We start from the raw sequence: 230,686 nt of genomic DNA, 5'->3' as shown, positions 1-230,686 counted from the left end.
CGAAAAGCTGCTTCTGTCTCGTTCGGCAATTGATGGTAGCCTAGAAATATCATATCACTAAGCACATATAACTGCCCAATCTCTCCCGTAGGGACTTCACGGAACTCTTCATCACGAATGGAAATTTGCACTCCGGGGTAGGGCTTGCCTACAGAGTTCGGATTATGCTCCTCCAGAACGTCCACATAACTAATATAGCTCGCTTCTGAGGAACCATAGGATTCATAGAGACGCGCTCCGCCGAACACTTCCATGCCCTTTTTTTTGGACAGCCAAGGCCACTTTGCACCTGAGCTAATAATCGCATCAATCTGCGTCTGCCCAGGAACAGCCTGCTGCATCATGGATTCGAGCATTGTCGGTACAACGAACAGCACCACACCCGGAATCTGCTTGCACAGTTCTAACACATGCGTGGCGCTAAATTTTTGGGTAATATGAAAGTTTGCTCCGCCATATAGACTCTGCATGACAGCGAATAAGGACAGCGAATGTACAAAAGGACCTGGCGCTAAAACATTTTTTATACAATCCAATTTAAAGGCATCATTTGATACCTCAAAGCTTTTTAACCATGATAAATGGGTACGCATATATCCTTTTGGCAATCCGGTTGTACCTGAAGTAAAGCCGATAAATAATAACTCGTTCGTCTCATCCAACTCAGCCTCTGGTTTCAGCGCATCCAGCCACTGATCATAGGAACCTGTTCGTTCATTTGAAAAAGTCAGCGTTGGGATGGCTTCGTTCATAAATACCAGATGCTTTGCAGCTTCCGGCTCAGCAAAAATCATCGACGGCTGGCACTGCTCTATAATCATCTGCAGCTCATTTGCGCTCCACTTGGGATCTAAAGGAATCGGAACACAGCCCGCATAAATAGCCCCTAAGAAAACTTCAACAAATTCAATACGATTCGTAGATAAAATAGCAATTTTGTCATGCTTCAAGCCCTTTTGCTGTAGACCATTCGCAATTCTCTGCATCGCTTGTACTAATGTTGCATAGGTATGCGTCGCTTGGGCCTGGGTTAAGGCAATGCTGTCGGGCTGCTGTGCTGCATGGCACAGTATAGGCACTACTAGATTCATCCTTCATCACACCTGTTCGTAATTTCTATGACTACCGAATATGTACACTCTCTTCGATCGGACTGATAGCACTTAAATTGAAGAGCAATAACGGCAGCTTTAACCTACGAATTGCAAGGCACACTATTAGAATTGCTACGATAGCTTATTTTAGCTTTATATTAATTTTATGTACACATTTTTCATGTAACGATTAAGCCTTCTAATGACCGGAAAAATCAAACAGCGCGCATCGATTATAATCGGTACGCGCTGGCTGTAGTGTTGTTTATTCCTTCTTTTGAACAGATGAAGGTATTCCATCTTCAGCAAAAGTAAAAGTTCGGGCGATATATAAGATAGGTGTGCTTACTGCGGTTAGTAAGAATTTCGCTAGATACGTTGTAAGCAAAATTTCAAGCCATACACTCCAGTTATACAACCCAGCAAATGCAATGGTGCAGAAGATTAGTGTATCCACAAAAGAACTGACCATCGTGCTGCCGTTGGAACGAATCCACAGCTGACTTGAGGTGCTGTAATATTTGCGAATCCAGGCGTATAACCGAACATCTAGGAACTGACTAATGAAGTAAGCAGTAAGACTACCCAGAGCTAGTCGAGGCATCAGCCCAAAGATCGTCTCTAAAGAAGACTGAGCGATATCGGTCTCTTGCGGCTTAAATACTAGTACCATCTGCATAATGACTGTCGTCATAAGCAAAGTGAAGAAACCAAACCAAACTGCTTTGCGTGCTTCCGCTCTTCCATACTTCTCATTAAGCAAATCGCTGGTCATATACAAAGTGACATACATCGTATTTCCGAGTGTCATCACAATATCAAATGGCATAGCAATCGTCTTAGCTACCTGAATGTTAGCAATTACAGTAGCGATACCTACCCAGGCATACATTCCATTTTTGCCGAACAGGCGGTAACAGAGTAGAAAAAAGGCAAAATTGACAATAACAAATAAAACTCCCCACAACAAATTGAACATATTACTTAAATTCCTCCTAGTTTTGTTTACGCGGGATGGTTACGAACCGCGGCTTACCTTATGTTTGGAACAAAACATTAATACTCTATCACACTGTCATCAAACAATCCATAAAAATAAACAAATAATGAATTGGGTATTTATACCCATTTTTATTAAATAAAAATAAAAGTGTCAGTAATAATTCATCTTTTTCAGAAAAATATGCTCTATAAACTAAAATTTTCACTATTCATCCAGAGGTTAATTATATAGAATAGTATCAAACACTTCATTCCCGATCCATTTAGTTGATATATTACATAACTATGGAATATATTGCAGGTTGCCAGACACTAGCACTCGGTAGGGAGATAGGATGTATTCCAATAAGAAATGGAGCTTCGCTGTCCATAAAAAGGGGAGAACAACAATATGTTTCGTTTCAAGCAGTCGATCAGTCGCCGATTCACGCGTTTATTGTTTGTAGTTCTATTACTCACGTCTCTTTTGTTAAGTACCAGCTTCTACTTTATATCCACCAGTATTTTCAACAGCTATGTCATGCCACAAATCAATCAAATTCTAACTGCAGCTGCTCAGGACGTATATAAGAATATTAACACCATGCATGCTCAGCAAGCACTAAAGAAGAACGAACAAGCAGCCACCAATCTTGAATTCTATTTTCAGGATAAGAAGAAGCAGCATGGGGTTGAGACTATTTTTCTAGTCAATCTTAAAGGCAAGGAAGCCGAGGTTCTGACCGTAGATCATGATGGAAAATTAAAGCGGGATGAAATTGTTAAGGTATCTTCTGCAATGCAGCAAGCTCTTAAAGGAAAGAGCGGACTAAGCGATACATACAGAGACGCCCATGGTGTACATAAGTCAGCTTATATCGGAATTCCCGGAAGTACGATGGTTATCGGAATCAGCAGTGATGTAAGCTTTATTCAAGAAAAAACAAACAGCATTCTGTGGACCAGTGCCGGGATCACTCTGCTAACGCTAATCATAGGTTCAACCGGTGCCTGGTTTATGAGCATGCGGATAACTCGTCCCATCTCTAAGCTTGCAGCTTACAGCGCCCGTCTCGCTGAGGGAGATTTCACAGAGGAATTAACGGTTAATGGCACTGATGAGGTCGCTCAGCTATCCAGAAGCTTCCAAGCGATGACCCTACGCCTAAAAGAAATGATTGGACATGTACTCGTTACCTCAAACACAGTAGTCACCGATTCCAATTCCTTAAGAGAGCGTGTAGACGTCTTAAATGAAATGGCGGACCACTCTAGCTCTTCCGTAGTAGAAATCGGCAAAGGTAGTACGACCATCGCGAGCAGTGCTCTAGATAATTCAAAAGCTATGGAAGAAATCAATTTCGGCATTCAGCATATTGCTTCAGCAGCTACCGAAGTCACAGAGCAGATCAGTGAAGCTTCCGCTGAGGCGAGTGGCGGTAATGAGATTGCTCAAAGTGCTGTTCTGCAAATGCGCCAGGTTGAACGTGCTTCTTTGCAGTCACTGGAGCAATTACAAATTATGAACGAACGTTCAGTAATGATCGGAGAAGTCGTTCATAGTATTACTGAAATTACGAAGCAAATCCAAATGCTGTCACTCAATGCTTCGATTGAAGCAGCGCGTGCAGGTGAACATGGTCGCGGCTTTGCCGTTGTTGCCGGAGAAGTACGTAAGCTTTCCGAACAATCCCGTAATGCGAATGAGCAGATCCGTGATTTCCTTCTAGGACTTCAGGAAGATATGAATCGCTCCGTTACTGAGATGAACCAAGTGAATTCTGAGGTAGCCTCTGGGGTAGGCAAGGTGACAGAAGCGGGCGATGCCTTCAATCACCTCCTGATTCTGATCCAGAGCATCAATCAGAATATTCAATCCGTATCTGCAGCTACGCAGCAAATCTCAGCAAGTACGGAAGAAGTCAGTGCTTCCGTCGAGGAAACCGCACAAATTACTTCAAGATCCCAAGAAAGTGCGGATACATTATCCGAGAACTCAGAGCGCCAGCGTATAGAGCTTGAAGGACATGCAGTAACCGTCCAACATCTCTATGAGCAGGCTAAAAAGCTTCAGGAAGCTGTACAACAATTTAAGATCTAAGCTTAAATAAAAACAGCCCGTTCACACGAAAGTGTTGAACGGGCTGTTTTTATTTAGGCACTGCATTGTCTTTAAACCCATCAACTAGTCCTTTCTTGCATAACGAGTTACCATTCATAGCTTAGTACACCATGTTAATCTTAGTGTCTCGGTGCCCAAAGAATGACCGAAACGCCGATCACACAAATAACAGCACCAACCCAGTCATATACATCGGGTGTTTTCTTGTCTACTAGCCAGCCCCATAACACAGCGAGCACGATAAACACCCCGCCGTAAGCTGCATACACTCTTCCGAAGGATGGAAACTTCTGCAACGTAGGAATAATGCCATAGCTTATCAGAATCAAAGAACCTACCAAACCGTACCAGAGAGGTCTTGATTCTCTTAGCCATAACCATACTAAGTATCCGCCTCCAATCTCAGCAAGGCCGGCAATTACAAATAGCAGAATGGCAGCAACCATGTCATCCCTCTTTCTTATCGAACTCTAAAAATATCAAATGATTCGCAAAATATGATACAACGTCATCACGGTTAGCAAGTATGTGTACAAGCAAGAATCTGGGCCACCAAACAGCTGGAGCCACAGGCATTAATAGAGTATAAAATCAGATTGAAAGAGCTGGCTACTATGCGTCCCCCGCAGGAGCCACTTACATAAAGTTGTGCTGGAGCAGCACTAATACTAGTAGCAGCACAACCTCTAGCAGCTCATTCAGCGCGCCGTACACATCGCCGGTGAGCCCGCCGAGCCGGCTGCTGATCCGCCGAGCAGCCACGGTGCCGCTGGCCCAGGCTGCAGCCGGCAGCAGTAACGCTGCCGCCAGATGCAACGGCCACGCGCCTAAGCCCGCGCCGAGCGCCAGGGGCGCAGCGGCTGCGGCTAGCGAGAGCAGCGCGGCTATCGCCAGCGCGCGCCGCTCATGCGAGGGAGCGAGGCCGGCGAAGCTCGCGGCCAGCCCCTCGTTCCCGCGGGCAATGGGATAACGCACCATTGCCCGCACCATATACCAGCGGCTCCAGATCGCTGGCAGCAAGAGCAGTGGCAGCTCGTAATAGGCGTAGCCTTCGATTAATGCTGCCACTAAAGAGGCTTTTAACAGCAAGAGCAGCACGCAGGCGAGCACACCCATCGCACCCACACGGCTGTCCTTCATAATCTCCAGTATTCGTTCCCTCGGTCGGTAGCTAAGCAGACCATCCGCGCTGTCCATCCAACCATCGAGATGCAAGCCGCCAGTAAGTCCTACCCATAAAATGAGGGTAATAACAGCGGCTGGCCAAGCCGGTAACATCCAGCCCGTCAAAGCTGCTCCAGCAGCTACGCACAGTCCGATAGCTGCACCCACCACGGGATAGAACAGCACACTTCGGCGCAGCAGCTCAGGAGAAAATCCGGGATCACTCTTTACAGGAAACCGAGACAAAAACTGAAAGGCAGCCGCGGCAGCATCCCTGCGCTCCCTCATAAGCGATACTCCCTGCTCTTAAGTTCAATTGGAATGCCAGCAGTCACTAGAAAGACCTGCTCACATTGCCTAGCGAGTAACGCGTTCATGCGTCCTGCCAAATCACGGTACAATCGACCAAGCGCATACTCTGGAACAATACCGTCCCCTACTTCATTAGTGACCAAAATGAGATTTCCTTTAAATGTACGTACACTGTCTTCAAGTCTTGTAATCTCGATCTCAATCAGTTCTTGTCTATCCGTAAATCCTTCCATGGCAAGCAGTACATTCGATAACCACAACGTTAGACAATCTACAAGGACCGCCTTCTCACCAGATAAACGCTTAAGAAGATCTGGCAAATCATAGGGCTCCTCTAACGTCTCCCAAGCATACCCGCTTTGCGAGCGCTGATGCTGATGCAGTGCAATCCGTTCCTTCATTTCATCATCAAACGCTTGTCCGGTTGCTACATAGGAGGCCTGATCTGTCAGTGACGACATCAGTTTTTCTGCGAAACCACTCTTCCCGCTACGTGCGCCACCCGTTACAAGAATACTCATTGTTTCCCAGCTCCAGAGATGCCTGCACTTTCAAAGGTGGCCATCTCGCTCAAAATACGGCATATCGCCTCTATTAAATGAAGAGACAATACGCCTCCAGTTCCTTCACCCAAACGAAGGCCAAGGTTAAACAACGGTTCAAGCCCAAGCTGCTCCAGCATCAGCTTATGTCCCTGCTCACCTGATACATGGGAACCTATCATATAGGCAATGGATTCTGGCGCAAGGGCCTTCGCGACGAGAGCTGCCGCACCCGAAATAAAACCGTCCAGAATCACAGGGATCCTAGCAGCGGCTGCGCCAAGAATCAGACCGGTCAAACCGGCGATTTCCAGTCCCCCTACTTTGGACAAAACATCCAGCGGATCTGCCGGATTCGGCTGATTCACCTTTAGAGCACGTTCCACAACTGCAATTTTATGTAGTAAACGTTCATCATCAATTCCCGTTCCTCTTCCGACGGCTACTTCAGGCGCTATTCCTTTTAGAGCACACAGAATAGCTGCACTAGCCGTTGTATTTCCTATGCCCATTTCACCCGTAATAAAAATCTCTGTCCCGTTATCAATCGCTTCTTGTGCGATTTTTATGCCTACAAGCACAGCACTCATCGCTTCCTCACGACTCATCGCAGGTCCCGCAGCCATATTATCCGTTCCCCGGCGTACCTTACGATCATTCAGATCCTCATGACTAAGATCGCCGTTAACACCGATATCTACGAACTTTACCTCTGCCCCGGCTTGGCGTGCCAGTACATTCACAGCCGCTCCTCCGCTAAGAAAATTATAGGCCATTTGCATTGTGACTTCCTGCGGAAAGGCGCTAACTCCCTCGCAGCATACACCGTGATCGGCAGCCATCACAACAACCGTCCGTTTGGTGAAGCTAGGCTGCTCCGTACCCGAAATTCCAGCGAGCTTAACAGCCAGAGTCTCCAACTGTCCCAAACTGCCCGGCGGTTTAGTTAGAATATTCAGGCGGTGCTCCGCCTTTAGGAAAGACTGTTCATCAGCTGGTGTGATTCGTTTAATTACTTCTTGAATCGTTGAAATCATATTTTAACCTCCAATTAAAGATATCCGTATCACCTATTCTATCTTATCTACACAGAAAAGCCCCCATCTATGATAGATGGGGACCGCTAGAATTACAACTTCACTTTCATAAATCCTTCAATTCTCTCCAAAGCTTCCGTCAATTTTTGTAGAGATGCTGCATAAGAGCAGCGAATATACCCCTCTCCACCGGCTCCAAACACATGCCCCGGAACCGCAGCAACACCAACCTCCTTGAGCAGCTGCAAAGCGAAATCCTCTGATCTCAATCCGGTATTAGCGATGGAAGGAAAGGCATAAAATGCACCCTCCGGCTCATGGCAAGGTAAACCAATGGATCGAAATCCACTAACCAGCAGCTTTCTTCGCTCATCGAAGCATCGTTTCATGTGTTCCTTATGTTCCATACCATTACGCAGTGATTCAATGGCAGCGATTTGACCTAGTACCGGTGCACACATTGCTGTGTACTGATGGATTTTAAGCATCGCAGCGATTAATTCCTGATCACCACAGGCATACCCTACTCGCCAGCCAGTCATCGCAAAAGCTTTGGAGAAGCCGCTAATGACAATGGTTCGTTCCATCATCCCTGGAAGAGAGGCAATGCTGACATGTTTACTGTCATAGGTAAGCTCGGCATAAATTTCATCTGAAATGACAAGTAGGTTATTCTCTTTTACAATCTGAGCAATCGGCAACCAGTCTTCGCAAGACATTACTGCTCCTGTAGGATTACTCGGAAAATTTACCATAAGAATCTTGGAACGCGGGGTAATTACCCTCCGCAACGCTTCAGCAGTAAGCTTAAAGCCCTGCTCGGCCGAAGATTCAACCTCTACCGTAACCCCCCCGTTCAAATGGGTAATCGGCGAATACGCGATGTAGCTTGGAGAAGGGACGATAATCTCATCCCCGGGTGTGATAAAGGCCCGTAGAGCCAAATCTACAGCTTCACTGCTTCCCACCGTAACCATAATCTCATTAGTTGGCTCATAACGGAGATTGAAGCTTGTGTGCAGATAAGAGGCGATCTCTTCTCTAAGCTCCAATAAGCCGGAATTTGGTGTATACCTCGTTTCCCCATCATTTAAAGCACGAATGCAGGCAGCTCTTACATGCTCCGGTGTTACAAAATCCGGTTCGCCTACACCAAGCGATATAATATCCTGATTTCCCGTACTTAGGTCAAAAAAAGCCCGAATCCCCGAGGGAGCAATCTCTCGCACACGTGGAGCAACCCATTCATTATGCATGGCTGTACACCTCTTCTTTTGGACTCTTTTCCGCTAGGGAAAGGGAAATAATTGCGTCCAGCAGTCCGCTGAAGGAGTAGCCTGCCGCTTGTGCGCTTTTTGGTAAAAGACTGGCCTTCGTCATGCCCGGTAACGTGTTCACCTCCAGCACATACGGAATACCATCCTTGATGAGCATATCCACTCGTGCATACACACTACATTTTAATGCTTTGTAGCAAGTTAAGGCTGCATCACGCACTCGCTCATACACCTCGGCCGGTAGTTCGATGACCCGTTCGTCTGCCCCGCCATCTTCGTACTTAGCGCTGTAATCGAACCACTCCGCATGTGCTGAAGTGATCCCTAAAACGGGCAACATCTCTCCATTTAGAATGGAGCAGGTGATTTCCTGGCCTTGAATGTAGCTCTCGATCAGAATCGATTGATCACAGGCAAAAGCCTTCTGTACTGCGCTCAATAATTCTTCGCTACTGCTGACCTTTTCCATTCCAATACTCGAACCGCCTGAACACGGCTTCACCATAACAGGATATCCGATCCGATCTACCGCTTCTTGAGAATAATCCTTCATACTATCCCAGCACAGCCAATCTGCCGTATTGACGTCTGAGCAGCGCATAAGCTTTTTAGAAAGATCTTTATCCATGCAAATGCTGCTAGACAAAACCCCACTGCCTGTATAAGGAATCCCCATTGTCTCCAGCGTCCCCTGAACCGTACCGTCCTCACCGTAAGCCCCGTGGAGCGCAAGCAGCGCGATATCGATTCCTTTTGCCTGCTCAATCAGCTCTTCACGTTTGGTGATCACTATTGGAGTAACTTCATATTTATTTGGATCCAGATTCTTCAAAATCTCTCTCCCGCTATTCATGGATACCTCAAACTCTGAGGACACCCCGCCCATAATTACGCCTACTTTCATCTTCATCTCAAGCACCTCTTTATCCCATTAGTTGTCGTGCTGTTCTACCAATAATCTCGATCCCCTTGCGGATATCCTCATCCGTCACTCTGGAGAAACCGATCCGTATTGTATTTTGACCCTTACCGTCTGTGAAGAATATATCTCCTGCTGTAAAAATAACCCCTTGCTCATGACAGGCTGCCAGCAGCGTCCTAGTATTAAAGCCCTCCGCGAAGGTTACAAAAAGATGCAATCCTCCGTCCCCTGATAACGACTTATACGGAATAAACTCCTTACAGCATTGCAGGGTTAGTTCATATTTCCGTTTGTATTCTGCTCTGGCTTTTTTCAAATACTTCTCTAAATGTCCGCCCAATAAGTATTGATACAAAATGGATTGATCCAGCGTCGAGGTATGAATAGTACGTGCGCGCTTGACGCTTTCGAGAGAATAGATTAACTCCTGATCTGCCAGCACCCAGCCTACGCGTAGTCCCGGAAATAATACTTTTGAGAAGCTACCTAGATAGATCACGCTGTTGCCGCTACCTGCTGCTGCGATTAGTGGAGCCACATGTGAGCCCGAATATCGTAATTCCTCGTTAAAACCATCCTCGATCACCGGTATTTGATACCGATTCATCAGCTTCATTAGCCCCTGTCTTTTCTCGGGGGACATTACAATACCGGTCGGATTATGATAAGAAGGGACGAAGTAGGCACAGTCAAAAGCTTGCTGCTGCAATGCCTTCTCCAGCTCTACCAGATCAATCCCATCACGCTCCATAGGAATTCCGGTGATCTCAAAGCCGTTCAGCTTCAGATTTTTGATCGCCGTATGATGCGTCGGATTCTCACAAATGACCGATCTATTCTTCTTGCTAAGTGCCGACAATACAATATCGAATCCCTCTGTAAAGCCATTGGTGATCAATATATCCTTGCCCTTCATTTGGGCGCCCTTGTGCTCCATATATTGCTTCAAATAGTCTATTAAAGGCTTATACCCTTTGGCATATCCATAATTCAGTAAGACGTTACCTTCCACCGACATACGATCCATAAAGGAGCGCTTCACATTATCCAGATCAAAAAGGCTTTCATCGGGTGCGATGCTCGTAAAGGAGATCGTACCCTTCTCCGCTCGTAAACCGCGCTTCATGATGTCCATTTCCTCTGCGAGTCGCGCATGATCGTTAAGACGTGACTTCCAGTCCATCGTCCAAGAGACAATCGTTTCACTGCCGGGAGGTGAAGGCGCCACATAACTTCCTTGCCCCTGAACTGTATAGGCAAACCCATCATCCTCAAGCTCTGCATACGCAGAGATTACAGAGTTGCGGCTAACCTTAAGCAGTGTGCTGAGCTCTCTTGTGGAGGGCAGCTTTTGGTTGCCTTGTAGACCGCCTTTTATTATTAAGTGCTTCATATAGTCTTTAATTTGTATATACACCGGCCGTCCGGCTATAAGCTTAAAGTCCTTAAACATCTCTCGGGTCGCCTCCATAGCTATCATGGCATAATCAAGCGCGTAAAAAAAGAACCACAGCCATAGGATTTTAATCAGGCTGTGGTTCTATGAGCGAATAAGCTGACAAATTTGATAATTTTCATTCTACGCTTGGGAAATGGTTAAGGAAGGATGACCTCCGCTTCGATTACTGCTTCTCCTTCACCAGCAGGGGTTTCAAAACCACTTAGAAACCGAGTTAGCGTGTCCTCTGTGATCGTAAACGCCGCATTGGCGTCAAAACGTTCACTCCGGATGAGCAGTCGCCGCCGCAATTCATCCGGCTGAACCTTTAAGTAAATCAGCTCCCAGACACCGCTATGCTCTTCAATTAATTGCTTATAATCGTTCCGTCTATTCCGTTGCCAAAAGCTGAAATCGACAACCACATGCTGTTTAGCCTGAATCAGATTTACTAGCTCCCCACGCAGCTTTAATTCTGATTCTTTTAAATAGGTATCATAATTCTGCTCTGGATAATCGACTCCAAAACGACCGTGAGTGGCCCAGATGTCCTCATCAATCGAGAGACGAACGAATCCTTCTTTCTCCAACTTTTGAGCAAAGGTCGTTTTACCCGACCCTGCCACACCGCACATCATCACAACGATGGGAATCGCGCTCGTACGCTTTTGCTGGAGTAAATTTTCGATGACCCTCTTTTCATACAGCATTATAAAGGATCTCCCTTCCACTTTAACTAATGTTCTACTATCTCAGTGTACTGTATCATTTTTCATTAGATTTATTATTAATTACGGCTATGATGATGGTATACTAATCGTTACAAAATACTTTCTCAAGGGATTGTGATAAGGATATGGTGAAATCAGTCCAGTTGACCTCCTAAAATGAAAAATGAATTAATTTTAGGAGGTCATAATAAATGATTTTTAACCCGATTGTCATGGATAACTGGAGCAGAAAACCCTATTTTGAGCATTATTTAAACAATGTCAGATGTACCTATAGCATGACCGTAAATATTGATATCACCCTTCTACTGTCAGAGCTTAAGCATAAGGGAATTAAGCTGTACCCAGCACTAATCCACATGATAACTACGGTGGTGAACCGTCATAGTGAATTCCGCACATGCTTTGATTCTCAAGGAAGATTAGGTTATTGGGATAGCTTGTCACCTAGTTTTACAATTTTCCATGATGATGATAAGACTTTCTCAAGCATCTGGACTTCGTACGGTGAAAAGTTTAATGATTTCTATAACCGTTATCTGGATGATATGAAAATGTACGGAAGTGTAAAACAATTTATCGCTAAAGCAAACGAACCACCGAACACCTTCCCTATTTCTAGTATTCCGTGGGTCAGCTTCACGAGCTTTAACCTGAACGTGTATAACGAGGGAACTTTCCTACTTCCCATCTTTACTATAGGAAAATATTTTCATCAAGACAAAAAAATACTATTACCAATATCGGGGCAATTCCACCATGCCGTGTGTGACGGTTACCATGCGAGCATGCTGTATAATGAATTACAATTACTTGCAGATACCTGTGAGGAATGGTTGTCCAACAATTAACCTCGTTATTCCGCTGAAGTCGAACGATAGTTAAACATAAAGGGTTCTACATATTAGATATGTCTAATATGTAGAACCCTTTTTTATTTGATTTTCTCATCAATCTCCCGAAAGATCTGCCGACCATTTCCCGTTCTGCCAGAATAATTTGAGTACCATTGCTGTTCCTGGAGAAGGCGCAACAGCGCTGTAGAATGTGACTCCCGGAACTACCTGTGCAAGGAAATTTCGGATAACACCACCATGTGTGACTACCAGCACCCTGTTTGTTATTACCTTATCCTTGTTTTCTTTAATTGATGCCTGCACAAATGGATCCTCAGCCGCTCGGCCCAAATCTAATAGAAAGCTGCGCACCCGTTCGTCAAACTGCGCCCATGCTTCTCCATCTGGTGGTGTAACCGTGGAAGGATTATCAATCCAGCTTCTATACAGTGAATTATCCTTCAATTCCTCATAAGTACAACCTTCGAAAGCTCCAAAATTCATTTCACGCAACCGCTGATCGTAGATAGCTACCTTCTCTAGCAAAGGTGATATGTAAGCTAGTGTTTCCCGACATCTAAGCAAATCGCTGCAATATACACGCAAAAAGCCATTTGATGCTTCAAGCCCCTGTTCGGTCAACCAACCAAGCGGCTGTTTTAGCTGAGATAGCTGGTCCACTGCACTTGAAAGCAGTGGGAGATCCGTATGTCCTAAGTAACGATGTTCTGCATTCCACTGAGTTTGCCCGTGGCGAACGAGTACTAGTTCTAGCTCTATAAGAGGAAACGCCATGTCTAGCATCAGCCCCCGATCCAGATCCACGCTATAGCTGCGCAGACAGCAACAAATATTGAAGAACAGAGCATCATCATCCGCGAGGTCTGAATAATATCATCCGGCTCCATAGACCGTACCGGGTCACCCATGTATGCCCGGAAAGAAGCCATACCATGGTACACGTTCTCGCCACCGAGCCGGATACCGAGGGCGCCTGCAACAGCAGATTCTGGATAGCCGCTATTCGGGCTTGGATGGAGTCGTGCATCCCGCTTCACCATCTGCAGGCATCTCCGCCAATCCAGATGAAGCACCCATGCACACAGAGCCAAGAGCAGTGCCGTTATCCGCGCTGGAATAAAGTTGGCGACATCATCTAACCGAGCGGATGCCCAGCCGAGATCACGGTATTTATCATTCTTATATCCCACCATGGAATCGAGCGTGTTGACTGCCCGATAAGCCATAGCAAGCGGCGCGCCACCGATGAGCGCGTAGAACAATGGAGAAATAATCGCATCGACGATATTCTCTGCTACAGTCTCCACCGTGCCGCGCACAATTTCCGGGGGATCTAGTGTGGTCGTATCACGTCCCACGATCATCCCCAGTGCCTTGCGAGCTGCAGGAATATCACCTTTACGGAGTTCCACGTACACCGCCATCCCTGCATCCTTTAGCCCCTTGGAGGCAATCGTGGTTGAAATCAGCCATGCCTCGGCTATCCAGACGAGCCAAGGTGAGATAAACGACAACAGCCATAGAAGAATGGCAGTCAGTGCCCAAGCGCCGCCCGCCACACACAGCGGAAGTAATATCCCCGCTCTTCGCAGGCTTTGCGGACGGGACCATAGAAGGCGGATCATCCGCTCCAGAGCCGTGATCGCTTTGCCCATTCCAATTACAGGATGGGGCAAGCTCCGCGGATCACCTACGATCCGGTCAATCACATAAGCCGCAAGTAGTACCAATGCGATTGTCACAGGCGATCACCTCTGAACAATCTCCAACATCTCCAGCAATTCCAGCAATTCATTCTCATTAGCTGTCCTTCCTTGCCTGCACCGACAGCAAGCTTCCTGTCACAGCGCTATACACAAGGCGGCCGATAGCGCCCCCCAGATCGGTAGCTGTTCCGGCGTAAACATGCTCTGCATTGTATCGCCCGCTTTGGCTCACAGCCAGTACGATCGCATCCGTAGTTGTTCCGGTTGCGATCAAGCCATTCTCGGGATCGGTAATCCCGAGATCGGCCAGAGCAGCAGCTTTGGCTTCGACAGCTGTCTGCACAGCATTGACCATGGCCGCCGGTGTCAGGCGGCCATCAATACCTAGCATTATGTTAATCGTACCCGGTCGATAAACAGCTAGCACATTGCGTTCCACACCAGCGCGCGCAGCATTTCCTGCGGCAGCAGTAACGCAAACAAAAATCCCCGCGGAGCCAGTGTCTTCTTCAGCTACCGCTGCATGCTCAAGCGGTACAGCCGTCATCAGACCCGCACAGCCAGATAATGAATAACCCCAATTGCGCAGCTTATTCTCCATATCCTGAACTGGATCACTACATTCATAATTGCGGTCAACATATAAATTGACAGCCCTCTCTAGTCGATTCATTCCTCCACCATAGAACGCACTCGATAAACCATCTGCTTCAGCAGGCAGCTCTAGTAGCAGATGGTTTCCCTTCCACTGTAAAGCAAGCCCCGGCCAGATGGCCGAGTGGTACTCCTTTACGCCTCCAGCGAGGTTAAATGGAATCTTCACTTGCACCATTTCCCGATCCAGCTCCTTTCAACGCTCATCCGTTTCTTTAACCAGCTCCACGGCCGCTCTTTCTCTTCCCAGCCCTCTCACTCATAAATCGCCTATTCCTCTAATTCAGCAAATATTCTATATCCACCTTAGCACCTGTCCCTCAACCCATTTATTGCACTTTGTACAACAGATTTAGCTAGATACACTGGCAAAATCCATTCTGTTGTATTTCGTGCAATAGAATGTCACGTAAGGGTCTGTTTCGCGCCAATTTTCAAAATTCTATTGTACAGAGTGCTATAGAATCGAATTTCTACTCATCCTAGGCGTATTCTGTTGTACAAAATACAACAGAATTCACTTTCGAGGGTATCCATCAAAAAACACCTAATCAAAATATGTCACAACCTTGGGCATGCGAGCTGAAGCATCCAATCCGGCCTCAAACCCTATTCTTTTGCGCTATATAGACCACTTAGCAGTTTACTCTCAGCCTTCTGCGCAACATGAATCACTCAGGCAGCTGACTCCCAACCATCTCCACTGCACCAATCATGTAAATGGTACCCCATCAGCACCCTGCGCTGCACCAGTCACTTCCCCGCCAGAATCTTCCCCATCTGATTCAGCAGTCGGACATTATCCTCATGTCCCTTAACGGCAACCCTGATATGCCTTTCTCCTAGACCTGGGTACATAGCGCAGCTGCGCACCAGTATACCGGTGCGCCCAAGACGGGTCTGCATCTCCGCCGCGCTCCATGACGAAGGCAGACCACAGAGCAGAAAGTTGGCTTCTCCTGGCGGCACATCGCAGCCCAGCTGCATAAGGCCTTGCCGCAGCAGCTCACGCTCCGCCTTTATCAGCTCGCGCGTGCGACGTTCATACTCGTGCCCACACTCAAGGCAAGCTTCACCGGCTAGCAGCGCCAAGCCGTTCACGCTCCAAGTGACCTGCTTTGCGGTCATCGCCTTTGCAAGCTCTGGATGCGAAATTGCAAACCCAAGACGCAGTCCAGGAATCGCGTAAAATTTCGTCATCGACCGTACCAGTATCGTATGCGGAAACTGCTTCAGCTCCGGCAGCAGCGTATTCCGTTCAGCCTCTGGAATAAAATCAATAAAAGCTTCATCCACAGCTAAATAAGCTCCGCAGCTCTCTGCCTTCTGCGCTAGCCAGCGTAGTTCATCCACCGCATACTGAACGCCATTAGGATTGTTCGGCTGTCCAAGGAACAGCAGCTCAACCTTCTCCAGCAGCCCGGCAATCTCGTCCACTCCAGCTCGAAACTGCTGTTCCCTTGTCCCCTGAACAGATAATACTTCTGCACCGAATTGCACAGAAAGCTGTCTATACTCAGAGAAACAAGGTTCTACGATGCCCACCCTTTTCGGGACGATCGCAAGGAGCAACAATGCCATAGATTCTGCTGCTCCGTTACCTACGGTCAACCAGCTACTATCTATGCCGAGATCCTCTGCTAGCAGGCTTTTGAAGCGTCGGTGTCCAGGGTCCGGGTAAGCAACCACCGTAGACAATGCTGTTTTAAGCAGCTCCAAGACCGCCGGTGGAGGCCCGAGAGGATTGATGTTGGCACTGAAATCGAGAAATGTGCCGCCAGCTTCCTCATATAGTTCCGAAGCCGTTAGCAAATCACCGCCATGGCCGTATTTTTCAAGCATATTTACACTCCCTCTATCAACTATCTCCTGCTCAATATCTATGTCTTTGCCACCATTATTGCGTCTTTGCCGGAAATACGTCAATGCTTCCCCGGAGGAATCATCTGAATCCCGCCTCTACCCAAACCCTCTTTCAGAACTACGAAGCTATCTCTTTTGTTAAAAAACCGCTTTTGGTTTAAAATGAGAACTGTAATCAATTTTGCTGCAACGGAGGAATTCACTATGATTTTTATTGATAACACAGGGATTACTGACGCTTCCATCAATTTGGCGATTGAGGAATATGCGCTGAAACACTTGCCGATGGACGAGAGTTACCTGCTTTTTTATATTAACAGCCCATCTATCATCATCGGTAAACACCAGAATACGATTGAAGAAATCAATCAGGAATATGTTAAAGAAAATGATATTAAGGTTGTGCGTCGTTTGTCCGGCGGTGGAGCTGTCTATCACGATCTCGGAAACTTAAACTTCAGCTTCATTACCAAGGACGACGGCCAATCCTTCCATAACTTTCTGAAATTCACCCAGCCGGTGATCGACTACTTGCAAAGTATGGGTGTAAACGCTGAGCTTAGTGGACGGAATGACCTTCAAGTCGGCGAACAAAAAATTTCCGGAAACGCTCAATTCTCCACACGTGGACGCATGTTCAGCCATGGCACACTGATGTTTGATCTCAATTTGGACAATGTACAAGCCTCTCTAAAAGTAAATCCAGAGAAGTTCAAATCGAAGAGCACCAAATCCGTACGTAGTCGCGTAGCCAACATCAAAGAGCTGCTAGGTACAGACATGACCATTGAAGAGTTCCGCTCCGGCTTGCTGCGTTCGATCTTTGGCATGGAGCCATCCGAGGTTCCTCAGTACAAACTTCAGGAAGCAGACTGGGTCAAAATCCACGAAATTTCCAAAGAGCACTATCAGAACTGGGATTGGAACTACGGTCTGTCGCCAAAAAGTAACGTCAAACACACACGCAAATTCCCTGCTGGAATTATTGATATTCGTATGGATATTGAAGATTCCCTCATTAAGGACATCAAAATCTACGGTGACTTCTTTGGGGTTGGTGACGTAGTCGATGTTGAAAATGCCCTTCGTGGCAAACGTTATGACGAGGCTGAAGTTAGAGAAGCATTAGCTCATCTAGATCTGAAGCATTATTTCGGACGTATTGAACCGGAGGACTTTATCGGACTGGTTTTCTTAGAGGAATAGTTATACAAAAAATAAAGGGGCCTGCTTATCCTCTGCGCAATTTGCGTAAAGAATAGACAAGCCCCTCTTTCATATTCATTTTAGTTCAAGGAGAAAGTATAAATACATAGACAACGAACGCTAGAGTCAGCATGATGCAGATGTTCTCTACGGCTCCACCTTTTTTCGTGCCTGTACTCATTAGCTTGAGACGCAGCTTAAAGGGGATTGGCGGCAATGGTGTAATTCCTCTTTGAGTAAGGGAGTCTGCCAGTAGATGAAGTGCATACGACATACCGCCAGCTATCCATAGACTGCCACCGTCATTTATACCGGCTGAGGCGAAATACAATAAGGCGCTCCAGCCCGCAACACCATACAAGGTATGTGTCAGGCCACGGTGTGGGACAATCGATGAAACGACGAGCACGCACGCTGCAATGTAGTTCCATGGATCATAGGCTTCCCCGAAGGCAAAAAGTGCTATGGCGATTAAAATCATGACCAAATGGCGCAGCTTTCGGCTTGGAAGGAATGATACACTACCTACAAGCAATGCCAGCACAATATTCCAAGGGCGTTCCACGATTCCGGCAAAATAGAGATAAATTGCCGCGCCTATCAAAGCAATTTGCAGCGCTCTCAATAGAAACTCTGGAATCGCCTTGCGCACGAGCAGCGAATTCGGTTCATCGATATCAGGCAGCAAAGAGCTTAACGCTGCGACCGCAATAACTGGAACCGTAATCTCGTGTGACATCAAGCTAATTACAGATAGGGTAACCCCAGTGCTGATTATTAAATGGGATCTGCCCATCATGGTGAAACCGCTCCTTTCTAAGATGCGAAAAACAAGAACAAATGTGCGGTTATCGAAGTATATCAAGACCCTGTTTTTTTGTCTAGCCTAATCCCTTAAATCCCTTTAAATATAAGCCTTTGAGCGATTCCTATCTTGTCCTCCCCATGAATATACGATACAATTTGGACAACTTGACCTTGTCGTTCTTACAAGGACGGCATTTGCCGAAGAGAGGATGACCTTAGAAGTGAAGCGTTCCCGTATGGCCGATTTCAGCCTGCTACTTGTGGCGATGATGTGGGGATGCACCTTTCTGATTGTTCAAAATGCTGTCAAAGTGCTCCCTCCACTCGCGTTTAACAGCATCCGCTTTACAGGTGCTGCCCTGTTGCTGGCTCTAATCACTTTTATTTTTTACCGCAAGGAGTGGAAGCAGCTAAGCTTCCGCATGGTACGCGATTCTCTGCTGCTAGGCCTTTTTTTGTTTATGGGCTATGGCTTCCAGACCATGGGACTTCTATATACAACCACCTCCAATACCGGATTTATTACCGGGCTATCGGTCGTATTGGTTCCGTTTCTCTCTCTGGCGCTACTAAAGCATGCCATTTCACGTTACACTTGGTTCAGCGCGGCGCTTGCCGCAGTAGGTCTTTACCTGCTGACCTTCACAGGCTCTGCTTTGTCCCTGAATAAAGGTGATGCTCTTATCCTGCTATGCGCCATAGCTTTTGCCCTGCAAGTCGCATATACTGGCGTTTATGCACCTCATTATCCGGCTTTGCCGCTGGCAACCTTGCAGCTCGCCTTCGTTGGACTGTTCAGCATTGTCGCTTCGCTTATCTTTGAAGGAGCTGCACCGCTGGCACACAGCGCAGAGCTTATCAAGGACCCAGACGTTCTCTGGGCGCTTTTAATCTCTATTGGCCCTACCAGTGCTTTTGCTTTCTGGATTCAAACCGCCTGCCAGAAATACACTACGCCTTCCCGGGTAGCCATTATTTATGCCACAGAACCTGTATTCGCTGTGCTGACAGGCTTAGCCTTTGGCGGAGAAACGCTTGGTATGTCCGCTCTGCTCGGTTGTGGTTGTATTCTGGGAGCTATGCTTATGGCAGAGCTGAGTCCGGAACCGGGTCAGAATCAACATAAGAAGAATTATTTTTCCAAATTACATTTATTTAGAAAGAGATAAGGAGAGAGACAAATGTACAAATTGATCGCGATTGATATTGATGACACTCTAATTAACGATGACAAGGAAGTAACTCCCGCTACACAGACTGCGCTTGAAGAGGCTGTAGCCGCTGGCGTTGTTGTAACCCTAGCTACTGGCCGAGCTTATGCTTCTGCACAAGCCATTGCCCGTCAAACTGGACTTAACGTGCCAATCATCACTTACCAAGGCGCACTCGTTAAGAACTTGCTCGATGAAAAGGTACTATATGAGCGTTACGTGCCACAAGATGCGGTACACAAGCTGTTCACTTACTGCGTCGAGCATAATCTGCATTTGCAAACTTACATTGACGACAAGCTGTATGCCCGTGAAGACAACCAGAAGATTAAAGATTATACAGACCTGAACAAAACACCATATTATATTGAACCAGATTGGGAGAAGCTTGTCCCGCAAAAAACACCAAAAATGCTCATTATCGATGATCCTGCATTCTTGGATGAGCTTGCTCCAATTCTACGTGAATTGCTCGGCGATTCCGTGCATATTACCAAATCCAAACCACAATTCCTAGAAATCATGCATCATGAAGGAACCAAGGGAATTGCGCTTGAATTCCTAGCCAATCATTTTGGTTGTGATCTCTCCGAGACTATGGCTATGGGTGACTCTTGGAACGATCATGAAATGCTGGAGGCTGCAGGGCTTGGTGTTGCTATGGCTAACGCTATTCCTGCGCTGAAGGAAATTGCTGATTTCGTGACCCTAAGCAACAATGAAGATGGCGTAAAATACGCGATTGATAAATTCATTCTCAATAAAGTGAACTAAATCGGCTGAACTTAATAGTTTTATATACGTTAAACTTAAGATTTTTCTATTAAGGTAAGTGCGTGACTGCGGGGAATTTTTGGACTTCCGGCCGCTGTTGTCACCAGATTTCTTTGATTATATACCGTGTTTCACGGTTGAAATCCGGTGACAGCTTATGCTTCCGATGCGAGCTTTCCTTTGGAAAGCTTTCAGGCGGTCGCTATCGCTCCTACAGTTCCAAACTTCCCCTCCGTCGCCTTTCCCTTTTTAGAATGTTTTAAAGTTCAACTTATATAGAGTTAAAGTTCAATCTATATAAATTCACTTCCTTAACAAAAGGGTGCTGTAACGTCATAATATCTGACGTTACAGCACCCTTTTGTTATTTCAGTAAGCTTGGAACTCCTGTTGATGCAAACTCCATTACCTCATGCCCGCTCTCGCCAGCTTCTTCCTCTTCCAGCTGTGAATAGTACAAGCCATGATATCTTCCTTCCGCCGTAAGCAATTCTTCGTGGGTACCGCTCTCTACAATTTCACCATTCTCCATCACTAGAATGATATCGGCATTCTGAATCGTAGATAGACGGTGGGCGATAACAAGTGTGGTTTTGTCTCCCATTAGTTTACGAATCGCCTGCTGCACCAGCTTCTCCGATTCATTATCAAGCGCTGCAGTAGCTTCATCTAGTAGCAAAATTGGAGAGTTCCTAAGAATCGCTCTTGCAATCGATAGCCGCTGACGTTGTCCACCGGACAAGCGTGAACCTTCCTCACCGATATCTGTATCAAGGCCCTCCGGCAACTCCATCACAAAATCATAAGCGTTTGCTTGTCGCAAAGCCTCCAGAATTTCTTGCTCACCTGCATCCGGATTTCCATTCCGAATATTATCACGGATACTTCCCGTATACAGCCCGGACTCTTGCGGCACATAAGCAAAGTGACTCCTAAGCTTAGCAAGACTCATTTCACTTATCTTCTCATTATTTATAAGAACTTCACCCTCATCAGGTTCATACAACCCAAGCAATACTTTAAAAAGTGTAGATTTCCCTCCACCACTCGGTCCCACAATCGCCATTTGAGCCCCTTTGTGAAGCTCTAAGCTGATCTTGTTCAAGCTGTGTTTCTCTGCTCCCGGATAAGAGAAGGATACCGAGGACATGACCATACGCTCAAATTCAGGCTGCTTCGTCACTGCTTCGGGTAGAGCCTTCACTTCTACAGGGCTATCCAACACTTCAAAGATTCGTCCCGCCGCCCCAAGTGATTGCTGCATCGAATTGATCAGTCCTGGTAATGCCGAGAACGGCATGACTAGATAATTCATGAGCTGTATGAAGGCAATCATCGCACCGACCTCAAGGGATCCTTTGGCCACAAAATAACCAGCCACGACCAGCGCAAGAAGAAACGTGAAGTTTCCTAAAAACGACGAGAATGAGCCGGTAGCTCCCTCAATTCTTCCCCGCTTCAATTCTTCGGAAGTAATATTTTCACTATGCTCCTGATACTGCTTCATTAGTCTGCGTTCGATGGAAAAAGATTTAAACACCATACTACTACCTAGAATGTCATGCAAAAAGGAAGTAATCTTGCTCATATGATTCTGAATCCTCACACTGTTCTCACGCATCGCTGAACCGAAGATTTTTCCCGTTAGGAACATCAAGGGTCCCATTGCAAAACAGATCAGTGCCAGTAGCCAGTTAATATAGAGCAAATAACCAAAAGCCGCGAGAGCAAGCAAAGGGTTACGGATCAGATCAATCATTACCTCGCCGGTAGCATTACCCACAGATTGATTATCATTAGTAAAGCGGGACAATAAATCCCCGGAATGATTACGGTCAAAATAAGACTGAGGAAGTGCTAAGGTATGCCGCATCATATCCAGCCGCAGCTCATTTCTGATCTTGGCAGAGATTTTATTTTTGAGATACCGATCGATGAAACCGTTAATTGCACTCACTAATAAGTAAATTAAACCGAATATAACCAGCCCTTTAAAAGCTTTCACATCGAGTCTAACCGCAGCATCTGTAATCACTGAGAGCAGCCAAGCAATCGTTAGATCCAGAACAATCCCAAATAAAGTCGTAAATAATAAAACCGTATATAAGAGCTTATGCCTTAACATGTATGTACTTAATCTTGAAAAAACACCCTTTTGCTTCAAAAAATCAGCCCTCTCCCCCTAAAATTCCACACCTCTAACCTTCGCAAATAGCTTGCTGTCATGTATTTCCCCATCTAGCCCAAGGCGCTCTCTCCGTAAAATACCCTCCAGTGTATACCCTGCACGCTCAGCAACTGCAGCACTTTTGATATTTCGTGCACTACACCGAATCTCGATGCGATTAGCTTCTAATTCCCTGATAGCAAAATCGGTGATTCCATTCACCGCTTCGGTCATATAACCTTTACCCGCGCAGGAGCTTCGAATCCAATAACCAATTTCAAAATTTCGCAGTTCCCAGTTTATACGATGCAGGCCACTGCAACCGATAAAACTACCCGTAGTCTTATTGAAAATGCGCATATGCAGCTGATTACGTTTTAAAAAATCCAGCCTAGCCTCACGTGTGAATCTCTCCGATTCATCCAAAGTCGGACTCGTTTGAGCAAAAGGCATCCAAGGTTTCAATTCCTCTAAACTTTCACCTATAGCCACATTCATACTAACGCCATCCCCCCACAAAGGGGCACGAATGAGCAGACGCTCGGTCTCAAAGCTCTCAGGAAATTCAATCAGGATCGGATCCATAGGATTAGCCACTTGGTACTCCCCTTTCCATTATTGATAATTATTCTATATCTGTAAATATAAGACGGTAATACTTTCTGATTATAAAGTATAAACATGCTTCTGAATACTGAATGCAATAGATATCACAAAAGGGACAGCAAACGGCTGAATTTGCCCGAATGATATCCCCCTTGTATCATAGAAAAGTCACAGCTTAAACCAAATCATTGAGGTTTCTAGTTAAATCGCATATATATTGTTGTTGTCTTTTTCATGTATACTATAACCAGTTTGACTATCTTAACAAAAATAGAGGAGTAACTTCACAACATGATCAAAAGACTTACTGCACTATTTTCTATTCCCTCTTATGCCTTACTCTTTTTGTGTATGCTACTGCAGGGAATGGGGATTTCACTCAGCACACCCTTCTTATCCATTTATTTCACGGAACAGCTTGGCGTATCTGTCGGGATGTTTGGTATTTTTCTAGCTACCACATTAGTTGCCGGCATATGGATCAGTACGCTTATCGGGAGACGCTCTGATCTCGGCTTGAATCGAAAACATATTTATCTTGTTGCCACGCTCTGTAATGCACTGGCTTTTGGCGGGTACTTGCTCATTCAGGATTTTACGATCTTGTTCATCTACATGATTGTGTTCACCGCTCTCGGTGCACCAGGGATGCCTCAACTGTTCGCCATTGCTAGAGAAGCAGTGAATAAGAGTGATTTTACGGATACAGCGTTTGCGAATTCTACCTTGCGATCTGCTTTCTCTCTCGGCTTTATTACAGGCCCTTTAATCGGCACCCTGCTAATCGCTGCTGTTGGGTTTAAGGGGATTTTCTCGGGTACAATCGGAGTTTTCCTGCTTGTTGCCTTACTCGTTTTCTTATTTCTCAAATCAAATACAGAGCTGAGCAGCAACAAGGCTGAAGTAAAAGTAAAAAGCTTCCGACTCGTTCAGAACCGTAATATTCTGCTGCCTTTTCTGATTCTGATACTCATGTATGTAGCGCACTGGACGAGTAGCATTAATACAGCCCTCTTTATTACAAACAATCTAGGAGGAACGACAAGCGATGTCGGTCTAGTCAGCAGTATATGTGCTGCGCTGGAAATTCCATTTATGATTATGCTAGGTCTACTCAGTGCAAAGTACAGTAATCGATCCTTGATGATGTGTGGGGCGATTCTAGGCGGCGCTTATTATCTCGTTGTCATTCTCTCTGGCGCGATGTGGCAGATGCTTGCAGCCCAAGTTCTACTCGCCGTTTTCGTTGCTGTTATTTCAGCGATTGGCATTAGCTACATCCAGGATCTGCTTCCAAGCATGCCTGGGTATGCATCTACACTGTACTCTAATTCATCCACGATCGGCAGATTGATTGGCAGTCTTGTTGGCGGGGGATTAGCCACTCTTGTAGGTTACCGGTATTCATTCGTACTCTGTTTTGTACTCATCACTATTGCCTTAATCATGCTTGCGGTAAGCGGACGTCAACCAGTACATGAATCAGATAAATTAACCGTTTAACCTGTTTATTGGCTCTATCTTTGTCCTGTAAGCCCTTCTCTTCTAATGTGAAGAGAAGGGCTTTTTGTGTAGTGGAATTCTCGTACCTGTCTGTGCCAGTATAACATTCTCCGGCAAAATATATGACTGTCTCATATCCACATCATGCGACATATGAGTATATACTGCCTTTGTAGGCTTAACGATTTGCAGCAGCTCCGCCGCCTCCGTCATATCGTACACAGAACGAGTGGATAGCTCTGCCGCTTCGTAATAGAAGCTTGTACCAAGGACCAGCAGGTCGGCTCCATGCATCAGACGTGTCTCCTCAGCCCCAAGAGATATGGAATCAGGACAATACACCCATGTGTAGTCCTCCTTCTCTAGCCGAAAAGCGTACGAGTATCCATTCTTCCCATGGTTCACTTTCCAGGTATCTATCTCCCAACCGTCCAGCTCTATACCTTCATCACAGGGAATCATCTCGATGTGATTTCGCAGCCAAGGATATTGCCGCTCGATAATGGGAATGACTTCTGCCGGAGTATAAAGTTCACCCTTAATGCCCGTCCATCGACAAGCATCGGCCCATTCCGGCAGTCCGCCAATATGATCAAAATGAGCGTGAGTCACCAGCAGTCTTCGCATATTCCGTACTCCCTGCGCCTCCATCTGACGTCGCCAGTCTGGCCCGCAATCAATCACTAGAAAGTCACTGCCATTATCTATAAGTACAGAGGAACGCAGCCTTATATTGCTTCCCTGTTCCCTTGCTTCTGTGCAGGTCTCGCAGCTGCAATATACCCGAGGAACACCCATGGCATCCCCAGTACCCAAAAACACCAACGTATCCATAGCCCATCTCTCCTTCAGTTCCCATCAAGGTAGTCTTAAATTATTATATGTCTATCTTAAAGATGCTCACCAAAATATCCCCACAAAGTGAAGCTTTGCTTCGATGCGTACCCAGGTACTTTGCGGGGGCCCAAAATATATACTTTCGTCAAAAAAGTCATCCCTTAAGCAGTAGCCCTGCTAGGATGACTCTATTTTTACACCTCTACCTATATTCCTGCAAGTACCTGATACCAAATTCCCCGCTTGGAATAAAGCGTGCTTCGCACCTCATCCCAGCCGCCTAAATAATTAATATCGAAGAGGCCCGCTGGATCGGGGTAACGGCTTTTGTTCTCTGCATAGACCTGTTTATCTACGGGGCGAAAACCATACTTTGCGAAGATTTCTTGTGCCTGTGGGGTTATCAAGAAATCAACTAATGCTTCTGCCGCCGCGCGAGTCCCATGCTCATCCGCATACTTCTCTACGACAGCTGCCGGGTTCTCAATCAGAATTGTATTTTTAGGAATAATGACTTCATATTTAACTCCCTGAGCAATCCGGGCCAGCAGTTCATTCTCATAGGTGACAATGACATCACCCACTCCATACTCGAAGGCAGCCATTGACGCACGTCCGCTCTTATCCAGAGATTCCACATTGGCATGTACACTTTCCAAAAAAGCTTTGGCTGCTGCCGGATCCTTAACCCCCTCTTGCTCCTCTGACAGCTTCAGACCAGCCCCATAGATCGCGTTGATATCCCACTGCGCACCACCGGATGTTTTGGGATTTGGGTATAACACTTTAACCCCTGGCTTGGCTAAGTCCGCAAAATCATAAATTCCTTTGGGGTTTCCCTCACGGGTACCAAGTGCGACTACCGAACGTGTCACCATGCCTTGTTCACCCTGCTCTTTCCACGTTGGCGCTACGAGTCCAGCCTTAACCAGCTTCTCGACATCACCTTCCATGGCTAGCAGTGTAACATCCGCTTCGAATCCACCCACAATTGCACGTGCCTGTGTTCCGGAAGCTTCATAAGACTGCTGAAAACTAATCTCCTGACCAGTATCCGCTTTCCACTGTGCTGCAAATAACGGTAAAATATCTTTCATCGCATCCTTAGCCACACTGTATGCGCCAACGACCAACGTGACATCCCCTGGCTTAGAGGGATCTGCCATCGTCGTAACCGCCTTCTCATTCCCGCAACCGACTGCCGCCAGCGTGAGTATGGCCAGCATTAGGGCAGCAAAACATCCGTGCAGTTGTCTGCTCCTTTTGAAATTCATTGCGGCCCACATCCTTTGAGATAATGATTTTAATATTTCCTTGAAAGTAGCTCTTTAGCTGAACTTAAAATTCAAGTAACCAACGTTCGGTATTTACCGTAATTACGCGGAATGTTTGGACTTCCACTCCATTACTCTATACCAATACTTCAGTTACTCTAAACCTAGCTCATCACATTCGCTACTTTCAAAAAAATTGAAAATCATTTTATTTATTTTTAAATAAAAATAGGCATCGGATCTTCTTTCAGGTTGTTCTCCTGGATCCAGCTTCGCTCATCATTAAACAGGTAAGCCCGGTGCACTAGGACTGAGATGTCCTGCCCCGGCTGTAATGTTTCTTTCTCCAAGGAACGGTAAGTGACCAGCTTATGACCATTAACTTCAACCTCAACAAGCCATTCACTTCCACGGAAATGCAAATGCTTTACGACCCCTTTTTCCGTAGCTGAAGCCATCTTGAACTCATGCAGGTTACCCACTTCAATATACTCAGGACGAATAAGTGCCTTGGTAGGTTTACCGTCTCCAGCGCCTTTAAAGCCCTTCACCTCAGAAGCATCTTCAATCAGTGTCGACTCCCCGATAAAAGTTGCCACAAATGGTGTTTTAGGCTCCTTATAAATATCCCAAGGCGTACCCTTTTGTTCCAACTGCCCTTGGTTGATGATCATAATCTCGTCCGCGACTTCAATCGCTTCGTCTTGGTCATGCGTTACGAAGATGGAAGTGATGCCAACACGCTCAATCAGCTCACGTAGCCAAGCACGCAGCTCCTGACGGATCTTCGCATCGATAGCTGCGAACGGCTCATCTAAGAGCAGTAGCTGTGGCTCAGGTGCGAGTGCACGAGCAAAAGCCACACGCTGACGTTGTCCACCAGATAGCTGATGCGGATAACGCTTCTCGAAGCCTTTTAACCCCGTAAGCTCCACCAGTTCCATAACACGGTCACGAATCGCAGTTTTGCTGGCCTTTTTAACTTTTAATCCAAACGCAATATTATCAAAAACAGTCATGTGCTTAAATAATGCATAGTTCTGAAAGACGAAGCCGATCCCGCGCTCCTGAGGAGGAAGATTGTTAACTGTCTGACCATGAAAAATAATCTCGCCATTATCCGGTGTTTCCAGCCCGGCAAGCATACGCAGAATTGAGGTTTTACCGCCACCACTCGGGCCAAGCAGTCCGATCAGATGACCTTTTGTAATGGTGAAATTGACGTCCTTGACCGCATGAAAATCTCCAAAATGCTTATTTAATCCCCGCACTTCAACATGCATATTACTGCACTTCCTTTCTTCTCTTGGTCCATTCCATCAACAACAGTAGACCTGCGGAAAATGCAGCCAGAACTAGCGCTATTCCTCCAGCAGCCGTTACATTAAAATTCTCAACATCCTGATAGACTAGCGTCGTTGCCGTCTGGGTTTTGTTCATAATGTTACCCGAGACCACGAGCACCGCGCCGAACTCTCCTAGTGAACGCGCCACCGTAAGGATGACCCCATACACAACCGCCCAACGAATCGAAGGCCAAGTCACCTTCCAGAAAATAGTCCAGCCACGAGCGCCCAATGTAGAAGCAGCTTCCTCCTGCTGTGATCCAATCTCCTGTAGCACCGGCATCACCTCACGCACCATTAAAGGAAAGGTTACGAACAAGGTGGCAATGATCATTCCGGGAATCGCATAGACGATCTTCAGCCCAATCCCTTCAAAAATCGCACCAAATGCACTATCTGGACCCAACAACAGGACAATCATCAGCCCGCCAATAACTGGGGACACAGCATAAGGTAAATCAACAATACTGTTAAGCAAGCCCTTTAGACGTCTATTTATCCAGTTCGCCCGAACAAGATACAGAGCCATCATAATTCCGAACAAAGTATTTAATAACGTTACTACTATCACAACAAGCCCAGTCATCATAAGCGCATGCAGCGCTTCAGGCCTAGTCAGAGCATTCCAGAAACCACCGAATCCTTCACTAAAAGCACCTATAGCCATTTTTCCTAGGGGTGCAGCTATTAGCAAGAAAAACACCAAGTAAGTGAGTCCGATCCACAATTTTCTCATGAGCGTCTCCCCCTCATCTGCAGCATATTAATGAGCCAAAGAATGAGAAAAGATAAGGTCAAGAGAATGACAGAAACCGCTGCTGCGGACACCGGATTATCACTTTCAACTTCACCAAAAATAAAAACAGAAGATACGAGAGTACGACCTGGAATATTGCCTGCTACGAGGACTACAGCACCGAATTCAGCAAGTGCCCGCGAGAAGGCAAGCATTCCACCGCTGATCATCCCAGGAGCCATAGAGGGGAGAATAACATGCCAGAAGACTCTAGTTCCCTTGGCACCCATTGTATAAGCCGCTTCCTCCTCGGAAGGATCAAGTTCCTCCAGTAAGGGCTGAACCGCTCGAATCACGAAAGGAAAGGTTACGAAGACCATAGCAATTACAATTGCCGGCTGATGAAAAACAATTTCAAAACCAAGCGCTTCTGCAGCCTTGCCGATAAGACTACCAGGCCCGAGCAAGAGCAAAATCATCAAACCACCAACTGCTGTCGGCAGCGCAAATGGCAAATCCACAAGACTGTTAAGCAATGCTTTACCCATGAAATGATAACGAATAAGAACCCAAGCAATCATTGTTCCTAAAAAGACATTAATTAAAGTAGCGATGATCGCCAGCTTTAAGGTTAACAGCACCGACTTCCAGGCAATCGGGTCGCTTATGCTTTCCACAAAATTACCGAAACCCAGTGAAAAAGAGTTGTAATAGACCCCAAGTATAGGCAGCACGATCAATACTACAAAATAGAGCAAAATTGTCGTTCGGAAACCCCAAGTCCAACCTTTGTGTCTAAGCAGCGAATTCAATGATTTTGCCCTCCCACCTCCGGCTAACCGGTCGGTATACTAACCAACAACTTCATTAATTATTCCTATTTATATACTTGGTTTTATAATATTACTACTTTACCAAATCCTTCTCGCTGCCGTCAATTACTTTCAAGTGAATTTGGGGTAAAATATATATAATAAAGTATAGGAAAAAGTGGCACATCACAGGAAGGGGAATGATTATGCTGCATACACTGGAGATTACTACAACGAAACGGGATGAATTACGGGATATTACTCGTGAAGTCATTTCTTTTGTGAAAAAAAGCGGAGTGCAAAGCGGTGTGATCGTAGTTTATTGTCCACATACCACCGCAGGAATTGCAATCAATGAGAATGCAGATCCTGACGTGAGGCATGATGTTCTGATGCGTTTGGATGAAGTCTACCCTTGGGAGCATCCGAAGTATCGGCATGCTGAAGGCAATACTGCCTCACACCTTAAATCTATTACCACAGGACCTTCCCAAAGTATAATTATCCATGATGGTGAAGTATTACTCGGACGTTGGCAGGGTATTTATTTTTGTGAGTTCGATGGACCAAGACGAAGACAATGTTTCTTAAAAATTATTGAGGGATAAACAATATACAAATGGCCGCTCCGTTATGCCCCGGAGCGGCCATTAAAATATAACTAGAATTAAATATTACTTTGACCAAGCAGAGAAGCAGTGTTATACCAATGCACAGCTTTAAAGTATAAACTTATAAAAAAAACAGCATGTTAAAGGCTGCGACATAAAACCTTGATATGAGCTGATGCTGCCTCTTTTACATCCTCAAATGATACTTTATCTTGGATATAATAAGAAATAAATCCGTGAGCGGATAAGAACAAGGTTAGCGGCACGTTCTGCCAATCCTCGGACACATATCCCTCTTCCTTCATATGACGGCGTACAATACTTGAGAATAAATCAAAACATCGTCCCTGCTCTGCCCTACAATAAGCCAGTAGCTCTTCATCACGAATCATGAACATAATCTCATATTGATAAGGATGATCTATTCCAAACCGTATAAACTCCATAATCAGCTGCTCTACTCGAGTCATGCCTTCTTCAGGTGGCTTATTCATTACTTGGCTCAGTAAAGCAGCCACATGATTAAAATCTTCGACAACAATGGCGTAGAACAACTCCGCCTTCTCTTTGAAATGATAATAGAGAGAGCCGTGGCTGTACCCCAAATGCTGACCGATGCTTCGCATTGAAATCGCTCGATACCCTTTGGTAATAAACAGATGCCTAGCGGCCTCTAATATTCTTTCCCTCGACAACTCCTGCTCCACTGCTCTCCTTGCCATATACCTAATCCCCTTCGCTGTAGTAAATCCGCCGCCCTTCCGTTACCAAGGCTTGCCCTTGGGTTAGATCTGTTATCCATGCCATAAATGCGTCTCCCTCATCATTTCGCGGTAAACATAACAACGTTACTTTATCGGTGAACAAAGTCTCGCCGGTTTGAATACCTCTTCCCCGAAGTTCGTTCTCAACCTTGCCTAGCCAAGTGTACTCAATTTCTACGAATACCTCTCGTCTTAGCACACGGGTGATCACTTCTCCTGCTTCTAGCGCAAGCACTGCTCCATCCGTATAAGCTCTAATCAGCCCTCCGGCACCCAGCATAATGCCTCCGAAATAACGGGTAACAACAATTGCGACATTTTTAACTCCCTGGTTGCGAATTACTTCCAAAATCGGTTTGCCGGCTGTTCCACTCGGCTCCCCGTCGTCCGATTGCCTCTGGATTTCGTCTCTCTCCCCAATCACATAAGCAGAACAGTTATGCGTTGCGTCCCGATGTTTCTTCTTAATGTCTTCGATAAACAACATTGCTTCTTCTTCATTCTCAACCGGCATAACATGACCAATGAAGCGAGATTTGCGGATTACGACTTCCTTGGAGCCGGAAGAGCGCACCGTCCGATATTGTTCTAACATAATTATTCCAGTCCTTATATACATATGATGTCTTCATATAATGTCAGGAGCAGTCCCCGGTATTGGATTACCTATGGACTGCTCCTGGTGACTTACACTAGTATGAATGGTCTCTAAAATACTGCTGCAATACTATTCTGTAAGTCTTGCTTCCAGCTCTGCCTTTTCTTTTTCGTAACCCGGTTTGCCAAGCAGCGCGAACATATTCTTCTTATATGCTTCCACGCCTGGTTGGTCGAATGGATTAACACCGAGCAGGTAACCGCTGATGCCGCAAGCTTTTTCAAAGAAGTAAACCAAATAACCAAATGTGTATGGTGTTTGATCAGGAATAGTAACGATAAGGTTAGGTACTTGACCATCTGTATGCGCAAGCATTGTACCTTGGAAAGCCTTCTTATTTACGAAATCCATAGTCTTTCCTGTTAAGAAGTTCAAGCCATCCAGATCATCTGGATCGTTCTCAATGGTCACATGATGAGCCACTTGATCTACTTGGATTACCGTTTCAAAGATATTACGGTTACCTTCTTGGATAAATTGACCCATGGAGTGTAGATCCGTAGAGAAATCAACGGAAGAAGGATAAATACCTTTGAAATCCTTACCTTCGCTCTCGCCAAACAATTGTTTCCACCACTCGGATACAAAGTGTAGGGAAGGCTCATAGTTAACGAGGATTTCAGTTGTCTTACCTTTACGATACAGAGCATTACGAACTGCAGCATATTGATAAGCTTGGTTAGTAGCTACATCCGGATTATTGAACTCATCCGCAGCGGCAGCAGCACCTTGCATCATCTCTTCAATGTTAATACCTGCTACAGCGATTGGAAGCAAGCCTACAGGTGTCAATACGGAGTAACGTCCGCCTACATCGTCTGGAATGATGAAGGATTCATAACCTTCTTCAGTAGCCAATTTCTTAAGGGCACCTTTTTCCTTGTCTGTAGTAGCGTAAATACGTTTGCGAGCTTCTTCCTTGCCATATTTCTTCTCCAGAGCTGCGCGGAAAATGCGGAAAGCAATAGCTGGCTCAGTTGTAGTTCCGGATTTGGAGATTACGTTCACGGAGAAGTCTTTGCCTTCTACTAGATCAAGCAAATGCGTGATGTATGTAGAACTGATGTTGTTACCCGCGAAATAAACTTCTGGAGTTTTGCGCTTATCTTTAGAAAGGTTATTGTAAAAAGAATGCGAGAGCGCTTCAATCGCTGCGCGTGCTCCCAGATAAGAACCACCAATACCAATTACAATCAGTACTTCGGAATCGCTCTGGATCTTCTTGGCAGCTTGCTGAATGCGTGCGAATTCTTCCTTATCATAAGCTGATGGAAGATCAATCCATCCAAGATAGTCGGAACCTACACCAGTCTTATTATGCAACTGTTCGTGTGCTAACTTAACTGGGGCGGCAAGGTTGTCAATTTCTTGTTGGTTGAAGAAAGAAAGGGCTTTGGTGTAGTCAAAATTAATCTTCTTAGACATCGGTAATGGAAACCTCCTGTTTATCTCTTTAAATTTGAAACCGCTTGTTACAACTTTATAATTAGGATACTTTAATTTGCCTTGACTGGCAAGGTCTTAGGGCACATCCCGGGCTTTAGAACCAAGTTTTCGAAAGTTTCATGGAAGCGTTTCCCGCGTCAATAGGCATGGCCGAGCTGTGGTGCTAGCCTAAGTGCCGTGATAGAATGAAGAAAACGGAAGGTGGCTATACAAATGAAACAAATCGGTTTTATCGGACTTGGAACAATGGGAGCGCCAATGGCTTCCAACTTGCTTCGCGGCGGCTTTCAGGTGACGGTGTACAACCGTACGGCAGCTAAATGTAAACCTCTTGAAGCAGAAGGTGCTCAGACTGCTCTTACACCACGTGCTGCCGCTGAAGGTAAGGATGTTATTATTACCATGATCAGTAATGATGATTCGGTTCGTGAAGTGTTTTATGGTCAGAATGGGATTCTCGATGCGCTTAAGCCAGGCGGCTTGATTATTGATTCCAGTACCATTTCTCCAGGACTAGTTCACGAAATCGCCACTGCTGTAGAAGCTCGCGGCGGACATTTCCTAGACGCACCAGTAACTGGTAGCAAACCGGCAGCTATTGACGGAACCTTGGTGTTCATGGTTGGAGGCAGTGCTGAAGTTATAGAACAGCATCGCGATATCTTCGATACTACGGGCCGGCTACTCCTGCATATGGGCGACAACGGTAGCGGTGCTGCAGCGAAGCTGGCACATAATGCAATGGTTGGCATTCACAATGTCGCTCTAGCTGAAGGCTTCTCCATCGCTGTCAAATCCGGTGTGCCTGCCGATAAATTCCTGGAGCTTGTTAAGAATGGCTCTGCGGGCAGCAAGCAGGCCGAGCTGAAGGGTCAGAAAATTATCGATAATGATTTCAGCAATCAGTTCTCTCTTGGTCTTATGCTGAAAGATCTTAAGCTGGCTTCCTCGCTAAGCGACTCCACTGGCGTGCCTACGCCTATGCTCGGTGTAGCTAAGAGCATGTTTCAGGCAGGATTCAACCACGGCTTCGCTGATGAGGATCTGTCCGCAGTGGTCAAATCCTATGAAGAATGGATCGGGCAGAAAATCGGCAGTAAAGCAGACCAGTAATAAATACAAGATTCATATCGAAAAAAAGGATTATCAAGCAAGAGCGGCTTCGGCGTCCTTATCAGGACGATAAGCGTTTATGCGAGAAATATAAGGATAAAGTATAGTGTGAAACTTATATTTTATCCTTATATTTCTAGAAGGGGTCTCAAGCCAAGAATGAACTTGGCTTGAGACCCCTTTACTGTTACTGCAAATATGTATGTACTACTATGGAGTAGTTATAAAATCAGGTTGTTCTTCGCCGGTTATTCCGGCGTCACTTGCCGGTTCCTGTACTGTCTCTTCTATCGGCCAAACGAGCTTTGCCTTACGTCCATCAATCCACCAGCTCCCGCTCGGGGTAGTGGCTAATAACCAGGTGCCCCATCTTCCCTTGACCTGGACAGACTGCGGATTGAGAGAGACCACTTTAGGAGCGTATGTATCTGGGTACTTATAAGCAGGTATACTTTGCTGGAATTCAGCATTCGCAAATATTTCCTCGACGATAACAAGCTTTCCCGGAGAAGGATGAATCCATCCCAGTCCTTCCGCTGCTTGAACCTGATACCAATCGCCCTTCTTCGCAATCACTTGAAGCATTTGCGGCTGCAGATTGATACCTCCTGTTGAAGCTCCAATTTTAGTATAAAGTTCCGTTCCCGACAGCAAACTCATGGATCGCTGAGGATATTGAGGCTTCTGCTTATTCAGCCATAAGGAATAGGATTGTAGCGCAGAGTAAAGCCCAACCTCTTTATTCTCTGACCAGATCTTATCAAACTGTTTTAAGGGAACATTGGTCTCCCCCACATAACTTGCAATTTCAATTGTGAACCCGGGACGGCCATACTTCTGAATGAACCAATCTTTATAACCACCCCCGGAAGGATTCTTCTCCGGAGCTACCAGAGAATAGCCTGTCAGATTACCAAGCGTCCGAGCTATTGTTTTGTCGCGGTTAAGATTGCTGCTGAGAGAATTAAAATTCCAAAATATGATTTCACCAGAGCTGTGATATGAAATTGTTACTTCCGGATCAATTCTTTCCGTCAATTCCATCATCATCTGCACTTCAGAGGTTTCAGCTGGCTTCTTCCCTTTATAATTCTGATACCAAGGAGTTGAAGCCGTATTCTTTATGGTGTTCCAGTTAGCCGGATATTGACGGTTAAGGTCAATTCCCTGCATATTTGCTTTCCAGCGAGTAAAGTTTGTGCTGTTCCCATTATATTTTAACAGCGTTTTGGCCACATTGGCTGGAAGCCCTTCAGTGCCCTGTTGGGATAAAGTAACGCCATCCGGATTAACCATCGGAACGATCCAAATGCTGACTTGATCAAGCAAACTGCGTACGTTATAGCCCCCTATTTTCCCATTAGTTTTATAAGCCTGGGCATACGTATCGAGCATTTTCATCAATAAACTAGTTGTCATCCACTCTCTAGCATGATGCGAACCGTTAAGAAATAGCACTGATTCTCCTCTGCCTAACTTCACCGCCCACAAATCCCGTCCATAAGGAGACTGCCCTAAAGATTCGGACATTACCAGATCAGGGTATTCCTGCACTAACCTCTCAATATCCCTTTTCATTAAGTTATAAGAATAGACTTGATTGGGATTCACTATATTCGTTGCTGCCTGAACCGGCGCTGCTGTTACGAATACAGTTACCAGCAGCACACAACTGAGCAACAATAGTGTAATCTTATGTATTCCCTTGCGAAAATCTGTCTTTCTCATGTTGTCATCTCCTATATCTGTCTACTGATAAAAATATCAGTCTACTAAATTGATATTGGAAGTATATGAGAATGTCATATTTTAGTCAATAAATTAATTATATTAATCTTTTTTAAATAATTGCATATTTTCTTTTGATTTTTTGCTCTATCCTGGGTACACAAAAAGAAGTATCCCGGCTGCCGAGGCAACCGGGATACTTCTTCATTTCTATACTTTGAATTACAATACTGGGTAAGAACAGCAATAATCAGTTACACCGAATACTTCCAACGCAAATTTTGAGTTTCCAGGAACATTGAACGTCTCCGCTCCCTTAATCTCCTGCCATACTTCGCTGCCGGGTAGCAGCACTTTAAGATCACCGGACAGAATCTCCATAATTTCAGGACCATCCGTACCAAATTCATATACACCAGGCAACATGATGCCAAGTGTCACCTTAGTTCCATCCTGTAAAATTACCGTACGGCTGGTTACTTGTCCGCCATAATATACATTGGCTGCTTTTTCAATCGTTGCGTTGTTAAACTGACTCATTACTTGTTCTCCCCCTAATGATTATTCAGTTAATTACAGAAGTGCTTTCACACGGCTAACTACATTCTCAACAGTAAAGCCGTATTCTTTCATTACTCTGTCGCCAGGTGCGGAAGCTCCGAAAGTAGTGATGCCGAGGATATCGCCTTGGTCACCAGTGTAACGTTCCCAGCCGAAGGTTTGTGCCATTTCGATAGCAAGACGAGCCTTAACTCCTGGAAGAATTACGGAATCACGGTATTCCTTATCTTGTTTTTCGAACAGATCCCAGCTTGGCAAGCTGATTACACGAACATCAATACCTTCTTCAGCCAAAGCAGCTTGTGCTTTAACAGCCAGTTGTACTTCAGAACCAGTTGCGATCAGTTGTGCTTGTGGAGTGCCATTCTTGGAATCAGAGACAACATAACCACCACGTTTGATGTTTTCACGAACGCCATCAACGGTTCCTGCAAGAATCGGCAAGTTTTGACGAGTCAGAACCAAAGCAACCGGATTCTCTTTGTTTTCCATAGCATAAGCCCATGCTGCAGAAGTTTCGTTAGCATCAGCCGGACGAATAACTGTCAGACCTGGGATGATACGCAGGGAAGCCAATTGTTCGATTGGTTCATGCGTAGGACCATCTTCACCGACTGCAATACTGTCATGTGTCAGTACATAGGTTACTGGCAATTTCATGATCGAAGCCAAGCGAATAGCTGGACGCAGGTAGTCTGTGAATACGAAGAATGTTCCTCCGAATACTTTAAGACCCGTGTGCAGTGCAATACCGTTCATCGCAGCTGCCATACCAAACTCACGTACGCCGAAATAAATATTGCGGCCATCATAAGATTCTGAAGTGAACGATGTTAAACCATTCAAATGCGTCATAGTGGAGCTTTCCAAGTCAGCGGAACCGCCCACAAGCTGAGGAACGCCAGCAGTCAGACCGTTAAGTGCACTACCGGAAGCGACACGAGTCGATACGGCTTTATCTTCAGTAGTGTAAGTTGGAAGGTTAGCATCCCAGCCTTCTGGAAGATCGCCGTTGATTACGGTTTCGAATTGTGCAGCAAGCTCTGGATATGCTTTTTTGTAAGCTGCAAATTTTTCGTCCCATGCTTTGTTAGCTGCGATTCCGTTTTTCTTCACTTCTGCAAAATGAGCACGAACTTCATCAGGTACATAGAAATCTTCTTCGTATACCCACTTGTAGAAATCTTTAGTCAGCTTAGCTTCTTCTGCTCCAAGCGGGGAACCGTGAGTACCGCCATGGCCGCCTTTACCTTGTTTGTTAGGGCTACCATAACCAATTACAGTTTTCACTTCGATCAAAGTCGGTTTGCTAGTCTCAGCTTGTGCTTCAGCAATCGCTTTGGCAATCGCAGGAAGATCATTTCCGTCTTCAACGCGCAGTACTTGCCAACCGTAAGCATCAAAACGTTGAGCTACGTTCTCGGAGAAGGAAAGGTTCAATTTACCATCAAGGGAAATATCATTTGAATCATACAATACAACCAATTTGCCCAGCTTCAAATGACCAGCGAGTGAAGCGGACTCAGAAGAGATCCCTTCCATTAGGTCACCGTCACCACAAATAGCGTAAGTATAGTGGTCAATCACTTTATGTTCATCTTTGTTGTAGGTAGCGCTCAATTGCGCTTCAGCCATAGCCATACCAACAGCCATACCAATACCTTGTCCAAGTGGACCTGTAGTAGCATCAACACCAGCGGTGTGACCTACTTCTGGGTGACCCGGAGTCAAGCTGCCCCATTGACGGAAATTTTTCAATTCTTCCATAGGAAGATCATAACCACTAAGGTGCAACAAGCTGTAAAGAAGCATAGAACCATGTCCTGCGGACAATACAAAACGGTCACGGTTTACCCATGTCGGATGATCAGGGTTGTGTTTCATTGTTTTTGCGAACAATTGGTAACCCATTGGTGCAGAACCCATTGGCATACCTGGGTGACCGGAGTTTGCTTTTTCAATGGCGTCAATCGCCAAAGTACGAATCGTTGTAATGGACAGGTTATCTACAGTTGAGTTTTCTTCCTTTTGAATCGCTTGTTCTTGTTCACTCATTTAATAGTTCCTCCTCTGAAATCTCAAGAATGTCATTTTGACTCTTATTGTATCATTAGTGTGGAAGCAATTCCAATTGTTTTTAAAAACTCTTTATTTCAACAGCTTATGTTTTGCAATATCGACGTATTTATATACACACAAGAACTATGAGACAAGCCAAAATTGCACTAGTCTATGGTCTAGTTTTTAATTACGACTAAAGATTGTTTTACAATGCTCAAATATGCAGTAAGATGGAGTTAGTTAAGCATAATTTTCATGCATTATCCAACATTTCCTAGTGGAAAGGAACTTTGAACATGAGTTCGAATAAGGACATCTTTATCGTGCTTACCGGTACAGGTACGGCCTTTAGTGGTTTTATAAAGTGGTTTACAAAAGCCGATCTGAATCATGCTTCGATCGCCTTTGACTGTGAACTGCGGGAGGTATACAGCTTCGGAAGAAAAAAAATGCACAATCCATTCGTGGCAGGTCTAATTCAGGAGAACTTTATTGACCCTTTCTATAGCAGTGCGAATTGTTCTATTTATCAGTTGCGTGTTAGCGCTGAGGAATACGATACGATGTACAATCATGTCCAAGGGATGATGCAAAATCAAGAACGTTATAAATACCATCTTTTAGGATTAATCGGTGTGCTTCTGAATATTAAAATCGATAGAGAAAATGCTTATTTTTGTTCCCATTTCGTTGCCTCTTTATTTGAAGAAACTGCAGTTCAGCCTGTGAATAAGCCTTCCTGCTTCGTTACACCGGAAGATTTCGCTCTTTCACTCTGTGCACATAAGATTTTTACTGGCAAGCTATCCTATTATTTACGTAGAGCTCAGAGAGCATCTGCGCGCCCATCCTCTTTACCATTACATACTACTTCGGTCGCCGCACGAATGATGCGGATGAATGAAGACCGGACTGAAGGGGTCGTATAAAAGGTTTTAGGCTTGTGAAAAAGGACGAAGTGGAACGTAATTCCACTTCGTCCTTTTTAATTAACCCTCAAATAACAACTCAACCATGTACTGTTTGCACATGAGGGCATAGCCCAACGATTGATATAGTGTAATTGCACCGATATTCTCTTCAAGGACATTTAAATACACATTGGAGGTAACCCTTCTTCCCGATCGGGTGAGCTCTGTGCATATCTTTTTTCCGTAGCCTTGCCTTCTCCATCTTACATCCGTTCCGATGTTGCCCAATTCAACGTAATCCTCGCTATAAATATGGTATCCCCCTACCGCAATCAGCTCACGTTGTTCCATCACACCATAGAACGGATACTGTAGTTCTTCTTTTGAAAAAGCCATTGTATCTAAATCGGCCATTTTAGACTCAATAAGCTCAAAATTAGAGGGGCCCAAATGTACAACACTTGTATCCACCGGTGGTAACGCTTCTTGATGGATATGCTTCATTAGAAGCAATTTCTTGGGAGACTTAACAAGCTCAAGCTGTGAAGCAAGTAGAGCCATAACTTCTTCATTAACGATTACACTACCGACAGCATTGTCAGGTAAATTCAGTTGGTCTTTCATAAATGAAAGCACGGACCGGAGACAAAATGACTTCTCCACAGGGAATACGGAAAAAGCATGGAACGGGAGCCCCCTTAAAAAGGCCAGTACGCCGAGCAGCTCCCCCTGGTCTGTAAACTGTCCATAGTGTACCGAATTATGCTTACGAGCTGTAAGGTATGAATAGTATAAAAAATGCTGTTCTCTATTAATCGAACTCAAGATTGATTTCATTTCCGCTGGTATTAATTCTCGAATCATTTACCTACCCCTATCAATGTTTAATACATTGCTTCAACATTAACATGATACCAAGAAGTCAGCAAAAAAAAGAGATGGGATAGATGATATAGGGTCCTACTCTACTTAATCCGATGACTCTGGAAATACTCCGACCAATCCGATGATATAACAACTGTAACGGTATCCGTTTTGGTGTTGTACACATTCTGAGCCGTAAAGGTAAAAGTAACCGGACCATCTGGTAGCTTTTCAAATGAACTATCGTACAATTCACCTGTCCAGAAGATTTTATCATCGTTAGTTGGGCTGAGCTGCGTAGTGAACTCTCCGTTCATGGTCACTTGCACAGTATCCGGGAGACCTGTTGCTGTACCTTGCAGAATAAAACGCTCTCCTGCCCAAAATACGTTGTAGCCTCTTGGACTCTCCTCATTTCCGCTCTTTTTCAAGTTATAACCTTTACGGTTGTTGTTCCACTCTTCGGTGTGCTTCACTGCACCTTTTATACTTAATAGATTCACCATAAAGTATTTACGTGCAGAAACATTGCTCCAGCTGAATCCGTCAAAAACTTCAACCTCGACGGCATACTTCTCGTTCTCGATTAGTGAACCAGCTGGAATCTGCCATTGCTTAGCGCTTGATACTTGTTCACCGGATTGGACCTTGATTGCACCGGTGGCCAAGTTAATAATCCGCACCTTACAGCGTTGCTGCAGATCTCCATCCTCATCTTGATAATCCCATTTAATGATTGGTGTGAGTGTACTTGCGATTGTGGGATTTGACGAGTCCATACTGGTTGGGTACGTTATCGAAACTGTAGGTATACGGTTGACTATGGTAACATTCTGGGAAAGATCTCGATATAGCCCTAGAGAATCTGTTACACGTTGTCTAAACGTAAAGGTACCATTGCTGCTAAATTGCTTGGTAAAGTCATTTTTTACACTTGCGAGAGCTTCTGAACCATTTGATGTTTTCAGATAATACTTAAGGCTAATGCTATCTCCTTTAGGCTCATCCTTGTCCGTAGCCGTACTTTTAATATTCAAAACATCTGTACGGTAGATCGGTTCCTTTGTAGCATCTCTTCCCGTATCTGTGATTAGCGTGAATCCCGGCTTAGGAGCATTATCGATGATGAATGTTTTTTCATTTGATACATCTGACCATGAAAATTTGGAGTATGCTCGACCTTGCACTGTAAAGTATTCAAACCGTTCAAATGTATTATTTGGGATTTGATATTGTCTGAGCAATCCTGAAGGATCCGGATTTTCTATAGTGGAGACTAATAGACCATCCTTCGCAAAGAACTCTAACCTGTATTTCTCCTGTGAATCATTTTCCGGATCCGCGTAAGTCCACTTGATTAATGGATCGCCTTGGTCCGAGTCAATCACAGATGGGTTTGTTGCTGTACCTAGAGGACTAGTTAAAGTCATAGAAGGTGCCAAATTCTCTTTCACTTGGACTTGCAATCCAGCGATATTCGACTTATCTCCTATCTGATCGATTGCCCAATGTTCTAGCGTATATATCCCCGGATCTGAGAAGGTAAGCGTAATATCGCGAGTAAGATACGATTTCACTTCACCCGTACTGTTCGTTACTTTCCAGTAGTATTCTAATGAGCCTTGATCTGATGTATCTTCATCGGTATCGCCTGACGTAAATTGTTTTGTATCATACTGATTTACGGATGAAGGTCCGTTAATCTTAGCAACAGGAACATGATTCTTAACCATAAATGTGCGCGTCGCATAAGAGCTTAACCTTCCATCAGAAGCTGTGAGCTGCATTTCCCAACCGTCAGAAATGGCTTTTTTATGTGATATACCGTTACGATTAATAAGATCACGAATGGTCATTGATTGATAACGGTTGTTTCCTGCCCAGTAGTTGGGAGAGTCATTAAATTTTGTATTCCAGGCATAAGATAGAACATCTCCATCTTCATCGGGATCTGGTGTTAAGTTATCCATTGTGATAATCGTATCGCGGTATATTTCGTTAGGCATTGTAAATGCTGCAGCCGGTGGATGATTGACTACCTTTACATTTTGAGTGTACCAATCTGACCACAAGCCACGATTATCATGTACTTGTAGATTGAGTTGATAATTCCCTTCACCGAATGATGCGATATTCGGCGGTGTTGTTGCTCCACCCCAATGTTCCCATACTTTATTCCATCCGTCTTTGATTACAGTCCAGTAATATACATCTAATGGATCATTATCTGGATCGAAAGACTTATCAATAATGGTCGTAGATTTACGATAAGAAACGATATTCGGATCAACGGTAAATAATGCAACGGGTGGTAGATTAACAGACGCATTCCCCACAATACGTTGACACCAATCACTCCATACACCGATTCCATTATCTCCATCCACATCACGGACTCTTAAACGAATGTCGTAACTGTCTTTCTCAAAAACTCCCCCAGGTGGCTGCCCGTCGATCCACATCTCATCAAAGGACTTTTTATATTGCCATTGCCACTGCATAATCCCTTTATCCGAACTTGTAATATGGTCTAAATCATAGGAAAAGTCTATTAATTGAACATTTCCATTGATAAGTCTTGCTGAAAAAAGCGCTATTGGCTTACGGTGAACTTTAAAACTCATCGTAGATGCGGCATCTCTACTCCACATCTGATATTCAGCAAAGAGAGCATCCCTTTTCGGTATATCCTTAGCTTGATAACTCACGACATATTGTCCGGTATATGGAAATGAAGTGTAAAGGCTTGTCCTCCATAATCCCGAATCCCCTAAAATACCCATTGAGTTATCAAAGTAATTGGGATCATGATCATATCTCACTCGATCAGCGTATTTAGCATCTCCCTCATAGTCTTCATAGGTGGTACCGCTATTCTCGATAGGACTATTCACGAGGACAAAAGCGTTTCGCTTAAGTCTATTGGTAACTTTAAAAGTCATATTCACAGATTCCGACAAATTCGCAGGATCAGCTACTTTTACAGTCATCGTATAATCCCCTGGAGGAATAGAGTCACCTATAGCATCTACAGGAATAGAGAAATACTGATATCCTTTCGTTTGAGATACTACCGTCTTCCTATAAAATACATTGGGTATCTCCGCACTTACGATAAGATCATCATTATCTGGATCGTGGACATATCCCTCGATGTTAAGTGTATTGCGTCCAGGCTCGTTCTGCAGGACTTGATTATTAGGTGTATTTAACGAAATGGTAGGTGGACTGTTCGGTATTAAGGGGTATACAAATCGAATGGTATGACCAAAAGATATTAAAGCATAACCATTTTCTGGTGACAAACCGCCCGAGTTATGTTGATAGCCTATCCGTAGCGAGTATTCTATAGATATCCCTTTGGGTATACCATCAAAAACATTTGAACCAATCCAATTTGAATAAGGTGTATCTGTTGCTAAATTAATTTTAGTATCAACGACATTTGGTTCGGTATCGTATCCTTTGAAAAACAGTTTTTCAAGTGGTTTAAACATGACATATTGACCATATTCTCCAGCTGGACAACCATACGCGTAAGTCGGAAGATTTTGAGACATTGCCCCCTCACTTATTGCGCCAACACACATAGTTGTACCTTGGACTATACTCGACGAACCACTTTCTTTATGACGAGCGATAGTTGCTTTTGAAGTAAATAATGCATCTGGACTAATATCAAATGTTAATTGTTTGGTTGTTTTATTGTATTTAATGTTAGTAAGCTTTTGATTATTTATAGTTATATTTGAATCTCCGTAGTTCCATCCTGCATCATGGTACTCGGAGTAAGCAGGAATGTTAACATCCTTATAATTGACGATATTCGGATCACCAGTCGCAGCTTCTACGGTTTGAATATATATGCTCTGACTAGGCATTAATCCGAATAATAAAGTGATTATAAGGACTAGAGAGAACATTTCTTTTATTTTTTTCATTTAAGCACCTTTCTACCAGGACCAATCCACTTCTGGCGCTCGATTTTTCACTTCTACTACTCTTGAGCTTAGCTTTTGGCCATCTGAATTTGTAGATTTCCGATCAGCTTCTGTCACAAACTCATCAATGGTTGGTTGACCAAATTCTTCAAAGACAGTAAGTCGGACTTCATATTTCCCTACCTCACTCAGCTCTAAATTCAAACGATCCGCATTTTCATTACTAAAAATCACCCATTTTTCTCCTTCAAAGCTGCCATCATTATTAGAATCATAACGATACTCCCATAATCTGCGGCCGATTACATCTTTGTCAGAAGAATATGAAATATCATCTAATGAAACAACCGCTTTGTTCCCAAAGTCGGGACTTCGATAGACTACTCCTGGTAGAGTAAAGTAATTATACGGTACTTCATCTGGAACGATATCAAAAGTAATCTCACTACTATCTGAGTAACCAAGTGTGTTTTCTACATAAATCGTAGCTTTATATTTACCGGGTTTCTTAAATAAGACGTCTTTGTTTTCAAAATCAGATAGTGTGCCACTGTACTTTATATCTGCATTCGTCCCACCAGAAACAGCAGTAATCGTAACTCGCGTTTTACTCGATACTAAGGGAAACCGTGTTGGACTCTGGCTTCTATTGAATAATGTCGTTTTACGATTTTGTTTAAGTGTTCCTTCTATGGCTAACCCTGCTGATGGTTTCGGCTCAGTGACGGTAATTTCTCTACTCGTACTCCCCGTTTGATTTTCATTGTCTACAACTGTGAGCGCGATAGGGAATGTTTGACCAACTTGTTCAGGTGTGTACCACACATAACCTTTTGAAGCATTACCGATCTCTCCTTGCGCACCCGAATTTTCCCACACGTAGATATTAATATATCCATCTGGATCATAGGATGCTGCACCGCTAATTAACGTATCATCTCCTGCTTTGACATATCTCGGCGCTGAAATTCTTGCTATAGGTGGCTTTCCTTCCGGAGTTGTTGGATTCGTTGGTGGTGGAGGAAACGTAACTGTGGGATTGTTTTTATAAACACCTGCCGAAATCTGTAGAGGTTGTTCCAGAGAGGTGATGGTTCCATTCTTTGTAACGATCGGCTTTTTAAAGCGGACGAGAACGGTTAAAGCATATTCCTGAGTAAAATGTTCGCCCGTAACACTCGATTTTTTAATCTCAAAATCAAATAAAGTACTCACGTTAAATGTCTTTGCAGACTCCTTTTTCGTTTTGAGTGTATTATTCCTATCTTTCTCTTTAGCATAGAACACCCACTCATCAATGTTTGAAGCATCATTGTATCCTTGCAGCTGCCCCATTAGTGAAATTTGAACAGGTTCATCTTTATCTCCCAATTTCGTAGGATTGGGATTAGGTTTGTTTAGAGTTACCGTACCGGTAAGAGTTGGTTCTGTAGGGAGGGTGTAGTCAAAGTTCACAGTACCAGCGTAGCTGTAAGAAGTTACTTTGGCAGTTGCATCAAAGTAATATGGCAGGGTGACATAATAGAGCCAACCTTTAGCGTGTCCACCTTTCCCAAAACTTTCAGACACTTCTTCTGGTCTTTTTTTTGCAGACGGCACAGTATAAGTAATAATAAACATGCCATTTTTAACGGAAACAGTCCCTTTATCACCTACAAGAGCTTGTGGATTAAGCTTGATGCTAGATTGAACTACACTACTATAGGGCACCTGAGTCTGGTCTTGTCTATACCAGGTTGCTACACTTGGATTAGCCGGATCAGATTTGGTCATAACCGTTCTTGTTGGCGGTGTTTCGGATGGTGTACTATAATCAGTGGCATTAACGTTATAGCTAACGTTAATGCCCTGGTTATCCTTGTAATCATTTATCTGCCATCTTCGACCATCTGCATAGCGCCAGATGGAATTGCCGGGAACGCTTATAAAAGAATCCTCAAAGGCCCCGTCCTTTCCCATTACTGGAAATGTTTCATCCTTCACATTTCCCTTCAGTGTGAGCTTGATCTTCCCATTCTCCAAGGTGATTACCCCTACTACACTGTTATTCCCTGAATATTTGAGTGTTCCGGATTTGATCGCAGAACTGGTGACCCCAATTGGAATATCCAGATAAAAAGTTTTTGTGCTATTCCCTGATCCGATTAATCCTGTACTTAAAGGTACAATTACTGTACCTTGCCTAACATCTGTAGATTGAGCAGAATAAATCAGAGATGGTACCATCACCAGGCACGCGACAAAAAAAGAAAGTATTAATATTTTCTTTTTTATCATTGTTTAATTTCCCTTTGGCGCCACAATATACTTCGAGGCAGAGTTGCTTTTATTATCTACACGGATCTTAAAGTAATTAATATCGCCAGAGTAGCAATATCCTTGATATGAACTCAGTTTTTCACTAGGTTTAAGACTCCAATCCCAGAGGGCTTGTTTGCTATTTTTGATATCTAGCATTTTATCTGGCATGCTAGTATACGCATCTCCTTTAGACAAATCCCCGAAGTTTAAGCGCCATTTATCTCTTAAATCCTTAATGTTTTGTTGAACGATGTTACCGCTCTTATTCTCCACCGTAATCTTGGTCCAAATGAAGTACTTAGAATCTTTCAGATTATAGCCATATTGTTTTGCAAGAGTCTGAGCATCCACTGACTTTGCATCAAAGATCATTATCTTCTCTAACGTATAACTCAACCCATCCGCCGTTACCGTTACCGGAAGGTCCACTTCTTTTTTCAGACCAAATTCACTCAGATTATCCCTCATAATAGGCACCGGCGTTGCTGTTGGTTTCACGCTTGCTGTAGGTTTTACCGCCGCTGTTGGCTTAGCAGTAGCTACTGGTGTAACCGCTTCCGCATTTGCAACCACTCCCTGCCCCAATACTGCACCTAATAACATTGTTGCTGCCATAGTCGCCTCTACAATTTTCTTCTTCATCCCCAAATCTCTCCCTAGTCTCAATTGGATTTTCCCTACTTATTGAACTTATACTCCTGAACTGCTGGTACTCTGATTGGCTCTTGTGTTTTGGCTCTGGAGATCAGCAGCGGATGTTCCGTCTCAATGACGGCAATAACCGAGGGACCCTCTATGTATTTGGTAATGCCATATTCACTATCCTCGTATAAAAGCGGAAAAGTCACTCCATCAGCATCATCAACAATATCGAACTTCACGATCTTTACTTGATTCTTAAAACGGCTGCCCTTTTTGGGAGAAAGACCGTTATCAAGTCCAAGATTCGCCTGTAAGGCATGCTGAAAAGTATCGTATGCAAGCGTGGGATCGATAATTAGACGGCCTTGCGTGAGTTCAATCTCATCTAACTCCTGCGCGGCATCGTGAACAGCGATATTGTTTGCATCTTTTAGCATGCTGCGCAGCATGTCCCACTCCTGATTCTGAATCTGAAAGAACCAGGAGTAGATAAAGATCAGTAGGACAAATGCCAGCTTAATAATGTAATCCATAAATTAGGCTCATCCCTTAATCAATCGAGATATTCACTCATAATTGACCCATGCCCATAATATCGGGTAGGCTGCGAAACCGTGGAAAAGTTATACGGAAACAGATTTATTCGCGGTGCTGTTACAAACACATCTAGTCGTTTTTTTCGTTCCTGAACAGTGTCCGTGCTGCTTGTGATTTCTATGGAACCCTCTGAGAACCCAATTGCCTTCAGATTTGAAATCACTTCATTCCGCATAGATGCTGTGACCATCCCCTCCGTTGCTGCTTTTTGTGTGATGTAGGACGTATTAGCTTTGACCTGCAAATCTAGCAGATAATCAATATAGGTGAAAATGGGCTGCAGGATAATAAACAGGACAAGCCACATGAATAATGCCCGGAGGACGGTCTCCTTCAATAGAAACCCCTCCTCCTAATATTGCTCTACTTGCTTAGTATGTGTGATGATATCGTCCTGACTGCTGCCAATGATATGCGTGGCTACCGTAATGAACATCCCTGCGATTACAAAACCAATGGCTAGAAACATTGCTATGGAGATCGAGTCTTTTTTCATAATTGAGTTAAACCGAAGTGTGGGTTAAGACCCGAGCAACTGTAGTTTGGCTGGAATCCAACGGCTGAATTAAGGTTACACCCGGGATATCCGGTCTATTATCATCCGTATCATTAATTACATCTTGCACCAAAGGAACTAAAATCGCGATTACGATGGCCACGCACAAAAATCCGATAGCGATAAACAAACCAGTAGAAATAGCATCTTTTTTCATTGTTAAAATCTCCCTTTTATTTTATATTTTTTAAATAATATTGAATATATAATTTTTCACTGGAACATGCCGACCCCATTAAAATTCCCTTTGATCAGCAAAATGTACTGCATCGCCATCGCGACGATCATCAAAAAAGTAGCAATCGATGGGATAACGTTAATAATCGTCGATAAATCACCGATAAAAGACCATTTTTTTAAATACTGATCACTGGAGATTTTGGAGATGATCTTCCCTTGCTCACGTAAATAATTAGCAGCTTCTGTGTCGTCGTCCATCCCCTCAGTAGCCAGCAGAATGGAACGAATGTCATTAATAAAACTATGGTCATCCGGAAACTTGGCACAAAACCATTCAATCGCCCCCTCCACACCCTCATCTACTGCTCGTTCTGACAACTCGTACAAGTCCTGACGTATATATTGAAAATGTCCAGCCGTACTCCCGCAAAAAGTGCCAAATTGTGCATATCCACGCTTGCGTAGCCGATTATTCTCGTATAAACGAATGAAAGAGATCAGCTCACCGTCTTTTTTAATAACCGTCTTTTGATGAAGCCATGCAAGTACCCAGCCAAACGGAAGATAGCGCATCGGACTACTGATTACGAGAATAAGTAGAGCAATTAGAGGATCATAGATCGAAAAGGCATCGGAGCGTATAAAATCGCTGATGACTTGAGTTATTAAATAAATCAGCGCTGCTGAATAACGGAAAAGCGTAATTTTACGAGCCGAAATCGATAGACCAGAGTCATTCAATAATTGCTGAAGTCTATCCCCCTGTACCCGTTCCCCAAGCTTATTCCACCGTAGTCCTAATCGGACAAGATATCTTTCCTGTTTACTACTACTGCTTACAAAGACAAGTAATGCGACATATACAATCCCGATTACAGTAACTAATAGTAACAATCTGTCCATAGCTCATCACCTTAGTGGTAGTCCAGTTTAGGTCTGGCGAGAATAGTACTGATCACAAAAGAAATAAAAAGTCCGGAGATGATCACCATTAAAAAGGAAAGCCCTACTGTAGTCTCAAACTGCAATTGGAAATAGACATCAGGCTTCAGCATATACATAAAGGTTCCAACCGTAGATACTAACACCAATAGATTCCCATATAAGCCAAGGCTGATCGCATCTCTACTGCCCGCTTTTACAGTCAAAATCGTATCCCTCTGTTGCTCCATAGAACGGTTTAATAGCATCAGCGAGCTTTTTAAATAACGGGTTCCTTCCTTCTCGGCGTAGAGCAGATCTGATATAAACTCCAAAGCGAAAGTAGTGCCAATCGCACCGGAAAACCTTCCGGCTTCCTGGGCAAGCTCCTTCTCATTACTGTAATTAGAAAATGCAGCCCCTAGCAGCTTCAATGGACCTTTCAGCACATTCTTATCCGTAAGAAAATCAGCTGTCCGATCAAGAATGGAATCTACCGACAAATGAGTGAATTTGGTAGAGATCTTGACTACATCAAGTAGATCGTAGCTTCCGTGCACCTTCCTCTGTGCGTAGATGTATCTCATACGAAAATAAGGAATCATCGCGGAAATCACAGCCATAAAAAACGGAAATCTCCAAGCCTCTTGGATCGACTGTCCTTCATTAAAGGTGATTCCATCCAAAAACGGATTGTTAAAACTAAGTCGCCCAGGAAGCTCACTGATCGTCAGTAGTCCTGATAGAAAAACCGCAATAAATACTATTACTGTACGCCCGACAAAACGCATAACACTTACACCCGGCTCATAGTTTTGATGTACAAAATACAGAGAATTATCTAGATGACGGTAAAGCCACAGCCTTTTTTTTACTGAGCTAACCCTTTTACCAAAAATACTCATCTTATATTTGATCCGAAAATCTACTTTCTGACTCACCTGCCATAAATGCCGTTCAATTAGTGGTTTAATGAGCAGCCACATTCCCCACACAATCAATAAATGGAGGATAAAACGAAAAATATACAATAATAGATCCACAGTTTCACCCCCTTACTCGTTAAGAATGATCTTAGATTTCAAGCTTTCCTTAATTGGCTGATCCATTGACTTTGCGGTTGCAAGTCGTCCTAGCTCTTTCTGAAGCAACTGTGTCGCCTGCTCATTTTTCTTAGACATCTTCAGAATCAAGCTCTTCGTCAGCTTGTCATTATAAGACCAACTCATATTCTGAGGCTCCCAGCGCATCAGATCATTCGCAAATACAGAGTTCTTTTCCTCTTCATAAAAGACTTCCGATATTCGCGTCAGCCGCTTCTTCCCATTTGGAACACTCTCCAAAATAAAAACTAGCTCGCATGATTTCAGTGCAGAGATTAAATGTCCCTTAAGACTCCCGCCAATTCTTGTCGACACGGCAAAAGCGCCTTGATAAGGAATGTCCTCCGAATCCACGGTGTGGAAGGTTCCGGTGATACCGTCATATCCCTTCTCCCCACTCCACAGGTAAAATTCCCATTCGTTATACCGCATTTCTGTCATATACAAAATGTTTGGGTCATGCCGCAGTGACTCTACCCCCACCTCCATTAATTCCTCGTTTGCAGCTTGTATCGGAATAATTCGATGCCCTTTAATCTGATAAGGTAAAATCGACTCCGGATGCTTCTCTATCATCACCACACCCATACAAGACGAGGATCCAAGCAGTTGCTCGCCGACGATCGTATTTGCAAAGGTTGTTTTTCCTGATCCAACAGCACCCGCAATTATGGTATTGCGAAAAGTGGATGATAACGCCCGAATCATTTCAACCGCTTCCGCTGGAATACATTCCGTACCTGCTTGATCTTCTAGACTCAGGAACTCTACAACCTGCCGCCGCAGTGATATGGTGGTGAATCCATCCCATACTCTCGGGGATACCCAAATGGCAAGTCGGATAAATCGACCGGGCCAGAGCGGATCATCCATTTTGAACTCCACCGAAGGGTTGTCCTTGTTCAGCTTTTTGTTGGGATCACTTTTTAATAAAGAACGCTTTAACTGCTCCACCCGATCTAGAGAAGGCATCTCGTACGGATAAGCTACAAACTCACCTTTATGATTATAAAAAATTTGCTTTCCAATCATCTGGAGCCCCGTTGACTCACTGTATGCACGATCAGTAAACCAACGATATGCCGGTCCAAAGCCCTTCCACTCATGATAGAGCGCTTCTGCCACCGTCCGGTATGCTTCTGGAACCTTGCCCGTAAATGGAGTCTTCCGTAAATACTTTTCTATCTCATTCATAAAAAAGCTAACTGCCTGCGGATCGCCAATTAGTGCCTTCGCATTTAGCTCGAAGTAGGCATCATCCTCACGCTCCAGCCCTTGGTTCATATCATTTTTCATTTTTTGCAAAAATGTATAAAAGTCTTCCTTACCCGGTTTACTCAAGCGCAGAATGCTTTGTTTCAGAGAGAACAACGGACGCTTCGTTTGATTTCCGTTCATAGGAATATACCTTTCTTTTTAGCTTCTGGTGCTAGCCCCATCGACACTAGCAGAGAATGTACCTTATCATCTACATACTGCAGTTCCTTTTTCCCTAACGGCAAGCTCTCCTGCAAGGGCTGGTAATACGGTAGCTCCAGTAAGATTTCAGTCCCAAAGCGAAGCGCAAGATTTTTAGGTGAAGATATTTCTTCTACATTGCTGCGGTTAATAATCAGTTGAAAATCATGTGGACGTAGATCCATATGCCCCGCAAGCTCTAGTAGAGGTTCAAGTCTGTATTCATGCTTCGGATGAGTGACGATCATGCGTAGTGCCGATTTGTGCATTCCAACATACCATGCAGCGCTTTCCGGAATTGAGCCAAAGTCAGCAATAACCACATCCGCATTCGCTCCAGCCCTAGCCAAAAAATATTCAATCTCATCCTCCTGATAGTCTTGTGCGCTCAAGTAATCGTAATTGCCTGGAAGATACATATAACCATCTTGCTTAATGAATTGTTCAAAATCCTCATCATGTATCATTTTCCCTGTAAGCCTTGACCGAAGCCTATCAAGACTGATGGTCGCTTTACGATCATGTCCGGGATCATATAAATCAAGCCCAAGGACAATAACACGGAGACCTGACGCAGCAATCCGCCTTGCGAATAGTTTGGCTACACTTGTACAACCAATTCCCGGACCTGAGCCAAAAAATCCAACCAGATTGCCCCGCTCCTCCCCATCCTCGTCTAAAATAAAACGAATTTTCTCTATCACCACTGACGAGGTAGAACGAGGAGGGATGAAATAGATACCTAAGCTTTCACAGAGCATATGTACAGCTTGGTAACCACTTATTCCCTTTTGCAAATATACATATAGGATCGTTGAACTTGGATAATTCCGGCGCAGTTCGCTAAGTGACTGAGCTTTAATCTGGTCACTAGTAACCATTAGCATATGGTTCTCTACATGAGATGGATCAGGAAGTACACTTTGTGTGATTACTATAAATCCCGCATTTTTGATATCATTAATCGTTAACTGATCTATGCCTAGACTAAAAATTTTCAAGACTCTTCCCTCCTACTCGACCCGTACGATCCACAGCTTTTTCCCCTGCTCCAAAAATTGTCCTAGCCGTTGTCCATCGCTTTTCTTCAGCTTCAGTTCCGGTGTCGCCACCTTGCCAGTCGAAGTGAATCGATTATTGTTGTTGCCCTTTTCTGAATCTAGCACATCGTTATTATCTTCAGTTCGCACATAGTTCACGGTGACTCCAGATAAAAACACCTCCTTGACGGGTTCACTAAGTGGAATTTGCCCAATCGGCTCTTCCCCGTCCTTGTTGACATTCGGACTAACCGATTCACTCTGCTTCTCTTTGTCACCTTCAACTAGATAAATATCTACCTTATCCCGGCTTCGCAAAGAACCATTAATTGCATAGATAGCCTCCTTTGGTATAGGAAAAATCCCTTCATCCTCCAGCGGCTCTAAATCACTAACATCCACTAGCGACGCTGTCAAAATACTTCCGTTAGTCAGATTTACGTTCGTAATCTTGTGCTCTACCTGTTCGATTTCAGTTATTACGCCGGAAGGTATATCTTTGGTCTGAACAGAGTCCAGATACACATCACTTGCTTTCAGCTCATAGTTTTTGGGAAGAAACTCCCCGCCTTCCACCTTTATTTTGACCACGGTTCGGGAGAGCACGTAGGGCTTGAAATAAAGATCATACCCCAGCAGTCCGCCGACTCCAGTAATCAAAATGAGGCTTGCGAAGAAATAGTTGCGTTTTAGCAGTTGCCCACGCTGTAAAGCCAAACCTTCCACCTCCTTAAAAACACGATTTTGAGAACGACAAAAAGCAACTTGGCGTAAATAGCCAAGCTGCTGGTAAAATGCTTTTTTACCTGTAGAGATTTAGAGAACTATTAGATTATAGGGTTCCGGTAAAAAGCGCTCAGGTTCACACCATAGGCTTTCACCAGAAAATAACCTTTCTATTTAAACACTACAGTCTTATTTTGATGGACGAGGATCCGGTCTTCGATATGCCACTTCACTGCACGAGCCAGAACAACCCGTTCAATGGTGCGTCCAATCCGCTTCAGCTCGATGACATCATCACTGTGGCTAACCCGCTGTACATCCTGTTCAATAATCGGGCCACCATCAAGCTCTTCTGTAACATAGTGAGCAGTTGCTCCGATAATCTTCACCCCGCGTTGATACGCTTGGGCGTAAGGATTACCACCAATAAAGGCTGGCAGGAAGGAGTGATGAATATTAATAATCTGGTGACGATAGTGCTCAATAAACGACGGTGAGATAATCTGCATATAACGAGCCAGGATTATAACATCAATGTCGTCTCCGATGACCTCAAGCTGACGCTTTTCCGCCTCAGCCTTAGTATCCGCTGTAACTGGAATATGGTGGAACGGTATGCCGAAGGACTCGACATACGATTTCATATCCAAATGGTTACTAACAACGAGAGCGATGTCGGCTTCTAGATCGCCAGCTTGCCACTGCCAGAGAAGTTCCACAAGACAGTGGTCTTCTTTAGAGACAAATATGGCTAATCTTTTCTTATGACGAACATTGAAAATTTTCCAGTTCATCTTGAAACGTTCAGCCACTCCGCCGAACAAAGATCGTATCTCTTCCAGACGATCTCCTAATTCAGGAAGGTCAAACTCAACTCTCATAAAGAACATTCCACCATCTGGATCCATTGTGTACTGATCCGATTGCACAATATTCGCACCATGCTGATACAGAAAGTGTGATACTGCCGCCACGATTCCCGGTCCATCAGGACAGGAAATGAGCATACGCGCCCGGTTGGAATATGATTCGGCACCTGACGAATTGTTTCTTTTTACGTGTAATTCCATGATCCCCATCCCATCCTCTCATCTACATGTGCAATCTGAAGTCTAGCTTATGCATGAACGAGCACTTACTTGCCTGCTAACCATGCAATCAAGCGATGATTAATTGCTTCCTCGCTCAGCGCAGGGAACAGCTCGGCAGCGATGACTTCGTCATATAGACGCTCCAGCGGTTCACGCGGATCAGCTTTTTTAGCCTTGGCGTCGTTCTTCAGCAACTCCCAGACATTAAGCACATACTGACGGGAATCGATCTCCTTCTTAGCAAAAAACTCGCGGAGTGTTTCAACATCTTCTATAAACTCCGGTCCAAATCGTTCAGCTACGTTACCACGAAGCAAAGCGATCTCTACCTCATACATCGGACGCTGTTTCTTAGCATCCTTACCCACCCATGGTGTTTCCAAAATGAAAGGCAGCCCTGCCAATTTCTCATGATGGACAATTTTGTTAATCGTATCAAAACCGATCCAACCCGATCCAATTGGAGTATGACGGTCTTTACCTGCTCCACATGGATTTTTGCTGTCATTGATGTGGATAACCCCAAGACGATTCAAGCCGATAATCTCATCAAACTGGTTAAGAACGCCATCCAAATCATTAACGATGTCATAGCCAGCATCATGAATGTGACAAGTATCAAGACATACGGACAAACGCTCGTTATGTTCAACCTTAGCAATGATCGAAGCAATCTCCTCAAAGCTGCGTCCGATCTCTGTTCCCTTGCCAGCCATAGTTTCTAGGGCGATATGAACTTCCGTTTCATTGGTTCCCCCAAGAACCTCATTAAGGCCGTCTGCAATCCGCTGGATACCATATTCAGCGTCCTTATCAGTGAAAGCACCAGGATGTAATACGATATGCTTGACCTCAAGCGCATGCGTACGGCGAATTTCTTCTTGTAAGAAATCAACGGCCAACTGATACGTATTCTCTTTATAGGAAGCGAGATTAATAATGTAAGGTGCGTGGACGACAATCTCCTCCACACCGTTTTCTTTCATTGCTTGCTTCCCTTCAACGGGATACATGGCATCAATCGGCTTGCGGCGCGTGTTCTGTGGCGCTCCTGTATATATCATAAATGAGCTGGAACCATACTCATTTGCTTCATTTGCTGCGGTCAAAAGACCCTTGTCCGAGCAAGACACATGTGAACCTATTTTCAGCATACTTCTTCCCTCTTTCCTTCACGAATTACCCCCTATTCTACCGTGATCAGAAAAATAAATCTAGACAAGGTCAATATGCTGGGTTCTGCTTCGCAAAACTTTGGAAATAAGCTATACTTTAATATGAGATTAAATTATGTGAGAATACTCATTGCCAAAAGGTGGTGTATGCATGTCTATCCAATCAGGACTTGGTTTATTATCCGCAACACCGAGCAATTGGTTCATGAACTCTATCGCTTTCTGGACATTTATGCTGCTGGGTTCCATGTGTATCGGCGGTTTTTTTATGTTCCGAAAATTCCTAAAGGTATTGCCGAAAGCCGATGGAAAATCTAAGCTGGACTGGCAAAATTACTGGGTAGAACGCAGCCGATCACTCTGGAGTGATGAATCCAAAGCTTTTTTAGACCAGCTTGTTCAGCCTGTGCCTAGTCCGTTTCGCGATATCGCCAAACATTCTATTGCTGCTGAGATCGGAAAAATCGCAGTGGAAAGCAATGCGAAAGAGGTTACTCGTGATCATTGCATTAAAGGTTACATAGTCGCCACACCGCGACGTGACAATCGTTTCCTCGTCAATTTTCTCGAAAAGAACAAAATCGATTACTCTGCTTACCAGCATTTATTTAAGTGATTGTTTATCGAATGTCGTGTTCAGAACGGAGGCCAACCTTATCAAATATGTAATATGTGGCGGCACCGGTTTTATTGGCAGTGAACTAACAAAATACTGGCTGCAAGCAGGAAATGAAGTCGCCATCGTCGGTCGCAATCTACCTAAAGCTGCGCCATATCATCCTAAGCTGAGTTACCACACATGGGACAGCCTAATAGCTGATCATGCCCCCCTAGAGAATGCAGATGCCTTGGTTAATCTTGCTGGAGCTTCTCTTAGCCAGCGTTGGAGCCCAAGCGGCAAAAAAGCAATTATGCATTCTCGTCTTGCAACCGTTTCCGCTGCTGCTAAGCTACTCGACAGTTTGAAGCACAAACCGTCTGTAGTCATTCAGGCGTCCGCTGTAGCTATTTACGGAACTTCTTTACAAGATACCTTTAGTGAATCATCACCAGCCCATGTTATGGACTTCCCCTCTGAAGTGGTTCATACCTGGGAAGAAGCTTCTGATAAAGCATACCAAGATATCCGTCTAATTAAGTTACGTACCGGTGTTGTACTTGGCAATGAAAGTGGTGCCTTCCCAAAAATGAAGCTACCCTACTTACTGGGCTTTGGCGGTAACATTGGCACAGGAAGCCAGTGGGTCCCCTGGATTCACCTGACAGATATCGTTCGTCTGATCGATTATTGTATTCAGAATCCCGCCATTTCCGGACCCGTTAATGCGACTGCTCCACATCCAGTTACAAACGAAGAGTTTGGGAGAACGATCGGGAAAGTGTATAAACGGCCACATTGGTTTCCACTACCTGCCTTCTTATTAAAAACAGCAGTTGGTGAATTGTCCGAGATCTTGCTCAAAGGGCAACGCGTCCTTCCAGCGGCGGCATTAGAACAGGGTTTTAGCTTTACATTCCCCACTCTTCAAGCTGCTTTAGAAGATCTGAAAAGCCAAAAATAGCAGAATCATCATTCACTTGTAATCCTAAGCTTCATCCATGTGGAATGTGTAACTTCCTTTTACAATCTTAAATACGGTCCCCTCTGACAGCGGGTACTCTTTATAAGGGATCATGGCTTCGCCTTGAAAGAGTGTTCCATTTCTGGAGTCGAGATCCTTTAGCACGTATCCGCCTGGGCTCCTAGATATTTCAGCATGCACTCTTGAAGCTCCTTCGGATCTCTCCACGTACTGAGCTACTTCTGCCGAGCGGCCGATAATAAAGCTAGTTCGGTTTAACACAATGGTCTCCGCCTCTGCCTCATCCTCATCATTTCTTTTGAGATAAGGAACATTTCGAGCTGGCTTGTGATTTCGTTTGCCCTGCTCAGGTGTCTCCTCTCGTGATAATAAAGCAGTTGGAGCTATTGGCTCTGGTGGTGTTACAAAACTATGTTCCTCTATCCTGGATTCAGCTCGTGCAGTTGGAACGCTTGATAGAGGATCCGATGTATACTGATCTACCTTTGGAATCTTTGCTGCGGGACGTGTAGTTGTCACAGGATTTCTACCGAAATTCCACTCCAATTCTCTTCGACTCGAACTCCAGTTTGTATCTTCAGGGTCCTCATTCGTATGATCCTTTTGTTCATTACTTCCAAACCTTATCCTTCCGCTCCATACCATCCAACTCAATACAGACAATGCGATCGTTGCAATCCCACAAACGGCTAGCCACAACGGCTTTGGACTATTTAGATATAGGAATTTCCATAATAAAGCATCTCCTAATAGGCACCCTAGAATTAAATAAGTTCTTGAGCTTGAGGTTTGTGAATTTATCAAATTATCATCCTCTAGAGATGGAAGCGACTTCTCCTCTTCTTTCAACCTGAGATTGGGACTGGAATAGCTACTCAACCAAGGAGCGGCGTTCTGTTGCATATTCAGAATCTTTTCCTCATTCCGCTCACTTATTTTTTTCTGAGGAGCAGTTACCTCATTCACAAACAGTTCCCTTACTCTCTCTTGCATTCGTCTTTCTGGTTCTATCAGACTTGCTTCTGTCATCTTTGGAGGAATAGATGCCATTATTTCGCTATTGCTGATTTCTCTACTTCTAGAATCCCCCTCTGTCAAAAGCTCTGAGAGAAGACTCTTGAGGCCAGCCGGTGTAAATTCTTCTTCCCCACAGTATTGCAATACTCTTTGAACACCACTGCCAGTAAGCTCTGTAATAGAAGCCATTAGCACCATGATCAGCGACTTGAGCGATTCTCCCAGCCTAGAAGTAGGCTCATTCCCCTGAATAGGAATATAGGTTAGGTATACCTTACCACTATGCAACGAGCCTTCAATAAAAATATAATCTCCATGCAAAGCATATTGTTCCGCCCGCAGCATGTATAACCTGCCATCCTCCATCCCTTGTGCAATTTGCAGTAGTAAACCAAAAAATGAGGTCATGCTTAGCTTCTCACTTTTGAGCAAATGACTGAGCATTTTTTTACGCAGAACAGCGTATTCCATAGTAACCTTCAAATCGATTTCCCTAAGTAATAACCTTAAATGATGAGGAATGTCGGTGTTCATCAGCATACGAGCCTGAACCATATTAAGCTTACTCACCGGCATTCCTTCTGGTTCTCCAAGCATCATATATATACCGTCCTGCTGTATAAAGTCACGGGTTAATCCGTACAACAAGCATCACCACCTCCTATTTTAAAAATAAAGATAAGCGCATATGGTACCAGGGACTACAGCCAGCATGAAAGGAAATCTCAACAGCTCACTATCTTTATTTTTAAATAGGAATGAACTTTTCAATAATATAAATCCTGAAATTGTGTTAATGATCTTACGCGTACGCCTCCCTGTTTCCCGTCTCATTAAGACAATTATCCAGCCTATTAAAGCTCCAAATAATACGGAGTACACCACGACCTGCAATGTAAACAGCATTCCTGTCCAAGCGCCGATCCCGGCAAAAAGCTTAACATCCCCCGCGCCAACCGCCCCTATCAAATGCATGATCAGAAGCACTGAAAATCCTGCTACAGCACCCACACCAGCCTTCAGGAGTCCATCCCAGCCGTTCATCAGCACTTGAGCAAGCAGACCGGCAAGCAAACCTGACACTGTAATCCAGTTCGGTATTCTCATCGACTTAATATCTGTAATAAATGCAGCTGCCAGAAACGGAAAACACCCCCAAAACGCCCACTCCGCCATGGATTACACTCCTTTCCTTTCCTCTTCATTCATTTCACTACTGTGAACATAACCTCAATAGATCTTCCGTCATCAAGCTGTATTACAAATGGCCAAGTACCCGGAGTAGTATTCACACCAATTTTCCACTCCCACTCGATATATCCATCCGCGTCCGCTTGTTTCCAGCCTAAATACTTGGCAGTGCTTCCTCCGCTTTTATAAAAGACGGATAAGCTAGCGGAAGCATTTGGCGGAATTTTGGCACGAACTTTGCCTTGCTTATTAGCTACAGCTGGATTCGGTTTTTCCAAAATCGCAATGAAATCCTCTGGTTTACTAGTGCCGTCATCGCCCTTATTTATACCTTCACCTGTATCTCCGATCCAAAGACGTTCAACAGCACTTGCCTCTAGTACAATGCTTTGGTTTAGAAAGGGTACTTTCATTGGCAGCTCATAGCTAACCACCAATCCAAAGTAAGGTCGAGTACTCTTCTTTAATTCAGGCACGATAATGTTAGATACATGAATTCGATCATAATCCAGTAAGTCTGATGACAGATACGGCTTCAATAAGGGTTTAATCGCCAGGTCCAGTACACTCTCAGAGGTCTCAGCCTGTAGCTTCTGCAGCGGTCCCTCACCCTTCTCTAAAGCCGACATGACCCACTCATTCAGCGGCTTGGGTAATGCCATTGCGTAACTGCTGCCCCAATCTGTAAGAGACAAGCGAGGTATTGTCCAATTCGATTCAGCTGGATTGCCAGCGGATAGATCCGTGCCCCCCTTCACTGGATCAGCGTCCGCTTCGCTTGGTATTCCCCATTTCTGTACCGCCAAAGCCGCAGGATACATATGCGTTGAAATAGATTTCACAGTATCGGATGCTGTACTTTGTAAGGCTGTCGAATACAAGGTCATCTGTACGATAGAAATTAGGAACAGAACAAACAGTAAGAAAAACGGAAGTACCATCGCCGCCTCTACTACCATGCTACCTTCTTCCTTAGTCCTCCCCCTAATCCGGTACTCGTCCTTCATATCCTTGCCAACCTCCTGCTAATATGAAAAATCAATCTTTACTTCCCTCATATATGTTCTTCCTTGAACTTCTCCTGAATACCCAGCGCTATAATCCAAAAGCTTCACTACACCTGGCAGAAACCATAACCGCATTTTGAGCTTAATATTCGAGGATACATAAGTGCTTCTTTCCTCTGGATTTATTCCTGTGTTGAGACGAATTAGAGCCAGCATCCGAGATAACTGAACATTCCCGCCTCCATGCATCATCATAAACAGACGCAAATGATCGCGATAAGTCAGCTGGGCTGGTAAGTATTTGGATAGAGGAATGGAATCTTTCTCACAAAGTAGTAACATATCTTGAATAGCTTGCTGGACTCCATACAACAGCGCTGCAGCGAGAACAGCCAATGGATTTCCTAAGCTTGCCTTCTCAATAAAACCTTCCATCGTTCGAATAGACAACCGCATAGCGAATATTTCAGCATAAGCCGCGGCTACATTGCCTGCAGGATTATAAAATCCATATAGAATGTATTCCAGCTCTTGTGCTTGAGGATTAAGCTGGTCTTTAAGCTTATCTGTATCCTCTACAGAACCTTGTGCCAATGTAGCTAACTTGGAAACGTCAAAATGCTGAAAATAGAGGGCAGAATACTCCGTTTGGAAAAGTTTATCTCTAGCTCCTGCCATAATGCCACCCATCGCTGCATAGATCCCGTCCATATCCTCCATCGCCGAACTCCCAGCAGCATAAATGTTTGAGCTAACTTCTGATTTAACCAGTGGATCCGATACTATTTCCTCATTAAAAGCAATATTCTCTTCATAATATTGGCGAAGTGTTTGATAGTCTTTCAGAGAATCTGTCACTCCGTTACCCATCATTCGAATCTTATCGAGCAACGCTTTCGCTTCACCCAGCTTCGATTTAGCTTCTCTCTCCAATTGTTTACGCTCTTTATCTGAGCTACGGTGCTGTTCAATTAAAGCCACATCATTAGCGATAACATTCCCCTTCTCGCCGTAATTCTGTAAATAGTTTTTCACCACACGTGTAGCTTCAAGAACAGAAGATATCATTCGGTAAGAGTCCCCGTTGTCACTCAAAGCTTCATACAGCACACCTGACATTCCTGCTACGATTGGTTCAATGGTCTCGAAAGCACTTTGCTGCGTGGATATATTATTCTCCATCTGACTTAGATCAGTTGAGGTGAGAATCAGTGCATCTTCCTGTTCACGCAGCTTTTTAAGCGGGTCTGAGCTTATCTCTCCTGAGCTCGCCGGAATATCCCAATTATTAGCAGGATCATTTGATAGATCCCCACCCTCCATTCGCGACTGTTCCAATACATTTTTCATCTCGTCATTCAATTGCTGTGCCTTCTTTAATGCTTCTTTCGCTCCCTCCATTGATCTTTCATGATCTTCACGAAAAGCTGTTAATAAGGCAGGAAGCCGCGATAACATCTCAGTAGTTCGACTCTGGTAGAGTGACAATTGATAAGTGTACTTTGCAGGCTTTTTACTATCACGATAAAGATCATCGTAGTACTTCCCAAGGTAGTCGCTATACTGTGCTGAAATATCCGCGGCCGATTGCATACTTCCGAGCGAACTGGCTGAAATGGACTCTCCCGGCGGATTCATAATCCATTGAAGTAGCCTTCTTCCACTCTCCGCAGCCTGGCTTCTCCGCTCTAACATAAGATCCAAAGCCTCTTCTCGCTCGTCATATAACGGCTGCAGCTTACTGAGCAAAGTAGTAGCGCGTGAAGCCTCTTCCATTACTCCTGACATTGGTTTAAATTTACCTGCCAGCTCTAACGCGAAATCTATCGGGGCCTTATATTTCATTTCTTCCAGTATTTGTCGACGAGCAACTTCATAGCTACCCAATGGTCGGCTCCATTTCAAGGATGAGGATTCCAGCGCAAAGGGGATTAGATTGAAAGCATCACTCCGACCACTTTTATGCAGATTATCATTGAGTACTTTAGAGAGCAGAATACCCCCGTCACTCTCTCCGAACGCGAACAAACCATACTTCTCTCGCAGCTCAACATCGTAGGATGACATTACAGAGCGGACGCTAGCCCTCGCTAGACGTTCCTCTTGAACATTGAATGCAGCAATGCGCGCATAATCAATCAGCACTGCTGTAAATAAAAAGACGAAAGCCAGTACCATGATTAGGAAAATCGAGACCGAGCCTTCTGTTTTACCCTCGTGCTGCCCCTGCCTCTTTCTCTTTCGATTCTTTCTGCTAGCGAGGCAACTAGTAAAAATACTCCTCATCAAAACCTCCCTCCTTATCCCTGCTTTCAATGAATATTAGATCCACGGGCAAAGAAATATCACTTATCCTGAAGCTTGGTCATCATTGTAGATGCATCCTTCTGCTCCATATGGACTCCAGATCCACCACTCCCCTCTGAGCCTCCCTTGAACTTTGCCCCGAAGTATCGCATCAAGTCGACTGTACGAATAAACTCAACAGGTTCAGCGATGATAGATTGAGCTTTCACATTTGGTTTTGCCTCATCAGAAAGAATCTCATCAAGTACGGGTAGATTTAGTAGGCGATTTAACTCAGCACTTACTTTCCGTCCGGTAAGGCTGTATACATAGTTCATATTTCCCGGCATATTATTCGGAACCATAGTGGAGGAATGCCTGAGTTTAAGAACGGGCAAATCACTTTCATCTGACACTTCACCAGGTAACTCTATGGTTATACCGCCACTTCCAGCTTCTCCGCCGAATAATGAAGATAGCAACGCGTCGTCACCAATCCTCCAATAGAGGGAGTCATATTCACCAATAGCGTAGGATCCAGAAATCTCTTTATGACTGTTACCCCAATTGTAAGCCGCACGCTCTGTGGCTCCTGAGGCCACTTGTATCAGCATGGATTTCTGATAGCTATACAAGCAGAAGAACAATAGAAGCATCGTAATACACATGACCATTGGCAGCAGAAGTGAGGCTTCAATAGTAAAGCTGCCTCGATCTTCCTTAAGCTTGCTCACTCGAATACGTCCTGGCTCTTTTCACCCGCAGTGCTAATCAGATCTTTAACTACTTTTACAATCTCCTCACGAAATACCAAAACAACCGCAATCAACACAGCAATGATCAGAATCATCTCCAGCGTCCCCAGACCTTCCTCGTCCTTCCAAAAGCTCTTTGCAGTACTCACCATTGTCGTCATCATTCGTTTCATCCTCCTACATTTTTAACATCATGAATGCTGGTGTTCCCACCAGTACAATTACTATTAAAAAGATAGCTACCATCGGAAAGACTAGCTTAGAGGAAGCCTGCTCCCCTCGAGTTCGACTGATAGCTTTCCGTTTATCCCACAGCATTCGCGATAGGTCGCGTAGCGATAACACAAAATCCGCTCCACCCCTGCGGTAATTCAGAAGAACCGTAGTCGTGAACAAGGTTGCCTCCTGCACTGCGCATCTCTTGCTAAAATTCTCGAATGCCTGCTGAAAAGAATACCCTCCTTCCCATTCACTGGTCATAATCCTAAGCTCCTTATACAGTGGATGATTAACATCACCTCGGTGGCTCTCTACACAGCGGATAATCGCCCGCTGCACAGTCTCACCTGCTCCTACCAGCAATACAATACTGTTCAGAAGCTCTGGTAGCTCGAGCATAATATTTTGCTCCCGCACCCTCACCTTTTTATGTAAATCACTGACCATAGCAGCCGGTAGAGCTACCGCCAAGAAAAAGCCTAGAATCAGACCTGTCTGATCGCCGCTAAACCCTGTGATCAAGCTTCCACCCACAAGCAACAACCAACTGTAGCTAAGCATCTCACCCATGAACAGCAAGGTCCGTTCTGCACTGTAACGCATCCCATAACTTCGCTGCAGGGAACGTTGAATCCTGAACATCAACGATGGAAAACGGCTGGCGGTGCCACTCTTCTCAATGAGCAGCAGCAGCGGTTCACCCAGCTTCCGAAGTCGTAAACCGTCCATGGGAAGCCTCCTTAACCCGGCATATCTTTTTCCGCATTTAATTCGTAACAGAGCCCAGACAACAAGTAAAAATATAGTGAATACTGCATATAGCCATCGCATGATTTCATCCCCTTCACAGCGGAATGTCCATTATTTTAGTAGTCCAGAGATAACATAAGAACAACGCAATAAGCGCTAGTGTCGATATGGCTATACCCGCTCCCGTATACATAGGCTCCATATAGTCTCCTGCAGTTAAACTCATAAAGATCACCATGATCAGTGGGGATATCAGCAGTGCTTTAGCCTCGAACTTCTTCTGTGCAATGCTTACAGCAATATCCTGCTGAATATCTAGCTTCTCTCCGATAATCGTGGATGTACGCCGTACTACTTCTACAAGATCACCACCAGTACGTTTACATACAGAGAACACGTCAGCAAATCGCTCGATATCTTCCATTCCAGCTCTTTCACTGAAATCCCGTAGTGCTTCTTCCACTGGCTGACCGTATTCCATGCGCGTACAGATAATATTTAGCTCCGAGATCATATCGCCGCCTCCCTCCGGGTCGAGCATACGTAAATCCTGCACTGCTTCCCGGAAAGCATTCTCGACCGAGCGCCCTGCTGAGAGCGAGGAAGACAATGAAAATAACGTCTGTTTAAACTGTAAATTAAGCATACTCCGGCGTCTTTTCAGCAAATAATTACGCAGTATACGAGGTGCATACACCCCACCTGGCATAAGTAGTAAAGACAGTATCCAATGATGATAAAAAAGATATCCCACTCCAAACAGCAGCAAACTGCCTACTGCGATTGCCAGAATTTTCTGTATCAAAGTCAACTCGTAAACCGTATAATCCGGCAATAATGAATGGCCTCCGGAATCAGCTTCCTTAGGCTTTTCAGAAGCAAACTTAATCTTAAGCACTGCCTCTTCCCCCTTTTAGAATTCAGAATCCATACTGTGATAACGGGTAGGAGGTTACACCAGCCATTCTAAGCTTTGCTGTATGTATAAGCGGGTTTCCACTAGAAACTAGCCCCCCTTGTACCCGTCCCTCTCGCTCACCGGACTCTTGAAATTCATATAGAGGGTTCAAGACCACTTCTCCATCTTTTAGGCCCCCAACCTCACTAATCTCCATCACTCGCCTAGTGCGATCACGGAGCCTGGACAAATGTACGAAAATATCAATCGCCGATGCGATCTGCTGACGTACAACCATTACCGGCAGATCCGCAGCACTTAGCACCATCGTCTCCAGTCGACTGACCATATCGTGCGCGCTGTTACTATGTCCTGAGGACAAGCTTCCATCGTGTCCAGTGTTCATCGCCTGCAGCATATCGAGACATTCCGCCCCCCGCACCTCACCCACAACAATTCGATTAGGCCTCATCCGCAACGAAGATCTGATCAAATCCCGAATGGAGATCTCACCTCTACCTTCTGTATTCGCGTTTCTAGTCTCCAAGGATACAAGATTAGGTACAGTTACAATCTGTAGCTCAGCGGAATCCTCTATCGTAATGACCCTCTCCTGTGAAGGGATAAACTGAGATAACGCGTTTAGAAAAGTGGTCTTCCCTGAGCCCGTTCCCCCACTGATAAAAATATTGTATTTAGCAGCTACTAAGATTTGTAGAAGCTCTGCTGCTTCCTGGCTTAAGGCTTCACGCCCCACCAATTCATTCATCGTCATCGGCGTCTCTGGGAATTTACGAATAGTCATCGCCGGTCCTTTCAGCGAGACTGGCGGAAGTACAATGTTCACACGGGAACCATCCTTAAGCCGAGCATCAACGATAGGAGAGGAGTCATTAACTACCCTGTTAACACCGGAGACTACCGTTTGGATAATGTCCTCCAGCCTGCTACTGGACTCAAATTCCAAAGGAAGACGACGAATCTGACCCTCCTCTTCTATAAAAATCTCAGTATGACTGTTGATCATAATCTCCGTGATCGCCGGGTTATCCACTAATGGCTGAAGCACATCCAATCCTCGGAAAGAATCAAACAATCTCTTTACTAACTCATGCTTCTCATGCGCCGTTAAATAACGTAGACTTTCACTTTCTAGAATCGTTCGTTCGATATAACCGGTAAGTTCACGGTTTCCTACTGCAGAAGTTACATCAAGTCCTGCACGAATCTCACTACGCAGCGCCCTGAACATCTCCTCATTCATGCAAGTTCTTCCCAGTAAAAACTAATGGGAGTTCTGGCTCTACAATCCGCTTACACAACTGCAAGATTTCCCTCTGAAATTGCGGTGAGTTCAAAAAGAGCTCCTCACGGTGTTGCAGCGTCCATGATTGGATAAAGGGGCATACCCCTTCAATGCTAATTCCTTCAGGAGGCACCCACTCTTCCATACGATTTCCCGCAAAATTCACTACAAACCTACTCTTGTCCATCACATGGGGTGTCATACCAGAGTTAGGGGTGTTGCAATGCGATAACCACCTCATAGTCTTATACATGCTTACATCATCATTTTTCAGGACCCACAGTAGAATCCTGCTTCTTTGTAACACAGCTTTTGCTCGTTCTTCCTCGATGCTGCCGGTATCCACAATAACAACATCAAAGTTTCTCTCAGCAACTAGACGCTCTAACAAATCCAATGTATCTTCCATAGTCATCTGAAGCATTTCCTTCACATTAATAACTGGCCTAAAAGCAGCCGTTCGGAGGTGATCATATCTAATGAAGTATTGTCCTAATTCGATCGTATCTGCTTCACCCTTGTCTCGACTGGCCTTTATTTCATAAAGCAGTCGCTCTAGCCCAGGCGTATGACCTGCAGGGATTCGAAGAAACAACCCACTGCTATCTACACTTTCAAGGTTTAGATAAAACACCGAAAGGCCCATCTCACCAAGCTGCTTAGCCATATTCAATGCTATTGTGGTTTTGCCCATGTTACCGCTAGAAGAGACGACCCCAAGTAACAGCGTTTCATCTAGCACAGAAGATCCTCTACCTCTTTGGACTTCACATAACTGAAGGAAAGCCCCCAGAAGGGAAGGCAATGCCTGATATTTGGCAATCATCACCCCTCCTGCTAGACTCTTAGCACTCTTACCAAGATAACCTCCATCCTCACTCAGGACCGCCCATGGAACCATGTTTTTTCCCTCTACCAGCCAAGCCTCGATGAAAGAAGAATCCCCTACAACAGCATCCGGGATGTCCTCTCCCCTCATAAAATCGATAAAAGCATCCTTTCGGCTAAAAGCCGTAATACGCAGCATTTCTCCGTACTCACTGTGATGAAGATAATGTAATAGAGGTTCGATATATTGACTTTCACGCACTGCGAGCACAATCCTTGCCGCCATGAAACCACGCTCCTTTCGATAAAAAGAAATCCATTATTTCCTCAAAAAAGACAGCAAAAAAAGCACCGACAATAACCGTGGATACGGTAATTGAACGGTGCTTCCGTCGCTATTCCTTTAATTTACAGCTATAGTAGCATATATACAAGAAGGCAGCAATAAGTTTTTTCGCACACTTGCTGGATACTATACTCTCATCTTATCTTCGCGCCAGTTCTTAATGGCAGACCGGATATCGTTAGGATTGAGCTTCTCCTTCACGGCTCGCTGACACAGTGCTGGGAACTCATCGTCACTTGCATAGCGCAGCGCTATAATTTGGGATAATTCAAGCTCTGGGTTCAAAGCTTCGCCTGTCAGACGGAAATAGCGAAATTGCTCTTCCACTCTCACCACGCGATCCTGATTTTTTGTCGCATATATACGAATTCTCGTAATCGCAAATAGTAGGCATAAGGACAAGCCAAATAACAGCAATGGCACCGTTAAAACCCCATCATCACGTATCTCTTGAACAGCATAAATCGCCGACCACACAAACAAAATTAGCGCAAGGGGCATCGTCACAAAATGATAAGGCCAATCAAAACGCATAAATCCTTTAGGCTTCCCTTTATTCATAATTCATCTCCATATTCTATATGACTTGTAGAGTGCTTAAAGCTTGGTCTCGCCGGGAATAGCAACGACAAAGGGCTTGTTATTCTCCCAGTTCAGTGACTTCCCTGAAACTTTAGTCGTTCCATCCACATTAACGATTCCGCAAATAATCTGACTTCCCCATACACTCGTATAATAATAGGCATAGGATGGTGCTAAAACAGGGGCTTTACCATATTCCTTTGCAATAGGGTGTCCAAATATCGCGGTAAAATCTTGTTTATCAGCCTCTTTCGAATCATCCAAATCTGCTTCCCATACGACTGTTCTAATGTTGTCTTTAATCTCATAATACGATACAAAATGCCCATAGATTATGAAATATCCATCTGACCTGCCTTCTGGAAAATAATACGACATAGACAACGCTTCATTATCACCCGTTAATTGAGACGGCTCTCTTTCTTCAAACGGAAATTGTAAGGCAGCAATGCGGGAAACAACCAAATCGTTACTATTATAATTCTGCACAAGCTTTGCATTTGCACGTTCCTGAATCCGGACAGTATTCGCACTAGCGTCCAGAGTTACTCTAGCCCCAAGAGCTTCTGCAATAAACCTTAGCGGTACCGTAACTCTTCCATCCATGATTCTAGCAGGTGCATCCAGTTGTACAGATTCCGAGTTCTTCCACGCTGTTCGAGAACCTACTGTAAGCTTAATCTTCATAGAGTCTCTGATGATCGTTACTTGCTTTGTACGGGCTTCCCACTGAATAGAAGTATTCTTGAAGCTCTCAAAAGCCTTCAGCGGAACCATCGTCTGTCCAGAAACGATATGCACACCGTAATTCACGCTCGAATTATTCACCATTACCTTGAGCTTAGCCTCTGCGGATACCGTTCCCATCGTACCTAAAGAAACTAACATAACTATTAATAGATAAAGCCCTGCCTTTCGCAGCATCCCTTCACCCCTCGCTAACTCTCCTTAACTATACCAAATTATGGTTACATTATAACATCTAGCCAAATCTCGGATTACAAAAATCTTTGTTTGATCTCCGGTGTTGGGAGCAGACACTGCTCATCGCGCCCGAACCAACGGTAACGATTCCTTGCAACATAGCGGTAAAGGATATTCCGTATTGGGCGCGGCACTATAATGAAGAAATACGCAACAGGCCAAGGCCATCTCAATCTACGCGCAATCCGCAGTACAGCAGCCGACTCTGTATAACACACACCGTTCTCCAGCAATACAACTGTGTTCAACTGCCCAGGTTGAAGTCCAGCCTCCCTCATTAGCTTAGCAGCAATTTCACTTTGTAAAGGCGCAAATAGAAATTTAGCCTTGGGATCACGCGGGATGATGAAACGAATCAAACCTTGGCAAAGATGACACACCCCATCGATCAGCACAATGGATTTATTTTGCATAATGTTCAGCTCCTCGTTCATTGCTCCCCCTCCCTGATAAAGATAAGTGTATCGCATATTTTGGGTAAACAAAAACGCGGGATAGAAATCCCGCGCCAACATGTACCGTTCTTTAATTATTCAGCAATTGCCTTTTCAATCCATTGATCGCCGATCATTTGTCCTTCGAAATCAGCAGTGAATGCCTCCATGCATTTACAGATGAAATCTTTGCGGCAAATTGGACATGGAGTTTTAAGCAGGCGGCTGATGTTCGTCATTTTCCATTCCGGAAACCGATTATAAAACGCACGGCACTCCGTTCCATCAGCAAGCTTGATAATGAACTCGTACAATCCTTCCTTATCGTTGCTGCTGGCTTTGGTCACATTCGTAATATTCGGTCTGTAAGACATCTTCATCACCCATTATTTAAATTTTTGGTTGTAAATTGCACACGCAACATATTCTCAGATACTTAGACATATTAAAGAATTTTAAGGGTGATGTCAACCAAAGACGCCTAACACGGAGGCTATTTATTACTCTTTTATGATCAACGCCTTTATTCAGTCATTATTTCCATAAAATATATACAGATACATTTAATTTATGATCATTAATTTCACAATGATTTGATAAAGCGAACGGGCGTTAATGATTCATAGAACATTCTTATTTGGCTCTCTCTCATAAATGGTGTACAATTAAATTGTGATAAATCAAAATAGGAATTAAAAAGGAGGTGGCATCCATGAGTATATATGATTTTGAAGTCAACACTCTTCGGGGTGCAGAAGAATCATTGTCCAAGTACAAAGGCAAAGTGCTCCTTGTTGTGAATACAGCTAGCAAATGTGGATTTACGCCTCAGTATAAAGGGCTTCAGGAAGTGTACGAGAAATTTAAGGATCGTGGATTCGAAGTGTTAGGTTTCCCAAGCAATCAGTTTGCCGGCCAAGAGCCTGGTGAAAGTGATGAAATTGCAGAATACTGCGAGATTAATTATGGAGTAACCTTCCCCATGTTCGAGAAGATTGATGTAAAAGGCGACGAAGCACATCCCTTATTCAAATACTTATCTAAGGAAGCACCTGGTGTTCTAGGCTCAAAAAGCGTGAAATGGAACTTCACGAAATTCCTGGTGGATCAAGAAGGCCGTGTCCTTAAGCGTTTTGCTCCTAAAACTACTCCTCAGCAGATCGAATCTTATATCTCCAAGCTTTTGAAATAATCCGTTTAAGAAAAAATTCCGAAAAAGGATACCGGCCACATCACTCAGTCCACTAGCTGATATGCGGTCAGTATCCTTTTTGTCTTTAAACATGATATTGTGATAAATCCCCCTCCTAACCCCTTTGGAATAATTTATATTATTGATGAAGAAAATTACTGGGAGGGTCAAGCGATGGTTAAACTGCGTGATTTGCCAGAACTACAGGTTATCGGTTGGACAAATGTTAATGCCTCTGGAGAACCTTATCCGAATCTTTGGGAATTTGTTTTTGGTGAGTTAGATATTGATGCGAAATTTGACTCCATCCCCTCAAAAGTTCAAGACAGCGGTTGTTATCTGGGTCTATTTCAGAATCGTACATCTGTACCCCGATTGTGGGAACAAGCTGCTTGGGATCATGAGTTCTTCCTTGCGGTCGAAGTAAAGCAGCTAGACTTCATTCCAGAAGGGCTTGTGCAGAAGACCTTCCCTGCATCAGCCTATGCCATATTTATAGCAAACGGGGTGCCTCACTTGGCTTTTCAGAACACTTGGAATCACATACATAATGAATGGCTGCCGCATTCTGAATATATATTCAATCCGGATGGTGTCTTTTTCATTCAATATACAGAAAATTCCGGACCAGATGATGAACGATTCGAAGCCCATTTATGCGTCCCTATTAAGAAAAAGTAGTGCTTTCCCCAATGCTTGATTAAGCACAAAAAAAAGAAGCCTTGCGTCGCAAGGCTTCTTTCGTCAATCTATATGCGGTAGAGAGGACTCGAACCTCCACGGGTATACACCCACTACCCCCTCAAGATAGCGTGTCTGCCATTCCACCACTACCGCGCGGTGTGTTAAACATAGAACTTTGTTTGAGGTCAACATTCATTATTATAAATGTACTTTTCCAAAATGTAAAGGCGTTGATTCAAGAATTTTCATCTACCAATTTCTGCTTGCGATACTCAGCGAAAGCTATGTATTCTTTAATGAATTCCTTTTCTTCTGGAAGCAATTCATCCACTCGACCTTCACTTGTCTTCGCTTCTTCGAAATCATAGGTCGCACTGCTCTCTTTCAATATCTCAGGTGTGTTTCTGCCTAAGATAAGCCAATCCAGACTCACATGAAAAAAAGCACCGATCTCAATCAATTTATGTGTTCCCGGAGTAGACTTCCCCCGCTTCCAATCGCCCATATTCCCTGTGCTAATGTTTAACTGCTCACAGAACGATTTCTTGGTCAGACCTTCTTGCTTAATTAAGTACTCTATACGTTCGTAAATGGTCTGCATCAGTGAACCGCCTTTCACAAAAAAAAATAAAAAAAGACTTATTTAAGTGATTCGTATTGTAAAATAACGTAAAAAAGTATATAATTGGTGCTATTATGTATTATCCGATTATATCATATGGCTAGAATGACGATAAGAGGCGACTCAGGTGACAAGTAACTCCCTTTATTATCTTATCATCTTGAAGGATCTCTAGGAGGGAGCGGTTACTTTTGTCAAAGTGCTTATCATCTTCCATTATCCATTCACTTGAACGCCTCCCCCACAATGCAGTGGTCATCAACAATCAAGGAGTTATCCAGTTCACCAATCGGAAGTGGAAGGTATTTAGTCATGAATACGGCCTCTCCCCCCATAACAAATGGATTGGAGCTTATTATTCGGAGCTTATGCAAGATGTGATTGTCGATTCCGAACAATGGGCCAAGCTTTGTGAGTCGGTGACAATCATACTCAGCAGAGAACACCAGGTTTATACTGCTGAATTCTCCATACAACCTATCAATAAAGGGAACCGGATTTTTCGTTTGGAGCTCTATCCTCTTCTTTCAGATGATTATTTAGAAAATGCTTTTATTATTTCTCTATATGATTTGGGCGCTTTTATAGAAGGAACTCAGCTGTCAGGAATCACCAGCCTCTGTTCGACATGCCAGTCAACACATGAGTTAATCCCTATCTGCGCTTCCTGCAAATCTATTCGAAATTCTAAGGATGAATGGATCACTATTGAACATTTTTTAAAGCAACAGCTTGCTCTACAATTCACCCATGATATCTGCCCAGACTGTGTCAGACAGCTTTATCCCCAATATGCCAGAGCCTTTAAGAACTAATCAGTTTATCTAATCTTATAAAAAAAAGTAAGAAAACCTCTGCGAAGCAAAGGATTTCTTACTTTTATTTGTATGCGGTAGAGAGGACTCGAACCTCCACGGGTATACACCCACTACCCCCTCAAGATAGCGTGTCTGCCATTCCACCACTACCGCATAATATGACCCGTATGGGATTCGAACCCATGTTACCTCCGTGAAAGGGAGGTGTCTTAACCCCTTGACCAACGGGCCTTAGCAAGGTTGTCTTAACGTGACAACAAAAATTATGATACCAGAAATATAGAGACATGGCAAGCACTTTTTTTCATCCATTTTTCAGCCCATAGCATTCTTAGATACTTCAATCATCTCTATATCCCAATCAGATCTAATTCTGACCTTGACCCACTCATATTGTTCTCTTGAATCGCTGTGTATCTCATAGACATAAAGAAGCTTTCTTCTGGAGCCATGCTCCTCATAACGGATAGGTTCAATAGAAAGATTTGCGCCACAAGATATTACAGTCTTGGATAGCTTTCTCCTAATAGAAGGATAGTGCTTACCATTCAGTACGCGATGCATATGTAGCATCATACCAACGCCGATCAACGCAGCAAGCCCACCGAAGATCAGTCCTGCCAGGCCGTTATAATAAGACATATCCCCTTGATGTGTAAACGAAAGTATAGCGGTCTGCGTAAGAACGAGGGATATCAAGGAGGCTGCTAGATTGGATAGTTTAATTGCCGAAACTGCCGGCGCTTTTCCTTTTCTCATTGTAACAATCGATCCATGCACCGCCGTACAGAAATAACCGCACGCAATAAATGATAAAAACTATGCTAGACGTAGTCAAGATGACTCCAACCCTGAAGTAGCTCTTATATTCTTCTATGCCGTATCCATACGGATGTGTTTCGTCAGGCGGCCGCTTCCCCTTAAGATGCCTTTTAACCGCAGTTGCCTTCGCTAAGGCTAACCCTACATTGTACAAAGCATATATACATAAGAAGATTGAGGCAGTATAGAGCCCTACAATCATTTTTCCAACGGCCATAACAATGTTCATATAAAACGATATTTTTGCATACTTGATTGAACGTTCTATTTTTCTTTAATCCATATTCCTCACTCCCACTAACTAACAAAAAAAGAGCCCTTGAGGCTCTAACGAATATATTCACGGATTCATAATTGAATCCAAGTTCGATCATCTTCTTACTGAAGCTTTTTCCAGCTGAGAGGGCGAGCGGAATGCGCAGTTTTCTATCCCGAACAAAGCTCCCCTTCCCCTGCGTGGAATAAACAAGCCCCAGCTCCTGCAGGCGTTCATATGCTTTCCGAGCGGTCATACGCGGAACCTTGAACCGCTCTGCAAGCTCATGCTCCGATGGCAATTTATCGTCAGACACATACTCACCTGACTGAATAGAGGCGATCAAATGATCCATAATATCCATTTCTTCAGACATTCTGATCACCCCCATAGCAGCAATTGCTTACGTTCCTTCAGCGCACCTACAACTGCAGCATCAGGACTTTTACTGCCAAGTGTTATAGGACTTTCACCATAGAAGCCATGAAAATCTGAACCTCCGGTCATGATCAGATTATATTTAAGTGCCAATTCCCGTGCCCGAAGCTCATCTTCTTCTCTATGCAATGGATGCCATACCTCAATGCCTTGTAAACCAACCTCCACAAGTTCATCTACAGCCTCAAAGCTCTGGTATTGCCCCGGATGTGCTAGCACAGGAACACCACCAGCCAGAATAATGGTCCGAACTGCATCTTTCGCATCGACATATTCTGTCGGAATATAAGCAATGCCAGGTTGTTCCCCTCGCTGCCCTCGTGAGAAAAGCTTTTTATATAAGTCGCCATAGATCCGATCCGTATAGCCTTGATCAATTAGCGCATGCATAATATGCTGCTTATATACTCCCGTTCCGCCTTCGGCGTAGCTCAGGACATCCTCCCAGCGAATGTTATAGCCAGCTTCGATTAACCGCTTAGTTGCCAAGCAACAGCCTTCATGACGCCGTAAAAGTAGAGGACTACATAAAGCATTAATGGCTTCATGATCCTCTTCGATAAAATAGCCAAGAATATGAATCCGACGTTGGCGCTGCGTATCATAGCCTGATATCTCAATGCCAGGGATAAATTCGATGCCACGCTCTCTGCACATCTCGTCCATCTCAGCTAGCCCCTGTGTTGTATCATGATTGGTAACTGCCAAGTGCCCGATTTGTTCTTGTACAGCAAGCTCCAGCAGCTCTGTAAAATGTAGTGAACCATCCGACATTTTCGTATGACAGTGCAGCTCAATTTTCATAGCTTCCTCCTTCAATTTACTTCTTGAGCCCATTCTAACTTGATGCCAAGTAGCAAGGGTCATGGCAATGTAAGCGGAACGTTAAGAATTGTAATAATTTAGATATAAAAAAAGAGCAAACCCAGTGTGATGATCTGGGTTTGCTCTTTTGTTTTCCTCTGAACTTATGGATTAACCTTCGCTTCGAAGGTTTGTACTCCATCTACAAATTTTAGCACCACCGCTGCTTTTACCGGGTCATGCGTTTCATTCATTGTGATCTTACCCGTAGCCAGTTGTAAATCCTTCGTCCCAGCGAGTGCCTCCTTCAGCTTCTCAGGGTCCGTGGAGTCCGCACGTTTAATAGCATCCGCTACTAGCTTCACAGCATCATATCCAAGCGCAGCCATCCCATCTGGAACGAGATCACCATTTGCAACCTTGAAGGCATCTACGAACGATTTCACTTCAGGCGAGCTATCTTCAGGTGAATAGTGATTGGACATATACGTATTATTGAGCGCCTCAGCGCCGGCAATCTCAGCCAGCTGTGGTGAATCCCAGCCATCCCCGCCCATAAACGGAACAGTGATGCCCATCTCACGAGCTTGTTTTACGATTTTGCCGACCTCTTCATAATAGCCCGGGAGATAAATCACATCAGGATTAGCTTCTTTAATACGTGTTAACACGGCTTTAAAATCAGAATCTTTTTGTTGATAGGATTCTTCGCTTAAGATAGAGCCGCCATTTTTAGTAAAAGTAGCTTTGAAAAAGGTTTGCAGCCCTTTGGAATAATCACTAGAAGCATCTGTATAAATAACTGCTGTTTTCGCTTTAAGTGTATCCTTGGCGAAGTTCGCCATTACTTCTCCTTGAAAAGGATCAATAAAAGAGGCGCGAAATACCCATTCATTCAAGTCACCAGTACGTTCATCAACAGTTACTTTGGGGTTAGTGGCTGAGGAGCTGACCAGAGGAATGCCTTTTTCTTGAGCAACAGGAACAATCCCTAGTGTATTCGTAGATGTAGTTGCACCGATAATAGCTACGACTTTATTGGTAGTAATTAGCTTTTGCGCTGCGCGTGTCGCCTCTTCCGACTTAGATGCATTATCCGCTTCAATCAATTCAAGTTTTTTGCCGAGCACTCCACCAGCATCATTAATTTCTTTTACCGCCAGCTTTGCCCCTTTAAGTGCAGAATCACCGAAGGAAGCCTGGCCGCCTGTAAGCTCAAGGTCTGCTCCAATCTTAATGGTCCCTCCACCAGCATTCTCACCCTCAGCGGTAGTGTCGTCGGTCTTGTTCCCACAGCCTGCCAGCAATCCACCAGCCAATAACACAGTCATCAATATGGCCCCGATTTTCTTCATCCTCTTCCAGCCTCCCAAAATAAATGATTTATAGGTTCTTTCTGTGATGCTGTTGTGAACTAACCGATGAATTAATGTCCCAGATAAGCCATTCTGATCTCTTCCGAGTCTGCCAATTCCTTGGCATCTCCCTCAAGCACCACTCTGCCTGTTTCGAGCACATAAGCTCGATGAGCAATCTTAAGTGCCTGATGCGCATTTTGTTCTACAAGAAGTACTGTCGTTCCAGAGGCATTCACTTCTTGGATGATCCGAAAAATATCCTGAACGAGCAATGGAGCCAGCCCCATGGAAGGTTCGTCTAGCAGCAATAGCTTGGGATGCCCCATCATTGCACGCCCCATAGCGAGCATCTGCTGCTCCCCGCCAGACAAGGTGCCGGCAAGCTGTTTTTTCCTCTCTAGAAGACGCGGGAAGGTGGAGTAGACCTTGGCAAAATCAGCAGCTAAGCTGCCCGAATCTTGTAAAAAAGCGCCTAACTCCAGATTTTCTTCCACCGACATATTAGCAAATACACGCCTGCCTTCCGGACAATGAATAAGCCCCTGTTTTACGATGGACTGCACACTCTGGTTCGCAATCGATTTTCCAAGGAAATCTATAGTACCTGTCTTCGGTTTCAGCAATCCTGAGAGGGTCTTGAGCAATGTAGACTTTCCTGCTCCATTAGCTCCAATTAGAGTTACAATCTCGCCTTCTTTTACATGCATACTTAAATCCTTCAAGGCATGGATGGCCCCATAATACACATTAATTTCTTGTATACTAAGCATGGTCCACTACGCCTCCTGTCCTAGATAGGCTTCGATGACTTTTGGATGATTCCTTATTTGTAGCGGTGTACCCTCAGCAATCAGCATTCCGCGATCCAGCACATAAATCCGGTCACACACTCCCATCACAAGGGACATATCATGCTCGATAAGCAAGATCGACAGATCAAAGGACTCACGGATCCAAGCAATCAGATTCATTAGCTCTTTGGTTTCGTTCGGGTTCATCCCTGCCGCAGGTTCATCCAATAGCAAAAGCTTAGGCCCCGCTGCAAGCGCACGCGCAATTTCCAGTCGCCGCTGATTTCCGTAACTAAGATTCCCGGCACATTCATCACATTGATCAGCTAGATTAAAGATTTTGAGAATGTCCATAGCCTTCTGTGTAATTTTGTTCTCCTCTGTAAAATGCTTAGGCAACCGGAGCATAGAGGTAAAGATTGAATGTCTGGCATGCTGGTGAAACGCGATCTTAACATTATCGAGAACCGTCATAGCGGTAAATAGCCGAATATTCTGAAATGTCCGCGCAGCCCCTTTTCGATTAATACGATAAGGCTTCATCCCACCCACTGCCTGATTGCTCAGAGTAATGTTGCCGCTGGAAGGCGGATATACCCCCGTCAGCAGATTAAAAAGAGTTGTTTTCCCAGCCCCATTAGGTCCAATAAGTCCAATCAACTCACCTTTATTAATGTGGAGGGTTACCTCATTCAGCGCCTTAAGTCCCCCAAATGCACGACTCGCCTGTTGAACATCAAGAAGCACTTCCGCTGTTAATGCTGTCACTTGGCTTGACCTCCTTTTTAGACAATTTCAAGAAAGAAAAACCCGTGCTGCCAAGCAGCCCCTTAGGCCGAAAAATCATCATCAGAATTAGAATCGCCGAGTAAATAATCATCCGCAGCTCCGGATACTCCTGAAGCACCGTAAAGAGCACTGTCAGCACAATCGCACCCACGATGGCACCGCTTGTACTTCCTAGTCCACCTAACACAACCATGACTAGAATTTCGAATGATTTCAGAAAATTAAAGCTACCAGGATTGATGACGTAGAACTTATGAGCAGAGAGACCACCAGCTATCCCCGCAAATAATGCACCGAGTGAAAAAGCAATGACTTTGTACAAAGTCGTATTAATCCCCATCGCTTCAGCAGCAATTTCATTCTCCCGAATCGCTATACAAGCTCGGCCGTGAGTGGAACGTATAAAGTTATTGACCACAACAACCGTGACCAGTGTGAACAGAAACATAATCGTCCAAGTCGTTTGATTGGGGATGCCGCTTAGACCTGAAGCCCCGCCCACATATTCTGTATTGAGCAGAACAATCCGAATAATCTCACCAAATCCCAGTGTAGCAATGGCCAAGTAATCTCCGTTTAGTCGCAAGGTCGGAATCCCGATAAGTACACCAAAGAATGCAGCCACCAGACCAGAGATTACTAACGCCAGTACGAAAGGCATGTCAAAATTCAGAGTTAGAATAGAAGAAACATACGCACCAATGGACATAAATCCAGCATGCCCGATTGAGAATTGCCCTGTTATCCCGTTAATCAGATTCAAAGACACCGCCAGCATGACATTTATACAAATTAGAATTAGCGTAGACTCCATAACATCATCAAATATTCCCGTTGTTAGAAGAACTTGAATGATGACATATAGGACAATAGCTAAGACGATGCCGATCCAAAATGACTTGTTTATCTTCTTCATACGGCATCTCCCTACACTTTCTCACGGACATTTTTACCAAACAGCCCGGACGGTTTAAAGATAAGGATTAGGATGAGTACAGCAAAGGCCACACCATCACGCCACGAGGAATACCCCAGAGAAGAAACCTCTGTCTCAACTGTACCCAGCAGAAGCCCACCCACCAAAGCGCCGGGAATACTGCCAATGCCACCAAGCACAGCAGCCACGAAAGCTTTGAGTCCTGGGAGCACACCCATCATCGGGTCAACCGAATTGTAAGTCATTCCAAAAATAACGCCCGCCGCTGCCGCAAGTGCAGATCCTATAGCAAAAGTAGCTGAAATTGTCCGATCTACATTAATTCCCATCAGGCGTGCAGCTTCCATATCAAAAGAAACAGCCCGCATCGCTTTACCGATCTTGGTTCGGTGCACAATATACTGGAGAATGATCATCAAAACAACCGTCGTTCCCAAGATCATAATTTGGTTGGAGTCTACCTGAATCGAAGAACCAAACAAGGTGTATTGTTGCTTATTAAGTATCTCTGGAAAGCCTTTAGCCTGAGGCCCGAGAACAAATACACCTGTGTATTCCAGAAAAAAAGAAACGCCGATTGCAGTAATAAGTACAGCGATCCGCGAGGCTTTTCGTAGAGGTTTGTAGGCTAGCCGTTCGATCGACATCCCCAGTAACGCACTGATGGTCATAGAGATCACCAATGAAATAAGTAAGACCAGGATTGGAGGCAGCCCTGCCGTAGCCAGATACCTAGCGCTGAACAATCCAATAAACGACCCCACCATAAACACATCACCATGAGCAAAATTGATCAATTTAATAATCCCGTAAACCATGGTGTACCCTAGTGCGATCAGAGCATAGATGCTCCCTACAGAAATCCCGTTAATTAATTGTTGAATGAAATACTCCATCGCCGTCCCCCTATTCCTATATTCACTTTTTAAAAAGCACCTTTCTTAAGCTTACATTCATTTTCATTATTTTATGTCACTTATATTAACATAAAAATACAAATAGATTAACGATAACTGTGTTATTTACTAAAAAATTCAATATTTACGTTATATTACATGACATATAAATTCATTGAACAAGGAGTGATTCTACGGAAAAATGTGTAGGGAGGAGGAAAACTGAGGAAAGCAGAGATTTTTGAAGTTCGGCAACAATTGACCCATGTTCGATATTCATTCGAATGCTGAACTCAATGGGAAATAATATAACATTTATCTCATTATGACATACAAAAAAAAGCTTATTCCCAACCGATAAACGGAAGGAGAATAAGCTGTTCACATTTTTTCTTTTAATTCTAATTCTTTAATCTGCATCATATGATGTCGGTCATGTGATATAAAATCCTTTAAATATGACTCAAAGCAAAACCTTCCGTCAACATATTTTTCCGAGTATTTTTCCTCTTCAAGACTACCTATACAATCTAATATTAAGTTACGATACTTCATCGTCAATTCTATTATTTCGTCTTTAGTTTTTGTCTTACCATATGTAACAGCATCATTATTAAATAGATCGAAATCAATAAGTTGAAGTGTTATCGCTTTATCGCACACTATCGGTTCTATTGTCGATTCATAAAAGTATTTATCCCATAGCATTATATGACTAACAACATCATGAATTGCCCATTTTCCTTCAGCGATGGGTGTTTTCCAATCTAAATCAATAATTTCTAGAACAAATCCATTCCATTCCTTAAACTGATTTAGCAAGTCTGATCTGTTATTCATTTGCATATCTCCTTTTTTATCATCATAATCCCAGAATAATTCTTTCTAAAAAGATTACATCATTTGACTTATTTGATGTTGTAACAAACTTGCCAATAAGAACTTCTCTTCACTATCAGCTGCGCCCACTAATAGACTATGACCAAGTTCATCTCTGACAGTAATGTTAATTTCGTTTTGCTTTAATATAATAGTTCCAACCTCTTTAGAACTCAACTTACTAGTAACTCGCTTTACAAAAACCGAAGCTGTCATTCCAAGAGCTTATTTTTTATATATGTAATCAATAAATCCTTGCCGTATCCATTCGCCTTCAAACTTTCTTTCCAATACTCGATCTTCTTTGTATATTAATTGCATATCCTCAAACATAGAATCCGCCTCATGATAATCATAATAAGAGTGGATCACTAATTCATCATCTTCCATTTGTTCATACTGATGTTCCCCTAAATCAACCCCGTCACCGACTCGAAAATCCTTAAGGGTTAAAAAATTAACGAACAATAGCCCACCAGGTTTCAGCACCCGTTTCAATTCATTTATTGCTTCTTTCACATCTTGTTTTTTCATATGAAAAATAGAATTATACGAATACACAAAACTCATCGACTCATCGTTTAATGCCAACTGTCTCATGTCACCCTGATGTATGTTTAAATTCTGCCCTCTTTCTGCTGCGAACTGATTAGCTCTGTTCATTTGTTCAACATTCATCTCTATTCCGTATGTAGCGTATCCATAATTCGCAAACAAACTTAGTGGAGGTGTATCTCCTCCTGCACCACAATCTAATATTGTTTTTTCCATACCACTTTCATTACACAATGCCAAAAATCTGTACAGGGGTATTTGTTTAAAAAGCTCCATGTTTATTTCGCTCCTTTGAGTTTAGGTTAATCCTTTCTCAAACCACCTTACTCATAGCTAAGATCCTTTTTGTAGTAAAAATGCTTACTTCCAAGTGGAGCATCTTCGATAGTTGCAATCACTTTATATCCATACTTCTTATAAAATCCAGGCGCTTGAAAGCTGAATGTATCTAATTTGATAAAAGTACATTTTTTCGCTCTAGCAACTTGCTCTGCTTCTTCCAATAATCTTTTCCCGTAACCTTGACTACGATAGTTATCATCCACCCACAAAATACCAATCTCCATCCAATTCCAACATATCGCACTGTTGATACCGGCAATAATATCTCCTTTATCATCCTTCAAGCATAAATTCACCTCCTCATAGATGCCATTTGGTACTTGTTTAGAATTAAATTCAATAAGTTTTTTTCTAACGTAATCTGTTTCTTCATTTGAGCTATAAAGTATCTTAGGATTAATCGACATAAGTTCCTCCGGATGTTTTATCTCTAACATTGAATCCCCGCAATTCCAAAAGTCCCATTTATAACTTTCTCGTACTCATCCCATTCAAAATAAAAAGGCCCAACATTAATAGCTTTATTGCTGGGTTCCAGTTTGAAATCTCTCCATATGATAAGATTCTCTTCTTTTTCAATAAATACGGATATAAAGCCGCATTCTTCATCGCCACACCAGGGACAGACTAATATTGGGTACCTATAGTACAAATATTCATGCATTTCGTTTAACAAGAAATAGTTAATCATTTTCCTTTGATGCTCTTCACTACCCCACCCGAGCGATGGAACCATATCATGTTTTTTAAGCGTTTGGTAAAGAGACCTATCATCAATTATTATGTCAGCAAATTTGGTATTTTTATTTCCTTCTTGATCACGATCAAGACTATCATATCTACTTGACAGTTTAGTTTGTAATTGATTTAAAATTTTCATTTTCCCTCCGCAGTATAACTACTGTGTTAGCTGATGTAATCGACTTCGTTAGGCTTATTAGTAAACATTCGCTTTTCTCACTCTATTCACCTTCCCAAATATAGAATCCGGCCACCATCATCACTAATAATTTAGAAAAAAGACAATTTATACAACAAAAAAAGAGCCCCCAAAATGGAAGCTCTTCTTATGTAATTCAGAACGGAGAGAGTGGGATTCGAACCCACGCACCGCTTACGCAGTCTAACCCCTTAGCAGAGGGTCCCCTTATAGCCACTTGGGTATCTCTCCATAAAAATGGCTCCCCGAACAGGACTCGAACCTGTGACAACTCGATTAACAGTCGAGTGCTCTACCAACTGAGCTATCAGGGAACATTAGAAGTAAATTTAGAAGTGAACATGAATTAATTTATCATGATTTCAAGGTCTAGTCAAGCGGGTAAAATAATTTTTGTGATCGTTTTCAAATTTACCTCTTACTCTACCTCAATATAGATTTAAGAGGGAGCTATCCCCCTCTAGTCTATACACACCATTCCCCGTCTTCCGGAACCTGTACTCGATCTTGTAGCTCCTCCTTCTCCAAGTGAGCTTTTAACTTATCTCGGGTAACTAGGCAATGGTTGATGGCGTTCATGTGTACAGCGATGACCTTAGAAGAAGGAGCATATTCGCATAAGTCTACGACATCCTGCTCATTCATTGTGATATGGCATCCGCTTAAAAACTGCGCACCACCAGCATTTACAACTGTCACCTCAGGTTTAAAAACGTCCAATGCCATTTTCACCTTATCACACCAAATTGTATCCCCAGCCACATATAGAACAGGTTCTCCTTCCGCCTGAAACACAAACCCGGATACCTTACCCATAAGTTTACCAGTCACTCCAGTGCCATGCCGTCCATCAGTACGTGTTATAGTTATTCCATTAAACGTCAGCGAATCTCTAATTTCCGTGGTATGCTCAAACCCCTGCTTCGATAATTTATCTCCGTCTCCTTCCTGACATAATAGTGGTAGATCATGCGGCAACAAAGAAATGGCAGCGGCATCCCAATGATCCTGATGAAGATGTGTGACAAGAATTACATTAGGACTCAGCCATTGTTCTATGGCTCCCGGCAAAGGAACGAGCGGATTCCGACGGTCATTTTCGGTATTAAAAATGGGAGGATTAACACCCTGCTCACTCAACATAGGATCGATCAGAAATGTACATCCTCCATACTCAATCCATAGGGTCGCGTTGCGAATATGCTGTATTTTCATCGTAAGCCCTTCTTTCTTTCAGATCTCTTCTGCTACATTTAATTATAGTTTGACCTTGAAACAGAATACATTGAGATTAGAAAGAGATTGGCCTGTTCTACTTTCACGCAGAAAGGATTTTAGATAATGATGAGTTCTTATTCCATAGATGATGTGGATTTTCGCATCCTACAGCTTCTAATTGAAGATTCCACGATCAGTCACAGAGACATTGGGCAGCAAGTCCATATGACAGGTCAAGCTGTGGGCGCGCGTATTCGCAAAATGCAGGACACAGGAGTCATTGAAGGTTACACCGTTCGCTGGAATCCGGATAAGGTTGGGGAGACTATACATGCCTTTATTACTGTGTTTCTGGGTTCGAATACGGTCCATCCAGCCTTTCAGACATTCGCAAAGCAGCATGACAGCGTTAAAGAAATGCATCGCGTCAGCGGAGAAGGCTGCTATTGGATACGTGTTCGTACGGGAAGCCAAGAGGAATTGAATAACTTTCTCGACGAGCTGCTGAAGTTCGGAAATTACAGAGTCAATCTATCAATGGGAAAGCTGAAATAATGCTGTATCGCGTAGGAGGCCGCTATCGGATCAGTTGACCTTATATGCAAAAAAGCAGAGCATCAATTCTCCAATAATCGGAGAACCGCCGCTCTGCTGTCTTTTTACATATGAAATGTTATAGCTTCTACCACCGAAGCTAATTCAATAATTTAGCTGTTCTAAGCAAACGAACTAGAATTACAGCTGCTTCTGCACGGCTAGTATCACTGCCAGGCGCAAAGCTGCCTGCGGATTGGCCTTTCATAATCCCTTTAGCAGTTAAGACATTCACAGCTTCAGTTGCCCAAGAAGAAATAGAAGATGCATCTGTGAAAACATTTGTAGCAGTGTTTGCTCCAGATACTTCAGCTCCAAGGTTCAGCAGCTTCAATGCTCTAGCTGCCATAACAGCCATTTGCTCCCGTGTAATAGGAGCATTCGGACGGAAGGTTCCATCCTCATAGCCTTGAACTAATCCTAGAGCTGCTGCCGCTCTTGCGTCCGCTGCATACCACGATAAATCGGACACATCACTGAAGGTCTTCGTTGTGTTCTCAGCGACAAGACCCAACGAACGAATTAGCATAGCCGCGAACTCGGCACGACTGACTGATTTCTGAGGCGCAAATGTATCTGCGGATTGTCCGGTCAAGATCAGTCGACTAGCAAGCATCTCAATCTCATTCTTTGCCCAGTGTGAAGAAATATCCCCAAATGTAACAGGGTGCAGTGCTGCGACGAATACACCGCTCGCACTACTGCTCTTAACAGTAACCTTTGTCATCCCATCCACGAGTTCAAACATCTCAGGTACATAACGGAAGGAACCTGTCTGTTCATCATAAATAAGGACTACCCCCGTCTTCGCATCCAGCGCTTCCTTAATCATAAATGTACGTTCTACATAGGTGGTGCCGAATCCATTAGCAGGTACAATGGTTTTGCCATCTGTAACCTTTAAGGTAATACTTGCCGGAGTTCCTTGTACAGTAAAGCCTTGCTGCTTAGCCTTAGCAAGCAGTTGTTCCAATCCTTTTCCGCTTAGCGGATTTAGTTGGAACTCTAGCGTACCTGCTGGCATTTGTGCCGCTTTCAGCACGCTCTCCACGAGTCCTAGAGGGAAGCGATAGCTCATATCGCCACTGGCAATAACAAGCACCGCATTCGGGCTAAGTACTGCCGCATTGCGTAAAGCTTCTGCGCTAAAGCGAGCTGTACCATCTCCATTAGCTGAAATCTCGATCACAGCCTGCCCAGCAGTCGCCTTAGCCTTTAACTGCGCATCATGATTTGCAGCTGGTGTTGGCATTGGTGTAGCGACAGGTGCAACAGGATTTACTGACCCCGCCGGATCAGGAGTAATAGTTGGACCTGGTGTGCTCGTTGGAGCTGGTGTACTCGTTGGACTAGGTGTACTTGTTGGTTCAGTCGGATCCACAGGATCCGTCCCACCATTAGGTAATACCACCTCAACTGTATACACCCTCTTATCGTTGCCAACAGTTACCGTGAAGTCTGTGCTTCCCGCTTTAAGCCCATGCAGACTGCCGTTTGTAAAAGTAGCAATATTACTGTTCGTCAGCACAAGTGTAGCTTGTGAAGTAATCTCCACCCCTTCTTTGTCAAACACCTGAAGGATCGCTGACTTTCCTTGTTCCAGTACAACAGGTCCGCTCTGTCCATCTTCAAGCTTGAGGGAGAACGGTTTAACAGCTGTGGCTATTCCTTGGTTCTGTTCAATGATGCTTAATTCAGGAGATGCATTGGTCAGGAGATTCATCCGTTCGCCACGAATAATCAAGTTGTCGACGAGCAGGTTACCTTTCAGATTTTTCGTAACTTCTATACCGCTTGTGCCTGCCCCGTCTAATACATTATTCGTCAGCATAATTCCATCAATCGTCGTGAGCGCTTCTCCCTCAAGGTTACCGTGGGCAATCAGGCCAGAATAGGTGCTGTCGAGCGCCGTATTGTTACGGATGAACACTTTTCCTTTCAGATCACTCTCACCAGCGTACAGCCATAATGCACCGAGATTCACCCCATAACCGGAATCATAACTGCCTGTGCGAAGTAATGTATTCCGCTCAACGATAGTCGTTCCTTGGAACGGCTCTGCGGAGAAACGGGTAGATACAGCGATCCCGGCTCCGTTAGTCACAGTGTCTTTTACCACGTTATCTTGAATTCTGTTATCTTTACCACCGAAGACCACAATGTTATCGGCCAACCACGGTAATGAGACGTTATTAAAGCGTGCCGTATTGCTATAACTCAGTGTACGTTCCGTACCATTCACATCATTCAGTTTGGCATCTGTGAACGACCACATCGCAATACCATCATCCCCTGGATAACGGATGTCACTTTGTTCCATCATGCTGTTGCCCGTGCCTACGGCAAAGTTAATTCCATCTGCCATAAGGTTACGGATTCGAAGACCTGCCATGTACAGACCATTTGTCCGAGCCTTCTCACCAATAGGTTGTGTTAACCACAAGCCTGCTTTGGTATGTTCAATCCATACGTTCTGAATGACCGAGCCTTGCCCAAAAGCACCATGGAAGGCGTTGGTGAATGCTTCATCATCTCGTACGTTTATACCACCATCAATTAATAGGTCGTATACACCGACTTTGCCGCCATGACCATAAAATTTAGCTCCATTCAGAACTGTATACCACATGCCTGCACCACGAATTTCGGCCGTATCCAGATCCAGCAAACCCTCTCCGACATTGAAGGTACCTGCTGGGAACCAAACCCCAATACCTGTTGCCTCCGCTTCGGCAAGCGCTGCTTTGAAGGCTGCGGTATCATCTCCCTCATCATTGGCTACCGCTCCAAAATCCGTTACGGAAATAAATCCTTCAGGACGTGTTAACTCAGGTGCTACCTGCTCCATATCCACCAAGTCGATGACGTATGAAGTGGCATTGTCTCCTGTTCCCTTCTCTAAACGAATGGTAGCTCCAGCAGGAGCATTCCCAATCAGAGCATGAATTTCATCAAAGAAGCGATGTCCACTCCCTTGACGAGGATCATTAGACCATGGGTAACTACCGTATTCCCAAGCGTATTTTGATGTCAGATTAAGCTTTTTCTTAACTCCATCTACATATAGGGTCAAGGTTTCATCAGCACCAGCACCATCCGAACTGTCAGGAATGGAATAGCGAAGAACAATAGAATTAGCTGCTTCTGCAAGCTTGAACTCTACATAGTCCCCCGTATTCTTCAAGGCGACAGCTTGTCGTCCAGAAGCCTCTGAAGCCATTGTGAGATATTTCCGCGAAGGACCGATCAGCGTTCCGTTAGTCGCTGCATCTTCAGCTTCATAACTAATGTAAGGAACTGTGGCTCCGCGGTAAACTTTGTTTACGCTATTTTTTACGGTCAGGCTATCAATACTTACTTTGCCCCAATCAATGTTGCCGTTGCTTAGAGAAACCGTATTAATCCCTGCACGAAGCTTCAGCTTCACCTGTTCAGTCGTCCAAGAGGAGGACTTCGCCAAGCTAACTTTAGCCGATTCCTTCAGGCCGTTCACCTCAAGCAACAGATCCGTTACATCACTGGAAGTATTCTTGTAACGAACAACGGCATCATATTCACCGGCTTGCTGAGCATTGACTGCATACCGTATAACATGATCTCCTTGGAATGCTTCTCCTCCTGCATAAATTGCATCTGAAGGAATGGGCAAGAAGCTCCAAAGAGTGCTATCGGTTCCCACAGCAGAGCCGAGTTGAACAGCTGATGCGTCGTGAGTAAGATAGGCTGTTTTATCCGCACTTAGCAGGAGCTTGTAGCCTAATTTCCCTTCCAGCGTCCACTGGGAACGTTCAGTTTCCCCAGAAGCTAACAAGACGGCTTGGTCTGCTTCATTTAAAGAAAGATAATGTTTGGTCTGAACGTTCATTATGCGTTTATGTCCATTTACATCCTGAACGATCCACTGGGAGTGAGCAGCTGTATCGGAAGGTTTCGCATATACGAGCGCCCCTTCTTGTTCAGCCAATACTTTGCCAGTCAGCCCTTTTGGTACGATCGTTATAATATTGGTATCGTTCTGAACTGGAGTAGTTGTGTTGTTATTGCGCAGTTCTCTAGACGGAGTAGTAAACTCCTGTTGAGCCGCTTCAAGTGTCCATTGAGCTAAGCCGTCACTCTCTAATAGGAGCGCACGTTCAGCATATCCTGTCTTATTCGCAATGTTTATTAATTCATCGTCGTATTCTCCATAGAGACTACGAATGGTGTAATGCGTATAATCGGAAGCCAAGCTTACTTCCCAAGCAGATGCTCCGTCTATAGCCGGTTCCGCGCTACTGCTCTCCAAGTATGAATAATCTCCATTCAATGTTAAATAATGGCCTGTTGCTCGATTGATAATCGTCTGTTTGCCGTCCTGCACAGATATATTCCAATGCGAGAATCCATTCTCTGCCGACGGCTGCCCGTACAGAACAACTCCGTGCTCATTCTCGTATAAATACTCCCCACTGCTTGCATTCTTAAATCTTACAGGGTAAGCAGGGATCGGTGGCGCAATCGCTTCAACGGCTTCAGCGGCAAAATGAGCACTGTTTCTATCCGCTGCATCGGGAGCCTTACTGATCTTTATAATCGGATTCCCATTCTCATCAGAAGCCCCATACATATAGTGGCCAGCCCATCCACTCTTGAAAGTAGTCAGACCTGAAGGCTGCATATCCACAATCCACTTAATGCTGCCCCATACATCATAGATGGTTTGCAGTGTCTGAACGGCAACATTAGGCTCAATCTCATCTACTGCACCACCTATATGCTCCAGGGAAAGGTAACGTCCAGTACCTTTATTTTTAATCTTCACAGATCCATTGCTACCAGCTATTTCTTGCAGCTGCCAGACAAAGGCATCGTCATTCATATCAAGTGAACCATAAGTAGCCTGACCTACTGTTACATCCTCGTTCGCAGCGGCTAGAGGGGTCATTTTTGCGTCAGCGGTTGCAGATTCCGTCTTATCCTGCGGCACCACTACTTCAGTGTCCTGCGAATCATAGACAGCTTCGGTGACAGTCTTAGATTCTAGCAATTTCTCTAGTACATCTGGAGAACTCAGCAAAGGACCGTCCTTAAGATATTGATCTTCACCATTTACAGCGTCTAGCTTGAAGCGGAACAAGTCCTGCTTTTTCTCGGTGACAGGAACAAATCTCCACTGCGGACTGCCCCAGCCTGGATTGATCACACCATACTCAGCATATTTAGTGAGATTCTGAAGTGAGATGAATTTTTCAGGGAATGTATTAGGTTCCTTGTCGAGGACACTACTGATTACGTAGGTACTATTCCCAATATTTTTTCCTGTCCAGATGTATGCCTGCTGCACATTATTCCTGTCTGGTAGCTCGGTGACCTGAATATGGCCATCTGGCATATTCACCGTGTTAATATAGTGGCCTGTTTTCTTATTCTTGAATAGCTTACGGCCATTGTACTTCTCAACCAGCCATTGATCAGAGCCATCCTTCTGCATATTTCCGTACTTCAAAAGGCCGTCAGCAGATTCATACCAATAAAAAGACTTCCAGCCATTTTGAATACGATAATATGGAATGGTGCCATCTGTTGGTGTGTTAGGGTCTAGAAGCTGCCACTGGGCGCTTAATGAAGTCGCATCCCCACTTGCTCCTGCACTGTCTCCACCCAAGGTAGATAGATAGATGCCTTTACTCCCGCAATTTTCTAACGTCTGGTAGTCATCATAATCATCAGAATCTTTAAAATTCCATTGATCCGATGGTTGGCTACCACTGATCTGCAAGGCCTTGGCTGTGCCATCACTATACGAAAGATAATGATTAGTTGCTGCATTACGAATACGTTTATTGCCGTCATAATCCTCTATATACCATAGATAATCGGATGAATCAGCAGTATCTGGAGCAATTAATCCGTGCTTAAGTGCACCGTTTGCGGATTCATACAAGAAATCTGTAGCTACTTGTGCATCTGTATAAGTTGCCAAGCGTACCGGCTGCAACTCGGAAATAGGAACGATTTTCCACTGGGCATTAGGATTGGTTGCTTCACCCGGCCAGCTGTTAGAGCGCACGTTATTATCTTCCTCAAACTGAGGATTCAGCCATAAAGGTTTAACTCCGTCGGTTAATCCTTTATTACTTAAGGTAATAAAACCCGCTCCATCCGCACCTGGTGCATCTTCCTTCACCCATTCGCTTAGCGTCACCTTGTCCGGATCGATTTCTTGCGAAAAAACTCCAGCCCAAGTCACTTCATTTTGCTTAATATAATGACCCGTCTCACGGTTTCGAATCATCAGTGTTCCGTCGTCCGTTCCCGGCTCAAGAAGCCACTGGGCAGCCTCATTCTTCAAAGGCTGTTTACCGTAAAGTACATTTCCTTTTTCCTCATACATCACCTGACCGGGACGCATCCGGCTTTCCAACCGTACAGGTACTGTTCCTGCGTTAGGATCGATAAAAGCCCACTGCGGACTCTCAAACGTAATATTGATATCCGAGCTTACCTGCGCATAACCAAGCTGATTCTCCTCATGGATAACCAGCTTACTCTCAGGTACGCTCGCGCTTCGGATGATCATGTATCCGTTTCTATTGGAAATATCGATCAGCCATTGATCCGTAACACTTCCAGCTCCTTGGAGATCCGCCGCCTTAAGTGTATCCTCTTTGCCGTTATTACCAGCCATTGTAATGTAGTGGCCCGTCTTCACATTCTTAATTCGTGACAGACCATTTACCGTCTCCACTGTCCAATGCGATGATGTGTCCGCTGGATTGGTCATGCCATAACGCACGATACCATCAGACGTTTCATATAAGAAATTATTTTTCCACTTATTCTTGATGAGTACTGTCCCTGATGGGATTAGCCCTGCGCCTGTTCCGTTGGCCCCCTCTGCACCTACGGAACCGCTACCGATTCCCATCACAGGCAAGCTTGAGAAAATCAGCAGCATCGCGAGCAGACCCGCCATCGCGGACCTGAATCGTTTCATAAATGTACCCCCTCTACCTAATATGGACTTCCCTTCCATCTTAAGTTGGTAACGCTTACAAAACGATGTGTGATTTTATCCAGAAAAAGGTGTATTTGTACGTATCTCCCGAAAGGTCTGAGCGCTACTGAGAATTGACAAATCTGCTGAACCCTAAGATAGTTAATTTAATAAGAAACGAGCATTCATTAAATGGAGGTACATATGAAATTCAAAATGGATTCACCAAAAATATCAGATCCAGACGCTCTACTCCCTGAGCAAATATACTCGCTGCAAACCAAAGATGAATTTAGTCGTTGCAGCATAAGCGATACAGTTATTGATAATCAAGAGGCGAATAAAGTCAGCTTTGATCAAGTGGTTTTTAAAAATGTTACGATTATCGAGTCGTCCTTAACTGGGATTGAGCTGATGGATGTGATTTTTGAGCGATGCGATCTATCCAATGTGGATTTTACGAATGCGATTATTCATCGAACCGAATTTAGAAACTGCAAGCTCATTGGTACGGACTTTACAAGGGGGCGATTCCAAAATGTTCGCGTGGTAGATTGTATCGGGGATTTTGCAACGTTTCGAATGGCTAATCTGAAGCAGGTTGCTTTTGAGAATAGTTCATTGATGAGCTCTGATTACTACCAATCCAATTTCCAGAAGGTCAGCTTCAGTGAGTGTAATATTGATCAAGCCACCTTATCAGGATCAAAGCTTAACGGGATTGATCTAAGTGACTGCGAGTTCAGTGGCTTAATCGTGGATATTCAGGATTTAGAAGGATGCATCATTTCGCCTCAGCAAGCTGTTTCCTTTGTGGGATTGATGGGTCTGGTTATAAAATAACGCCATGCTCGTGTCTGATTACTGGACTTCCAGCGCCAGCAGCTTCAGCTTCCCCGAACATTTACCGCAGCGGTAGCGCTTGGGATCTACTTTTCGCTTACGCGGATACTCCATGGCGCACGCTGTACAGATCAGCTTGTACCGATAAGGCAGTGACTTCCGAGCTTTCGCACCCGGCAATGTCTGACAGTAGCGACTTCCGCCAACTTGTGCAAGCAGTCTCTTGAAATCAGTGTCACGATGCATATACCCTCGCTTCGCCAAATGCAGATGATAATGACAGAGCTCGTGTTTGATAATCTTCTCCGTCTCTTCTCTACCGAACATAGCAAGCTGATGGGGATTAATCTCTATATTATGGCTTTTGGTAAAATATCGTCCGCCTGTTGAAGATAATCGGCTGTTAAAGCTTGCCTTGTGCCTAAAGGGTACACCAAAGCTGTCCCGCGACACCTGCTCAATCCACAGCTGAAGCTCTTCGTTGCTCATCGTTTCCATAGCGTTCTATCACAAGTCCTTTCCACGGGAATTAACATCTCTACTTGAATTGTAACTTGTGCATAGGCTAAACTGTCAAGAAGGAAGACAAGTACGGAGGGAGAATGACCAATGCCGAAAATGCGGTATGTAATTTTGCAGCAACATCAAGAATTGCAATTCGTGGAAATGCCCGAGGAATATGCGTACCAGCTAAGTGCGCTCAATTTACGTCTAAACAAAGAAATCGACAAGCTGACAGCCGATAATGTACCGGATCTGCCCTTAGCGATTGCTGAGTGTGATTCACTGGATCTGTTACGTGAGGATTACTCCCTGGAGTCCGGTCTGGATTATATCAATAGATTGGAGCAGGCCTTCGCCTCTGTTCAAGAGCAGAAGAACTATCCACTGATCTCCCTGCTGACCGAGATTCGGGCATTGCAAGCTCAATTAGAGCAGTGGTACGAAGAGGAAGCAGAAAGCATTCTGTAAATCGTCACCTTTAGGCTCATTTCTCCATATGCTAACTTACGTAAGCAGTTAGAGGAGTGATACCCTTGCCACAGTGGCTCTGCCATCAACTGATGAAAGCCTATTACAAAAAAGACCGCCGTCAGATCAAGCTGCTGAACGAGTGCTGGTTCTTTTATCGTAATTCTGCGGAATCACCGGATTCCATCCAGAGAAATTTATAGGGTTCGTTAAATTCAAAAATCCATCCCGCATTGTGCAGGGGATGGATTTTTGTATACGGTTCGTTGAAATCTCAATTAGAACATCGGGAAGACATATTTGACTAAGAAGAAAAGTGCTCCGAAAAAAATAATAATATAAGCAGCATATTTAATAAAGGTAGATGCGACAACACTGGAATCCGACTTCCGTTGCACCTCTGTATGCTCCACTTCAACACTTCTATCTTTATAGCCCGGTTCCATCATCAATCTCTCCTTTCGAATATAGGCTGTAGATAGTCTCCATTAACCCGGGGCTTTCAGAGTTGAAACAAAATTCCAAATCGAACCAGTTATTGTTTAGCATCATAAAGCTGCTTATTTCGTTTACGATTCCAAGCACATCGCCTTATGAATTCGAGCTCCCTGATGGTTCGGCTCCAAGTCCAATGCTTCTTCAAAGCGCTCTTTCGCTTCCGTCATTTTCCCTAAGCCTAATAAGCCTAGACCCATCATGAACAAGCAATGAATTTGATTGCGTCTGTTCAGATCATCCTCGAATACGAGAAAATCAGGTAAGGATACAGCAAAATAATCAAGCTTTACCTCATCAAAGAGATGTCTTTCTGCAAAATCGATCAGCTGATTGAAACGCCGTTTCGCTTCCTTCGGATGATTCAGCTGTATCCATGCTAAGCCTTGATAGAAGATCATTTCTGGCGGCTGATCGTTGTAGTACATTGCGCTGGCTGGTTCCTCCAAGCCTTGTGACGCAATCGCCCAGTGACGTGCTGCTTCCTCTGTCTTGCCTAATCCGTTATAAGCCACACCAAGCTCGTAATACACATTATTCTCTTGCGCACCATCGAGCTTACCTTCACCCAAATTCTCTGGATAATGCAGCGCACGTGTTAATAATGAGATAGCCTCCTCATATTGACCTTCCTGATTAGCCTGCTTGCTCAGCTCAACAAGCGCCAAAACATATTGTCCTGTGGCTTTCCCTTCTCCACCTTCCCATGGATGGAATTGACGTCTTAATAGAACAGACAAAGCATCCTCATACTCGCTAAGCAAATTCAGTAGAGTCACATATTCAAGGTACAAATCATCCCGCTTCTCCACAAGCTCCATATGCTGCTGTAATCTTGCCATGCGCTCTTGGGCAGGGACACCCATCTTCTTATGCAACTGATCCAGCTCATAGAATACTCTCGCATCATTCATATTGTACTGGAAAGCTTGTTCAAGTGACTGCAAAGCAGCCGCAGCGTCATTCCGCTTATTGTAATAAGCAAGCGCAAGGTTACGATGAACCGTCGGGAAACGATCATCAAGCGCGACGGATTGTTCCCAATGACGAATGGCATCGTCGGCACGTTTTTTATCATAGAATAGATTCCCAAGATAATAATGAGCCTTACTATCCAGTGGATTGCATGTAATCGCGCTTTCTAATACCTGCAGCTCAAACAAGCTGTTCGGGAAGCAGTAATCAGAGGGTGCGGATTGAGCAAGCTGACGCTGCGCTGTTGCTTCTTCTTTACGGCCTATTTTCTCGTATACATAAGCCAATGTGTAATGCACCATCGGGTATGTGGGTTCATTCGATGCCATACGAATCTGCTCTAACACCTGTGCAGCTTCCACGTATAATCCACTACCTGCATAATCAGAGGCCAGATTTAGATAGTTATGCACATCGTTTCGCATGAACTGTGCAAGCTTCATTTGAGCCTCAGCAGCTTCCTCTTGTCGCCCGAGCAATTTAAGCGTTAGCACTCTCTCATATGCAGCACCGAAGTCCGCGATATCTAGCCTCAATGTCTCCTCTGCGAATGTAATTGCCTCAGAGTAACGTCCAAGCTTACGTAAAAGTGCTGTTTTCACATGTCTTGATTTATAGTTTCTAGTGTTACGTACCAAAGCACTTGTTGCGAGCTCCAACGCCTCTCCATACGCCACACGTTCACAAGCAATTTGACTCAGTGCATAATATCCACTATCTTGGAATGCTGCAGACCATACCACCTTATAAAAGGCAGCAAATGCTTCTTCATTACGATCCTGCAATCGGAGTGCTACACCAAGCTGATAGTAAGCTTCACTATCATAGGGGTTCGGATTACGCCAAGTCAGCGATTCAATCGCTGTACGGAAATGTTCTTCCGCTTGCTTGAACAACCCTCGGCGAAGCAGCAGCGTTCCATAAGCCACATTAATTCGAATATCGGAAGCATCTCTTTTTAAGCCTTCTTCATAATACTGCTCTGGCTCGAACGTGGCATGACGGTATTGCTCCAGATGAACTCCAGCCAAATACAATTGCTCTGTGCTTTTTAATTCTTCCGGTAGCGGAAGTGGCTTTGCTGCATCTGGAACCTTCTCAATACTAGGCTTCGCTGGACGATATGATATAAGGCTGTTTCCGTTCGTATCAAATACCGTTACGATTAAGTGATGCGGTCGATCGGCTTCATCTAACGTAATGACCGATTTGTAGGTTAATTCTGGAGAGAGCGTGATCGTATCCTTCACATACGTTCTATGCTGACCCCTCAGTTCAATAACCGCATCCTCAAATACCGAAGTTCCGTAGGCCATCACAGTTGCAGTCTGTAAAGTCTCATCTACCTCAAGATTGACGGCAGCATCAACAGAAGCATTTTTCACAATTCCGATGTTCTTATATGGCATGAAATATTGTGTAAATGACTTCTCTTCATACGGCTGGAGCCAAGTGAAATCGGGTTGATTATCCGTAAATACCCCTGTCATTAACTCAATATAGGGTCCGTCCTCATCAGTTAAATTACGATCCCACGCTTGACCAAATTCGCCGTTCCCCCAAGTCCACTGCTTTTTACCCGGAGATACATGGTGATTCGCTACGTGAAGCAGACCTGCTTCAACCCCATGATCATAACCGCCCACGAAATTGTAATCGGATTTGTACGCCATGTATGACGTAGGAACCGGAATATTTTTATAGCGTGAAATATCTACACCTTCGGAATAATCCTTCTTGTAATACGTTCCTGTTGCAATTGGGAATCTGGACACATCACGTTTACCATGGTCGAATACGGCCGTCACATCCGGCGGAAACACCGATTGAGTATCATCATTGACTGCAACTGCAGGGTTTGCCCACCATAAGAAGGTTTGTGGCTCCGGGGTTCGGTTATATAGCTGTGCTGTAACTTCGAGATAGGCTTTTCCAGGATGCAGTGTGAAGCCGGTTGTGACCTTCGTTCCGTACATTCGGTCAATTTCACTCACCCATACAGTTGCACTGCCATCTTCATTCTCCGTAATCACATGCTCCACAGGGCCAAACGTGTTCGGACGATGATGCTGCGGCCAGTTAAATTCAATACCGCCTGAAATCCATGGTCCTGCCAGACCAACAAGCGCAGGTTTAATCACGCGATTATAATAAACAAAATCATAATTGTTCGTCTTATCCAGAGCGCGATAGATACGGCCGCCAATTTCAGGCATGATCTCAATACGCACATATTCATTTTCGAGCATGACCATCTGATACGATTTCATTTCTTTCTCATCCATAATTTTATCAACCACAGGATGTGGATATACTCGCCCCGAGCTGCCTTGATAAACTCGCTTCTCGAGGAACATTGGATTTTTATCGGGTTCACCTGTTTCATAGGTAGGAATTTCAACTGCTTCTTCCCATACGCGGACGCTGTTTGTTAGAACTGTAGAAGGCCCTCTCATACTCATTTCCATACTCTCCTCCTTCGTGATATAGCTCTAATTTATCGTTGTATGCGCTTTTAAACAATTGACGATAATCTGTAACTGATGGACAATATTCTTATCCTATAAATAATATTCTCCTTATGAATAGGCTGTTATTTCAAATAAATAAATTATGTTCTTAAAAAGGAGAGTTATCATGACAGATATCTCATTAAAGCCGGATGGCTTCGATGAGCAGAAGCTTTTTGTGCTGCCCGATTTCATGATGAATGAATTACATGAGAATCCGTTAACAAATTCCTTCTATGTGAGTGACATTGGCTGCTTCCCAAGAGCGAAGTTTCATTATCGAGAGCGTCCACAAGGATGTGACTCGCATATTCTGATGTATTGCGTAGAGGGTGAAGGGTGGATGGAGAGTCATCACAATAAGCTGATTCAAATAAAAGAACGGCAATTAGCTGTCATTCCTGCCGGAACACCCCATCGATATGGTGCTTCAGATGTGAATCCCTGGACAATCTACTGGATGCATCTAAAAGGAACACATGCCGCTGCGTTGATTCAAACTTATGCCATGGATATAGAGCCGCTAACCTTTACACTGAACCTTCATAGCCAATGGATCGAAGATTTCGAGCAATGTTATGCCCTGTTATCGGATAAGCCTTATGCCATGCGTAATCATATCTATGTGTCTCAGTGCATTCGTCATCTGATCAGCCACGTGGGATTGAGTACCATGAACTCTGAGCAAGATAAAAAGAACGAACGTTATCTTGAGCAAGCCATTCGCTATATGACGGATCGAATCAACAGCTCTATTTCACTCCCGGATGTAGCGAAGCATATAGGATTATCGAAACAGCATCTAATTTATCTATTTAATCAAGAAACAGGAGTCCCCCCGATTGAATTCTATCTGCGCCTCAAAATGCAGCGAGCCGGTCAACTGCTAGCATTAACCGATCTACATATTAAAGAAATCGCTAGTGCTATCGGGATGCAGGACCCCTACTACTTTTCTAGATTGTTCAAAAAAATAATGGGATGCTCGCCGACTCAATATCGAAGCATCCCAAAAGGGTAATATCAAGAAAAGCCACATGTCCGCTACACTAGGTAAACTAGCATAGTGAAGCGGATATGTGGCTTGTATTTTTATTGTAGAGGTTCTAATTAAAACTACGGTTGGAAACCCAAGAGCCTTGCATTTTACGAAGCATAATAATTTGTCCGGTGTGGTATGAATCATGCAGAATAAGACTCATTACCTCTTCCCCTGGGGCATGACCCGAACCACCCCAATCATATGCACCTTCTTCCAACGCCTCAATGATTTCTCTAAGCGCAGCATGCACGTCCTTCAGGTCTGCGACGGCCTTCGCCCATGCTTCTTCCCCTTCCGTTGTTACAGTGAAGGTATCATCATTGCTTTCAGCATCAGGTTGTTTGGGCAATCCTTTTAACTTACGCAGCAAACGCACCTTATAATATGTTAAATGGTTAACCGTCTCCCAGATGGAATTGATTGCACTCCCCTCTGGCTTCCAAAGTGCCTGTTTACTGTCCACACCTTCCAGTGCATCACTTAACGGCGGGGCCCAATCCTCGATATCCATGCAATAATCCCAATTTTGCAGCAGAACCTCACTAATTTTATTTTGCATGTTAACCTCCTAATACTAACTGAATTATGTAACTACTTAAACCACGATATAGTGGTTACACAAGAAATGTAGCATATTTCCATCGCTCAATCAAGTAACTAGCTAATCTTATTTTTAACTGTTACAATGATTTGTAATCAGCGTTGAATCGGAAAGGATGAACAGACCGTGTTGTGGGAGGATTTCATTAACAGTTACTGGCGGGATTGGCGTACAGGGGATAAGAATAAGGATAGGGACAAGCTCGATGAAGAGGAGTGGGTTTCTAAATGGCTGAAGAAGCATGCTCTATTAGCAACACAGATGCCGAATGACATAGAACTGGCACAGCTTAAAGAGCTTCGCTCACTGCTATGGAAGTGGGTACAGACCATTGTACAAGGGGAATCAGTGTATGGAGAAATGCTGGAGCAGCTCAATCCCTATATGGACAAGGGCCCTGTTACGCGGCGAATGATATGGGAAAGTGACGGGCAAGCGGCGATAAAGCTGTTGCCACTACATAGCGGTTGGGAGCAGGTGATGGCGGAGATAGCGGCGTCTTTTGCGGAGGCTTTGCTTGAAAAAGAACCCTCAAGATTCCGTATCTGCGAGAATCCTGATTGTCTCTGGGTGTACTATGATGATACACGTAACCGTTCTAAGCGTTACTGCGATGACAAGGCTTGTGGCAACCTCATGAAGGTGCGGCGGTTTCGGGCGCGGAAGAAGGCTGAAAAAGGTTCGGAGTGACTATTAAAGGAACTCTTGCGGGATGACGAATTTCGATCAACATTTATCCCCCCCAAACTTTTCAACACTCCTAATACGTCTTGCTAGTAAGTGCGCTAATAACACACTTATTACAACTAAATGGAGCGTGAACACACAATGAAAAAGAGCCCTTTTAAAGTATTGAAGCTTGGTGTAGTCGGATTAACGGTTGTGGGAATAAGCGCTGGCATGTTACCAATGAATGGCACTGCTTTTGCTGATGCAGTGAACACGACTAAGCCTGCCATCAATGTACCGATTTCAGCTGTACCGATTTCCACCATCAATAACACTGGGATCCAAATCAAAGAAGTAATTCTCACATCTTCAACGGAGCTTCTGAATACAAATATTAAAGTGCCACAGATCGTAGGTATGTTGGACACTAAGGCTCAGGAAGAAATCAACAGTATCATTCTGTCTAATGCGCAGAAAGACCTTGCTCTTTGGGAAAAGGATGCAACTGAAGCAGCAGCAGACGCTAAAAAGGCTGGTTTCGAGTATCGTCCATATGAGCTAAATATTATTTATGACTTAAAGGAAAATAAAACGGATAACCCTTCTGGAATGATATCACTTGTCGTTACTTCTCAAGGTGAAACTGGTGGAACGGGTATGCCTCGTGTAGATACATATAATGTATTTAATACGAAACAAGCTCAGCGGATAGCCTTGTCAGATTTCTTTGGAAACGACTTTAAGGAAAAGTTGAATGCCGGTATCCTTGCAAAGATCAATGAGGAACCTGAGAACTACTTTATTGAGGATTTCAAAGGAATCGACGAAGAACAAGGTTTTTATATTGAAAATGGTGAGGTTGTCATCCTCTTCCCTAAATATAGTATTGCTCCAGGCGCCATGGGAACTCCTGAATTTCGTTTCAGTACCCATATTACGAACAACCCGAAGCTCGATTTAAGTACAATAGCTACATTTAAGAATGCTAATGGGGTTTCAATGGTGTCATTACGAGATGTGGCGAATCGTTTAGGATATGAAATCAAGTGGAATCAAACGTCGCGCTCAGCTGAGTTGAAGAAAGGTGCACAGTGGACCAATGTTACCTTAGGTAAAGATTCTTACTTTTTTGCCAAAATGGCACCTGTCACTTTAGGTACTGCTCCTATCCTAAAGAACGATACGATATACGTTCCGGTTAAAATGGTTACGGATATTTTACGTGTGGAAATTAAGAACGGCTAATTGGGCTAATGGCATTCCAGAATGATTTTTTGTTCTAGAATGCCTTTTTAAATTCATAGGTACTTGTGTACCGATTTCTGATCCATTCATGGTCACTCCTTTATTTACCAAGAGAAGTTAAGAACTTTTTTAAGTTAGTCATACGTCTTGCTGACATAAGACAACTGATGACGAAGGAATGAACTACCATGAAAGAAATCAAGGTTACACCACCGACTAACTCTTTAGAACCTGACAATTCCACGACTAGAAGGCGTTATATGCCGGGAATAGATGGACTTCGAGCACTATCTGTGATCGCAGTTATCGCGTATCATCTCGACCTCAATTGGGCTCCAGGAGGACTTATAGGGGTCGGAATATTCTTCGTTCTGTCTGGATATCTGATCACGGATCAAATCATCCAAAGGTGGAAGCAGGACCGACGGTTCGATCTTAAAGATTTCTGGATTAGACGAGCGCGACGGCTATTGCCTGCTATGTTTGTCATGCTTTTTGTCACTGCTATGTGGCTTCTGTTGTTCGATCGTTCACGATTAGCAGCATTACAAGGGGACTTTATATCTTCAACGTTATACTTCAATAACTGGTGGCTTATTTTTCACGATGTATCTTATTTCGAGAGCTTTGGACCTCCTTCTCCTATAGGTCATTTGTGGTCGCTCGCTATTGAGGAACAGTTCTACTTCATTTGGCCATTGGTTATTATTGTAGGGTTACGCCTTGCACCTCAGCGAGGTAAACTCATTGTGTTGTGTCTAACAGGTGCATTCCTCTCGGCACTTGCTATGGCGCTAATCTATCAACCTGGAGTTGATCCAAGCCGAGTCTATTATGGTACTGATACCCGAGCTTTTGCTCTACTGATTGGAGCCGCTCTCGCTCTAGCATGGCCGAGTCAAAATTTGACCGATAAGATTTCACGCAGATCTCGCTATATCCTTGACTTCAGTGGTGCAATCGGATTAATCACCCTCATTCTTATGATTTGGCGGACGAATGAGTACGGACAATTTCTTTATTATGGCGGCTTGGTTCTAGTGTCGATCCTTTCCGCAATTGTAATAGCTGTACTCGCACATCCTGCGAGCCGACTAGCTAAAATCATGGGTTGCAAGCCCTTGCGTTGGATTGGCGTACGTTCCTATAGTATTTACATATGGCATTATCCAGTCATCATTCTAACTAATCCTACAGTAGATACAGGTGGGTTCGATGGTTTCCGTGTTCTTTTTCAGCTGGGAGTTAGCCTCCTATTAGCCTCACTATCGTGGAAATATATCGAAGAACCTATTCGTCAAGGTTTATTAGGAAGATGGTGTACGAAATTAAGCATTCGTCTGCAATTCAAGATTCGACCCTTATTCATCTTTATTGCAGTCCCGTTAATCATATTGTCCATATCCTGTAGTAGCAACTTGGATACTAAGATATCCGCAGATCCGAATACAGGCACTAATATTAATCACGATAAGAATAAACATAATGTCACACTAGTGCCCCCTCAAAATGTACCAACACCTGTGCCTGTGCCTGTACCAGTACCAGTAGATCCACCGAAGAAGCCAGAACCTCAGCCTCAGGTAGAAGAAGCAGGTAAAGGTGTTACTGCGATAGGTGATTCCGTAATCCTCGATGCTGCTCCTTATCTACAAGAACTTCTGCCAGGCATTGTTATCGATGGTAAGGTAGGCAGGCAGATGTCACAGGCACAAGAAGTGGTCGATAAACTTAGGACGAAGGGGAAACTTGGCACTCGAGTGATCATTAATCTAGGTACGAACGGAGCTTTTAACTCCAATCAATTGCGGAAATTACTTATTTCACTTGAAGATGTTCAGCAAGTCGTACTAGTAAACACACGTGTACCGAAAAAATGGCAAAATACTGTGAATACTTTGCTTAAGAAAGTGGCTTTAGAATTCCCCAACGCTATGGTTGTAGACTGGCATTCCTCAAGCGAAGGAAAGGACTCTTACTTCTATGAGGATGGCGTTCATCTAAAACGAGAAGGTGCCAAATCCTATGCAGCACTTGTAGCTAAAGCCATACAAAAGGAGAATCAATGAGAATAGTAATCTAACAAACTAAAGCTACGCAATATAAAAAGAGAAGGGTTTTACGAATATGCTTAAGAGGAATAAAGAGAAATTACTCACTCTTTGTATTACAGATAACAAGGAGAACATATACCGTCTAGCTTACAGCTATGTGAAGAACAAAGAGGATGCATTAGATGTTGTTCAGGATTCGATTTATAAAGCTCTCTCCTCTATAGGGTTGCTAAAGAACCCAGAATCCGTAAAGAGTTGGTTGTTTAGAATCGTAGTAACTACCTCTCTGGATTTTCTGAGGAAACATAAAAGAGTTCAACCAGTAGATGATGAAGCACTCGACTTCTTTATCCCTGGTGCGGTAGACGTGTATCCAGATATTGATTTAGAAAGATCGCTGGATGATCTACCCCTTAAGTATCGAAATGTCATCGTCCTTAGATATATCGAAGATTTAAAGATCGAGGAAGTTGCGGAAGTATTAAATGAAAACGTCAATACAGTAAAGACTAGACTATATCAAGCACTCCAGTTATTAAGAGTCAACATGCAGGAAGAATCCTCAAAGGAGATCAATTAGAATGGATAACCAAATCAAAAAAATTATAGAAGATTATAACAAACTCCCTATTCCTGAGGAATTAGATTTCGTTGTAAGTAAAGCATTAAAGAAAAGGAAGATAAGAAGAATACGTTACCAGTGGATATCTGGAGTTTGTGCGGCAGCCCTATTTTTCGTGATTGGGATTAATGTCAATGTTAACATTGCCAACGCCTTCTCCGCTATACCTGGTGTAGACAGTATTGTTAAAGTGCTAACTTTTAGAGAATACAAAGTGGATGAGCAGACCTATAATGCAGACATAAAGGTTCCCATCATTACTAACCTAGAGAATAAAGAGCTGGAATCGACTCTGAATGAAAAATATCTCGAAGAAAACAAAAAACTATATGATGAGTTTCAAGCAGAGATGGAGTCTTTAAAGCAATCCGGAGAGGGTCATTTAGGGGTCGATACAGGCTTTGAGGTTAAAACGGACAATGCTGAGCTATTTGCTATTAGCAGATACGTGGTAAATACCGTAGGTTCATCGTCAACAACAATGCAGCACGATACGATAGACAAGAAGAATCAAATCCTGCTAAGTCTGCCTATGTTATTTAAAGATGATCGATATATCAGTATCATAAGTGAAAATATTAAGGAACAGATGCGCTCCCAAATGAAAGCAGATAAAGATATGTTCTACTGGATTTCAACAGATGAACCCAATGAAGACCTTTTTTATCAATTTGAAAATATAGCTAAAGATCAAGATTTCTATATCAACGATAAGTACCAGCTGGTTATTTCCTTTAACAAATATGATGTGGCTCCTGGCTACATGGGCGTTAGAGAATTCATCATTCCAACAGATGTTATTGCAGATGTTCTGGTCAGCCGTACGTACATTAAATAAATCATTATGAGACTCATAAGGGGTATGCGTTTTGTATCCCTTATGAGTCTTTTTTTGCGTGAAAAGTCATTAATCAATCCCTATGCCTCTAATGTCTTGCCATCCTATTTTTATTTCTTCTAATAATTCATCCCCTATCTTAACTTCTATACTTGAGATAGACTCTCCCCCAACGCTGTGGTAGAAATGAATCGCAGGATTGCCTGCCAGCACCCAAGTCATGAATGAACTATAATTTTTCTCCAATAAGTTCTGTGCTACGCTTCTTATGAGCCGCTTACCAAGACCTTTTCCTTGGTGTTCCTTAAGCAAATAAAGTGCGTAAAGCTCCGCATCGTAGAGATCCGGTTCCCTTCGCACCCCTCCATTTGCAAAGCCAATGATCATCCCAGCCTCATCTTCAGCCACATACATAACCTCGTCTTTAATGGGATTTTCAAAATTCCGAATCCAGCGCTTACTTCTAGCTTCCACTGTGATTGCATCAAGAAACTCATCTGATATTAGTCCTTTATACGTGGTTTTCCAACTCATAGCGTGAACGAAAGCAATCCCGTCTATATCACTAGCTGTTGCTTTTCTGATCTTCATTTTATCTCACCCCTGCAGCGCCTTTCGCACGCTTAATATATATTTCGCCTGATCCAGCGGGTTCACACCCCGGCGGGTGCGCTCTGCGGATACATCTGAAGGACATTCTTCATAGCCGGCAAAAAAAGAAGTGAACGTGCTGCGCCCCTTTGTGTAGGAGCTTAAGCTGACGGGATAATCGAGCGACGTTGCCAGCGGCAAACGCCCTTCGATGATCATCCGGTCGCCTTGCAGCACAGGTGGATCGAACGTGCCGCGCATCTGAACCAGGTCGTTCATCACACGGCCGCCATTCTCCTCAGGAACTACGATGCGAACCTGAAGAATCGGCTCCAGCAGCTTAGTACCTACCTGCGCGAGTCCATCCATAATCCCCATAGGAGTCGCTACGGCAAAATCCAGCGGATGTGTATGCCACACATGATGCTGTCCCTCAATCAAGGTCACTTTCAGATCGGTAACCTCCCAGCCGTACAAGCCCTGCTGTAACGCTTCCGGCACACGGCGTGCGGTCTCGCTCTGATATTGCGGCAGCAAATCAGAACTCCGAACTACCGAATCGTAGACTAATCCACTACCTGGGGGACCTGGCTCAATCTGAAACCGCAAAATTGCCCAGCATGGCTTCGGCATTGTATAGGCGATAAAGCCTTCCCCAGCAGAGGCTGGTGTTTCTTTATAAATGACAGAAGGCTGACCAAAGGTAACCTGAAGGCCATAGCGCTCCTTCAGAACACTGTTCAGAATCTCCAGCTGAATAGGTCCCATTACTTTGATATGCAGCTCCCGTTCGTCCTGCAGCCACTGTGCATCCAAAAGCGGATCTTCATCCGCCAGCTCCTGCAACGCTCCGATAACCTTATGATCATCCATATCGGTTTCCCAGAATACGCGCACTGTTAACAGCGGCACTGCCAGCTTCGCTTCCTCCGGAATCGCCTCCGGATGGCCGAGTACGTCTCCAATACGCACCCCTGAAAGACCATAGATTACAGCGATATCCCCCGCTTCAAGCGCTCCTACATCCTCAGTACGGCCGCCTTCGACCTTACGGATCTGGGTCACTTTCCCCTGAATATCCTGTGTGTTGTTCATCACCGTATCGCGGTTACGGATCGTTCCTTCGTAAAGGCGGACAAACGCCATTCGTCCCATACTTTTATCACGTTGAATATTGTATACGATCCCTGATACCGAGCCCTCAGCATTTCCACCCGCACGAGGAAAATACTCAATCATCGCGTCCAGCAATGCCGTAATACCAAGCCCCTTGGCGGCAACACCATAAACCATTGGGTAATAGCGTCCAGATGCGGAAGCCGTCTTCATTGCTTTTTTCCAAGCTGAAAGATCAATCGAACTACCTGACATATACGCCTCTAACAGATCTTCATCCCGCTCAGCCAATGCCTCCAACAGTTCAGTCTGTGCCGCAAGATCAGCCTCGCTCCCCCACAAATCTATTGCCCCTATGTACTCCTGCTCTTTGCCCACCGGTTGCTGCACTGGAATGATATCACTAGATAAATAGTTTCTCGCCTCTGCCAGCACTGCTTCAGGGTCAGCACCTACCCGGTCCATTTTGTTCACAAAAATAAGCGTCGGAATCCCCAGCTTCCGCAGCGCGTTCCAGATCATCTCACTTTGAGCCTGAACACCCTCTACCGCAGACAAAATAAGCACCGCACAATCCATCACCCGCAAAGACCGTTCAACCTCTGACAGAAAATCTACGTGCCCCGGTGTATCGACAAGATTGATCTGCACACCTTCCCAAGTAAAAGAAGCCAATGCCGCCCGTACCGATATTCCGCGTTGCCGCTCCACATCCATAGAATCTGTTAATGCTGTCCCACTATCAACACTGCCAAGTGCACGAATGCGACCACTTTCATATAAAATATGCTCCGTAGTTGTTGTCTTCCCGGCATCCACATGGGCAAATATCCCCACATTAATCCGTTCTGCCCCTTGCTGCTGAATCATCTATAGTTCCCCTATCATGAGCTAGATTGATCTAAATTCATATTTTTTACATCCTTACATTCCATAGTAATATATCCACCCCTGTTGTTCCACCCTGCAGTTCAATTGGTTAGATTCAGCTATGTCGGGTATGTAATTACTAACTAAGAAATCTAACGCCAAGGAGGAAATTCATCATGACAGATCAACGTTTACAGGATAAAGTTGCAGTGGTTACAGGCGCTGGTTCTGGTATTGGAAAAGCTACAGCCATACGGTTTGCCCAGCACGGCGCTAAGGTATACATGCTTGACCGGACACCTGAGGACTCCTATGAAACTAAACGTGAAATTGAATCTGTTGGAGGAACAGCAACAGTAATTGAATGCGATGTCTCCAATCCAGGTCTAGTCGAAGAAAGTATTCGCAAGGTTGGGGAAGCGGCCGAGAAGATTGATATTATTTTTGCCAATGCCGGCATTAATGGTACATGGTCTCCTATCGAAACACTGGAAATCGATGATTGGGACCAGACACTGGATACGAACCTACGCAGCACCTTTGCCACAGTAAAATATGCTATCCCCCATATGAAAGAACATGGCGGCAGCATCATTATCACCAGCTCCATTAACGGCAATCGAGTATTCTCGAACATCGGCGCTTCCGCTTACTCATCTTCCAAGGCAGGACAAGTTGCTTTTATGAAAATGGCGGCATTAGAGCTGGCGCAATACGGCATTCGCGTGAATGCAATCTGCCCAGGATCAATCGATACACAAATTGGAGATAATACGTATAAAAGCGATGATCTTCAAGAAGTGAAGATTCCTGTGGAATTTCCGGAAGGCAATCATCCGCTGGAAAATGCACCGGGTAAACCTGAGCAGGTTGCCAATCTGGTATTGTTTCTCGCATCGGATGAATCTTTTCATGTGACAGGAACTGAGATTTATGTAGATGGTGCCGAGTCGCTCCTGCGAGGATAACGTTTTATTTGAATCGTGATAATATTTAATACATTCACTGCAACATTTTGGTCTATTCTACCATCTAAGAGTATGGAGGTGACGCATAATGAAGAAATCATTATTCATAAATAATGCTAAAAAAATGACTATAGCCTGCGGCATTTTGGCAGCGAGTATGTCTTTTGGGGCATCCGCTTTTGCTTTTTCAGATTTGAAGGGTGATCCTGCGGAAGCAAAAATCAACTCTTTGCACAAAGAGGGGATTATAAACGGAGTTGATAAAGATAAGTTTGCGCCTAAATCTAAAGTGAGCTTTGCACAAGGGATACAGTTCATCGTAGGCGGCTTGAATCTGAAGCCTGTGTCAGGTAGCAGCTCTTCTAAAGCCAGCGACTATTTTGATAAGGTAAGTGACAAAGCCTGGTATGCTTCAGCATTTGTGATTGCCAAGCAAAATGGCCTTTCACTCGACCGGACAGTGGACCCTAGCGGAACCATCACCCGCGCTCAGTTCGCTCACTTATTGACGCAAGCGCTGCAAAGTAAAGGTAATTTCCCTGTTACGCTGATGTATATAGACATTAAGGATGGCGATAAACTCTCTACTGAGGTGATAAACAGCCTCCAGATCCTGTTGAATACACATATTGCCACACTCGATAAGAACGGTAATTTCCGGCCAAATGATGCCATCACCCGCTCAGAAGCAGCCGCTCTGACCTATGATGCTGCCGCTTTTGCCAAACGCGTAATTGTGTCTAATGGAAGCCCTGCTACTCCTGCCTACGAGACTGAGGTTACACTAACCAAAGCCGGTGAAGGGGTAAATAAGGCTACGCTGACCGTTAATAATCTACCTCATCCAGGGTATGGACTTGTGATTGAGCGAATTGAATTTGGCAAAGACAAAACCGCTGTGATTTACTTTAATGTGACTGCTCCTGATCCAGGAAAAATGTACGCACAAGTGATTTCAAAAGCATCTGTTGTCACTTATCTGCCAGAGGGCTATAAAGCGATCGCTAAATCGGTATCCGGATCTACATCTTATTCTTCTAGTGCTACGCAATAAAAGCTCCGGACTCGATTCTAATGCTACGAATCAAATGAAGGTGCCCCAAAAGCCGTGAAATGGCTACTGAGGCACCTTCGTTTTTTTGAGGTCTTTCCCATGTTCTAAACCCTTCGTCATCTAAACCCCTAAGCTAGGGCGTCCATTGATCATGAATTATACCTACCAGTGCATGATCCTCTCCAATCTTCTCAAAAACTAGACGAAGGCTGCGCCAGTCCATCCCTTCCACTGAAGGATCGATCCCCTCAATATGATATTCAACGAAATCATATTGATCCTTTGGATACACTTCGTTTAAGTTATTAATCATTGTGCCCTGACCCAGCCCTTTGTTCACAGCAATCTCGGCCGTCTGAATGAAATCCGCATCATAAACAAACCGCTTGTAGTAATCTGCGAAGGTCAGCTCGATGAAATCACCAGAGCCAGCAAATGTTCTCCACACTCTTTTGGTGGAATCATTCATTAAGTCCTCTACTTCATCCTGGGTGAATACAAGATCATGTTTTGTATCCACGTATGCATATGGAGAGAAGCGCAGCCCTTTCTCCCGATGTACCCATGCGGCCAGTTGCTTCATATCCTTATTCCTAATGGCGTTCATAACCGTAGACGCAGCTTCCTCAACTAATGGCGGCAATCCCTCTAGATCCTGCGGCTGCTCCGTGCTTGATGGCTCCGTCTGCTGTGGTAGTTCCGTCTCCTGTGGTGGTTCCGTCGTAGCCAAGGGTTGTGCCGTCTGTGACTGCTCTGGTGTCTGCTTCGGCTCCGTACCCGCTTCTGGAGTTCCGCTACATGCAGTAGTCCATAACATAGCTGCTATCAGCGCCAGCCCACCGAGATTTTTTGCAAAGTACATAAGATTCCTCCTCACCTTTTGATCATTTCTTACTTAGACTGATTTGAACAAATGAAGGTTGCAAGCTTATACTAAAACTATCAATCAACTCTTGAATGACGGAGGGGTTACTATCAATTTATCAGAGAAACTAAAGAGCCTTCCCCTGACTCCCGGCGTGTATCTCATGAAGGATGGTCTCGGTCATATTATATATGTTGGTAAGGCGAAACAGTTGAAACGGAGAGTAAAATCTTATTTTCAAAACTCGAAGTCTCATTCCCCAAAGGTAAAACAGCTCGTTCGACATATTAAAGATTTGGATATTATCCTTACCGATACCGAATTTGAAGCTTTTATGCTGGAGTGCAAATTAATTAAAGAAATAAAGCCCATGTACAATCGAAAAATGAAAAATCCACAGGCTTATACGTATATCGTAATAGGAACGGATGATAAAATGCGTTCGTTAGAGATTACCTATGACCCTGCTGTACAGGAAGGAAATCACATTTGGGGTCCCTACACGAGCAGAAGTACTGTGGAGCACGCCGTACAAGGTATCAAGGAAAGCTCAAGAATCCTTTGCAGCAATCCTAGCTTCAAAAATTCCTTATGCCTAAACCATTCGCTTGGCTTATGCATAGGGATGTGTGCAGGCGGAGAAGCCGCAGATCTATATAATACAATCATTGATAGCGTCATAGCCCTACTAAACGGAACGGATGCCAGCCTTCTTGAACAGATGGAACAACAGATGACTGAGGCCGCAGAGCAATATGACTTCGAAACCGCCGCCAAATACAGGGATTACATCGGAGCCATCAGCTTCCTGAATCACAAAGAGAAGGTTATCGAATTCGCTGCAGAGAATCAGAATATCGCGATCCTTGAAGCCATGGATGAACAGACGCTTAAACTCCTATTGCTCAAGGGTAACCGCATCCTGATGCATACTAAACTCGAATATGATCAACCCGATATCACCCACCTGCAAGCCGTTATTACATCAGCGATTATGGACGCTTTCCGCGGTGAACTTAACCAGGCCCCGGCAGCAATCAGCCGCCATGAAATTGACGAAGCACAAATTATATACAGCTATTTAAAAAGCAGCTCCTGCAGCTACATCATCGTGCAAGAGGATTGGCTTGCAGCCGAAAGTCCTTCCCGTCTAGACACTCCGGTAGACGAGCTGCTCCGGATCTTTTTAAATGCTGCTCCAACCCATTCGTATAATTTTTAATTCTAGGTATGGGTCGTGACTACTACAAAGACGGGCGCTATCGCTCATACAGTTCCTTTTATACTAGTTAACGACTGCCTGCCTTTGCAGGCTTCGTTTTTCGGTTTCGGTTCAACAATCTTTTATAGGCCATTCACACTATTCTTTAATTCCTTCAATGGATTTCCCACGTCTATCTCCTCCTAGTAATAAGCCTATATTTCAACTGTTACTCTAAACTTACCCAAAGAGAGCAGGTCCTTCACTCCTTAAACAACAAAGAAGGCTTCTTCAACCCCATGTACGGAGCGGAAGAAACCTCTTTTGAAGCTTGCATATCCCTCAACTATATCTACTCAAGCCTTCATCCAAAAGATTAACTGCAAAGGTTAATTGCTCTTCAGTTACAATAAGCGGGGGATGCCAAGTGATACAGTTCCCTCCTGCCAATTTAAAAGAAAGACCCTTCTCCAGGCAATAATACAGAACTCGCTCTGCTAATTCCTCATTCTTCTCTTTAGTCTCTCTGGACTTCACAAGTTCAATAGAGATCAGTAGTCCAGCAATACGGACATCTCCGATGTAATCATGTTTAGCCCACAGAGCCTCAAGTTTTTCTCTTACAAATTCAGACCGACTGATGCATTGTTCCTGCAGCTTCAAGTCATCAATGTAGTGGATAGTGGCACAGATCGCCGCACTTCCTAACGCCGGCTTCTCATGGGTATAGTGACCCAAAGAAATATCCGCCGCACAATCATATTGCGTTCTGGTAAGCACCGCTGCTTGCGGGATCACTCCTCCACCTAACCCTTTTCCGAGCACGAGGATATCCGGTTCGATATCAAAATGCTGATGAACATAGAATCTTCCACTCCGCATCAACGCTGTTGGAATCTCATCAAAAATGAGCAAAATCCCATATTCATCACATATTTTTCTTAATCTTGTGAAATAGGATGTTGGCGGGATATGCGTATCCGTCGCCCGAATAGGCTCAAGTAAGATCGCCCCGATCTCTCCTTCATGTTGAATCATATACTCCAAATAGTCGAGGCAGAAGGTAGCAACTGCTTCATGCGAATAACTTCTCAGCAGGTTGCGGTATCCGTTAAAAGGAATGGCTTTTAGCATCCCTGGCATTTGCGGGCCCATATCCTTTTTAAACACATATTCTCCGCCCACAGCGATCGTATCCAGCCCCGCACCATGAAAGGACTCCCACATGGAGATGACCTTATGTTTTCCCGTCCATTTGCGAGCAATCTTAAGAGCCAGACCTACAGCTGCACTTCCAGAAGGAGTGAACAACACCTTGTAGTCCTTTGAGGTCGTTTTGTTGATTAAAGCTTCTGCAGCTTGTACCGCAATATCTGCCGTAAATCTTCTTGGAATGAACGGTAGCTCGTCGAGCTGTTTTTTCACAGCTTCAGTTACGTAAGGATTCTTATAGCCAATCTGATGAATGCTATTTCCATGAAAATCAAGATATTTGCGTCCATTCACATCTGTGATATAACATCCCTCAGCATCTACGATACTGTTCAAGCACGGCGTAGACATGGATTGTCGCATATACGCACGCTCGTCCGCTTCGATCCTATCTATACTCACAGCGCTTAACTGAGTCATCCACTCTGTCCGTAAGGGGCTAAAGTTGATGTCACCTTCTCTTTTTAGCTCATGATTATCTCGCATAAGGTCTGATTCCTTGAGAAATCAGTACATTGATTCTCACAATCAGCTGAGGCAGCTCACTCATCGATTGAATCGTAAAGTCTGCCCCGTTTTGAATAAAAGAGGTCTGTGTCGCTGAGATCACCGTTTCCTTCTCCACGTCTGAAAGTGCATTAAATTCCTCCTGGCTTAAGCCCATTTCAGAGCTTCCAATGATTACACCTACGGACCAGACGCCTGCATTAACACCCTCTTGAATGTCTGAAATCGTATCGCCTACCTTAACAACCTTCCATGCTGCCGATAGCTTTAAAGCTTCCATATTATGATAAATCATATACGGGTAAGGTCTTCCCAGTGAATGCGTTCCATCTGGCGTGATTACATAATCCGGTTGATAGCCCTTCCCAGCGGCATTCGGAATGACAACTTCCATCATGGACTCTGTATATCCAGTGGTTGAACCAATCTTTAGTCCTTGGCTTCTGAGCACTTGGACGGTCTCAATAACCTGCGGAATCGGATCAGTATATTCGGATAAGGATGCCATCAGGGCCGGTTCGAATTCAGCATACAGGTTCTCTACATCCTGTTCAGTAAAAGCTCTGCCATACTTTTCTTCCCACAAGCCACCTACTCTTGGCATGGATAACATCGCGCGGATATGATCTATTTTCAGCATCCCCATAGGGGCTCTAGCTTCCTGCATCGTAACTTCAATCCCAGCTTCCCGAAAAATATCAAGAAACACATTCACCGGTGCAAAGCAGCCAAAATCAACCGTTGTTCCTGCCCAATCCAGAATTACGCCTTCGATTTGATTCATTGTGTCATTCCTCCCATGTATGCTTCGATAATATTACATAAGTTCTGGATATCTTCTTCGTAAATCTCACCAATATTCCCAATCCGGAAGGTATCATGCTCCGTTAATTTGCCTGGGTAAAGGACGTACCCCTTTTCTTTCACATATTCATAGAAATCTTCAAAGCTGAATGTCTCGTTCGGAAAAAGAAAGGTGGTTATAATAGGAGATTGCTTCTCGTCTGTGATATACGCCTCTATTCCTATTCTCGCAAGTCTTTCTCTCAGTACGCGGTTATTATTCTGGTATCTTGCTGCCCTTGCAGGAATGCCGCCTTCTTCGATCAGTTCTTCAATCGCTTTCGAAAAAGCAGCCACTACATGGGTCGGAGACGTATAGCGCCATTTCCCATCCGCGTCCATCGCCTTCCATTGATCATATAGATCAAGTGATAAACTACGTGCATTTCCTTTACAGGTGAGCAGTTTATTCAGTTTTGCAATGACAAAACCAAACCCCGGAACACCCTGAATACATTTATTAGCGCTGCTGATTAAATAGTCAATTCCAAGCCCAGGAACATCAATCTCTATTCCGCCAAAACTGCTCATCGCATCGATAATTAATGTTTTATCGCAGGCTTTTGCCAGTTGTGAGATCATCTCAAGCGGGTTAAGAATCCCTGTCGTCGTCTCGCAATGTACCATCGCAATGTGCGTAATGGCTGGATCTTTTTCAAGAATGTCTCTAATCTCTGCCTCTTGCGGGAATTCATTATATGGAGCACTATGTGCATGATAACGAAGTCCGATATACTCCGCCATTTGCACAATACGTTCTCCGTAGGCACCGTTTGTAATAATCAAAAGCTTATCATCCGCTGAAATCGCCGTAGTCAGCACAGATTCCACTGCAAACGTACCACTACCCTGCATGAGAACTGTCGTATATTCATCGTTCGTTGCCCTTGCCAAATCCAGAAGTCTGGATCTGATTTGTTGTGTAATGTTCTTATAGTCCTGGTCCCAAGTACAACGGTCAAAGAGCATTTGCTCTTTGACCGTGTTAGTAGTTGTCAATGGACCGGGTGTCAGTAATTTATAGTTGTTCATGGCCCTTCACTCCTTCTAATCTTATTTATTTTCTTTAAAGAATTGTTGATGTTGCTCCAGCAATTCCACAGTCAACGGCTTAACAAATTTCATACTGTGTGCAGGTTTATGGATATCACTAACCGTTTCATCTTTATAAAGAGCTACTGGGTAATTTGTAATTAAGTCTTTTCTAGCATCTTTAACAATCGTTTCTGCCATTTTCATAGCCAGTTCTGTCGTTGCATCGTCTTTTTTCACCACGGCTACGGATTCTGTAAGCGAGAAGTTACCTTCCGTTGGATCTACATAGTCAATCGGTGCGCCTTCTTCTTTAGCTAGTACTGCCTGATGACGAAGTCCAAACCCTGCAGCTACTTCTCCTGCTTTTACCTTTTTAATCGGACCGGAACCGGAGCTTTCCAGATGTGGGCCTACATTAGCAACTAAATCATGCAGAACCGTTTTGCCTTCTTCCTCACCGTATTGCGAAATAATCGCCTGAACTAACAACCAGCCTGTCGAAGAGTCCATAATGTTCGGAACAGATACCAAGCCTTTAAATTCTGGTTTCGTTAAATCTTTAATGGACGTTGGCATCGCCAGTCCTTTATCTTTAAGAACCGATGTGTTAACAAAAATAGCACCGGTATTCGCCAAGATCGGCGTATAGTACGCTGGATAGGAATCTAGCGCGTTCGTCGTAAACGATAGGTCTTTGAACATGCTGTGTTTCTCTTGCGCACTTTCTACAAAATAAGAGCTCATCGTGATCAGGTTAGCCTCAATTTTGTCTCCCTCAGCCATCAGCTTTCCACCCAGCTCAGAAGTACCCAAGGATTGAAAGAGATATTGCCCTTCGTACCCCGCACCTTTTAGCGCAGTCTCCATAGAAGCCACAGCTTCTTCATCCGCATTGGTCAAAATCACTACTTTACTCGCATCACCCGATGCTTTATTTCCACAACCTGCTAATGTAAACACCAAACTCAAAGCCACGATAGACAACATAATCCCCTTGATTCCCTTAATTCTCTTAGACATAATTTCTCCCTCACTTTAACTGGTTTTTTTATATTTAAAATCGTTAACTAACGAGAGTTTGATTGCCTTTTCTGAAAATAGTCACCTAGGAGCTTGATAATAAGGTTGGTGCAAAAGATCAGGATGGATAGGACAAACACCTCATTAAATTTGGCGAAATGCTGCAACTCCTTTATTTTGCTAGCCACTACCGAGGTTTGGGCAGTCACTAGAAAGATAATTCCACTAATGGTCACCATCGCATTGATAAAATAGTAGCTGACCATCTCTATCACCGTGGATGCAGAGTTCGGCAGAATGACCCGGCGAATCGTCTGCAGCCAGCTGTCACCTAATAATTCAGCAGTGGTTTCCCACGATGGATTCATTTTCGCCAGAGAGTTCTTTGCCATCAAATAAGGAGTTGTAAAGTAATGAACAAGGGTGCAGAGCACAAGAATCGTAAAGGTTCCCTTGAGACTGCTGTTATTGAACAGAAGTAGATACGACAGACCAAGGACCATACCCGGTACCGTGTTCGTCACCATCGACAGGATGTCGAAAGTCGCTTTCCCTTTTATAGGTGTTCGTACATTAATGATAGCCGCAGCATACGCTACGATCGTACCTATGATTGCCGTCAATCCTGCTACCAGCAAGGAGTTTTTATATACATTGATTAAATCGCTTGATTGAAAAACATCCACAAAATGCTTGAACGTAAACGTTAGATCATAAGGATAGCCATTCACCAGCGGTGCAACGAACATGACAGCAAACACCGCCAGCAGTCCGATTAGAATCACGGATGAAATCAGTCCAAGAACCGAATCTCTGCCTTTATTCCGGATCATCTCGATTTCAGTCACCTTGTCATAATGGAAATTGAACTTTTCAAGATAAGTTAACAGCACCACCCCAAACGCCGCCGGTATTAACATCAGTACAGCAATCACAGCACCATTGTTGAAATCCGGTATCGCCCCAAGCATGACTTGATATAGCTGTGTAGCAACTACGTTATAAGTCCCGCCCACCGATGCAGGGATCCCGAAATCTGTGAAGCTCAAGATAAAAGAAAGAACAAACGCCCCTCCCAAGGTGCCCCACAAAGGCCTAACAATGGTGTTCATGAAGCTGCGCACCGTCCCGTCACCCATAAGCTTGGAGACGACGATGAACTTTTTATCAATGTACTTGAACGAATTATGAATCAGCAGGAAAGCCGAAGGTAAGGTATAAATTACGTAGCCTATCAACAGACCATTAAATCCATAAATCTCAAATAAATTCCGCCCGAAGATTTTAGTAATCAGTCCCTGGTTGCCAAAAGAGTACATTATCGCAAACCCATATGTAATCGTAGGCAGCAGCATGGGGATCAGGATTCCAGTTCTAATGATGCTTTTTAAAGGGCGATAGATTCTTGTACAGTGGATAGTATAGGAAAGGATAAAAGCTAGAACAGTAGTGATGAGTGCCGTCGCACCGGAGACCTTCATACTATTTCCGATGGACTCTCGAATCTCTTGATCTGCCAGAATGGTGAGATAATTGGATACCGAATAACCTTGGTCCGTTTCAAACGAGCGGATGAATAAAACTACCAGTGGCAAGATCAGGAAAACGATAAATAACAATACGATTGGGATAAAAATGATCCGCATTTCCGGTTTAGCTTTAGGCATAATGTTCACCGAACAGGTTATAGATATTTTCCCGTTTCACTTGCAGCTGCCCCAGAATAAATTCTTTTACAAAATCATTGCTAGGTTGTTGAATGATCTCTTGAGGCGTTCCGAACTGGGCAATATGACCTTGATTAATGATGAGAATTTTATCCGACAGGGTTAACGCCTCTTCAGGGTCATGGGTGACGATAATCGTCGTAAGCTTATATTCTCTGGCGATGGATTTAATCCGGGCTTTAATAGATTCCTTGATGATTCCATCCAGTGCGCTTAGAGGTTCATCGAGCAGTAATAATTTGGGCTTCATTACGAGCGTTCTTGCCAAAGCCACCCTTTGCTTCTGCCCACCGGATAGAGCGCCAATCTTCTTCGTTAAATGCGGCTTTAATTCCAGAAACTCGATATACTCCTGAACCTCATGCTCCGACGTTAATCCCTTTTTATTTTTCAGACCATAAACGATATTCTCGTAAGCATTTAAGTTAGGGAACAACGCATAATCCTGGAACACTATATTAAATCCGCGTTTCTTCATGGGTACATTACTTAAATCTTGATCATTAAAAATGATTTGCCCCTGCTCCATCTTAGCCAATCCCAAGATGATGTTTAGCAAGGTGGTTTTTCCACTCCCGCTGGGGCCGAGTAAGGAGACAATTTCCCCTGCTTGGATGTCTAGACTAATATCCTCTAGAACAACCTTGTTATCGTAATGCTTGCTTATGTTTTGTAATTTAAGCAAAGGTTCCACCTCCTCAAGTACAACCTCAGTATAAAAAGGTTTTGTTTTTGAGGATAAACAGTTACGTAAAATGTATGTAAACTTTAAATAAGTTGTGACTACATTATAAGTATATCATGACTAAGTTGCAAAGGAGTTGTTGCTACCCTATCCTAATCCCTTTATACTTCAACTATCGAAAGCGATATAAACTTTGAATGGGTGATAACATGTTTCCACTGGAAAGGCAAAAGAAAATCATAGAAATCTTAATGTTGAAAAAGGTTCAGAAGCTGCCGGAGCTAGCAGAAGAGCTTAATATTTCTATCGATACCCTTCGCAGAGATATCAACCTGCTGGACAAGCAAGGGAAGATCAAGAAGATTTATGGTGGAATTAAACTGGTGGAATCGGAGTTTGCCGAATCTCCAATGGATGCGCGGATGGTCGGTCACTTAGAGGAAAAGAAAATGATCGCGCAAAAGTGCAGCGAATATATCAACGATGGGGATTGCATCTATCTGGACAGCGGCTCTACCACCTATCAGATCGCCAAATATATCAAGAATAAAAAGAATCTCACGGTCATTACGAACTCCATTCCTGTGGTTAACGAACTGATGAACAGTGCGGTTGAGCTTATTATCATCGGCGGAAAGGTCCGGCTAAATGAGCAGTCTGTCATTGCATATGATTATCTATTTAATTTCAGTGAGTTAAATATCCTTAAAGCTTTTATTTGCGCAAGCGGCATTACCCTTGAAAAAGGCATCTCCGACTATAACCTGGAGGAAGCCCAAACTCGTAAAAAAATTATCGATCTCTCCAAAGAGGTTTATGTTGCCGCAGACCATACTAAATTCGGGAAAGATGTGACCATCGGCATCGCCTCACTCGATAAAATCGGGTACATTATTACCGACCGTAATATAGATCGAAGCTTCCTACAGAAGTTTAAACCCAAACGTACGAGCTTGATTGTTGCGGAATAAAGACTTTCATCATCCATCTAAAAACACAAAAAAGCCTCTCCTTGGATTTGAAATGGTGCTGGTAACTCCATTTTACCTAGGGGATTTTTGTGTTTTTTAGAATCATAGACACTTACCTGATGCCTTGATGATAATTAGGGAATTTCTCCCTAAAATCAAAAAAATTCTGCGCTTCAGACTACTAATTAGGGAAAATCTCCCTATAATTCAGGTGATTCGTTGGTAAATGTAGATATTCGCCTAATTATCAGGGAGGAATTCCCTAATTCCATTGATTTTATGCAAATATCAGCTTTTTTCAGGGAGTTTTTCCCTAATTACTCTCCCAAACATCATTGTTCTGAACATCCCCGAGCTTAACATCATAGACATCATTTCAGGAATCTCTTAAACTAAAAAATCAGAAGTACTATTACATTATGGAGTGTGAATATGCCCTTGAATCAGATGTCCGAATTACACCAGAGAAACAAATTAATTATTTACTTGTTTTGGGGCTGTTTGTTGTTCGGTTCAATTTCGCTTTACAGATTTCCACAAACAATCATGGCGATTATGTCAGCAGCGGTACCCCTTGGCTTATTGTGTACGATACTAATTTGGAAACGTGTGGCTACACCCTATATTATGTACATAACAGCTATTGGCTTTAATATCATTACATACTTCTATATCGATGCAGGAACTAGTATTATAAGCACATTTATTCTATATTGGGGACTAGGCATCGTATCCCTCTATCACAACTATCGTCCGCTACTCCTTAATGGAGTAATTTCTTGGATCTTACTCAACTATTTCCTGATGACGAAACCAATTTACGCTTCAGTAGATGTATTAAGAATTAATACACTTCTCATCGTCATGATATTGGTTCTGATCTATCAGAGTCAGATTGGTACGAAAATGTTCAAAAATATGTCTAAGAGCAGCAACGAAGCTGAACATGCTAGAGCAGAAATGGAAACCATTCTAAAAGGTGTTACTGAATCCGTAGGAGTTCTGAGTCAATCTAGTAACCTAATGAATAACAACGTATTGACTACAGATCGAATTTCCAAAGAAGTCGTGACTGCCTTTCAAGAGATTGCCAGCGGAGTGGAATCACAAGCACAAAGTGTCAGCGATATCTCAAATGCCATGCAGCAATTAAACGAATCGGCTACGCAGGCAAATACGGCATCCATCTCAATGAGCACAAGAAGCCGTAATACCGATCAAATCACGCAAGAGGGGCAAGCGCAAATCGTTCGCTTAACTGGAAATATGTCAGAGGTCACGGATATCGTAAAGAGTACTGCTGACTTGCTGACACAAATGAATGAAGAGAATCAGAAGATTGAATCGATTGTTTCCAGTATCGTGGGGATCGCTGAGCAGACGAATCTTTTGTCGCTAAATGCTTCTATTGAAGCCGCACACGCAGGAGAACATGGCAAAGGATTCGCAGTGGTGTCCAATGAAATCCGTAAATTAGCACAGAGCTCCCACAATGCCTCCGCAGACATTACTCAAATTCTTAGAAGCATTCAAAGTCATATTGCTCAGGTTGGCGATATGGTATCTAACGGGTTGCTAGTTGTAGAATCCGGAAGAAATTCCGCAGATGATATTGCTCGATTGTTCGAGGGTATTCGGAATAATACACAACAGGTGCTTGAACAAGCAGAAGATTTGAAGAATAGGAATGATCACATCAAACACGCTTCCTCCCTTGTACTAGGTGAAGTCCATTCCGTGACTGCGATTACCGAAGAGAATACAGCAGCAATTGAGCAGGTTCTTGCGAGCGCTGAGGTTCAGCAACAACATGTTTCTGAAACAGTAGTCAGCATCCGCAATCTAAATGAATTAGCTACTAAGCTACATAATTTAACGAGACCCTCATAGGTCATGCTGTGTTAATACCATTCATTCAAACAAGCATAAACGCCTTTGCATCCCTATAAGAACAGTTAGCAGTTATGCGAGAACTATAAAGATAAGGATAGCGTGAAACTTATACTTTCTTATATTGAAAAAGCCATCTACTCCAGGAATAGATGGCTTTCTTTGTTTATTTAATTAAGGCTTCCCGCCTCAACACGCGGTGGACGCATGGTCAGGCTGACCCTGCCCTTCTTCAGGTCAACACCCATCACCCAGACGGTGACATTGTCTCCTACGGAGACAACGTCCATCGGGTGCTTCACAAAGCTGCCGCTGAGCTGGGAAATATGCACCAGCCCATCGTTCTTGATGCCGATATCGACGAATGCGCCGAAATCGATCACGTTGCGGACGGTTCCCTGCATTTCCATGCCGGGAACCAGATCCTCGATCTTCAGCACGTCGGTGCGGAAGATCGGTAACGGCAGCTCCTCGCGCGGATCGCGGCCCGGACGCTGCAAGCTCTCCAGGATGTCTCGAAGCGTTGGCACGCCGACATCCAGCTTCACAGCCAGCTCCTCGGCATTTTGTGCCTCCAGCTGCGAAGCCACTTCTTTGCTGCCAAGCTTGTTAACATCTAGGCTTAGCTCACGGAACAACCGATCCACCACCGGATAAGACTCGGGGTGAATAGGTGTGCGATCCAAGGTGTTGTCTCCACCAGGAATCCGCAGGAAGCCGATACATTGCTCATAGGACTTGGCACCTAGACGAGGTACCTTTTGCAATTGCTTCCGTGTCGTGAACTTACCGTTCTCTTCACGGTACTTAACGATATTTTTAGCAATCGTTCCATTAACGCCTGCTACGTAAGAGAGCAAGGCTGGAGATGCCGTATTCACATCTACGCCCACATGGTTAACCGCCGATTCTACGACAGCCTTTAAACTCTCCTCTAGATGCTTCTGGGAGACGTCATGCTGATACTGTCCCACGCCGATAGCTTTCGGATCGATCTTCACCAGCTCCGCCAGCGGGTCCTGCACACGACGGGCGATTGAAGCCGCACTGCGCTCTGCCACATCCAGATCCGGAAACTCTTCCTGCGCCAGCTTAGAAGCCGAATAGACACTCGCTCCCGCTTCATTTACGATCAGGTATGCCAGCTCTGGATCGCCAATATCGGCGATCACTTCTGCCGTAAATTGCTCGGTCTCACGAGAGCCTGTCCCATTTCCGATCACGATAAGCTGAATGCCGTATTTAGCGATTAGTTCTTTAAACTTAGCAGCAGCTTCAATTTTCTTGTTGTTCGGCGGCGTAGGATAGGTCACGGCTACTTCAAGCAGCTTACCCGTATCGTCTACGACGGCCAGCTTACAGCCGGTACGGTATGCAGGGTCAACACCCAGCACACAACGTCCCTTAACGGGCGGCTGCAGCAGCAAGCTGCGTAGATTCCCAGAGAAGATCGAAATCGCTTGGTTCTCACCCCGTTCGGTCATCTCTCCACGAACTTCACGCTCTACGGAAGGAGCTATCAGACGTTTGTAAGCATCCTCGGTCACTGCTTCCAGAAGCTCCTTCACCGGGGATGGCCCTTTAATGATTTTCCGCGCAATGTAAGCATGAATTTTGTCAGTGACAACCTCAATGCCTACCTTCAGAATATTCTCCCGTTCACCGCGGTTAATAGCGAGTATACGGTGAGGTGGCATTTTGTGTACAGGTTCACGGTAGCTATAGTAGTTCTCGTATACGGATTCCTGCTCTGCATCCTTAGCTTCAGACACAAGGATGCCCTGACTTGCCGTATATTGCCGTACCCAAGAGCGGATCGCAGGATCGTCAGCAATATTCTCGGCGATGATATCTAGCGCGCCTTGAAGTGCTTGATCTGGGGTCTCTACTCCTTTTTCAACATCTATATATTTCGCAGCCTCGGTTTGTGGGTCCCCTTGTCTCTGCTGCTCCATAATCCAGTTGGCAAGCGGCTCTAAGCCTTTTTCCTTCGCAACACTAGCACGAGTCTTACGCTTCTGCCGGAAAGGACGATACAAGTCCTCCACTTCCTGAAGCTTGACTGCGTTAGTGATTTGTTCATGAAGCTCCTTGGTCAGCTTGCCCTGCTCTTCAATATTGCGGATCACGTCTTTCTTACGTTCGCCCAAATTGCGAAGATAAGCCAGCCGTTCTTCAATATCACGCAGCGCATTTTCGTCCAGCTCACCCGTCATTTCCTTCCGATATCTGGCGATGAACGGAATCGTATTCCCCTCATCCAGCAGTCCAACCGTTGTACGCACCTGCTTCAGGCTAATGTTTAATTCCTTGGCAATCGCTACAGTAATCAGTTCCTGCTCCCGCTGTGCGGCCGCCTCATCCGTAATGACTCCCGTATTGCTGTTATCTACCGTCATTAGTATCCCTCTTCCCGTACACAATCTGCTTATACAATTCTTGTTCTCATACTTAAAATAGTATCACAGATCGGCTCTGTACCAAAGTCCAGCCTAGCGAGGGGGCAGATTCAATGGTTTAAGCGCGTTGTCCCATTCCTCTTTTGCCGGAACTAAGTGACAACATAAAGCATAATGCTAGAACAAACGCCGCTGCCACATATGGGAAGTTAATGCTTAGATCAAAAAGATATCCTGCAACGATAGGCCCTGCGATATTACCAAGACTCGTATAAGCAGAGTTCATCCCTGCTACGAAGCCTTGTTGTGATTCCCCCGCCATTTTGGATAGCTGAGTGCCTACCGCTGGTCGAAGAATATCCATAGCCAAGAATACAATAAAGGTAATCACACAAATCGCCAAAAATCCACTTACAAACAGCGTCAGTAGAATGAACATTGCAGCAGTTATAAGACAAGTGGAGATTACCTTATTCTCTCCGAATTTATTCAGAATCCAGCCAAACGCAGATACCTGCACTACAGCACCGGCGATCGAGCCAAAGGTAATCACAAATGCAATATCTTTAGGGGTAAAGCCAAATTTATGGTCCACGAACAATCCGAACACCGTTTCATAATTAGCCAATCCAAAAGCCATGACAAATACAATAATTAATCCGAAAAAGTACGGTTCACGATAAGAGCGCATCAATTGCGTGAAGAAGCTCTCTTGATTATTTTTCGATACCTTCGCTTCCATCCGTTTCTCTGCAGACAGAGACTCAGGCAAGATCAAAACTGTAATTAGAGCTGCAACCCCAGCCGCACCCGCTGCACAGAAAAAAGGCACCCGCATTCCAAGCTCAGCAAGATAGCCGCCAATTCCTGGACCGATAATAAATCCGGTAGTAATGGCTGCATTAATTAGCCCCATGCCTTTAGCTCTTTCTTCAAAAGAAGTCGTGTCCGCTACATAGGCCATAACTGCCGGCATAATTAATGCAGCACCTACACCACCGAGCAATCTGGAAACGAACAAAAGCCAGGATACATTTGCCAGACCAAAGAGCAGCTCTGAAAAAGCAAACACGATCAGACCCGCAACAATCACTTTTTTTCTGCCAATTCTGTCGGATAACCTGCCCGCGAATGGTGATACTAATAATTGGGCAAGTGAGAATGAAGCCACTAACAACCCCACGGTACTTCCGGTGATCCCAAGTTCATTCATGTAAGTAGGCATTATTGGAACTACAAGCCCGATTCCTGTAAAAGCAAGAAAAATATTAAGCATAACAAGAAGCATTGCGCCTCTGTTTCTAAGTAGTAACGACATTGTGTTAACCTCCGTGGTTTCTAAAGCCAATTCTTCGATTAGTAGTTTTACTGTAGAGACCGACCATCCGGTCTAAATTATAGCCAAAAAAATAGTCCTTCCATTTCCGGTGCCCTCGAGAAGCTTCAGCCTTCATAATTCCTGAATGTAAAGCTTCTTTCATGCCCCCATATAACTTACCCCGTATATATCCCTTGTAATAACAATCGTACTGATTCCCGGTAATATTTTTTGATATCTTCCGGAGTCTTTTCAGGAATAGAACATTCAGCAGCTCGCCCGATCCCTTCGAGCATACCATTTACAATAATCACATAATCCTCTAAGTCACCCTTAATAAAATCCCCCGTGTCCATGCCTTCCTTCAGAAGATCGCGACACGCATGCGAGGCAGCCTCATATAAAAGAGCAAGCCGCTTAGTGATATCCTCCGGATGAGCTCTGCCTCTTGAGAATTCCTCAAGCGCCCGAATCAACGGATTCTGGAAATCATTTGCATAGTGCTCGGCTAACGCATATAAACGCTCCTGAACACCTACAATTTCCTTCTTCTTATCTTCCCACGCCTGTAGCCACTGCACCGTATCCTCTTCTACTACATATAGAAAAAGTTCATCCTTGCTCGGAAAATGATGATATAAGCTGCCCTTGCTGACATTCGAGGCTGCGCAAACTTCATTCATGGTTACAGCTGCATACCCCTTCTGAACAAACAGCTGTGTGGCTTTAAGTACAATTCGTTTTTTTGTTTCTTCTCCATCTGAACGTCCTTTGATTCTAAGCACCTCCTAAACCGACCGTACGGTCTAATGTTATCAGAACACTTCAAAAAAGTGAACCCCTAATCCTTCTTTACCATCAGTACGCAAAAATGCACATCAAAAGACGCCCGGATTCGTACCCGAGCGCCTATCTCATGGATTATCTATAACCCTAGGTGATTAAAAATCAATCAGTCCAAGGCTGATTTGCAGCGAATCATCCACCTTCTTCATCGTTTCATCATCAAGGTGGGTGATCTTGTCAGTTAAGCGTTGTTTGTCAATCGTCCTAACCTGCTCCAGCAGTATAACAGAATCCCTGTCAAAGCCATGAGCCGCTGCGTCAATTTCCACATGCGTAGGTAATTTAGCCTTCTGGATTTGGGCTGTGATTGCAGCCACAATTACCGTCGGGCTAAAGCGATTGCCAATATCATTCTGGATAACCAGTACTGGCCTTACTCCGCCTTGCTCAGAACCTACAACCGGCGAAAGATCAGCAAAAAAAACATCGCCACGTTTAACGATCAATGTCTACACCCCGCTTACTAAGCGGCCAAGAGTGCTGTCTGCATCTTCCTCCGCGAGGAACGCCTCGCATGCCATGGTCAAGTTGATCTTAGCCATTTCCATGTAGCCGCGCTGCATGGACTCCCGGATAGAACGTTTCCTCCGTTCGCTCAAATACAGCTTCATGGCCTGCCTAATCAATTCACTCCGGTTGGAATTCTCCAATTGAACAATTCCGTCCACTTCCTGTAAGAGATGATCGGGCAAGCTGATCATGATTCTTTTGGTGTTCTGCAAATTGGCCACCTTCTCTTCCACCCCCACAAACCTTCTGCCCTTGTGTTCCAGTGTTGCAATATACAAGGAATTTTATACAAGGAATATATGCCGCCAGTATATCAAGTATGCTGCATCCCATTATAAACTAGAAATGGCGGTTCGTATAGGCTTTTAGTCATATCTCCTAATACGATACAATTCCTTCTATTTTCTCCCTTGAATAACATCACTGTCAAGAACTTTAAGATTGTAGCAGAGCATTTACTAACTTAGGAAGTGTGCCTTCACGGATATAAACGCGGGGCACCCGATGAGCCAGCATGCAAATTACCTCGTAGTGAATTGTTCCAAGATGGAGAGCCAACTCGTCTGCCGTGACCATCACGTCAGCTTGACGCCCGATGAGTACAACTTCTTCGCCTGCTTTAATTTGTTCCGCTTCTTCAGCGAAAGATTTGAGTGATACCATACACTGATCCATGCAGATTGTTCCGACGACAGGAACGCGGCGTCCACGTATTAACACCTCCGCTTTGCCAGTTAGCATGCGGGAATATCCATCTGCGTACCCCACAGGTAGCGTTGCGATAATCTCCTCGCTGTCTGTGAAGTACCGAGTGCCGTAGCTGACGCCCCAATGAGGAGGCAGGCTCTTCACATATACAACCTGCGTCTTCAGCGTCATTACCGGATGTAGATCTACCCGTTGACGGTTTACCTCAGTTGAGGGATAAAATCCGTACAGGCTGATGCCTACCCGCACCATGTTGCTGGATAAATAAGGTGAATCAATGGCCGTAGCGCTATTGCCCGTATGTATGATCGGGATCTGAATGTTCTGCTCCCGCAGCGTTTCCGCCACGCTCATGAACCGTCGATGCTGTTCCAGTGTATAGCTTTTGTCTAGTTCGTCTGCCTTGGCAAAATGGGTAAACATACCCTCCAGCTCCGCCTGCGCAACAGACTGCACTTCAGAGATAAATGCAGGTGCGTCAGCTGGTAAAAGCCCCAGTCTCCCCATCCCGCTATCAATCTTGATATGCACCTTCAGCCGATGATCCGGATCTATAGGAAGCTGTCTGATAGCCTCTAATACTTCCGGAGTGAACAGTGTTACAGTTACATGGTTCTCCCAGGCAACGGCTATTCCTTCAGGAGAAGTGTAGCCAAGCACCAGTATAGGAATCAGTATTCCCGCCTGACGCAGCTCCAATGCTTCATCCAAAAAAGCCACACTAACATAATCTGCTCCGAGTCTTTCCAGTTCCCGTGTTACTTCCACTGCTCCATGGCCGTACGCATTTCCTTTGACGCATCCCATAAACTTTGTCTCTGCCGGCAAGTAGCGGCGAAAGGCTTCGTAATTGGCACGCAATTCATCCAGATTAATTTCGGCTACTGTCGGTCGATAGCTTGCTTGCACTTCAAAGTCACCTTCTTACGTTGTAGTAAAACGTCATAGCTGCATAACATCAATCATTGTCTTAGTACTCATGGTAATGCTATGGAAGGTGGCTGTCAATGTGACCTCAGTTATCTTTTGCCTTCAGATCAAAGAGGCTGGAGTGCTGGCAAATATAGAAAGGCGGATACTACGTTGTAGAGGAAAGAATCCCACAAAACGCAGTATCCGCCTACTTTATATTATTTACCCGATTGTGCCTCCATAGAAGCGGCAATTTGCATCATTTCGTTAACAGGAAGATTAGCACTTGTAATTCTGTACTCTATACCCTCAGACATCCATGTCAACGTCTGCTGCTCATCACCACTAAGAAGTCCTGCGGTAAAACCAAGATCTATCAGTGTTCCAGGAGCCAACGCTACTGCACGGTCCAATGGACGGGCTTCCATGATGGTGTATTGATAAACCCCATCATACCGGATGAGAACGGCATGATCTTTGTTCCCCTCCATTTTATGGGAGTCCTTCAACTCAACGCCTGCCGGAACATATCCCGGTTCGATGATCCCAAAGTCACCAAGCTCAGCAGCGACTGGTTGCCCCTCTTGCTCCTGACCTTCCGGAACTACTACTGGATTTCCATTTTCGTCAACCTCAGCTACTGTGCTTTCTGAAGCAGCACCTGTGGCCATATTCTTTTGCATATCAAAGGAATCCTTTGTGAAATCTGTATCGAATTTAAAGGTGTCAAACTTCACATCCACAACTACCTTAGCTTCAGAATCAGAGACTTGAACCTGTTTAGGCTCATAAGTCTTTTTATCCAACCAAATCTTCTGCCGCACAAGAGCATTGCTTTGATAATTCGCAGCTACCTCAAACACATAGTTATCTCCATCTTCCACAAATTGACGATTGTTATCAGAGACGATGCCCCGAACTAGCGTCTGATACAAATAAACCTGACCTTGATTGTCCGGCCAATCACTCTGGAAGCGGAAGCTCTTATTCATACTTGGTGTGAGTACGAATACTCCCTCATCATTACGAAGCACGATCTGCGTAATATCCTTCTGAACATTTGCCAAGCTGATCCGGTAATAAGAAGGGTTCTTGTACCATACCTCTACCTTATACTCCTGCGGCTGCTCGCCGGTGAATAGGGTCATAATGCCTGAAGCTTGGTACGTTCCCTGCTTACTCTCCAACTTGTCAGCCACATTGTTCAAATCCTTGACCACGGAAGCGGCATCCTTCTTCCCGCACCCCGTCATCACCAGGGCCACGCTCATAATGATCGCGAGTACCCATATTGTCCGGCGCATGACATCATCCCCTTAACCTGTTTTGAATGCATTGATTAGTACATGTCTATGAGGGACTTGGCCGCAATATGCAGACGGGCATGACAAGCATGGGACTTAGATTTATTTTTTAGGAATATACAAACAAAAAAAGCCCACGCAAAGCGCTGGCTTTATGTTTTATACAGAAATGCAATAACATTATGTAAGTCTTATCTATTGAATAGAGCGAAAATTATAGGATCAATTTCTTGTTTCAACTCTCGTTATCGTTATGTACGGCTTTATTGTACTCATTAATTAATTCATCCAACCTCATGGACTGTCTGATCACATTGGGATGTAACAATCCTCCGTGTTGCCTTTCCATTAAATAAAGTTTGGCTCTAGCACCCTCTATTCTTTTTTGGATAATTTCTGGCTTATTCATTAACACAACCTCCTCAAAGTAATATATTAGAGGCATATGTCAAATTCCAAATTTTACAATAGAGTGCAGTACTATAAAGATTTAGGATCAAGAAATATTAGATACAAAGCCATTTTTCTTTTCGTTGATTCGCTGCACCTTACTAATTAGGTTTTGATATTCTTTTTGCGTTTCGATGGATGCTATGTGTCTTAGCTGTTCGAACATCCCAACACATTTTATAATACATGATTCGCTATTTATCTTTACTGAACATTCCAAACTTATCATTATATACTTTATACTAATCTCATATTCATTTCTTTTTATGTAGTAAGAAGCGATCTCAGCCATCAAGTTGGTATATCTATCTTCGAGGATTTGTTGATTATAGGATCTATTTTCTAGGCGATGATCTCTACATTCTGATTTTTTTTGTTTAAACCGCAGAAGAATATCATCCACATTAAATTGATAGTAATTAGCTGCTTGAAGGATTTTGAACAGACCTGAAAGAATTTCTTCCTCTCTTTGTTCAATGTATGCCACATATTCCGGCAGCACCGTTACATCCCCTTTTAAAATTCGCAGCAAGTAAATATTAGCCCGCGCCCACTCCATGCATTGATTGATATGCTGCAAAGCTTCTTCCGTGTCTTCACGAATCCAGCTCATATCCATATATAAGTTAACATAATGTAATGCTCTATCATAATTGCCAAGCTCTCTATAAACTACTGAACGTAACATGTAAGAGTATTGAATATACGAGAATAGTGGTATTTCGGGTTCCTTTTGAAGCTTGCTTTTTCTGGCACGTTCGTATTTGGAATGATATTGAATCGTTGCTTTATTCCCCATTTCCTTAGCTATTGCCTTTACCTTGTCCCAATGTCGCAAAGCGCTATATGTATTCGCCAAATCTTTCAGCGCATCGAGCTGGTCCACCTCATCAAGCCGGTTAACAAATCCTTCAAATTGCACCGCTGCTCGCAAATTAGCATCCTGATCCTCACCCAAAGCGATTGTGAACAGTCTGTATTGGCAAAGAGCCAAACGCTCTGAATGCTGATACTTCTCACTCTCAGCCACACTCTGATATAACATCGCTGCTGCTTCATATTTCCCTTGCGCAAAAAAATCTTCCGCAGTATCAAATAACGAAGGCGTATAAGATAAGCTGTCCATCATGATCCCAACTACCCGTGCAATACAATCCAGCTTATCCAGCTCTGCACAGCGATATAGAAATGGCCGAAGGCGTCTCCAATTCGGATTGGAATGTACAAAGCACTCATCCACATATAAATCATAGTAGCTGCCTTCTTCTAATCCCATACCTTCTGTAATTCGATCTAATTGTTGCATGGCTATTGGACGATTCCCATTAATGATATTACTGATCGTGCCTGAATTTACCTTAGACACCTCTGAGAACTGATTGATCGTAGTCCCATGCTTCTTGAGATAGTCCGCCAGTTCTGCACGAATGGTCATCCGCTTCATGATCAAAGCCACCTTTCGCCCAACATAATACAGATATAAATTAATAGTATTTTAATAAATATATGTCTAATTATTCCAGTGGTCAAATACTTTTTTCCTATCGCTCTTCAATATACAATTATTCGGTGAGTAATGTATAGACTATAGATTAGTAAAAAGCAAAAACCATCAGAATGCAAGGTGTAATAGACCTTTTCCGATGGTTTTTCCTATGATAATTCTATCTATTGTTATTCAATACATGCATATAAATTCAACTATGAGCTGGGTTTAATCATCAAATCTAGCTTTTTAATGTAAGGGTCTAGCGCTTCCATTAACTTCTCTTGGTTTTGTATCTCCTCATTTGAAAGCCGTTCCATATGAACACTACCATCTGAATCAAATACCTTGGCATCATAGCTTTGTAACTCAATTATTAATCGTTTAGTTTCCTCAAACTCCTTATTTGTAAGCCTCTGTTCAGCTTTTTCAAGCAAGCTATTCCAGAAAGTATCACGATCAACGGATTTCACTGATTTCTTTGATGTTTTGGCTTCATTCATTTGTTCAAAATAAGGTTCAAGCTCCATCTGTAATTTCTTGTAAGCCTTCTTCTCCTGCGCACTTAATTGTTCTAGGTGAAAGACGCCTTCAGCATCAGCCATTTGCAGATTATAAGCTCCCAATTCTTTCAGTAAGGACATCAGCTTTGTGAATTCCTCTTCGTTAAAGGTTTGCTTCGCGTTCTGCAGCTTCGCTTCAAGCCTATCGTATTGTTGCTGGGTTACTCCAATCGTAGCAGCGGTTATCTGTGAGCCATATAGGGTGTCCGCCAAATAATTATATCCGGCATAAGCTCCAGTAGGAATTAATAATGCTGCCGCCAAAATACTTGCTACAAGCCATTTTTTCATTCGTCTTCCCCCTTGTTTGGGTGCAGTCCTATTTAGTATTTGCTCCTTCAGTTCCGGTGGGGCTGTACAATTTCTAGCCTCTTCCTGCAGAGCTGTCCGTAGCTCTTCATTGAAATTCATCCAGGTCCACCACCTTTCCCTTAAAAAGAATATGGTTCGCTGGCTTCTGGCGAAGCTTGTGCAGTGCAGCATGAATACGAGATTTCACGGTTCCGAGAGGAATACCTAGTATCAAGGCACTTTCTTCTTGGAAAAATTAGTTTAAATAATGCAGAATGATCACCTGTTTCAGCTTAAATGGAAGACACTCTACACTTGCTAGCAGGGCTTGGTTGGATAATCTGTCCACAACATCATTCGTAAATTCGTGTTCCATGATCAAATCAGCATGCTCTGCCTTTTTCAGGATTCGAAGATGCGTCCATCTCTTCCTCCGATAGGCATAAATTTGTCTCATGACCAATCCCATAAGCCAGGGTCTAAAGGGGCGTTCCATGTCGAAGCGTTCAAGAGACCGGTGCATCTGCAAATAAATTTCTTGAACAATATCATCCACATCAGATGATTCACGAACGAGGAAATGAACGGTCTGATATACATCCCGGATCGTTGCATCATATAACTCACTGAACGCTTCACGACTGCCGGCTTGCGCAAGCGTAATGAGCTTAGAATTTTCATTTGGATGTTTCATCCCTTTCAACCCCCTCCTTCGGTCTTACAATATATATTGGTAAAAAAAAGAGATATCGTTCGATTTATTTTGAGCGTCAACTCGACTCCTCAACTTGACAAGCTTATTATAGCTTCTATATATTTTAGAAACTAAAGTAAATTGGAGCGTGGCTATGAGCACAGAGCAAGATAAACAATACGCTATCCATAAGGTTATGGAATCTATGGCAAATGTGCAGCAGAAATCCCAGTTCTTCATTGATATGATCACCAAGCAGGAGACACTGACTCACAATCAGATCCTACTGCTGTTCCAGCTCAGACTTATTGGAAGCTTGAACATTACTGACATCTCCGAACGATTTATTATTACACCGGGAGCCGCTTCCTCGATGTGTGATAAGCTGGAAGATGCCGGTCTTATCGAACGTGTGCGGACGAAGGAAGATCGCAGAGTCGTCAACATAGTCCTTACAGAACAAGGACATCAGCGGATTCTCCATATCTTCGAAGCCTTTCCTACCTCGGAGTTGGATAAAATCTCAGGAACCTTAGAACAAATCAATGAGTTAATGGATAAAATGATGAACTAATGTTTATATAACTGCCTGTCAGGAAACTGACGGCAGTTTTTTTATGCTTATAACTCCGAAATGTTATATTGACTATATATTATAATGGATATATATTTTAATCATTAAAATATAATTTGAAAGGCGGCTCCCTATAAAATGCCCCATGCTAGTGATACTTTTGAACGTAATGAAATGATCGGTCCACCGCTGAAGGTGAGAGGTTCATTAATCCTCCAAGAGGATATTCGTGCGGATACTGTCGATGTTGTTGGACATTTAAGTGCTGAGAAGAATGTAACTACCGTGAAGCTAAAAGTATCTGGTGATTGTTCGATTGGAGGTCATTGCAGGGCCGAGCAGGTTATAAATCTGGGAGGACTCCGTGTACAACAACTCCAAGCCAATAGACTGCAATCGTCAGGATACTTCTCCGCAGCACAAAATGTTGCAGTCGAAACCTTTTATGCCGAAGGTGCTGTGAAGATCCATAGATTAACTGCTGGCTCATCGATTGAGCTACGTTTAGGAAACAGAAGCACAATTGAGGTCATGAAATCTAGCGGAACCATTACTATTAAGCCTTCTTTGAAACTAATGAATGCGCTAATCCCCTACTTCCGGAAGCTTACTTGCGAAACGATTGAAGGAACTAGCATCACGTTATACCGAACAACAGCCGATCTCGTCTGCGGGGAAGATATCATCATCGGTCCGGGTTGTTCTATCGGGGAGATCCGCTATAGCAAAAGTCTAACAGTAGACCCGAAATCACAAGTTGATCGGACCGAGTTTTTAAATAATTAGCAAACGTAACAAGCTTGTCTCTGCTTTGTTTACAGAAAGTGACCTACTACGCGCTGATTTAATCTATACTTAAGAGGACTGGACTTAATCCTCGGAGGTAATTATGAATAAAATCATCGTAATCGGAGCTAGCACGCTCTTTTTAGCCGGATGTGGAACATCGGCATCTATAGATATGGATACATCAATAGCAATTAACCAAACACAAACAACTGAAGCACCACTGAAGCTAATCGTTGATGGAGAAACCGTTCTTCCATCTCTCCCACCTTTTTTCTCAGGTGATAAGGCCTATGTACCTGCAAAAGTACTCATGGAGTACTATTCTTCTGAACAACGATGGGATAGTGTTACGAAAACCTTAACCATCTCTGACGGAAGCAGTAGTTATGTACTGAAGCCGGGCAATGAATATATGCAAGGTGACGGATATCAAAATACGCTGGGGGGACCTGCGATTCTACGAAACGGCAATTTATATATTCCTGCTGACGCATTAAGCAGCCTCTCCGGAGCAGAAGTGCAACTGAATGCCTCGCAAACTGAAATATCAATTACATCTGGAGATGTTAGTACTACCGTAAGAACCCCCAGCGAACCTCTCGCTATTGCTACAGAAAATGACCAAGTTAAGCTGTATACTGCCCTTAAAAATGGCGATATCTACGAGGGATTTGTTGTAGAGGTGAACGGTAATAAACATACGTTTAATTGGGAAGCACCAAGATTGCTAGGTTACACTCCTGAGATTCATTATGCCGATATAGATCAGGATGGGCAGGAAGAGGTTGTTGTCATACTGTGGCTCGGTACAGGAACGGGCATGTCTATGCAAGAGCTTCACGTGATTAAGCCAAACCAGTGGAAAGAAATGAATATACCTTCCGCAGATGAAGCGGTCTCCACATTGGTTACTTCAAAAATTTCCAATGAAAAAGGCGATGCCCTCATACAAATTCAGGTTAAAGGTTCAAATCCATCTATGGTTACTATGCGGTATCCAGATCGTGGAGAGGATGACAATCTTGGCGAAAAAGCAGGTATTGGTGCTGTTACTTACTACATGGTGGAAGAAGGCAGGCTGAAGGCTGAAACCAATGTTTATATTGGATTTCTGGAGAGCATTGGCACACTAACCTTTGACTACAAAACGGGAAAGACTGGAATGGAACCTGAATCCATTCGCTTTGAGCCTCATGAGGAGTACGCCTCTTATGTAGTGGGTAAGCAGCTATGATTGATGCCCATATCCATTTAGAGCAATATGAGCCTGAGGTTTCAGAACAAATGTTAAGTGAGTTGCCTACCTTAGGGATCGAAGCCTTGATTGCTGTCTCTATGAATTTAGACTCTTGCGTCCGTACCCAAAAGCTTGCCGCTACCTATCCCGGAATGGTACACCCCGCTTATGGCTTTCATCCGGAGCAACCACTACCGCAGGAAACTGAGTTATGCAATCTACTGGAATGGATTGAGCGTCAAGATCGGGAGGATTTCATCGCTGTGGGTGAAATCGGACTGCCTTATTATTCGCGTGCTGAGGCACTGGAGCGCGGCGAAGCCTTTGATATGGAGCCTTATATTCAGCTTCTTGATCAGTTACTCGGGCTTGCAGCCCGTATAGATAAACCAGTGGTCTTGCACGCTGTTTATGAGGATGCGCTGATTGCCTGCGATCTACTAGAGAAGCATGGTATAAAGCGTGCCCATTTCCACTGGTTTAAGGGACCCGAAGAAGCCATTGTCCGCATGATCAACAACGGCTGCTATATCTCTTTCACCCCTGATATCCTATACGAGCCGGAGATTCAGGAGCTTGCCCGCCGCTACCCTCCTCAGCTTGTCATGGCGGAAACCGATGGCCCTTGGCCGTTTGAAGGACCCTTTGCGGGAAAAATCACTCATCCATCTATAATTCAAGACGTCGCCGCCGCTTGGGGAGCGCTCCATGGCTACACCCCTGGCCAAGCGGAAGAAATACTGATTGCGAATACTAGGCAATTTTATAGCTTGTAGATAGACAAAAGGATGGCCCCTAGCTAACGGCTAATGCCAGGCTATCCTTTTGAATAATCACAGCTTTATCCCAATTTGGGAGTTCATAACCTCTCCACACCCATTAACGTTCCGCCAGCGAACTCCATTTTATAAATATCCGGCTTAGTGGTTTGAAGCAGAAAATTCAGATCATATTTGGCGTCAAAATAATTCATCATTAGTGTCATGACTGCACCGTGAGTGCCAATCGCAACCTTTTGACCACGGTGTTTATTCAGTATTCCTTGCAACACGCTAACGGATCGCTTCTGACACGTATGAATGGATTCCCCACCAACCGGAACAAAATCCGGATCAGCAAACATTGTTGTCAGTAATGGGTATAACTCCTGGTCAGGCATGATCTTATTTCCGTCAGAAAAATGGATTTCTCGGAGGTCTTCAACACCCTGAATCTCTGCACCTACCTCCTGCGCCAATCCAGAAATCGTATGTATCGCCCGAAGATATGGACTTGAATAGAAAACTTGAATTCCTTCGGGACGTAACTTCTCCGTTATCTTGCGGGCATCCTCCTCCCCCTTCGCTGTTAATCCACGTGTTCTCTCAGTTCCTCCGGGCAGCTTGGGTGATTCTCCATGCCTAACCATATAAATATAAGTAGCCATTCGTTTCCCTCCTTCTATCTTTATAATTTCTCGTGTTCTATCTAAACTCCTCCATACAATAAAATAAAAAAAGCCCTCACGGGCAAGAATCAATCCTAGCGAGCTAGAAAAGTCTCTTAATTGCACTCTATACAACTATTAATCGTAAAAAGAGCTCTGCTGAGCAAATAAGTGTAGTTCATACAACTAAAGTTCGCTTTGAAAGATGGAACAGCATTTAATTGCAGATTCTGCAACTAAATGCTAGGTAAGCTCGCTAGGTAGTCTGTGCTACTCAAGCTTTCTAGTCTGGCTAGTTAGCCTGACCTCCACTCAGACTTCTGCAAGCTTTTTTCTGAATAAATCAGCAGCCTTAAGTTTCCATCACTTTAACCTTCGCCGATTGCTCCACTATGCTATCCGTCATCTCCTTCTCCTTAGGCCACAGCACGCGTCCGAATGCGATGCCCAGCACACCAATCAGAGCAATTACGATACCAAAGTTAAAAAAGATCCGGCTAGGCCCAGCGGCCTGAACCAGCATACCACCAAGGAGTGGAGCGCCAATCATCACACCGCTAAGAATCGTACTCTGAATACCGAACACACGCCCTGTCATATGCGGGGGAGTTTCTTTTTGCAAACAATAATTGAAGGTAATCATAAACATTCCGTTTCCGAGACCCAGTACGAATCCTAACAGCAATACAGGAAGGCTTGTGACGCCTGGCTGAAGCAGACCAAGCCCTCCGACCGATACGCCAATGAGTGCATAACCCGTTCCTAGCTTCCAGCCGTAGCCTGTTCCCCGGTTCATTTTGTTCATGACCATGATCATGAATATAGCACCCACGCCAGTTGCCGCGACAAGCCAGCCCAGCATAGATTCCTCAGCAGGCGCAATAATTCTGAATAGACTTGTAAACTGGAAGTCGATCATTTGAATAGCTAACGCGCCGATTAAACCAAACAACATACTGTTTAGCAGCAGTCTGCTGCGCAGCATAAAGCCCCAGCCTTCCTTCCACATCGTACGAAGGGGAACCTGTTCCTCTTTATCGTCCTGATCTGAGCTGACTCGTCCTACCTCATTATTCTTAACGGTCAGTAGAAGCAGGTACGAGCAACCTCTGAGACAAGCATTGATCAATATACACCATTGTGGTGTTAGCACTGACAATGCGAAACCTCCAAGTAACGGTCCAGCGATTTTGGAGCCTTGATTTACAATTCCATTCAGTGAAGTCGCTTGAAGAAGCTGATCCTCTCTAACCAAACTGCGAGTCATTGACTGCTGGGCAGGTACGTTTAAGGTAGAGATAGCAGCTCGCAGCATCAATAATGGGAGCAACCACACCATACTGGGAGCGAAAAGTACTAGTACTGTTAACAATGCCGTAAGTAGATCACACATCCGCATTAGCTTTAGCTTATTCAGTCGGTCAGCCGCTACTCCTGCCACGGAGCCAAGCAGAATCCCAGGTAAAGCTATAGAGACTGGAATCAAAGCCAGCATTAGCGGACTAGCTTGCCAACGGTATCCTACGAGTACCTGAATCGCCAGCGCATCGAACCAATCCCCAAAAGTAGCTGTCGCGAATGCGCTGTACACACGCATATACACTTTGTTTTTTAGCAGACTCGTTCCTGCTTGTGATGAAGCATTCATCGGACATTCCTCCAAGTTACGATTAAGAACATATGAAGCATGACCTTAATGTACTGGAGAATTGTCAGAGAATTATCAGAGAGCTGTCACGATATTCATAAGCACGGTTTCCAAGGATTGCTCCAAACGATGGAATCCCCGTTCTTCCTTCTCTCGTTCAAATAAATCTGCATATTTCCGATGTAAAGCTGACTGTGGAGAAAACTCGTTACAATAGTGAACAATTCTGTATAATGCATATATCTGCATCGGCACGAATCCTGACATTTCAAGCACCTGAAGCGCCTCATCCAATAACTGCTCTGCTTCACGCCAAGACTTGCGCCGTAGAAAACACAGGCCTCTTGCAACTTTATAACTGCCGATCTCCCGCAAAAAAGGCTTCTCCTGCAAAAGCGCTTCAATGTCTTTCGCCATCCGTTCTAATTCCTGATCTTCTGTTCCCATCCACAAGTGTACGAGCATTTCAGAAATTGCCGTTACAGGAATGAAGTTCTCATACCCTGGCTCTTTAATCACTTCATGCGTCAGCTTTAATCGTTCTAATGCTTTTTCCGGCTGCCCGGCCAGCGTGTATAAATCCAGAATATTAAGGATCTCCATTTCAACATGCTGGGGCGGCAAAAGAATCTTTTTCTCAAGGACTAGCTCGCAGAACTCCAGTTTCTGCTTTGGATCACCCAAAAACATATAACATATTAACAGCGAATAGAATCGCTCTTCTATCTCAACTTCCTCCGTGTTCAGAAGCCATTCCAAATCTCCCTGTACAAAATGAATATAGATCGAATAGAACGGATCCATTTCATAACCCAAAACATCCTGTTGTCGCGCTAAGGTTAACATGGATCGGCCTTGGCCGTATTGATGATATTTTACGAATACTTCCCGCATCGTCTTTTGCATTTCCAGGTCATATGTAGTCGGATTAGCCATGGCGGCAGAGGAATCCTTCATCGTCAGGCTATAGCCGAATCCCCGAACAGTCTTAATATCTAAGTCTTGTAGCTTGCCTAGCTTTTTACGAAGCCGATAAATATGATCATCTACCGTTCGCTCTACCGGATATTCCAAGGGCCAGACCTTATCCAGCAACTGTTCTCGACTGAACGTACGTCCTCTATTTTTGTACAAGAACTGAAAAAGCGTAAATTCCTTTGGAAATAATTCTATCGTTATCCCATCTGTGGTCACTTTATATTCGCTTTCGTTTAATTCCAGCTGCATGATAGAACCTCACTTTCCCCCGAATCCGCTCATTGATTACATTATATCAGTCCGTCCAAGGCGTACTCCAGAACAAAGAGAAAACATACAAAAAGAGCAACCTACAGATTTCTCTGTATGATTGCTCTATGCACCCATTGCTGGTTTTACCCAGCCATATTGTTAAAGGAATCCTGTTCACTAAACACAGAAATATGATCTACTGTGCCGGTTGAGCTTGGAATAATAAATTTCAGCTGGTATTGGTCATTGGCTTGATAGGTGTAAATCTTATCGTCACCATTTGTTTTGGTGTCATCCGGTTTGCCAAGTGTTCCCTCGATTTGTTTCAGTGTCAGCTTTTGCAGTGCAGCATCACTGGAACGAACATCGAAGATCAGGCTACCTTTGTTAAATCCAAATACGACATGTTTGTCAGTGTAAGTAGCATAAATACCTTTTCCAGCTGACTCTTGTTGATCAGGCTTACCCCAGTCCGCTTCTACCTCATCAATAAGACCGGTATGTGCAGCATATTCAACACCGGGCACCTTTCCTTTTTTGGCAAGTACAAGTAGTTCTTTAAGCTGTTCAGCGCTATATTGCGGATTAGCGTTGGCTGTATCTTTATTAGTCTCCGTAGGGGAAGTGGTCGCTGCTGATGCTGTTTCCGTAGGTGTGGTTGATGGGCTGACTTCCGGTTCAGAGGTTGCTGTTACGGCAGTTTCAGTAGGTGCTGTGGTTGGGGTAGCTGAATTTGCTTGTTCATTGTTCGAGCTGCATCCGGCTAGTCCAATCATCCCTGTGAGCAAAATAGTGGCTGCTAAAAATTTAATCTGTGCTGACATGATGACATCTCCTTAGTAAATTCGCTTAAAGCCGATTGTAAAAATGGAACCGGACATATCTATCATTTACCCAAATCTGCGGAACATCAATAAATTACGGATTAATGCGCACTATCAGGGCATTTCATTGCAGAACGTGCAATAGATTGGGGCTGTTTGCTTCGAAAAAAGCAATGCATTGCACTTCGTGCAATAGAATTCATAAAAACCCCCTAACTAGGCGTTTCTTAACTATTTTGAATGTACAAAGTACAACAGAATTGATTTCCGCTCACTTCAGGATAGATTCTATTGCACAAACTGCAATGAGGGAACATCTCGGGAAGCTCATAGGACGTCGTCTCGGGAACGTCGTCTCGGATCATCATCTCAGGAAATACTCCCCCTAAGTAAAAATATTCCACACAAACGCAACCTTAATCCTCCAAGCCGCATCTTATTAGTAAAGGGAGGGGAGCTTCATCTGAATATTATAGAGAGAATCAAAGCAAAGGATGAGTCAGCTCTCCGCCTGTTAATGGACGATTACGGCGATATGCTGCTCCGAACCGCTTGCTTGCTGCTCAAAGATCGGCACAGTGCCGAAGAGGCTGTGCAAGATACTTTTATTCAAGCCTATGCCAAAATGAGTCAGCTGCAGGACCCGGAACGGTTAAAGGCTTGGCTCATTCGCATCGTAGTTAACCGCTGCCGTATGAAGCAACGGACTTGGAGCTGGCGTAATATTTTCCCTTCGGGCGGGTCAGAGCTTCAAGGAAGCGATGATGCAGGCTTCACTGCTGGAGCGGAAGAGCTTTTTATGGTGGAATGGCACAATATCAGACTCGCTGAGTCCATGAGGACTCTCGATTATGTATACCGAGAATGTCTGACATTATATTACTTTCATGAGATGAGCATCCGAGAAATTTCCGAGCAATTAAATACCCCTGAGAATACGATTAAATCCCGGCTCGCTAGAGGACGGACGCTCTTAAAAAAGATTTTGGAGAAGGAGGGACATTTCTAATGAACACGGAGAATACGGAGAATACGGAACGCGAAGCTATCAAGCAATTACTAGACGAAGAACTACAATCCATACACTTTGCAGGACACGAACGCGTCCTCAAAATGACCCACCCTCCAACCTTTGGAGCCCGCCTCTTAGCACTCTGGAATAAGGAAATTGAGATCCCTGTCAAACCTATAGGCGCGATCGGCGCCATTATTCTAGTCGTTACACTGACCCTGCATCAACCAGAGGTTAAACACCATCCACAACAAGGCGTCCAGCAGCAAAAAAACCGGGAACTCATTGAGGCCGGAGGCAATACGTACTGGAAAGATATCTATGAGCAGGCGGTGAAGAAACATGCGAATTAAAATCAAGGTCAAACATCTGGTGTCATTCGTGCTACTCCCGGCCTCCCTGCTCATTCTTCTATTTAACTTTCTGCCCTCCTCAAAGGCGCAAATGGAGGAAAGCCCAGCTATCCAATCTAACCTGGCCCGTACAGAACTTCTGCAAAAGCTAGAGTCTACAACTGGCAGTAAACGTATGGAGCTTATTCAAACCAATATCATCGATAAGGAGCACGGCTACGATCCCTTTAGATATGACGTAAATATTGGTCCCTCTATGAGTCAGTGGAATCAGGATGAACCGAGTATTTCCAATTTGCTGCCGGAGGATAAAATCGCTTTGTTAGAGGAATATATCCTAGATGGACCAGCGAATAATACACGGATATTTGCGGCTAAGCTGCTTGTCTATGAATATGATGCTCTTGGTCGTAGGGACGACGGAGATCAAGCGCTATACACCGCTGCACAACAGTTAGACAGCAATTCTAGCGTGGCAAAAAAGCTAGCTCTCCTTCGTGCAGAACGTGCCCTGAATCGTGGGGATATAATAACCGCTGAAGCTATTCTTGAACAAACCACATTTCCATCCGAGAATCAGGAAGATTTAAATGCACAAAAAGCATGGCTTACCGGACGCATACTCTTCACGAAAGGAGAAGGTCAGAAAGCTCTTGCCGAAGTAGACAATGGCTTAGCAAGCTACAAAAAATTCTGGCAGGATATTCATACAGCAGGTCCATCATCAAGTTCAGCGCCAGAGATAGGTACTTCAGAAACCGAAATGCAGCTTGAAGCGCTAAAATCCGCTATTCAGTCAGCTGTAGATATGGGAAGTACCTCTACAGCTGTCGTATCCGGAACACTGACTCGTAGCGATGGTTCGCCGGTCTCACGTGCAGGTATTTTTCTCCGTGCTGAAAGCGAGGTTCATCATAGCATTACTGAGGCTGAACCGTACCGAGTCGTTACCGACGATAAAGGGCGTTTCGAATTCCACGGTGTGATTCCGGGCTTCTATCAATTCCAGCTTGGACTTAGCTATGATCAGATCGACGGCTGGACTTGGCCTGTACAGTATGACGATTGGATTGAAGTTAAACCGGATGATAGGTTGAATGAGAGCATTGTTCTACAACCTCTGCTAGAGCTTCAGTCTCCTATTAATCAAGAGACGATAATAGGTCAGTCTGTAGATTTTCGCTGGAAGGCTGTTAAAGGTGCGGCTTACTATCGCTTAAGCGGAGGGGTCTCGACGGTGGGAAGCTCCTTCAGTTCGCAGATTCGGGACTATATTACAGATAATCAAGTCTCCATTCCAGTAGATGAACTCTATTACAACAGTGGTTTCTCCTACGACAGCGGCGGAGAGGGCTTTGAATCGATTGATCCTCTTTCTTTTCTCGTGTTCATGAATCCGGAAGCACGCTTTTCTTGGAATATCGAGGCATTTGATGCGGATGGACGCCTGATTACCCGCAGTAATGGCTACAGGTTAAACGAAGACACCGTCGGAAATCTTCCTTTCTTCTATCTCAAGGAACGAGAACTGACCAAGGCTGATAGACTATTGCTGAATAAGAACCCAGAGCAAGCCCTTGAAATGTACCAACAAAATGTCTTGGATGATCCACAGGATGCTCATGCCCTGCATATGCTTGTAAAGCTGTTGCTCGCCAAATCATCCATCACGAAGGATGACTCATTAGAAGATCGGGCGATTCCTTCACTCCAAAAGCTCATACAGTTACATCCTTATTCTAATTATGCCTTCACATTGACGCAGTATTATTTTGATCATAAGGACTGGAAATCATATAACGAATTTCATTCCCTCTACAACGAGTTAAACTCCATCGAATTAAACAGTTATGTACGCTCTATTAACGCGACAGCACTCTTGCATCAAGGCAAGCTTAAAGAAGCTCGGGAACAATTTGCTATCGCCTTAGAGCATGATAACAGCCATCGTTTTATTGGCAGCTATTTGGCAGCAGAATTATACGCAGGCGAGTCACTCTCTTCTGTCTTAACACTTGCTGAACGTTACCCAGAACACAGCTTTGGTCTTAATGGGTATCGTTGGCCACAAATGGTTAAACAGCTAATGACCGAACGAACAAAACAGCCTAGTAACTTTGAACAAGAGTTGAAGGAAAAACTCGGATGGTACATGAATGGTCAGACGGATGTTTTGAAGAAATGGATTGAAGGGGCAAAATCCTCCGCACTAAAGACCTTTATGCAAGCCGTACTAGAGGTAAGCTAACTCATTTATGCATACAAAAATCCGGTCCCTCTCGATAAATACGAGCATGGACCGGATTTTTATTTACGCATGATTTTATTTAGATTTAGCTTCCATCATGTAATTCTGGAAGTCTGTGATACTTGGGTTGGACATATAGTGCCCACCCTCAACTTCAATGGTTTGGCCTGTGATGAATTTAGATTCATCCGATGCCAGGAACAAAACAGTGTTCCCGATATCATCTGCTTCGCCGTGATAAGGCAGAGCGTTGAACTTCTGGAAAATATCCAGCACAGCTGGCGGCATATTTCTTGCAGCCGCAGGTGTTAGGATCAGGCCTGGAGCCACTCCGTTACAACGAATTTTATCCTTGCCATATTGTGTGGCGATGTAACGAGTAAGGTTTACCACAGCTGCCTTGGAGGAGCCATAAGCGGTACGCAATGAATCTCCTGCAAATGCTGACATCGAAGCTGTGTTAATGATCGAACCTCCACCCGCTTTGATCATATGTGGAATGGCAAACCGGCTGCCTAACAGAACACTTTTGGTGTTCACGTTCATCAGGCGATCCCATTCTTCCAAATCTATGTTGACGACATCTAGGTCTTTTTGCAGATTAGTTAGACCTACGTTGTTGAATAAAACTGTAATTGTGCCATACTGAGCAACTGTGAAATCAACGGCTTCCTTAATCGAATCCGCTTGAGATGCATCCAAGAAAAGACCTTCCGCCTCTCCACCCTCACTTTTAATCTTAGCCGCTGCTTCTTTAGCAGCCTCTACATTAAAATCGGCGATGACAACTTTAGCTCCTTCTCTAGCCAATAAAGTAGCGGCTGATAAGCCAATACCCGAAGCGCCTCCAGTTACTAGTGCAACCTTACCTTGAACTCTTCCCATATTCATACCCCTTTATAATGTGATTAAGATTCTTAGATGACTTCATTTATGTTTCAGAGCTATCAAAGCTCGTTAACAGCTTTTCATAGATTTTTAAAAATTGATGCAGTTCATCCTCATCGAGCTTCTGAAACATTTCAACTCGGAGCTCCTGCCCTTTTAGCTGTGCTTCCTTCAGTACATCTTTACCTTTGTCCGTGATAGAGAGCAGTACATTTCGGCGATCATCCTCGTTATATTTGCGCTCGGCCATTTCCTGCTTAATTAAGCGATTGGCAATGTTCGTCATCGCTCCCGGCGTATAACCTAGCTTCTTAGCCAAAGTAGTTTGCTTCTGCGGACCTTTTTTATTCAATTCTCCCAAGACGAGAACAGGAGATATCCCAATATTGTGGTCAAAAGCATTCATCCATCGAACAATAATTTCATTCGTGAATAATTCAACGGCATGTATAAGTCTAAAAATATCTGGGTTTTCCAAGACATCCTCCTTAGATTCATAATCATTGGCTACTTCTACATATATTTTAACACTAAAATATTTAATAGTAAATTATTTAACGGTAAAATACTTAATATTTAAAAAAGAATGCTTTTGAAAGCATCCTTTAAATTGCAGATTTATCAACAACATAAGTACCAGCCATCATATCGTGAAGCGCCCGTTTACGGGGAGTAAATGCAACGAATAGATAATCCACAAGCATGATGGGGCCAAGTATTTTACTAAGGTCAGTAGCCAAAGGTGCCCATAAATTAAGTGTGGTGGAAATCACAGTAAGATCGTAGAGGCTTACGCCAACAATCATTGAAAAAATCGTACTAATGATTCGGAAAATATTTCGAATTAAAGCTTCCTTCAACGTGGGAATATTCCCTTGCTGATTGACAATTTTTATCTTTAAAACCAGCTTTCCAGGCGATCCGCCAAATCTAACGATCATAAAAATATCAAACACGACGAAGAAAATATATTCAAGGATGATGGGAATTTCCGAATGCAAGGATACAGCTAATGAATTGAATATCCAGTATACAATAACCGCAGGTATCAGAATGATAAGGAGATCAAGAATAGTAGCGAGAACTCTTTTCCAAAAGCCTATGAAATCCTCCTGTTCCAAACGCTCAACTGCATTGTTATCCATATCAGGGCCCACTCTCTATGCTTTACTTTATTCATTCAATTATTCTATGTATCGCTTCCGGATCATATCCCCGATTCCATTCAAATTTCTAATCCTCATAGGCTCAGACTGAGCACAATCGGCAGGATGATAAGTCCTAGAGAAATAACAGTAATGATTCTCGTGGTGAGGATCGGTAGTTTTACATTTTTTTCTGATTTATACCATCCTTTAAACTGAAAATGATTCCGATACAGCATAAAAAATATCAATAGATTTCCAAGCCCCATACTCCAGTTATACAAGGGCTGACCAAAAATAGATTGATAAACCAATCTTTCTACTCCGCCTAAAATAAATAAGGTCAACACAAGCAATACGCACAATCGAAACAATTCCACAATAAAAGAACCCAGTTTTATCATTACATAACCGTCCTTTCTAGATCTCCTCGTCGCAACAAAACATCCATATTCATCCAATTATACACCCTGCCTGCAATGACTCCTATCGAAATATTCGAAAAACAAACCAGCCCAAGATACATTCTATCCTGAGCTAGGTTCTGTCGCTTCTTCCCTATGATGATGTAACTTCTCCCTTAATCCCTATTTCCTGGATCTGCGTCCTCAGATTAACAATTTCCACCATTAATGCCTCATTCTCCGCCTCCGTATCCCTACTTCCGCTCTGAATCAATTGATTCAGACGCAGCTCCAGAAGAGCAAGATCATCCTCCTGAGCTTGTTCTTTACGGGTAAGCACACGGCTTCTATCTTTGGAGATGTATTCCTCATAGGAGCCTTGAAAAAACTTCGGTGCCTGAGTCGGTGCTAGGATTACCAAACGATTAGCTACTTTAGCGTGAAGATATCGGTCATGCGAGACCATCACAAGTCCCCCCGGATATCCCCTTAGCGCTTCTTCTACACGCTCTCTAGTGTCAATGTCCAGATAATTAGTGGGTTCATCCAGAACCAATAGATTAGCTTTTCCAAAGTACAATTTAAGGAAGGCTACACGACATTTCTCTCCCAGACTTAAATCACCGATTCGTTTAAAGACATCCTCCCGTGAAAATAAAAAACAACCCAGAATCGTTCGTGCCTCCGTCTGTGTCATACCGGGTAGTTCAAGCAAACTATCCAGGATGGTGGATGACACCGCTAAATTGTCCAGCTCTTGCGCAAAGTAGCCAATCTTCGTACGCGGATGCAGCTGCACTTCGCCTTTGGTGGGTTTATGAATCCCAGCAATCAGCTTCAACAAAGAAGACTTACCAACCCCATTAGGACCCAGAATAGCGAGACGGTCTCCTCGATGCAATGACAAACTACAATCTGTTAATACAGGCGCACTACCTTTATATGCAAAATCGATCTCACGGAGTGACAGCAAAGTGTCAGCCATAAACGCTTCACTTTCCAGCTTCATCTTCAGCTTGCTTGTCTCCCGCGGCAATTCCACACGGTTCTTATTTAAGCGTTCGAGTGCCGCTTCTTTGGCATGAAGACGAGACACATTTTTCTTAGATTTCGCACGCAGAAAATCATGCTGGCCGGCAGCACGGTGTGCCTGCTGGAACCATTCGGCATATCTCCGGATACTCTCAAGCAGCTTCTCCTTTTCCTGTTCTTGCTTCTTATATTGTCCCTCTAGCGTTCGCGCCTCTACCGCCTTCTGCTCCCGATACTGAGTATATCCACCCGAATACCGACGACATCCCTCTGGACTAAGCTCCAGCAAAGACGTTGCCGTTCGATCGATGAACGTACGATCATGCGAAACATAAAGCACAGTTCCGGGGTAGGTGTACACCCAATGTTCCAACCATTCCATCGTTTCTCCATCTAAGTGATTCGTCGGCTCATCCAGAATCAACAGCTTCGGCTGCTGGGCTAGTAATGCTGCCAGTTGGACACGTGTCTTTTGCCCTCCGCTTAGCGATGGGTATGGCAAATTCCAAACCGAACGATCAAGCTTGAGCTGCTTCAGACATTTTTCCGCTTTAGCCTCCCAGTCATACCCATCAAGCTGCAAGTATTGATCGTATACTTCGGCGTATTCTGCCAATCCCGCTTCGCTCTCGTCGTTCTGCTCCTGTAGCCTCTGACTGAGGGATTCAAGCCGGCGCTTCAATTGGGGGAGCTCAGCCGACCCGGAGAGAACATAATCCAATGCGGTTACTTCTTCTGATATCTCTAGCTGCTGATCCAGCACTCCCCATTCCTCGCGTGGCAAGCCATGATAGATACTTCCCTCCTCAAAAGTGAGGCGACCGATCAATCCCTTAAGCAGTGTGGTTTTGCCGATTCCATTACGACCGAACAAGAGCACACGCTCTCCTTCTGCAATCTCAAAGGACACCTTCTCAAATAACAGGTTCCCGTTCCATTCTTTACGTAAGTTCTTCGCTTTTATTAGGGTCATATTCCATTCCTCCGATTGTATTACAAAATAAAAAACCGCAGCCAGCGGTCTGCGGTCTAATAGCGTATGTTGGGGGGAATATGCCATAACATGAATAGACCACGGCCGTGATCACCTGCACAAGCAGAGTAAACTAAACCATAGATCGTTCTATTCATATAAAAGCAACGTAAGGTTCCCGACCGACACACGTATCCCTGACCGTTATCACCCTGCATGGGTGCTCCGTGACTTGTGCATATGCACTTCACAAGCTTAAGTGGTCTACTTCTAGGAAACGTGTTAGTTATTCATCAGTCGGTGGCCCTCCGTCATTGTCCGAATTTGTTTAATGAGTACAGTATATAACAACACAGCTTAGAAATAAAAGTTCAAGAACAGTTATAAATTAATCTTTACCGACTGAGACTCCGAGCTCCACTGCACCTGAATACCAAATAATTCAGGCAAGGTGCTCAGTGGAATCATCAATCGACCATTTTCATTGCGGGATGCTGGCATCGTAAGTGTTTTTCCATTCACAACAGCCTGACCGGATAACGGCTTATGTGACACCGTACGATTGCCTATCGTAATTAGCAATGCACCCGTTCCAGCTTCACTCTGTAAACTTCCACCTAACAGGGCTACAGATTCTCTCAGCGGAACAAATACACGCGAGTTATCCATTAAAAAAGGATCTTTCAGCTTTGTCGTGACTCCATCCATCTCAAAAGCTCCAGCAAACGTCTTACTTCCTACGGAATATCCATTTTTAGTCGCAATGTTCTCCATCGCCAGTGTGCTTGTTGTGATGATAACCCTTGTATTCTTAGCTATTTTTGGGTAAAGCCAGTGGATGTCATCATTATGCATTCGAATACATCCGGCGCTAACATACTTTCCTATGGAGGACTCATTATTGTTGCCGTGAATCGCATACGTGGTACCATACGTTCCGTTCACTTCTAGTCCTAGCCAGCGGTCGCCAAGTGGATTGGCCGGATCACCCCCGGGTATTTTCTCTTTGTAATAGGGTCTGTTCTTTACTTTAACTACCATTTTGAAACTGCCTTCGGGTGTCAGTTCCTTCGACTTCCCTGTCGCGACTGGAAAGATCTTTACCAGCTTACCCTCACTGAAATACGCGAGTTTGTTTGTTTTTTTGTTCACGATAATCAGATCGGATCCAGCAGCAGCTTCCGCCTTTCCCACACCTGTAAAACATGCAGCGAACAGAAACCCAAACACAAGCATCAGCTTTATGTTCCGCTGTAATGAAGATTGAAACCAGCTACTCGAAACAAAAAATCCCAATTTTCTCCACCTCCATATATAAAGACGAAATCATTTCAAATTAGTTGCATACCAGCCTGTACCTATTCTTTTCAACTCGTCCCCCTGCATTTGACGCAGAGATTGCAATACTGTAACCACGTGAACGCACATTAAAAAAAGCCGACCTTTGGATAACCAAAGATCGGCTCTGTATTGTATATGCTCAGTATTTCATGTTTAGACAACTAATGCTAGATCAGCATTCACAATTTTAATATTCCGATTTCATAATACCATCCAATTAACGCAAATTAAACCGAAATCTGCTGACAAGTCTATCGAGGGATGGAATCAATAATGATCGGTATGGCTAGTCACCTTTTTTTTGATCCAGAAGGTTTCGAACTGCCTGCAAACGAAGAGGATCTATCGGCTTCAGCGCATCACCATCTTCTCTAATTGCTGAACCAAAATGCACCCGATGCACACCTGTTTGTTGTATAAAATTACTTATCCCGTCCGCCGTTAACCCACCCCCCGCCAAAATGGAGATAGATCGCCCCACACTAAACTGCTCCAGCGCAGCAATACGTTCCGCACCTCTAGGCGCTGTAGTCTGAGCGCCCGATGTTAGAATGTCAGTAATTTGAGGATAACGCGTCAATATTTCTAGCGCCTCAAATTGATCCCTCACTTCATCAAAGGCACGATGGAACGTCACCTCTAGATCTTTTGCAACATGAAGCAGCCTCTGAAGGGACTCCTCATCAATGGACCCCTCCTGGCCCAGCATGCCCATTACGATAGCTAATCCGCCGATAGATGCAATATGCTGAATATCCCGCGCCATGGTTTCTATATCATCCTTATCATAATAGAAAGACCTGGCGTGAGGTCTAACCATTACTCTAACCGGGATCGAAACGCTGTCGCGTACTTTTTCTATTAGCCCCAGACTGGGCGTCAATCCTCCTTCACTGATCCCAGTGATCAATTCAATCCGGTCAGCACCGTATTGCTCGGCCAGCACTGCATCACTTAATGTTGTAGCAATAACCTCTAGTAGCATTGTTGTCTCTCCTTCATTCATCTCAGAACCTTCTCCTTGCTATTCTTTCCTATGGAACGTAGAAAATTACTCTTATCCATATCCACATAAACACGCAAAAAAAAAGGCCTTGATCCTCTACAGAAACTAGAGAATCAAGACCTTTCGTTCTTAAACTATCCTTACGCCCACCACATACCTTGTGGTTGATCGCGAATAAGAATGGATTGCAAATTGGTTACTGCACGATGGAAGCCTTCGTCTACTGTCATCAGTGGGTCTTCATGCTCGATGCTGACCACATAATCATAGCCATAAGTACGCAGCGCACTCATGATATCTGACCATTCAGATATACTGTGTCCACAACCAACGGAACGGAAGGTCCATGCGCGGGTCTGCACATCGCCGTAAGGCTGCATATCCGTCAGACCATACATATTAATATTGTCCTGATCCAGGTACGTATCCTTAGCATGGAAATGATGGATCGCGCCAGCTTTACCAAGAATCTTGATCGCGCCGACAGGATCGATGCCTTGCCACCACAGATGGCTCGGGTCTAGATTCGCGCCGATCGCATCACAAGTTGCTTCTCTAAGCTTCAGAATCGTGTAAGGAGTATGGCAGAGGAATCCACCATGAAGCTCGATACCGATCTTAACACCATGCTCCTCTGCCAGCTTACCGATTTCCTTCCAGTAAGGGATCAGTTTATGCTCCCACTGCCAGGTTTTGATGTCGCTGTACACGGTAGGCCAAGGGGTAACTGGCCAGTTCGGTGCTTTTGCCTCGTCGCTGTCTCCCGCGGTTCCCGAGAAAGTGTTCACTACCTTAACGCCCATTAGTGAAGCTAGCTTGATCGACTTACGCAAAATTTCGTCGCCTTCACGAGCTTCTTCTTTATCCGGCGAAATCGGGTTATTATGGCAACTGAAAGCACTGATCATAATGCCACGTTTCGTGAACTTCTCCAGATATTCCTTACGTGCTGATTCGCTGGCAAGCAGCTCATCTGTTGGACAGTGGGCATTTCCGGGATTGCCTCCTGAACCGATCTCTACCGCATTCAAACCAGCAGCAGCGATTTTATCAAGCATCTCATCGAGAGTTAGACTTCCAAATACAGGATCAAATACGCCTAATTTCATTTATAATACCACCTTTTCTTTGATTAGCTCCAAAGCTTCAGAATGTCCGTAAACTGGATAATCACGCTTCGTTGGTGCACACCAGTTCACACCATTGATGATGACTCTTTGGATTTCTTTGTTGTAATAGGTTGGATAAGATTCATGACCGGGTTGGAAATAAAAGATCTTCCCGTTCCCACGACGATAGGTCGATCCGCTTGGGAACACATTGCCGCCTTCAAACCAGCCGACAAAAATAAGACTCTCTGGTGCTGGCACATCAAAATGTGCTCCGTACATTTCCTCTTGCTCCAAATCGATATATTCGCCAATGCCCTCAGCAATCGGGTGACTAGGGTCCATAACCCAAAGACGCTCTTTCTCCCCTGCTTCACGCCACTTTAGATCGCAGCTGGTGCCCATCAACTTCATGAATATTTTGGACATATGACCCGAATGAAGCACCACTAGCCCCATACCTTGCAGCACTCTTTGGTGAACACGGTTTACAATCTCATCACTAACTTCTTGATGGGCGACATGCCCCCACCAAATCAGTACATCCGTGTTATCCAGCACTTCTTGTGTCAGTCCGTGCTCCGGTTCATCCAGCGTAGCTGTCTGAGCGTCCAATCCGGCTTCCTGAAGGAAGCTTGCCAATTGTCCGTGAATCCCTTGCGGATAGACCTTGAGAATTCTCTCTTCCTGCCGTTCATGGCGGAATTCATTCCATACCGTTACTCTTGTCACTTTGGACACACTCCTAGTTCATAGTTATCTATGTCGTTAATCTTTATTGATTATTCAAATTAGTCAAAAAATACAGGCATGCCAGTCTCAGAGGATTTATAAATAGCCTCTAAGATGCGGGTAACAACGAGCGCCTGCTCTGGCTTCACTACAGGCTCGGTGTCATTGACGATGCTGTCGATCCACTGAGTAGCCTCCGTCACCGCAGGATCATCTCCTGCGCCATCATAAAAGTCAACGCCACCAGCTTCTAGGCTAATATGCTTCTCGAATGTCTTGCCGTATTCTTCTCCGTTAATACGCAGACCGTTCTCCATATCCGCTCCACCTTCAGTACCGCAAAGCACCGTCTTGGCTTCACCAACATCGAGGGTATTCAGCGCCCAGCTGGCTTCGAGAACAATACTAGCGCCATTCTCCATCGTAATGAATCCAATCGCGGAATCCTCAACTGTAAATTTCTCAGGATCCCACGGACCCCAAGCATTCGCAGCGTTTTTACGACCGGACAGCTTATGATAAGCGTTACCCACAACATATTTAGGTTTGTAGTTATCCATCATCCAAAGGGTCAAATCGAGGGCATGCGTACCGATATCAATCAATGGACCTCCGCCTTGTGCTTCCTCATCTAAAAACACGCCCCATGTTGGAACAGCGCGACGACGGATCGCCTTAGCTTTAGCATAATAAATCTCTCCAAGACCATTATTCTCGCATACCGTATGCAGATAAGCTGAATCTGGTCTGAACCGGTTCTGATAACCGATAGTTAGCTTTTTCCCAGTTCGCTCTGAGGCATCGATCATGGCTTGCGCTTCTGCTGTAGTCTTAGCCATCGGCTTCTCGCACATTACATGCTTTCCTGCCTCCATAGCCGCAATGGAAATCTCAGCATGAGAAATATTCGGTGTACATACATGAATCACATCTATACTTGCATCTTTAAGCAGTTCTTTATAATCTGTGTAAACCGCAGAATTCTCATCCCCAAACTCCGCTTTTGCCTTCTCCGCACGCTCAGGAACGATATCGCAAAAAGCAACCATTCGCGCACCTTCTACTTTTTTTAACGCTGGCATATGTTTGCCGTTTGCAATGCCTCCGCAGCCGATAATTCCTACTGTTAGTGTCATTAATATTCTAACCTCCACTAGTTCCTGTTTTGATATCTCTATCATACAAAGCCCGGGACCTGCTTTCTTCCTGCATTCTTGCTCTTTTATTCCCGAATATTGTCTTATGGTATTTAAGTGGGGATATCCCCGTTGCTTCTTTAAAAAAATGATGGAAGGTCTTTACGCTTCCAAACCCGGCGGCTTCCGCCACTGCAGACATCGGTAAATCATCATTGATCAATATCCATTTGGCTTTGTTAAGCCGATATTCATTTAAGAAGGCTATAAAGGTCATGCCCGTATTCTTCTTAAATAGCTTGGTAAAATAATAAGGACTAAAGCCCATATAATTAGCTACCTCGTTCAGTGTAATGGCCTCCTGATAATGCTGCTCCACATAAATAAAAATCCGCTCTAATCGCTCCAGCGTCTCTCTGGACTGATTCAGTGTATCTTCCGAGAACTTAGGCTGTTTATTGATTGCACTCTTCGGAACCTCCCGCAAAATAACGGTCAGTAGTTCAAACAATCTAGCTTTGATTAAGTAGGCGTACCCCTCTCTCCGCTGTACGTCTTCCTCGTAAATACTCTCAATGAGCTCTTTGATCTTCTCGGCGGTTCCCTCAGGCCATTTTGAACTAGAATGCTCCATAAGCGTAAAAACCTCACGAAGCGAATAGTCATTTCCGCTCAAAGCTGCGACTTCCTGAAACAAGTTAAGATCAAATTGGATCACAACCCGTTCGCTCTCAGGTGAGGCAAGAAAATAATGCACATCCCCACCATTGATGAACTGAACCTCACCCTGCTCCATGTGAATAGGGGTATCGTTAATTCCCAGATTTAGACTTCCTTTAGTTACATAGATAATTTCAATTTCTTTATGCCAATGCGGATAGCACAGTGTATCCCCTCCACAAAGTAAACTTCTAAAGGGAAAGTGCTTATCCACATCCGGAATTTCGAGATAAATATTCATGTGTGCAGCTCCTTATCCGATCGAACATTTAAACACAAGTTGAACATGCAAATTCGATTTTTACGTAAGCGTTTACTCTCTAAATGGTAGCCCTCTAATATTCTTTTGTCAATTCTAGATGTACACGGTCCTTAATATCATGCTTTTACTGCATTTCAGCACTCTATCTTCGTTTTAAAAGAAATTATTGGTAATTAAATCGGTTTCATTCTATTAAAAATTAATTCTCTTTCATAGTTCTTAGGGTCCACAAATTTTTTAAGTGGAGTTGACAAGTATACCTGCCAGGATTTATATTCAGGGTAAGCGTTTACGTAATTCACTTTACCTTCTTTCATTTTTCAAAGCGTAAACGTTTAATCTAAGGCTAACCGTAATTTAAGGAGCACGTATGAAATGAACCCAACAATTAAAGATGTTGCACAAAAAGCGAACGTTTCCATTGCGACAGTCTCTCGCGTGCTAAACAACTTAAGTGGGTACTCCGACAAGACGAAACAAAAGGTAAATGAGGCTATTAAAGAACTTGGCTATCAACCTAACGCAATTGCTCGTGGCCTTATCAATAAGCGTACGCAGACCATAGGTGTAATGTTTCCGAGTGTATCTGGAGCTTTCTCCTCCGATCTGCTTAAAGGCATTGAGGAATTGGCCAATGACCGCAATTACAGTGTAATGGTCTGTAATACCGACCAGGATGGTAAACGAACGTTAAAGTACTTACAACTCCTAAGGGAGAAGCAAGTCGATGGCATTATTTACGCTAGTGAGGTCTTGAAGAAAGAGTATTATGATGTGCTAGAAACGATGAAGATCCCAGTAGTGTTGGTTTCTTCCCAAACGGAGTTTGCCAGTGTGCCATACGTGAAAGTAGACGATTTTCAAGCTGCTTATGATGCTACTCTCTACTTAATATCCAAAGGTCATAGCAAAATCGCCATGATCAGCGGAAATCCAAGCGATGCTATCGCTGGTGCACCCAGAGCCGAGGGATATCGTAAAGCGCTTGAAGCGAATGGAATTCCTTTCGACAATCGGTATCTCACCTTTGGAGACTTTCTGTATGAAAGCGGGAGCATTGCAATGGAAACGCTCTTGGAGCAAGCCCCTGATGTCACCGCTGTCTTTGCCGCTAGTGATGAAATGGCGATAGGTGCCCTCTCCACTGTCATCAAATATGGTTTAAGTGTTCCCGAGGATATATCCATTATGGGTTATGACGATCTTGGAATGGCGAAAATGATCATTCCTCCGTTAACTACAGTTCGTCAACCGCTGTACGATATTGGTAAGATCGCCGTAGAGAAACTTATTCATATGATTGAAACAGGTGAGACTGTAGAAAGCAAAATTGTCGATCACTCCATCGTGGAAAGACAAACGGTAAGGTCACTTACCTGAGTCTTTTTACCCCTTTTACGTAAACGTTTACTCTTTATCGGTTCATGCATATCCTCAGCCTTAAAGTAGCAGAATATCAATTAGTTTTCATTTACGTACATGTTTAATCTCTTACATGTTCATAATACCAACAAATTATTAGGAGGATTTATCATGAAAAAAACAATCAAACCCGTAGTGGTTAGCTTAGTGGCCATGTCCGTGCTTAGTGCATGCGGCACGAATAATAGCAACAATGCGACTGGCAACAGTACAAATAGTGGTGGAAATGCCTCCTCCGGTGAAAAGGTGAAAATCGAGTTTTTCCAAAATAAAACCGAAGCCAAAGCCACTTTCGACAAACTGGTTGCGAAATTCAATGAAGCCAATCCAAACATTGTCGTTACACAGGTTAACCCGCCAGATGCTGAAACGGTATTGAAAACTCGTGCAGCTAAGAAAGATATCCCTGACGTGGTAGGGATCGGAGCAACTGACACCTACAAGACGTTATCTGGCAGCGGTCTTTTTGAAGATTTCACAGGTGATCCACTCGCTGAGAATATCCAGCCAGCATATCTCCAAATGCTAAAAGACCTGACGGGTTCGGAGGAACTGAATGGTCTTCCATTCTCTTCAAACGCAAGTGGTGTCATTTACAATAAAGCGATGTTCGCTGAAGCCGGTGTGACTGTTCCAACTACTTGGGATGAGTTCATGGCTGTCGCTCAAAAATTCAAAGATAACGGTCAGAATGCTTTCTACCTGACACTGAAGGATTCATGGACAACACTTACACCGTTCAACTCCCTTGCGACGATCATTAAAGGAAATGATTTCTTCAAGGAGCGTACGGCTGGTACTGTAACCTTCGCAGACAGCTATACCGAGGTTGCTGAAAAGCTGCTGAAGCTGACCGAATTCGGACAAAAAGATATTTTTGGTAAAGGTTACAATGACGGAAACACAGCATTCGCTAAAGGTGAATCCGCAATGTACCTGCAAGGAGTATGGGCGATCCCGGAAATCGTGAAAGCCAATCCATCCATTGAACTTGGCGTATTCCCATTCCCAGCAACAAATGATGCTGCCGCTAACAAGGTCATTTCTGGCGTAGATACGTTGCTGACGATTTCCAAGAACACTAAACATAAAGAAGAAGCAAAGAAATTCGTAGACTTCCTGCTTCAACCTGAGAATGTTAGCCTATACATCAATGAGCAAAAAGCATTCCCAGCTGTACAAGGTGTAACACAAGATGATCCAACGATGGACGGCTTCAAAGAAGCGTTTACCGCAGGTAACTTGGCTGACTTTGCTGACCACTACATCCCAAGTGCAATGAAAGTGGATACCATCAACCAATCCTTCTTACAAAAGAAAGATATTAAAGCTTACCTAGATCAGCTTGATAAGGAATGGGATAAAGTAGCTAACCGGAAATAACTAGATCAGACAAACATGAACCGCGAAAGAGAACGGGGCTTCCCCACTTCTCTTTCGCTTTTACAATGAGGAGGATTACATGATGGCCAAACGCCGAGTCGCCTTTTATCTGATGACTATACCGGCATTACTTCTTTTCTTTGCCTTCCATACCTTTCCTGCAATTCAGGGTATATATTATTCGTTCACAAACTGGGACGGCTTTAGTGATAGCTTTGATTACGTAGGGTTTAAGAACTTCATTAACATTTTTCAAGACGAAAATGTGTTGAATTCATATGTGTTCACTTTTAAATATGCCATTTTAACCACAATTCTTATAAATATCATCAGCTTGTTGATTGCGCTTGGACTTAACGCCAAAATTAAAGCCAAAAACTTTTTCCGTGGCGTATATTTCTTGCCGAATATCCTCAGCGTATTGATTGTCGGCTTTATTTTTAACTACTTATTCGCTAATGTATTCCCTATTTGGGGTGCGAAACTCGGCAGCGAATTCTTATCACAGAACATTCTCGGTAACTCGGATTGGGCTTGGATCGGTATCGTCATTGTAGCCGTTTGGCAAGGGATTGCTTATAACACAATTCTCTATTTGGCGGGTCTTCAAACCATTCCTCACGATCTTTACGAAGCTTCCAATCTGGATGGTGCTAGCCGCTGGAGAGAATTCTGGAGCATTACGTTCCCAATGCTTGCTTCCTTCTTCACCATCAATATGGTGCTCGCGATGAAGGGCGGTCTGATGGTATTTGACCAAATCGTCGCTTTGACAGGCGGGGGTCCAGGTCGTTCAACACAATCTATTGCCCACTTAATCTACACAGGCGGCTTCCAAGGCGGAGAATTTGCCTATCAATCGGCGAACGCCGTAATTTATTTTATCGTGATTGTCGTTATCTCCGCCCTTCAGCTTAAATTTCTGCAGAAACGGGAGATGGACTTATGATCAAAAAATCAACCAATTGGCCAGTAACGATTCTTATCGCCCTAGGCTCACTACTGATCCTGTTTCCGCTTTACATGACCATTGCCATCGCACTCAAGAATCCCGAGGAAATGGCTCAATCTATCTTCTCGCTGCCAACCGGCCTGCATTTTGAGAACTTCTCCAATGCCATTAAGGCAACGAATTTCTTCAATGCATTAGGAAATAGTACCGTAATTACCATTACAACAGTTGTGTTCATATTGCTTACCAACTCCATGGTAGCCTATGCTATTGCACGTAATATGAAACGAAGATTTTTCAAAGTACTTTACTTCTATTTTATTAGCGCTATGTTTATCCCTTTCCAGATTATTATGCTGCCTGTGGTCAAAGTGACTACGGACCTGCACATGAACAACATTGTAGGGATTATTATTCTATACGTTGTTTATGGTCTGGCCTTTAACGTATTTGTATACACCGGTTATATCCGTTCCATTCCGTACGAACTGGAAGAAGCGGCAACAGTAGACGGTGCATCGACCTTCGGAACATTCTGGAAGATTATTTTCCCACTCCTTGCTCCTGTCAGTGCAACGATCGGTATCCTGTCTTGTCTGTCCACTTGGAATGACTTTATGTTACCGCTGGTTCTACTCGGCGATCAGGATTCCTACACACTTCCGCTTGTACAATATGTGTTCCAAGGGCAGTTCAGCACAGATTTCAACTTAGCGTTTGCTTCATATCTGCTCGCATTAACCCCGATGCTCATCGTTTACTTGTTCGCGCAAAAATGGATTATCAGCGGACTAACATCAGGGTCTATTAAATAAAACAGCTAGATCTATACAGAGATAGGAGATTATAACCTTGGAAAAGAAATGGTGGAAAGAAAGCGTAGTGTATCAAATCTACCCCCGCAGCTTCAAAGACAGCAACGGGGATGGCATTGGTGATCTGCAAGGGATTATTTCGAAACTCGATTATTTAAATCATCTTGGCGTCGACGTGGTCTGGCTATGCCCAGTGTACCAGTCGCCAAATGATGATAACGGTTATGATATCAGTAATTATCAAAGTATTATGGATGATTTCGGAACACTCTCCGATTGGGAGGAACTGTTAGCTGGACTTCACAGCCGCGGTATGAAGCTGATTATGGATCTCGTAGTTAACCATTCCTCAGATGAGCATGCCTGGTTCGTGGAATCCCGGAAATCGCAGGATAACCCTTATCGCGATTATTATATCTGGCGTCCTGGTAAAGATGGACAACCGCCTAACGACTGGGGCTCCTTTTTCAGTGGGTCGGCTTGGGAATACGATGAGAAGTCAGAAGAATATTACCTCCATCTCTTCTCACGAAAACAACCGGACCTAAATTGGGAAAATCCAAAGCTGCGCAAGGAAATCTACGATATGATGACTTGGTGGCTGGATAAAGGAATCGACGGATTCCGTATGGACGTAATCAACTTGATTTCCAAAGTACCGGAATTACCTAGCGTTTCTGAAGAAAGTAACGGAGATCAGCCTACGTACCACTTCGGAGGAGACTATTTTGTTAATGGTCCGCGCGTACATGAGTATATGCAGGAAATGAACCGTGAGGTCCTATCCAAGTACGATATCATGACCGTGGGTGAAGCCGTTAATGTCACTCCAGAAGAAGCTTCACTGTATGTTTCCGAGGATCGTAATGAGCTGAACATGGTATTCCACTTTGAGCTTATGGACGTCGATTCTGGACCTGGAGGCAAATGGAATGTACAACCTTGGAAGCTGGCGGACATTAAGTCCATTATTTCCAAGTGGCAAGTCGCACTGGACGGTAAGGGTTGGAACAGCTTGTATATGAACAACCACGATCAGCCGCGTATGTTATCCCGCTTTGGAGATGATAAGCTGTTCCCGAAAGAGTCTGGAAAAATGCTGGCAACGCTGCTTCACACTCTCCAAGGTACACCTTACATCTACCAAGGTGAAGAAATCGGTATGACAAATGTACAATTTGCTTCCATCGACGACTATAAAGATATTGAAATTCTAAATATGTATAAGGAATACTTGGCCGCCGGACACTCGGAAGAAAAAATCATGAATTCCATCTACATCAAAGGTCGGGATAATGGCCGTACGCCGATGCAGTGGAACTCGGAGCCTCAGGCAGGCTTCACTACCGGCACTCCGTGGCTGGCTGTGAACCCTAACTACAAAGATATTAATGTGGAGAAGGCTCTGGCTGATCCTGATTCTATTTTCCACTACTATAAGAAGCTTATTGAACTTCGTAAACAGCATGAGATTATCGTATACGGAAATTATACAATCTTGGCTGAAGAGCATGAGCAGGTATATGCTTATCTGCGAACTCTTGGAGAAGAACAACTGCTTGTTGTATTGAATTTCTTCGGAGAGCCTGCGACTTTCGAGCTTCCTTCTACTGTGAAATACCAAGCGAAGGAACTGCTCATTGCCAACTACGAAGTAAATCCAGAAGAAGAACTAAACACGATTCAGCTTCGTCCTTATGAAGCTCGTGTATATAAGCTTAGCTAATCGAACCCACTGGATCTGTTTATCTAAGTTCAATAGCAGAACTACAAAAAGGAGCCGCTCGGCTCCTTTTTGCTTGTCTATTTACTTGTAGGAACATTAATAATTCACTTTTTGTAGCTTAACCTTCCGTGTTTATAATTCCATAATGAATAAGATCATCATATTTATTTTCTTTGTAGATATGCTGTAATAAAATGCCTTCCTTTACCATTCCACATTTTTGCATCACCCGCCCAGAGGCTGGATTTGAAGCAAAGTGTCTTGCAAATACTTTATGATAATGCTTTTCTGAAAAAGCAAACGCAAGGATCGCTTTTGTTGCTTCAGTTGCATATCCTTTACCCCAATATTCCTCACCGATCCAATAGCCAACTTCACCATTTCGGTGTGCTTGCTTATTTGTCAGTCCTATAGCTCCACAGAGCTCGTTTGAATTTTTATCAGTAATCGCAAACTCATAATGTATATTATTGATAAAATTCTCTTCATGAGCTTCAATCCATGCTATTGCACATTCGACAGGGTATGGATAAGGTAGGGTCAGCGTACTTTTGTAGACATTATAATTATTGCAGAGATCAGAGACACGTTTTGCATCAGCTAATTCAAAGGGTCTCAACATCAATCTTTCGGTCGTAATTGTTCTCTTCTCTTGATTAAACATTGGTTTACCTCCGCTCAACAATCTCTCATACCATCGGCATCGCCAAACTCATATTCTCCGCTTCGATCACTATCGCTGTTAGTCCTGTCTCCGTGCGTGTCTCATGCCATTCGCCTTTGTCCCAATACACGGCAGAACCCGCGCTAACTGAAATATCTGCTTCTTCCCCTGCTCTGACCCAGCCTTCTCCACTAACGACCAGAAAAAGCTGTGGTATCGGAGCCTGATGCCAGCCCACAAGTCCATTCTCACCCAAGTGCATACAACCTACATGCGGAGAATCTGCCGCTGTCAGTATTCTCGACATCAAAAGCTGTTGACTGCCGAATGCATCTATCGATTTACCAGCTTCTTTGGCAAAGTTATATACACGCATCTTACAATGTTCCTCCTACAGTTACTGGATTCGAATTCACCTGTACCTGTCCCGCATTTAATTTCTCAATAATCGCCAATAAGAAGGTTTCCGCAAGACTGTTCTTTTTAATAGCTCTGGCAGCCTCTTCCAAAGTAAACCATTGTGCATGATCGACCTCAGCACTCACCTGACTTAAGTCCTCCGAATCTGCAACACCTATAAAATTCAGCATCAGCGTATTAGAAGGTGCGAAATACAAGCTGCGCATATATTCATAAGCTACAATATCAATTCCAACCTCTTCTTTTACCTCACGAATAAGTGTTGTTTCCGCATCTTCACCTTTATTCACGTACCCTGCAAGTAATATGTAATCTGGACGGTTATACTGCTGGATTAATAGAATCTTATTCATGTCCCGATTTAATACCGCCGTACTGATAGCTGTGCTGAAAATAGGGAATCTGAACATTTCACATGTATTACAATAAGGCACTTGCCCTTCCCCATCGCTTTCTTTCATTACTAACGCAGTTCCACATTCGAGACAATATTTCAAGCTGATCTCTTCCTTCTATAATAAAGTAGTCAATACCTATTCCAGTTGCGGTGGAACACGATGCTGCGTAGCTTGTTCAAACCCATAGGCTATGGCTAGGAGCGTAGGCTCACTATAAGCTTTTCCGGAAAAAACTACACCAAAGGGCCCCCTGGTAGGATCACCGTCAGCATCAATAATGCCCTGAGCTACAAATCCTGCTGGAACGGTAATTAACGGATACCCCAAGCGCGCTGCAATATACATACCATCTACATCACCAGGCAATAATAATGCATCCAAGCTATATTGTTCCAACACGTAATCTATTCCTTGCTCGAGTGCTACTGCTCTGTATTCTTGTTTCTTTTGCTGATATTCTTCTTCGGTTAAAGTTACTTCCTCTGACCTTGTTAATGTGTCTTGCCCATATTGTAATGCGATTTCGGCATGACGTTCATTATACGCTATCAATTCTTGCAAAGAGTGAACCGGAACGGAATCATCTACCCCAGATAAGTACGCATTGAGCCCCTTTTTAAATTCATAGCAGATCACATCATTATTCCAGTTTTGCTGTTCAACGTAAAGTTTAACTGGATCTATAATCGTAGCCCCTTCGTTCTTCAAGGTCTGAATAGCTGCTTCCATAATTGAAAGCCGCTCTGCATCTAAATGGTTATAATAATGCCGTGGGATGCCTATTCTTGCTTGCCGTATAAAGCTTTTATTTAAAAATGGAGTATAGTCTGTAAAAGCATGCTTCTCGCTCGAAAATGTTGCTTCATCCTTGTCATCTACTCCCGTTAATGCTCCCAAAATAATCGCCGCATCCGTAACCGTTTTAGCTATAGGCCCAGGGGTGTCTTGGCTAACTGAAATAGGAATTACTCCAGTACGACTGACTAATCCGACCGTGGGTTTGATCCCGACGAGAGCATGCTGACTGGCTGGACCAACAATTGATCCTGCGGTTTCCGTTCCAATCGATACTGCTGCCAAATTCGCCGCAATAGCTGCCGCAGGGCCAGAACTAGATCCGCTGACAAATACACTCCCAGGTCCATAAGGATTCAGCACTAGCCCTCCCCGTGAGCTATACCCAGCCGGCATTGAACTGGACATAAAGTTAGACCACTCCGACATATTCGTCTTCCCAAGCAAAACAGCCCCTGCCGACCGAAGCTTAGCAGCTACGAAGGAATCTTTTGCCGCAAATGATCCTGCTAAAGCTATTGAGCCAGCACTCGTATGCATTTTATCCGCGGTATCAATATTATCCTTCAATAATATAGGAATACCGTGTAGAATTCCCCGGCTTCCTTGTTCCTTACGTTCAATATCCAGTGCTCTCGCGATGTCCTTAGCGTCTGGATTAATTTCTAAGATTGCGTTTATATCTATATCGTACTTATGAATCCGTTCCAAATATGCAGCGACCAAATCTTCTGAGTTAACTACTCCTGCTTCCATAGCCGCTTGCAGTTTTTCAATATCCGCTTCTATTATCCATTCCTGAAGTTTGATCTTCATTAGAGCAGCTCCTTCAAATATAATCGCCTACGGCATCCTTATAAGGAAGGTAAGCGTTTAGCGAGAAATATAAGGATAAAGTATAGTGTGAAACGTCACTTTCTTGTATTTCAAAATAATGTAATTCTCCCTAGCATAAACCTACCATAAATTCTTAGCACAATGACATGACGAATTTGACTATAATTATTTTCACCTGTGATTTGACTCCCTCGCCTACAGATGATAGGGTATTTCCGAAGTTAAATTTTTCCGGGAGGGAATGCCCATGACGGAAGTAAAGCTTAGCATCGGATACGACGAATTTGAGGAAGGCCAAAGAATCGGCACAGAAATTGAGAAGCTTAGCAGCAGCTCTGAAAGTTCTTCGCTGACCAGCCTAATTATCGGCGATTGGGGCCAAGCTTACGAGAATGGTTCCGAAGAGGTTGTAGAGGCACTCGTTACGCATAGTGCTAGCTTCCCTGCTTTACGCAAGCTTTTCATAGGCGAGATGAGCTCTGAGGAATGTGAGATTTCTTGGATTACCCAAAGCGATCTATCACCGCTGCTCCCCGCTTTTCCAGAGCTGCAATCACTCACGATTCAAGGTGGGAATGAGCTGAGTCTCTCAGAACTAAAACACGACAAGCTAGAAGAACTGATTATTATAAGTGGAGGCTTAAGCACAACTGTTCTTGAACATATTGCAACTAGCCAATTGCCGAATTTGCGCAAGCTGGAGCTATATCTAGGCGTAGAAGATTACGGATTTGACGGCAGTCTCGCAGATCTTCTCCCTCTTATAGAAGTAGGAAAGTTCCCTAAACTTACTTATCTTGGTTTAAAAAACAGCCAGATTCAAGATGAGATCGCAGGTGCATTAGCAGACGCTCCTATTCTGGATCAACTGGATACGCTCGATCTGTCACTTGGTACCCTTAGCGACGAAGGTGCTGAATTACTTCTCGCCAGCGATCGAATCAAAGGACTGAAAGCACTAAACCTTAGCCATCATTATATGTCTGACGAAATGATTAACCGCTGGCAGAAGAGTGGATTACCTGTTGATGTAAGCGACAAGCAGGAAAGCGATGATGAGGAAGACTGGCGTTATCCTTCCATCACAGAGTGAGCCCCTCATGAGGCCGATGATTGTTATCGGTATTCCTGGTGATAAACGGACTAGCGGCATCCAGCAAGCGCGTTCCGATCTCGGAATGCCTCCTGCCATCATTTTATCGTACGCTGAGTTTCTGCAAGGTAGATCGTTAAGTGATCTTATGGAGGAGCAGAAGAAGCCGTTATCCAGTCAGCCCTCCGTTTATAACGGAATAGATCTCAATGCAGCTCCACCCTTACTGAGACTGGAATCACCTGGCAGCAGCTTCGAGATAGAACGAGCCTTAATCGCTTTGGGTGCGCCGGATTCGGATGATATGGACGATTCGCTTCACCCCTACGCCGATAGACCTGATCCGCGGCCACTCCGCGTGAAGGTAGCCCGTCAATTGAAGGACATGCAAGGTGTCCTGCATCATCCATCCCAATGGTTCCGCGGCTACTGCCGAATGCTGGCTAGACTACAGCGCGAAGCCAAAACCGCATGTCCGGGTTCGTTATGGTTAAATGACCCTGCCGAGATAGCGGCTATGACCGATAAACGCCAGACTCAACAGATTCTGAGTAAGGCGGGGATTCCAATCCCTCGCCCATTAGGCGAAGATCAGCAGCCTACGGATTATGGCTCTCTCCGGGAGATGATGTTATCCCGGCGCATGCACCGGGTATTCATTAAGCTGGCCTTCGGCTCTGCCGCTTCCGGAGTGGTCGCTTATCAGATCCATCCCGTGACGGGTGCCGAAATTGCCTTAACAACAGTGGGGGTCGAGAATTACATCACTCGACCACCCATTTACTATAATTCCGGTACACTGCGACGGTACACGGATACCGCCACAATCTCGGGAATTATGAACTGGATCTACCAGCACGGTGCTTATGCTGAGCAATGGATCCCTAAAGCGGGGCTTAAGGGAAAAGCATTCGATATTCGCCAGCTAGTCGTTCTCCGCGAGGCCTGCCACGCGGTTGCTCGGGTCAGCCCTACACCAATTACGAATCTGCATTTACGCAACCAGCGGATGTCTCTTTCGGAAGCCGGGCTGTCTGAATCCGTACAGGAGCAGGTGCAGAATACCGCTGTGCAAGCACTGGCTGCTTTTCCCCGTTCCGGGGTAGCCGGAATCGATGTACTGGTATCTGGGGGTTCACAGCAATGTTTTGTCGCGGATGTCAATCCATTTGGCGACTTGCTTTACGATGTGAAATACCGCGGCTGCAGCACCTACGAATGGGAGATGAAGGTATTGTCGGCTAGAGACTATATCACGCCTCCCTCCACACCGCTTATAAAGGAAGGATTATCTTAATGGATATGAACACCATCGTCGGCACTCATGACATTCTTATGATCACACTCGATACGCTTCGTTATGATGCTGCTGTTATGGAAGAAGCGAACTGCCCGAACTTGTGCGGAACCGGATCATGGGAGAAAAGACATACCCCAGGCAGCTTTACCTATGCCGCTCATCATGCCTTCTTCGGCGGCTTCTTGCCTACTCCAGCCACAACGGATAAGAAAGAACATATCCGCATGTTCCATTCCCGAAACACCGGAATGAAGACGCATCCCCATACCTGGCTGTTCGATACACCCGATATCGTATCCGGGCTTGCTGCCGAGGGCTACCGTACGATTTGTATTGGGGGGGTTATTTTTTTCACCAAAAAAAATCCACTCGCCCGTGTGCTACCAAGCTATTTCCAGCACAGCTACTGGCGGATGACGTTCGGGGTCACCAATCCGCGTTCCACAGAGCATCAGGTGAACCATGCCTTAAAGCTGCTAAAGGATACTCCAAGCGAGCAAAGACTGTTCATGTTCCTCAACGTCTCTGCCATTCACGGGCCGAACCATTATTTTATACCCGGTGCTAAAAAGGACTCCGTAGACAGCCAGCGCGCCGCACTCCGATATGTGGATGGTGAACTGGGCCGATTATTCGATGCCTTCCGGGAACGTGGCAATCCTACCTTCTGTCTAGCGTTTTCTGATCATGGAACCGCCTATGGTGAAGATGGCTATCAGGGGCATCGCTTGGCTCACGAGACCGTATGGAACGTCCCTTACCGGGAATTTATTTTATAAAGCATAAACGCCTTCGACGTCCTTATAAGGACGGTAAGCGTTTATGCGAGAAATATAAGACAATAAAGTATAGTGTGAAACTTATACTTTATTATATCTCAAGGAAAAGGAAAGGATGGAGAACTGTTATGACGTTATCGTCCTTCTCTTTAGAAGAGCTTCACCAATGGAAAGAAAACATTACTGCTCACCCTTACCGATCTTATCTGTATTCCTATCCACACAAAACAGCTTACAGGGATCTACAGCCGCCGATTCCACTAGAATCCTTATGGCAAGATGAGCCTGCAGAATCCTTTTTTCTATATATGCATATCCCGTTTTGCGGTGCTCGTTGTGGATTCTGCAACCTGTTCACCTTGCCTGATAAACGCGCGAATGTTCACGCTACATACGTAGACGCGCTAGAACGTCAGGCCAAGCAGTGGGCTGCATTCACCAGACATAAACCGTATGCCCGTTTTGCGATTGGTGGTGGAACACCTACATTACTGGCGGCAGATCAACTGCGCCGTTTATTCCACATTGCCGTAGATACGATGGGACTGGATACGAATACAGCCTCCATCTCAGTGGAAACTTCACCGGAGACCATTACCGAAGAGAAGCTGAATATTCTAAAAGAATATACGGTGGATCGGGTAAGCATGGGCATCCAAAGCTTTGTCGCTGCTGAATCAGCGGCCATTTATCGCCCGCAGAATCCGGATGTGGTATATCGGGCGCTGGAGCTACTGGGGAAATATGATTTTCCCATTCTAAATTTGGATCTGATTTACGGGCTTCCGGGGCAGACCGTCGACTCTTGGCTGTATTCGCTAAATCAGGCGCTTAGCCATGATCCAGAGGAAATCTTTATTTATCCGCTCTACACGCGTGAGCATACGATTGTGAAGCCAGGTGATATCCAGCGTCAGGAGGATATTCGCCTAGACTGCTACAAAGCCGCTGGGCAACTGCTTAATGCCAGAGGTTACCATCAATATTCCATGCGGCGTTTCGCCAAGGAAACCGCAGGAACGGATAAACCCATTCTTGACTATAGCTGTCAGGAAGAAGGAATGGTCGGGCTGGGCTGCGGGGCTAGATCCTATACTCGCAATGTGCATTACGCTTCCCGTTATGGGGTGAGCCGTAAAGCAACCGAGAGCATTATTGCCGATTACGTCAATACAGATCGTTACGATACGGCAGATTACGGAATTGTGCTAAGTCTGGAAGAACAGAAGCGCCGCTTTATTCTGAAGGCGATTTTACATAGCGAAGGTCTGAGGATTGAAGATTACAACCTGCGCTTCGGAAATTCACTCTGGGATGATTATCCTGAACTGTCGCGCCTGCTTCATACCGGCTTAGGGAAGGAAGCAGACGGCGTACTGCACCTTACTACCGAAGGTATGGGCTACTCCGATTCCATCGGTGATTGGTTTATTTCAGGAGAGATTCGAGCGCAGATGGAAAGGTTCATATTGCCATGAATGCGGTCCTCTACTACCGCGGCTCTCTCACCTCCTGCAACTATGACTGCCCGTACTGCCCTTTCGGCAAAACAAGAGACAGCGCAGCTACTCTCGCGAAGGATCGGCAAGGTCTGGAGACCTTTGTCGAGTGGGCCTCTTTGCAAGGTGCAGCGGGTCATCGGCTGTCTATCTTTTTCAATCCTTACGGCGAAGGACTGATTCACCGCTGGTACAAAGAAGCGATGATCACGCTCTCCAATATGGAGCATGTGGAGAAGGTAGCGATTCAAACGAACCTTTCGGCAAATCTTGATTTCGTCCAAAAGCTGAATCGAAGCAAGGTTGCCTTTTGGGCTACTTACCACCCCGGGCAAGTGAGCGAGGATAAGTTTCTAACGCAATGCATGACCTTGTACGAGAAAGAAGTGCCCTTCAGTGTAGGGAGCGTTGGGATTCGCAGCGCCTTTCCAGCGATAGCTTCGCTTCGCGCAGCATTACCGGAGCGTGTATATCTGTGGGTCAATGCTTATAAAGATAAACCGGATTACTATACAGCCGAGGATTTTTCCTTTCTGAGCAAGATTGATCCGCATTTTGCTGTGAATGCTATGGATTACGAAAGTCTTGGTCAAACCTGCAATGCTGGTAATGAAGTCTTTTATGTACAAGGTGCTGGACTGGTGAAACGCTGTTATAAGGACAGAGGTGTTATTGGCAATCTCTACCGCGATGGCTTGGAGGGTCTATCCGCTATAAGAAGCTGCCGAATGAAGGTGTGCGACTGTTATATCGGTTATATTCATATGCCAGAGCTGAAGCTGCAAAACATCTATGGATCAGGTCTGCTGGAACGAATCCCTTATGGCGCTATGAACCATTGAACCGAAAACAACAGTACGGTTAACTGTGTGTTAAATTTCAAGAAAAAGAACCCTGTCAGCATTTCTTAACAGGGTTTCTTTACTCTGTGTGGAATATGAACAGTAGCCCTCGTCTACAGGGCGACAGCAAACACTTAGTTGGAGGGATGAATAGCTGATGAAAAACATTATTAATTTTGCGCATCGCGGCGCATCGGCAGTGTGTCCGGAAAATACTATGGCAGCGTTCCGCAAAGGTCTTGAGTTAGGTGCAACCGGTATTGAAACCGATGTACAAATGACCAAAGATGGCGGACTTGTTCTTATTCATGATGAAACTCTAAACCGTACGACAAGCGGAAGCGGCTATGTGAAGGATAAGACCCTTGCAGAAATTTTGGAAGTGGACGCGGGCTCTTGGTTCAGTCCCGAATTTAAAGCTGAGCGCATTCCGATGCTGGAGGATTTGTTAGATCTGCTGCAAGGACGAGATACAGTACTAAATATCGAGTTTAAAAATGGTACTTTCTTTTACCCGGGTATGGAGGAAAAGGTTATCGCGGCTGTACGGGATTTCAAGATGAGCGATCGCGTGATTTTTTCGAGCTTCAACCATTATTCACTAGCTCACAGTAAAACGATCGCACCTGAGATCAAGACAGGAATTCTATACGGGGAAGGTCTGTATCGTCCTTGGGATTATGCAGCTACGCTTGGCGCAAACGCACTACATGCTTATCATCAAGCGGTACTTCCTGAATTTGTCGAAGAAGCAGCTAAACATGGCATCGCTTATCATCCTTGGACTGTTAATGATCCAGAGCGGATGAAGGCTTTAATCGAAGCTGGAGTATCAGGTATTATTACAGATCATCCAGATGTGCTGGCTGGGCTTCTAGCTAAATAATAAGGGAGTGTGACTGTGTGAAAAAAGTCTGGTTGCTCGGATTCGGCTTTTTCAGCATCAGCATTACGTGGAGTCTGTATAACGCATTTGTACCCTTTTTTCTAGAAAAATACGTACATAGTGTGGCACTTATCAGCTTCTTGATGACGATTGATAATTACTTTGCCTTATTCCTGCAGCCTTGGATCGGCAACCGCAGTGACCGCACTACCTCACGTTTTGGACGCAGAATGCCTTATCTTATGATCGGTATGCCTTTCGCTGCCGTGCTAACCATGCTGATTCCGTTCCATACCGGACTATTTACACTTCTGTTGTTTATGATGCTGATGAATCTGGCCATGAGCTTATACCGTTCACCAACCGTCGCCCTTATGCCGGATATTACACCTGAAGAACAGCGTACGAAGGCAAACGGGCTGATTAATTTCATGGGTGGGTTCGGTTCTATACTCGCTTTCGGCGTAGGTTCGATCCTGTATAAATCAAATCCAGCGCTTCCGTTTATCGTTGCTGGACTGATTACCTTGTTATGTCTGTTTATCGTATCACGCTTCATAAAAGAAAATCGGGATGGCGTAAACGTACAAATGAAGCTTCCTTCAGAAGCTGTTACTGCCACCAAGCCCTCACGTATTTCCTTTCGAAGTCAGCTTGACCGTACAACAGTATTTTTGCTAGCGGCGATTTTCTTCTGGTTCGTAGCTTATCAAGGCGTTGAGACACTGTTTACCTTATATGGCAAACATCATCTCGGTCTTAGTGAACAAGCGGCTTCTTTCTCGCTCACCTTCTTCTCTTTAGCTTTTGTGCTGTTCGCCATACCGAGCGGCTGGCTGGGCGGAAGATTCGGAAAGAAAAAGATGATCATCATCGGCGTATGCGGACTAATGACCATCTTTGCTCTTGTCGGTTTTGCAAAGGACCTTTTGCTCCTTCGTGGATTACTGTTGCTGGGTGGAGTCTTCTGGGCTTGCATTAATATCAATTCCTATCCTTATGTTGTGGCAACAGGAACAGAAGAAAGTATTGGCACACGAACAGGGATGTATTATCTGGTCTCTTCTCTGGCTGCCATCAGTTCGCCTCCACTACTGGGACTTATGATTGATATCTTTGATTACTCGATCCTGTTCTACGTGGCGGCGATTAGTATGGCAGTTGCTCTTGTCTGCTTGTTCCTCATGAAGGGCAGCAAACAAGTGACTAATAGTATTCATTCGCCTGGCGCATAATTTCATCCCAAGAGTATAGTTAGTCCAATAAAAATAGCGGCAGTCCAGGACTTATGATGAGGTCCATGGCTGCCGCTTGTATTTTACACAAACACATTCTAATTCTTATAGACGGAGTAACGCCCCGTACCGAGTTGTTTGGCGGCGTACATCGCTGTATCTGCTTCGTTAAGCAGCCTAAAATGATCCACCTTACCATGACTTATGCTGATCCCTATACTCATGGAGACGAACAAGTTATGCTCACCTAGCTGGTAACTCTTAGTCGTCTTCTCCAGAATCCGCACAGCAAGCTGCTCCGCTTCCTTCTGGGAGCAACCTTTAGCGACAATTACAAATTCATCCCCGCCCACGCGGAAGATATGACGTTTTCTTTTGCTGGAGAATTGAATTAACTTTTTACCCACCTCTTGCAGCAGTAAGTCCCCCACATGATGCCCCAAGCTGTCATTGATCGATTTGAAACGATTCAGATCCAGAAACAACACAGCAAGCTGTTCATTTACCTTGCACCGATCCCAAAAATGATCCATTCCATTCTTATTCAGTAACCCTGTCAAAGCATCCTTATATGCCAGCTCTTTCAATTGCTCTCTTTCAGCCCATACTAGATTCATTCGTGTAATCAAAAACATGATTAGGGCTATCGTAAGTCCATAGACCAATAGCGGTATAATAATCCCATCATCGGCCACTTCATTTCCCAGTAAAGTTTTTACGCCTAGCTGGTGCATGCTCCATAGGGAGGCGACGATAATGATAACGGAAAGGCCGGTATGAATCGCTCTTTTTTGAGGCGTTTTAGAAGAAATATCCCGGTAAAGCCTTAGTACTAAATAACCGGCCGCTGCTGCGATGAGAATGGATAATAACGTTTGTAAGTAAATCTGGACCTCTGCCACCTTAGATTCGCACATCCTTCTGACTACAAAAATGATTAGCTTTCTGAGCAATTACTATATTAAAATGCTCTGAACATTTTCTGAACACTAATTACATCGTCAAATGCTGCGCACAATTGTACAGCTCACAGTTCCAGGTTGCATCGGATTTAGTAATCTGAGTGATAGACGTATTGCTCAGCAAAACGGTTACGTTCAGATCTGGAATAAGTCGTCTAAGCGTACTACGCAAAATCGCACCATGGCTAACCACCAGTATACGACTGCCCGGATGTTTCTCCGCAATTTCTTCGATCGCCTGACTACCTCTGATCTCGCTGGCTTCTGGATTTTCCAGTCCCAAATCTAATGTCTTCCACCCGCTTCCCCAGCGTTCAACACGATCTTGTTCCGTAGTCCCCTCAATTAGCCCTGCGTTCATCTCACGGATACCCGGTGCTAAACCGGCGATCTCCATGCCGAGCCTTGTAGCAATTACCTCTGCTGTTTGTCTTGCTCTTAGTAAATCACTTGAATATAAATAGTCCCAATGTTCTGTGCTTAGCCGTTCGGCAAGAAGAGCCGCCTGCTCCAGGCCTTCAGTATCCAATGGATTATCCGTATGTCCTTGTGCTCTGCCTTCCTTATTCCACGCTGTGCTTCCATGGCGAATTAAGCCTATTGTAGTCATAAAGATCTCCCTTTAGTTGTTGAGTTCTAGTACTATTCTTTTAATGGTATCTATATTCTATCAGAATCCTTCCATGAGTATTTGAAAAATGAGAGTTATCCATGTTTTAGAACTTGAGGTATAATAAACCTTACCGCTTTTTACATCAGCTACAGGATAAGGAGATTTTGGTTAATATGAAAAAGTTATTGTTCCCGTTCTTTCTTGCATTCCTTCTATGTTTCATTCCGGTTTACACATTTTGTTCCTCCACTGTTGGTGCTGCTCCGGTTCCGAAAAACACCGTGTATGTGACCAAAAATAACCATTCGTACATCCCACTGCGCCTCTTAAATAATTTCACGGGCATACATGCTGAAATGAATGCGAGTGACAAACGTATAACCATTACGAACGCAGACACTAAGATTACACTTACTGTAGGACAAGCAGCTGCACTCGTCAATGACAAGTCCGTTACACTAACCGACTCCGCTTTTAGTGATAACGGTACGGTATATATCCCTTTGTCCTTTATCAGCAAAACGCTGGGCATTCAATTAGATTGGAATCAGGAAGCCTCTTCTGTAACCCTGACTAATAGCGATATTTCATCGACTGTTCCTGTACAGACTGGCGCACTTATCAAAACAGATTCCTCCCCCGTTGTCAGTGCTAGTAAAACTTTCAAGGTGGGTGGCAAATCTTACAAAGCCCAGACGGTTACGGTATCCCTACTGCATCCTAAGGTGAAGCTTGATGTTGTATTAGCAGGAAATACAATTGGAAAGGTAGAGGACCTGAGCAGTCTAGCTAAGCGCAATAATGCCGTAGTTGCAATTAATGGTACCTTCTTTGATGCTTACACCAAAGGGGCTTACAAGGCTCCTTACGGCTACATGGTCAGTGGCGGAAAAATGCTCAAAAATAGCTCCGGGGATCGCCGAACAATTTTCACCTATGACAGTAACCATCTTGCCTCGCTTATTCCAGGGCTGGATTTCACAAGCCGCTTCGCTTCCGGTTCCATGGAAGGAGCACTTCAAGCTGGTCCGCGACTTCTTGTGAACGGCAAGGTATCTCTTAATGTAGCGGCAGAAGGCTTCAAAGATCCTAAAATCTTAACCGGCGGCGGCGCCCGCAGCGCACTTGGTCTCACTCGGGACCACAAGCTGATTCTGCTGACCACTGGTGGAGCTACTATCCCGCAGCTGGCCGAAATGATGAAGCAGGCTGGTGCGTATCAAGCCATGAATCTGGATGGCGGCGCGTCGAGCGGACTGTACTACAATGGCAAATATCTCACGACCCCTGGGCGTCAGATTAGCAATGCGATTGTAGTTAAATATCAATAGAAAGATCTAGCCGGCGGATCGTACGCGCGTTGTGCTACGCTCCGTGCTTTGGTTTCGGTTTCGGCTTCGGCTTCGGCTTCGGCTTCTAAGAATACTTCTTTTGATGCTTCTATTGCAGTTTGTGCAATAGAAGCATTCTTTTTTATAGGAAAATGGGATTCTGTTGTATTTTGTACATTAGAATACGACGCATTTGTAATAGTCAGCCGTTCTCACAACAATTGATTGCAGAATGTGCAATAGAAGCAGATTCCAGCTGCTTTTTGATAGAATCTATTGTACAAAGTGCAATCAACAACAGAAGTTTCAACTCCTATGCGAGCATATCTTAACGTATCATTGTATTGTTCAGCCAAAATAAAAAAACAATAATCCCCTCGATGTCTTACGCATCAAGGGGATTATTTATGACGTGCTGCCAACCTACTTACTACTCACGTTTCCAGTGTTGAGATCATCACGAACAGCTTCATAAATGTGACCAGAGTACTCCCATACTTGCAGCCAAACTTCGGTATTAAACCCCAATTTTTCGTAGAACGGCTGCATCGAACCTACATAGACTTTGATAGCACCAAGCTCTCTTAAACGGTTAAATCCTTCATGCAAAACCGCCCGACCAAGTCCCAGTGATCTATATCTAATGGATGTGCCTACAGGCTCCAGTATGCCAATTCCATTAACACTGTCCCAAAAAATATTACAGAAGGAGACGACTTCACCAGCTTCGTTCACGATACTGAGATCTAAATGTGAGTTGTAGCTCGGCGCTTTTCTGATATTTCCATAATGCTGCAGCGTTAGCTCAGCCTCCGGTGTGTCTGCATAGTCGAAGGCCATAATATGTCCGAGTGCTTTTGAAGTCACATCGATCTCATCACCACTACAGATTCTGAAGCCAGAGGGTAGCGCAACAGGAAATTCTTTATCCAACTGCAGAGAGTTTACACTCTCCCGTTTCTTAGTTAGACTATAACCTCTCTTATTAGCAACCGCTGCAGCAGAGGACATGAACTCCGGTATTGGAACATACAGCTGTACGAAACCCTCATTCTCATCCCCAACTCTCTGTTCAGCAAAGGAAAACATGTCATCAAGCAAGCTTTCTGGAGGGTTCTTCTCTGCACATTGAAAGTAAAATCCATCGTCCATGCATACTACGGCAGCCAGCTCTCCATCATCATACTCCCATAAGCCTACGTTTCGTTCCCACTGATCCAGCGTCCCACCTTGCGTCTCTTGAAAATAAATAACGAATTCCCAGCGGTCTATAAGCCAAGTATTTGGACCTTTTAGCTTACTATAACTATGTATAAGAAAATCACGGACCTTAAGCAGATCTTCAGAACGGTAAGGTCTAAAATTAAATTTCATTTTCCACACCCCTTTCCTTTAATTTCATATTACAGGGGATTAAAAATCAATAACATGTCAAATTTAGTTATTATTATTTAATACGCCAAAAAATGAATAGTGCGTTCACAAAATACCAATTTCCGAGTAAAAATCAATACCTCTACCGAACTGTTAAATGTACAAAGTACAACTAAACGGATTCTGGTGGTGATTTAAGCAGAAATAGATGTACAAAGCACCTTAAATTAAGCTTACCCTCTGAAGCAAGTTAGCGTTTCTCCTAAGCGATACTGAGAATAAAGTTGAATGAATCTCTACCTGCCTCTATTAAAAGGGTTAGTCAAGTAAATAGTGGTTTAATGAATCCGGTTCCGGTTCCGGTTGGCGAAACAGTGACTTAACGTTAAACTTGCTATAGTTATTCAATACCACTGGCAAGGAGGCCCTGATTCATGTCCAAGGCCGATCATATGTTATCTATTCTCTGGATGCTCAAGCAGCGGGGAAGAACCGCCGGAGAACTAGCTGAAGCGTTAGAGATCAGTGTCCGCTCCGTATACCGTTACATCGACGCGCTTTGCATCAGTGGTGTACCCGTTATCGCAGATAGCGGACCTGGCGGCGGTTATAGCTTACCCGAACATTTTATCGAAGCTCCATTATTCTTTGATTCCGAAGAACAACGCGCCCTTCTACAAGCCTCATCCTTTGCTAAGGGAACCGGTTATCCTTATGTAGATGCTCTAGACCGAGCCCTCTCTAAGCTCAAAAGGTATAGCAATGCGCAGCAATTAGAACAGATGGAGCGGCATGAGAATGGTATTGAGACGATCCACTCTCCTTCCCCGCCGCTTAGCCACCTGATCCAAGAATTAGAGCTGGGGACAGCCAACGGGTACACCCTGCAAATGGAGTATCGTAAGGGGAATGGAGAAAACATATCCTCCCGAGCTATTGATCCTTACGGACTTGTATTGTGGAAGGGCCAATGGTACACCGTAGCTTACTGCCACGAGCGGCAAGAAATTCGCAGTTTCCGGGTCGATAGAATGGTTGAACTCCACCGTACAGAAGCTGTGTTTGCTCGTCCTGCTGACTTCTCTGCACGTGATTTTTTGTTAAAAAACTTACTGCCTGCACGCAATACGGATGCGGAACTAGTTACAGTAATCATCGCATCAGACGAAGGAATCTTGAATGATTTATGCAGCCATTGGTTATTCGGGCATACGCTGGTACAGCGCATGGAAGGACAAGCCCGCTTTCTAGTAGACGAAGCTTCTTTACTCACCTATTTGCCCTATTTCTTGTTGCCTTATGGAACCACGTTACGCATCATAGAACCTTCTTCACTGAAAGAAAGACTAGCTGACATTGCCTCCAACTTAGCAGCTCATTATAAAACTTAAATTATTCTTTAGGATCACTGACCGTAGTTGTCAGTGATCCTTTTATATAGTGTAAAAGAGTAAGAGGAGTTAAGGAAAGTAGAAACCAAGGAGGAATAACCAATGAAAGAACTTCACTATGAGTTTTATATTGACGGAACACCTGAGCAGGTATGGGAAACCTTAATCTCTCCGGAAGGTACGAAGCAGATTTATTACGGCAGCGTTATTCGTTCGACCTTCAAAGAAGGAGAATTACTGGAATACATCGGGCCCGGTGCAGATGGAGATGAAACGCTGCATGTCTATGGGACTCTGCTCGAGTTCACCCCACAAAAAGCACTACGTTTCACTCATCAGGTCGGCCCCTCCTATCATAAAGGACATGAAAGATATGAATCGCGTATTTCTTGGCTGCTTGGACCGGTGGGTGGAACTACAAAGCTCACGCTTATCCACGATGAATGGCATCCTGAAGATCCTTCGTATGCCGGAAGCACCAGCGCTTGGTGGCAAATTCTAAGTAATACCAAAACCTTAGTAGAGACTGGTCGCACGCTTGATTTTGGAAGCTGGACGTAACATCACGGCTGATACAACTTGGATTAGACTGTTCCAATTAAAGACAAGCCTATGAGTAGACTCAACCTTAGCCCCTCGGCTGGAGAGCGCAAGCCTTCTTCCGTTAGGGGCTTTTTGCTGCCTAAATTAATTTTGCCTTAGGGAAACATTCTTGTTGCAGGGACAAAGTTGTTCGCATATACTAATATTGTGTTAGACCGCAAGAAAAATTCCAATGCACAAAATAATAACCATAAAAATACAAATAACAATAGATGAAAGAAGGAGATCTTATGTCTGGAACTAGTATTCCATTATCAGAAGCGGCTAAAGGCAGCACGCTACGTATCAGCGGCATTGAAGTTCAGGGCGTACTTAGAAGAAGATTACTGGATCTCGGGTTTGTAGTGGGGAATGCCGTAGAGGTATTGCGACGCAGTCCATTAGGAGATCCTATAGCTTTTCGGGTAAGCAACACGACCATTGCATTGCGTAGAGAAGAAAGTTCTTTAATATTCGGAGAAGTAATCGGAGGTGTTGAGGCATGAGTCAGTTCACAGTCGCTTTTGCAGGCAATCCTAACACTGGCAAAAGCACGCTTTTCAATCTGCTGACCGGCATGCGCCAGCATACTGGAAACTGGGCAGGTAAAACCGTCATTACTGCTGAAGGCGAGTTTAAGCATAAAGACCATACGTACCTAGCAGTAGATCTTCCTGGTACGTATTCCTTGTACTCGAATTCCGCTGATGAAGAAGCGGCTAGAGATTATATTATTTTTGAACAACCCGATGTGACACTAGTCGTACTTGATGCTACTTCGCTAGAACGAAACCTCAACCTTGCCTTGCAAGTGCTAGAGATTACCGGGCGGACTGTCGTCTGCATCAACCTCATTGATGAAGCCCGAAAACTGGGTATCGACATCAATCTGAAGCGCATTTCCAAACGTCTCGGCGTGCCTGTTGTAGCGATATCAGCTCGTAATAAAATCGGCATTGAGGCGTTATTGGACCAGGTGGAGAGAGTCGCTACAGGTGCATTCACCGCACAACCACTGCGAATTACGTACAACGAGGAGATTGAACGAGGAATTGCAGAGCTTACCCCACTGGTAGAACAAACCATCGGCAGCAAATACCCAGCCCGCTGGATTGCACTCCGCCTGCTGGACGGTGATGACAGCCTACTAACTTCTCTTAAAGAGAACATGAAGGATAAAGATTTACCTGAAGCAAAGGAGGTCATCGGTCATGGAGTCACCGCATATCACTAAGGGATTAGATCCTTTAGATTCCCTGCTGTCTACAGCGAAGAAGCTCGCTGACAGCGGATCGATTCGAGATGAGATTGTAAGCGGCATTTACGGCGTATCCGCAGGCATTTGCGGGGATGCAGTCACTTATCAAGATAAGAAAAAGCTGAACAGCACTTATAAGCTAGATAATATCGTTACCTCAAAAATATGGGGATTCCCTATTATGCTCGCCATCCTCGGTATCGTGTTCTGGATTACAATTGCCGGCGCCAACTATCCTTCAAGCTGGCTAGCTTCCTTCTTCGGCTTCATTGAAGGTTATCTGACGGCCGGATTCGAGGCGATCCATGCTCCCGCTTGGCTGCACGGTGTGCTTGTTCTCGGATTATATCGAGGAACCTCATGGGTAATCAGCGTCATGCTGCCGCCAATGATGATATTTTTCCCAGTGTTCGCGCTGCTTGAGAATTTCGGGTATCTGCCAAGAGTTGCTTTTAACATGGACCGGTTGTTCAAAAAATCAGGAGGCCACGGCAAGCAAGCGTTGACCATGTCTATGGGTTTCGGCTGTAATGCCGCCGCTATCCTCTCCACACGAATCATCGAATCGCCGCGTGAACGGATGCTCGCGATTTTGACCAACAATTTCGTTCCATGTAACGGCCGCTGGCCGACATTGATTTTACTGTCTTCCTTATTCATGGCAGGTGCCGCTACGACAGGCGCACTCCGTTCGCTCACAACCGCCTCCGTACTTATGGGGATGGTGCTAATCGGCATCGTTGTTACACTGACGGTTTCCTGGGTCATGTCCAAAACTGCGCTGCGCGGTGTTCCAACACATTACACACTGGAACTCCCACCCTATCGCCGGCCGCAAATTTGGAAGACCATACTTATTTCCTCCAAAGATAAGTCCTTAAACGTACTTACTCGGGCAATCGTGGTAGCTGCGCCTGCTGGAATTATCACTTGGATTTTAGGTAATCTGTTTATTGGCGGGGATTCTGTCCTGAATCATATGGCTGCATTCTTTGATCCCTTTGCACACATGCTCGGCATGGATGGCTTTATCATCATGGCCTTTATTCTTGGTCTTCCTGCAAATGAAATCGTCCTGCCTATCCTGCTTATGGGCTATATGTCCTCAGGAGCTATGGTCGATATCGACAGCTTGGGCAGCATCAAAGATGTCTTTTTATCACATGGCTGGACTTGGCTGACCGCACTTAACATGATGCTGTTCTCCTTGCTCCACTATCCTTGCGGTACGACACTCGTGAACATCTATAAGGAAACGAAAAGCATGAAGTGGGCTGTTCTCTCCGCAGTCATCCCACTCGGTATCGCCATTGGAGTAACCTTCGTTGTTGCACAACTCGCTCGGTTGTTCGGGTGGGTGTGACGTAAGCTTGCGGCATGAATTCACCTGACATCAGCGAACTTTAACTGATTTCAACTTACATTAACTAAATTTACCTTGTCTCACCTTACAACATCTAATGTTAACCGTATCTCACAAAATTCCGCCCTCCTTGAACTCATAATTAGGGAAATTCTCCCCAAAATTCGAACTTTGTAAGTGCAAATTAAACTTTTTGCGGAAATTCTCCCTAATAAATAGTCGATTATAGGAAAAATAGGCGGTTTCCGCAGAATTTTAGGGAGGAATTCCTCAATTATCGATCATATAGAATAAAATACGATTAAATTAGGGATGATTTCCCTAATTTCGAGTTTTGATGATCCGAGCTATATTTGAGCACCAGCACCCACACTGCACACCACCTATTTAAGGTCAGCTCAAACAAATAAGCGGTCGCCAGAATAACTCTCCGGCGACCGCTTATTTCATCACGACATAACGTGACCCTACAATTAGCGTCATTTTTTTCGCGTTCCACCATCTCTACGACGGTAGATCACAGCGCCAACTATCGCTATCAAAACGATAATGACTCCACTGATCCCAACATTCACAAGTGGAAAAGAGTCACTGTCCGCAGCTGGTTTCCCCTCAACATCAGTCGCACCATTATTCCCAGCTCCTGATTTCGGCGAATGATTTGATGTTACCTCCGGAGTAGCAGTAGGAGTCCCTGCCGATATACTAGGTCCAAGCTCCTTCAGATCCTCTGATGCCGAGGCAAGCAGCTTCGTTCGACTGCATAAACTGGCCACTATTTCACCTGAATCTCCTTCCCTATTATCATTTGCATAGACGATATAACTTTCCCCTTCCACGAATTCAAACCCGCAGCTGGCAGACGATAAAGCAGTGGTCAAGGTAACCTTATTCCCCTCGACCCCTTTCCAGCTGGAACCAACCTCAAAGGTTACTTTTACTGGATCCGCGGATGAGATTATAGTTCCCCTTGGCTCCTTTATCTTTACTACCTTCCCCACAAAGACGGCCGAGCTTGACTCCAGAGCCTCAAGCGGCTCCGCGGGTACAACACAGGAACATGCATAAGTAACGGAGGGACGCACCGTCAGCAAAGCCATAAATATTAATGTAATACATAGAATTATCATCACTGGACTTCGAAAATTGAACTTTCGCACCTTAATAACCTCCTTCTTTATCTTACAGACGGAGCAGATGTGGAAAGTGTTACAGGAATTGTAAAACAAGTTATACAAGTCTAGTCAATTCTGCCCGGATTGGTCTTCATTGGTCTCTCATATCTAATGTACCTACTCATAACCCCCGCGCTATAACAATCAATCGCTGAAGTCCTTCACGCAATACCCCTTCACTGGCGAAGGAATAGCTAATTCGAATTCTCGACTTCATTTCCCCCAGCGGATCAAACAGCTCTCCTGGTACAAATGCAATGGACTGCGCCATACTTGAAGCAAACAGTCGATCCACCGAAAGATGCCCCGGCAGCTTCACCCATAGATTTAAACCACCTTGCGGAGGCGTCCACTCCCACCCGGTTGCAGCCAGTTCTTCTTCCACGATTTCTTTATGCACCTGAAGCGCAATACGCAGCTTACCGAGATGATTCTGCAAGCGTGCTGAAGTATAGTAATGTAGAAATATCTTTTGATTAAGCAGCGGAGTCCCATTGTCTGCCAGTGATTTAGCGGTGATCAGGCGCTCCATAAATGGATATCTACAAGCCACCGCGCAGATCCGTAAGCCTGGAGCTACATATTTACTGAAGCTGCTGATATAAATCACCCAGCCCTCCGTATCATAAGCAAAAAAAGGCGGCGGGGGCTCCTCTTCAAAATACATATCGCGGAATGGATCATCCTCTACCAGTAGACAGCGATAACGCTCGGCTAGCTCTACTAACAGTTTGCGTTGCTGCACCGGCACCGTATATCCGGTTGGATTGTGATGGGTCGGATTAATATAGAACATACGCGGCTTATGCTTTTTCATCAAAGCCTCAACTCTCTCCAAGTCATACCCCGTCGGGGTGATCTCCACCGGAATCAGCCGCGCCCCCTCCCGGCGAAAAATATCCATGGCCACACTGTAGGTTGGTCGCTCCACAAGCACCGTGTCTAAAGGCCCGAGTACAATTCGTGCGATCAGATTGATTGCCTGCTGTGCACCCGAAGTAATAAGCAGCTCTTCCGAGGATAGCTGTAGCCGATGTTTCTTCCGAAAATGACGGCTTAGCGTCTCCCGTAGCTCTTCATCCCCCTGAACCGAAGAGTATGTCCCCATTACCTTGGGATATAAATCGAACACTTTTTTAACATAGTCCGATAGAAAAAGGTTTGGCAAAAGTCCCGGATCAATCAGCGCCTGCGAGAACTGATACTTGGTCGGCACTCTTTGTATATCTGAAAGCGGATTAGTGAGCGCATAAGAAGATACTGCGGCACCCTCTTCTATAGAAGAAAGCCGGCTTACTGGCGATACATAATAACCCGATTTATCTTTTACATATACCTTTCCATCCTCCGTCAGCATTCTATACGCTTTGAATACCGTCAGTCGATGTACCTTTAAATCCTCCGCCAGCAGCCGTATAGAAGGAAGCTTATCATGCGCCCCCCACTCCCCTCGCTCCATCCGATTCACTAAAAATTCATATACCTGCCGAAACAAGGGATGATTATGCTCACTGCTTGCTGACTTTTTCACCTCACTGCAACTCCTCTCCGAACAACTTATTCCCATTTACAGTATTGTACACGATTTCCGAAGTCATCTGTTCTACTCAACGTCATCTGTTCTGTATACTCCCCTATATGATTAACAAAATGATTTAACACATTAAAGGGGACTTTCAAAATGATCTTATTCGCTTATGCACTTGTATGTCTGATCTTCGGCACGACCTTTCTAGCTATCAAAATTGGTGTGGATGCTGGTGCGCCGCCCTTCTTTTCAGCTGGCTTACGTTTTTTCGTTGCAGGTGCTGTACTATTTCTATGGATGGTCTGGAAACGAAAGGCTAGCTTCTCCCTGCTCCTGCGTAAAGAAATGCTCTTCACCGGGTCTGCATTAACCTTTGGCACCTTCGCGGGTCTTTACTGGGCTGAACAATATGTATCTTCTGGGCTTGCAGCCGTACTCTCTGCGACCGGACCGATCATGATTCTATTACTCCAAACCTCTATTCTTCGTCAAAAAGCACCCGCCATCTCCCTATATGGCTGCATTATCGGATTAACTGGTGTATTGCTGCTCGTTCTACCTAATCTTGTCGTTGATATTTCACCGCTATGGCTCATCGGCTGCGCAGCTGTCCTCATTGGGGAATGCTGTTACGCAGTAGGTGCGATTTATTCTAAAAAAGTAATCAACAGTATGCCCGAGGTCTCTCCAATCGCACTTAATGCAGCCCAAATGATGTATGGTGGTGTGTTATTATTCATTCTTTCTTTAGCCACCGAAAATGTACATCCTGAGTTTCTGCTCTCTTACGAGACCGCAGGTTCACTGCTCTATCTAATCGTAATCGGCTCGATGGTCGGTCATTCGTTGTTCTACTGGCTCGTCGCTAAGACAACTCCTGTGTTTCCTTCTACCTGGCTCTATATTTCTCCACCGATTGCCGTAGGGGTTGGCTTTTTCTTTTATAATGAGGCCGTGAATTGGGTTACGATCCTCGGTGTATTCACCATTATTGCTGGAACCATCCTGGTCAATGCTGATGCCTTGAAGCAATTAATGCTAAAGCGTAGGGTCCGTACATCTGCGTCAAGCAATAGCGTAAAACTTATAATTATTAAAAAAAAGAATATATGACGTACTATATATTGCATTTATGACCACTATTGCGTATTATATAACCAAGTTAAACTAAAAAAATCTATATATGACTCATATATGAAAGGAGGATTCGCTTAACGGCGCTTCTTTTCTAAAGAGGAATGCCTTTTTATCTGAAGTGGAGGGAATTACGATCGAACTGACACCACGTCAACTAGAAATCATTGATATTGTGAACAAAAGAGCTCCGATTACCGGCGAACAGATAGCCGAATGTCTGAATTTAACACGGCCAACGATTCGCTCCGATCTCTCTGTTCTGGTTATGCTCAAATATATCGATGCTAAACCTAAAGTCGGTTACTTCCCGGGACTCAAATCATCTAATCGTCTGGGAAGCAATTATTTGTTGCAGGAGACAATGGTAAAAGAGATTCAGAGTCTACCTATTATTATCCGTGAGACTACTACGATTCAAGATGCCGTAGTTACGCTATTTCTACAGGATGTTGGTACCCTTATTATTTGTGACGAAGAGGGCAAGCTCACCGGAGTTGCTTCACGTAAAGATTTCCTGAAGGTAACTCTTGGCAATCCGGGTGCAGTTTCCATGCCCGTAAGCATGGTCATGACTCGCCAGCCCAAAGTAGTCACAACTTCACCAGATGAGACGGTGCTTGATGCCGCACATAAAATGATTTTTCACGAGGTAGATAGTTTACCGGTAGTTGTTCACAGCGCCGCAGAAGACAATGGTACGAAACTGGATGTCATAGGACGCTTAACGAAAACTGCTATCGTAAAACTTCTCCTCGAACTAGAAGCCAAAGGATAACAGGAGGAATTCATGAGCATCGAGCAATCTTCCAACCTAATAACGATCTGCTCAGATTCTATAGGAGATACGGCGGAAGCTGTCGTGCAGGCCGTCATTCACCAATTCCAGAATCAGCAGATCACCATCAAAAGATACGGGAACATTAGACATGAAGATGAGCTCCGGAAGCTTATGGAAGAAGCCGCGCAGCATAAAGGTTTTGTCGTCTATACGCTGGTGCAGCCGGAGCTAAGAGAAATGATTAAAGAAGAGGCTGTACGGCTTGACCTTCGTATAGTCGATATCATGGGTCCAATGATGCAAGCTTTCATTGATACGTTTGACGACGCTCCTCAGCAGCGACCGGGTTTATTGCACCAGCTTGATGAGAACTACTTCCGACGTATGGAGGCTATCGAATTCACAGTGGCCTGTGATGATGGCCGCGATCTCGGCGCTATGCTGAAGGCTGATATCGTTCTGCTAGGAATGTCCCGTACCTCGAAGACGCCGCTTAGTATCTTTTTGGCCCATCGGGGACAAAAAGTCGTTAACTATCCGATTATTCCGGAAATTGCTCCTCCGCAAGAGCTGCTAAGCTTGCCGTCGAACCGACTGATCGGACTTACCATGAAGCCGGAGTATATGCTGAAGATCCGCTCCGAGCGGCTGAAGGTGCTTGGGTTACCGACTGGCTCCCAATATGCAAGTCTGGAGCGGATTACAGAGGAGATGGAATATGCCTCTTCTCTGTTCAAAAAGCTAGGCTGTCCTGTAATCGATATTACCGACAAAGCTATAGAAGAAACTGCCGGCATTATTATGGGTTATATCTAACATTCGGAATAAAAATATATGGGATGTACTGGAGGGAATTAGAATGGATCGCGAACTGGCTCTTGAGATTGTACGGGTAACTGAACTAGGTGCATTATCCTCAGCTCGCTGGATCGGGCGGGGAGATAAAAATGCGGCAGATGATGCAGCCACGACTGCCATCCGCTCCATGTTTGATTCCGTCTCCATCGATGGAACGGTCGTCATTGGTGAAGGAGAGATGGATGATGCTCCAATGCTCTATATTGGCGAGAAAGTCGGGAATCAAAACGGTCCTTCTGTCGATGTAGCCGTCGATCCTCTGGAAGGTACTGAAGTGGTCGCCTGTGGTCTACACAATGCCCAATCCGTGATTGCCATAGCAGATCAAGGCAGCCTGCTGCATGCTCCAGACATTTACATGGAGAAACTCGCTTGCGGTCCTGAGCTTGCCGGGAAGCTTAGTCTTGAAGACCCTGTGGAAGTCACTCTCCAGAAAGCATGCCTCTTCAGTGGCAAGTCCCTCTCCGAGCTAACCGTAATGGTTCTTGACCGCAAACGGCATGAACAGCTTATTCATAGCCTTCGTGAAGCAGGGGTGCGGATTAAGCTGCTCGGTCATGGCGATGTGGCTGGCGCTATTGCGGCAGCTCTACCGGATAGCGATGTCGATTTGTACATGGGCTCGGGCGGAGCACCTGAAGGCGTCCTTGCTGCTGCCGCAATGAAATGTCTTGGTGGAGAATTGCAGGGCCGTTTGCTTCCCGATGGACCTCTTGAGCAGCAGCGATGTGTCCGTATGGGTATTGCCAATCCTACACGAGTGCTATACATGGACGATATGGTAGGTACAGGCGACGTACTCTTTGCCGCCACTGGCGTAACTTCAGGTGAGTTCCTCAACGGTGTCCGTTTTATCGGCAAAGAACGAGCCGAGACGCATTCGGTCATCATGCGGGCGCAGAGCCGAACGATCCGCTACATCCGCAGCATTCATTTCCTTCCCGGCAAAGAAATACCGGATGGACTAACCGTTAGACAGAATGTTGCCTCTCTATAGCATTACACAAAAAAAACAGGCTATCTCACCAGCTCACCCTTGGCTAGTGAAATAGTCTGTTTTTATTACTAAATAGCTAATCATCTCTTATTTATTTCTAATGCGCTCACTCGCTAAGGTATCCATGGCATCCATGGTTCCGGTAGCTTGAGCCAAATTTCTCGCCTCTTGTTGATCAGCGGCTCTAAGCGCATCGCTTTCCTTAACACTGCCATCATAATTTCGATTTTCAGCTGTATTTTTATTCGCAATTTCCTCAAAACGGTCTGGGTTCAGACTATTATGCTGTACGAAGATCCGCTTCACTTCTTCTTCCTTCTCCACACCCTCTACATCCACCATTACAAGGATATGACCTTCACCTACGTAGTTATCGTAACGCTTGGCTTCCTCTTCAGGGATGCCAAGACCAATAAGACCACCAACCAGTCCACCGCTACCAGCGCCTATTGCCGCTCCAGCCAGCGTTGCCGCAAGCGGTCCGGCTGCGATAATCGGGCCAATACCAGGAATAGCCAAAGCGCCTATCCCCATCAAGAGCCCTGTCAAACCACCCAGCAGGCCACCAGTAGCTGCACCAGTAGCTATGCCTTCCGGCGCTTGAGTCCCTGACTCATCTCTAAGTGAATCCACGCTATCGTTATTTCTCGCGATAATCGAAATGTCCTCCGTCCTGCAGCCTTGACGTTTCAATTCTTCAATAGCCCTCGAAGCTTCGTATTCGGCAGCAAAGACACCCACTATTCTCTTATTCATCTCCATTACCTCCTAGTGATCGAAGTTAGCTCATACGTTCAGCTTCATAGCTTACTTAACCAAACTGGGCAGGGATAAACTTCTATCTCAGAATTCATAACGTATTCCAAGTAATGTGCCTGCTAAAATATACTGTATAATAAAAGAAGACGGGCAAATTTGCCCTTGGTTAACTCTATAAAAGAAAGAGACGGAAGCAATCATGGCGATATTTAATTATAATTCTGAGCGTCCCTTCAGAGGTAATCCCGATCTGCATCTCCATTACTGGGGGCGGGAGCAGTGTCTCCCTGGGCATTTTTTCGGACCTGGGGTTCGTGACGTATACAAAATACATTTCATTCATGAGGGAACGGGCAAGGTATCTGTGGGAGAACAAACCCATATCCTGCAGGCGGGACAAGCTTTTCTTACCTACCCTCATATCGTTACTTCTTATGCAGCGGACCTGACCAATCCTTGGATCTATTCATGGGTAGCCTTTACCGGAGAACAGGTATCCTATATTTTATCCAAAACCTCCTTGACCCCTGAGCAGCCGATCTTCCCGATGGATGAACAGCTTATGCCTAATCTCTACGAACGCCTGACAGAAGCAGCCGACAATTCGGATTGTCTTGACTTACCGCTAAAAGCGATCATGTATGATTTTTTCTCCCTTTTACTACAAGCGGTGCCAGCTGTTCCGGATGTACTTCCTTTACCGCGTCAAAAGAGTATTTACGTCGAGCAAAGTCTCCACTTTTTGCATACACATTATTGTGAGAACATTTCGGTGGAAATGCTGTCTTCTTCTCTCAAGCTGGATCGCAAATATTTATCTTCCTTGTTCAAACGGACCATTGGTATGCCACCACAGCAGTATTTATTGAATTACCGTGTCGCTAAAGCCTGCGAGCTTCTGACAGAAACCCTCTGTACTATCGGTGAGATCTCGCGTTCCGTCGGCTATCAGGACCCCTTACTCTTTTCGCGGATGTTCAAGAAGGTGAAAGGTTGTTCTCCAAAAGAATACCGTGTCCGTCATCTCGAAAATGACATTGTACTATAAACTTCTTCCTTGCTGACATACGTTTGTCCGGGATCTTTCGCTACAATAAGGACGTAACGTAATCAGAAATAAGTCTTTTTAGGAGGAAATAATGATGTATAACGCAAGCGCTACCAGATATGACAATATGAAATATAACCGCACTGGAAAAAGCGGTCTACTCCTTCCGGCGATCTCGCTTGGACTATGGCATAACTTTGGCGGCAACGACTTATTTGAGAATGGTCGCGCCATGGCAAGAAGAGCTTTCGATCTTGGAATCACTCATTTTGATCTCGCTAATAACTACGGTCCTCCTGCAGGCTCCGCTGAAGAAAGCTTTGGTCAAATCCTTAAGAAGGATCTTGCTCCTTATCGTGATGAAATGATCATCTCTACTAAGGCTGGATATTATATGTGGGCCGGCCCTTATGGCGAATGGGGCTCCAAGAAATATCTCGTCTCCAGTTTAGATCAAAGCTTGAAACGTATGGAACTCGATTATGTAGATATTTTCTACCACCACCGTCCAGATCCGAATACACCACTGGAAGAAACTATGGCTGCACTGGATCTCATTGTACGCCAAGGTAAAGCGTTGTATGTTGGGATTTCGAATTATAACCCTGAACAGACACGTGAAGCGGCACAAATTCTGCGTCGCCTTGGAACGCCATGCCTGATTCATCAACCAAACTACTCCATGATGTCCCGCTGGATTGAAGACGGCTTGCAAGATGTATTAGCTGAGGAAGGTATCGGTTCGATTGTGTTCTCCCCACTACAAGGAGGCATTTTGACCGACCGTTATTTGAACGGAATCGCTCCTGATTCTCGCGCTGCTGGACCAAGTGTATTCCTGTCCGAGAACGCTATCACTGAAGAGGCTATCGGTAAGGTTCGTAAACTGAACGAGATTGCTGCTGCACGTGGACAAAAAATGTCTCAGCTAGCGTTGTCTTGGGTACTCCGCGGAGGTAAAGTCACTTCTGCTCTGATCGGCGCAAGTAAGGTGAGCCAGATTGAAGATGCTGTCGCTTCCTTGAATGCACCGGAGCTAAGCGCAGAAGAGCTGGAGCAAATCGAGACGATTTTGCGAGGATAATTATAGATTAAACCATAAAGACGGCCAATGAGGTCAGGCAGCTTAAGCTGCTCTGGCACTTCATTGGCCGTTTTCCTACTCACCCAAATATCTGCGTAATATACACCATAATTAATAATCCAAAGATAAATGAATACGTCGAAGGCCGTTCGTAACCATGACCATGACTCTCTGGAATAAGCTCCTTGTAGACGATGAATAGCATAGCCCCGGCTGCAAAAGCAAGACCATAGCCCACTACATTTTGCAGATAACTGGCTGTAAAATAGCCGATCACCGCAGATACCATTTCCATAAGTCCGGTAAGCGTAACAATTCCCAGGGCTTTTAACTTGCTTGTTCTAGAATTCATCAAAAAGACTGCAAGAATCAATCCTTCGGGCATATTTTGCGCACCAATTGCTATGGCCACGGTCGGACCCAGGCTTGCCTGTTCACTGGCATAACTGAATCCCGTACTAAGACCTTCTGGTATGTTGTGAATGAATAGCGCGATCAAAACGAGCAACGCCTTCGAATCCATATTGGTGTATCCGGGTTTATTCTCCACGTCGATATGCGGAATGTTTTTTTCAATTAAATCGAGAAGCAGTACACCTGTAATCAAGCCTAAGGTTAAAGCGATAATCCCCGATTCTTTAATCGCTTGCGGCATGAGTCCAAATGTAGAAGCCGATACCATAATCCCTGCTGTAAAAGCAACGAGAACGTCCTTCCATTTCTCAGATAACCTCTTCACAAACAGGATCGGAAACGCTCCAAGCACCGTAGCCATTGCTGATACAAAGCTGCCAATAAGCGCAGTTTCCAAGTTTTCAACTCCTTTGGTACAAGTTCGGATAGACCAACATATGTTAACACAAAAAGTATTATTACTTCTAGATAGCTTTTCCGAATAGTGCGCTAATCATAAAAAGACCCCCATGGGCTCTATTCATACCCTAAGGAGGTCTTTGTCTCATGTAATTACGCGATTCAGTTACACTAGCTTCTTCCGAATCATGCCGGAAATCAAATCAATAATCGTAATCATCACAATAATGCCTAGTAGTATAATTCCGACACGGTCCCAATTCCGTGAACTGAGGGCGAAGATTAACGGCGTACCAATCCCCCCAGCTCCAATCACACCCAGAATCGTAGCTGAGCGAACGTTAATTTCGAACCTGTATAAAGTGTAGGATAGAAAGCCTGGCAATACCTGCGGCACAACAGCAAACCATAACACCTGCATGCGGCTGGCGCCAGAAGAAATTAAGGCTTCAAGTGGACCGTTATCAATATTTTCAATCTCATCCGCGAACAATTTGCCGAGCATGCCCACGGAATGCAGTCCCAGAGCCAGTACACCTGCAAATGAACCCGGCCCAACAGCCTTGATAAACAGCAAAGCCATAATGATCTCAGGGAATGTCCGTATAAAGCTTAACACCAGCTTACCGGAGCCCGAAATCACCTTTCCCTTGCTCATGTTGACCGCAGCCCAAAAAGCAAAAGGGATACATATGAAGGTCGAGATAAAAGTTCCTAAAATTGAAATAGCAATCGTTTCAAGCAATCCACGGAGCAGATCCTCCCCATCTGGTAAATAAACGAAGGCCCAATCAGGTGAGAATATCCCGGCAAAGATCGCCTTAGTAATGACCCCGGCAGTTTCTTTAAATCCATTAAACGGCACTCCGGAAAAAGCCCAAATGTACACTACCACTAATGCCACATAAATCAGTAGGCGGAAGCGATTTTTACGAGGTTTAGGGACAAGGGTATTCCATGATTTACTCATATTAATTTCTCCCGCAGCTTAGTGCTTACATAATCAATAATCAATACTACTGCTAATGTGAACAAGATAATGGTGCAAGTCTTATCGTATTCTAAAAAGCCTAATGTCACTTCATAGTAATGGCCGATTCCACCCGCGCCTACCAAACCTAAAACTGCTGCAGCACGGACATTGATCTCAAAGGCATATAGCACATAGGACATGAAATGAGCCTGTACCTGCGGAATGACTCCGAATATAATTCGTTGCGTCTTATTCGCTCCGACCGAAGTCATTGCTTCCAAAGGTCCCTTTTCAATCGTCTCCAACGATTCATACGTAAGCTTGGCGATCAGCCCCAGCGAAAATACCGTCAAAGCAAATATTCCCGGAAGCGCACCGAGACCGAAAATGGCGACAAAAATAGAAGCCAGCAATAGATCAGGAATTGTGCGGATCAAATTCAGCAGCATACGCACTGGATAATGAAGCCATCGACTTTGCGTAATATTGCTTGCACACAGTAGTGCAATGGGAACTGCAAGAATGGCACCAAACGTTGTACCGACCAATGCCATCCGGATCGTCTCCAGCATCGCATCTATAATATTGTCAAAATACCCCCAGTTTGGAGGGAACATTTCCTTAAACAGATCCAGCATATTCGGCAGACCGGAGATCAGCTCACCGATAGATGAATCGGTCAAAACTGCACTTCTCCACAGTAATACTACTAATATGATGACTGTGAAATAATGCTTTATTTTCCTTGGCGGTTTGGGGTGTAGTTTCTCTGCATTCAAATTCATATCACATGCCCCCGATTACAGGCTCACCTAACAACTCATCCTGATGAATCGGTCTTCCGTAAATCTCAGCGAACTTCTCATCGGTTGCCTCCGATACAGGGCCATCGAAGACCACTTCTCCTGCTCGGAGTCCGATAATCCGGGTAGCATATTCTCTAGCAAGATCGATAAAGTGCAAGTTCACGATGGTGGTGATCCCAAGCTCCACATTAATTTTTTTCAAATCATCCATAACCTGCTTGGTCGTGAGCGGATCCAGTGAAGCGACAGGTTCATCTGCAAGGATAATTTGCGCCTCCTGCGCAAGAACACGGGCAATAGCCACGCGCTGCTGCTGACCTCCAGATAGTTGATCTGCACGTGTGTAGGCCTTCTCAGCAATATTGACCCTATCGAGTGACTCAAAGGCTAAGTCGATATCCTTCTGTGGGAATCTCCCAATGATCGTCCGCATTGTAGAATGATAGCCGACCCGCCCTGCCAATACATTACGAAGCACCGTCGTACGTTTGACTAAGTTAAAGCTTTGGAAGATCATTCCGATATTTCTACGGATCATTCGGAGCTGGCTTCCCTTTGCCTTCGTGATGGATTGCCCATTGATAAGAATATCGCCTTCTGAAATATCATGAAGCCGGTTAATGGAACGCAGCAAGGTGGACTTCCCCGCTCCAGAAAGACCAACAATAGCTACAAATTCCCCAGCTGGAATAGTCAGATTTATGTTGTTCAAGCCTTTAGTTCCGTTTTGATACGTCTTGGATACATTCTGAATCTTTATCATGAAATCATTCCTTTGTGTGTGTTTTCGTATAATCGTATAAAAGAGAAAGAGATAGCCAGATCCGGGGGGGGAATCCGGAGCTGGCTATCCTTAATGACTGTTATACACCAACATCGTTGTATCCTTGAACGGCTTGGACTACTCTGTTTTTACTTTATTGTTGTATTCACGAACAATGTCAAAGTTGCTATCTTGTGACTTCACATATCCTTCATGAGAATAAATTTCTTTAACAATCTCATGTCCTTCTTTGTCAGCTGCGATATCAATGAATGCTTGCTGAATCTTCTCCATCCATTCCTTGTTCATATCTGAACGAACCGAAATCGTATCGTTAGGGATTTTATCAGTGAAGGCAAGAACTTGGGTATCTTCAAATACTTTCGGATAATCCTTAAGGACTACATTACGAGCATCTTGGAAAATAGCTGCTGCATCTACGTCACCGTTCAGCACAGCAAGTACGCCTTGATCATGTCCCTTAACCGTGATGGCTTGTACATCTTTCAACGGATCAAGTCCTGCATCCATCAGCGTTGCAGCCGGCCATACAAAACCTGCTGAGGATGTAACGTTTTGATAGGCAATTTTTTTGCCTTTCAAATCGGCAACGGATTTGATCGCAGAATCTTTCTTAACAATAATCATAGATTTGTAGAAATCAGCTAATTCATCTGTCGGAGCACCCGTTTCATCATTTACTCCAAAACGCTGAGCTTGAAGAATAACTTCAGCAGCTCCTTTTTCTTTTGCTAATACGTAAGCTGTTGGAGGAAGGAAGCCCACATCCACTTTTTTGGAAGCCATAGCTTCGATAACTGTGTTGTAATCAGTCGAGACACTTACTTCTACAGGAATACCGAGTTTATCACCCAGTAATTTTTCAAGAGGTTTCGCCTTAGCTTCGAGCGTATCTGCATTTTGGGAAGGGACAAATTGTACTGTAAGCTTCTCTGGAACATAACCCTCTGCTACAGGAGCTGCCGTTTCCTTCGGTGCATTTGTTCCATCTGTAGATCCTTGGTTTGCAGTATTAGTAGTGTTATTAGCACCACAACCACTAAGCAGTGTAATAGACATCATTAGCGGCAATACGAATTTACTTATTTTTCTCAAACGAAAGACCTCCACTGTTTTCTTTTTTTTTAGTACTTCTAGACTATAAATATTTTGTATTAAATCTAGGGCATCTAACTATTAAATATATGTAAAATTTATTTTAATCTCTTAAAATTTCCAAATTATCTGATAGAATGGGGGTCTGAACTTATAATTTGCAGGAGGCTTCCCATGAATAAAGACAACACTTTAACCTGTGAAATCCTCATAACAAGTGATCTACATGGGCACTTAGGACCCATTGATTACCGTACAGGTGAGAAACGACAAAAGGGCTTAGCAACCATTGCCAGCCTTATTAAACAAGAAAGATCCCATTGTCCGGAACTGATTCTTCTGGATAACGGCGATCTTATTCAAGGGACACCGCTAGCTTATTATGCAGCCACACAGTACAGTGACGAATTAAATCCAGGCATAGCTGCACTGAACGAATTAAAATATGACGCTGCAATTATCGGCAACCATGAGTTTAATTTTGGTAAGCCACTGCTCAATAAAGCCATTCAGGATTCCAAATTCCCTTGGTTATCTGCTGGGATTATAGATCGCACGACATGTAAGCCCGCATTTGGTAAACCTTATATCATCAAGTGGGTAGACCAAAAAATCAAGGTAGCCATTCTAGGGGTTACCACACATTACATTCCCCACTGGGAGAATCCTGTCCATATAGAAGGACTTCAATTTAAGGATTCGTTAGAGACTGTAAAACTTTGGTGTGCCACGATACGAGAAGAAGAACAGCCCGATTTACTCGTTGTAGCTTATCATGGCGGATTTGAGCGCGACCTCATTAGTGGTGAACCTGTAGAGAGACTAACCGGGGAGAATCAAGCCTACGCAATGTGCACAGAGGTTGAAGGCTTAGATGTGTTAATTACCGGACATCAGCATCGCTTCATAGCTAGTGAGCTAAATGGTGTGACGATCATACAGCCTGGTTGTAATGGGCATTCCCTAGGTAAGATTTCAGTAATCTTTCAAAAAGAAAACGAGCATTGGAAGATTAAGAGTAAACAAGCCGAACTCCTTGCTGTGGACGACAAGACCGCTGTAGATGATGCACTTCTAGAGCTTAGCAGTACTCTTGAATCAGAAACAGAAATCTGGCTGGATGAGAGAATAGGTACAGTTATCGGTGATTTATCTATTTCTAGTGCAGATGAATGCCGAATGGCTGACCATCCCTTTATAGAATTCATGAATAAGGTACAAATGGAGGCTACCGGTGTAGAAATCTCAACATCAGCTTTGCTCAGTAACGATTGCAAGGGTTTCAGTAACACCATTACACGGAGAGACATTCTTTCTAACTTCATTTACCCTAACACGCTAACTGTACTAAGACTGACCGGGCGAGATATAAAAGAGGCACTGGAACAAACCGCCAATTATTTTCAAAAGGATATAGAGGGAAATGTAATGGTTAACCCTGCTTATGTAGAACCTAAATCGCAACATTACAATTATGATATGTGGGAAGGCATCCACTACGAGCTTCATGTCCATAAACCTGTAGGCAAAAGAGTCCTCCATCTGCTGTATCGTGGACAGCCTGTAGAGGACTCTAAGGAATATGATGTTGTTATGAACAACTATAGAGCAAGCGGCGGTGGAGATTATGAGATGTATAAGGGCAAGCCGATTGTCAAAGAAGTACTGATCGACATGTCTGAAATTGTCACGAATTACATTGAAAAACGCGGTCAAATTGAAGCTACCTGTGATCACAACTGGAGAGTGGTTTAAGTTGTGCTGATGAATGCCTTAATATCGGTTTCTATCAGCTTTAAAGCCCCTCTCCAAAAATCAATGGAATGTACATCAATATCCATAAACTTTGCTACATCTGCAATATTATGCTTGCTGGTAGCACTAAGGAACTGACGATACCGGGCGACGAATCCCTCGCCCTTTTTTAAATATTCTGCGTAGAGTCCTTTAGCGAATAATAGTCCGAAAGAATACGGGAAGTTCATAAATTCATAACCAGCCATAAAATAGCCGGCCTTGTTCATCCACATGTAAGGATGGATCGTGTCAGGATCAATGCTCTCACCGTAAGCTTCCACCATACAAGTAATCATCAATTCGTTCAGCTCTTGAACAGGAAGCGGACCTAAGGCTCTTCTCTCATATAATTTAAGCTCAAATAAATAACGAGCATAGAAGTCTACAAGATAATACCCAGCATCGGAAATACTTCTTTCCAATAGAAGCAGCGCTTCTTTCTTGGTCGAACTAGTGAGTAGTGCCTGATTTACAATCGTCTCGCAAAAGATCGAAGCCGTTTCAGCAATCGGTATCGGGTAATCTGTGTTCAGCATCGTTTCATTCCCCAGACAGGAGCTATGATACGCATGGCCGAGCTCATGGGCAAGGATACTAATATCTATAGCATTTCCGGTGAACTGGGTCATGATTCTGCTCTCGCCTATCGGAAAAATATCAATGCAGAGCCCATATCCACCCTTACCCGCTCTAGGTTCTGCATCAATCCATTGCTGATCAAAAGCCTTTTGCGCTAAACTGGCCAATTCCTCGCTAAAGGTTCCGAAGCTAGAAACAATTGTTTTTTGAGCATCTTCATAAGAGATTTTTACACTTTCTTCGCCAATCGGTGCAAAAATATCGTAAAAAGGCAGCTTTGTAGAATGTCCCAGCAATTCGGCTTTCTTTTGATAATAGGTATGAAAAGCTGGCAGACTCTCCTGAAGAGCGGCGAGCATTGCCGATAAAGTTTCACTGTCCATTCGCGATGCCACTAACACCTTTTCCAGAGAAGATTGATATCCACGCATGCCATAAACCGTTAGCGCCTCACCGCTTATTCCATTCATGCAAGCTGCACAAACCCCAGCAATACGGCTGCAAGCTTCAGCCTCGGCTTCATAAGCCGCTTTTCTTAATGCAGCGTTATTCTCATAGGCCATACTCCTTAGTTCCGCAAGCGTTACTTTCTTAGTTTCCCCTTGTACTACCACATCTGCTAGTGTACTCGATACGCTCTCCATGTAGAGCCTTCCCCACGCTTTAGAACCCGTGCTCTGCATTCTGGCAATTGCAACTTCCACTTCCTCATTTAATACATAACGGGATTGCAGAAGAAGCTCCTTTAAATAAAATCGATGCTTCAAAAGATAAGTTGAGCTAACGATAAGCTCATCTATGTGATCACAAGTACTAATCCAACGGTTAAAACCCGCAACTACTCCAGCAATCTCTGAGCTTATATGTTCAATATCATCCGCAAGATTCATAGCTTCCTCACAACTGCTGTCTGCACTAAGCGTTAACTCTGCATAGGCCAATAAACATACATATACGCTTTTATAATCATTGTAGAGTCTTAAAAAGTTCTCCACAGGTGCAGCCGTAACAGCTGTCGCTTTCAAATGATTCTCAGCCCACATCTTTAAATCTTGTATATGTTGACTCAGTAGCTCACGATCCCCTTTTAACTTCTCTGACTCAAAGGAAGGATATAAGATATCCAAATTCCATGTCATATTCATTCGCAAACCTCTTCCCCATCAATTACTTTCTTCTAAGCATAATCCATAACGACAGAAAAGTGCATCGACATAATGTACTTCCTCTCTTCACACAAAAAAAGGACCCCGCCAACGTCCGGCAGGGTCAAGGTCTATATTATAAGGGGGTTATGTGATTACTATAACCCTCTTAGCTTAAAAGAATATGAATAGTAGATAAAGATTGGCTTAAACTAAAGATCCCTGCCCTCTTCATTAACAAAAAAGGACCCTGCCAACGTCCGGCAGGGTCAAGGTCTATATTTAAGGGGGGTATGTGATTACTATAACCCTCTTAGCTTAAAACGATATGAATAGTACCTAAAGATTAGCTTAATCTGAAATCATCCCTTATTGACTTAAAGTTGAAGGGTTATTTCTGGCCTTAGTAATCTGAATCCCAATATAAATCATTAGGAACAGCACCATGAACCCAGCAGAATAACGATACATCATCCCATAATCGGATGCCGCCGAGATTGCCCCAAGAATAATGGCCCCACTGGCTACCCCTAAATCTGTAGAGTTATAAAACATACTGTTCGCCATACCATACTGTGCAGGTGTAGACGTCCGAAGCATCCAAGCCTGTATAGTTGGCTGAATGGCTCCAAAGCCGAGTCCATACAGCAGTGCGGATACAATGAGCATTGGCATGGATGTCGTATACGAGAGCACCGTTAAGCTCGCGACAACACAAACCGCTGCAGGAATCAGAACAGCAGCGGGTCCTTTTTTATCAAATAGTCTGCCGGAGATAGGTCTAATAATGATGATCGTAATCGCGTTAAATAAGAAGAACAGCCCTACTTGCTCTAAATGCACCGATTCACCGAACAAAGCGATAAAGCTAAGCAATCCCCCGTAAGTGATCGCGATCAGGACATTCAATATTGCAGGCAATACTAACTTTGTATTAAAAGGAACCTTGAGTGGTTTGGATGGTGCAATGGATCGCTCAATAGGCTGTTTTTTCGGTACAGCAGGAAGCGAACGTGAGAAGAACAGAACTGGAAAGGCAAGAAGCAAGGTAAATGTTCCCATCATCGCCAGTGTTCCAAACCCCGATTGCTTCATTACGTTCAAACCAATCATAGGACCAATGGACATTGCAAGACTGGTTGATAAGCCGAAATAGCCGATCCCTTCGCCCATTCTTTTGCTAGGAATAATCTGTGAAACAATCGTGGGAATAATCGTGCTGGCAATCCCGAACCCAATCCCATAGCCTACCCGCATCAGCAATAGTGAACCGATGGAGTCTGCTACCACATAAAGACCGGTTATGGCGGCCGCGATAGCTAACCCAATATATAATAGTACATTGCGGCTAACCCTCCGCATCAGAAAAGCAGTCATAAAACGTGAAGCAATCGCAGTTAGCGCAAATACACTTGTAACCAAGCTGACCATAATATCTCCGGCTTGAAATTCACTTTTTACATAAGACGGAAATGAAGATAGCAGCATCTGTAAATTCATAAATAAAAATAAAGCACTAATCGTTAATGCAATAAAAGACTTGGTCCAAAGCTTCGTACGTAGTTCTAGTTGTTCTGGCATAACTTACGTTCCTACTCTCCATCATTTATTTGATCGATATGATTGTTTATTCTTAGCAGCAATCCCATGAGCAGCTCATATTCATCACTAGAAATACAGTTCATAATCTCATCTGTGACTTGATCCTCAATAGGAAAGGTCTCCTTAATCAAAGCTCTTCCTTTTTCGGTAATATAAACCTTAAAAGAACGCCGATCATTCTCTCCCGTTCTTTTATAGATCAGTCCTTTTCCCTCCAAGTGATCCAGAATTCGCGTCGTAGTTGGTTTATCCTTACCTGAACGCTTCGCGATGTCCTTCTGAATCAGCCCTTCCGTTCTATCGACTTGAAAAAGAACTGACCATTGCTCAGGTGTAATATCATATTCTTTTAGCCCATTTTGGAATAACGCACTTAATTTACGATAGGTCGTTCCCATCATAAACCCTAACGTAAGTTCGGATTGGTTATGCTGTGTTGTCATGATCAGCCCTCTTCTCATTTCAGCTCATTTTAAATAGTTGCTTAAACAATTATATTCTAGACAACTAATTTTGTAAAGGTGAGACAAAAATATATGCTAACTATTATTAAGTTGCTTGACAAAGTAAACTTGATGAAGTATTATTATCTCATGTTAAAGATACTTAACTTAAAGACAACTAGAGCGTAACACGCTTAATATTATTTATTTGAAGGTTGTGTAATTCATGGGATTTCTAGACAAACTATTTGGTAGAACAAAAATCGAGGAGGAACAAACAATGTCAAAATTAAACATCGGAATCATTCTGGGAAGTACTCGTCAAGGTCGTTTAAGCCCACAAGTAGGAGAATGGGTTAAAAAGGTTGCTGATGCACGTGGAGATGCTAATTATGAGATCGTAGATATCGCGGACTTCAAACTTCCACTAATGGGAGAAGTTGATGCCACTGAACAAGCAACTGCTTGGAATACAAAGCTAGCTACATTAGACGGTTTCGTATTTATCGTTCAAGAGTACAACCACAGTATTTCCGCATCACTGAAAAATGCACTCGATTACGCACGTGAAGCTTGGAACAACAAAGCAGCGGGTATCGTAAGTTATGGTTCCGTAGGTGGCGCTCGTGCAGCTGAGCATTTACGTGGAATTTTGGGAGAACTGTCAGTAGCAGACGTTCGTGTACATCCGGCTCTGTCCCTGTTCACTGATTTCGAGAACGGTTCTGTGTTCAAACCAGCGGATCTTCACCTGACCAATGTAAACGGCATGCTTGATCAAGTATTGGCTTGGAGCGGTGCGCTCAAAACATTGCGTTAAGATTAACCTGCTTTAATCTTATGAAATACACCTCTTGGAATAGACATTGGATAAACCTATGGGTTATCCGGTCGATTCTAAGGGTGTATTTTTTGTGTGTGATGAAATGACCACCCTAGAACAAGGAGCAATGATCATATGGTTTGTGCTTGCATTATTAACAGCTCTCGCTTGGGGAGGGCGAGTGTTTGGGGTGAAGTGCCCGGGCCATCGCATCTATATAGCGCTGAACGGCGCGCTGACTCACTTCCGCTTCTGGAACGAATATTTCGAAAAGATGAAAACATCCGGGATACAGGTGAAATTCGATATCTACACCTGCTTGCGCAAGTCGTGTTACATATTCGATCGTCTCATCTCGGAATAGATCAAGCTGACCTACACATGTATAGGTTGGTGGCAGTCCTGCTAAGTTCTCCGCTCTCGTTGGTACCGCATAGGAAGATATCCTACTGGCATCGTTCTCCTCGCCCAGGTACATGTTCCAAGCCGTTAAATTGTCCGTCCGGTTCCAGATTGCACCTTCTTCCGTAATCTCATGGCTTGATGGCGTAATGTTACGGTTGTCGAGCATCGGATACAACGGCATCTGAAAGTTAATGGAGGGTCCACCTTTATCTCGTGCCATCAGCGCAAGTGCTGCTGTCAGCCCGCCGCCACCGCTTGCACCAGCAATTGCAACCCGATTCTCATCAATGCCAAGCGATTCCGCCTCCTCCGTCATCCATACCAAGCCAGCATAACAATCTTCGATTGCAGCTGGATAGGGGTGCTCGGGTGCCAGCCTATAATCAACCGACACGACAACACATCTCGCCGTCTGAACAAAGCGTTCACACAACTTGTCGTCCATATCAGGATGTCCTAATACGTATCCGCCCCCGTGAATCCACAGCATAGCTGGAAGCTTGTCAGCATTTCGCCCAGCAGGTTCATATATTTTTACCAGCATTTCCCCTGCAACACCCGGTATTTTTCGACTGGTTGTGTTTACATGCTCTGATCTCTTCACTGGCGGAGCCGACACTAAACTTCTGCTCCACTCTAAATTCTCTTCCAATTGAAACCCTGGAAATTGTGAATATGCCTCTCTTAATTCTGGTAGTATACGTTTATCGATACTCATGAAAATCCTCCAATACAATAATGATTGCTTGTATAATCCCTATTCCTTCTCAGCTTCCCACTTGGCAATTTCCTCTCGTACTCGTGGAGCAACCTCCGTTCCGAGCAGTTCTATAGCCCGCAACACCTGCTCATGTGGCATCGTGCTTAGTGGAACATACATCATAAAGCGTGTAATACCTACATGCTTCCGTAGATGAATGATCTTCTGAGCAACTGTTTCTGGATCTCCAACGTACAATGCGCCATCAAAGCTTCGGGCCGCATCATAGCTGGAACGGTCGTAATACGACCATCCTCGTTCTTTCCCGAGCTTGTTCATGCCGTACTGGGTAGATGGAAAAAAGATATCTGCTGCCCGTTCCGTATCTTCTGCGACGAATCCAATCGAATGAGATCCCACCTGAAGCTGCGATACATCATGTCCAGCGCGGGCCGCCGCCTTCTTGTACAGCTCTACAAGCGGAGCAAAATTAATTGGATTGCCGCCAATGATCGCCAACATCAATGGCAGACCCAAAAGTCCTGCACGAACGGCAGAGCTTTGCGTACCTCCGCTGCCAATCCATATAGGTAAAGAGTCTTGGACGGGCCGCGGGTATACGCCCAAATTATGAATTGCTGGCCGATGGCCTCCCTTCCATGTTACTTTCTCGGAATCCCGTATTTTCATAAGCAGTTCGATATTTTCATTGAATAGCTCCTCATAGTCATGTAAGCCATAACCAAACAACGGAAAGGATTCAACGAATGAACCTCTGCCCGCTATAATCTCGGCACGTCCATTGGAGATGCCGTCAAGCATAGCAAAATCCTGAAACACACGTACAGGATCAGCAGATGAAAGGACCGTCACAGCACTAGCCAGGCGAATCCGTTTAGTCAAAGACGCAGCAGCGGACAACACGATTGCTGGCGAAGAAGCTGCATAATCTTCACGATGATGCTCACCTATGCCAAAAACATCAAGTCCCACCCGATCCGCAAGTACGATTTCTTCGACTACTTCTCGTAATCGCTGTGCGTGACTCATTACAATTCCAGTCTCAATATCCGGCTTTGTTTCTACGAACGAAGTAACACCTATTTCCATGCTTTATCACACCTCTTTTAATTTTTCTCATGCACTACAACCAACAGAGATTTGGGGCAAACCTATTTTTTAAGAAGAATGCTCTAGACAACGGATTAAAGCGGTCCAATCCATCTCACCATAACCACGGGCTATTCCTTCAGATAAATGATGATGGATAAGTTGGCCCAAAGGTAGAGGAGCTTGGACGGACTGCGCTGCCTCTATAGCAAGTGCAACATCCTTCAGCCCTAGCTTCATTTTAAAACCAGCTGGTTCAAACCGCTGTTCTGTCATTATCGCCCCATAGTTCTGATATAAGGGAGATTGAAAAAGAGCATTCACCACATCCATAAAACGGGCTGGCTCTATGCCATACTTTTCTACCATCAGCTGCGTTTCTGATAAAGCTTCCAGCATAGAAGCAATTAAAAAGTTTACACCTATTTTCACAACATTTCCTTCTTCGCTATAATCCCCAATCTCGAATATTTCCTGACCTAATTGTTCTAAAACAGGAATTAACTGTTGTCTGGCTTGCTCCGGACCTGCCAAAATGATGCGCAATTTAGCTGCTTTAGCGGCATCCGGACGCCCTAGCACTGTGGCAGACACAAAGTACTGCTTTCTCTCCGCATGCGCCGCGGACAATTTCCGAGCCAGATCTACACTGATCGTACTGGCAGATATGTGAATTCCTTTTTCTGATAATCCATTCAAAATTCCATTTGGGCCCTCAACAATCTCCTCCAAAGCGGCATCGTCAGAAAGCATGGTTATGACCATATCGCTCTTTTGTGCGGCCTCCAATGGTGTCTCGGCATAATGCGCTCCCTGATCTATTAGGGGTTGCGCTTTTTCACGAGTACGATTAAAAACGATTAATTCATTACCAGCTTTCAACAAATTTTGGGCCATTGGAAAGCCCATTTTCCCAAGCCCGATAAATGATATTTTCATAAGTTTCTTCTCCGCATTAAGGATGATTTACAATAACGGAACGATCGTTCCAGAATAACCAAAAAAAATTTATATTGCTGCAATTACAAAGCTTATCATCTCTTTAGCACGTTGCTGATCTTGATCTGCTTTTGCCATAATATTTATGCTTTGATGTAAATTCAGCAATAAATAAGACCACGCTTTGACATCAGTGGTTTTATCAAGTTCGCCTGATTGTCGGCCTTTTTCCAAAAGCTCGCAAAAAGCCTCTTCTAAATTCAAAAAACTAGTCTTTATTAATTCATTTATTTTTTCATCCCGCGACTCTAGTGTTGTAGCTGCATTCGTTACAAAACACCCGCCGGGTAGGCTCGTATCGTACGCTGAAGTAATATGTTGCTCAAAAAATTGTTGAATCCCTGCTCTAACGCTTGACGCCCGTTCAAGAATGACCTGTTTATTGAAGCTAACCTTTTTGTAATGTTCCAGTGCGGCAATGTACAACGTTTGCTTGTCAGAAAAAGTATCGTAAAGACTAGATCGGCTAATGCCCATAACCTGCAGCAAGTCCGGTATGCTTGTTGCCTCATAACCCTTTTTCCAAAACAACAGCATCGCTTGATGTAGTGCTTGATCCTCGTTAAACTCTCTTGTCCTTGCCATGAGTAACACCTCCTGTAATAGCAATATAACATATCTGGAACGATCAGTCCAGATAAACTTCGAGAGATAACCTTACTGTTTGCTTGGCATAGCTGATGACTATAAATAGCCTACAAAAAGACCTGCTCGGTAGGCTTCATCGCTTACGAACAGGTCTTATTTATTATTCCGGTCTTTCAATTTCAAAAATCTCACCAATCGTAGCGTAATTTGATCCCGCCAAACGACTCACTGCATTTAAGGCTCTAGGGTCAATCCGTCCCTCCTGATAAATCGATTCATCGATATGAAACTGAACAATCTCGCCAATGAATAGATCACTTCCAGGTTCTTCTTCCCCTAGAGGTATCGCTTGTACAAGCTTACATTCCATTCGAACCTTTGCTTCCAATACTCCAGGTACAGTTACATTTTCACTTGGGACCGGTGTAAGATTCGCTAGTTCAATTTCACTTTCTCCTCTTGGCAATGAGGCAGCGGTTTGATTGATTTTCCCAACATTCTCACCATCCACAATATGCACAACAAACTCATGATTGTTATAGATATTACGGGCTGTATCTTTTAATCGCCCCGCTGGTCTTTGAATAGACAGTGAAACCATCGGGGGGTTAGACGAGACGATATTAAAATAGCTAAACGGCGCACCATTCAAAATGCCATCTTCTGATTGAGTGGTGACAAAGGCAATGGGCCTAGGAATTACAGTACCAATTAATAATTTATAATTATCGCGCTCACTATTGTGCTTCGGATCCATCGAGATCAATCTCCCCAGCTCCTTCTTCACTCTTTTACGAAATCGATCGTGCTTCTTACCGTATCAATTGGACGAACTAACTTCTCAATTTGCTCCCGCTTAGGCTCCAAGAATGGTGGCAGTGAGAGTTTCTCTCCAACCGTTTCGTATTCCTCATCCCCCATAAACCCGGGACCATCTGTTGCAAGCTCGAACAAAATTTGTGGAGCAACACGTGTATACAGCGACTCGAAGAAATGACGATCCACATACCCTGAGGTACGGAACCCAAATTCTTCAAAATGCTTTGTCCACTCATCTAGCATGGTACGATCCTCTACACGGAAGGCAGCATGGTGAACGGTACCAAAGCCTTGACGCGCATTCGGTAAGTCCTCATTATGCTCTACAATAATTTGCGCACCATTTCCGCCTTCGCCGACTTCAAACAAGTGATAAGCCTCTTCCTGGCCAATTTCTTTGAACATCATGACTTTTTCCAACATTTCTTTAAAATAGCTAAAATCAGCTATACGTACAAAAACCGGTCCCAAACCCGTTATCGCAAACTCTAAAGGAATCGGTCCTTTTTGCCATGGTGTACCTGATGCAACCCCTTCATTAAATTCATCCGAGATCAGTTGATATTGTTGGTCATCAAAATCTACGAAGGATAATATCTTTTTGCCGAATTGCTCTTTAATTCCGGAATGCTTCACATCAAGGCGATCAAAACGCTTTACCCAGTAGTCTAATGCAGCATCTGTTGGTACTCGAAAGGATGTTTTAGCAATCTCATTGGTACCGTGTACCCCTTTAGGAATGTTAGGGAAGTCAAAGAACGTCATATCTGTTCCGGCACTGCCCTTATCATCCGCGAAAAACAAGTGATACGTTTGGATATCATCTTGGTTGACGGTCTTCTTCACTAGACGCATTCCCAATACGTAAGTAAAAAACTCATAATTCTTCTCTGCGCTGCTGGTGATGGCTGTTACGTGGTGAATCCCTTTTAGATTTCTCATGATTATACACTCCTAAAGTTTAGTTTGATTTTGCAATATAATTCCCTAAATTAAGAAAGATTAATTGAATTATCTTAATGTTAAGATATCTATCAAAAAAATTTGTTTTCCAACATTGTTCCTATGTTTCATAAAACAATACTTTTAAACTATCTTTACATTAATTATCTTTAACTTAAGATAAATTTAACACACTCCTTTGTTATTGTCAACCAAACACTATAAAAGAGAACAGCCTTGTTCAGGATGTGAAGAATCACAAGGCTGTTCGGTTTCAAATTACCTCTGCCATTAATAAATTCAGTGAAAGATGAACCTACGCTTGTCTTGCGAACGCATAACGAAGAACAGCTTCTTCTAAGATATCAATTCCCAAAATAATATCGTCCATTTCTGTATATTCATTAGGATGATGACTAAGTCCATCTACAGAAGGAACAAAGATAAGCCCTACTGGGCAAAGTTTGTTCATGTTCATAGCATCATGTCCTGCCCCGCTGATCATCCGTTGACTCAATATCCCCTTCTCTTCACAAATGGATTCTAGAACATGACTGATCTCATCTGATAATAGGACAGGTTCCTCCGAAATGATCTCCGTACTCGCAATTTCAAGTTGTCTGCTTGCTTGTACTGAGGATATCGTTTGATATAAATGGCTTAACACACGTTGTCTGGATGCCACTGAAGTAGATCTGATATCAATTTTAATTTCAACTTCTCCCGGAACCACGTTCATAGCACCATTTAAGATGTCTATCACCCCAAGGGTCGCAACCGTTCCATATTCTTGCTCGAGTTTAGCTGCTTTTTCAAGCTCAAGTGCTATTTCTGACGCACCTAGAAAAGCATCTTTTCTCATATTCATAGGGGTCGTTCCAGAGTGGGATGCTTTCCCTGATATTTGAATATGAAGTCTCACGGGTGCAGCAATTCCAGTCACAATTCCTATTTTTTTATTATTGTTTATTAAGACGGGACCTTGCTCAATATGTAATTCGAAAAACGCTTTTAGTACTTCATCCCCTCTACTCGCCTGATAAATACTGTTATAATCTAATGCGCATAGCGAAAATGCTTTTTCCATGGTAATCCCATCTTTGTCCTTTAAACCTTTGTATTTCTCCTTCTGAAATAACCCTGCCATTACTTTGCTGCCTACTGTTGAAATACCAAACCGCGAGGATTCTTCACAGGCAAATGAAATAACTTCGATCGGATGATCCGTTTCAATCCCTTTTTCGTTTAAACGTTTGATTACTTCCAAGGCAGCCGTTACACCTACCACACCATCGTACTTCCCTCCTTGATATACCGTATCCAAGTGAGAGCCCATTACAACGGGTGGAAGCCCTTCTATCTTCCCATTTCTTCTAGCAATCACATTTCCGCAATGATCCATCCGAATATCTAAATTCTCAGCCTTACACATCCGCATAAAAGCACTCGTACAGGTCTGCTCTTCATTTGTATAGGCAATTCTAGTGATGCCCTTCTCACCCGAATTGTATTGATTAATATTATCAAATAATGCCTGATATCTGCTCTTTCTATCCATGCCAGTATCTCCAATCCTGGGTATTCATGATTATGGTTTCATCAAAATTCGTGAATGATATACAATAGAGGTAGTGCTAATCTTTAAAAATTACTTACTTGATGAGGTGTATTGGATAGTGATGAAGAAGACCGTTATTTTTAAAGAAAATGATCAATTTACAATTAAAGCTGATTTTTATGAAACAAACCGTTCCCAAGCCCCTGCTATTGTATACATTCACGGAGGCGGCCTACTTTGGGGTGATCGAGAAGATCTATCCGAGGAAATGATACAACTCTACACCAATAATGGCTTTGCGCTGTTTTCGATTGATTATAGATTAGCTCCTAGATCAACCCTATCTGACATCCTTGAAGATGTCCAAGACGGCCTTCTTTGGTTAGTGAATGAAGGACCCAAGGAATTCTCCATTGATCCCTCAAGGATTGCTGTGGTGGGAAGCTCCGCAGGTGGTTTCCTTGCGCTATGCACAGGAATGTTTACCCATAAGCCGCGTGCGATTGTCTCCTTCTATGGATATGGCGATATTAGTGCACAATGGGCACTAGAACCTAGTAAATTCTATTGTGAAAAAGATATCGTCTCTATGGAGATTGCAAAAAGTACGGTGTCCGATCAAATCATTACGAACGCAACCGTTGACGAACGTTTTCTTCTCTATTTATATGCTAGACAATCCGGTCAGTGGATACAAGAAGTGACGGGTTTGAATCCTTCTCTACATAAGGAAGAACTCCTCAAATTCTGTCCTATTCATCATGTAACTAAGGAATTCCCCCCTACATTGTTATTGCACGGAACAAATGATGTAGATGTACCCTATGAACAATCAGCATTCATGAGAGCTGCGCTAGTGAAAGAAGGGGTACCCGCAAAGCTTATAACCATTCCTAACGGAGAGCATGTATTTGAAAAAGATTTCAATAATCCTGTAGTGCAAAAAGCTCTTCATCAGGTGATTGATTTCCTTCAGCTTCATCTTACTGAGTAGTTCTGTAAAAGAACAGGAAAATCCGGCACTAAAATAGTGCCGGAAAATATAGGATACCGCCTGAATTATTTCTTGTTTAATTCGTGGAAATGCGTCCATAAATGATCGCAATCTTCTCTTGCTTCCACTTTAATCATATTGACAATACTCTCATCATGACCCACAAAATATTCACGAAGGTGGATGTCAGAGAAGCCATGCTCTTTCGCATCGTCTCTTGTGCTGCAATAATGAACTTCTTTAACACCTGACCAAATGATAGCGCCCATACACATTGGACAGGGTTCACAGGTTGCGTATATTACGCAATCCGATAAGTCCATGGTGTCTAGCTTTTTGCAGGCTTCTCGGATGGCTACCATTTCCGCATGTGCAGAAGGATCCGTATCTCTCATCATCGTATTGCTAACCGCTGCAATTACTTCATCGCCTCGAACAATCGTTGCACCAAACGGGCCCCCAAATTTCTTATTCATACCCTCGATCGTTGCATCTACCGCCAATTTCATGTAATCCATTTCAAAATTCCTCCTCTAGTTTAATTGGGATGATTTTAGTGTTTTGCTAAAGATGGTGTATAGAACAAACGAAACAATTAAACCACTAAAGAAAGCAAAATCATTCATCCTAACTAGGAAGGGGATACCCTTAAGAAATGCACCTGACATAGGAAGGATGAAGCTGACTGCTAGAACAGCCATCGCAACAGGATTGTAACCATTCTTATATTCACCGTTGCTGCCTGTTGGGACATAGATATTATCAAGATTTAATACTCTTTTCCGATGAATAAAGAAGCTTGAAAGCATAATACCCGCAATTGGACCAAAGATGGACCCGATAAAGCTATAGAAGTAAAATAAGGTCGTCGTACTTTCTACAAGCTTCCATGGCAAAATCAAAGTTCCAACAATAGCTGTTAAGACACCTGCAGTCTTTACAGTGAATTTTTTCGGGAAAAGGGATGACATTTGCAAGCCCGCTGGTAATAAGTTTGCAAACACTACGAAGGCGATTGCTCCTACGTTTAGCGCAAGAATCAATACAACAACCGCGAAAGTGTTTTCAATTTTATCAATGGCATGAACGATATTAAAGATCGGTTCACCAAAGGCAATTTCAGTACCCGCGATTAAAGCCACACAAGTGATGGCAAAAAGAATATAAGACAAGATAAACCCTACAGGCAATCCAATCATAGCCGCTTTTGGTGATTTCGCACGATGCGTGAAGTCTGACATATTCACCACAGGACCCGCCCAGTTAGATACCAATGCACTCACGCAAGCGATAAAGACTAGCGGACTGGAACTTGGATTCGCTGGTACATACTCTAAAATCGGTCCGAACCCTCCAGCAATCTTGATCGCCCAAACAGCAGCACCAATAATAAACACATACACTACTGGAGATGACCAGTTACCGAACTTACCTAATGTTTTCATTCCGCCTAAGAACAACAGAACCGTTGCTGTCCAAAGAATTGCGTAAGAGATCATTGTCGGGAATGCTAACCCGAATAATGTAAAGCCACCGCCTAAATCCATATAATTCGGAATAAATCTGGCAAATATAACATTTAGCGATTCTGCACCTACAACAGTAGTGGTTCCAAAGAATACTAATCCGGCAACAAGGCCTCGTATTAATGCAGGTATAATCGCTCCCTTTACCCCAAACGAATCACGAAGCAACATCGCGAATGGCAGCCCGTATTTGGAAGCAGAATACCCATTTAAAGCATAAAATGCGGAGACAATGATGGCTGAAAGCATGACGGCAAAAAGCACTTGTGTTGTGTTCAACCCTAAGACGAAGAAACCTGCTACTGTCATATACGACATAATATTATGAACAGCGCCCATCCAGAGTGTTATATAGTTGGACATTCCCCAGTCTCTTTGGTCAGGCTTTTTAGGCAGTAATTCCTCACCGTAACCGTATGATTTGTACTTATCATAATTTTGTTCCAATTTTGCTTGATCCATGTCTACACTTCCCGCCTCTTAATATAGTTATTAGGTGTACTACGGAAGTCTGGAGGAACTAAAATCTTAAATTTACTTTACGATATGAGTGCCTGCCTTTTCATTAATCGCATCTTTCAAGCTTTCCGGATTCGTAATAATAACCCGCGTTCCGCTGTTCTCTAAGAAGCTTAAACTTGCCTCGATTTTAGGCAGCATACTTCCTGCTGGGAAGTGATTTTCCAGTACATATTGTTTAGTCTCATCAACCGTCATTTTGGAAAGCTCTTTTTGATTCGGCTTACCATAGTTGATGCATACTCTAGACACTCCCGTTGTAATAATTAATGTCTCCGCATGGATTTGTTCTGCTAAAAGACTCGTGGCAAAATCCTTATCGATAACTGCATCGATACCTTTGTACGTGTTATCATCAGACTTCACGACTGCGATACCTCCACCGCCTGCAGCGACAACGACAAATCCCCCATCGATTAATGACTTAATTGCGTCTTTCTCCACAATATCTATAGGTCTTGGGGACGGAACAACTCTACGGTATCCTCGGCCAGAGTCTTCTACAAAGCTCCATTCAGGATGCTCTTGTTTCATTTCTTCAGCTTGCTCTTGGGAAAAGAAAGATCCCACCGGCTTCGTCGGATTCTTAAAATTAGGATCTTCTGAGCTTACTTCAACTTGCGTGATAACCGTAGCCACATTCTTATGGATCCCTCTAACTGCAAATTCATTAATTAAAGCTTGTTGAATTAAATAACCGATTCCACCTTGTGTATCAGCTCCACAGTTCACTAGTGGAACAGGAGACATACCGGCAATCTCATGTGCAATCTCAGATCTTCTTAGTCCAAACCCTACTTGTGGCCCGTTACCATGAGTAACGACGACATTGTAGCCTTCTTGCACCATATCAACAATATTGACGACCACTTCTTTTACTGCTTCAGATTGGTCATGAATCGAATCCAAGCCATTTTCCTTGACCAATGAGTTTCCGCCAATAGCAACGATTATAGTCTCTTTCATCTGGTGCCTCCTATGTTGCAATTCTTATGCTCTAACCGAGTAACTCAATAGATTGCTTTTTGTGTGAATGGTATAACGGGTTCGTTGGGTCATTCTTTATTGCGTTTTCGATGGCTTCAATGGCTTCTTTATGCTTCCCAAGCGATCTTAGACTGTTCGCCTTATGGAAGAAGAAGTCATATCTATTCGGCTGAACAGCTAGCAGCTTATCCATCTCAATAACTGCTTCTTCGTGTCTCCCAAGCTCTCTTAAATAATTTGATTTGTGGTAACGATAGAACGTTTCATTAGGTGCCAGCTCACAGGCTTTATCATATTCCTGAAGAGCCTCCTCAGGTTTTTTCCATAGTCTTAAACAATTCGCTGTATAGAAATAGAATTCTAAATTAGCAGGATCCATAGATAAAACGCTTTCATAGCATTGAAGTGCCTCTTCGTATCTCTTTAATTCCTGCAAGAAATAACCTTTATAATAGATGAAATCCAGGTTGTCAGCATCCACTTCCAGCGCCCTGTCCATGACAGATATAGCTTCTTCATATTGATCGCTGTTAGCGAGAGCCTTTGCCTGCTTCACATATTCGTTATTTTCTTGGAAGCTATGTTCTAGAATCTTCACGACTTTATGCTGACCGTTCTCTTCGGCATGTTGTAGGGATGAGAGCCCATCTCGATCAGGCAAATGCACATCTGCCCCTGCATGAACAAGCGCTTCAATAATGTCAGAATATAGTCGTCCGCCATTCCCCAATATGACTGCTTCAAGCAGGGCTGACCAGCCTAAGTCATTGACATGATTCACTGGCACCCCAGCATCAATACACGCTTCTACGGTTTTTAAGTAGCCCTTTTCACTCGATGGTAACAGCGCTGTTCCTCCAAATCGATTCACGCTCTTCAAATCAGCACCACCAGCAATCATGAGACGCAGAATTTCATAGAATCCATTTGCTGCCGAGCAAATAAACGGTGAGAGTTGGGTAATATCTCTGGTGTTTACGTCACTTCCTGCTTCTATTAATCTTTTAGCAATCGCGATTTGATTGTTTTGTGTTGCCGCCATTAGCGCTGTTCGCCCAGCAGCATCTTTATAATCAACACTGGCACCTTTGCCTAATAGTTTCTCAACAGAAGCGAGTTCTCCCTGTTCACTCGCCTCAATAAGTTTTGTATTCAAGGATAGACTATCCAAAATTGTTCACTCCTTCACAACCTAACACGAGATGTCCGTCTAGTTCGAAATAAGAATGGTGGGCTAAACAAGTTAGCCCTTTTCTTATTTAATATTTTCACTTAATGCAAGTAATGCTTGTTCAAATGCTTCGATTGGAGGGTTAACGATACCTGCACCAATCATTCCAATCCCGGCATCTTTATGTGCAATAGCTGTATTAATAATCGGCATAATTCCAGTTTGAATAACTTTTTGAATATCAATACCTGTAGGAATCCCTATAAAGTCAAGCATTGGAATCGTCACGTTCGGATTTTCAGTGGTTGTGATTTCCGCCATTTTTGTGGTGTAGCTGATTGCATCATCAACGGTACCACCCACAAGCGACACAATCGCCGGTGCAGTTGCCATAGCAAATCCGCCAATGCCATAGGTCTCTGTGATCGCACTGTCACCTATATCAAGACCAGAATCTTCTGGTTTGTAACCGGCAAACATAGGACCAATTACTTGTTGTGCAGGACCTGTAAACCACACGTTTCCAGCTATTCCGCTCACACGAATACCAAATTCCACTCCGTTACGAGCCATTGTGGTAACAATGGTACTATTCTCAATGCCGTGCGCAGCATCAAGGGCACATTTACAAAGCGCCATCCATGTTGGACCCGAGAAATAGTCGCTGCTGCTAACGAATTCAAACACTTCTTTTTTCTGTTCAACGGTAAAATCGGTTTGGATAATATAAGGCGTTAGCGCTTGAATGAGCAGGGTTGTTCCAGCTACATTTCGGTTATGACACTCGTCCCCCATATGAAGGGCTTGGGATAGCATTAAACGCAGGTCAATGCCATTTGGATTTAGTTTCATCGCATCTCTTAAAATAGGACCCAAGACATCACGCATCCAAATCAGACGCTGGATAACACTCTCATCATTGGCACCCATACGAAGGATTTTGGACATTTGCTCACTTAAGTTTGTATAAGCAATATTGCCATAAGTTTTATTCTCAACAATATGCATAAACATGGAAGCGGATGTGACACCAGCCATGGAGCCTACACAGTTATGTTCATGACATGGCGAGAAGGTAATCTCTCCAGATGCAGCTAGTTCAGCGGCTTCTTCAATATTTGGGGCAAGGCCTTCAAATACAATGGCTCCTGTTACCGCACCTTTCATCGGACCATTCATACGTTCCCAAGTGATTGGCGGGCCAGCATGTAAAATCGTATTTTTCGTCATGCCCGGAACCACATTGATCGCTTGGTCAAAGCCAATTAGTACCGGCTGGGAATTAATAATTCGCTCGACAGCCTCTTTGTTAGCAGCTTCAATCTTATCTGTAACACTTGGATCTTCAAGCTTATCCAGCGCAGCAATTAATTCTGGGTTCCCTCTCCCTGGCGGCATCCACTCCAAGTGAGTTACATTCGCGTTTTGCTTTAACAAATCATCTCTAAAGTTCTCAATGCCTACATTAATGACATTTAGTTTATTCGTAAAAAGTTCATTGATTTTACTCATGACTATTCTCCTTTCACAACGAATTCTCTTGCTAGTAGACCTGCGTTCTGACTGCTGCTAGCATGTGTAGCACCAGAAGCTAACAATTTATTAATTTGACCTTCAATATTTTGACTATCTAGCTCGGTTCCAAGAATGTATCCAATAATCTCTAGATGTCTTCCTTCATCTTCCGCGGCTTGCTTCGCTTCGATAATTGCTGGAAGCATTGCGCCTACAGGATCTTCGTGTGCTCCGAAGCCTAGTACAAAGTCCATCACAATAACACCGACAGAAGGATCTTTCGCTTCTTGAATAAATCTTTCAATCCGAGTGGATGGATCTATCATTGGATGTGGTTTACCTTGTGTAAATTGGTCGTCTCCGAAGTCTATAAAGGTATGATCTTGGCTTACTCTAACATCTTTTAAGCGATATTCAGGATCTCTCTGAATGTTACTGTAGACATTGTCGAATTTCTCCATAGCAATGTGCATCGCTTCATCACAGAGCGTACCGCCACTAAATAGTCCACGGATATATTTTTGCTCAGGCTTTAATTTCGCACGTACTTCTTCAATAAGTGGAAGATTTAACGCACGTTTGTTAAGCTTCGATTCGTCTGCTCCAGCTAAAAGCACCGCTTTAAGTGCCGCTTCTTTTGACATTTTTGCAAAATGACCGCCAGCTTGGGTGACCTTTTCTTCATTCCCACCCACAAACCAAACCACAACTGGTTTCTTACATTGTTTAATTTGTGCTAGTACTTTCTCTTCTACACTTGGTGCTGGTGGTTTAGATACGAGAACAATAACCTTTGTTGCATCATCCTCTTCTAGCGCTTTAATTCCAGCCAGCATCATAATGCCGCCAACCTCTTCACTTAGATCTCTACCGCCCGTACCGATCAACTGTGTGATTCCACCGCCAAATTCATGAATACGAACCGTTACCTCTTGGCTACCTGTTCCTGATGCGCCGACGATCCCAATATTGCCTTTTCTCACGGCATTTGCAAAACACAAAGCGACATTACCAATAATTGCAGTACCACAGTCTGGCCCCATCATTAGCAAGCCTTTTTCTTGGGCTAAAGTTTTTAATTCAATTTCATCTTCAATACTTACATTGTCGCTAAACAACATGACGTGAAGATTATTTTCAAGCGCTTTTCTTGCTTCTCTAGGAGCGTAACTCCCATTTACCGCAATAATCGCTAAGTTAGCATCAGGAGTACCGTTTACAGCTGAGGTAATTGTTGAGTATTTAACTTCACTCTTTCCTTTAGAGGAATCTTTCTTTTTCGTTAATAATTCATTGATACTTTCGAAAGCACGCTCACATAGCTCTTCAGAGGCAGCCTTCACAATAATCACTAAGTCACTTGTTTTGGCACTTTCTACTTCAGGGGTCATCAAGCCCACATTTCTAATGACCTCTTTATTCATTTCAGTACCCATTGCAATAATGGCTTGTTCTACGATTTCGATCTGATTCGCTTTTGTTGAGAGTGACATCAAAGATACGGAATCGATATAAGTGTTTGGTTTTACTAAAACTTGTACAGTCATATTTGTACCTCCCATTTACATGTTCATTTCCAGCCCTGCAATAATTCCTAGGGCTATATCTGTACCCGACGTGGAGCCTATAGCCAATACCCTACGTAAAGATGAGATTAATTCTTCTTCACTACCTCTAAATAAAGCCTCCATTAAATCAATAATGGTCTCTCTTACCTGGCCAGCGGCTGCTTTTGCTAATGCCATATAGCTGATATCATTGGTTAAAGCTTTCGCATGTAAGACGACTTCTTCACAAAACGAATGGTGTGAAAAGTATTGATGATTCTCGATGTTAAAGACGGTAAACAATCCCACCAAGAAATCATCACCGGCTGGCGTTAAGCCTGGTCCAAGGCCTATGAGCGAAGCTGCATGTATGATTGCAGTAGCCATTCGCTTATTTTGCAATTCCGATACAAGTAACTGCGTCCGTTCATGAAGCATTCTAGACATTTCATCGTCAAAAGGATTGCCACTTTTGAAAGCCCTTTCAATTCTGCTGTTATTTCCGTGAAGTTTGATATATTGCTTCATGGTGGATAAATTAATTTTTAAGACATCCGCTACTGAAGGGTACTCGGGCAATATACAAGTCCAATTCTTAATACCTTCTATTGTTATAGACATCTTATTAGTAATCGACAGAACCGAATGATCCGAACATACAAGGTCATTCACCCTAATATCTGCTTCTTCAAAGTCTTCTAAGTCAATAATAAGTGTATTAGGCGCATTATCGATTCCCTTACACGCAATAGTATACAAATCACCACTATCCAAACATTGAATATTGAGTGTACGATTAAACGTGCTATGAACAAAACCATGAAACTTATGATGATTGATTTGCTGAATAAAATCGTCATCACCGGATTTTGCAAATCTCACTAGCGTCACCTCTGTTTTAATTCCTTATTTTAAAAAAGGTGATTGACCTCCTTTACACGTCTAAAGATTGATAAATGGATTGGATAATATCATTTGGTTACATCGTACAAAGGTAACTTAGAGCGTAACTACCTTACGCACTTAATATATAATATACTGGTAGGGATCGTCATCGTTTAAGCGAACCAAAAAGAGTGCATCCTATTTGTGCATGTTATACAAGGGAATGTGTTAAAAGTGTGTCTGAGGAGCGTGCCAAAAATTGCTAACCGTTAAAGACTTAATGAAGATCAAGGCTATAGAGGGAATCAAAATTGTGGCTGGAGAAACAGGAATTGATAAATCCATATCCATCGTTAACATTATAGAGAATCCTGATGCCTTTGACTGGCTTTCTCCTAACGAACTACTCTTATCGACAGGCTATATCTTTAAAAATAATGCAGAATTACAAAACCGAATAATTAAGGAGCTTGCAGAGCTCAACTGTTCAGGATTGGTTGTGAAAATGAAACGGTACTTTGACAAGCTTCCACAGAACATGATTGATGAAGCCAATAAGTACGGCTTACCCCTTCTGGAACTGCCTTTTGAATATACACTCTCTAACATGATCTCGATCATTAATGAGAAGGTTTCCGGAAGATATGATCTGCTCAATAGAAAAACTTTAGATATACATAACTTGTTCTTCAAAATCACCCTTGAAGGCGGCGGTATTGAAAAGATAACCTCCATGTTATCTGAAACGATTAGTAATCCTATTATCATCGTAGACAAGGATTGGCGATTACTACATCACACAGAGCATGCGAAGAACAACAGCCCACTCGAGTATTATCTTGATTTTTCAAATCGACAGCCTGTTTTTAATAAAGAGTTCATCGATACCATTCCCACCAATCTAAATGAAATGAAAAAGTCTATTAAGAGGACCTATCGTTCAGAAGGTGCGGAAATAAAATGTCGGGTCATTCCTGTCGCTGCTTCTAACTATATTTATGGCTATATTGTGATTTGGCAGACGGTACAAGAGTTATCCGAATTTGATTACATTATTTTGCAGCAAGCCTCCACCATCATGGCACTCGAGCTGATCAAAGCAAAGGAAATTAGCGAACTTGAAATAAGAATTAAGCAGGACTCCATTGATGATTTACTTTCGGGGAAAATCTCTTCGCAGGAAGCGCTGCAAACCTTATGCTATCTTCATGGATTAAATCCGAGCTATATGTATTACAGTATGGTGATAAATATTGAAATGAATGAAGCAGACAAGTTTGAAGATATGATTATTGGAAAGTACAAAATGGAGTCCACTGCCAAAAAGTGTGTGGATATCATTTATAACTATTCGCATCAAGCGATTGGAGAAATTAAGTGCTTTTATAGAAATAACAGAGTCATCATTCTAGTAGGACAAAATGAAGAAAGACCTCCTGTTTCGATTAGTGATGCCAAGTTATATGCGAATGAACTACTCGAGGTACTTATTCAAAAAACGAAGGAAACACTCTTAATAGGCATTGGTCAGCAATATAGTACAATCAGCTCGCTGCATAAAAGCTTTTCTGAGGCGAACGAAATGATTAAATTAATGCAACAAAAAAACCTTCAAAACAAGGTCTCACATTTCGAGGATTATTCGGTTTACCACCTGTTGGAAGCCAATATCAAAGTCGTAGCCTTAGAAGAATTTTTCCGAAAGTGTCTAGGTAAGGTGTTTGATCATGATCAATTACATGGTACAAGTTATATGTTAACTTTAGAAAATTACTTTATTAACAATCTGAATGTCACCGAAACTTCAAAGGCTATGTTTTTGCACAGAAACACACTTATCTATCGAATCGAGAAGATTAAAGAAATCCTAAATCTGGACTTAAAGCATTCAGAAGAACTACTGCGGATTCAATTAGCATTAAAGATATATAGCATTTTAAACAAAACGATTTAAGCATAAACGCCTTCGGCGTCCTTATTAGGACGATAAGCGTTTATGCGAGAAATATAAGACATAAAGTAGGGTGTAAAACTTATACTTGCTTATATTTTAAAAAAAAGCTCCCCATACAGCAGCAGGGTTCATTATTTCACCTGTCTACTATATGGGGAGTTTTCTTAGACATACTTATCTCGGCCAGACAACATTCCAAACGTCATCACGAGTCCAGAAATAACGAACAGTGTGATCAGTGGAATCGTCCACACTTGGGTCATATCGTATAAATATCCGATCAATATAGGTCCTATGGCTGCAAGCATGTATCCCGTTGATTGAGCCATCCCAGATAACTCTGCAGCTTGATTTCCATTTCGAGCACGAATTCCGATATAACTTAACGCCAGTGGAAAATTCCCTCCCAAAGCGATACCAATTAAGATAATACTTAGGATCATTATTGGGTAAGATGAGCCCATCCATAGTCCACCATAACCAACAATGGAGCACATGCCTAATGCAAATGCAATCCACACTTGAGAGCGTAGTCGTCCAGCCAGAATAGGAACAAGAAAGCTAGCAGGTACGCCTACAATTTGTGTGAAGGATAGCAACCAGCCTGCTGTACCTCTACTTATGCCATAGTTATATAAGATTTCAGGTAACCAAGACATTGTTATATAAAATAATGAAGACTGAAACCCCATGAATAGAGCTATTTTCCAAGCGAGTGGTGAACGCCAGATTTGCTTAGCACTGACACTTACGCTTTTTATTGCCTTACCTTTGGCTGGATTTAATCGAAGCAGAACGATCCATACCAAGATCGCTATGATTGTCGGAATTCCCCATACAATTAAAGCTCCGTCCCACCCAAGCTTCAGATCATGAGCTAGAGGAATACTAATACCTGATGCTAACGATGCAAATAATCCCATTGAAGTGGAATAAACACTTGTCATTAGACCGAACCTTTGAGGGAATTTCTCCTTCACAACTACCGGCAAAAGAACATTTCCAATGGCTATTCCTACCCCCACCAATAACGTTCCAAAGAAAATAAAGAGCGTCATTGAAATAGAACGGATACAAATACCAACCAAAAGAACAACTAAACCTAACAATAGTGTCTTCTCGTTGGATAAACGAGTAGCGATTTTGGGAACGAGAGACGACATAACAGCAAAGGATATCAAAGGTATACTCATTAATAAACCTGCACTCCAATGTGCAAGCCCTACATCCTCTTGTATAATTCCCACTAGTGGACCAACCGATGTAATAGCGGGCCGTAAATTAAAGGCTACCAGAACAATCCCCGTAATAAGTAAAATAATATATAACGAATTCTTGTTGTCTTGTGTCTGTGGTGATTGCAAAAACTAAATCTCCCCTCAAGTAATCAAAGCTACGCAAATGATCTTCAGAATGTAGCATTAGTTATAACATATAAGAAACGAGTTTAAAAGTATAAAGTAGCAAGAGGCGTACCCGTTTCGCATACAAAGAGATAAAAGCGGAAGCGTTCACCTAAGCGAACACGTTAATCCTAATTAAAAAACAAAGCTGTACCAAATAGCCATTTTCATGACTTTGGTACAGCTTCTTTGTGCTGATATTATGTTTAGATTTCGTACCACTTGATCTCATTCGCTTCCAGCTTGAGTGAGAAGCTAGAGCCATCACCACGATAAACGACAGTTTCCTGTGGCTCATAAGTGTTGTTCACGACGCAGTATTTACCATTCTTAACATAGGCATGAACCTCAACGTTATAGTTTTCACTGAACCAGCGATTTAGCTCGTGGTCGCTGTGAGTGCTCCAGAGGATTGCACGGTAAAGTAAGCGACTGTTCTCAAAACTATAAGGCAATCCACTGATGTAGACAGATCGTCCACTACCGAATTCATTCACTGCAAGTTGAACTTCTTTATCAACCTGACGAAGGACAGTGGTGCCTTCGAGAGCAAATATATTCTTCTTTCCTTCACCGAAATCGATAATCTTCTTTCCTTTATCATCTACTCCGAAGTCTTCAGTAATAAAATGATCCTGCTCTTCCCAGTTATATTTATCATAACCGAGAGTGAATCCTTTTTCTTGCTCAACACCGAGGATGCTTGCAAGCTGGAAGTACCTTCCGTTCGCTTGATGAGCTGCGGGTTCGCCCACTCCGATGAATCCTCCGCCCTCATGAACAAATTGCTTCACTGCTGTTACAATATCTGTATCCAGCCACCAATCCCCACCTGTGTAGGCCGTATCGCCATCCCCTACATTCAAAATGACATCGATTCCTTTAAGGATAGAGGGGTCATTCTTAATATCATCAAAGCTAATGAATTTGACATCAAAGGGTGCACCAGATAACGTCTCTATGATCCCTGCATAGCTATAATTTTGTTTTTGATAAAGGGCATGATGAACCATATGATTACCCCATGCACGCATTTTACCCCAGCAGTTGAGTACTGCAACGGTTTTGACACTGTACGGTGTTGTTCCGTGTACATTATCATACAAAGTACGGAATTCATCACACACACTCTCGATGTAGCTCATGAAATCCGGAAAATCCAGTGCCAGCTTCAAATATCCACCATAACCAATTCGGTCAATCGGCTTACGAAGAATCGCTCGTCTTGCTGTGACCCAGTTTACTTTGGCTTCACGTACAGGATCTCCACCCTCATAGAATGTATCAGGGAAGAAATACGGTAGGAAACGTCCCTCTGTATAATTCACACCAGGTATATCGCTGATCAGCCGAAGGGTGGAACCATTGCCTACACTACCGACGACAGCATCTACCCCAATCGATGAGAATTCTTCCATAAATGGCTCGGTACCAATCCAGTGATCACCAAGAAACATCATGGCTGTCTTTCCATATTCGTGAGTAATATCGACTAATTCCTTAGCAAGCACGGCGACCTCACGCCGCTGAAATGCCTGAAAGTCTTGGAACTCCTTGGTCGGAATGCGATAGTTATTATTATAGTAGCCCTGATCAATGATATATTCGGCTCTAAACGGATAGCCTATCTCTTGTTCAAATTGTTCAAGAATATAAGGACTAACCGATGCTGAATAACCATACCAATCCACATATTTCTCACGTGCAAGCTCATCGAAGACGAGTGTGAATTGGTGGAAGAAAGTCGTAAATCGAATGACATTGACATATGGATGTTCATCAATAAATTGACGTAGTCGTTGCATTGTGAACTCACGCGACTTCGGTTGGCGAACATCAAAGGTGATCTGAGGCTCAACATTTTCCCAACCATTCGTGACCGCATTGTACATATGAACGGGATCCCACATAATATAGGCTAGAAAACTAACCGTGTAATCGTGAAAGGGACTTGCTTGAATAATAACACTGCCCGTTTCTTCGTTATAGCTCCATTGCTCAGTCGATAGCACATCTCCTGTGGTACGATCGATAACTTCCCACCAGCGCTTGATATCGTCACGAGTATTCACTTTCAGCATATCTGGATATAGTCCCTTCATTAAAGGGATAGTGAGACTAGTGCCTTCAGCAGTATAAAAAGGCGTCATAAGATACATCTGCTGGATTTCATCCGGATTTGCTTTTGCCCAGCCATTTTCTTTACGAGTGGTATAGTAAGTGGAATACACCTTAGCATCGATATCCCGCAATTCTGCTGGGAAATCAGTACCATCGCAATCACGTACAGCATCCGCACCCCAACGTTTCATGACTTCTATGGTTTCAGGAATAACATCCAGATCTGTTGGAATCGTGACCCGTCCTTTGTTCATCTTAAATAACTCTCCCTTTATTTAAATTTCCGATTATAGAACCAGAGAAGACCTATTAGAAGTGCCAGCCCCAGTAGCATAATTCCGAGCCCGGGTGCACCAATATTTTTTTGCCCAATAATAACGAGTACTAGCGCGAAGATGAAGACAATCAGCATCAACAAATTGCGTAACGGATTACTCATGGTATCACCTTAACCTTTCAACCCGCCCATGGTCATGCCTTGGGTAAGCTTCTTTTGTACTAACATATAAAGAATAAGGGTTGGCAGCATGACTATTACTAGACCTGCATACATTTGTCCATATTCGACAGCTGATTTCTGAGCAGCCATCAGATTCATTAAACCAACTGGTAATGTTCGAAGTCCTGGCTTCGTCAGTAAAGTCATCGAAATGATATATTCGTTCCAGAAGGAGAGGAAATTAAACAAGATAACCGTTACAATGCTAGGTTTAGCCATTGGCATAATAACCTGCACCATCGTTCGGAAATAGCTTGCACCATCTACAGAAGCAGCTTCTTCAAATTCCCTAGGTAATGATTTAAAGTAGCCCCCCAATAGATAAATCGTGAACGGAAGCGCCATTGCAGCATAGACAAGTGCCAGAATGAATAAATTATTCAGGAGTATCGGCTGTCCAAATAAATTGCGAGCGACCTTGTCACCGTTATTGAGCATAAGGAAGATCGGAACAACAATATAATTCACATTGATAAATAATCCTGCCATAAACATCAAATTCAAGATGACGCTTCCCTTGAATTTATAACGTGCAAGCACATATGCAGCAGGTAAGGCAATGACCAGCAGAAGCGCGATCGCAATCACAGTTACGATTACGGAGTTGAACATGTAACTGCCCATCTTAGCTTTCTGCCAAGCATCCGCAAAGTTCTGTAGATAAATTCCTTTTGGAAGAGCCCAAGGATTAGCATAAAATTCTACATTCTGTTTGATGGAGGCCATAAACGCCCAAGCTACAGGGACGATGATGATAATCGCTAGTAGGATCAGCACAACATAGATGAGGACCTTATACAACTTATCGCCGGCTCCATGATGTGTGAGTTTATTATTATTCAAGTTGTCCCCTCCTTAATATTCCAAATGTTCACGTCTAGTGACTGCGTTTAGGATAGCAGCTAGTGCGAATGAGAACAGGAACACAATTACACCGATTGCCATACCATAACCATACGAAGAGTTGGTATACGCCTCTTTGTACATATAGCTCAAGAATACCTCAGTAGAACCGTCAGGCCCGCCTCCGGTCATCGCCACAACAAATAGGAAGCTCATATTGATTGTGCTGATGACGAAAAAGGTAAGGGTTGTACGGATATTTGTCCAGATTAAAGGGATCGTAATAGTGAAGAATTGATGTATCCTACTTGCACCTTCAAGGTCAGCGGATTCATATAAGCTTTCAGGGATATTTGCCATACTTGCCATATACATAACCATGTAATAACCGATAGCCTGCCAGATCATAGCGCCTGCGAGTGAGAAAATAACGATCTTCTGATCACCCAACCAAAGTGTTGGGTCTGATGTTGCTCCGCGGAATAAATTTAAGAATGCATTTAGCAGCCCACTATTTGGATCATAAATTGCAGAGAATATTGCACTGATAACAACAACAGATAGAATGTTCGGGATGTAGAAGATAACTCGTAATACATTTTGTCCTTTTAGATTTTCTCGTGAAAGCATGGACGCGAACACTAGCGCAAAAGCAAACGTAATGATCGTAACTAAAATGATCAGTAGAAGACTGTTCTGAAACGCTTGATAAAATTTATCACTTTGAAAAAGCTTCTCGAAATTTTGCAGCCCTACAAAGGTTTTGTCATCTGTGTATCCACCCCATTTGTACGTGGACATACGGAATACATTGATTGTAGGTATAATTAGAAAAACAACGAATAGGATTATGGCGGGAGCAACACAGAAGAAAATAAAACGCCCTTGTCCTTTCTTGATTTCCATTGGTCCATCTCCTTCTTAAGGTAAAAATAATGGTGGCAGCTTCGCGCATGCCACCATTGTTCACAGATTGAATTGGTATCCAGCATTGCCTTTAATTATTTCAACGCTCCACGTAACTGATCGCTTGCTTTCGTAATCGCTTCAACCCACTGTGCTTGTGTCTTAGCCTTAGTCACAAGGGAATCCACGGTACCAAATACGGTATCCGAAATACTTACCCCTTCAACCGGATCTGTTGTAGCAAATGCCCCCATAGCTGCCTTTGCACCACCATCATAGATGCTATAGAAGAGTTTATTGTCACCTTCCAATTTGCCTGCCATATCGTTAATAGGTTGGACTGCACCTACTTTAGCAAAAATGCCTGCTGCTTCATCTGAATAAAGATAAGCAATAAATTGTTTTGCAAGATCTGCATTTTTAGCTTTCGCAGGAACCCAGATTTGTTCAAAGAAGGTGTAGGAGTATCTATCACCACCAGCTTTTACAGCTGGTAGAGCAGTGAATCCCCATTTAAATCCTTCAGCACGAGGTGCTTGACCCATTTCACCAACAACCCATGTACCGTTTGGCATGAAGATAGCTTTGTTATCAAGAATAAGCTGTTGATTCTTAGTGAAGTTGTCTTTATTTCCATTCGCCGGAACTGTTTTTTCAGTATAGGAAGCTAACTTATTAATAATATCAAATGCTTGTGTTGCTTCTGGTGTTTGCCATATTCCTTCTGTGTAATGCGTCGCTTTGGTGAAGAAATCAGGACCCCCAACTTCGTTAAGCAAAGCATAGAAGAATGAATCGAAATAACCGGTCGTTGGATAGGAGAACAATGCAATTCCATCAGCCTTAGCTTTGTCTCCTAATTCCCACATTTCATCCCAAGTCGTAGGGACCGCCCAGCCTTTCTTCTCAAGTAAGTCAGCATTGTAGAACAGACCTGTTGGGCTATAGAACATCGGCATCAGGAAGGTTTTCCCATCACCGTAAGGGTTCGTAATGGTTGTATCCGTAAACCCAGGAATGAGCTTGTCCTTAACAGTAACGCTTTCACCTGGGACTGTCATTGAAAGCACGTCTGTGAGATCAGTGAGGTTATTGTCTTTAATGAAGGTTTCTGTCAAACCCTTAGGCTGACCTACGGCAAGATGGATGACGTCAGGAAAATCCCCTGATTTCATACCCGGTCCGATAACATCTTCAAGACTTTTGTCGATGGTTGATTCAACCTTTACTCCAGGGTTAGCTTTTTCAAATCCAGATATAATCTCTTTCCATACATCAGATCCGTAAGCGGTTTCTAAAGCGGCTAGCTTAAGAGTACGAGTTTCGGCAGTCGAATTAGAATTCTTCGATGTGTTGGTGGCATCTGGAGATGTGGAACTAGAATTACTTTCAGTATTACCACCACAGGCCGCAAGACTTAGAGACAGTGCAGCTGTAAGTGCAAGGCTAAGAACTTTTCTCATAATAACCCTCCATATTTATCTTTTTATTAGTGCTGTAATCCGCGTACGTAGGAGCTTTCTTACTCCCTTATCTTATCTGATCGTTCGAGTTTCTTTCAACAAACATGTTGCCGTTCATTTTATATATCTTGCTTTATTAGAATTTATTTATAAATTATTGACTATTTCAATTTATTGTTATGCAGTCTAGTAATTGTGGTAAAGTAAGCTTATATCAACGCAAAGGACTGACCTTATTTGGGAAATGTACGTTATTCGTTACCTGGTAAAGGACGTGGAGAAATTCCCGCCAAGTTAATCTATGTCAGTTCCTCTATTTATGAAGGTGATTGGTACAGCATGCGTCATTCTCATAATTTTTCCGAGCTTTTTTATGTCCGAAGCGGGCGGGGAAACTTCATTGTAGAGGATGAAATCTATCCAGTGAAGCAAGACGATCTAGTTATTGTGAACCCGAATGTCGAGCATACCGAGCTATCGGTTAGTAGTGATCCACTTGAATATGTCGTGCTTGCGGTTGAGGGGATGAGCTTTGACTTTGGCGATCGAAGTGCTAGCCGAAATCATGAGATCATCAATTATCGTAATCAGAGGGATGAGCTATCCTTCTATTTCAACGCTATGCTTCGGGAAACGGAAAATAAAGATGCAAACTATGAGGCCATTTGTCAAAACTTACTAGAGGTTGTAGTCACTATATTAATGAGAAACTCTGGCCATCCATTTTCCGTAGTGGCTACTCAAAAGGCTAACAAGGTATGTAGCAGGATCAAACGTTATATTGACTCTAACTATTCAGAGGAGATTTCACTTGACTATCTGGCAGAAAAAGCACATTTCAGCAAGTATTATCTGGTGCATACCTTTGCAAAATATTATGGAATGTCACCCATCAATTATTTAATTGAGGTCAGGCTTCGTGCCAGTAAGGAGTTACTAGAAACCACGGATCTCTCCATCTCTCAAATTGCGGAATCTACTGGTTTTTCTTCCCAAAGCTATTTCTCACAAAGCTTCCGCCGAAGCTGTAATCTAACTCCACGCGATTACCGGCTTCAGACCAAGCGACGAGTTCAATGACGGGCGCAGCATCATTTGATAATTCCGTTAGACAATCCTGTAGATAACGTATAGCGTTAAAAAATGACTACCTCCTGTTTAGGAAGTAGTCTTGTCTTTAAATAAGAGTATTTAATGTGACCAGTTCTTACGATGAGCTGAAATAGCCTAGGCTACCTCACGATGAATAACCGTTGCCTGGCTTTGCTGATCCAACTTATAGCATATCAACGCAATCACACATGCCGATATCGCCAGGATAGAAGCAGCTATAGGAAGGGAAATTAACCCTCCATGCCCGGCAACCACTCCACCAATCGCAGATCCGCCTGCGATTCCCAGGTTAGACGCTACTGGATTCAACGATGCAGCAAGATCCTTCGAGCGTGGTGAGTACTGCTTGGCCAAATCTATCAAATAGAGCTGGGCCGGTGCGCTCACAATACTCGACATTACGGCTAGCATCATTAGTACGATCATTCCTAGAATCGAGATTGATGCGGTCATACTAAAGACTATATAGACCACAGCTTGGATAAGAAATACGAATCTAAGCTTACTTACCGCATTTCCAGTCGCAACCTTGCCCCCGATCCAGTTGCTGACAATCGTGGCAATTCCGTAAACAAACAGTACGCCACTTACCGAGCTCTTAGGAATATTCATCACTTGCTCCAGCAATGGTGTAATGTAAGTGTACATCACAAATACCGCTCCTACTGCCGTAACCGGAATGAGAAAGGCGAGAATAATACGCCCATTCGTGAGCAGTTCGATCTGATCCTTGAGTGAGCTGGGCACAGGCTTCGGTAGTTTGCGTGGAATATAAGCATAATTTAGCGCTATAGCAATTCCGGCTAATACCCCATTCAGAACAAATGCTGCTGGCCAGTTGAAGAACTGCCCTACAAAAGTGCCGATCGGTACACCAAATACATTCGCCACAGCGAAGCCGCTCAAAATGGTAGCAATCGCTTTACCTCTCTTCTCCGGATCAACCGCTTCATTCGCTACTGTAATGGCTACAGAAAGAACAAAACCACATAGCACTGCAGTAACTATTCTAGTCACCAGCAGCATACTGTAGCTTCCTGTTATAGCACTCCATAAATTCAGTAACAGAATTAATACAAGTGACACAAGAATCGTAGTTCGTTTCGGAACACGGCTGAACAAGGACATCATAATCGGTGTGCCAATGGCATAAGCGATCGCGAAACCAGATACCAAGCCCCCGGCTGTCGCTAGCGTTACTCCGAGGCTCGAGGATATTTCTGAGAGTAAACCAACAATAATATACTCCGTTGTACCCAGAATAAAAGCCATAAAAGTAAACGAGAAAATCAATGCGCTCTGACGTGATGTTTTCATGGTGCTCTCCATCCTATTTATCTCTATTTTTATAAGAACATACCTACTCATAATACTCATTTAGACTATATTGATCAATCCTATTTCTCATAAAAAGAAGCTTCACACAAGTTCAAAGAACTCATGCGAAGCTTCTAGTTTTACATCATGGAGTTGTTTTAAATGCTTTCTAGCTCATTTCACCTACAACTTTAACTCTTAACCGGGTTGCATTTTCGGGATGATAAGCAAGTGGTGTCTCTTCAACCTCAACCAATTTAATCGTCGTTGGATCGGCTCCTGCCATTACCGCTTGTTTCACCGCTTTTTCCTCAGCATCTCTTAATGACTGCTCTCGCGGCTCTCGTGAATAAATATATATTTGTTCATACTGTCCGCTAATTTGAGAAATTGATGCACCGATGGCATTGGCAACTCCACCGTTCTCTACTTTAATAATGCTGGCTACGCCGGGAATCTCATCTGGAATAATAACACCGCCCCCGCCTACGAGTACAATCTGTACATCCTCGGAAGAAGTTTTCATCTTATCAATCGCCTTCGCTATGATCGAAGAAATGACGGACAGGACTTGTTTGGCAAATTCTTCATCAATGTGGCTTACTAAGCTTTTGTCTCCCACGTCAGCTAACCCGAGACGAACCGCAATATCCGTCGTAGTCAGGGTGCTCCCACCAAATACGAGCGCTTCTTCTGCGATCTTATAGCCCACGCTATCCGGCCCTACTGTAATCTGACCATTGTCTACGCGAACAATGCTTCCGCCGCCAAGTCCTACAGAGATGATATCCGGCATTCTAAAGTTTGTGCGAATATCTCCTACTTCCACCGCTACAGAGGACTCTCTTGGAAATCCATCCTGCAAGACACCGATATCCGATGTGGTGCCGCCAACATCGAGTACCATTGTATCTTTAATGTTCGCTAAATAAGAAGCTCCCCGGATGCTATTCGTTGGTCCACAGGCAATTGTAAGAATTGGGAATTGCTTAGCATATTCAATGGACATAAGCGTACCGTCATTTTGGCATAAGTACACTTCAGCGCCTTGAATCCCTTCTGCTTCTAACGCATTTTCAAAACCTGTGCTAGTGGTCTCGATGACTTTGCATAAAGCCGCATTCAGTATGGTTGCATTCTCAC

General features: G+C 44.0%; 216 protein-coding genes, 5 tRNA genes, 1 pseudogene and 1 riboswitch (2 of these 223 only partly in view). Of the genes and pseudogenes, 65 read left to right on the top strand and 157 right to left on the bottom strand.

All coding sequences use genetic code 11. From position 1 onward, the window contains the following. Nucleotides 1-1,091: the 5' portion of an AMP-binding protein gene (locus ACN6MV_RS06470; RefSeq protein WP_419885951.1), read on the bottom strand. It extends 391 nt beyond the left edge of the window; the window shows 1,091 of its 1,482 coding nt (coding positions 1-1,091); the start codon lies at nt 1,089-1,091; its stop codon lies beyond the left edge, outside the window. 268 nt (nt 1,092-1,359) lie between these two features. Continuing rightward, nucleotides 1,360-2,073 (bottom strand): queuosine precursor transporter, encoded by a 714-nt coding sequence (locus ACN6MV_RS06465; protein ID WP_042124975.1) that lies wholly within the window; start codon nt 2,071-2,073, stop codon nt 1,360-1,362. Between the two features lie 10 nt (nt 2,074-2,083). Beyond that, nucleotides 2,084-2,129: riboswitch (PreQ1 riboswitch) on the bottom strand. A 358-nt stretch (nt 2,130-2,487) separates the two neighbouring features. Here ACN6MV_RS06465 and ACN6MV_RS06460 point away from each other — a divergent pair. Then, nucleotides 2,488-4,176 carry a methyl-accepting chemotaxis protein gene (locus ACN6MV_RS06460; RefSeq protein WP_042124973.1) on the top strand — a complete coding sequence of 563 codons (1,689 nt, stop codon included), beginning with the start codon at nt 2,488-2,490 and terminating at the stop codon, nt 4,174-4,176. A 140-nt stretch (nt 4,177-4,316) separates the two neighbouring features. Here the strand turns inward: ACN6MV_RS06460 and ACN6MV_RS06455 are convergent, their stop codons facing one another. The 8 genes from ACN6MV_RS06455 to ACN6MV_RS06420 form a co-directional block, all read right to left on the bottom strand. Beyond that, nucleotides 4,317-4,643: a YnfA family protein gene (locus tag ACN6MV_RS06455; protein ID WP_042185628.1), complete on the bottom strand. Its 327-nt coding sequence runs from the start codon at nt 4,641-4,643 to the stop codon at nt 4,317-4,319. A 190-nt stretch (nt 4,644-4,833) separates the two neighbouring features. After that, the gene (gene cobS, locus ACN6MV_RS06450; RefSeq protein ID WP_419885950.1) at nt 4,834-5,649 is read right to left on the bottom strand and encodes an adenosylcobinamide-GDP ribazoletransferase; all 816 of its coding nucleotides are present in this window, start codon (nt 5,647-5,649) and stop codon (nt 4,834-4,836) included. Next, a complete protein-coding gene (cobU, locus tag ACN6MV_RS06445; protein WP_419885949.1) occupies nt 5,646-6,194 on the bottom strand; it encodes a bifunctional adenosylcobinamide kinase/adenosylcobinamide-phosphate guanylyltransferase in 549 nt (182 codons plus the stop codon). Before cobU ends, cobS begins: the two co-directional genes overlap by 4 nt. After that, entirely contained in the window at nt 6,191-7,252 is a 1,062-nt protein-coding gene (gene cobT / locus ACN6MV_RS06440; RefSeq protein WP_076118062.1) for a nicotinate-nucleotide--dimethylbenzimidazole phosphoribosyltransferase, read from the bottom strand. The genes cobU and cobT overlap by 4 nt, the downstream gene beginning before the upstream one ends. 92 nt (nt 7,253-7,344) lie before the next feature. Next, complete coding sequence (locus ACN6MV_RS06435) at nt 7,345-8,508, bottom strand: aminotransferase class I/II-fold pyridoxal phosphate-dependent enzyme (protein WP_076118064.1); 1,164 nt, start codon at nt 8,506-8,508, stop codon at nt 7,345-7,347. Further along, complete coding sequence (locus ACN6MV_RS06430) at nt 8,501-9,433, bottom strand: D-alanine--D-alanine ligase (protein WP_419886719.1); 933 nt, start codon at nt 9,431-9,433, stop codon at nt 8,501-8,503. The genes ACN6MV_RS06435 and ACN6MV_RS06430 overlap by 8 nt, the downstream gene beginning before the upstream one ends. 19 nt (nt 9,434-9,452) lie before the next feature. Beyond that, nucleotides 9,453-10,904 (bottom strand): PLP-dependent aminotransferase family protein, encoded by a 1,452-nt coding sequence (locus tag ACN6MV_RS06425; protein WP_042124962.1) that lies wholly within the window; start codon nt 10,902-10,904, stop codon nt 9,453-9,455. 143 nt (nt 10,905-11,047) lie between these two features. Then, the gene (locus ACN6MV_RS06420) at nt 11,048-11,599 is read right to left on the bottom strand and encodes an AAA family ATPase (protein ID WP_419885948.1); all 552 of its coding nucleotides are present in this window, start codon (nt 11,597-11,599) and stop codon (nt 11,048-11,050) included. Between the two features lie 212 nt (nt 11,600-11,811). On the opposite strand from ACN6MV_RS06420, the gene catA reads away from it, so the two are divergent. Beyond that, nucleotides 11,812-12,471, top strand: coding sequence for a type A chloramphenicol O-acetyltransferase (gene catA, locus ACN6MV_RS06415; protein ID WP_341110970.1), 660 nt, complete (start codon nt 11,812-11,814; stop codon nt 12,469-12,471). Between the two features lie 99 nt (nt 12,472-12,570). Here catA and ACN6MV_RS06410 read toward each other — a convergent pair whose 3' ends face one another. The 4 genes from ACN6MV_RS06410 to cobD form a co-directional block, all read right to left on the bottom strand. Next, a complete protein-coding gene (locus tag ACN6MV_RS06410; protein ID WP_419885947.1) occupies nt 12,571-13,251 on the bottom strand; it encodes a histidine phosphatase family protein in 681 nt (226 codons plus the stop codon). Between the two features lie 8 nt (nt 13,252-13,259). Then, nucleotides 13,260-14,219, bottom strand: coding sequence for an adenosylcobinamide-phosphate synthase CbiB (cbiB, locus tag ACN6MV_RS06405; RefSeq protein WP_419885946.1), 960 nt, complete (start codon nt 14,217-14,219; stop codon nt 13,260-13,262). Between the two features lie 58 nt (nt 14,220-14,277). Continuing rightward, entirely contained in the window at nt 14,278-15,015 is a 738-nt protein-coding gene (locus ACN6MV_RS06400) for an adenosylcobinamide amidohydrolase (RefSeq protein WP_076118075.1), read from the bottom strand. Nucleotides 15,016-15,590: 575 nt separating this feature from the next. Continuing rightward, on the bottom strand, nt 15,591-16,679 hold the full coding sequence (cobD, locus tag ACN6MV_RS06395; RefSeq protein ID WP_419885945.1) for a threonine-phosphate decarboxylase CobD: 1,089 nt from the start codon (nt 16,677-16,679) through the stop codon (nt 15,591-15,593). Nucleotides 16,680-16,904: 225 nt separating this feature from the next. On the opposite strand from cobD, the gene ACN6MV_RS06390 reads away from it, so the two are divergent. Then, nucleotides 16,905-17,906 (top strand): lipoate--protein ligase, encoded by a 1,002-nt coding sequence (locus ACN6MV_RS06390; RefSeq protein ID WP_042124951.1) that lies wholly within the window; start codon nt 16,905-16,907, stop codon nt 17,904-17,906. Between the two features lie 85 nt (nt 17,907-17,991). On the opposite strand, the gene ACN6MV_RS06385 is transcribed toward ACN6MV_RS06390, so the two are convergent. Next, complete coding sequence (locus ACN6MV_RS06385) at nt 17,992-18,705, bottom strand: metal-dependent hydrolase (protein WP_419885944.1); 714 nt, start codon at nt 18,703-18,705, stop codon at nt 17,992-17,994. 229 nt (nt 18,706-18,934) lie between these two features. On the opposite strand from ACN6MV_RS06385, the gene ACN6MV_RS06380 reads away from it, so the two are divergent. Beyond that, nucleotides 18,935-19,882: a DMT family transporter gene (locus ACN6MV_RS06380; protein ID WP_076284092.1), complete on the top strand. Its 948-nt coding sequence runs from the start codon at nt 18,935-18,937 to the stop codon at nt 19,880-19,882. Nucleotides 19,883-19,894: 12 nt separating this feature from the next. Then, complete coding sequence (locus ACN6MV_RS06375) at nt 19,895-20,698, top strand: Cof-type HAD-IIB family hydrolase (RefSeq protein ID WP_042124947.1); 804 nt, start codon at nt 19,895-19,897, stop codon at nt 20,696-20,698. Nucleotides 20,699-21,062: 364 nt separating this feature from the next. Here the strand turns inward: ACN6MV_RS06375 and ACN6MV_RS06370 are convergent, their stop codons facing one another. Next, on the bottom strand, nt 21,063-22,862 hold the full coding sequence (locus ACN6MV_RS06370; RefSeq protein WP_419885943.1) for an ABC transporter ATP-binding protein: 1,800 nt from the start codon (nt 22,860-22,862) through the stop codon (nt 21,063-21,065). A gap of 18 nt (nt 22,863-22,880) precedes the next feature. Further along, nucleotides 22,881-23,450 (bottom strand): GNAT family N-acetyltransferase, encoded by a 570-nt coding sequence (locus tag ACN6MV_RS06365; RefSeq protein WP_419886718.1) that lies wholly within the window; start codon nt 23,448-23,450, stop codon nt 22,881-22,883. Nucleotides 23,451-23,762: 312 nt separating this feature from the next. Here ACN6MV_RS06365 and ACN6MV_RS06360 point away from each other — a divergent pair, with 312 nt between their 5' ends. Beyond that, on the top strand, nt 23,763-24,974 hold the full coding sequence (locus ACN6MV_RS06360) for a sugar efflux transporter (RefSeq protein WP_042124945.1): 1,212 nt from the start codon (nt 23,763-23,765) through the stop codon (nt 24,972-24,974). A gap of 42 nt (nt 24,975-25,016) precedes the next feature. On the opposite strand, the gene ACN6MV_RS06355 is transcribed toward ACN6MV_RS06360, so the two are convergent. From ACN6MV_RS06355 to cysT, 5 genes are all read right to left on the bottom strand, one after another. Continuing rightward, nucleotides 25,017-25,808: an MBL fold metallo-hydrolase gene (locus tag ACN6MV_RS06355; RefSeq protein WP_419885942.1), complete on the bottom strand. Its 792-nt coding sequence runs from the start codon at nt 25,806-25,808 to the stop codon at nt 25,017-25,019. 209 nt (nt 25,809-26,017) lie between these two features. Continuing rightward, nucleotides 26,018-27,085: a sulfate ABC transporter substrate-binding protein gene (locus ACN6MV_RS06350; RefSeq protein ID WP_419885941.1), complete on the bottom strand. Its 1,068-nt coding sequence runs from the start codon at nt 27,083-27,085 to the stop codon at nt 26,018-26,020. 218 nt (nt 27,086-27,303) lie between these two features. Further along, nucleotides 27,304-28,368 carry a sulfate/molybdate ABC transporter ATP-binding protein gene (locus ACN6MV_RS06345; RefSeq protein ID WP_042124940.1) on the bottom strand — a complete coding sequence of 355 codons (1,065 nt, stop codon included), beginning with the start codon at nt 28,366-28,368 and terminating at the stop codon, nt 27,304-27,306. Nucleotide 28,369: 1 nt separating this feature from the next. Beyond that, complete coding sequence (locus ACN6MV_RS06340) at nt 28,370-29,167, bottom strand: sulfate ABC transporter permease subunit (protein ID WP_419885940.1); 798 nt, start codon at nt 29,165-29,167, stop codon at nt 28,370-28,372. After that, nucleotides 29,164-29,979: a sulfate ABC transporter permease subunit CysT gene (gene cysT / locus ACN6MV_RS06335; protein ID WP_042124936.1), complete on the bottom strand. Its 816-nt coding sequence runs from the start codon at nt 29,977-29,979 to the stop codon at nt 29,164-29,166. The genes ACN6MV_RS06340 and cysT overlap by 4 nt, the downstream gene beginning before the upstream one ends. A 206-nt stretch (nt 29,980-30,185) precedes the next feature. Between cysT and ACN6MV_RS06330 the strand changes: the two genes are divergently transcribed. Then, nucleotides 30,186-30,587: a secondary thiamine-phosphate synthase enzyme YjbQ gene (locus ACN6MV_RS06330; RefSeq protein WP_076118089.1), complete on the top strand. Its 402-nt coding sequence runs from the start codon at nt 30,186-30,188 to the stop codon at nt 30,585-30,587. Between the two features lie 143 nt (nt 30,588-30,730). Here the strand turns inward: ACN6MV_RS06330 and ACN6MV_RS06325 are convergent, their stop codons facing one another. The 3 genes from ACN6MV_RS06325 to ACN6MV_RS06315 all read right to left on the bottom strand — a co-directional run bounded on the left by ACN6MV_RS06325 (nt 30,731) and on the right by ACN6MV_RS06315 (nt 33,437). Beyond that, complete coding sequence (locus ACN6MV_RS06325; protein ID WP_042124932.1) at nt 30,731-31,312, bottom strand: TetR/AcrR family transcriptional regulator; 582 nt, start codon at nt 31,310-31,312, stop codon at nt 30,731-30,733. Between the two features lie 4 nt (nt 31,313-31,316). Next, entirely contained in the window at nt 31,317-31,949 is a 633-nt protein-coding gene (locus ACN6MV_RS06320) for a YigZ family protein (RefSeq protein ID WP_076118091.1), read from the bottom strand. Between the two features lie 132 nt (nt 31,950-32,081). Beyond that, entirely contained in the window at nt 32,082-33,437 is a 1,356-nt protein-coding gene (locus ACN6MV_RS06315) for a glucose-6-phosphate isomerase (protein ID WP_042124930.1), read from the bottom strand. A 234-nt stretch (nt 33,438-33,671) separates the two neighbouring features. Between ACN6MV_RS06315 and ACN6MV_RS06310 the strand changes: the two genes are divergently transcribed. Beyond that, nucleotides 33,672-34,571 (top strand): NAD(P)-dependent oxidoreductase, encoded by a 900-nt coding sequence (locus tag ACN6MV_RS06310; RefSeq protein ID WP_419885939.1) that lies wholly within the window; start codon nt 33,672-33,674, stop codon nt 34,569-34,571. 210 nt (nt 34,572-34,781) lie between these two features. Here ACN6MV_RS06310 and ACN6MV_RS06305 read toward each other — a convergent pair whose 3' ends face one another. From ACN6MV_RS06305 to tkt, 3 genes are all read right to left on the bottom strand, one after another. After that, entirely contained in the window at nt 34,782-36,299 is a 1,518-nt protein-coding gene (locus ACN6MV_RS06305; protein WP_375105057.1) for a M14 family zinc carboxypeptidase, read from the bottom strand. Nucleotides 36,300-36,521: 222 nt separating this feature from the next. Then, entirely contained in the window at nt 36,522-36,839 is a 318-nt protein-coding gene (locus ACN6MV_RS06300; protein WP_042124925.1) for a pyrimidine/purine nucleoside phosphorylase, read from the bottom strand. Nucleotides 36,840-36,872: 33 nt separating this feature from the next. Further along, nucleotides 36,873-38,915 carry a transketolase gene (gene tkt / locus ACN6MV_RS06295; protein WP_042124923.1) on the bottom strand — a complete coding sequence of 681 codons (2,043 nt, stop codon included), beginning with the start codon at nt 38,913-38,915 and terminating at the stop codon, nt 36,873-36,875. Between the two features lie 302 nt (nt 38,916-39,217). Between tkt and ACN6MV_RS06290 the strand changes: the two genes are divergently transcribed. After that, nucleotides 39,218-39,850 (top strand): hypothetical protein, encoded by a 633-nt coding sequence (locus ACN6MV_RS06290; RefSeq protein ID WP_042124922.1) that lies wholly within the window; start codon nt 39,218-39,220, stop codon nt 39,848-39,850. Between the two features lie 60 nt (nt 39,851-39,910). On the opposite strand, the gene ACN6MV_RS06285 is transcribed toward ACN6MV_RS06290, so the two are convergent. From ACN6MV_RS06285 to ACN6MV_RS06215, 15 genes are all read right to left on the bottom strand, one after another. Then, nucleotides 39,911-40,696 (bottom strand): GNAT family N-acetyltransferase, encoded by a 786-nt coding sequence (locus tag ACN6MV_RS06285; RefSeq protein ID WP_419885938.1) that lies wholly within the window; start codon nt 40,694-40,696, stop codon nt 39,911-39,913. A gap of 101 nt (nt 40,697-40,797) precedes the next feature. Continuing rightward, a complete protein-coding gene (locus tag ACN6MV_RS06280) occupies nt 40,798-44,637 on the bottom strand; it encodes a hypothetical protein (RefSeq protein ID WP_419885937.1) in 3,840 nt (1,279 codons plus the stop codon). A 12-nt stretch (nt 44,638-44,649) separates the two neighbouring features. Continuing rightward, the gene (locus tag ACN6MV_RS06275) at nt 44,650-46,914 is read right to left on the bottom strand and encodes a hypothetical protein (protein WP_419885936.1); all 2,265 of its coding nucleotides are present in this window, start codon (nt 46,912-46,914) and stop codon (nt 44,650-44,652) included. Between the two features lie 3 nt (nt 46,915-46,917). Next, complete coding sequence (locus ACN6MV_RS06270; RefSeq protein WP_419885935.1) at nt 46,918-47,580, bottom strand: hypothetical protein; 663 nt, start codon at nt 47,578-47,580, stop codon at nt 46,918-46,920. Between the two features lie 35 nt (nt 47,581-47,615). Beyond that, on the bottom strand, nt 47,616-48,113 hold the full coding sequence (locus ACN6MV_RS06265) for a hypothetical protein (protein ID WP_419885934.1): 498 nt from the start codon (nt 48,111-48,113) through the stop codon (nt 47,616-47,618). A 20-nt stretch (nt 48,114-48,133) separates the two neighbouring features. Beyond that, nucleotides 48,134-48,514, bottom strand: a complete 381-nt coding sequence (locus ACN6MV_RS06260; protein ID WP_042124914.1) for a hypothetical protein — start codon at nt 48,512-48,514, stop codon at nt 48,134-48,136. A gap of 15 nt (nt 48,515-48,529) precedes the next feature. Next, a complete protein-coding gene (locus ACN6MV_RS06255) occupies nt 48,530-48,673 on the bottom strand; it encodes a hypothetical protein (protein WP_156113062.1) in 144 nt (47 codons plus the stop codon). 7 nt (nt 48,674-48,680) lie between these two features. Then, nucleotides 48,681-48,890, bottom strand: coding sequence for a hypothetical protein (locus tag ACN6MV_RS06250; protein ID WP_339289611.1), 210 nt, complete (start codon nt 48,888-48,890; stop codon nt 48,681-48,683). 56 nt (nt 48,891-48,946) lie between these two features. Next, nucleotides 48,947-49,816 (bottom strand): hypothetical protein, encoded by an 870-nt coding sequence (locus tag ACN6MV_RS06245; protein ID WP_339289610.1) that lies wholly within the window; start codon nt 49,814-49,816, stop codon nt 48,947-48,949. Nucleotides 49,817-49,827: 11 nt separating this feature from the next. Next, nucleotides 49,828-50,877, bottom strand: a complete 1,050-nt coding sequence (locus ACN6MV_RS06240; RefSeq protein ID WP_419885933.1) for a hypothetical protein — start codon at nt 50,875-50,877, stop codon at nt 49,828-49,830. Nucleotides 50,878-50,889: 12 nt separating this feature from the next. Then, nucleotides 50,890-52,335, bottom strand: a complete 1,446-nt coding sequence (locus ACN6MV_RS06235) for an ATPase, T2SS/T4P/T4SS family (RefSeq protein WP_339289607.1) — start codon at nt 52,333-52,335, stop codon at nt 50,890-50,892. Next, the gene (locus ACN6MV_RS06230; RefSeq protein WP_042124908.1) at nt 52,332-53,396 is read right to left on the bottom strand and encodes a hypothetical protein; all 1,065 of its coding nucleotides are present in this window, start codon (nt 53,394-53,396) and stop codon (nt 52,332-52,334) included. The genes ACN6MV_RS06235 and ACN6MV_RS06230 overlap by 4 nt, the downstream gene beginning before the upstream one ends. A gap of 12 nt (nt 53,397-53,408) precedes the next feature. Beyond that, nucleotides 53,409-54,152 carry an SAF domain-containing protein gene (locus ACN6MV_RS06225; RefSeq protein ID WP_076118116.1) on the bottom strand — a complete coding sequence of 248 codons (744 nt, stop codon included), beginning with the start codon at nt 54,150-54,152 and terminating at the stop codon, nt 53,409-53,411. Between the two features lie 179 nt (nt 54,153-54,331). Beyond that, nucleotides 54,332-55,231 carry a formyltetrahydrofolate deformylase gene (gene purU / locus ACN6MV_RS06220; protein WP_042124906.1) on the bottom strand — a complete coding sequence of 300 codons (900 nt, stop codon included), beginning with the start codon at nt 55,229-55,231 and terminating at the stop codon, nt 54,332-54,334. A gap of 65 nt (nt 55,232-55,296) precedes the next feature. Next, nucleotides 55,297-56,406 carry a deoxyribonuclease IV gene (locus ACN6MV_RS06215; protein WP_076118117.1) on the bottom strand — a complete coding sequence of 370 codons (1,110 nt, stop codon included), beginning with the start codon at nt 56,404-56,406 and terminating at the stop codon, nt 55,297-55,299. A 172-nt stretch (nt 56,407-56,578) separates the two neighbouring features. Here ACN6MV_RS06215 and ACN6MV_RS06210 point away from each other — a divergent pair, with 172 nt between their 5' ends. Continuing rightward, entirely contained in the window at nt 56,579-57,043 is a 465-nt protein-coding gene (locus tag ACN6MV_RS06210; protein ID WP_042124904.1) for a DUF2621 domain-containing protein, read from the top strand. A gap of 40 nt (nt 57,044-57,083) precedes the next feature. Continuing rightward, complete coding sequence (locus tag ACN6MV_RS06205; RefSeq protein ID WP_419886717.1) at nt 57,084-57,989, top strand: TIGR01777 family oxidoreductase; 906 nt, start codon at nt 57,084-57,086, stop codon at nt 57,987-57,989. A gap of 24 nt (nt 57,990-58,013) precedes the next feature. Here ACN6MV_RS06205 and ACN6MV_RS06200 read toward each other — a convergent pair whose 3' ends face one another. From ACN6MV_RS06200 to ACN6MV_RS06135, 14 genes are all read right to left on the bottom strand, one after another. Continuing rightward, complete coding sequence (locus ACN6MV_RS06200) at nt 58,014-59,675, bottom strand: DUF6382 domain-containing protein (RefSeq protein ID WP_419885932.1); 1,662 nt, start codon at nt 59,673-59,675, stop codon at nt 58,014-58,016. An 18-nt stretch (nt 59,676-59,693) separates the two neighbouring features. After that, nucleotides 59,694-60,203 carry an A24 family peptidase gene (locus ACN6MV_RS06195; RefSeq protein WP_042124900.1) on the bottom strand — a complete coding sequence of 170 codons (510 nt, stop codon included), beginning with the start codon at nt 60,201-60,203 and terminating at the stop codon, nt 59,694-59,696. Nucleotides 60,204-60,232: 29 nt separating this feature from the next. Beyond that, on the bottom strand, nt 60,233-61,225 hold the full coding sequence (locus tag ACN6MV_RS06190) for a TadE/TadG family type IV pilus assembly protein (RefSeq protein ID WP_419885931.1): 993 nt from the start codon (nt 61,223-61,225) through the stop codon (nt 60,233-60,235). A gap of 18 nt (nt 61,226-61,243) precedes the next feature. After that, on the bottom strand, nt 61,244-63,511 hold the full coding sequence (locus ACN6MV_RS06185) for a hypothetical protein (RefSeq protein ID WP_419885930.1): 2,268 nt from the start codon (nt 63,509-63,511) through the stop codon (nt 61,244-61,246). A 59-nt stretch (nt 63,512-63,570) separates the two neighbouring features. Next, nucleotides 63,571-64,245, bottom strand: coding sequence for a TadE family protein (locus tag ACN6MV_RS06180; protein WP_419885929.1), 675 nt, complete (start codon nt 64,243-64,245; stop codon nt 63,571-63,573). After that, nucleotides 64,242-64,430 (bottom strand): Flp1 family type IVb pilin, encoded by a 189-nt coding sequence (locus ACN6MV_RS06175; RefSeq protein ID WP_042124893.1) that lies wholly within the window; start codon nt 64,428-64,430, stop codon nt 64,242-64,244. The genes ACN6MV_RS06180 and ACN6MV_RS06175 overlap by 4 nt, the downstream gene beginning before the upstream one ends. 13 nt (nt 64,431-64,443) lie before the next feature. Next, a complete protein-coding gene (locus ACN6MV_RS06170) occupies nt 64,444-65,316 on the bottom strand; it encodes a type II secretion system F family protein (RefSeq protein WP_419885928.1) in 873 nt (290 codons plus the stop codon). Nucleotides 65,317-65,329: 13 nt separating this feature from the next. Beyond that, entirely contained in the window at nt 65,330-66,133 is an 804-nt protein-coding gene (locus tag ACN6MV_RS06165) for a type II secretion system F family protein (RefSeq protein ID WP_419885927.1), read from the bottom strand. 22 nt (nt 66,134-66,155) lie between these two features. Beyond that, nucleotides 66,156-67,397 carry a CpaF family protein gene (locus ACN6MV_RS06160; RefSeq protein ID WP_076118129.1) on the bottom strand — a complete coding sequence of 414 codons (1,242 nt, stop codon included), beginning with the start codon at nt 67,395-67,397 and terminating at the stop codon, nt 66,156-66,158. Beyond that, nucleotides 67,390-68,553, bottom strand: coding sequence for a hypothetical protein (locus ACN6MV_RS06155; protein WP_419885926.1), 1,164 nt, complete (start codon nt 68,551-68,553; stop codon nt 67,390-67,392). Before ACN6MV_RS06155 ends, ACN6MV_RS06160 begins: the two co-directional genes overlap by 8 nt. Nucleotides 68,554-68,739: 186 nt before the next feature. After that, the gene (locus ACN6MV_RS06150) at nt 68,740-69,174 is read right to left on the bottom strand and encodes a DUF6526 family protein (RefSeq protein ID WP_419885925.1); all 435 of its coding nucleotides are present in this window, start codon (nt 69,172-69,174) and stop codon (nt 68,740-68,742) included. A gap of 36 nt (nt 69,175-69,210) precedes the next feature. After that, nucleotides 69,211-70,119, bottom strand: a complete 909-nt coding sequence (locus ACN6MV_RS06145; RefSeq protein ID WP_419885924.1) for a copper amine oxidase N-terminal domain-containing protein — start codon at nt 70,117-70,119, stop codon at nt 69,211-69,213. 74 nt (nt 70,120-70,193) lie between these two features. Continuing rightward, on the bottom strand, nt 70,194-70,613 hold the full coding sequence (locus ACN6MV_RS06140; protein ID WP_419885923.1) for a thiol-disulfide oxidoreductase DCC family protein: 420 nt from the start codon (nt 70,611-70,613) through the stop codon (nt 70,194-70,196). Between the two features lie 95 nt (nt 70,614-70,708). Next, nucleotides 70,709-70,987 carry a hypothetical protein gene (locus ACN6MV_RS06135; RefSeq protein WP_042124803.1) on the bottom strand — a complete coding sequence of 93 codons (279 nt, stop codon included), beginning with the start codon at nt 70,985-70,987 and terminating at the stop codon, nt 70,709-70,711. Nucleotides 70,988-71,325: 338 nt separating this feature from the next. Here ACN6MV_RS06135 and ACN6MV_RS06130 point away from each other — a divergent pair, with 338 nt between their 5' ends. Together ACN6MV_RS06130 and ACN6MV_RS06125 are read left to right on the top strand one after the other, a co-directional pair. Next, nucleotides 71,326-71,805, top strand: coding sequence for a glutathione peroxidase (locus tag ACN6MV_RS06130; protein WP_042124801.1), 480 nt, complete (start codon nt 71,326-71,328; stop codon nt 71,803-71,805). A gap of 174 nt (nt 71,806-71,979) precedes the next feature. Continuing rightward, nucleotides 71,980-72,486 (top strand): GyrI-like domain-containing protein, encoded by a 507-nt coding sequence (locus ACN6MV_RS06125; protein ID WP_419885922.1) that lies wholly within the window; start codon nt 71,980-71,982, stop codon nt 72,484-72,486. 73 nt (nt 72,487-72,559) lie between these two features. Here the strand turns inward: ACN6MV_RS06125 and ACN6MV_RS06120 are convergent. Together ACN6MV_RS06120 and ACN6MV_RS06115 are read right to left on the bottom strand one after the other, a co-directional pair. Next, a tRNA-Leu gene (locus ACN6MV_RS06120) sits at nt 72,560-72,642 on the bottom strand. An 82-nt stretch (nt 72,643-72,724) separates the two neighbouring features. Continuing rightward, nucleotides 72,725-73,090, bottom strand: coding sequence for a helix-turn-helix domain-containing protein (locus ACN6MV_RS06115; protein ID WP_076118204.1), 366 nt, complete (start codon nt 73,088-73,090; stop codon nt 72,725-72,727). A gap of 212 nt (nt 73,091-73,302) precedes the next feature. On the opposite strand from ACN6MV_RS06115, the gene ACN6MV_RS06110 reads away from it, so the two are divergent. Beyond that, nucleotides 73,303-73,926: a hypothetical protein gene (locus ACN6MV_RS06110; protein ID WP_042124797.1), complete on the top strand. Its 624-nt coding sequence runs from the start codon at nt 73,303-73,305 to the stop codon at nt 73,924-73,926. Between the two features lie 73 nt (nt 73,927-73,999). Here the strand turns inward: ACN6MV_RS06110 and ACN6MV_RS06105 are convergent. From ACN6MV_RS06105 to ACN6MV_RS06020, 18 genes are all read right to left on the bottom strand, one after another. Beyond that, a tRNA-Leu gene (locus ACN6MV_RS06105) sits at nt 74,000-74,082 on the bottom strand. A 6-nt stretch (nt 74,083-74,088) separates the two neighbouring features. Then, nucleotides 74,089-74,160, bottom strand: a tRNA-Glu gene (locus tag ACN6MV_RS06100). 84 nt (nt 74,161-74,244) lie between these two features. Then, nucleotides 74,245-74,688, bottom strand: coding sequence for a hypothetical protein (locus ACN6MV_RS06095; RefSeq protein ID WP_419885921.1), 444 nt, complete (start codon nt 74,686-74,688; stop codon nt 74,245-74,247). Further along, nucleotides 74,651-74,953, bottom strand: coding sequence for a hypothetical protein (locus ACN6MV_RS06090; RefSeq protein ID WP_419885920.1), 303 nt, complete (start codon nt 74,951-74,953; stop codon nt 74,651-74,653). The genes ACN6MV_RS06095 and ACN6MV_RS06090 overlap by 38 nt, the downstream gene beginning before the upstream one ends. Further along, a complete protein-coding gene (locus tag ACN6MV_RS06085) occupies nt 74,862-75,383 on the bottom strand; it encodes a GntR family transcriptional regulator (RefSeq protein WP_419885919.1) in 522 nt (173 codons plus the stop codon). The genes ACN6MV_RS06090 and ACN6MV_RS06085 overlap by 92 nt, the downstream gene beginning before the upstream one ends. 5 nt (nt 75,384-75,388) lie before the next feature. Next, entirely contained in the window at nt 75,389-76,249 is an 861-nt protein-coding gene (locus ACN6MV_RS06080; RefSeq protein ID WP_419885918.1) for a PHP domain-containing protein, read from the bottom strand. A gap of 164 nt (nt 76,250-76,413) precedes the next feature. Beyond that, a complete protein-coding gene (locus tag ACN6MV_RS06075; RefSeq protein ID WP_076121918.1) occupies nt 76,414-77,604 on the bottom strand; it encodes an ABC transporter substrate-binding protein in 1,191 nt (396 codons plus the stop codon). Between the two features lie 71 nt (nt 77,605-77,675). Continuing rightward, complete coding sequence (locus ACN6MV_RS06070; protein ID WP_076121920.1) at nt 77,676-78,377, bottom strand: ABC transporter ATP-binding protein; 702 nt, start codon at nt 78,375-78,377, stop codon at nt 77,676-77,678. A 6-nt stretch (nt 78,378-78,383) separates the two neighbouring features. Then, nucleotides 78,384-79,166 carry an ABC transporter ATP-binding protein gene (locus ACN6MV_RS06065; protein ID WP_081390102.1) on the bottom strand — a complete coding sequence of 261 codons (783 nt, stop codon included), beginning with the start codon at nt 79,164-79,166 and terminating at the stop codon, nt 78,384-78,386. After that, on the bottom strand, nt 79,135-80,103 hold the full coding sequence (locus ACN6MV_RS06060; protein ID WP_419885917.1) for a branched-chain amino acid ABC transporter permease: 969 nt from the start codon (nt 80,101-80,103) through the stop codon (nt 79,135-79,137). Before ACN6MV_RS06060 ends, ACN6MV_RS06065 begins: the two co-directional genes overlap by 32 nt. Before the next feature lie 11 nt (nt 80,104-80,114). Next, nucleotides 80,115-80,942 (bottom strand): branched-chain amino acid ABC transporter permease, encoded by an 828-nt coding sequence (locus tag ACN6MV_RS06055; protein WP_375105351.1) that lies wholly within the window; start codon nt 80,940-80,942, stop codon nt 80,115-80,117. 459 nt (nt 80,943-81,401) lie between these two features. Next, complete coding sequence (locus ACN6MV_RS06050; RefSeq protein ID WP_042124785.1) at nt 81,402-81,860, bottom strand: DinB family protein; 459 nt, start codon at nt 81,858-81,860, stop codon at nt 81,402-81,404. A 264-nt stretch (nt 81,861-82,124) separates the two neighbouring features. Then, nucleotides 82,125-82,730, bottom strand: coding sequence for a class I SAM-dependent methyltransferase (locus tag ACN6MV_RS06045; RefSeq protein WP_042124781.1), 606 nt, complete (start codon nt 82,728-82,730; stop codon nt 82,125-82,127). Nucleotides 82,731-82,777: 47 nt separating this feature from the next. Continuing rightward, complete coding sequence (locus ACN6MV_RS06040) at nt 82,778-83,203, bottom strand: GNAT family N-acetyltransferase (protein ID WP_339289535.1); 426 nt, start codon at nt 83,201-83,203, stop codon at nt 82,778-82,780. Between the two features lie 23 nt (nt 83,204-83,226). Further along, nucleotides 83,227-83,676, bottom strand: a complete 450-nt coding sequence (locus ACN6MV_RS06035; protein WP_375105035.1) for an oxidoreductase — start codon at nt 83,674-83,676, stop codon at nt 83,227-83,229. A 202-nt stretch (nt 83,677-83,878) separates the two neighbouring features. After that, nucleotides 83,879-83,967, bottom strand: a tRNA-Ser gene (locus ACN6MV_RS06030). A gap of 7 nt (nt 83,968-83,974) precedes the next feature. Then, nucleotides 83,975-84,050: transfer RNA gene (locus ACN6MV_RS06025), tRNA-Asn, on the bottom strand. A gap of 151 nt (nt 84,051-84,201) precedes the next feature. Then, entirely contained in the window at nt 84,202-84,951 is a 750-nt protein-coding gene (locus tag ACN6MV_RS06020) for an MBL fold metallo-hydrolase (RefSeq protein WP_042124775.1), read from the bottom strand. A gap of 129 nt (nt 84,952-85,080) precedes the next feature. On the opposite strand from ACN6MV_RS06020, the gene ACN6MV_RS06015 reads away from it, so the two are divergent. After that, nucleotides 85,081-85,509: an Lrp/AsnC family transcriptional regulator gene (locus ACN6MV_RS06015; protein ID WP_081389777.1), complete on the top strand. Its 429-nt coding sequence runs from the start codon at nt 85,081-85,083 to the stop codon at nt 85,507-85,509. A gap of 139 nt (nt 85,510-85,648) precedes the next feature. Here the strand turns inward: ACN6MV_RS06015 and ACN6MV_RS06010 are convergent, their stop codons facing one another. Further along, on the bottom strand, nt 85,649-92,524 hold the full coding sequence (locus ACN6MV_RS06010; RefSeq protein ID WP_419885916.1) for an S-layer homology domain-containing protein: 6,876 nt from the start codon (nt 92,522-92,524) through the stop codon (nt 85,649-85,651). Between the two features lie 204 nt (nt 92,525-92,728). Between ACN6MV_RS06010 and ACN6MV_RS06005 the strand changes: the two genes are divergently transcribed. Continuing rightward, complete coding sequence (locus ACN6MV_RS06005) at nt 92,729-93,367, top strand: pentapeptide repeat-containing protein (protein WP_042124771.1); 639 nt, start codon at nt 92,729-92,731, stop codon at nt 93,365-93,367. Between the two features lie 18 nt (nt 93,368-93,385). On the opposite strand, the gene ACN6MV_RS06000 is transcribed toward ACN6MV_RS06005, so the two are convergent. Next, nucleotides 93,386-93,856, bottom strand: a complete 471-nt coding sequence (locus ACN6MV_RS06000; protein WP_081382729.1) for a SprT family protein — start codon at nt 93,854-93,856, stop codon at nt 93,386-93,388. A 120-nt stretch (nt 93,857-93,976) separates the two neighbouring features. Here ACN6MV_RS06000 and ACN6MV_RS05995 point away from each other — a divergent pair, with 120 nt between their 5' ends. Together ACN6MV_RS05995 and cmpA are read left to right on the top strand one after the other, a co-directional pair. After that, on the top strand, nt 93,977-94,339 hold the full coding sequence (locus ACN6MV_RS05995; RefSeq protein ID WP_042124766.1) for a hypothetical protein: 363 nt from the start codon (nt 93,977-93,979) through the stop codon (nt 94,337-94,339). Nucleotides 94,340-94,404: 65 nt separating this feature from the next. Beyond that, nucleotides 94,405-94,542, top strand: a complete 138-nt coding sequence (gene cmpA, locus ACN6MV_RS05990; protein WP_094874036.1) for a cortex morphogenetic protein CmpA — start codon at nt 94,405-94,407, stop codon at nt 94,540-94,542. 75 nt (nt 94,543-94,617) lie between these two features. Here the strand turns inward: cmpA and ACN6MV_RS05985 are convergent, their stop codons facing one another. Next, nucleotides 94,618-94,788 (bottom strand): hypothetical protein, encoded by a 171-nt coding sequence (locus tag ACN6MV_RS05985; RefSeq protein ID WP_170880244.1) that lies wholly within the window; start codon nt 94,786-94,788, stop codon nt 94,618-94,620. 120 nt (nt 94,789-94,908) lie between these two features. After that, complete coding sequence (locus ACN6MV_RS05980; protein WP_419885915.1) at nt 94,909-98,271, bottom strand: DUF5107 domain-containing protein; 3,363 nt, start codon at nt 98,269-98,271, stop codon at nt 94,909-94,911. A gap of 175 nt (nt 98,272-98,446) precedes the next feature. On the opposite strand from ACN6MV_RS05980, the gene ACN6MV_RS05975 reads away from it, so the two are divergent. Beyond that, a complete protein-coding gene (locus tag ACN6MV_RS05975; RefSeq protein ID WP_419885914.1) occupies nt 98,447-99,340 on the top strand; it encodes a helix-turn-helix domain-containing protein in 894 nt (297 codons plus the stop codon). An 85-nt stretch (nt 99,341-99,425) separates the two neighbouring features. Here the strand turns inward: ACN6MV_RS05975 and ACN6MV_RS05970 are convergent, their stop codons facing one another. Continuing rightward, a complete protein-coding gene (locus ACN6MV_RS05970) occupies nt 99,426-99,920 on the bottom strand; it encodes a DinB family protein (RefSeq protein ID WP_419885913.1) in 495 nt (164 codons plus the stop codon). A gap of 168 nt (nt 99,921-100,088) precedes the next feature. On the opposite strand from ACN6MV_RS05970, the gene ACN6MV_RS05965 reads away from it, so the two are divergent. The 5 genes from ACN6MV_RS05965 (at nt 100,089) to ACN6MV_RS05945 (ending at nt 105,390) form a co-directional block, all read left to right on the top strand. Continuing rightward, on the top strand, nt 100,089-100,652 hold the full coding sequence (locus tag ACN6MV_RS05965) for a CGNR zinc finger domain-containing protein (RefSeq protein WP_042124762.1): 564 nt from the start codon (nt 100,089-100,091) through the stop codon (nt 100,650-100,652). A 138-nt stretch (nt 100,653-100,790) separates the two neighbouring features. Further along, on the top strand, nt 100,791-101,876 hold the full coding sequence (locus ACN6MV_RS05960) for a stalk domain-containing protein (protein WP_419885912.1): 1,086 nt from the start codon (nt 100,791-100,793) through the stop codon (nt 101,874-101,876). Nucleotides 101,877-102,064: 188 nt separating this feature from the next. After that, the gene (locus tag ACN6MV_RS05955; RefSeq protein WP_419885911.1) at nt 102,065-103,945 is read left to right on the top strand and encodes an acyltransferase family protein; all 1,881 of its coding nucleotides are present in this window, start codon (nt 102,065-102,067) and stop codon (nt 103,943-103,945) included. Nucleotides 103,946-104,003: 58 nt separating this feature from the next. Beyond that, entirely contained in the window at nt 104,004-104,510 is a 507-nt protein-coding gene (locus ACN6MV_RS05950; protein ID WP_042124760.1) for an RNA polymerase sigma factor, read from the top strand. A 1-nt stretch (nt 104,511) separates the two neighbouring features. Beyond that, nucleotides 104,512-105,390: a DUF3298 and DUF4163 domain-containing protein gene (locus tag ACN6MV_RS05945; RefSeq protein ID WP_042124758.1), complete on the top strand. Its 879-nt coding sequence runs from the start codon at nt 104,512-104,514 to the stop codon at nt 105,388-105,390. Between the two features lie 69 nt (nt 105,391-105,459). Here ACN6MV_RS05945 and ACN6MV_RS05940 read toward each other — a convergent pair whose 3' ends face one another. Next, the gene (locus tag ACN6MV_RS05940; RefSeq protein ID WP_419885910.1) at nt 105,460-105,981 is read right to left on the bottom strand and encodes an N-acetyltransferase family protein; all 522 of its coding nucleotides are present in this window, start codon (nt 105,979-105,981) and stop codon (nt 105,460-105,462) included. Between the two features lie 6 nt (nt 105,982-105,987). After that, nucleotides 105,988-107,967: a GTP-binding protein gene (locus tag ACN6MV_RS05935; protein WP_042124754.1), complete on the bottom strand. Its 1,980-nt coding sequence runs from the start codon at nt 107,965-107,967 to the stop codon at nt 105,988-105,990. Between the two features lie 176 nt (nt 107,968-108,143). Between ACN6MV_RS05935 and ACN6MV_RS05930 the strand changes: the two genes are divergently transcribed. Both ACN6MV_RS05930 and ACN6MV_RS05925 read left to right on the top strand, forming a co-directional pair. After that, a complete protein-coding gene (locus ACN6MV_RS05930; RefSeq protein WP_419885909.1) occupies nt 108,144-108,935 on the top strand; it encodes an SDR family oxidoreductase in 792 nt (263 codons plus the stop codon). A gap of 88 nt (nt 108,936-109,023) precedes the next feature. Next, on the top strand, nt 109,024-109,989 hold the full coding sequence (locus ACN6MV_RS05925; RefSeq protein ID WP_052414477.1) for an S-layer homology domain-containing protein: 966 nt from the start codon (nt 109,024-109,026) through the stop codon (nt 109,987-109,989). Between the two features lie 133 nt (nt 109,990-110,122). Here ACN6MV_RS05925 and ACN6MV_RS05920 read toward each other — a convergent pair whose 3' ends face one another. Then, nucleotides 110,123-110,851: a hypothetical protein gene (locus tag ACN6MV_RS05920; protein ID WP_419885908.1), complete on the bottom strand. Its 729-nt coding sequence runs from the start codon at nt 110,849-110,851 to the stop codon at nt 110,123-110,125. Between the two features lie 166 nt (nt 110,852-111,017). Here ACN6MV_RS05920 and ACN6MV_RS05915 point away from each other — a divergent pair, with 166 nt between their 5' ends. Beyond that, complete coding sequence (locus ACN6MV_RS05915; protein WP_419885907.1) at nt 111,018-112,076, top strand: UvrB/UvrC motif-containing protein; 1,059 nt, start codon at nt 111,018-111,020, stop codon at nt 112,074-112,076. Between the two features lie 321 nt (nt 112,077-112,397). On the opposite strand, the gene ACN6MV_RS05910 is transcribed toward ACN6MV_RS05915, so the two are convergent. The 6 genes from ACN6MV_RS05910 to ACN6MV_RS05885 are packed head-to-tail and all read right to left on the bottom strand — an operon-like array spanning nt 112,398 to nt 119,084. Next, entirely contained in the window at nt 112,398-113,753 is a 1,356-nt protein-coding gene (locus ACN6MV_RS05910; RefSeq protein ID WP_419885906.1) for an aspartate aminotransferase family protein, read from the bottom strand. Next, a complete protein-coding gene (phnX, locus tag ACN6MV_RS05905; RefSeq protein ID WP_042124744.1) occupies nt 113,743-114,558 on the bottom strand; it encodes a phosphonoacetaldehyde hydrolase in 816 nt (271 codons plus the stop codon). The genes ACN6MV_RS05910 and phnX overlap by 11 nt, the downstream gene beginning before the upstream one ends. Continuing rightward, nucleotides 114,555-115,649 (bottom strand): 2-aminoethylphosphonate--pyruvate transaminase, encoded by a 1,095-nt coding sequence (gene phnW / locus ACN6MV_RS05900; RefSeq protein ID WP_419885905.1) that lies wholly within the window; start codon nt 115,647-115,649, stop codon nt 114,555-114,557. The genes phnX and phnW overlap by 4 nt, the downstream gene beginning before the upstream one ends. 21 nt (nt 115,650-115,670) lie before the next feature. Continuing rightward, entirely contained in the window at nt 115,671-116,672 is a 1,002-nt protein-coding gene (locus tag ACN6MV_RS05895) for an extracellular solute-binding protein (protein WP_375105020.1), read from the bottom strand. 47 nt (nt 116,673-116,719) lie between these two features. Next, nucleotides 116,720-118,339: an ABC transporter permease subunit gene (locus tag ACN6MV_RS05890; protein WP_419885904.1), complete on the bottom strand. Its 1,620-nt coding sequence runs from the start codon at nt 118,337-118,339 to the stop codon at nt 116,720-116,722. Then, nucleotides 118,332-119,084, bottom strand: a complete 753-nt coding sequence (locus ACN6MV_RS05885) for an ABC transporter ATP-binding protein (RefSeq protein ID WP_042124736.1) — start codon at nt 119,082-119,084, stop codon at nt 118,332-118,334. Before ACN6MV_RS05885 ends, ACN6MV_RS05890 begins: the two co-directional genes overlap by 8 nt. Before the next feature lie 209 nt (nt 119,085-119,293). Between ACN6MV_RS05885 and ACN6MV_RS05880 the strand changes: the two genes are divergently transcribed. Then, nucleotides 119,294-120,055, top strand: coding sequence for a DeoR/GlpR family DNA-binding transcription regulator (locus ACN6MV_RS05880; protein ID WP_419885903.1), 762 nt, complete (start codon nt 119,294-119,296; stop codon nt 120,053-120,055). A gap of 432 nt (nt 120,056-120,487) precedes the next feature. After that, nucleotides 120,488-121,945, top strand: coding sequence for a methyl-accepting chemotaxis protein (locus ACN6MV_RS05875; protein WP_419885902.1), 1,458 nt, complete (start codon nt 120,488-120,490; stop codon nt 121,943-121,945). A 170-nt stretch (nt 121,946-122,115) separates the two neighbouring features. Here the strand turns inward: ACN6MV_RS05875 and ACN6MV_RS05870 are convergent, their stop codons facing one another. The 11 genes and pseudogenes from ACN6MV_RS05870 to ACN6MV_RS05820 form a co-directional block, all read right to left on the bottom strand. Then, a complete protein-coding gene (locus tag ACN6MV_RS05870; RefSeq protein WP_339289508.1) occupies nt 122,116-124,344 on the bottom strand; it encodes a Tex family protein in 2,229 nt (742 codons plus the stop codon). A gap of 118 nt (nt 124,345-124,462) precedes the next feature. Further along, on the bottom strand, nt 124,463-125,662 hold the full coding sequence (locus ACN6MV_RS05865; RefSeq protein ID WP_042124729.1) for an MFS transporter: 1,200 nt from the start codon (nt 125,660-125,662) through the stop codon (nt 124,463-124,465). Between the two features lie 176 nt (nt 125,663-125,838). Continuing rightward, nucleotides 125,839-126,447, bottom strand: a complete 609-nt coding sequence (locus ACN6MV_RS05860; RefSeq protein ID WP_052414476.1) for a TetR/AcrR family transcriptional regulator — start codon at nt 126,445-126,447, stop codon at nt 125,839-125,841. A 156-nt stretch (nt 126,448-126,603) separates the two neighbouring features. After that, nucleotides 126,604-126,954 (bottom strand): type II toxin-antitoxin system PemK/MazF family toxin, encoded by a 351-nt coding sequence (locus ACN6MV_RS05855; protein ID WP_042124727.1) that lies wholly within the window; start codon nt 126,952-126,954, stop codon nt 126,604-126,606. A 3-nt stretch (nt 126,955-126,957) separates the two neighbouring features. Then, nucleotides 126,958-127,239 carry a CopG family ribbon-helix-helix protein gene (locus ACN6MV_RS05850; protein WP_025698676.1) on the bottom strand — a complete coding sequence of 94 codons (282 nt, stop codon included), beginning with the start codon at nt 127,237-127,239 and terminating at the stop codon, nt 126,958-126,960. Nucleotides 127,240-127,453: 214 nt separating this feature from the next. Then, nucleotides 127,454-128,635, bottom strand: a complete 1,182-nt coding sequence (gene alr / locus ACN6MV_RS05845; protein ID WP_042124725.1) for an alanine racemase — start codon at nt 128,633-128,635, stop codon at nt 127,454-127,456. A gap of 221 nt (nt 128,636-128,856) precedes the next feature. Next, on the bottom strand, nt 128,857-129,942 hold the full coding sequence (locus ACN6MV_RS05840; protein ID WP_419885901.1) for a LolA family protein: 1,086 nt from the start codon (nt 129,940-129,942) through the stop codon (nt 128,857-128,859). Nucleotides 129,943-130,177: 235 nt separating this feature from the next. Beyond that, a complete protein-coding gene (locus ACN6MV_RS05835) occupies nt 130,178-130,351 on the bottom strand; it encodes an aspartyl-phosphate phosphatase Spo0E family protein (RefSeq protein ID WP_197069747.1) in 174 nt (57 codons plus the stop codon). 87 nt (nt 130,352-130,438) lie between these two features. Further along, the gene (locus ACN6MV_RS05830) at nt 130,439-131,836 is read right to left on the bottom strand and encodes a transcriptional regulator (RefSeq protein ID WP_419885900.1); all 1,398 of its coding nucleotides are present in this window, start codon (nt 131,834-131,836) and stop codon (nt 130,439-130,441) included. 257 nt (nt 131,837-132,093) lie between these two features. Then, nucleotides 132,094-132,852 carry a DUF3600 domain-containing protein gene (locus tag ACN6MV_RS05825; RefSeq protein WP_419885899.1) on the bottom strand — a complete coding sequence of 253 codons (759 nt, stop codon included), beginning with the start codon at nt 132,850-132,852 and terminating at the stop codon, nt 132,094-132,096. Continuing rightward, nucleotides 132,839-133,426: pseudogene (locus tag ACN6MV_RS05820) on the bottom strand (sigma-70 family RNA polymerase sigma factor). Before ACN6MV_RS05820 ends, ACN6MV_RS05825 begins: the two are co-directional and overlap by 14 nt. A 154-nt stretch (nt 133,427-133,580) precedes the next feature. Between ACN6MV_RS05820 and ACN6MV_RS05815 the strand changes: the two are divergent. The 4 genes from ACN6MV_RS05815 (at nt 133,581) to ACN6MV_RS05800 (ending at nt 136,802) form a co-directional block, all read left to right on the top strand. Further along, nucleotides 133,581-134,000 carry a MarR family winged helix-turn-helix transcriptional regulator gene (locus ACN6MV_RS05815; RefSeq protein ID WP_042124717.1) on the top strand — a complete coding sequence of 140 codons (420 nt, stop codon included), beginning with the start codon at nt 133,581-133,583 and terminating at the stop codon, nt 133,998-134,000. 138 nt (nt 134,001-134,138) lie between these two features. Further along, entirely contained in the window at nt 134,139-134,786 is a 648-nt protein-coding gene (locus tag ACN6MV_RS05810; protein WP_419885898.1) for a hypothetical protein, read from the top strand. 103 nt (nt 134,787-134,889) lie between these two features. Next, nucleotides 134,890-136,023, top strand: a complete 1,134-nt coding sequence (locus ACN6MV_RS05805; RefSeq protein ID WP_042124715.1) for a copper amine oxidase N-terminal domain-containing protein — start codon at nt 134,890-134,892, stop codon at nt 136,021-136,023. After that, a complete protein-coding gene (locus ACN6MV_RS05800; RefSeq protein WP_419885897.1) occupies nt 136,020-136,802 on the top strand; it encodes a TatD family hydrolase in 783 nt (260 codons plus the stop codon). Before ACN6MV_RS05805 ends, ACN6MV_RS05800 begins: the two co-directional genes overlap by 4 nt. A gap of 83 nt (nt 136,803-136,885) precedes the next feature. On the opposite strand, the gene ACN6MV_RS05795 is transcribed toward ACN6MV_RS05800, so the two are convergent. From ACN6MV_RS05795 to ACN6MV_RS05780, 4 genes are all read right to left on the bottom strand, one after another. Next, nucleotides 136,886-137,452: a histidine phosphatase family protein gene (locus ACN6MV_RS05795; protein ID WP_419885896.1), complete on the bottom strand. Its 567-nt coding sequence runs from the start codon at nt 137,450-137,452 to the stop codon at nt 136,886-136,888. 352 nt (nt 137,453-137,804) lie between these two features. Beyond that, on the bottom strand, nt 137,805-139,100 hold the full coding sequence (locus ACN6MV_RS05790) for an MFS transporter (protein ID WP_419885895.1): 1,296 nt from the start codon (nt 139,098-139,100) through the stop codon (nt 137,805-137,807). Nucleotides 139,101-139,175: 75 nt separating this feature from the next. Then, entirely contained in the window at nt 139,176-140,327 is a 1,152-nt protein-coding gene (locus tag ACN6MV_RS05785) for a winged helix-turn-helix domain-containing protein (RefSeq protein WP_339289496.1), read from the bottom strand. 146 nt (nt 140,328-140,473) lie between these two features. After that, nucleotides 140,474-141,154 carry a YjgB family protein gene (locus ACN6MV_RS05780; RefSeq protein WP_419885894.1) on the bottom strand — a complete coding sequence of 227 codons (681 nt, stop codon included), beginning with the start codon at nt 141,152-141,154 and terminating at the stop codon, nt 140,474-140,476. A gap of 535 nt (nt 141,155-141,689) precedes the next feature. Between ACN6MV_RS05780 and ACN6MV_RS05775 the strand changes: the two genes are divergently transcribed. Genes ACN6MV_RS05775 through ACN6MV_RS05765 form a run of 3 tightly spaced genes read left to right on the top strand, consistent with a single transcriptional unit; the run spans nt 141,690 to nt 144,767 of the window. Beyond that, the gene (locus ACN6MV_RS05775) at nt 141,690-142,163 is read left to right on the top strand and encodes an RNA polymerase sigma factor (protein ID WP_419885893.1); all 474 of its coding nucleotides are present in this window, start codon (nt 141,690-141,692) and stop codon (nt 142,161-142,163) included. Beyond that, nucleotides 142,163-142,519 carry a hypothetical protein gene (locus tag ACN6MV_RS05770; RefSeq protein ID WP_419885892.1) on the top strand — a complete coding sequence of 119 codons (357 nt, stop codon included), beginning with the start codon at nt 142,163-142,165 and terminating at the stop codon, nt 142,517-142,519. The genes ACN6MV_RS05775 and ACN6MV_RS05770 overlap by 1 nt, the downstream gene beginning before the upstream one ends. After that, nucleotides 142,509-144,767: a hypothetical protein gene (locus ACN6MV_RS05765; RefSeq protein WP_419885891.1), complete on the top strand. Its 2,259-nt coding sequence runs from the start codon at nt 142,509-142,511 to the stop codon at nt 144,765-144,767. The genes ACN6MV_RS05770 and ACN6MV_RS05765 overlap by 11 nt, the downstream gene beginning before the upstream one ends. A gap of 75 nt (nt 144,768-144,842) precedes the next feature. Here the strand turns inward: ACN6MV_RS05765 and ACN6MV_RS05760 are convergent, their stop codons facing one another. The 11 genes from ACN6MV_RS05760 to ACN6MV_RS05710 form a co-directional block, all read right to left on the bottom strand. Beyond that, entirely contained in the window at nt 144,843-145,652 is an 810-nt protein-coding gene (locus ACN6MV_RS05760) for an SDR family NAD(P)-dependent oxidoreductase (protein ID WP_076117916.1), read from the bottom strand. 46 nt (nt 145,653-145,698) lie between these two features. Beyond that, nucleotides 145,699-146,133 (bottom strand): MarR family winged helix-turn-helix transcriptional regulator, encoded by a 435-nt coding sequence (locus tag ACN6MV_RS05755; RefSeq protein ID WP_042124698.1) that lies wholly within the window; start codon nt 146,131-146,133, stop codon nt 145,699-145,701. Between the two features lie 127 nt (nt 146,134-146,260). After that, nucleotides 146,261-146,800, bottom strand: a complete 540-nt coding sequence (locus ACN6MV_RS05750) for an RDD family protein (RefSeq protein WP_419885890.1) — start codon at nt 146,798-146,800, stop codon at nt 146,261-146,263. Between the two features lie 95 nt (nt 146,801-146,895). Further along, a complete protein-coding gene (locus ACN6MV_RS05745; RefSeq protein WP_419885889.1) occupies nt 146,896-147,204 on the bottom strand; it encodes a hypothetical protein in 309 nt (102 codons plus the stop codon). A 154-nt stretch (nt 147,205-147,358) separates the two neighbouring features. After that, the gene (gene abc-f / locus ACN6MV_RS05740; protein ID WP_419885888.1) at nt 147,359-149,209 is read right to left on the bottom strand and encodes a ribosomal protection-like ABC-F family protein; all 1,851 of its coding nucleotides are present in this window, start codon (nt 149,207-149,209) and stop codon (nt 147,359-147,361) included. A 381-nt stretch (nt 149,210-149,590) separates the two neighbouring features. Further along, nucleotides 149,591-150,505: a L,D-transpeptidase family protein gene (locus ACN6MV_RS05735; RefSeq protein WP_419885887.1), complete on the bottom strand. Its 915-nt coding sequence runs from the start codon at nt 150,503-150,505 to the stop codon at nt 149,591-149,593. 331 nt (nt 150,506-150,836) lie between these two features. Continuing rightward, on the bottom strand, nt 150,837-151,556 hold the full coding sequence (locus ACN6MV_RS05730) for a copper homeostasis protein CutC (RefSeq protein WP_419885886.1): 720 nt from the start codon (nt 151,554-151,556) through the stop codon (nt 150,837-150,839). Nucleotides 151,557-151,696: 140 nt separating this feature from the next. Then, the gene (locus ACN6MV_RS05725) at nt 151,697-152,665 is read right to left on the bottom strand and encodes a sugar phosphate isomerase/epimerase family protein (RefSeq protein ID WP_042124692.1); all 969 of its coding nucleotides are present in this window, start codon (nt 152,663-152,665) and stop codon (nt 151,697-151,699) included. Continuing rightward, entirely contained in the window at nt 152,666-153,397 is a 732-nt protein-coding gene (locus ACN6MV_RS05720) for a ThuA domain-containing protein (protein WP_419885885.1), read from the bottom strand. Nucleotides 153,398-153,456: 59 nt separating this feature from the next. Next, a complete protein-coding gene (locus ACN6MV_RS05715) occupies nt 153,457-154,533 on the bottom strand; it encodes a Gfo/Idh/MocA family protein (protein ID WP_042124688.1) in 1,077 nt (358 codons plus the stop codon). A 7-nt stretch (nt 154,534-154,540) separates the two neighbouring features. Further along, entirely contained in the window at nt 154,541-155,494 is a 954-nt protein-coding gene (locus ACN6MV_RS05710) for an AraC family transcriptional regulator (protein WP_419885884.1), read from the bottom strand. Nucleotides 155,495-155,890: 396 nt separating this feature from the next. Between ACN6MV_RS05710 and ACN6MV_RS05705 the strand changes: the two genes are divergently transcribed. The 5 genes from ACN6MV_RS05705 (at nt 155,891) to ACN6MV_RS05685 (ending at nt 161,813) form a co-directional block, all read left to right on the top strand. After that, entirely contained in the window at nt 155,891-156,895 is a 1,005-nt protein-coding gene (locus ACN6MV_RS05705) for a LacI family DNA-binding transcriptional regulator (RefSeq protein ID WP_042124684.1), read from the top strand. Nucleotides 156,896-157,048: 153 nt separating this feature from the next. Further along, nucleotides 157,049-158,320 carry an ABC transporter substrate-binding protein gene (locus tag ACN6MV_RS05700; RefSeq protein WP_375105004.1) on the top strand — a complete coding sequence of 424 codons (1,272 nt, stop codon included), beginning with the start codon at nt 157,049-157,051 and terminating at the stop codon, nt 158,318-158,320. Between the two features lie 82 nt (nt 158,321-158,402). Next, nucleotides 158,403-159,269 (top strand): carbohydrate ABC transporter permease, encoded by an 867-nt coding sequence (locus ACN6MV_RS05695; RefSeq protein ID WP_036680400.1) that lies wholly within the window; start codon nt 158,403-158,405, stop codon nt 159,267-159,269. Next, nucleotides 159,266-160,087 carry a carbohydrate ABC transporter permease gene (locus ACN6MV_RS05690; protein WP_170880249.1) on the top strand — a complete coding sequence of 274 codons (822 nt, stop codon included), beginning with the start codon at nt 159,266-159,268 and terminating at the stop codon, nt 160,085-160,087. Before ACN6MV_RS05695 ends, ACN6MV_RS05690 begins: the two co-directional genes overlap by 4 nt. Before the next feature lie 37 nt (nt 160,088-160,124). Beyond that, nucleotides 160,125-161,813 (top strand): glycoside hydrolase family 13 protein, encoded by a 1,689-nt coding sequence (locus ACN6MV_RS05685; protein WP_375105003.1) that lies wholly within the window; start codon nt 160,125-160,127, stop codon nt 161,811-161,813. Nucleotides 161,814-161,931: 118 nt separating this feature from the next. On the opposite strand, the gene ACN6MV_RS05680 is transcribed toward ACN6MV_RS05685, so the two are convergent. From ACN6MV_RS05680 to ACN6MV_RS05665, 4 genes are read right to left on the bottom strand one after another with little or no spacing between them, the layout of a single operon-like run. After that, nucleotides 161,932-162,477, bottom strand: coding sequence for a GNAT family N-acetyltransferase (locus ACN6MV_RS05680; protein WP_375105002.1), 546 nt, complete (start codon nt 162,475-162,477; stop codon nt 161,932-161,934). Between the two features lie 25 nt (nt 162,478-162,502). After that, complete coding sequence (locus tag ACN6MV_RS05675; RefSeq protein ID WP_419885883.1) at nt 162,503-162,853, bottom strand: cupin domain-containing protein; 351 nt, start codon at nt 162,851-162,853, stop codon at nt 162,503-162,505. A gap of 1 nt (nt 162,854) precedes the next feature. Beyond that, nucleotides 162,855-163,394: an NAD(+) diphosphatase gene (locus tag ACN6MV_RS05670; RefSeq protein WP_419885882.1), complete on the bottom strand. Its 540-nt coding sequence runs from the start codon at nt 163,392-163,394 to the stop codon at nt 162,855-162,857. A 36-nt stretch (nt 163,395-163,430) separates the two neighbouring features. After that, complete coding sequence (locus ACN6MV_RS05665; RefSeq protein WP_419885881.1) at nt 163,431-164,906, bottom strand: amidase family protein; 1,476 nt, start codon at nt 164,904-164,906, stop codon at nt 163,431-163,433. A 268-nt stretch (nt 164,907-165,174) separates the two neighbouring features. Here ACN6MV_RS05665 and ACN6MV_RS05660 point away from each other — a divergent pair, with 268 nt between their 5' ends. From ACN6MV_RS05660 to ACN6MV_RS05630, 7 genes are all read left to right on the top strand, one after another. Continuing rightward, the gene (locus tag ACN6MV_RS05660; RefSeq protein ID WP_375104998.1) at nt 165,175-166,020 is read left to right on the top strand and encodes an STM4015 family protein; all 846 of its coding nucleotides are present in this window, start codon (nt 165,175-165,177) and stop codon (nt 166,018-166,020) included. After that, entirely contained in the window at nt 165,980-167,317 is a 1,338-nt protein-coding gene (locus ACN6MV_RS05655; protein WP_419885880.1) for an STM4014 family protein, read from the top strand. Before ACN6MV_RS05660 ends, ACN6MV_RS05655 begins: the two co-directional genes overlap by 41 nt. Beyond that, nucleotides 167,317-168,099: an STM4013/SEN3800 family hydrolase gene (locus ACN6MV_RS05650; RefSeq protein ID WP_042124668.1), complete on the top strand. Its 783-nt coding sequence runs from the start codon at nt 167,317-167,319 to the stop codon at nt 168,097-168,099. The genes ACN6MV_RS05655 and ACN6MV_RS05650 overlap by 1 nt, the downstream gene beginning before the upstream one ends. Nucleotides 168,100-168,227: 128 nt before the next feature. After that, nucleotides 168,228-169,577, top strand: coding sequence for an STM4012 family radical SAM protein (locus ACN6MV_RS05645; RefSeq protein ID WP_375104995.1), 1,350 nt, complete (start codon nt 168,228-168,230; stop codon nt 169,575-169,577). Next, on the top strand, nt 169,574-170,440 hold the full coding sequence (locus tag ACN6MV_RS05640) for an STM4011 family radical SAM protein (RefSeq protein WP_375105350.1): 867 nt from the start codon (nt 169,574-169,576) through the stop codon (nt 170,438-170,440). Before ACN6MV_RS05645 ends, ACN6MV_RS05640 begins: the two co-directional genes overlap by 4 nt. A gap of 157 nt (nt 170,441-170,597) precedes the next feature. Beyond that, a complete protein-coding gene (locus tag ACN6MV_RS05635) occupies nt 170,598-171,326 on the top strand; it encodes a glycerophosphodiester phosphodiesterase (protein WP_042124663.1) in 729 nt (242 codons plus the stop codon). A 17-nt stretch (nt 171,327-171,343) separates the two neighbouring features. Beyond that, nucleotides 171,344-172,561, top strand: coding sequence for an SLC45 family MFS transporter (locus ACN6MV_RS05630; protein WP_341110838.1), 1,218 nt, complete (start codon nt 171,344-171,346; stop codon nt 172,559-172,561). A 98-nt stretch (nt 172,562-172,659) separates the two neighbouring features. Here ACN6MV_RS05630 and ACN6MV_RS05625 read toward each other — a convergent pair whose 3' ends face one another. Both ACN6MV_RS05625 and ACN6MV_RS05620 read right to left on the bottom strand, forming a co-directional pair. Further along, nucleotides 172,660-173,478 carry a GGDEF domain-containing protein gene (locus ACN6MV_RS05625; RefSeq protein ID WP_081389765.1) on the bottom strand — a complete coding sequence of 273 codons (819 nt, stop codon included), beginning with the start codon at nt 173,476-173,478 and terminating at the stop codon, nt 172,660-172,662. Nucleotides 173,479-173,554: 76 nt separating this feature from the next. Next, the gene (locus ACN6MV_RS05620) at nt 173,555-174,133 is read right to left on the bottom strand and encodes a histidine phosphatase family protein (RefSeq protein ID WP_042124659.1); all 579 of its coding nucleotides are present in this window, start codon (nt 174,131-174,133) and stop codon (nt 173,555-173,557) included. Nucleotides 174,134-174,309: 176 nt separating this feature from the next. Here ACN6MV_RS05620 and ACN6MV_RS05615 point away from each other — a divergent pair, with 176 nt between their 5' ends. After that, nucleotides 174,310-175,467 carry a phosphodiester glycosidase family protein gene (locus ACN6MV_RS05615; protein WP_076117945.1) on the top strand — a complete coding sequence of 386 codons (1,158 nt, stop codon included), beginning with the start codon at nt 174,310-174,312 and terminating at the stop codon, nt 175,465-175,467. A gap of 423 nt (nt 175,468-175,890) precedes the next feature. On the opposite strand, the gene ACN6MV_RS05610 is transcribed toward ACN6MV_RS05615, so the two are convergent. Continuing rightward, entirely contained in the window at nt 175,891-176,841 is a 951-nt protein-coding gene (locus ACN6MV_RS05610) for a GNAT family N-acetyltransferase (RefSeq protein WP_052414471.1), read from the bottom strand. Nucleotides 176,842-177,275: 434 nt separating this feature from the next. On the opposite strand from ACN6MV_RS05610, the gene ACN6MV_RS05605 reads away from it, so the two are divergent. From ACN6MV_RS05605 to ACN6MV_RS05585, 5 genes are all read left to right on the top strand, one after another. Then, a complete protein-coding gene (locus ACN6MV_RS05605; RefSeq protein WP_042124655.1) occupies nt 177,276-178,232 on the top strand; it encodes a helix-turn-helix transcriptional regulator in 957 nt (318 codons plus the stop codon). A gap of 102 nt (nt 178,233-178,334) precedes the next feature. Beyond that, the gene (locus ACN6MV_RS05600) at nt 178,335-178,793 is read left to right on the top strand and encodes an SRPBCC domain-containing protein (RefSeq protein WP_419885879.1); all 459 of its coding nucleotides are present in this window, start codon (nt 178,335-178,337) and stop codon (nt 178,791-178,793) included. Nucleotides 178,794-179,065: 272 nt separating this feature from the next. Next, nucleotides 179,066-179,320 (top strand): FeoA family protein, encoded by a 255-nt coding sequence (locus ACN6MV_RS05595; RefSeq protein WP_042124651.1) that lies wholly within the window; start codon nt 179,066-179,068, stop codon nt 179,318-179,320. Further along, nucleotides 179,317-180,048 (top strand): FeoB small GTPase domain-containing protein, encoded by a 732-nt coding sequence (locus ACN6MV_RS05590; RefSeq protein ID WP_419885878.1) that lies wholly within the window; start codon nt 179,317-179,319, stop codon nt 180,046-180,048. Before ACN6MV_RS05595 ends, ACN6MV_RS05590 begins: the two co-directional genes overlap by 4 nt. After that, nucleotides 180,026-181,435, top strand: a complete 1,410-nt coding sequence (locus tag ACN6MV_RS05585; RefSeq protein WP_076117948.1) for a nucleoside recognition domain-containing protein — start codon at nt 180,026-180,028, stop codon at nt 181,433-181,435. Before ACN6MV_RS05590 ends, ACN6MV_RS05585 begins: the two co-directional genes overlap by 23 nt. Before the next feature lie 479 nt (nt 181,436-181,914). Here ACN6MV_RS05585 and ACN6MV_RS05580 read toward each other — a convergent pair whose 3' ends face one another. Further along, nucleotides 181,915-182,595: a hypothetical protein gene (locus tag ACN6MV_RS05580; protein ID WP_375104986.1), complete on the bottom strand. Its 681-nt coding sequence runs from the start codon at nt 182,593-182,595 to the stop codon at nt 181,915-181,917. Nucleotides 182,596-182,731: 136 nt separating this feature from the next. Next, a complete protein-coding gene (locus ACN6MV_RS05575) occupies nt 182,732-184,141 on the bottom strand; it encodes a PLP-dependent aminotransferase family protein (protein ID WP_419885877.1) in 1,410 nt (469 codons plus the stop codon). 150 nt (nt 184,142-184,291) lie between these two features. Between ACN6MV_RS05575 and ACN6MV_RS05570 the strand changes: the two genes are divergently transcribed. The 4 genes from ACN6MV_RS05570 to glpX all read left to right on the top strand — a co-directional run bounded on the left by ACN6MV_RS05570 (nt 184,292) and on the right by glpX (nt 187,908). Beyond that, nucleotides 184,292-185,251 (top strand): DMT family transporter, encoded by a 960-nt coding sequence (locus ACN6MV_RS05570; RefSeq protein ID WP_419885876.1) that lies wholly within the window; start codon nt 184,292-184,294, stop codon nt 185,249-185,251. 142 nt (nt 185,252-185,393) lie between these two features. Next, nucleotides 185,394-186,050 carry a CBS domain-containing protein gene (locus ACN6MV_RS05565; protein ID WP_419885875.1) on the top strand — a complete coding sequence of 219 codons (657 nt, stop codon included), beginning with the start codon at nt 185,394-185,396 and terminating at the stop codon, nt 186,048-186,050. A 12-nt stretch (nt 186,051-186,062) separates the two neighbouring features. Continuing rightward, nucleotides 186,063-186,869: a pyruvate, water dikinase regulatory protein gene (locus ACN6MV_RS05560; RefSeq protein ID WP_419885874.1), complete on the top strand. Its 807-nt coding sequence runs from the start codon at nt 186,063-186,065 to the stop codon at nt 186,867-186,869. A 43-nt stretch (nt 186,870-186,912) separates the two neighbouring features. Further along, nucleotides 186,913-187,908: a class II fructose-bisphosphatase gene (gene glpX, locus ACN6MV_RS05555; protein WP_419885873.1), complete on the top strand. Its 996-nt coding sequence runs from the start codon at nt 186,913-186,915 to the stop codon at nt 187,906-187,908. 87 nt (nt 187,909-187,995) lie between these two features. On the opposite strand, the gene ACN6MV_RS05550 is transcribed toward glpX, so the two are convergent. Then, on the bottom strand, nt 187,996-188,664 hold the full coding sequence (locus ACN6MV_RS05550; RefSeq protein WP_419885872.1) for a general stress protein: 669 nt from the start codon (nt 188,662-188,664) through the stop codon (nt 187,996-187,998). Between the two features lie 202 nt (nt 188,665-188,866). On the opposite strand from ACN6MV_RS05550, the gene ACN6MV_RS05545 reads away from it, so the two are divergent. Next, entirely contained in the window at nt 188,867-189,715 is an 849-nt protein-coding gene (locus ACN6MV_RS05545) for an AraC family transcriptional regulator (RefSeq protein ID WP_076117960.1), read from the top strand. 94 nt (nt 189,716-189,809) lie between these two features. Continuing rightward, nucleotides 189,810-190,799 (top strand): aldo/keto reductase, encoded by a 990-nt coding sequence (locus tag ACN6MV_RS05540; protein ID WP_419886716.1) that lies wholly within the window; start codon nt 189,810-189,812, stop codon nt 190,797-190,799. 79 nt (nt 190,800-190,878) lie between these two features. Here ACN6MV_RS05540 and ACN6MV_RS05535 read toward each other — a convergent pair whose 3' ends face one another. The 5 genes from ACN6MV_RS05535 to ACN6MV_RS05515 all read right to left on the bottom strand — a co-directional run bounded on the left by ACN6MV_RS05535 (nt 190,879) and on the right by ACN6MV_RS05515 (nt 195,270). Beyond that, entirely contained in the window at nt 190,879-191,610 is a 732-nt protein-coding gene (locus ACN6MV_RS05535; RefSeq protein WP_042124635.1) for a ZIP family metal transporter, read from the bottom strand. A 168-nt stretch (nt 191,611-191,778) separates the two neighbouring features. After that, nucleotides 191,779-192,582: a phosphonate ABC transporter, permease protein PhnE gene (gene phnE / locus ACN6MV_RS05530; RefSeq protein WP_076117963.1), complete on the bottom strand. Its 804-nt coding sequence runs from the start codon at nt 192,580-192,582 to the stop codon at nt 191,779-191,781. Beyond that, nucleotides 192,579-193,370, bottom strand: a complete 792-nt coding sequence (gene phnE, locus ACN6MV_RS05525) for a phosphonate ABC transporter, permease protein PhnE (RefSeq protein ID WP_042124631.1) — start codon at nt 193,368-193,370, stop codon at nt 192,579-192,581. The genes phnE (ACN6MV_RS05530) and phnE (ACN6MV_RS05525) overlap by 4 nt, the downstream gene beginning before the upstream one ends. A gap of 1 nt (nt 193,371) precedes the next feature. Beyond that, nucleotides 193,372-194,154, bottom strand: coding sequence for a phosphonate ABC transporter ATP-binding protein (gene phnC, locus ACN6MV_RS05520; protein ID WP_339289455.1), 783 nt, complete (start codon nt 194,152-194,154; stop codon nt 193,372-193,374). Between the two features lie 138 nt (nt 194,155-194,292). Then, nucleotides 194,293-195,270: a phosphate/phosphite/phosphonate ABC transporter substrate-binding protein gene (locus tag ACN6MV_RS05515; protein ID WP_042124627.1), complete on the bottom strand. Its 978-nt coding sequence runs from the start codon at nt 195,268-195,270 to the stop codon at nt 194,293-194,295. A gap of 174 nt (nt 195,271-195,444) precedes the next feature. On the opposite strand from ACN6MV_RS05515, the gene ACN6MV_RS05510 reads away from it, so the two are divergent. Further along, the gene (locus tag ACN6MV_RS05510; RefSeq protein WP_042124625.1) at nt 195,445-197,025 is read left to right on the top strand and encodes a bifunctional metallophosphatase/5'-nucleotidase; all 1,581 of its coding nucleotides are present in this window, start codon (nt 195,445-195,447) and stop codon (nt 197,023-197,025) included. On the opposite strand, the gene ACN6MV_RS05505 is transcribed toward ACN6MV_RS05510, so the two are convergent. The 3 genes from ACN6MV_RS05505 to ACN6MV_RS05495 all read right to left on the bottom strand — a co-directional run bounded on the left by ACN6MV_RS05505 (nt 197,022) and on the right by ACN6MV_RS05495 (nt 200,836). Further along, nucleotides 197,022-198,791, bottom strand: coding sequence for a M3 family oligoendopeptidase (locus ACN6MV_RS05505; protein ID WP_042124623.1), 1,770 nt, complete (start codon nt 198,789-198,791; stop codon nt 197,022-197,024). The two genes, ACN6MV_RS05510 and ACN6MV_RS05505, sit on opposite strands and share 4 nt — an antisense overlap. A gap of 369 nt (nt 198,792-199,160) precedes the next feature. Continuing rightward, the gene (locus ACN6MV_RS05500) at nt 199,161-200,372 is read right to left on the bottom strand and encodes an MFS transporter (RefSeq protein ID WP_042124621.1); all 1,212 of its coding nucleotides are present in this window, start codon (nt 200,370-200,372) and stop codon (nt 199,161-199,163) included. 11 nt (nt 200,373-200,383) lie between these two features. Next, complete coding sequence (locus ACN6MV_RS05495; RefSeq protein ID WP_042124619.1) at nt 200,384-200,836, bottom strand: MarR family winged helix-turn-helix transcriptional regulator; 453 nt, start codon at nt 200,834-200,836, stop codon at nt 200,384-200,386. A 280-nt stretch (nt 200,837-201,116) separates the two neighbouring features. Here ACN6MV_RS05495 and ACN6MV_RS05490 point away from each other — a divergent pair, with 280 nt between their 5' ends. Beyond that, nucleotides 201,117-201,656: an NADPH-dependent FMN reductase gene (locus ACN6MV_RS05490; RefSeq protein WP_042124617.1), complete on the top strand. Its 540-nt coding sequence runs from the start codon at nt 201,117-201,119 to the stop codon at nt 201,654-201,656. A 157-nt stretch (nt 201,657-201,813) separates the two neighbouring features. Here the strand turns inward: ACN6MV_RS05490 and ACN6MV_RS05485 are convergent, their stop codons facing one another. The 7 genes from ACN6MV_RS05485 to ACN6MV_RS05455 form a co-directional block, all read right to left on the bottom strand. Then, a complete protein-coding gene (locus tag ACN6MV_RS05485; protein WP_419885871.1) occupies nt 201,814-202,782 on the bottom strand; it encodes an alpha/beta hydrolase in 969 nt (322 codons plus the stop codon). 39 nt (nt 202,783-202,821) lie between these two features. After that, on the bottom strand, nt 202,822-203,874 hold the full coding sequence (locus tag ACN6MV_RS05480; RefSeq protein ID WP_419885870.1) for an LLM class flavin-dependent oxidoreductase: 1,053 nt from the start codon (nt 203,872-203,874) through the stop codon (nt 202,822-202,824). Nucleotides 203,875-203,943: 69 nt separating this feature from the next. Beyond that, nucleotides 203,944-204,813, bottom strand: a complete 870-nt coding sequence (locus ACN6MV_RS05475) for an NAD(P)-dependent oxidoreductase (RefSeq protein WP_419885869.1) — start codon at nt 204,811-204,813, stop codon at nt 203,944-203,946. A gap of 69 nt (nt 204,814-204,882) precedes the next feature. After that, nucleotides 204,883-205,458 carry a TetR/AcrR family transcriptional regulator gene (locus ACN6MV_RS05470; RefSeq protein ID WP_419885868.1) on the bottom strand — a complete coding sequence of 192 codons (576 nt, stop codon included), beginning with the start codon at nt 205,456-205,458 and terminating at the stop codon, nt 204,883-204,885. Between the two features lie 163 nt (nt 205,459-205,621). Next, nucleotides 205,622-206,227, bottom strand: a complete 606-nt coding sequence (locus ACN6MV_RS05465; RefSeq protein ID WP_419885867.1) for a flavin reductase family protein — start codon at nt 206,225-206,227, stop codon at nt 205,622-205,624. Between the two features lie 17 nt (nt 206,228-206,244). Then, the gene (locus tag ACN6MV_RS05460; protein WP_339289443.1) at nt 206,245-207,222 is read right to left on the bottom strand and encodes a ring-cleaving dioxygenase; all 978 of its coding nucleotides are present in this window, start codon (nt 207,220-207,222) and stop codon (nt 206,245-206,247) included. Between the two features lie 316 nt (nt 207,223-207,538). Then, complete coding sequence (locus ACN6MV_RS05455) at nt 207,539-208,780, bottom strand: M20 family metallo-hydrolase (protein ID WP_419885866.1); 1,242 nt, start codon at nt 208,778-208,780, stop codon at nt 207,539-207,541. A 121-nt stretch (nt 208,781-208,901) separates the two neighbouring features. On the opposite strand from ACN6MV_RS05455, the gene ACN6MV_RS05450 reads away from it, so the two are divergent. Continuing rightward, a complete protein-coding gene (locus ACN6MV_RS05450) occupies nt 208,902-209,774 on the top strand; it encodes an alpha/beta hydrolase (RefSeq protein WP_042131873.1) in 873 nt (290 codons plus the stop codon). 65 nt (nt 209,775-209,839) lie between these two features. Here ACN6MV_RS05450 and ACN6MV_RS05445 read toward each other — a convergent pair whose 3' ends face one another. The 7 genes from ACN6MV_RS05445 to ACN6MV_RS05415 all read right to left on the bottom strand — a co-directional run bounded on the left by ACN6MV_RS05445 (nt 209,840) and on the right by ACN6MV_RS05415 (nt 217,921). Continuing rightward, nucleotides 209,840-210,292: a nucleoside deaminase gene (locus ACN6MV_RS05445; RefSeq protein ID WP_339289441.1), complete on the bottom strand. Its 453-nt coding sequence runs from the start codon at nt 210,290-210,292 to the stop codon at nt 209,840-209,842. A 15-nt stretch (nt 210,293-210,307) separates the two neighbouring features. Continuing rightward, nucleotides 210,308-211,762 (bottom strand): cytosine permease, encoded by a 1,455-nt coding sequence (locus tag ACN6MV_RS05440; protein ID WP_042124598.1) that lies wholly within the window; start codon nt 211,760-211,762, stop codon nt 210,308-210,310. A gap of 72 nt (nt 211,763-211,834) precedes the next feature. Further along, a complete protein-coding gene (gene arcC / locus ACN6MV_RS05435; RefSeq protein WP_042124596.1) occupies nt 211,835-212,785 on the bottom strand; it encodes a carbamate kinase in 951 nt (316 codons plus the stop codon). A 31-nt stretch (nt 212,786-212,816) separates the two neighbouring features. Continuing rightward, nucleotides 212,817-213,977, bottom strand: a complete 1,161-nt coding sequence (locus ACN6MV_RS05430; RefSeq protein WP_419885865.1) for an ankyrin repeat domain-containing protein — start codon at nt 213,975-213,977, stop codon at nt 212,817-212,819. 84 nt (nt 213,978-214,061) lie between these two features. Next, nucleotides 214,062-215,489, bottom strand: coding sequence for a DUF1116 domain-containing protein (locus tag ACN6MV_RS05425; RefSeq protein ID WP_042124592.1), 1,428 nt, complete (start codon nt 215,487-215,489; stop codon nt 214,062-214,064). Between the two features lie 2 nt (nt 215,490-215,491). Beyond that, nucleotides 215,492-217,039, bottom strand: a complete 1,548-nt coding sequence (gene fdrA, locus ACN6MV_RS05420) for an acyl-CoA synthetase FdrA (RefSeq protein ID WP_339289435.1) — start codon at nt 217,037-217,039, stop codon at nt 215,492-215,494. Between the two features lie 15 nt (nt 217,040-217,054). Continuing rightward, the gene (locus ACN6MV_RS05415) at nt 217,055-217,921 is read right to left on the bottom strand and encodes a DUF2877 domain-containing protein (protein WP_419885864.1); all 867 of its coding nucleotides are present in this window, start codon (nt 217,919-217,921) and stop codon (nt 217,055-217,057) included. A gap of 262 nt (nt 217,922-218,183) precedes the next feature. Between ACN6MV_RS05415 and ACN6MV_RS05410 the strand changes: the two genes are divergently transcribed. Further along, a complete protein-coding gene (locus tag ACN6MV_RS05410; protein WP_076117993.1) occupies nt 218,184-219,878 on the top strand; it encodes a PucR family transcriptional regulator in 1,695 nt (564 codons plus the stop codon). 164 nt (nt 219,879-220,042) lie between these two features. Here ACN6MV_RS05410 and ACN6MV_RS05405 read toward each other — a convergent pair whose 3' ends face one another. The 6 genes from ACN6MV_RS05405 to ACN6MV_RS05380 all read right to left on the bottom strand — a co-directional run bounded on the left by ACN6MV_RS05405 (nt 220,043) and on the right by ACN6MV_RS05380 (nt 227,113). Further along, nucleotides 220,043-221,242, bottom strand: a complete 1,200-nt coding sequence (locus ACN6MV_RS05405) for a CynX/NimT family MFS transporter (RefSeq protein ID WP_042124585.1) — start codon at nt 221,240-221,242, stop codon at nt 220,043-220,045. A 245-nt stretch (nt 221,243-221,487) separates the two neighbouring features. Then, nucleotides 221,488-223,656 carry a 1,3-beta-galactosyl-N-acetylhexosamine phosphorylase gene (gene gnpA, locus ACN6MV_RS05400; protein ID WP_042124583.1) on the bottom strand — a complete coding sequence of 723 codons (2,169 nt, stop codon included), beginning with the start codon at nt 223,654-223,656 and terminating at the stop codon, nt 221,488-221,490. 17 nt (nt 223,657-223,673) lie between these two features. Next, a complete protein-coding gene (locus ACN6MV_RS05395) occupies nt 223,674-223,841 on the bottom strand; it encodes a DUF6903 family protein (protein WP_170880250.1) in 168 nt (55 codons plus the stop codon). A gap of 9 nt (nt 223,842-223,850) precedes the next feature. Next, nucleotides 223,851-224,744: a carbohydrate ABC transporter permease gene (locus ACN6MV_RS05390; RefSeq protein WP_042124581.1), complete on the bottom strand. Its 894-nt coding sequence runs from the start codon at nt 224,742-224,744 to the stop codon at nt 223,851-223,853. Between the two features lie 12 nt (nt 224,745-224,756). Then, nucleotides 224,757-225,650 (bottom strand): carbohydrate ABC transporter permease, encoded by an 894-nt coding sequence (locus ACN6MV_RS05385; RefSeq protein WP_042124579.1) that lies wholly within the window; start codon nt 225,648-225,650, stop codon nt 224,757-224,759. A 95-nt stretch (nt 225,651-225,745) separates the two neighbouring features. Further along, entirely contained in the window at nt 225,746-227,113 is a 1,368-nt protein-coding gene (locus tag ACN6MV_RS05380; protein WP_042124577.1) for a carbohydrate ABC transporter substrate-binding protein, read from the bottom strand. 237 nt (nt 227,114-227,350) lie between these two features. Here ACN6MV_RS05380 and ACN6MV_RS05375 point away from each other — a divergent pair, with 237 nt between their 5' ends. Further along, nucleotides 227,351-228,193 (top strand): AraC family transcriptional regulator, encoded by an 843-nt coding sequence (locus tag ACN6MV_RS05375; RefSeq protein WP_042124575.1) that lies wholly within the window; start codon nt 227,351-227,353, stop codon nt 228,191-228,193. 147 nt (nt 228,194-228,340) lie between these two features. Here ACN6MV_RS05375 and ACN6MV_RS05370 read toward each other — a convergent pair whose 3' ends face one another. Both ACN6MV_RS05370 and ACN6MV_RS05365 read right to left on the bottom strand, forming a co-directional pair. Beyond that, nucleotides 228,341-229,543, bottom strand: a complete 1,203-nt coding sequence (locus ACN6MV_RS05370) for an MFS transporter (protein WP_042131872.1) — start codon at nt 229,541-229,543, stop codon at nt 228,341-228,343. Nucleotides 229,544-229,712: 169 nt separating this feature from the next. Beyond that, on the bottom strand, nt 229,713-230,686 hold the 3' portion of the coding sequence (locus ACN6MV_RS05365; RefSeq protein ID WP_042124573.1) for a hydantoinase/oxoprolinase N-terminal domain-containing protein. The gene runs 577 nt beyond the window's last position; only the last 974 of its 1,551 coding nucleotides appear in the window; the start codon falls outside the window, past its right edge — the gene reads right to left on this strand; its stop codon occupies nt 229,713-229,715.

The sequence above is a fragment of the Paenibacillus sp. B-A-8 genome (genome assembly GCF_048572915.1).
Taxonomy (GTDB): Bacteria; Bacillota; Bacilli; order Paenibacillales; family Paenibacillaceae; genus Paenibacillus_AQ.
Note: the sequence above shows the minus strand (reverse complement) of the source record. Positions and strands in the feature narration are given on the sequence as shown.

What these genes read in the sequence shown, in the direction of transcription:
- ACN6MV_RS06465 (WP_042124975.1), bottom strand. Translation starts at nt 2,073, where the DNA reads ATGTTCAATTTGTTGTGGGGAGTTTTATTTGTTATTGTCAATTTTGCC.
- ACN6MV_RS06460 (WP_042124973.1), top strand. Translation starts at nt 2,488, where the DNA reads ATGTTTCGTTTCAAGCAGTCGATCAGTCGCCGATTCACGCGTTTATTG.
- ACN6MV_RS06455 (WP_042185628.1), bottom strand. Translation starts at nt 4,643, where the DNA reads ATGGTTGCTGCCATTCTGCTATTTGTAATTGCCGGCCTTGCTGAGATT.
- cobS (WP_419885950.1), bottom strand. Translation starts at nt 5,649, where the DNA reads ATGAGGGAGCGCAGGGATGCTGCCGCGGCTGCCTTTCAGTTTTTGTCT.
- cobU (WP_419885949.1), bottom strand. Translation starts at nt 6,194, where the DNA reads ATGAGTATTCTTGTAACGGGTGGCGCACGTAGCGGGAAGAGTGGTTTC.
- cobT (WP_076118062.1), bottom strand. Translation starts at nt 7,252, where the DNA reads ATGATTTCAACGATTCAAGAAGTAATTAAACGAATCACACCAGCTGAT.
- ACN6MV_RS06435 (WP_076118064.1), bottom strand. Translation starts at nt 8,508, where the DNA reads ATGCATAATGAATGGGTTGCTCCACGTGTGCGAGAGATTGCTCCCTCG.
- ACN6MV_RS06430 (WP_419886719.1), bottom strand. Translation starts at nt 9,433, where the DNA reads ATGAAAGTAGGCGTAATTATGGGCGGGGTGTCCTCAGAGTTTGAGGTA.
- ACN6MV_RS06425 (WP_042124962.1), bottom strand. Translation starts at nt 10,904, where the DNA reads ATGTTTAAGGACTTTAAGCTTATAGCCGGACGGCCGGTGTATATACAA.
- ACN6MV_RS06420 (WP_419885948.1), bottom strand. Translation starts at nt 11,599, where the DNA reads ATGCTGTATGAAAAGAGGGTCATCGAAAATTTACTCCAGCAAAAGCGT.
- catA (WP_341110970.1), top strand. Translation starts at nt 11,812, where the DNA reads ATGATTTTTAACCCGATTGTCATGGATAACTGGAGCAGAAAACCCTAT.
- ACN6MV_RS06410 (WP_419885947.1), bottom strand. Translation starts at nt 13,251, where the DNA reads ATGGCGTTTCCTCTTATAGAGCTAGAACTAGTACTCGTTCGCCACGGG.
- ACN6MV_RS06400 (WP_076118075.1), bottom strand. Translation starts at nt 15,015, where the DNA reads ATGGTGCAAGTGAAGATTCCATTTAACCTCGCTGGAGGCGTAAAGGAG.
- cobD (WP_419885945.1), bottom strand. Translation starts at nt 16,679, where the DNA reads ATGCTTGAAAAATACGGCCATGGCGGTGATTTGCTAACGGCTTCGGAA.
- ACN6MV_RS06390 (WP_042124951.1), top strand. Translation starts at nt 16,905, where the DNA reads ATGATTTTTATTGATAACACAGGGATTACTGACGCTTCCATCAATTTG.
- ACN6MV_RS06385 (WP_419885944.1), bottom strand. Translation starts at nt 18,705, where the DNA reads ATGATGGGCAGATCCCATTTAATAATCAGCACTGGGGTTACCCTATCT.
- ACN6MV_RS06375 (WP_042124947.1), top strand. Translation starts at nt 19,895, where the DNA reads ATGTACAAATTGATCGCGATTGATATTGATGACACTCTAATTAACGAT.
- ACN6MV_RS06365 (WP_419886718.1), bottom strand. Translation starts at nt 23,450, where the DNA reads ATGGATCCGATCCTGATTGAATTTCCTGAGAGCTTTGAGACCGAGCGT.
- ACN6MV_RS06360 (WP_042124945.1), top strand. Translation starts at nt 23,763, where the DNA reads ATGATCAAAAGACTTACTGCACTATTTTCTATTCCCTCTTATGCCTTA.
- ACN6MV_RS06355 (WP_419885942.1), bottom strand. Translation starts at nt 25,808, where the DNA reads ATGGATACGTTGGTGTTTTTGGGTACTGGGGATGCCATGGGTGTTCCT.
- ACN6MV_RS06350 (WP_419885941.1), bottom strand. Translation starts at nt 27,085, where the DNA reads ATGAATTTCAAAAGGAGCAGACAACTGCACGGATGTTTTGCTGCCCTA.
- ACN6MV_RS06345 (WP_042124940.1), bottom strand. Translation starts at nt 28,368, where the DNA reads ATGCATGTTGAAGTGCGGGGATTAAATAAGCATTTTGGAGATTTTCAT.
- ACN6MV_RS06340 (WP_419885940.1), bottom strand. Translation starts at nt 29,167, where the DNA reads ATGAGAAAATTGTGGATCGGACTCACTTACTTGGTGTTTTTCTTGCTA.
- ACN6MV_RS06330 (WP_076118089.1), top strand. Translation starts at nt 30,186, where the DNA reads ATGCTGCATACACTGGAGATTACTACAACGAAACGGGATGAATTACGG.
- ACN6MV_RS06325 (WP_042124932.1), bottom strand. Translation starts at nt 31,312, where the DNA reads ATGGCAAGGAGAGCAGTGGAGCAGGAGTTGTCGAGGGAAAGAATATTA.
- ACN6MV_RS06320 (WP_076118091.1), bottom strand. Translation starts at nt 31,949, where the DNA reads ATGTTAGAACAATATCGGACGGTGCGCTCTTCCGGCTCCAAGGAAGTC.
- ACN6MV_RS06315 (WP_042124930.1), bottom strand. Translation starts at nt 33,437, where the DNA reads ATGTCTAAGAAGATTAATTTTGACTACACCAAAGCCCTTTCTTTCTTC.
- ACN6MV_RS06310 (WP_419885939.1), top strand. Translation starts at nt 33,672, where the DNA reads ATGAAACAAATCGGTTTTATCGGACTTGGAACAATGGGAGCGCCAATG.
- ACN6MV_RS06305 (WP_375105057.1), bottom strand. Translation starts at nt 36,299, where the DNA reads ATGAGAAAGACAGATTTTCGCAAGGGAATACATAAGATTACACTATTG.
- ACN6MV_RS06300 (WP_042124925.1), bottom strand. Translation starts at nt 36,839, where the DNA reads ATGAGTCAGTTTAACAACGCAACGATTGAAAAAGCAGCCAATGTATAT.
- tkt (WP_042124923.1), bottom strand. Translation starts at nt 38,915, where the DNA reads ATGAGTGAACAAGAACAAGCGATTCAAAAGGAAGAAAACTCAACTGTA.
- ACN6MV_RS06290 (WP_042124922.1), top strand. Translation starts at nt 39,218, where the DNA reads ATGAGTTCGAATAAGGACATCTTTATCGTGCTTACCGGTACAGGTACG.
- ACN6MV_RS06285 (WP_419885938.1), bottom strand. Translation starts at nt 40,696, where the DNA reads ATGATTCGAGAATTAATACCAGCGGAAATGAAATCAATCTTGAGTTCG.
- ACN6MV_RS06280 (WP_419885937.1), bottom strand. Translation starts at nt 44,637, where the DNA reads ATGAAAAAAATAAAAGAAATGTTCTCTCTAGTCCTTATAATCACTTTA.
- ACN6MV_RS06275 (WP_419885936.1), bottom strand. Translation starts at nt 46,914, where the DNA reads ATGATAAAAAAGAAAATATTAATACTTTCTTTTTTTGTCGCGTGCCTG.
- ACN6MV_RS06270 (WP_419885935.1), bottom strand. Translation starts at nt 47,580, where the DNA reads ATGAAGAAGAAAATTGTAGAGGCGACTATGGCAGCAACAATGTTATTA.
- ACN6MV_RS06265 (WP_419885934.1), bottom strand. Translation starts at nt 48,113, where the DNA reads ATGGATTACATTATTAAGCTGGCATTTGTCCTACTGATCTTTATCTAC.
- ACN6MV_RS06255 (WP_156113062.1), bottom strand. Translation starts at nt 48,673, where the DNA reads ATGAAAAAAGACTCGATCTCCATAGCAATGTTTCTAGCCATTGGTTTT.
- ACN6MV_RS06250 (WP_339289611.1), bottom strand. Translation starts at nt 48,890, where the DNA reads ATGAAAAAAGATGCTATTTCTACTGGTTTGTTTATCGCTATCGGATTT.
- ACN6MV_RS06245 (WP_339289610.1), bottom strand. Translation starts at nt 49,816, where the DNA reads ATGGACAGATTGTTACTATTAGTTACTGTAATCGGGATTGTATATGTC.
- ACN6MV_RS06235 (WP_339289607.1), bottom strand. Translation starts at nt 52,335, where the DNA reads ATGAACGGAAATCAAACGAAGCGTCCGTTGTTCTCTCTGAAACAAAGC.
- purU (WP_042124906.1), bottom strand. Translation starts at nt 55,231, where the DNA reads ATGGAATTACACGTAAAAAGAAACAATTCGTCAGGTGCCGAATCATAT.
- ACN6MV_RS06215 (WP_076118117.1), bottom strand. Translation starts at nt 56,406, where the DNA reads ATGCTGAAAATAGGTTCACATGTGTCTTGCTCGGACAAGGGTCTTTTG.
- ACN6MV_RS06210 (WP_042124904.1), top strand. Translation starts at nt 56,579, where the DNA reads ATGTCTATCCAATCAGGACTTGGTTTATTATCCGCAACACCGAGCAAT.
- ACN6MV_RS06195 (WP_042124900.1), bottom strand. Translation starts at nt 60,203, where the DNA reads ATGGCGGAGTGGGCGTTTTGGGGGTGTTTTCCGTTTCTGGCAGCTGCA.
- ACN6MV_RS06190 (WP_419885931.1), bottom strand. Translation starts at nt 61,225, where the DNA reads ATGAAGGACGAGTACCGGATTAGGGGGAGGACTAAGGAAGAAGGTAGC.
- ACN6MV_RS06185 (WP_419885930.1), bottom strand. Translation starts at nt 63,511, where the DNA reads ATGAGGAGTATTTTTACTAGTTGCCTCGCTAGCAGAAAGAATCGAAAG.
- ACN6MV_RS06175 (WP_042124893.1), bottom strand. Translation starts at nt 64,430, where the DNA reads ATGATGACGACAATGGTGAGTACTGCAAAGAGCTTTTGGAAGGACGAG.
- ACN6MV_RS06170 (WP_419885928.1), bottom strand. Translation starts at nt 65,316, where the DNA reads ATGCGATGGCTATATGCAGTATTCACTATATTTTTACTTGTTGTCTGG.
- ACN6MV_RS06160 (WP_076118129.1), bottom strand. Translation starts at nt 67,397, where the DNA reads ATGAATGAGGAGATGTTCAGGGCGCTGCGTAGTGAGATTCGTGCAGGA.
- ACN6MV_RS06155 (WP_419885926.1), bottom strand. Translation starts at nt 68,553, where the DNA reads ATGGCGGCAAGGATTGTGCTCGCAGTGCGTGAAAGTCAATATATCGAA.
- ACN6MV_RS06150 (WP_419885925.1), bottom strand. Translation starts at nt 69,174, where the DNA reads ATGAATAAAGGGAAGCCTAAAGGATTTATGCGTTTTGATTGGCCTTAT.
- ACN6MV_RS06145 (WP_419885924.1), bottom strand. Translation starts at nt 70,119, where the DNA reads ATGCTGCGAAAGGCAGGGCTTTATCTATTAATAGTTATGTTAGTTTCT.
- ACN6MV_RS06140 (WP_419885923.1), bottom strand. Translation starts at nt 70,613, where the DNA reads ATGAACGAGGAGCTGAACATTATGCAAAATAAATCCATTGTGCTGATC.
- ACN6MV_RS06135 (WP_042124803.1), bottom strand. Translation starts at nt 70,987, where the DNA reads ATGTCTTACAGACCGAATATTACGAATGTGACCAAAGCCAGCAGCAAC.
- ACN6MV_RS06130 (WP_042124801.1), top strand. Translation starts at nt 71,326, where the DNA reads ATGAGTATATATGATTTTGAAGTCAACACTCTTCGGGGTGCAGAAGAA.
- ACN6MV_RS06125 (WP_419885922.1), top strand. Translation starts at nt 71,980, where the DNA reads ATGGTTAAACTGCGTGATTTGCCAGAACTACAGGTTATCGGTTGGACA.
- ACN6MV_RS06115 (WP_076118204.1), bottom strand. Translation starts at nt 73,090, where the DNA reads ATGCAGACCATTTACGAACGTATAGAGTACTTAATTAAGCAAGAAGGT.
- ACN6MV_RS06095 (WP_419885921.1), bottom strand. Translation starts at nt 74,688, where the DNA reads ATGAGAAAAGGAAAAGCGCCGGCAGTTTCGGCAATTAAACTATCCAAT.
- ACN6MV_RS06090 (WP_419885920.1), bottom strand. Translation starts at nt 74,953, where the DNA reads ATGATTGTAGGGCTCTATACTGCCTCAATCTTCTTATGTATATATGCT.
- ACN6MV_RS06085 (WP_419885919.1), bottom strand. Translation starts at nt 75,383, where the DNA reads ATGTCTGAAGAAATGGATATTATGGATCATTTGATCGCCTCTATTCAG.
- ACN6MV_RS06080 (WP_419885918.1), bottom strand. Translation starts at nt 76,249, where the DNA reads ATGAAAATTGAGCTGCACTGTCATACGAAAATGTCGGATGGTTCACTA.
- ACN6MV_RS06075 (WP_076121918.1), bottom strand. Translation starts at nt 77,604, where the DNA reads ATGAAGAAAATCGGGGCCATATTGATGACTGTGTTATTGGCTGGTGGA.
- ACN6MV_RS06070 (WP_076121920.1), bottom strand. Translation starts at nt 78,377, where the DNA reads ATGCTTAGTATACAAGAAATTAATGTGTATTATGGGGCCATCCATGCC.
- ACN6MV_RS06060 (WP_419885917.1), bottom strand. Translation starts at nt 80,103, where the DNA reads ATGAAGAAGATAAACAAGTCATTTTGGATCGGCATCGTCTTAGCTATT.
- ACN6MV_RS06055 (WP_375105351.1), bottom strand. Translation starts at nt 80,942, where the DNA reads ATGGTTTACGGGATTATTAAATTGATCAATTTTGCTCATGGTGATGTG.
- ACN6MV_RS06050 (WP_042124785.1), bottom strand. Translation starts at nt 81,860, where the DNA reads ATGAATAACAGATCAGACTTGCTAAATCAGTTTAAGGAATGGAATGGA.
- ACN6MV_RS06045 (WP_042124781.1), bottom strand. Translation starts at nt 82,730, where the DNA reads ATGGAGCTTTTTAAACAAATACCCCTGTACAGATTTTTGGCATTGTGT.
- ACN6MV_RS06040 (WP_339289535.1), bottom strand. Translation starts at nt 83,203, where the DNA reads ATGTCGATTAATCCTAAGATACTTTATAGCTCAAATGAAGAAACAGAT.
- ACN6MV_RS06035 (WP_375105035.1), bottom strand. Translation starts at nt 83,676, where the DNA reads ATGAAAATTTTAAATCAATTACAAACTAAACTGTCAAGTAGATATGAT.
- ACN6MV_RS06020 (WP_042124775.1), bottom strand. Translation starts at nt 84,951, where the DNA reads ATGAAAATACAGCATATTCGCAACGCGACCCTATGGATTGAGTATGGA.
- ACN6MV_RS06015 (WP_081389777.1), top strand. Translation starts at nt 85,081, where the DNA reads ATGAGTTCTTATTCCATAGATGATGTGGATTTTCGCATCCTACAGCTT.
- ACN6MV_RS06010 (WP_419885916.1), bottom strand. Translation starts at nt 92,524, where the DNA reads ATGAAACGATTCAGGTCCGCGATGGCGGGTCTGCTCGCGATGCTGCTG.
- ACN6MV_RS06005 (WP_042124771.1), top strand. Translation starts at nt 92,729, where the DNA reads ATGAAATTCAAAATGGATTCACCAAAAATATCAGATCCAGACGCTCTA.
- ACN6MV_RS06000 (WP_081382729.1), bottom strand. Translation starts at nt 93,856, where the DNA reads ATGAGCAACGAAGAGCTTCAGCTGTGGATTGAGCAGGTGTCGCGGGAC.
- ACN6MV_RS05995 (WP_042124766.1), top strand. Translation starts at nt 93,977, where the DNA reads ATGCCGAAAATGCGGTATGTAATTTTGCAGCAACATCAAGAATTGCAA.
- ACN6MV_RS05985 (WP_170880244.1), bottom strand. Translation starts at nt 94,788, where the DNA reads ATGATGGAACCGGGCTATAAAGATAGAAGTGTTGAAGTGGAGCATACA.
- ACN6MV_RS05980 (WP_419885915.1), bottom strand. Translation starts at nt 98,271, where the DNA reads ATGAGTATGAGAGGGCCTTCTACAGTTCTAACAAACAGCGTCCGCGTA.
- ACN6MV_RS05975 (WP_419885914.1), top strand. Translation starts at nt 98,447, where the DNA reads ATGACAGATATCTCATTAAAGCCGGATGGCTTCGATGAGCAGAAGCTT.
- ACN6MV_RS05970 (WP_419885913.1), bottom strand. Translation starts at nt 99,920, where the DNA reads ATGCAAAATAAAATTAGTGAGGTTCTGCTGCAAAATTGGGATTATTGC.
- ACN6MV_RS05960 (WP_419885912.1), top strand. Translation starts at nt 100,791, where the DNA reads ATGAAAAAGAGCCCTTTTAAAGTATTGAAGCTTGGTGTAGTCGGATTA.
- ACN6MV_RS05955 (WP_419885911.1), top strand. Translation starts at nt 102,065, where the DNA reads ATGAAAGAAATCAAGGTTACACCACCGACTAACTCTTTAGAACCTGAC.
- ACN6MV_RS05950 (WP_042124760.1), top strand. Translation starts at nt 104,004, where the DNA reads ATGCTTAAGAGGAATAAAGAGAAATTACTCACTCTTTGTATTACAGAT.
- ACN6MV_RS05945 (WP_042124758.1), top strand. Translation starts at nt 104,512, where the DNA reads ATGGATAACCAAATCAAAAAAATTATAGAAGATTATAACAAACTCCCT.
- ACN6MV_RS05940 (WP_419885910.1), bottom strand. Translation starts at nt 105,981, where the DNA reads ATGAAGATCAGAAAAGCAACAGCTAGTGATATAGACGGGATTGCTTTC.
- ACN6MV_RS05935 (WP_042124754.1), bottom strand. Translation starts at nt 107,967, where the DNA reads ATGATTCAGCAGCAAGGGGCAGAACGGATTAATGTGGGGATATTTGCC.
- ACN6MV_RS05930 (WP_419885909.1), top strand. Translation starts at nt 108,144, where the DNA reads ATGACAGATCAACGTTTACAGGATAAAGTTGCAGTGGTTACAGGCGCT.
- ACN6MV_RS05925 (WP_052414477.1), top strand. Translation starts at nt 109,024, where the DNA reads ATGAAGAAATCATTATTCATAAATAATGCTAAAAAAATGACTATAGCC.
- ACN6MV_RS05920 (WP_419885908.1), bottom strand. Translation starts at nt 110,851, where the DNA reads ATGTACTTTGCAAAAAATCTCGGTGGGCTGGCGCTGATAGCAGCTATG.
- ACN6MV_RS05915 (WP_419885907.1), top strand. Translation starts at nt 111,018, where the DNA reads ATGAAGGATGGTCTCGGTCATATTATATATGTTGGTAAGGCGAAACAG.
- ACN6MV_RS05910 (WP_419885906.1), bottom strand. Translation starts at nt 113,753, where the DNA reads ATGCGAGATAATCATGAGCTAAAAAGAGAAGGTGACATCAACTTTAGC.
- phnX (WP_042124744.1), bottom strand. Translation starts at nt 114,558, where the DNA reads ATGAATCAAATCGAAGGCGTAATTCTGGATTGGGCAGGAACAACGGTT.
- phnW (WP_419885905.1), bottom strand. Translation starts at nt 115,649, where the DNA reads ATGAACAACTATAAATTACTGACACCCGGTCCATTGACAACTACTAAC.
- ACN6MV_RS05895 (WP_375105020.1), bottom strand. Translation starts at nt 116,672, where the DNA reads ATGTCTAAGAGAATTAAGGGAATCAAGGGGATTATGTTGTCTATCGTG.
- ACN6MV_RS05890 (WP_419885904.1), bottom strand. Translation starts at nt 118,339, where the DNA reads ATGCCTAAAGCTAAACCGGAAATGCGGATCATTTTTATCCCAATCGTA.
- ACN6MV_RS05880 (WP_419885903.1), top strand. Translation starts at nt 119,294, where the DNA reads ATGTTTCCACTGGAAAGGCAAAAGAAAATCATAGAAATCTTAATGTTG.
- ACN6MV_RS05875 (WP_419885902.1), top strand. Translation starts at nt 120,488, where the DNA reads ATGCCCTTGAATCAGATGTCCGAATTACACCAGAGAAACAAATTAATT.
- ACN6MV_RS05870 (WP_339289508.1), bottom strand. Translation starts at nt 124,344, where the DNA reads ATGACGGTAGATAACAGCAATACGGGAGTCATTACGGATGAGGCGGCC.
- ACN6MV_RS05865 (WP_042124729.1), bottom strand. Translation starts at nt 125,662, where the DNA reads ATGTCGTTACTACTTAGAAACAGAGGCGCAATGCTTCTTGTTATGCTT.
- ACN6MV_RS05840 (WP_419885901.1), bottom strand. Translation starts at nt 129,942, where the DNA reads ATGCGCCGGACAATATGGGTACTCGCGATCATTATGAGCGTGGCCCTG.
- ACN6MV_RS05835 (WP_197069747.1), bottom strand. Translation starts at nt 130,351, where the DNA reads ATGAATAAGCCAGAAATTATCCAAAAAAGAATAGAGGGTGCTAGAGCC.
- ACN6MV_RS05830 (WP_419885900.1), bottom strand. Translation starts at nt 131,836, where the DNA reads ATGAAGCGGATGACCATTCGTGCAGAACTGGCGGACTATCTCAAGAAG.
- ACN6MV_RS05825 (WP_419885899.1), bottom strand. Translation starts at nt 132,852, where the DNA reads ATGAATTTCAATGAAGAGCTACGGACAGCTCTGCAGGAAGAGGCTAGA.
- ACN6MV_RS05815 (WP_042124717.1), top strand. Translation starts at nt 133,581, where the DNA reads ATGAGCACAGAGCAAGATAAACAATACGCTATCCATAAGGTTATGGAA.
- ACN6MV_RS05810 (WP_419885898.1), top strand. Translation starts at nt 134,139, where the DNA reads ATGCCCCATGCTAGTGATACTTTTGAACGTAATGAAATGATCGGTCCA.
- ACN6MV_RS05805 (WP_042124715.1), top strand. Translation starts at nt 134,890, where the DNA reads ATGAATAAAATCATCGTAATCGGAGCTAGCACGCTCTTTTTAGCCGGA.
- ACN6MV_RS05800 (WP_419885897.1), top strand. Translation starts at nt 136,020, where the DNA reads ATGATTGATGCCCATATCCATTTAGAGCAATATGAGCCTGAGGTTTCA.
- ACN6MV_RS05795 (WP_419885896.1), bottom strand. Translation starts at nt 137,452, where the DNA reads ATGGCTACTTATATTTATATGGTTAGGCATGGAGAATCACCCAAGCTG.
- ACN6MV_RS05790 (WP_419885895.1), bottom strand. Translation starts at nt 139,100, where the DNA reads ATGAATGCTTCATCACAAGCAGGAACGAGTCTGCTAAAAAACAAAGTG.
- ACN6MV_RS05785 (WP_339289496.1), bottom strand. Translation starts at nt 140,327, where the DNA reads ATGCAGCTGGAATTAAACGAAAGCGAATATAAAGTGACCACAGATGGG.
- ACN6MV_RS05780 (WP_419885894.1), bottom strand. Translation starts at nt 141,154, where the DNA reads ATGTCAGCACAGATTAAATTTTTAGCAGCCACTATTTTGCTCACAGGG.
- ACN6MV_RS05775 (WP_419885893.1), top strand. Translation starts at nt 141,690, where the DNA reads ATGCTGCTCCGAACCGCTTGCTTGCTGCTCAAAGATCGGCACAGTGCC.
- ACN6MV_RS05770 (WP_419885892.1), top strand. Translation starts at nt 142,163, where the DNA reads ATGAACACGGAGAATACGGAGAATACGGAACGCGAAGCTATCAAGCAA.
- ACN6MV_RS05765 (WP_419885891.1), top strand. Translation starts at nt 142,509, where the DNA reads ATGCGAATTAAAATCAAGGTCAAACATCTGGTGTCATTCGTGCTACTC.
- ACN6MV_RS05760 (WP_076117916.1), bottom strand. Translation starts at nt 145,652, where the DNA reads ATGGGAAGAGTTCAAGGTAAGGTTGCACTAGTAACTGGAGGCGCTTCG.
- ACN6MV_RS05750 (WP_419885890.1), bottom strand. Translation starts at nt 146,800, where the DNA reads ATGGATAACAATGCAGTTGAGCGTTTGGAACAGGAGGATTTCATAGGC.
- ACN6MV_RS05745 (WP_419885889.1), bottom strand. Translation starts at nt 147,204, where the DNA reads ATGATAAAACTGGGTTCTTTTATTGTGGAATTGTTTCGATTGTGCGTA.
- abc-f (WP_419885888.1), bottom strand. Translation starts at nt 149,209, where the DNA reads ATGACCCTAATAAAAGCGAAGAACTTACGTAAAGAATGGAACGGGAAC.
- ACN6MV_RS05730 (WP_419885886.1), bottom strand. Translation starts at nt 151,556, where the DNA reads ATGAATGAAGGAGAGACAACAATGCTACTAGAGGTTATTGCTACAACA.
- ACN6MV_RS05725 (WP_042124692.1), bottom strand. Translation starts at nt 152,665, where the DNA reads ATGAAATTAGGCGTATTTGATCCTGTATTTGGAAGTCTAACTCTCGAT.
- ACN6MV_RS05715 (WP_042124688.1), bottom strand. Translation starts at nt 154,533, where the DNA reads ATGACACTAACAGTAGGAATTATCGGCTGCGGAGGCATTGCAAACGGC.
- ACN6MV_RS05710 (WP_419885884.1), bottom strand. Translation starts at nt 155,494, where the DNA reads ATGAATATTTATCTCGAAATTCCGGATGTGGATAAGCACTTTCCCTTT.
- ACN6MV_RS05705 (WP_042124684.1), top strand. Translation starts at nt 155,891, where the DNA reads ATGAACCCAACAATTAAAGATGTTGCACAAAAAGCGAACGTTTCCATT.
- ACN6MV_RS05700 (WP_375105004.1), top strand. Translation starts at nt 157,049, where the DNA reads ATGAAAAAAACAATCAAACCCGTAGTGGTTAGCTTAGTGGCCATGTCC.
- ACN6MV_RS05695 (WP_036680400.1), top strand. Translation starts at nt 158,403, where the DNA reads ATGGCCAAACGCCGAGTCGCCTTTTATCTGATGACTATACCGGCATTA.
- ACN6MV_RS05690 (WP_170880249.1), top strand. Translation starts at nt 159,266, where the DNA reads ATGATCAAAAAATCAACCAATTGGCCAGTAACGATTCTTATCGCCCTA.
- ACN6MV_RS05680 (WP_375105002.1), bottom strand. Translation starts at nt 162,477, where the DNA reads ATGTTTAATCAAGAGAAGAGAACAATTACGACCGAAAGATTGATGTTG.
- ACN6MV_RS05675 (WP_419885883.1), bottom strand. Translation starts at nt 162,853, where the DNA reads ATGCGTGTATATAACTTTGCCAAAGAAGCTGGTAAATCGATAGATGCA.
- ACN6MV_RS05665 (WP_419885881.1), bottom strand. Translation starts at nt 164,906, where the DNA reads ATGAAGATCAAACTTCAGGAATGGATAATAGAAGCGGATATTGAAAAA.
- ACN6MV_RS05660 (WP_375104998.1), top strand. Translation starts at nt 165,175, where the DNA reads ATGACGGAAGTAAAGCTTAGCATCGGATACGACGAATTTGAGGAAGGC.
- ACN6MV_RS05655 (WP_419885880.1), top strand. Translation starts at nt 165,980, where the DNA reads ATGATGAGGAAGACTGGCGTTATCCTTCCATCACAGAGTGAGCCCCTC.
- ACN6MV_RS05650 (WP_042124668.1), top strand. Translation starts at nt 167,317, where the DNA reads ATGGATATGAACACCATCGTCGGCACTCATGACATTCTTATGATCACA.
- ACN6MV_RS05645 (WP_375104995.1), top strand. Translation starts at nt 168,228, where the DNA reads ATGACGTTATCGTCCTTCTCTTTAGAAGAGCTTCACCAATGGAAAGAA.
- ACN6MV_RS05640 (WP_375105350.1), top strand. Translation starts at nt 169,574, where the DNA reads ATGAATGCGGTCCTCTACTACCGCGGCTCTCTCACCTCCTGCAACTAT.
- ACN6MV_RS05635 (WP_042124663.1), top strand. Translation starts at nt 170,598, where the DNA reads ATGAAAAACATTATTAATTTTGCGCATCGCGGCGCATCGGCAGTGTGT.
- ACN6MV_RS05625 (WP_081389765.1), bottom strand. Translation starts at nt 173,478, where the DNA reads ATGTGCGAATCTAAGGTGGCAGAGGTCCAGATTTACTTACAAACGTTA.
- ACN6MV_RS05620 (WP_042124659.1), bottom strand. Translation starts at nt 174,133, where the DNA reads ATGACTACAATAGGCTTAATTCGCCATGGAAGCACAGCGTGGAATAAG.
- ACN6MV_RS05615 (WP_076117945.1), top strand. Translation starts at nt 174,310, where the DNA reads ATGAAAAAGTTATTGTTCCCGTTCTTTCTTGCATTCCTTCTATGTTTC.
- ACN6MV_RS05610 (WP_052414471.1), bottom strand. Translation starts at nt 176,841, where the DNA reads ATGAAATTTAATTTTAGACCTTACCGTTCTGAAGATCTGCTTAAGGTC.
- ACN6MV_RS05605 (WP_042124655.1), top strand. Translation starts at nt 177,276, where the DNA reads ATGTCCAAGGCCGATCATATGTTATCTATTCTCTGGATGCTCAAGCAG.
- ACN6MV_RS05600 (WP_419885879.1), top strand. Translation starts at nt 178,335, where the DNA reads ATGAAAGAACTTCACTATGAGTTTTATATTGACGGAACACCTGAGCAG.
- ACN6MV_RS05595 (WP_042124651.1), top strand. Translation starts at nt 179,066, where the DNA reads ATGTCTGGAACTAGTATTCCATTATCAGAAGCGGCTAAAGGCAGCACG.
- ACN6MV_RS05590 (WP_419885878.1), top strand. Translation starts at nt 179,317, where the DNA reads ATGAGTCAGTTCACAGTCGCTTTTGCAGGCAATCCTAACACTGGCAAA.
- ACN6MV_RS05585 (WP_076117948.1), top strand. Translation starts at nt 180,026, where the DNA reads ATGGAGTCACCGCATATCACTAAGGGATTAGATCCTTTAGATTCCCTG.
- ACN6MV_RS05570 (WP_419885876.1), top strand. Translation starts at nt 184,292, where the DNA reads ATGATCTTATTCGCTTATGCACTTGTATGTCTGATCTTCGGCACGACC.
- ACN6MV_RS05560 (WP_419885874.1), top strand. Translation starts at nt 186,063, where the DNA reads ATGAGCATCGAGCAATCTTCCAACCTAATAACGATCTGCTCAGATTCT.
- glpX (WP_419885873.1), top strand. Translation starts at nt 186,913, where the DNA reads ATGGATCGCGAACTGGCTCTTGAGATTGTACGGGTAACTGAACTAGGT.
- ACN6MV_RS05550 (WP_419885872.1), bottom strand. Translation starts at nt 188,664, where the DNA reads ATGAATAAGAGAATAGTGGGTGTCTTTGCTGCCGAATACGAAGCTTCG.
- ACN6MV_RS05545 (WP_076117960.1), top strand. Translation starts at nt 188,867, where the DNA reads ATGGCGATATTTAATTATAATTCTGAGCGTCCCTTCAGAGGTAATCCC.
- ACN6MV_RS05540 (WP_419886716.1), top strand. Translation starts at nt 189,810, where the DNA reads ATGTATAACGCAAGCGCTACCAGATATGACAATATGAAATATAACCGC.
- phnE (WP_076117963.1), bottom strand. Translation starts at nt 192,582, where the DNA reads ATGAGTAAATCATGGAATACCCTTGTCCCTAAACCTCGTAAAAATCGC.
- phnE (WP_042124631.1), bottom strand. Translation starts at nt 193,370, where the DNA reads ATGAATTTGAATGCAGAGAAACTACACCCCAAACCGCCAAGGAAAATA.
- phnC (WP_339289455.1), bottom strand. Translation starts at nt 194,154, where the DNA reads ATGATAAAGATTCAGAATGTATCCAAGACGTATCAAAACGGAACTAAA.
- ACN6MV_RS05510 (WP_042124625.1), top strand. Translation starts at nt 195,445, where the DNA reads ATGAATAAAGACAACACTTTAACCTGTGAAATCCTCATAACAAGTGAT.
- ACN6MV_RS05505 (WP_042124623.1), bottom strand. Translation starts at nt 198,791, where the DNA reads ATGAATATGACATGGAATTTGGATATCTTATATCCTTCCTTTGAGTCA.
- ACN6MV_RS05500 (WP_042124621.1), bottom strand. Translation starts at nt 200,372, where the DNA reads ATGCCAGAACAACTAGAACTACGTACGAAGCTTTGGACCAAGTCTTTT.
- ACN6MV_RS05495 (WP_042124619.1), bottom strand. Translation starts at nt 200,836, where the DNA reads ATGACAACACAGCATAACCAATCCGAACTTACGTTAGGGTTTATGATG.
- ACN6MV_RS05490 (WP_042124617.1), top strand. Translation starts at nt 201,117, where the DNA reads ATGTCAAAATTAAACATCGGAATCATTCTGGGAAGTACTCGTCAAGGT.
- ACN6MV_RS05485 (WP_419885871.1), bottom strand. Translation starts at nt 202,782, where the DNA reads ATGAGTATCGATAAACGTATACTACCAGAATTAAGAGAGGCATATTCA.
- ACN6MV_RS05480 (WP_419885870.1), bottom strand. Translation starts at nt 203,874, where the DNA reads ATGGAAATAGGTGTTACTTCGTTCGTAGAAACAAAGCCGGATATTGAG.
- ACN6MV_RS05475 (WP_419885869.1), bottom strand. Translation starts at nt 204,813, where the DNA reads ATGAAAATATCATTTATCGGGCTTGGGAAAATGGGCTTTCCAATGGCC.
- ACN6MV_RS05470 (WP_419885868.1), bottom strand. Translation starts at nt 205,458, where the DNA reads ATGGCAAGGACAAGAGAGTTTAACGAGGATCAAGCACTACATCAAGCG.
- ACN6MV_RS05460 (WP_339289443.1), bottom strand. Translation starts at nt 207,222, where the DNA reads ATGAGAAATCTAAAAGGGATTCACCACGTAACAGCCATCACCAGCAGC.
- ACN6MV_RS05455 (WP_419885866.1), bottom strand. Translation starts at nt 208,780, where the DNA reads ATGGATAGAAAGAGCAGATATCAGGCATTATTTGATAATATTAATCAA.
- ACN6MV_RS05450 (WP_042131873.1), top strand. Translation starts at nt 208,902, where the DNA reads ATGAAGAAGACCGTTATTTTTAAAGAAAATGATCAATTTACAATTAAA.
- ACN6MV_RS05445 (WP_339289441.1), bottom strand. Translation starts at nt 210,292, where the DNA reads ATGGATTACATGAAATTGGCGGTAGATGCAACGATCGAGGGTATGAAT.
- ACN6MV_RS05440 (WP_042124598.1), bottom strand. Translation starts at nt 211,762, where the DNA reads ATGGATCAAGCAAAATTGGAACAAAATTATGATAAGTACAAATCATAC.
- arcC (WP_042124596.1), bottom strand. Translation starts at nt 212,785, where the DNA reads ATGAAAGAGACTATAATCGTTGCTATTGGCGGAAACTCATTGGTCAAG.
- ACN6MV_RS05425 (WP_042124592.1), bottom strand. Translation starts at nt 215,489, where the DNA reads ATGAGTAAAATCAATGAACTTTTTACGAATAAACTAAATGTCATTAAT.
- fdrA (WP_339289435.1), bottom strand. Translation starts at nt 217,039, where the DNA reads ATGACTGTACAAGTTTTAGTAAAACCAAACACTTATATCGATTCCGTA.
- gnpA (WP_042124583.1), bottom strand. Translation starts at nt 223,656, where the DNA reads ATGAACAAAGGACGGGTCACGATTCCAACAGATCTGGATGTTATTCCT.
- ACN6MV_RS05395 (WP_170880250.1), bottom strand. Translation starts at nt 223,841, where the DNA reads ATGAGTAATCCGTTACGCAATTTGTTGATGCTGATTGTCTTCATCTTC.
- ACN6MV_RS05385 (WP_042124579.1), bottom strand. Translation starts at nt 225,650, where the DNA reads ATGGAAATCAAGAAAGGACAAGGGCGTTTTATTTTCTTCTGTGTTGCT.
- ACN6MV_RS05380 (WP_042124577.1), bottom strand. Translation starts at nt 227,113, where the DNA reads ATGAGAAAAGTTCTTAGCCTTGCACTTACAGCTGCACTGTCTCTAAGT.
- ACN6MV_RS05370 (WP_042131872.1), bottom strand. Translation starts at nt 229,543, where the DNA reads ATGAAAACATCACGTCAGAGCGCATTGATTTTCTCGTTTACTTTTATG.